Origin of the sequence: Mastigocoleus testarum BC008, from assembly GCF_001456025.1 — a bacterium.
Classification (GTDB): Bacteria; Cyanobacteriota; Cyanobacteriia; order Cyanobacteriales; family Nostocaceae; genus Mastigocoleus; species Mastigocoleus testarum.
The window spans coordinates 1-230,686 of sequence record NZ_LMTZ01000118.1 but is presented as its reverse complement, the minus strand read 5'-3'; the positions used below and the strand labels follow the sequence as shown (position 1 = coordinate 230,686).

The 230,686-nt window shown below is 37.3% G+C and carries 175 protein-coding genes, 2 tRNA genes and 2 pseudogenes (1 of these 179 cut by a window edge); 96 read left to right on the top strand and 83 right to left on the bottom strand.

The window, feature by feature from the left end:
* A protein-coding gene (locus BC008_RS30550) for a bifunctional serine/threonine-protein kinase/ABC transporter substrate-binding protein (RefSeq protein ID WP_082650670.1) crosses the window boundary here: on the bottom strand, positions 1-286 show its start. It extends 2,117 nt beyond the left edge of the window; only the first 286 of its 2,403 coding nucleotides appear in the window; its start codon is at positions 284-286; its stop codon lies beyond the left edge, outside the window.
* Positions 287-793: 507 nt separating this feature from the next.
* On the opposite strand from BC008_RS30550, the gene BC008_RS30545 reads away from it, so the two are divergent.
* Positions 794-1,048: a MoaD/ThiS family protein gene (locus tag BC008_RS30545; RefSeq protein ID WP_027844081.1), complete on the top strand. Its 255-nt coding sequence runs from the start codon at positions 794-796 to the stop codon at positions 1,046-1,048.
* A gap of 612 nt (positions 1,049-1,660) precedes the next feature.
* Here BC008_RS30545 and BC008_RS30540 read toward each other — a convergent pair.
* Together BC008_RS30540 and BC008_RS30535 are read right to left on the bottom strand one after the other, a co-directional pair.
* Positions 1,661-6,460 carry an nSTAND1 domain-containing NTPase gene (locus BC008_RS30540; RefSeq protein ID WP_058184159.1) on the bottom strand — a complete coding sequence of 1,600 codons (4,800 nt, stop codon included), beginning with the start codon at positions 6,458-6,460 and terminating at the stop codon, positions 1,661-1,663.
* A 391-nt stretch (positions 6,461-6,851) separates the two neighbouring features.
* The gene (locus tag BC008_RS30535; protein WP_058184158.1) at positions 6,852-8,480 is read right to left on the bottom strand and encodes a DUF6798 domain-containing protein; all 1,629 of its coding nucleotides are present in this window, start codon (positions 8,478-8,480) and stop codon (positions 6,852-6,854) included.
* 120 nt (positions 8,481-8,600) lie between these two features.
* Between BC008_RS30535 and BC008_RS51680 the strand changes: the two are divergent.
* A pseudogene (locus BC008_RS51680) lies at positions 8,601-8,785 on the top strand (ISKra4 family transposase); the annotation flags it as partial.
* A gap of 92 nt (positions 8,786-8,877) precedes the next feature.
* Here the strand turns inward: BC008_RS51680 and chrA are convergent.
* The 6 genes from chrA to BC008_RS52230 form a co-directional block, all read right to left on the bottom strand.
* Positions 8,878-10,071: a chromate efflux transporter gene (gene chrA, locus BC008_RS30530; protein ID WP_027845331.1), complete on the bottom strand. Its 1,194-nt coding sequence runs from the start codon at positions 10,069-10,071 to the stop codon at positions 8,878-8,880.
* A 135-nt stretch (positions 10,072-10,206) separates the two neighbouring features.
* Complete coding sequence (modB, locus tag BC008_RS30525) at positions 10,207-12,177, bottom strand: molybdate ABC transporter permease subunit (protein ID WP_027845330.1); 1,971 nt, start codon at positions 12,175-12,177, stop codon at positions 10,207-10,209.
* A 129-nt stretch (positions 12,178-12,306) separates the two neighbouring features.
* Complete coding sequence (gene modA / locus BC008_RS30520; RefSeq protein ID WP_027845329.1) at positions 12,307-13,146, bottom strand: molybdate ABC transporter substrate-binding protein; 840 nt, start codon at positions 13,144-13,146, stop codon at positions 12,307-12,309.
* Between the two features lie 291 nt (positions 13,147-13,437).
* Entirely contained in the window at positions 13,438-15,426 is a 1,989-nt protein-coding gene (locus tag BC008_RS30515) for a hypothetical protein (RefSeq protein ID WP_058184157.1), read from the bottom strand.
* Positions 15,427-15,776: 350 nt separating this feature from the next.
* Positions 15,777-16,352, bottom strand: a complete 576-nt coding sequence (locus BC008_RS30510) for a phosphatase PAP2 family protein (protein ID WP_058184156.1) — start codon at positions 16,350-16,352, stop codon at positions 15,777-15,779.
* Positions 16,353-16,372: 20 nt separating this feature from the next.
* The gene (locus BC008_RS52230; protein WP_268768256.1) at positions 16,373-16,504 is read right to left on the bottom strand and encodes a hypothetical protein; all 132 of its coding nucleotides are present in this window, start codon (positions 16,502-16,504) and stop codon (positions 16,373-16,375) included.
* A gap of 238 nt (positions 16,505-16,742) precedes the next feature.
* Here BC008_RS52230 and BC008_RS52520 point away from each other — a divergent pair, with 238 nt between their 5' ends.
* From BC008_RS52520 to BC008_RS30470, 8 genes are all read left to right on the top strand, one after another.
* Positions 16,743-17,000 carry a peptidoglycan-binding domain-containing protein gene (locus BC008_RS52520; protein ID WP_153009689.1) on the top strand — a complete coding sequence of 86 codons (258 nt, stop codon included), beginning with the start codon at positions 16,743-16,745 and terminating at the stop codon, positions 16,998-17,000.
* Positions 16,987-17,244 carry a peptidoglycan-binding domain-containing protein gene (locus tag BC008_RS52515; RefSeq protein ID WP_161938183.1) on the top strand — a complete coding sequence of 86 codons (258 nt, stop codon included), beginning with the start codon at positions 16,987-16,989 and terminating at the stop codon, positions 17,242-17,244. The genes BC008_RS52520 and BC008_RS52515 overlap by 14 nt, the downstream gene beginning before the upstream one ends.
* A 514-nt stretch (positions 17,245-17,758) precedes the next feature.
* The gene (locus BC008_RS30500) at positions 17,759-18,229 is read left to right on the top strand and encodes a peptidoglycan-binding domain-containing protein (protein WP_027846347.1); all 471 of its coding nucleotides are present in this window, start codon (positions 17,759-17,761) and stop codon (positions 18,227-18,229) included.
* Positions 18,230-18,420: 191 nt separating this feature from the next.
* Positions 18,421-18,930, top strand: a complete 510-nt coding sequence (locus BC008_RS30495; RefSeq protein ID WP_036268359.1) for a peptidoglycan-binding domain-containing protein — start codon at positions 18,421-18,423, stop codon at positions 18,928-18,930.
* A gap of 405 nt (positions 18,931-19,335) precedes the next feature.
* Positions 19,336-19,803: a peptidoglycan-binding domain-containing protein gene (locus tag BC008_RS30490; protein WP_027846349.1), complete on the top strand. Its 468-nt coding sequence runs from the start codon at positions 19,336-19,338 to the stop codon at positions 19,801-19,803.
* A 317-nt stretch (positions 19,804-20,120) separates the two neighbouring features.
* Positions 20,121-21,089: an N-acetyl-gamma-glutamyl-phosphate reductase gene (gene argC / locus BC008_RS30480; RefSeq protein ID WP_027846350.1), complete on the top strand. Its 969-nt coding sequence runs from the start codon at positions 20,121-20,123 to the stop codon at positions 21,087-21,089.
* A gap of 141 nt (positions 21,090-21,230) precedes the next feature.
* Entirely contained in the window at positions 21,231-21,770 is a 540-nt protein-coding gene (locus BC008_RS30475) for a phycobiliprotein lyase (protein WP_027846351.1), read from the top strand.
* Complete coding sequence (locus tag BC008_RS30470) at positions 21,767-22,372, top strand: chromophore lyase CpcT/CpeT (protein ID WP_027846352.1); 606 nt, start codon at positions 21,767-21,769, stop codon at positions 22,370-22,372. Before BC008_RS30475 ends, BC008_RS30470 begins: the two co-directional genes overlap by 4 nt.
* A gap of 151 nt (positions 22,373-22,523) precedes the next feature.
* Here BC008_RS30470 and BC008_RS30465 read toward each other — a convergent pair whose 3' ends face one another.
* Positions 22,524-23,114: a phycobiliprotein lyase gene (locus BC008_RS30465; RefSeq protein ID WP_027844960.1), complete on the bottom strand. Its 591-nt coding sequence runs from the start codon at positions 23,112-23,114 to the stop codon at positions 22,524-22,526.
* A 359-nt stretch (positions 23,115-23,473) separates the two neighbouring features.
* On the opposite strand from BC008_RS30465, the gene BC008_RS30460 reads away from it, so the two are divergent.
* The 7 genes from BC008_RS30460 to BC008_RS30430 all read left to right on the top strand — a co-directional run bounded on the left by BC008_RS30460 (position 23,474) and on the right by BC008_RS30430 (position 29,120).
* Positions 23,474-24,268 carry a pentapeptide repeat-containing protein gene (locus BC008_RS30460; protein WP_027844961.1) on the top strand — a complete coding sequence of 265 codons (795 nt, stop codon included), beginning with the start codon at positions 23,474-23,476 and terminating at the stop codon, positions 24,266-24,268.
* A 163-nt stretch (positions 24,269-24,431) separates the two neighbouring features.
* Positions 24,432-24,986: a C-phycoerythrin subunit beta gene (gene cpeB / locus BC008_RS30455; RefSeq protein WP_027844962.1), complete on the top strand. Its 555-nt coding sequence runs from the start codon at positions 24,432-24,434 to the stop codon at positions 24,984-24,986.
* A 96-nt stretch (positions 24,987-25,082) separates the two neighbouring features.
* Complete coding sequence (locus BC008_RS30450; RefSeq protein WP_027844963.1) at positions 25,083-25,577, top strand: globin family protein; 495 nt, start codon at positions 25,083-25,085, stop codon at positions 25,575-25,577.
* A gap of 225 nt (positions 25,578-25,802) precedes the next feature.
* Positions 25,803-27,077, top strand: coding sequence for a HEAT repeat domain-containing protein (locus tag BC008_RS30445; protein ID WP_027844964.1), 1,275 nt, complete (start codon positions 25,803-25,805; stop codon positions 27,075-27,077).
* A gap of 134 nt (positions 27,078-27,211) precedes the next feature.
* Positions 27,212-27,829, top strand: a complete 618-nt coding sequence (locus tag BC008_RS30440) for a HEAT repeat domain-containing protein (protein WP_027844965.1) — start codon at positions 27,212-27,214, stop codon at positions 27,827-27,829.
* Between the two features lie 91 nt (positions 27,830-27,920).
* Positions 27,921-28,142, top strand: a complete 222-nt coding sequence (locus tag BC008_RS30435; protein WP_027844966.1) for a hypothetical protein — start codon at positions 27,921-27,923, stop codon at positions 28,140-28,142.
* Between the two features lie 84 nt (positions 28,143-28,226).
* A complete protein-coding gene (locus BC008_RS30430; protein ID WP_027844967.1) occupies positions 28,227-29,120 on the top strand; it encodes a HEAT repeat domain-containing protein in 894 nt (297 codons plus the stop codon).
* A gap of 712 nt (positions 29,121-29,832) precedes the next feature.
* Here BC008_RS30430 and BC008_RS30425 read toward each other — a convergent pair.
* Positions 29,833-30,003 (bottom strand): NblA/ycf18 family protein, encoded by a 171-nt coding sequence (locus tag BC008_RS30425; RefSeq protein ID WP_027844968.1) that lies wholly within the window; start codon positions 30,001-30,003, stop codon positions 29,833-29,835.
* 436 nt (positions 30,004-30,439) lie between these two features.
* On the opposite strand from BC008_RS30425, the gene BC008_RS30420 reads away from it, so the two are divergent.
* Complete coding sequence (locus BC008_RS30420; RefSeq protein ID WP_036266826.1) at positions 30,440-31,072, top strand: phycobiliprotein lyase; 633 nt, start codon at positions 30,440-30,442, stop codon at positions 31,070-31,072.
* Positions 31,073-31,191: 119 nt separating this feature from the next.
* Positions 31,192-32,046, top strand: coding sequence for a GNAT family N-acetyltransferase (locus BC008_RS30415; RefSeq protein ID WP_027844970.1), 855 nt, complete (start codon positions 31,192-31,194; stop codon positions 32,044-32,046).
* Between the two features lie 94 nt (positions 32,047-32,140).
* Here BC008_RS30415 and BC008_RS30410 read toward each other — a convergent pair whose 3' ends face one another.
* The gene (locus BC008_RS30410; RefSeq protein ID WP_027844971.1) at positions 32,141-32,722 is read right to left on the bottom strand and encodes a globin family protein; all 582 of its coding nucleotides are present in this window, start codon (positions 32,720-32,722) and stop codon (positions 32,141-32,143) included.
* A 172-nt stretch (positions 32,723-32,894) separates the two neighbouring features.
* Between BC008_RS30410 and BC008_RS30405 the strand changes: the two genes are divergently transcribed.
* Both BC008_RS30405 and BC008_RS47735 read left to right on the top strand, forming a co-directional pair.
* Positions 32,895-33,557, top strand: a complete 663-nt coding sequence (locus BC008_RS30405) for a HEAT repeat domain-containing protein (protein WP_027844972.1) — start codon at positions 32,895-32,897, stop codon at positions 33,555-33,557.
* A 118-nt stretch (positions 33,558-33,675) separates the two neighbouring features.
* Positions 33,676-35,145 (top strand): alpha/beta hydrolase family protein, encoded by a 1,470-nt coding sequence (locus BC008_RS47735; RefSeq protein ID WP_082650669.1) that lies wholly within the window; start codon positions 33,676-33,678, stop codon positions 35,143-35,145.
* A gap of 437 nt (positions 35,146-35,582) precedes the next feature.
* On the opposite strand, the gene BC008_RS30395 is transcribed toward BC008_RS47735, so the two are convergent.
* The 3 genes from BC008_RS30395 to BC008_RS30385 form a co-directional block, all read right to left on the bottom strand.
* On the bottom strand, positions 35,583-38,741 hold the full coding sequence (locus BC008_RS30395) for a pPIWI_RE module domain-containing protein (RefSeq protein ID WP_027844734.1): 3,159 nt from the start codon (positions 38,739-38,741) through the stop codon (positions 35,583-35,585).
* A 65-nt stretch (positions 38,742-38,806) separates the two neighbouring features.
* Positions 38,807-42,256 carry a pPIWI_RE_Z domain-containing protein gene (locus tag BC008_RS30390; protein ID WP_027844735.1) on the bottom strand — a complete coding sequence of 1,150 codons (3,450 nt, stop codon included), beginning with the start codon at positions 42,254-42,256 and terminating at the stop codon, positions 38,807-38,809.
* A complete protein-coding gene (locus tag BC008_RS30385) occupies positions 42,246-43,769 on the bottom strand; it encodes a restriction endonuclease-related protein (protein ID WP_027844736.1) in 1,524 nt (507 codons plus the stop codon). The genes BC008_RS30390 and BC008_RS30385 overlap by 11 nt, the downstream gene beginning before the upstream one ends.
* A gap of 358 nt (positions 43,770-44,127) precedes the next feature.
* Between BC008_RS30385 and BC008_RS30380 the strand changes: the two genes are divergently transcribed.
* From BC008_RS30380 to typA, 5 genes are all read left to right on the top strand, one after another.
* Complete coding sequence (locus BC008_RS30380) at positions 44,128-45,015, top strand: helix-turn-helix domain-containing protein (RefSeq protein WP_027844737.1); 888 nt, start codon at positions 44,128-44,130, stop codon at positions 45,013-45,015.
* Between the two features lie 111 nt (positions 45,016-45,126).
* On the top strand, positions 45,127-45,996 hold the full coding sequence (locus BC008_RS30375; protein WP_027844738.1) for an alpha/beta fold hydrolase: 870 nt from the start codon (positions 45,127-45,129) through the stop codon (positions 45,994-45,996).
* A gap of 326 nt (positions 45,997-46,322) precedes the next feature.
* Positions 46,323-47,015: an OB-fold-containig protein gene (locus tag BC008_RS30370; RefSeq protein ID WP_027844739.1), complete on the top strand. Its 693-nt coding sequence runs from the start codon at positions 46,323-46,325 to the stop codon at positions 47,013-47,015.
* Positions 47,016-47,027: 12 nt separating this feature from the next.
* Positions 47,028-49,046 carry a flotillin family protein gene (locus BC008_RS30365; RefSeq protein WP_027844740.1) on the top strand — a complete coding sequence of 673 codons (2,019 nt, stop codon included), beginning with the start codon at positions 47,028-47,030 and terminating at the stop codon, positions 49,044-49,046.
* A gap of 662 nt (positions 49,047-49,708) precedes the next feature.
* A complete protein-coding gene (gene typA / locus BC008_RS30360; RefSeq protein WP_027844191.1) occupies positions 49,709-51,499 on the top strand; it encodes a translational GTPase TypA in 1,791 nt (596 codons plus the stop codon).
* A gap of 365 nt (positions 51,500-51,864) precedes the next feature.
* Here typA and BC008_RS30355 read toward each other — a convergent pair whose 3' ends face one another.
* Both BC008_RS30355 and BC008_RS30350 read right to left on the bottom strand, forming a co-directional pair.
* Positions 51,865-53,931, bottom strand: coding sequence for an NACHT domain-containing protein (locus BC008_RS30355; protein WP_058184154.1), 2,067 nt, complete (start codon positions 53,929-53,931; stop codon positions 51,865-51,867).
* A gap of 9 nt (positions 53,932-53,940) precedes the next feature.
* A complete protein-coding gene (locus BC008_RS30350; protein WP_027844192.1) occupies positions 53,941-56,091 on the bottom strand; it encodes a pentapeptide repeat-containing protein in 2,151 nt (716 codons plus the stop codon).
* 335 nt (positions 56,092-56,426) lie between these two features.
* On the opposite strand from BC008_RS30350, the gene BC008_RS30345 reads away from it, so the two are divergent.
* Both BC008_RS30345 and BC008_RS30340 read left to right on the top strand, forming a co-directional pair.
* Positions 56,427-57,593: a DUF58 domain-containing protein gene (locus BC008_RS30345; protein ID WP_027844193.1), complete on the top strand. Its 1,167-nt coding sequence runs from the start codon at positions 56,427-56,429 to the stop codon at positions 57,591-57,593.
* 37 nt (positions 57,594-57,630) lie between these two features.
* Entirely contained in the window at positions 57,631-58,221 is a 591-nt protein-coding gene (locus BC008_RS30340; RefSeq protein WP_027844194.1) for a macro domain-containing protein, read from the top strand.
* A 184-nt stretch (positions 58,222-58,405) separates the two neighbouring features.
* Here BC008_RS30340 and BC008_RS30335 read toward each other — a convergent pair whose 3' ends face one another.
* Together BC008_RS30335 and BC008_RS30330 are read right to left on the bottom strand one after the other, a co-directional pair.
* Positions 58,406-58,609, bottom strand: a complete 204-nt coding sequence (locus tag BC008_RS30335) for a hypothetical protein (protein WP_058184153.1) — start codon at positions 58,607-58,609, stop codon at positions 58,406-58,408.
* 660 nt (positions 58,610-59,269) lie between these two features.
* Positions 59,270-60,289: an endonuclease/exonuclease/phosphatase family protein gene (locus BC008_RS30330; protein ID WP_027844195.1), complete on the bottom strand. Its 1,020-nt coding sequence runs from the start codon at positions 60,287-60,289 to the stop codon at positions 59,270-59,272.
* Positions 60,290-60,566: 277 nt separating this feature from the next.
* On the opposite strand from BC008_RS30330, the gene BC008_RS30325 reads away from it, so the two are divergent.
* Positions 60,567-61,148 carry a hypothetical protein gene (locus tag BC008_RS30325; protein ID WP_027844196.1) on the top strand — a complete coding sequence of 194 codons (582 nt, stop codon included), beginning with the start codon at positions 60,567-60,569 and terminating at the stop codon, positions 61,146-61,148.
* 108 nt (positions 61,149-61,256) lie between these two features.
* Here BC008_RS30325 and BC008_RS30320 read toward each other — a convergent pair whose 3' ends face one another.
* From BC008_RS30320 to BC008_RS30310, 3 genes are all read right to left on the bottom strand, one after another.
* Positions 61,257-61,886: a MotA/TolQ/ExbB proton channel family protein gene (locus BC008_RS30320; protein ID WP_407657087.1), complete on the bottom strand. Its 630-nt coding sequence runs from the start codon at positions 61,884-61,886 to the stop codon at positions 61,257-61,259.
* A 120-nt stretch (positions 61,887-62,006) separates the two neighbouring features.
* Positions 62,007-62,744, bottom strand: coding sequence for an FkbM family methyltransferase (locus tag BC008_RS30315; RefSeq protein WP_027844198.1), 738 nt, complete (start codon positions 62,742-62,744; stop codon positions 62,007-62,009).
* A gap of 378 nt (positions 62,745-63,122) precedes the next feature.
* Positions 63,123-64,205 carry a class I fructose-bisphosphate aldolase gene (locus BC008_RS30310; RefSeq protein ID WP_027844199.1) on the bottom strand — a complete coding sequence of 361 codons (1,083 nt, stop codon included), beginning with the start codon at positions 64,203-64,205 and terminating at the stop codon, positions 63,123-63,125.
* Between the two features lie 532 nt (positions 64,206-64,737).
* Between BC008_RS30310 and BC008_RS30305 the strand changes: the two genes are divergently transcribed.
* The 6 genes from BC008_RS30305 to BC008_RS30280 all read left to right on the top strand — a co-directional run bounded on the left by BC008_RS30305 (position 64,738) and on the right by BC008_RS30280 (position 73,286).
* The gene (locus tag BC008_RS30305) at positions 64,738-65,193 is read left to right on the top strand and encodes a VOC family protein (protein ID WP_063800835.1); all 456 of its coding nucleotides are present in this window, start codon (positions 64,738-64,740) and stop codon (positions 65,191-65,193) included.
* A gap of 230 nt (positions 65,194-65,423) precedes the next feature.
* Positions 65,424-66,347 carry a ribosome biogenesis GTPase YlqF gene (ylqF, locus tag BC008_RS30300; protein ID WP_027844200.1) on the top strand — a complete coding sequence of 308 codons (924 nt, stop codon included), beginning with the start codon at positions 65,424-65,426 and terminating at the stop codon, positions 66,345-66,347.
* A gap of 693 nt (positions 66,348-67,040) precedes the next feature.
* Positions 67,041-68,732 (top strand): potassium-transporting ATPase subunit KdpA, encoded by a 1,692-nt coding sequence (gene kdpA / locus BC008_RS30295; protein ID WP_027846022.1) that lies wholly within the window; start codon positions 67,041-67,043, stop codon positions 68,730-68,732.
* A gap of 375 nt (positions 68,733-69,107) precedes the next feature.
* Entirely contained in the window at positions 69,108-71,210 is a 2,103-nt protein-coding gene (gene kdpB / locus BC008_RS30290; protein ID WP_027846021.1) for a potassium-transporting ATPase subunit KdpB, read from the top strand.
* Between the two features lie 202 nt (positions 71,211-71,412).
* Positions 71,413-72,015 carry a K(+)-transporting ATPase subunit C gene (gene kdpC, locus BC008_RS30285; RefSeq protein WP_027846020.1) on the top strand — a complete coding sequence of 201 codons (603 nt, stop codon included), beginning with the start codon at positions 71,413-71,415 and terminating at the stop codon, positions 72,013-72,015.
* An 80-nt stretch (positions 72,016-72,095) separates the two neighbouring features.
* Complete coding sequence (locus BC008_RS30280; RefSeq protein ID WP_027846019.1) at positions 72,096-73,286, top strand: anhydro-N-acetylmuramic acid kinase; 1,191 nt, start codon at positions 72,096-72,098, stop codon at positions 73,284-73,286.
* Positions 73,287-73,297: 11 nt separating this feature from the next.
* On the opposite strand, the pseudogene BC008_RS46885 reads toward BC008_RS30280, so the two are convergent.
* Positions 73,298-73,711, bottom strand: a pseudogene (locus BC008_RS46885) (RNA-guided endonuclease InsQ/TnpB family protein); the annotation flags it as partial.
* Positions 73,712-73,848: 137 nt separating this feature from the next.
* Between BC008_RS46885 and BC008_RS30275 the strand changes: the two are divergent.
* The gene (locus tag BC008_RS30275; protein WP_058184152.1) at positions 73,849-74,301 is read left to right on the top strand and encodes a hypothetical protein; all 453 of its coding nucleotides are present in this window, start codon (positions 73,849-73,851) and stop codon (positions 74,299-74,301) included.
* Positions 74,302-74,407: 106 nt separating this feature from the next.
* Here BC008_RS30275 and BC008_RS30270 read toward each other — a convergent pair whose 3' ends face one another.
* Positions 74,408-74,671 (bottom strand): hypothetical protein, encoded by a 264-nt coding sequence (locus BC008_RS30270; RefSeq protein ID WP_058184151.1) that lies wholly within the window; start codon positions 74,669-74,671, stop codon positions 74,408-74,410.
* A 281-nt stretch (positions 74,672-74,952) separates the two neighbouring features.
* Here BC008_RS30270 and BC008_RS30265 point away from each other — a divergent pair, with 281 nt between their 5' ends.
* A complete protein-coding gene (locus BC008_RS30265; RefSeq protein ID WP_027844798.1) occupies positions 74,953-76,542 on the top strand; it encodes a serine/threonine-protein kinase in 1,590 nt (529 codons plus the stop codon).
* Positions 76,543-77,461: 919 nt separating this feature from the next.
* Here the strand turns inward: BC008_RS30265 and BC008_RS30260 are convergent.
* The 7 genes from BC008_RS30260 to BC008_RS30230 all read right to left on the bottom strand — a co-directional run bounded on the left by BC008_RS30260 (position 77,462) and on the right by BC008_RS30230 (position 84,785).
* Positions 77,462-77,659 carry an NblA/ycf18 family protein gene (locus BC008_RS30260; RefSeq protein WP_027844799.1) on the bottom strand — a complete coding sequence of 66 codons (198 nt, stop codon included), beginning with the start codon at positions 77,657-77,659 and terminating at the stop codon, positions 77,462-77,464.
* 1,007 nt (positions 77,660-78,666) lie between these two features.
* Complete coding sequence (locus tag BC008_RS30255; RefSeq protein WP_027844800.1) at positions 78,667-79,431, bottom strand: Stp1/IreP family PP2C-type Ser/Thr phosphatase; 765 nt, start codon at positions 79,429-79,431, stop codon at positions 78,667-78,669.
* A 20-nt stretch (positions 79,432-79,451) separates the two neighbouring features.
* Positions 79,452-81,137, bottom strand: coding sequence for an ABC1 kinase family protein (locus tag BC008_RS30250; RefSeq protein WP_027844801.1), 1,686 nt, complete (start codon positions 81,135-81,137; stop codon positions 79,452-79,454).
* Positions 81,138-81,322: 185 nt separating this feature from the next.
* Entirely contained in the window at positions 81,323-81,652 is a 330-nt protein-coding gene (locus tag BC008_RS30245; protein ID WP_027844802.1) for a DUF6825 family protein, read from the bottom strand.
* Positions 81,653-82,267: 615 nt separating this feature from the next.
* Positions 82,268-82,975, bottom strand: coding sequence for a hypothetical protein (locus BC008_RS30240; protein ID WP_058184150.1), 708 nt, complete (start codon positions 82,973-82,975; stop codon positions 82,268-82,270).
* Between the two features lie 47 nt (positions 82,976-83,022).
* Entirely contained in the window at positions 83,023-83,520 is a 498-nt protein-coding gene (locus tag BC008_RS30235; RefSeq protein WP_058184149.1) for a hypothetical protein, read from the bottom strand.
* Positions 83,521-83,555: 35 nt separating this feature from the next.
* Positions 83,556-84,785: a hypothetical protein gene (locus BC008_RS30230; RefSeq protein ID WP_058184148.1), complete on the bottom strand. Its 1,230-nt coding sequence runs from the start codon at positions 84,783-84,785 to the stop codon at positions 83,556-83,558.
* Positions 84,786-85,711: 926 nt separating this feature from the next.
* On the opposite strand from BC008_RS30230, the gene BC008_RS30225 reads away from it, so the two are divergent.
* The gene (locus BC008_RS30225) at positions 85,712-88,261 is read left to right on the top strand and encodes a family 16 glycoside hydrolase (RefSeq protein ID WP_027844803.1); all 2,550 of its coding nucleotides are present in this window, start codon (positions 85,712-85,714) and stop codon (positions 88,259-88,261) included.
* Between the two features lie 284 nt (positions 88,262-88,545).
* Here BC008_RS30225 and BC008_RS30220 read toward each other — a convergent pair whose 3' ends face one another.
* Positions 88,546-91,260: a CBS domain-containing protein gene (locus BC008_RS30220; RefSeq protein ID WP_027843832.1), complete on the bottom strand. Its 2,715-nt coding sequence runs from the start codon at positions 91,258-91,260 to the stop codon at positions 88,546-88,548.
* Between the two features lie 341 nt (positions 91,261-91,601).
* Here BC008_RS30220 and psbZ point away from each other — a divergent pair, with 341 nt between their 5' ends.
* From psbZ to BC008_RS30205, 3 genes are all read left to right on the top strand, one after another.
* Positions 91,602-91,790, top strand: coding sequence for a photosystem II reaction center protein PsbZ (gene psbZ, locus BC008_RS30215; protein WP_027843831.1), 189 nt, complete (start codon positions 91,602-91,604; stop codon positions 91,788-91,790).
* Positions 91,791-92,012: 222 nt separating this feature from the next.
* Positions 92,013-92,594, top strand: coding sequence for a 6,7-dimethyl-8-ribityllumazine synthase (gene ribH, locus BC008_RS30210; protein ID WP_027843830.1), 582 nt, complete (start codon positions 92,013-92,015; stop codon positions 92,592-92,594).
* A gap of 212 nt (positions 92,595-92,806) precedes the next feature.
* Positions 92,807-92,878, top strand: a tRNA-Gly gene (locus BC008_RS30205).
* Positions 92,879-93,284: 406 nt separating this feature from the next.
* On the opposite strand, the gene BC008_RS30200 is transcribed toward BC008_RS30205, so the two are convergent.
* On the bottom strand, positions 93,285-95,771 hold the full coding sequence (locus BC008_RS30200; RefSeq protein ID WP_027843829.1) for an ATP-binding protein: 2,487 nt from the start codon (positions 95,769-95,771) through the stop codon (positions 93,285-93,287).
* A gap of 413 nt (positions 95,772-96,184) precedes the next feature.
* Here BC008_RS30200 and BC008_RS30195 point away from each other — a divergent pair, with 413 nt between their 5' ends.
* Positions 96,185-97,495, top strand: a complete 1,311-nt coding sequence (locus BC008_RS30195) for a serpin family protein (protein WP_058184147.1) — start codon at positions 96,185-96,187, stop codon at positions 97,493-97,495.
* A 218-nt stretch (positions 97,496-97,713) separates the two neighbouring features.
* Here the strand turns inward: BC008_RS30195 and BC008_RS30190 are convergent, their stop codons facing one another.
* A complete protein-coding gene (locus BC008_RS30190; protein ID WP_027843827.1) occupies positions 97,714-98,841 on the bottom strand; it encodes an AI-2E family transporter in 1,128 nt (375 codons plus the stop codon).
* Positions 98,842-98,988: 147 nt separating this feature from the next.
* On the opposite strand from BC008_RS30190, the gene BC008_RS30185 reads away from it, so the two are divergent.
* Both BC008_RS30185 and BC008_RS30180 read left to right on the top strand, forming a co-directional pair.
* Positions 98,989-99,387, top strand: coding sequence for a hypothetical protein (locus BC008_RS30185; RefSeq protein WP_058184146.1), 399 nt, complete (start codon positions 98,989-98,991; stop codon positions 99,385-99,387).
* Positions 99,388-99,709: 322 nt separating this feature from the next.
* Entirely contained in the window at positions 99,710-101,119 is a 1,410-nt protein-coding gene (locus tag BC008_RS30180) for an LCP family protein (RefSeq protein ID WP_027843826.1), read from the top strand.
* A 381-nt stretch (positions 101,120-101,500) separates the two neighbouring features.
* Here BC008_RS30180 and BC008_RS30170 read toward each other — a convergent pair whose 3' ends face one another.
* On the bottom strand, positions 101,501-102,388 hold the full coding sequence (locus BC008_RS30170) for an alpha/beta fold hydrolase (RefSeq protein ID WP_027843825.1): 888 nt from the start codon (positions 102,386-102,388) through the stop codon (positions 101,501-101,503).
* A 1,178-nt stretch (positions 102,389-103,566) separates the two neighbouring features.
* Here BC008_RS30170 and BC008_RS30165 point away from each other — a divergent pair.
* From BC008_RS30165 to BC008_RS30145, 5 genes are all read left to right on the top strand, one after another.
* Positions 103,567-104,121, top strand: coding sequence for a thioredoxin family protein (locus BC008_RS30165; protein ID WP_027843824.1), 555 nt, complete (start codon positions 103,567-103,569; stop codon positions 104,119-104,121).
* Between the two features lie 75 nt (positions 104,122-104,196).
* Entirely contained in the window at positions 104,197-104,925 is a 729-nt protein-coding gene (gene pyrH, locus BC008_RS30160) for a UMP kinase (protein WP_027843823.1), read from the top strand.
* Entirely contained in the window at positions 104,912-105,460 is a 549-nt protein-coding gene (frr, locus tag BC008_RS30155; RefSeq protein ID WP_027843822.1) for a ribosome recycling factor, read from the top strand. Before pyrH ends, frr begins: the two co-directional genes overlap by 14 nt.
* 609 nt (positions 105,461-106,069) lie before the next feature.
* The gene (locus BC008_RS30150; RefSeq protein WP_027843821.1) at positions 106,070-107,188 is read left to right on the top strand and encodes a geranylgeranyl reductase family protein; all 1,119 of its coding nucleotides are present in this window, start codon (positions 106,070-106,072) and stop codon (positions 107,186-107,188) included.
* A 178-nt stretch (positions 107,189-107,366) separates the two neighbouring features.
* Positions 107,367-108,659 carry a bifunctional cobalt-precorrin-7 (C(5))-methyltransferase/cobalt-precorrin-6B (C(15))-methyltransferase gene (locus BC008_RS30145; protein WP_027843820.1) on the top strand — a complete coding sequence of 431 codons (1,293 nt, stop codon included), beginning with the start codon at positions 107,367-107,369 and terminating at the stop codon, positions 108,657-108,659.
* Positions 108,660-108,836: 177 nt separating this feature from the next.
* Here the strand turns inward: BC008_RS30145 and BC008_RS30140 are convergent, their stop codons facing one another.
* Together BC008_RS30140 and BC008_RS30135 are read right to left on the bottom strand one after the other, a co-directional pair.
* Positions 108,837-109,718: a CPBP family intramembrane glutamic endopeptidase gene (locus BC008_RS30140; RefSeq protein WP_027846660.1), complete on the bottom strand. Its 882-nt coding sequence runs from the start codon at positions 109,716-109,718 to the stop codon at positions 108,837-108,839.
* A gap of 318 nt (positions 109,719-110,036) precedes the next feature.
* The gene (locus BC008_RS30135; RefSeq protein WP_027846661.1) at positions 110,037-110,495 is read right to left on the bottom strand and encodes an AbrB family transcriptional regulator; all 459 of its coding nucleotides are present in this window, start codon (positions 110,493-110,495) and stop codon (positions 110,037-110,039) included.
* A gap of 1,450 nt (positions 110,496-111,945) precedes the next feature.
* Here BC008_RS30135 and BC008_RS30130 point away from each other — a divergent pair.
* On the top strand, positions 111,946-112,950 hold the full coding sequence (locus BC008_RS30130; RefSeq protein ID WP_027846662.1) for a succinate dehydrogenase/fumarate reductase iron-sulfur subunit: 1,005 nt from the start codon (positions 111,946-111,948) through the stop codon (positions 112,948-112,950).
* 174 nt (positions 112,951-113,124) lie between these two features.
* Here BC008_RS30130 and BC008_RS30125 read toward each other — a convergent pair whose 3' ends face one another.
* The 4 genes from BC008_RS30125 to psbX form a co-directional block, all read right to left on the bottom strand.
* The gene (locus BC008_RS30125) at positions 113,125-113,667 is read right to left on the bottom strand and encodes a TolB family protein (RefSeq protein ID WP_036269614.1); all 543 of its coding nucleotides are present in this window, start codon (positions 113,665-113,667) and stop codon (positions 113,125-113,127) included.
* Positions 113,668-114,039: 372 nt separating this feature from the next.
* The gene (locus BC008_RS30120; RefSeq protein WP_058184145.1) at positions 114,040-114,603 is read right to left on the bottom strand and encodes a TolB family protein; all 564 of its coding nucleotides are present in this window, start codon (positions 114,601-114,603) and stop codon (positions 114,040-114,042) included.
* Positions 114,604-114,670: 67 nt separating this feature from the next.
* A complete protein-coding gene (locus tag BC008_RS30115) occupies positions 114,671-115,630 on the bottom strand; it encodes a Ycf66 family protein (RefSeq protein ID WP_058184144.1) in 960 nt (319 codons plus the stop codon).
* Positions 115,631-115,913: 283 nt separating this feature from the next.
* Entirely contained in the window at positions 115,914-116,033 is a 120-nt protein-coding gene (gene psbX, locus BC008_RS30110; protein WP_058184143.1) for a photosystem II reaction center X protein, read from the bottom strand.
* 241 nt (positions 116,034-116,274) lie between these two features.
* Here psbX and BC008_RS30100 point away from each other — a divergent pair, with 241 nt between their 5' ends.
* Positions 116,275-116,568, top strand: a complete 294-nt coding sequence (locus BC008_RS30100; protein ID WP_027842334.1) for a YggT family protein — start codon at positions 116,275-116,277, stop codon at positions 116,566-116,568.
* 382 nt (positions 116,569-116,950) lie between these two features.
* On the opposite strand, the gene accC is transcribed toward BC008_RS30100, so the two are convergent.
* Positions 116,951-118,291 carry an acetyl-CoA carboxylase biotin carboxylase subunit gene (gene accC / locus BC008_RS30095; RefSeq protein WP_027842335.1) on the bottom strand — a complete coding sequence of 447 codons (1,341 nt, stop codon included), beginning with the start codon at positions 118,289-118,291 and terminating at the stop codon, positions 116,951-116,953.
* Positions 118,292-118,340: 49 nt separating this feature from the next.
* Between accC and BC008_RS52225 the strand changes: the two genes are divergently transcribed.
* The 6 genes from BC008_RS52225 (at position 118,341) to BC008_RS30070 (ending at position 123,576) form a co-directional block, all read left to right on the top strand.
* The gene (locus BC008_RS52225) at positions 118,341-118,469 is read left to right on the top strand and encodes a hypothetical protein (RefSeq protein ID WP_268768255.1); all 129 of its coding nucleotides are present in this window, start codon (positions 118,341-118,343) and stop codon (positions 118,467-118,469) included.
* Positions 118,470-118,662: 193 nt separating this feature from the next.
* A tRNA-Leu gene (locus BC008_RS30090) sits at positions 118,663-118,743 on the top strand.
* Positions 118,744-119,072: 329 nt separating this feature from the next.
* On the top strand, positions 119,073-119,690 hold the full coding sequence (locus tag BC008_RS30085) for a chorismate lyase (protein ID WP_058184141.1): 618 nt from the start codon (positions 119,073-119,075) through the stop codon (positions 119,688-119,690).
* Between the two features lie 404 nt (positions 119,691-120,094).
* The gene (locus tag BC008_RS30080) at positions 120,095-121,861 is read left to right on the top strand and encodes a DUF3352 domain-containing protein (RefSeq protein WP_027842337.1); all 1,767 of its coding nucleotides are present in this window, start codon (positions 120,095-120,097) and stop codon (positions 121,859-121,861) included.
* A 269-nt stretch (positions 121,862-122,130) separates the two neighbouring features.
* On the top strand, positions 122,131-123,174 hold the full coding sequence (ccsB, locus tag BC008_RS30075; RefSeq protein WP_027842338.1) for a c-type cytochrome biogenesis protein CcsB: 1,044 nt from the start codon (positions 122,131-122,133) through the stop codon (positions 123,172-123,174).
* A gap of 87 nt (positions 123,175-123,261) precedes the next feature.
* On the top strand, positions 123,262-123,576 hold the full coding sequence (locus BC008_RS30070) for a KGK domain-containing protein (protein WP_027842339.1): 315 nt from the start codon (positions 123,262-123,264) through the stop codon (positions 123,574-123,576).
* Positions 123,577-123,882: 306 nt separating this feature from the next.
* On the opposite strand, the gene BC008_RS30065 is transcribed toward BC008_RS30070, so the two are convergent.
* The 3 genes from BC008_RS30065 to mnmG form a co-directional block, all read right to left on the bottom strand.
* Complete coding sequence (locus BC008_RS30065; protein ID WP_036265037.1) at positions 123,883-124,206, bottom strand: hypothetical protein; 324 nt, start codon at positions 124,204-124,206, stop codon at positions 123,883-123,885.
* A gap of 497 nt (positions 124,207-124,703) precedes the next feature.
* Positions 124,704-126,053 (bottom strand): hypothetical protein, encoded by a 1,350-nt coding sequence (locus tag BC008_RS30060; protein ID WP_036265039.1) that lies wholly within the window; start codon positions 126,051-126,053, stop codon positions 124,704-124,706.
* Positions 126,054-126,320: 267 nt separating this feature from the next.
* Positions 126,321-128,243 (bottom strand): tRNA uridine-5-carboxymethylaminomethyl(34) synthesis enzyme MnmG, encoded by a 1,923-nt coding sequence (gene mnmG / locus BC008_RS30055; protein WP_027842342.1) that lies wholly within the window; start codon positions 128,241-128,243, stop codon positions 126,321-126,323.
* 531 nt (positions 128,244-128,774) lie between these two features.
* Between mnmG and BC008_RS30050 the strand changes: the two genes are divergently transcribed.
* The 3 genes from BC008_RS30050 to BC008_RS30040 all read left to right on the top strand — a co-directional run bounded on the left by BC008_RS30050 (position 128,775) and on the right by BC008_RS30040 (position 131,887).
* Positions 128,775-129,650, top strand: coding sequence for a D-alanyl-D-alanine carboxypeptidase family protein (locus BC008_RS30050; protein WP_027842343.1), 876 nt, complete (start codon positions 128,775-128,777; stop codon positions 129,648-129,650).
* A gap of 858 nt (positions 129,651-130,508) precedes the next feature.
* On the top strand, positions 130,509-131,084 hold the full coding sequence (locus tag BC008_RS30045; protein WP_027842344.1) for a TIGR04376 family protein: 576 nt from the start codon (positions 130,509-130,511) through the stop codon (positions 131,082-131,084).
* Between the two features lie 227 nt (positions 131,085-131,311).
* Positions 131,312-131,887, top strand: coding sequence for an ABC transporter permease (locus tag BC008_RS30040; RefSeq protein WP_027842345.1), 576 nt, complete (start codon positions 131,312-131,314; stop codon positions 131,885-131,887).
* 69 nt (positions 131,888-131,956) lie between these two features.
* On the opposite strand, the gene BC008_RS30035 is transcribed toward BC008_RS30040, so the two are convergent.
* On the bottom strand, positions 131,957-132,232 hold the full coding sequence (locus BC008_RS30035; RefSeq protein ID WP_027842346.1) for a hypothetical protein: 276 nt from the start codon (positions 132,230-132,232) through the stop codon (positions 131,957-131,959).
* A gap of 516 nt (positions 132,233-132,748) precedes the next feature.
* Here BC008_RS30035 and BC008_RS30030 point away from each other — a divergent pair.
* The 4 genes from BC008_RS30030 (at position 132,749) to BC008_RS30015 (ending at position 139,337) form a co-directional block, all read left to right on the top strand.
* Positions 132,749-134,992: an ATP-binding response regulator gene (locus BC008_RS30030; protein WP_058184140.1), complete on the top strand. Its 2,244-nt coding sequence runs from the start codon at positions 132,749-132,751 to the stop codon at positions 134,990-134,992.
* 71 nt (positions 134,993-135,063) lie between these two features.
* Positions 135,064-136,461, top strand: a complete 1,398-nt coding sequence (locus BC008_RS30025) for a hybrid sensor histidine kinase/response regulator (protein ID WP_036265040.1) — start codon at positions 135,064-135,066, stop codon at positions 136,459-136,461.
* Between the two features lie 1,130 nt (positions 136,462-137,591).
* On the top strand, positions 137,592-138,116 hold the full coding sequence (locus tag BC008_RS30020; protein WP_027842349.1) for a DUF4347 domain-containing protein: 525 nt from the start codon (positions 137,592-137,594) through the stop codon (positions 138,114-138,116).
* 672 nt (positions 138,117-138,788) lie between these two features.
* Positions 138,789-139,337 carry a hypothetical protein gene (locus tag BC008_RS30015; RefSeq protein ID WP_027842350.1) on the top strand — a complete coding sequence of 183 codons (549 nt, stop codon included), beginning with the start codon at positions 138,789-138,791 and terminating at the stop codon, positions 139,335-139,337.
* Between the two features lie 174 nt (positions 139,338-139,511).
* On the opposite strand, the gene BC008_RS30010 is transcribed toward BC008_RS30015, so the two are convergent.
* Both BC008_RS30010 and BC008_RS30005 read right to left on the bottom strand, forming a co-directional pair.
* The gene (locus BC008_RS30010) at positions 139,512-140,021 is read right to left on the bottom strand and encodes a glycine-rich domain-containing protein (RefSeq protein ID WP_058184139.1); all 510 of its coding nucleotides are present in this window, start codon (positions 140,019-140,021) and stop codon (positions 139,512-139,514) included.
* Between the two features lie 419 nt (positions 140,022-140,440).
* Entirely contained in the window at positions 140,441-142,021 is a 1,581-nt protein-coding gene (locus tag BC008_RS30005; protein WP_027842352.1) for a S8 family serine peptidase, read from the bottom strand.
* A gap of 329 nt (positions 142,022-142,350) precedes the next feature.
* On the opposite strand from BC008_RS30005, the gene rpe reads away from it, so the two are divergent.
* The gene (rpe, locus tag BC008_RS30000) at positions 142,351-143,055 is read left to right on the top strand and encodes a ribulose-phosphate 3-epimerase (RefSeq protein ID WP_027842353.1); all 705 of its coding nucleotides are present in this window, start codon (positions 142,351-142,353) and stop codon (positions 143,053-143,055) included.
* 114 nt (positions 143,056-143,169) lie between these two features.
* On the opposite strand, the gene hpsJ-A is transcribed toward rpe, so the two are convergent.
* From hpsJ-A to crtA, 3 genes are all read right to left on the bottom strand, one after another.
* Positions 143,170-143,877, bottom strand: a complete 708-nt coding sequence (hpsJ-A, locus tag BC008_RS29995) for an HpsJ-like protein, cyanoexosortase A-associated (RefSeq protein ID WP_027842354.1) — start codon at positions 143,875-143,877, stop codon at positions 143,170-143,172.
* A gap of 80 nt (positions 143,878-143,957) precedes the next feature.
* Positions 143,958-144,602, bottom strand: a complete 645-nt coding sequence (locus tag BC008_RS29990; RefSeq protein ID WP_027842355.1) for a cyanoexosortase A system-associated protein — start codon at positions 144,600-144,602, stop codon at positions 143,958-143,960.
* On the bottom strand, positions 144,602-145,480 hold the full coding sequence (gene crtA, locus BC008_RS29985) for a cyanoexosortase A (RefSeq protein WP_058184138.1): 879 nt from the start codon (positions 145,478-145,480) through the stop codon (positions 144,602-144,604). Before crtA ends, BC008_RS29990 begins: the two co-directional genes overlap by 1 nt.
* Positions 145,481-146,048: 568 nt before the next feature.
* Between crtA and BC008_RS29980 the strand changes: the two genes are divergently transcribed.
* Positions 146,049-147,527, top strand: a complete 1,479-nt coding sequence (locus tag BC008_RS29980) for a leucyl aminopeptidase (protein ID WP_027842357.1) — start codon at positions 146,049-146,051, stop codon at positions 147,525-147,527.
* Between the two features lie 319 nt (positions 147,528-147,846).
* Here BC008_RS29980 and BC008_RS49810 read toward each other — a convergent pair whose 3' ends face one another.
* Both BC008_RS49810 and BC008_RS29975 read right to left on the bottom strand, forming a co-directional pair.
* Positions 147,847-147,984, bottom strand: coding sequence for a hypothetical protein (locus tag BC008_RS49810; RefSeq protein ID WP_161938182.1), 138 nt, complete (start codon positions 147,982-147,984; stop codon positions 147,847-147,849).
* Positions 147,985-148,045: 61 nt separating this feature from the next.
* Entirely contained in the window at positions 148,046-148,834 is a 789-nt protein-coding gene (locus BC008_RS29975) for an alpha/beta fold hydrolase (RefSeq protein ID WP_027845191.1), read from the bottom strand.
* Positions 148,835-150,042: 1,208 nt separating this feature from the next.
* Between BC008_RS29975 and metG the strand changes: the two genes are divergently transcribed.
* The 3 genes from metG (at position 150,043) to lptC (ending at position 153,715) form a co-directional block, all read left to right on the top strand.
* Positions 150,043-151,644 (top strand): methionine--tRNA ligase, encoded by a 1,602-nt coding sequence (metG, locus tag BC008_RS29970; RefSeq protein ID WP_027845192.1) that lies wholly within the window; start codon positions 150,043-150,045, stop codon positions 151,642-151,644.
* 212 nt (positions 151,645-151,856) lie between these two features.
* Entirely contained in the window at positions 151,857-152,489 is a 633-nt protein-coding gene (locus tag BC008_RS29965; protein ID WP_027845193.1) for a LabA-like NYN domain-containing protein, read from the top strand.
* Positions 152,490-152,560: 71 nt separating this feature from the next.
* Complete coding sequence (gene lptC / locus BC008_RS29960; protein ID WP_321170096.1) at positions 152,561-153,715, top strand: LPS export ABC transporter periplasmic protein LptC; 1,155 nt, start codon at positions 152,561-152,563, stop codon at positions 153,713-153,715.
* A gap of 141 nt (positions 153,716-153,856) precedes the next feature.
* Here lptC and BC008_RS29955 read toward each other — a convergent pair whose 3' ends face one another.
* Positions 153,857-155,206, bottom strand: a complete 1,350-nt coding sequence (locus BC008_RS29955; protein WP_027844493.1) for a D-alanyl-D-alanine carboxypeptidase — start codon at positions 155,204-155,206, stop codon at positions 153,857-153,859.
* Between the two features lie 1,129 nt (positions 155,207-156,335).
* Between BC008_RS29955 and plsX the strand changes: the two genes are divergently transcribed.
* The 3 genes from plsX to fabD all read left to right on the top strand — a co-directional run bounded on the left by plsX (position 156,336) and on the right by fabD (position 159,693).
* Positions 156,336-157,355, top strand: a complete 1,020-nt coding sequence (plsX, locus tag BC008_RS29950; protein WP_027844494.1) for a phosphate acyltransferase PlsX — start codon at positions 156,336-156,338, stop codon at positions 157,353-157,355.
* A gap of 274 nt (positions 157,356-157,629) precedes the next feature.
* A complete protein-coding gene (locus BC008_RS29945; RefSeq protein WP_027844495.1) occupies positions 157,630-158,622 on the top strand; it encodes a beta-ketoacyl-ACP synthase III in 993 nt (330 codons plus the stop codon).
* Positions 158,623-158,808: 186 nt separating this feature from the next.
* Positions 158,809-159,693: an ACP S-malonyltransferase gene (gene fabD, locus BC008_RS29940; protein ID WP_027844496.1), complete on the top strand. Its 885-nt coding sequence runs from the start codon at positions 158,809-158,811 to the stop codon at positions 159,691-159,693.
* A 437-nt stretch (positions 159,694-160,130) separates the two neighbouring features.
* Here the strand turns inward: fabD and BC008_RS29935 are convergent, their stop codons facing one another.
* On the bottom strand, positions 160,131-161,570 hold the full coding sequence (locus tag BC008_RS29935; protein ID WP_027844497.1) for a glycoside hydrolase 100 family protein: 1,440 nt from the start codon (positions 161,568-161,570) through the stop codon (positions 160,131-160,133).
* 1,297 nt (positions 161,571-162,867) lie between these two features.
* Between BC008_RS29935 and BC008_RS29930 the strand changes: the two genes are divergently transcribed.
* Positions 162,868-164,067 (top strand): Coenzyme F420 hydrogenase/dehydrogenase, beta subunit C-terminal domain, encoded by a 1,200-nt coding sequence (locus BC008_RS29930; protein WP_027844498.1) that lies wholly within the window; start codon positions 162,868-162,870, stop codon positions 164,065-164,067.
* 166 nt (positions 164,068-164,233) lie between these two features.
* Here BC008_RS29930 and BC008_RS29925 read toward each other — a convergent pair whose 3' ends face one another.
* Positions 164,234-165,463: a methionine gamma-lyase family protein gene (locus BC008_RS29925; RefSeq protein WP_027844499.1), complete on the bottom strand. Its 1,230-nt coding sequence runs from the start codon at positions 165,461-165,463 to the stop codon at positions 164,234-164,236.
* 100 nt (positions 165,464-165,563) lie between these two features.
* On the opposite strand from BC008_RS29925, the gene BC008_RS29920 reads away from it, so the two are divergent.
* From BC008_RS29920 to BC008_RS29910, 3 genes are all read left to right on the top strand, one after another.
* A complete protein-coding gene (locus tag BC008_RS29920; RefSeq protein ID WP_027844500.1) occupies positions 165,564-166,382 on the top strand; it encodes an acyl-CoA desaturase in 819 nt (272 codons plus the stop codon).
* Between the two features lie 367 nt (positions 166,383-166,749).
* A complete protein-coding gene (locus BC008_RS29915) occupies positions 166,750-167,799 on the top strand; it encodes a fatty acid desaturase (protein ID WP_027844501.1) in 1,050 nt (349 codons plus the stop codon).
* A 422-nt stretch (positions 167,800-168,221) separates the two neighbouring features.
* Complete coding sequence (locus tag BC008_RS29910; protein ID WP_027844502.1) at positions 168,222-169,304, top strand: fatty acid desaturase; 1,083 nt, start codon at positions 168,222-168,224, stop codon at positions 169,302-169,304.
* Between the two features lie 160 nt (positions 169,305-169,464).
* Here BC008_RS29910 and BC008_RS29905 read toward each other — a convergent pair whose 3' ends face one another.
* Both BC008_RS29905 and BC008_RS29900 read right to left on the bottom strand, forming a co-directional pair.
* The gene (locus BC008_RS29905) at positions 169,465-170,730 is read right to left on the bottom strand and encodes a glutamate-5-semialdehyde dehydrogenase (protein WP_027843156.1); all 1,266 of its coding nucleotides are present in this window, start codon (positions 170,728-170,730) and stop codon (positions 169,465-169,467) included.
* 4 nt (positions 170,731-170,734) lie between these two features.
* On the bottom strand, positions 170,735-171,142 hold the full coding sequence (locus BC008_RS29900; protein ID WP_058184137.1) for a hypothetical protein: 408 nt from the start codon (positions 171,140-171,142) through the stop codon (positions 170,735-170,737).
* Between the two features lie 695 nt (positions 171,143-171,837).
* On the opposite strand from BC008_RS29900, the gene BC008_RS29895 reads away from it, so the two are divergent.
* Together BC008_RS29895 and BC008_RS29890 are read left to right on the top strand one after the other, a co-directional pair.
* Positions 171,838-172,476, top strand: coding sequence for a lysophospholipid acyltransferase family protein (locus BC008_RS29895; RefSeq protein ID WP_027843155.1), 639 nt, complete (start codon positions 171,838-171,840; stop codon positions 172,474-172,476).
* A 395-nt stretch (positions 172,477-172,871) separates the two neighbouring features.
* On the top strand, positions 172,872-173,180 hold the full coding sequence (locus BC008_RS29890; RefSeq protein WP_027843154.1) for a DUF2288 domain-containing protein: 309 nt from the start codon (positions 172,872-172,874) through the stop codon (positions 173,178-173,180).
* Positions 173,181-173,910: 730 nt separating this feature from the next.
* Here the strand turns inward: BC008_RS29890 and BC008_RS29885 are convergent.
* Positions 173,911-175,575, bottom strand: coding sequence for a DUF6930 domain-containing protein (locus tag BC008_RS29885; RefSeq protein ID WP_027843153.1), 1,665 nt, complete (start codon positions 175,573-175,575; stop codon positions 173,911-173,913).
* Positions 175,576-175,962: 387 nt separating this feature from the next.
* On the opposite strand from BC008_RS29885, the gene BC008_RS29880 reads away from it, so the two are divergent.
* The 4 genes from BC008_RS29880 to BC008_RS29870 all read left to right on the top strand — a co-directional run bounded on the left by BC008_RS29880 (position 175,963) and on the right by BC008_RS29870 (position 177,534).
* Entirely contained in the window at positions 175,963-176,319 is a 357-nt protein-coding gene (locus BC008_RS29880) for an iron-sulfur cluster assembly accessory protein (protein WP_027843152.1), read from the top strand.
* Positions 176,320-176,670: 351 nt separating this feature from the next.
* Positions 176,671-177,090 (top strand): tetratricopeptide repeat protein, encoded by a 420-nt coding sequence (locus BC008_RS29875; protein WP_027843151.1) that lies wholly within the window; start codon positions 176,671-176,673, stop codon positions 177,088-177,090.
* A 10-nt stretch (positions 177,091-177,100) separates the two neighbouring features.
* Positions 177,101-177,259 (top strand): hypothetical protein, encoded by a 159-nt coding sequence (locus BC008_RS49805; protein ID WP_161938181.1) that lies wholly within the window; start codon positions 177,101-177,103, stop codon positions 177,257-177,259.
* Positions 177,260-177,282: 23 nt separating this feature from the next.
* The gene (locus tag BC008_RS29870) at positions 177,283-177,534 is read left to right on the top strand and encodes a hypothetical protein (protein WP_027843150.1); all 252 of its coding nucleotides are present in this window, start codon (positions 177,283-177,285) and stop codon (positions 177,532-177,534) included.
* Between the two features lie 198 nt (positions 177,535-177,732).
* On the opposite strand, the gene thyD is transcribed toward BC008_RS29870, so the two are convergent.
* A complete protein-coding gene (gene thyD, locus BC008_RS29865; RefSeq protein WP_027843149.1) occupies positions 177,733-178,653 on the bottom strand; it encodes a thylakoid membrane protein ThyD in 921 nt (306 codons plus the stop codon).
* Positions 178,654-178,870: 217 nt separating this feature from the next.
* Here thyD and BC008_RS29860 point away from each other — a divergent pair, with 217 nt between their 5' ends.
* Complete coding sequence (locus tag BC008_RS29860) at positions 178,871-179,218, top strand: hypothetical protein (RefSeq protein ID WP_027843148.1); 348 nt, start codon at positions 178,871-178,873, stop codon at positions 179,216-179,218.
* 110 nt (positions 179,219-179,328) lie between these two features.
* On the opposite strand, the gene BC008_RS29855 is transcribed toward BC008_RS29860, so the two are convergent.
* The 9 genes from BC008_RS29855 to sufB form a co-directional block, all read right to left on the bottom strand.
* Entirely contained in the window at positions 179,329-179,763 is a 435-nt protein-coding gene (locus BC008_RS29855; RefSeq protein WP_027843147.1) for an FHA domain-containing protein, read from the bottom strand.
* 352 nt (positions 179,764-180,115) lie between these two features.
* Complete coding sequence (locus tag BC008_RS29850; protein WP_058184136.1) at positions 180,116-182,611, bottom strand: heavy metal translocating P-type ATPase; 2,496 nt, start codon at positions 182,609-182,611, stop codon at positions 180,116-180,118.
* A 1,375-nt stretch (positions 182,612-183,986) separates the two neighbouring features.
* Positions 183,987-184,262: a TM2 domain-containing protein gene (locus BC008_RS29845; RefSeq protein ID WP_027843145.1), complete on the bottom strand. Its 276-nt coding sequence runs from the start codon at positions 184,260-184,262 to the stop codon at positions 183,987-183,989.
* Between the two features lie 1,374 nt (positions 184,263-185,636).
* The gene (locus BC008_RS29840; RefSeq protein ID WP_027843144.1) at positions 185,637-187,178 is read right to left on the bottom strand and encodes a CPBP family intramembrane glutamic endopeptidase; all 1,542 of its coding nucleotides are present in this window, start codon (positions 187,176-187,178) and stop codon (positions 185,637-185,639) included.
* 366 nt (positions 187,179-187,544) lie between these two features.
* Positions 187,545-187,886 (bottom strand): hypothetical protein, encoded by a 342-nt coding sequence (locus BC008_RS29835; protein ID WP_027843143.1) that lies wholly within the window; start codon positions 187,884-187,886, stop codon positions 187,545-187,547.
* A 510-nt stretch (positions 187,887-188,396) separates the two neighbouring features.
* A complete protein-coding gene (locus BC008_RS29830) occupies positions 188,397-189,659 on the bottom strand; it encodes a cysteine desulfurase (protein WP_027843142.1) in 1,263 nt (420 codons plus the stop codon).
* 168 nt (positions 189,660-189,827) lie between these two features.
* Complete coding sequence (gene sufD, locus BC008_RS29825; protein ID WP_027843141.1) at positions 189,828-191,204, bottom strand: Fe-S cluster assembly protein SufD; 1,377 nt, start codon at positions 191,202-191,204, stop codon at positions 189,828-189,830.
* On the bottom strand, positions 191,204-191,992 hold the full coding sequence (sufC, locus tag BC008_RS29820) for a Fe-S cluster assembly ATPase SufC (RefSeq protein WP_027843140.1): 789 nt from the start codon (positions 191,990-191,992) through the stop codon (positions 191,204-191,206). The genes sufD and sufC overlap by 1 nt, the downstream gene beginning before the upstream one ends.
* A 200-nt stretch (positions 191,993-192,192) precedes the next feature.
* Positions 192,193-193,632 (bottom strand): Fe-S cluster assembly protein SufB, encoded by a 1,440-nt coding sequence (sufB, locus tag BC008_RS29815; protein WP_027843139.1) that lies wholly within the window; start codon positions 193,630-193,632, stop codon positions 192,193-192,195.
* Between the two features lie 240 nt (positions 193,633-193,872).
* Here sufB and sufR point away from each other — a divergent pair, with 240 nt between their 5' ends.
* Positions 193,873-194,682, top strand: a complete 810-nt coding sequence (sufR, locus tag BC008_RS51675) for an iron-sulfur cluster biosynthesis transcriptional regulator SufR (RefSeq protein ID WP_027843138.1) — start codon at positions 193,873-193,875, stop codon at positions 194,680-194,682.
* Positions 194,683-194,926: 244 nt separating this feature from the next.
* On the top strand, positions 194,927-195,187 hold the full coding sequence (locus tag BC008_RS29805) for a hypothetical protein (protein WP_027843137.1): 261 nt from the start codon (positions 194,927-194,929) through the stop codon (positions 195,185-195,187).
* A gap of 304 nt (positions 195,188-195,491) precedes the next feature.
* Here the strand turns inward: BC008_RS29805 and BC008_RS49800 are convergent, their stop codons facing one another.
* Complete coding sequence (locus BC008_RS49800) at positions 195,492-195,665, bottom strand: hypothetical protein (protein WP_161938180.1); 174 nt, start codon at positions 195,663-195,665, stop codon at positions 195,492-195,494.
* A 725-nt stretch (positions 195,666-196,390) separates the two neighbouring features.
* Positions 196,391-196,720 carry a YbjQ family protein gene (locus tag BC008_RS29800; protein WP_027846708.1) on the bottom strand — a complete coding sequence of 110 codons (330 nt, stop codon included), beginning with the start codon at positions 196,718-196,720 and terminating at the stop codon, positions 196,391-196,393.
* Between the two features lie 380 nt (positions 196,721-197,100).
* Here BC008_RS29800 and BC008_RS29795 point away from each other — a divergent pair, with 380 nt between their 5' ends.
* A complete protein-coding gene (locus tag BC008_RS29795; RefSeq protein WP_201026192.1) occupies positions 197,101-197,787 on the top strand; it encodes a tetratricopeptide repeat protein in 687 nt (228 codons plus the stop codon).
* Between the two features lie 123 nt (positions 197,788-197,910).
* On the opposite strand, the gene BC008_RS29790 is transcribed toward BC008_RS29795, so the two are convergent.
* Together BC008_RS29790 and BC008_RS29785 are read right to left on the bottom strand one after the other, a co-directional pair.
* A complete protein-coding gene (locus tag BC008_RS29790) occupies positions 197,911-198,804 on the bottom strand; it encodes an ABC transporter ATP-binding protein (protein ID WP_027846706.1) in 894 nt (297 codons plus the stop codon).
* Between the two features lie 1,025 nt (positions 198,805-199,829).
* Positions 199,830-201,293, bottom strand: a complete 1,464-nt coding sequence (locus BC008_RS29785) for a PAS domain-containing sensor histidine kinase (protein ID WP_058184135.1) — start codon at positions 201,291-201,293, stop codon at positions 199,830-199,832.
* A 924-nt stretch (positions 201,294-202,217) separates the two neighbouring features.
* Between BC008_RS29785 and trpB the strand changes: the two genes are divergently transcribed.
* Both trpB and BC008_RS29775 read left to right on the top strand, forming a co-directional pair.
* A complete protein-coding gene (trpB, locus tag BC008_RS29780; RefSeq protein WP_027845051.1) occupies positions 202,218-203,450 on the top strand; it encodes a tryptophan synthase subunit beta in 1,233 nt (410 codons plus the stop codon).
* 389 nt (positions 203,451-203,839) lie between these two features.
* A complete protein-coding gene (locus tag BC008_RS29775) occupies positions 203,840-204,040 on the top strand; it encodes a hypothetical protein (protein ID WP_027845050.1) in 201 nt (66 codons plus the stop codon).
* Between the two features lie 333 nt (positions 204,041-204,373).
* Here the strand turns inward: BC008_RS29775 and BC008_RS29770 are convergent, their stop codons facing one another.
* Complete coding sequence (locus BC008_RS29770) at positions 204,374-205,585, bottom strand: AI-2E family transporter (RefSeq protein WP_082650671.1); 1,212 nt, start codon at positions 205,583-205,585, stop codon at positions 204,374-204,376.
* Positions 205,586-206,882: 1,297 nt separating this feature from the next.
* On the opposite strand from BC008_RS29770, the gene ftsH reads away from it, so the two are divergent.
* On the top strand, positions 206,883-208,817 hold the full coding sequence (ftsH, locus tag BC008_RS29765) for an ATP-dependent zinc metalloprotease FtsH (protein WP_027845049.1): 1,935 nt from the start codon (positions 206,883-206,885) through the stop codon (positions 208,815-208,817).
* Positions 208,818-209,056: 239 nt separating this feature from the next.
* Here the strand turns inward: ftsH and BC008_RS52220 are convergent, their stop codons facing one another.
* On the bottom strand, positions 209,057-209,719 hold the full coding sequence (locus BC008_RS52220; RefSeq protein WP_153009687.1) for a pentapeptide repeat-containing protein: 663 nt from the start codon (positions 209,717-209,719) through the stop codon (positions 209,057-209,059).
* 597 nt (positions 209,720-210,316) lie between these two features.
* Between BC008_RS52220 and BC008_RS29755 the strand changes: the two genes are divergently transcribed.
* On the top strand, positions 210,317-211,657 hold the full coding sequence (locus tag BC008_RS29755) for an FAD-dependent oxidoreductase (RefSeq protein ID WP_027845048.1): 1,341 nt from the start codon (positions 210,317-210,319) through the stop codon (positions 211,655-211,657).
* A gap of 66 nt (positions 211,658-211,723) precedes the next feature.
* Here the strand turns inward: BC008_RS29755 and BC008_RS29750 are convergent, their stop codons facing one another.
* Both BC008_RS29750 and BC008_RS29745 read right to left on the bottom strand, forming a co-directional pair.
* Positions 211,724-213,508 carry a WD40 repeat domain-containing protein gene (locus BC008_RS29750; protein WP_027844023.1) on the bottom strand — a complete coding sequence of 595 codons (1,785 nt, stop codon included), beginning with the start codon at positions 213,506-213,508 and terminating at the stop codon, positions 211,724-211,726.
* A 192-nt stretch (positions 213,509-213,700) separates the two neighbouring features.
* Positions 213,701-214,342, bottom strand: a complete 642-nt coding sequence (locus BC008_RS29745; protein WP_058184133.1) for a DUF6434 domain-containing protein — start codon at positions 214,340-214,342, stop codon at positions 213,701-213,703.
* A gap of 106 nt (positions 214,343-214,448) precedes the next feature.
* Here BC008_RS29745 and BC008_RS29740 point away from each other — a divergent pair, with 106 nt between their 5' ends.
* The gene (locus BC008_RS29740; RefSeq protein WP_153009686.1) at positions 214,449-215,510 is read left to right on the top strand and encodes a hypothetical protein; all 1,062 of its coding nucleotides are present in this window, start codon (positions 214,449-214,451) and stop codon (positions 215,508-215,510) included.
* Positions 215,511-215,517: 7 nt separating this feature from the next.
* Here the strand turns inward: BC008_RS29740 and BC008_RS29735 are convergent, their stop codons facing one another.
* Entirely contained in the window at positions 215,518-216,579 is a 1,062-nt protein-coding gene (locus BC008_RS29735; RefSeq protein ID WP_027844025.1) for a hypothetical protein, read from the bottom strand.
* A 134-nt stretch (positions 216,580-216,713) separates the two neighbouring features.
* On the opposite strand from BC008_RS29735, the gene BC008_RS49795 reads away from it, so the two are divergent.
* The 3 genes from BC008_RS49795 (at position 216,714) to BC008_RS29725 (ending at position 217,407) form a co-directional block, all read left to right on the top strand.
* Positions 216,714-216,884 carry a hypothetical protein gene (locus BC008_RS49795; RefSeq protein ID WP_161938179.1) on the top strand — a complete coding sequence of 57 codons (171 nt, stop codon included), beginning with the start codon at positions 216,714-216,716 and terminating at the stop codon, positions 216,882-216,884.
* Positions 216,885-216,974: 90 nt separating this feature from the next.
* Positions 216,975-217,178 carry a hypothetical protein gene (locus BC008_RS29730; RefSeq protein ID WP_153009685.1) on the top strand — a complete coding sequence of 68 codons (204 nt, stop codon included), beginning with the start codon at positions 216,975-216,977 and terminating at the stop codon, positions 217,176-217,178.
* A 10-nt stretch (positions 217,179-217,188) separates the two neighbouring features.
* Positions 217,189-217,407 (top strand): ester cyclase, encoded by a 219-nt coding sequence (locus BC008_RS29725; RefSeq protein WP_058184131.1) that lies wholly within the window; start codon positions 217,189-217,191, stop codon positions 217,405-217,407.
* Here BC008_RS29725 and BC008_RS29720 read toward each other — a convergent pair.
* From BC008_RS29720 to BC008_RS29710, 3 genes are all read right to left on the bottom strand, one after another.
* Positions 217,404-220,121 (bottom strand): cation-transporting P-type ATPase, encoded by a 2,718-nt coding sequence (locus BC008_RS29720; RefSeq protein ID WP_027844026.1) that lies wholly within the window; start codon positions 220,119-220,121, stop codon positions 217,404-217,406. The two genes, BC008_RS29725 and BC008_RS29720, sit on opposite strands and share 4 nt — an antisense overlap.
* Before the next feature lie 354 nt (positions 220,122-220,475).
* On the bottom strand, positions 220,476-221,282 hold the full coding sequence (locus BC008_RS29715; RefSeq protein WP_027844027.1) for an SDR family NAD(P)-dependent oxidoreductase: 807 nt from the start codon (positions 221,280-221,282) through the stop codon (positions 220,476-220,478).
* Positions 221,283-222,035: 753 nt separating this feature from the next.
* Entirely contained in the window at positions 222,036-225,380 is a 3,345-nt protein-coding gene (locus tag BC008_RS29710) for a PAS domain S-box protein (protein ID WP_058184130.1), read from the bottom strand.
* 756 nt (positions 225,381-226,136) lie between these two features.
* On the opposite strand from BC008_RS29710, the gene BC008_RS29705 reads away from it, so the two are divergent.
* The gene (locus BC008_RS29705) at positions 226,137-226,361 is read left to right on the top strand and encodes a hypothetical protein (protein ID WP_058184129.1); all 225 of its coding nucleotides are present in this window, start codon (positions 226,137-226,139) and stop codon (positions 226,359-226,361) included.
* A 574-nt stretch (positions 226,362-226,935) separates the two neighbouring features.
* On the opposite strand, the gene BC008_RS29700 is transcribed toward BC008_RS29705, so the two are convergent.
* On the bottom strand, positions 226,936-228,207 hold the full coding sequence (locus BC008_RS29700) for a glycosyltransferase (RefSeq protein WP_027844028.1): 1,272 nt from the start codon (positions 228,205-228,207) through the stop codon (positions 226,936-226,938).
* Between the two features lie 234 nt (positions 228,208-228,441).
* On the opposite strand from BC008_RS29700, the gene BC008_RS29695 reads away from it, so the two are divergent.
* Positions 228,442-229,017, top strand: a complete 576-nt coding sequence (locus BC008_RS29695) for a Uma2 family endonuclease (protein ID WP_027844029.1) — start codon at positions 228,442-228,444, stop codon at positions 229,015-229,017.
* A 61-nt stretch (positions 229,018-229,078) separates the two neighbouring features.
* Here the strand turns inward: BC008_RS29695 and BC008_RS29690 are convergent, their stop codons facing one another.
* Positions 229,079-230,563: a phospholipase D-like domain-containing protein gene (locus BC008_RS29690; protein WP_235595958.1), complete on the bottom strand. Its 1,485-nt coding sequence runs from the start codon at positions 230,561-230,563 to the stop codon at positions 229,079-229,081.
* Positions 230,564-230,686 lie beyond the last annotated feature (123 nt).

Genomic DNA, 230,686 nt, shown 5'->3' with positions numbered 1-230,686 from the left:
CTGGATGATTTAGAAATTGCAATACATTCGCTTCTCTTTTAAATAGGTCAACAACCTTCTGTCTTACTTTTTCAGTAAATGGAGATAAGTTTAAAACCTTCAATACATAATGAGAATTTTCATATTCGACCTCAAAGGTTCGACTAAATCCTCCTTTTCCTAAACGTTTAGTTATACGATAGCGCTGATTCAAAAGCAGACTAGACCCGCAATTACGACAAAATTTTCTGTCAGCGTTCATCGGGTCATTAGGATGGGAACAATTAGGATTTAGGCAACAACTCATAAGACATATATTAGCCTAACACTATCATAAGATTTTTGACTGTTAGTAGAATCACTAATTAAGTACATACACTTAATACATTATTGATATTTACACTTTTAAGTACGTGGGCTACAAATAATACAGTTCGCACAATAGATTTTCCTAGAAAATAATTTTTTGTGCTAAATTAAGATTTTATTGATTTTTCTTAATATTTGAGATAGTATTTACTCACAATTAAAGAAAAATCAAAAATTCTAAAAATATAGTGTGTGTGCACACTGTTCTCAATAATGTTTTTACTCTTTATTGATTAAAATTATATGTAATATTCCAAGCAAATACAAAATAGTAGGACTTGCAATTGTTGCAAAGCAAGGATTTCAATTTATTGAGCAGATATATACCAATTAGACTGTTCATATCAATGCGACACTCTATTTGATATTAGATTTGGTAATTTGCATCATTTTTTTAAATTGTAAAGATAAGTAAACAATCTTGAAATAATTTATTTTGTTCCCAATGTCTGCAATCCAAGTTACCGTTAAGTTATTTGCTGCTTACCAAGAAGCATACGGAGTACCAGAAATGGTGCTAGAGATTCCCAAAGATACGCCAGTGGGGGATGTGCGCGATCGCTTAATATCCGGACATCCCGAACTGAGTAAATGGCGTGAAGTAACGAGGTTTGGTGTTAATTTTAATTTTGTTGAGCCTGATACATTACTGCAGGATGGAGATGAGGTTGTCTTAATTCCTCCTGTCAGTGGCGGATAATTCTTGCATTGAAATTTATTTTTATATTCAGTGTGTCTTGTTGGATAATTTAATATTCTACTGACACGATGTAATATTTACAACATTAAACAGTTGTTTGTTAGCTGTTGAAAAAGTTTTTTGTGTTTATAATTGTTTTCCCTATTATTTTCTTAAACACTAATATTACTTGAGAATCACTGATTGATATCAAGTCCGCTTAATTAGTTACTATATAACCCTATTGAAAAGACCGCGATTATTACCTAATAACCCTTTTACTGTACACAATACCTAGAGCTTTTATGGCGACGGCAGATCCAAAGGTAACGTAGTTATAGCCTCTAGCTGCGCTACCTTGCGGTTAAGCCTTACGGCAGAGTCTATGACTACGTCACCTTACGGATCCCTCTTGCTGCGCTAACGTCGTCAGACGCGTACATTCGTCTTTATACGCGTCCAAACCGTTACACCGTTACGCCGCCTACGCGCTTCTACGCGCCCCCCTGTTCGCTGTAAACGCGTCCAAGATGCACCTGCGGTGAACACTAACATTACTTATTACTTATTACTTATTACTTATTACTTATTACTTATTACTTATTACTTCGCTCCCACAGATGTGATAACTTTTTAGCCAGACGTAATATTAATCCCATTGCACATATGCTTATCTTCTTTATTGTCCGGGGGGTTTATTCTAAAGTCTTCACGGATGAAGTTGCATCCTTCCCGGAGTAAATAATCAAAATCCCACTTCCATAGTTTCACAGATCTGTCACCACTTGCAGAAGCAAGCATTTTACCTACAGGGCTGAATTTAACATCATAAACCCAGCTATTGTGTCCCGTAATGCTTTTGATTTCTTTACCACTGCTGATATCCCATATCTTGACTGTACCGTCAGGGCTGGCAGAGGCGAGCATTTTATTGTCAGGGCTAAAGCTGACACCCCTAACCCATCTTTGATGTCCCCTGAGGGTTACAATTTCTTTACCGGTGTTGACATTCCAAAGTTTTACTGTTTTGTCACCACTTGCTGAAGCGAGCATCTGACCATTGGGACTAAAGCTGACCCCCCTAATTGAATTTTGATGTCCGACCAGGGTTTTTATTAGTTTAGCTGTACTGGTATCCCATAGTTTGATTGTGTTATCCCAACTTCCAGAAGCAAGGATTTTACTATCTGGACTAAAGCTGACTTTTCTAACCGATGCTGTATGTCCAGTAAGAGTTTTTATTAATTTACCTGTATTGGGGTTCCACAATTTTACTGTGTTGTCATCGCTTGCAGAAGCAAGGAGTTTGCCATTCTTACTAAAGCTGACACCATCAACGCTGTCTTGATGTCCCCTAAGGGTTCTAATTAGTTTACCCGTATTCGTTTGCCATAACTTTACGGTGCGATCGCTACCGGAGGAAGCTAAGGTTTCACCGTCGGGGCTAAAACTAACATCAATCACCCAATCTTTATGACCAGTAAGGGTATTAATTGTTTGCTTGGTGCTGCTATCCCAAAGTTTAATTCTTAAATCGCTACTAGCAGAGGCGAGAATCTTACCATCTGGACTAAAACTGATTCCCTTAACATCTTCTGTATGTCCAGACAAAGTTTGAATTTCTTTGCCGTTAATAATATCCCATAGTCTTACGGTTTTATCATCACTTGCTGAAGCAAGGATTTTGCTATCTGGGCTAAAAGTAATTCTATTAACAAATTCTATATGCCCTGTAAAAGTATTTATTTTTCTACCGGTTTTAACGTCCCACAACATAACACTTTTGTCAGCACTTGCCGAAGCTAAAATTTGACCATCTGGACTAAACTTAACCCCCCTAACCCCGTCTTTATGACCAATGAAGGTTTGTATTGGTTTACCAGTGTTAATATTCCAAAGTTTGATGCTTCGATCCCAACTTGCAGAAGCTAATATCTTACCATTTGGGCTAAAGCTCACACCGTAAACTTCATCTTTATGTCCAGCAAGGGTTTTGATTTGTTTACCGGTACTGATATCCCATAATTTTATCAGACCATCAACACTAGCAGACACAAGAACTTTGCCGTCTGGACTAAAACTGACATCATGAACTAAGTCTTGGTGTCCAGCAAGGGTACGGATTTTTTTACCGGTATTGATATCCCAAAGTTTTATGGTTTTGTCCCAACTTGCAGAAGCGAGCATATTTCCATCTGGACTAAAACTAACATCATGAAGTTCATTTGCGTGTCCCTGTAATGTTTTTATTTGTTTACCGGTATTGATATCCCAAAGTTTTGCTGTTTTGTCCCAACTCGCTGAAGCAAGGATTTTCCCATCTGGACTGAAGCTAACCCCCCGAACTGAGTTTGTATGTCCTGTAAGAATTTTGAGTTGTTTTCCAGTACTTGCATCCCACAATATGATGGTGTTGTCAGTACTTGCAGAAGCTATAATTTTGCCATTAGGGCTGTAACTAACATCGTTAACTGCTGCTGCATGTCCTCCCAAGGTATTGGGTGCTGCAACATTAGGAACAATATGCAATAGTGTCAACTCTACTTGTCTGCGAGTATTGCTATCTACCCAAGGTAAACTTTGCATTTTTACTGCAGCTTTAACACTAGTTTGAGTTGCTTTTTGTTTATTTAATCTTAAAAGACCATCAGCAGCTTGGGTTAAGGAATTGATTTCACCAATAGCAGCACTCCACCAACCCAAACCAGCTAAGCCTGCTAAAATCAAGGCTACTAGAGAAAAACTGCTCAGTCCAGTAATTGTGATTTTTCGTCTGCGATCGCGTTCCTGTTTTTCGCGATCGCGTAATGCTATACTTGCCTGAATAAAATCTTTTGCTCCTTGGCTTAGATCGTTGGAGCGTGAAGCTAACTTTTCTTCTGCTTCTAATAGGGATAAACCTCGTAATAATCCGCCATCATCTCTATTTGCTTTTTCCCATTGACGCATCGTTTCCCGTAAAGATTCTTGCCAAGTTCGGAAGTTACGGTCTTTATCAATCCATTGTTGTAGTTGACTCCATTCTCGAATTAAAGCTTCATGAATAATTTCTACTGTTTCAACGCGATCGCTTTCATTCCAAGCTGTTACTACTAAACGTTCATCGGCTAAATGTTTGACTAAATTCCAATTATACGGATTGATTTCTTCCCGAGTTGCAACACGTTTCGTATCTTCTGTACCTTCCCCAGGACGCACTAACTGAGTAAATATTCGTTCCGCTTTTGCTTTGTCTGCTTCGGACAACAGATCCAAAACTGAATCTGCATATTTAGCTAAAGCTTTTTCTAAACCGCCAATTTCTCCATAAGCTTGGTGGGTAAGATACCATTTATTTGGTTTTTGCCATAGTTGCGTCAGGGTAAATTCTAATAGGGGTAAACGTCCCGGTTGTTTACCCAGGTCATCAATTAGTTTTGCAGTTAGACCTTCTTCTAATTCCACCTTCATTTTTTCCGCAGGTTTTTCGATTGCTGCGGTTAATTCCTCCCGGTTCATTGAAGTGAGTAAGATCGGTCGATATTTTTGCAAAGCTTCTCCCATAGGTTGATAATCCAGAACTTTTCCCATAAAGTCAGCCCGAAGTGTAAAAACTAGGGTAAAGTTGGGGGCAAATTTTACAGCATAAAGCAATGCATCTAAGAAAGGTTGACGTTGTTCTTCCGTTGCTAAAGTATAAAGTTCTTCAAATTGATCGGCAATTAATATAATATTTGGTTGAGAAAAGTTCTGTTGAGATATTTGTTTGCCAGATTTATTTGGCTCGGAATTATGGATTACCTGAGAATCTTTGCTGGAGACGTAGCATGCTACGTCTCTACATTTCCATAAGGGGTTATTCTTACACGTATTTGAAATAATATTTTCAATAAATTGACACAAAGCTTGTTCGTTAGCTTTTAAGTCTACTTCTAGTTCTAATTCCTTTAATCTGTGGTTACTTTCTTCTATTTCTTTTCCCTCTTGCGAACTAATCACATCTTGAAGATGGGAACTCAAAGCGGTTGCTAAAGCATCAAAAGGATTTTTCCCCGGACGGAAAGATACTACTTGTACGTTACCAGCTTCTCGCAATCTGGGAACTAAACCAGCAAATACCAAAGAAGACTTTCCACTTCCAGAAGCACCCACCACAGGAACTAATGCTTCAGTGTTTGCAGAGTCAACTAAATCTGCAATAAACCTATCTCTACCAAAAAATATCTCTGCATCTTTTTCTTTAAATGCGGATAATCCCTTATAAGGAGAGTTAGGAAGTTTACCTGTTAGTCCCCCTAAATCTTCCCAATTGGGAGCAACTTCTAAAGTATTTTGACAAATAATTGGTAACCAGTTAACTCCTGGTATTTGCTGTTGAGAATCTTCCTTATTGGTAAGTTCTTGAAGTTTAACCCTTGCATCTCGCACAGAAGCAAACAAAGATTTTCCTTGAGAGAAAGAACCTAAAAAATACTTGAGAAAATCTTGAGCAATTTTATCTGGTACGGCTTCTCGCCAAACAATAATATAAGGTAAACCTAAATTTGCGAACTGTTCAGCTAAACCCAAACCATCGCAAGAATTAAAAATTGCTAATCTTAAACCCTTTGCAATAGCTTCACGGAAAGTATTTCTAATTTCCTCTGGATTTAAACAGTCCTCAGGATTAATTTTCAAGGAACCGACATGATTCTCACGATCTGTCTGACTGTGACCACTGTAAAACAAGACGTCACAGGGTTCATCCCATAATTTGATAAAATCTCGACGTTCTGGTTGAGAAAGAACAGTTAATTCTGCTCCCCGTTGTTTCAACTTTTCTATTAATTCTCGATCTGTTTCGATATCTATATTTTGATTGTCACCAAAAATACTAGTAATTTTAACTCTTCGAAATACTTGATTATCAATCGGTTTAACTTTCTCAATTTGTTTAAATTTCAATTGAGATTCATGTAAATATAATGCGACTTCTAAACTAGAATTTCCAGGGAAATAATCCCATTCCCGCCAAGGTAACCGATGTAAAATATCCTTAGTCGATTGAGACTTAATCTGTTCGGTATTAATAACAAATATAACTTCGGAATTAGAATCTGATGTAACTGAATCTGATATGACTACAGGTTCAATTTGTGACTTAATATTCCCAAGCCAAGTATTCAATTGAGTCTGTAAACTTCTAGCAGATTGTTTACAGTCTTGATAGCACTCAGACCAAGAAAAATTAGTAGTTTGTTTGCGTTTAAACCCCATTCTCAAGGGGTTAACCAAACTGAGATATTGATTTTGCCATTTTTGATATAGGACTGGAATTTCTGGTGCTGGGGGAAGTTGGATTTCTAGTTCTGTAGATACCCCTTCAGTATTTACTAGATTTAATATGTTTTTATTTTCACTAAATCCTGACTGAAAGTCGCCATCACCAAACTTTAAGCTTACCAGAATCTGCATTGTATTTATTGGCTCAAGGGCTTAGCTCGGGATTATTGTTAGGTCACACCTGCAAAGACGCGAAATTTCACACCTCTACAAAGATAGTAATCATGATTACGATATAAATAAATACGAACTGATAATAGCTTATTCCAGATATTTAAATAAATTTTGATACACTATGTGATCGATTAGATTCACAAGAAAATGTCGGGACACGGGCAATTTTAATTACTGCGAAAATTAAGCAAACAAAATAATCAAAACTTTGTAAAAATTATAACTTCTAGTACTCCACCATATTAATTATGAGGGATTGTAGAGACGTTGCGTGCAACGTATCTACAGGGGTTTTGACGACAAACCAATCCGTCATAATTAATGAAAAAGACTACTACAGACCCGCTTTTTAATCCGACGAGTAAATGATGTATTCCTGATCCTGATAAGCAATAGGTAAGTCTAACTGATGATCGCTAGCTGTCATGAAATATTTTGCTTTGTATTTGAGCATCAGAGACTCTACTTGTCTCGTCGTCAAGTTTGCATATCCATCATTAAGCTGTTCCCTAACGGCAAAGCCTACTTTTTCCCATTTATTTGGATTACCTGATAAATCATTTAGACGTTCATACCAAACCTGAATTGTGGCATCATCCGAGGGCACATGCTTAAACTTTGCAATCGTTGCACGCTCTGACAACCATGTAAATTCATTAAATTTTGCTGGCGGTGAGATAATTACAGAATTCTTAGGTGTATTATCTTTAATCCAAGCAAACATTGCTTTGCCATTTGACCTAATTCCATCAGGATGATTCCATGGAAATCCCTGCAATGCAAAAGCCTGACCGATGAAAATAAATCCCCCATGAACATAAGTCATTGCAACAATAACAGCACAGAATGAAAGAAAAATTTTCCTGACTCTTATGTGTGGGAACGAGCATTCTAAAGCACGACAAAATAGCAAACAAGTTATCATAGGCAACATGGCATCGCCAAATCGAAATGGGTAATATTGAAGAAATTTTCCATCTCGATCAATCGGAAAAATTACAAGTCCTAAAACAAAAGGAATAAGCATCACAAGTGCAAATCTTGATAGCTGCGAACAAGCAGACTTTTGTTGGCTCGACAAGTCACTGGAATTGAACGGAAATTTATTTTTATGAATTAAAAAGCATATTAATGTAGCAAGTGAAATATAAAAAACCAACCATAACCACATCTTTATTGACCAGGCTAGTGGATAAAGATGATGAGGATTACGTAGGAAAACATATATATAGGATGCCGTAAAACGAGAGTCAATTGAATCTACTGATGAAGAAGTGAAATGCTGGAAAATCGGGATAATGGAAAAGCAACCAAAGACAATATATACAATAAATATAGCCCCAATTTTTCTAAGACTAGGGCATTCAATCTGTCGTGACAATATTTGGAGTACTAAAAATAAAGCTATCGAGATCGTAGCATAACCACCAACTAGTACATGGAATGATGTAGCTAACCCAAGTATTATTGCCATTGGGATATAGTATTTCTTTATTACTAGCCACAATGCAATGGAAATAAAGGCATAAGAAAATCCTTTAGGACCAAGTTCTCCTATAATCCACTCACCAGCAATCATTCCTTGTTTATTTAAGAATAAAATAGTAGCAAGTAATAGCGAATAAAAGTTAAGACCTATTTCAGCACTTAAAAGAGTTACCCCCAAAGCAAAGAGAAGGTAGTATGTCATTCTACCAATAATTGAGGTTGCTAAAAATCCTGTTGCCATGGAAAGCTTGCCAAAAATAGATTGAAATATAATTTGATATTTTTGGGGCTGATTAATATAAAAGTCCTCAGGAATCCAGCCCGGATCGACATATTGCCTCGCCAATAGTAACTTTCCAATTTCATTGTTTGTCATATTACCTTTTAGCAGTTCACTGATAACAATTAATGTAAAAACTGCTAAGCTCGTAATTATAAGAATATTCCGTTGTTTATTTTTGATGAGCCTAGATGAGTTCAGAGAAGCCAATATATACCTCACTATTTACAACGAATATAAAAGTTAACTGGCATTGTGCCATAAAAAATAGCTATAAAGTAGGGTCCGGTGCTATTTTACACAATGTAACCCATTAATATATTCGAGAAGAAGCGACGATTGAAGAGCATTCTGGGAGAATTTGCCAATAAAACAAAAAAAATAAGTGGGGTAATTAATTGGAAGTACCTTCTAGCAGTCAACTGAGCCGATATCTGGAAGTTTGCTGTTTACAGGTTAGTGCCAATCTCAGTTATGAAGATGCAGCATTGGATATTAAGTATTTTACAAAAATAGCAAGTTTCTCACAGCACTAAATAACGGGCTCTTACTATGATTTGAGCATGAAGATGCTAGAAGAGTAGGAATTTTAATTGACAAAAAATAATTAAAATTTAAACAGAATCCAAGCAACGATCGCTCCTCCTAAAATCAGATAAATAACATTTACCTTCCATCGAAAACTTATCATAAAGGTAATTAGTAAAATTACCCAACTTTGCCAGTAAATCAATACTGATTGTGATAACTTAACTATTACTGCTGCCATCAAAGCAATTGAACTAGTATTAACAGCATCTAAAAACGCAGAAGTCCAACGAAAGCTTCGAAGTTGGGAAACCACCGAAATTAGAGCAGCACTGAAAAGGAATGATGGCAAAAAAATAGATACTGTTGCAACTATTGCGCCAGGTATCCCCAAAAGTAAATAACCGATAAAAGTTGCACTTGAAAGTAAAGGACCAGGAGTTATTTGGGCGATCGCGATCGCATCTAATAATTGTTGCTGAGTCAACCAACCAAAATCATCAACCAATTCCCCTTGCAAAAATGCGATTAGGACATAACCGCTACCGTATAATAAACTAGCAACCTTAAGAAAAAATATACTCAGTTTTCCTAAGGAAAGACTTGGAGAATAATTAGCATCAATAAAAAATAATATAGCGATAGTTATTAGTAAAAAAAATACAGCTTTGGGAATTTGAAATTTGGTATTTGCTGATTGTTCTACCCCTGATTCTTCCGGTGATAACTCTTGATGAAATCCTATTAAGAGCATACCGATTGCTCCACCGACAAGGAGCAAAATTATCTCACTCACCCCGAAGAAATTTGCAGTACAGACAAATATCCCAATGATTAACAAACGCCAGTTATTGATCGCCGTTTTGCCCAATTTCGTCACAGCTAATAACATTACAGCCAAAACGACTGGTTTAACTCCATCCAAAAAAGAGGCTATTTCGGGAAGAGCGCCAAACTGAGTATAAGCCCAAGCAAAAGCAGTCTTAATCAGGGCTGCAGGAAAAATTAGACAAATACCTGAAATGACAAATCCCAACCATCCACCATATAAGTAACCAACATGAATTGTAACTTCGACTGAACTTGGACCTGGGACGAGGTTACTAGCGCCAATAATATCGAGAAACTTCTGTTTTGTCAGCCATTTTTTCCGCGTTACTACCTCATATTCCATCATCGCTAGCACCACAAGGAAACCACCAACTCCAGTGCTTCCTAGCTTTAAACACAGGATTGCTAATTGGCTTAAATTTTTTAGCCTATCTGTATTCATCCAAAAACACAGCGCGATAAACAAACATAATACTCGATGAGGGCGCAAGGCATTGCACCCCTGCAGATAACATTACTGCGAATAAAAACACATCGTATAAAATACAACTTTTTTACTGATTATTGTGAAAAGCATTCAAGAAGTTAATAACAAAAGGCGGAGCGGATCTAAATAAATCCGCCACGGACAAGGAATGTCTTTAATTGCAGCCCATTTTTCTTTATACACTTCTGCTTGTAGGTGGTAATCTTTAGAATTTCTAGGAGGAGAATTAAGTTTTAAATAGACTGTCGTCCTGTGGGGTGTTTCACTAATCTGAACTAGCCAAGCTTGAAAACTATTGTCTTGGTTTTCTCGGTCTGTAAAAATTAGATGGTGGGCGCGAATTCCTACATGTGTCACTTCACTAGGAATCGGTTCAATCGCTTGCAAAGTACAACCCCAATCCAAAGCCTTTACTTGTGTAGGTGAAACAGCACGAGCACGGGAAAAATTCTTACATTGAGTTAATTGAGCAACTTGTAAGGTCTGTGGATGCTCGAAAATATCTGTTTTGGAACCATCAGCAATGATTCGGCCTTCGGAAAATACTAAAATATTTTGACAGACTCGGTAAGCTTCTTCCAAGTTATGGGTAACAAATAAGGTCATCCCTCGGTAAGTTGTAAGGGTTTCGCTCAACTGCTTTTCAATTCGACTGCGCAGGTATGTATCAAGGGCTGAAAAGGGTTCATCTAAAAGTAGAGCTTCTGGTTCAATAGCTAAAGCCCTAGCTAAAGCAACTCGCTGCTGCTGTCCCCCAGAAAGTTGATAAGGATAGCGGTTCTCTAAACCTTGAAGTTCAACTAAAGCAATTTTTTCTGCTATGCGTTGGTTTAGTTCGGCTTTATTAAAAGAACAACCATTATAGTGTCCATACTTTAAACCAAAGGCGATGTTATCCCTCACGGTCATATTGGGAAACAGGGCGTAATTTTGAAACAAAAAGCCGATGCGACGGTGACGGGTTGATATATTGATTCCCCGTTTTGAGTCAAATAGCACTCTTCCATTTAAAACAATTCTTCCATTTTTTGGGGTTTCCAAGCCAGCAAGACAACGCAAAGTCATGCTTTTCCCCGAACCGGAACCTCCTAAAATTCCCAGAGGACTGTCATCGGTAGTAAATGTCACTGATAATGTAAAGCCGGGACGTTGGTTGAGAATATCTATTTCTAAGGAGGTTGGGGAGGGAGATTGTTTTGGAACTTGTATTTGAGAAAAAGAACTACGCGAACTAAAACATTGCTGAGTAATTTGAGATAATTTTCTAGTTATAAATCTAAAGTTTATAAATCTAAAATTTATAAGTCTAAGGTTTATGAATCTAAGGTTTATGAATCTGAGGTTTAAAAATCTGAAGTTCAATAACCTTAAATTAAAATTTCCAAATCTTTTTTTCCTAACTACTCGTTTTTCTTCAGACAAGTAGTTCATTGTATTAACTACAAAAAGGGAAACCCCCACCAAAACTAATACCCAGATTAATGCTCGATCCATTTCCCCCCCTTCTGCAGCAAAAAATATCGCTAGGGGAATTGTCTGTGTTTGTTGGGGAATATTTCCTGCGAGCATTAATGTTGCTCCGAATTCTCCCAAAGCGCGAGCAAAAGCTAAAATAGTTCCACCTAAAATACCTTCCCAAGCTAATGGGAAAATAATTCGCCAGAAGATAGTCCCTTCCGGAACTCCCAGGGTGCGAGCTGCATAAATCAAGTTTTGATCTATTTGTTTAAAAGCTCCCAATGCTGTTTTGTACATCAAAGGAAAAGCAACAACCGTTGCAGCAATTACTGTTCCCGTCCAAGAAAAAATGACATTTACTCCCACCGCATATAATAATTGCCCAAACCAACTATTTCTCCCAAAAATCACCAGTAAAAAAAAGCCAACGACTGTCGGCGGTAGAACCATAGGTAAAGTCAAAACACCATCAATTAATCCTTTAGCTTTACCTTGATAATTAAGCATTTTACGAGCAACTGTAATTCCCAAAAAAAATGCTATTGGCGTTGCAGTTAAAACAGTTTTTAAGGATATCCATAGAGGCGAAAAGTCAAATTCCATACCAGTTGCCGTCTTGATTACTGATTTTTTGGAAATTTATAAGTTTTAGATTTATAAGTTTCAGATTTATAAGTTTTAGATTTATAAGTTTCAGATTGATAGGTTTTAGATTGATTATTTTGGGATTTACTAATTATTCTGGGAGTTATTAATTGGAGAGTTATTTATAACTGGAGTAAATCCGTTTTTTGCAAATACTTCGCTTGCTGGTTTACTCGATAAAAATTCCACAAATTCCTTCGCTGCAGTGGAATTATTGCTATCTTTTATGACTGCGACTGGATAAACAACCGGAGAATGAGATTTTACTGGTGCGATCGCAGCAACTTTGACTCTATTTGAGCTTTTTGCATCTGTAGCGTAAACAATTCCCGCATCAACATTACCGGTTTCTACATAAGTCAAGACTTGACGAACAGTTTTCGCAAAAACAGTTTTTGATTTTACGTCCTCGAAAATCCCTGCATTAGTGAGAACTTCCTTTGCATACTTACCCGCAGGTACGCTATTCGGTTCGCCAATCGAAATTTTGTTAACTTCAGTAGCAGTTAAGTCTTTAAAATCAGATATGGTGCTATTATCTTTCGACACGATCAAAACAACTTTATTTTGCAGCAAATCCTTACGACTTCCCTGACTCAAAAGTCCTTGTTTTTGCAAAATATCCATTTTGTTGACCGAAGCGGAAATAAAAACATCAGCAGGTGCTCCCTGTTCTATTTGCCGTTGTAAATTACCAGAACTAGCAAAATTGTAGGTAATGGAAACCTGTGGATTTTGCTGCTCATACATTTTCTTTATTGATGGAAGTGCATCTGTCAAACTAGCAGCAGCCGATACAGTTAAGCTTGCGGTTTGTTGTGTATTTGCTCTTGAAGTCGAGTTTTGGTTAGTTTGATTGCAAGCAATTAACAATGAGGAAAGAATCAGTACTAATATTTTCGGCTTGACTTCCAACAGTCTAATCATCAAAATATATTTGTACCCTAAATATTAACATGTATTAGTAATTCGCAAAGCTTTCTCGATTCATTTTGTCAGAATAGGATGACGTTAGCCGTTGAATTCTTGACCATACAAATAAAGCTATTTGAATGCTAACAACATAGTTAAATAATAGGACGTAACGTAAGCGGATCCGTAGGTAGCAGTTCCAGAACCGTAGGTAGGGTAGCTATAGGTAGGGTAGCTATAGTTATTGCGTGGCGTTAGTGATAGGTAGTGACGTAATTACGTTTATTTTGCGTGAGTCCTGAATAATTAAAACTGAATTGGTAATAACATTCCAATTCCCAACCTAGTTTCATTATCTGCTCTAACCCTGAGAGTCTCAAAAGGACTCGAACCAACTCTATTGCTGAGATATGCTTCTAGCTGCAAACCAGAGAAAGCTTTACCGAGTAGTGACTTTGGTTCCCAACGTACACCCAAACTCCATGGAATAATTGACTTACGAGTGTTATCAATAAATGCGTTACCTTCTCCCCCGAGATTAAATCCAACTTCAGCGATCGCATCTAACTCTGGAGACAAAGGAATCGAAGTTCCAACATTAAATCCAGCAATTTCTAACCCAGTACGTTGAACATACCCCAAGGTAGGAGTAAACCAAGCTGAACCTCCTTGAGGAAATTTATAATGCAATGGTGCAGACAAAGTAACAACGAATACCTCCCCAAGTTCTACACTTTCGTTACTAACACTAAATCCAGTCTTTTCTAAACCTAAGGACTCAAATCTATTGCGATCGTTGTTAATCAGGTTTACCAGCACACTATTAGAACGGGCGAAGCTTCCAGCAAGACTCAAGGTAAATGGTTTGTCATCAGCTTGATTTAAAAAGCGGATTTTGCCACTAACTCCAAGGACAGATTCATCTACTATCCCGGAAATATCATCTAAGAAAATACCTATTTCTAAATCATCTTCTATTCCATAGCGAATTGCAGACGATGTTCTCCCTTCATTTAATTGGAGCAAGGTTAATAACTGTTTCCTAGGAACAGTACCACCATCAAAAGCACTGAATCCAGCATGGGTACTTTGGGGTATACCTTGTCTGACACCGAAATGACTAGGATAGCGACGATTTGCGACTGTAACTCCAGGTATATAGGTAAGTCCTAATCCTAATGCGTCAAACTCTCTATCTGTGACTATAGAAAGAGGTCCAGTATTAGCCAAAGTATTAGAAATGAATAAGTCTGCAGCTAATCTGGGATTGATTATATATTTCAAACCTGCATTGTAGGCAATATCTCGAGTTGGTAATCCCGTATCCCTATTGATAGTGTTATTACCTGTAAATGGTATAAATGCATCACCCCATAAAGATAATCTTGGACTTAATTGATAACTAATGGCTCCTGCTAAACCAAAATTTGCACCAAAAGAACCAGAGTTTGGTTGTGGTAATCGATTAAGATAGAGAGCATTATCTTCTGGTAAAAAAGCAACTTTAGGAGATACTGTAAACTGCCAACGCTTATCGGGTTTAATAGTGTAGGGTAGCTCCAGAGAAAAAACCGTTTGTGCATTTAGTCCTGCTGCCACAATACCATTAGCATCAGCAAAATTATATGGACGTCTGTCATTTCCTCTAGAGGCTGCGATCGCGCCACTCAAAGCCTGCGTACCATCTTTACTTTGCCAAATTCTCTGTTTTGCTTGTAGAGTCCATTCCTGAAAAAAGTTTGTACTTCCTTGGTCATTAATTCGTTGAGCGCTGTATGACCCTTGATATTGCGGTCCAGCGTTATCAACTGTCTGAAAATCCAAAGTCAGTTCTAAATCATCGGTCACACCCCAGCTAATCCCAAGAGTTGGTTGATCTGTAAGACCATCACTTCTAGCAGTCCCCGAACTGAAGAAATGACGATGACGTACAGAAATAGAAATTTCTCCTTTTCGTAGATGCTCTGCTGTTGTTAATATTGGGCGACTATTAGATATGCTTAAGTTGTTTTGAGTAACTTCTTCTCTATTATTTTGACTATTGTTCAGAATATCTTTTGCGATGGTGTCAATCCCAACTGATATATTTACATTATTAGGATTTACATTATTAGGATTTTCGACAGTAATTTGCTTTTGGTTCTGAGATTTTTTTTTAGCTTCCCTAAGTCTATCAATTAAATTTTTTTGTCTTATTTCATCTTGATTTATATTCACACCATCTTGGCTAGCCGAGGCAATATCTGATGTAGATAAGGCTAATAAAACGCAAGCAGATATCTTTAAAAGTCTCATATATCTTTAATATAATTCGAATGATTTATGATTATCTAAAACAAATAATATTGATAAAAGTATTTAATAATATATAGATATTGAAAGATAAAAATTTATTGCACAACTTTTAATATCAAAATACAATCACGAAATAATAAGATATAAATATTATGGAATCAGATAATCATATTTACCCGCAGATAACTTATATATTTACACGTATATTTTGCACAGATTTTGAAAGAAATTAAGTATTATAAATACATTTAAAAATAAAAAAATCTATAAAATTCGCACTTGATCGTTATTGGGGATAGAATTTCATCTCGAAAGATCTATATTCGTACAAAACTCAGCAAACATTTTCTTCAGAAAGAACCCATTACCTGAAGTCCAACAATTGGTTGCTCGTCTTCATTACTATGAATAAAAGGGAATAGAATAAGTCCGCGTTTTTGGCTCAACTCCAGTTTTGCTGTCAAATATCCCAATGCAGCACCAGCTAATACCTCTGAAATTCTGTGACGATTGAGATTCAAGCGCGAGTAGCTAATTAGAGTAGCCCCAGAGTACCACAGAAATGCTGAGTCTGGATTATAGTGACTTTGTACAGTAGCTACAGCAAAAGCCGCTGTTGCATGACAACTAGGAAAACTATCATTACTATCTGAGTCTGGTCTTTGAACTCGTGTTACCTTTTTAAGAGCGATACATGCAATAGTGCTACTACCAAGAGAATCTAATGTTCTTAGAGCGCGTTGTTTTCCTTCTTTAGGATCTAAAAGTAGAGGTAAAGTTACACCACTACCAAGGTAAATTAATGTACCCGGTCCAGAAACAAATTTAGAAACTTCACGATCAAAAGTTTCTGCTTTCACTTTGGGTGCAAGGGTCGTAACAACTAAAGCTATTAAAATCGGACATAATGCTTTAAAAGGTAACATAGTAATCCAAAATACTAATTCTAAAACAGTACAGATATTGGCAGAATATAGTTATAAACTTCCATACTTATACCAATTCGATAAATCATTGCAACAGATTCTCCGGTAGAGACGTTGCATGCAACGTCTCTACGGAAATCTATCTGTCTCATTATTTTTCCAAATTGGTATTACTTAGTAAAGATAAGCACACAACACTTGCTTTGCATTACTATTTTTTATTCAGTAAATTCTTACTCTTTAACTCAACCCACACCCTTATTGTTATATTTTCTACCTATCTACAGATTCCTAAAAAACTTTTGTATAAATTGCGGAATCACGGAATATGAATCTGAATACCTTCATAGCAACCAAATTCAACCAAAATCACAACTAGGACAGACAAAAATGACCTTTTCTACTACCACATCCTCTACAACTCTCAACAAACCTGTTTTACGTGAAGGTTCTACAGGAGAAAACGTTAAAGAGCTACAAGAATTATTATTACCTCACGGTGTATTTTCATGTATAAATTACGACTATGCTTGCGTATACCCTGGGGAAGAAGTTATTGACGGTATATTTGGCTGCCATACAACCAATGCAGTGAAACTATTCCAGTCTAAAGTATTTTTGTCAGAAGATGGAATTGTCGGCGATTGACGCTAAAGCGTCGGCGCGAAGCGATCAGACTTGGCGCACACTCTATTTAGGTGCACCAGTTGATATGCCCGTTCTTCACAAAGGTAGCAAAGGTATACTGGTTGAAAAAATACAGTACAGACTATCTGATGCCGGATATTATCACTCTATTATTGATGGCGATTTTGGAACTGCAACCGAAGCAGCAGTTAAGGATTTACAAACATATATAGGTCTAACTATTGATGGTATTGTTGGCGATTGACGCTAAAGCGTCGGCGCGAAGCGATCGCACATGGTTTGAACTGAGCAAAATATTCATCACCTCATGTTAAATTCCTACTCTCTATTAACTTCTACTTTTTATTAAGTAGAATGAGTTTTACTTATCATTAAAATCTTGTTCTTAAACAAACTTACTTTGCTTTAGTTTGCTAGAAAAAGATAGAATTTCCCACAAATTTCAATGCGTTACATAAATTACGCCACTCGTTACATTTATAGAGAATACTTTAATTTCTCTACACTGGTTACAAGTAATAATTAAGCTGAACTTATATTTGAGTAAAAGCCTTATATCACAAGGACTTACAAAATACTTACTTATATACTACACAGTGATTTTACAGAGAATAAAGTTTAGTTTACAAACCAATAACTATATCTGAAATATTCATTAAAAGTTATCACAACTACATTGCTCTCATAGGAGAATAATCAGTGTATAAATTTATTTATACATCCTCAAACACAATTAGCATTGAGACAAAGAAACAAAAATGACTAACACATCATCTACTGCTCTCAACAAACCTGTTTTACGTGAAGGTTCTAAAGGAGAAGCTGTCAAAGAACTACAAGAATTATTGTTACGTAGCAATATAAATGTTGTAGTTGACGGTATATTTGGTCCCCAAACAACAACCGCAGTTAAATTATTCCAGTGCAAAATGTTTCTCCTACAAGATGGGATTGTTGGTGACAAGACTTGGCGTACACTTTATCAACGTGCACCAGTCGATATGCCAGTTATCCGTAAAGGCGACACAGGCGAACTAGTCAGAAAAATCCAGCAAAGACTATCAGATGGTGGATACTATCGTTCGAATATTGATAGTGATTTTGGTCCTGTGACCGAATCTGCAGTGAAGGATCTGCAAATCAAAGCAGGTCTATCTATAGATGGAATAGTTGGAAATCGCACTTGGCATGAACTTAGTAAAATAGAACCCAGTCCTTCTTCATGTTAATTTTTTCGTTAACTAGAATGGGTTCTAGTACAGTTAGGCGTAATTAGAGTAACCATTAAAAATCTCTGAAAATCCTAACATATAAGCTTTTTGACTTTTTACTTCCGCGAAGCGGTACTGGTTATTAGCCAGATTTAAATAGAAATAACGAAAAAGCCTCTTCAAACAAATTAAAATTAGGACAAATAGAAATGACTAACATATCATCTACGGCTCTCAACAAACCAGTTTTACGTGAAGGTTCTACAGGGGAAGCCGTAAGAGAATTACAAAGATTATTATTACCTCACGGTGTGTTTTACTATGTCGATAGTAATCATGCTTGCGTATTTCCTGGAGAAGAAGTAATCGACGGTATATTTGGTCCTGCAACAACAAATGCAGTCAAAATATTCCAATCCAAAATGTTTCTCCCACAAGATGGAATCGTTGACGATAGAACTTGGCGGGCAGCCTATTTTAGTGGACCAGTTGATATGCCTCTTCTTCGTCGAGGCGATCGGGGCGAACTAGTCGAGCTAATTCAGCAAAGACTATCCAACGGTGGATATTATCGTTCTGCTATTGATGGTGATTTCGGTCCTGCTACTGAGTCTGCAGTTAAAGACTTACAAATAAGTGCAGGTTTAGACATAGATGGTGTCGTTGGCAATGATACTTGGTCTGAACTCAGCAAATTATATGCAGATTTATGCCTGTAAGCATTCATTCAACAAATAAATTCTGTTACTAATTGAATAACCTCTGCTTTGGGGTAAAAAGTAGAGGTTATTACCTTAGCAGCAATAAACATGATGTAATAGATAATTATCTGTATGTATAGCGCACGCATGCATTTATTTATCGATACTGGGGTAACAATTAATATGAATTTCACCTCACATTTGATAAAAGTTCTATAGGATAAATTAGAACAAATAAAGATTTTGGAATTTGGTATTTTAAGTAAGAATACATAATAAAAAGTTCAGATTACGAATAAATAACGATTTATTAAAATAATATTATGAGTTATCAATATTACATTTATTTGATAAGAGAATAATCTAGTAAGAATTTATTTATACAAAGTAAATTCAACAAAATCATCATTAGGAAAAATAAATATGGCTTTAACATCATGTTCTGATATCAACAAACCAGAATTACGTGAAGGTTCCAGAGGAGAATCTGTAAGAGAACTACAAGAATTATTACGTAAAAACGGTCAAGAGATTTCAGTTGACGGTATATTTGGTGCAGGGACCAAATATGTAGTTGGGGTATTCCAGTGCATAATGTTTCTCCCGCGAAATGGAGAAGTTGACAATAATACTTGGTGCGCACTTTTTCGAAAGGCTCCAGCCGATATGGAAGTTCTTCGCAAAGGTGACAAAAGTGAACTCGTAAGGAAAGTTCAGCAAAGGCTATATGATGATGACAGATATCGTTCTACTATTGATGGTGACTTTGGTCCTGTAACCGAAACTGCAGTGAAGGGCTTACAAAAAGATAAAGGTTTAGTAGTGGATGGTATCATCGGCGAGAAGACTTGGAATGAACTGAGCAACTTACAATACCCCTCATGTCTTTAAGTTCTATCTTTTATTAGAGCCTGCTCTACTTGCGATTTAAATTCTGTTATTAAATACATGTTACTGATTGACGCTCCCCACCCTATAGAGGGATGGGGATTCTTGATATTTATTACTTGCAAAGCCTCAAACGCCACTAAATGGTTAGATTTAACTACGCACAATGCTGTTTTTACAGCAATGTTTGACCTACCTTACATCCCCTATAGAGGGATGGGGTATTCGGTAGTTTTGATAAATTCAAACCCAGTAAGTTTTAATAATGTTAGGGCGTTTACACTTTTAAAATATTTTTGGGGTAATTGAGGTAACTAGTTATGGCTAAACCTAAAGTTTTCATTGATGGTGCAGAAGGAACTACCGGCTTGCAAATTCATTCCAGGTTAAACCAGCGTGATGATATCGAGATTATTAGCATACCCCAAGAAAAACGCAAAGATGCTCAAGCAAGGTCAAATTATATTAACTTAGCAGATGTTGCTATTCTCTGTTTACCCGATGATGCGGCTCGCGAAGCAGTAAGTTTTGTAAGTAATCCCGATGTGAAGATATTGGATGCGAGTACTGCTCATCGAGTCGCAAGTGGTTGGGTATATGGTTTTCCCGAACTTGAGAAAAACCACAGAGAAAAAATTCGTTCCTCCAAAAGGGTTAGTAACCCCGGATGTTATCCAACAGGTTTTTTAGCTTGCGTGCGTCCACTAGTTACAGCAAGTATTATCCCCAAAAATTTCCCGGTCACCATCAATGCTGTTAGCGGTTATTCGGGAGGAGGAAGAAAACTGATCGAAGAATATGAAAAATTTCACAATGCTTCCCCCTTATCAGCAACCGGTTATGCTTATGGAATATATGGCGTGAAATTCGGTCACAAGCACGTTAAGGAAATGCATGTATATTCCGGTTTAGATATTCCTCCCCTGTTTGTACCTGCGGTGGGAGACTTTGAGCAAGGAATGTTAGTACAAATTCCCTTACAATTACGCGCTTTAGAAAAATCTATTACTGGTGAAGCAATCCACACCACCCTCAAAGAATATTATCAAGATGAAGAAAATATTGTGGTTGCTCCTTTAAATGATGAAAGTTATTTGCGTAATGGTAAATTTTTGGACGCTCAAGGAGCAGTTAACACTAACTTAGTACAAATTTTTGTCTTTGCGAATGATAATACTCAAGAAGCTTTATTAGTCGCTCGTTTGGATAATTTAGGTAAAGGAGCTTCAGGAGCTGCGGTACAAAATTTGAATATAATGCTTGGTTTTCCAGATAATTTGGGTTGCTGATGGGGATTGGGTAATTGGTAATGGGTAATTGGTAATGGGGGTAAAGTACGGTTTTCAAACTCTGTAGGTTAAACCATACCAGCTAAAGGTAGTACAGTAGTGATATTTGTCTGCCTTCATTACTAGATATAGAATTTCAGAATGGATATTACAAAATTTGTACAACTTTCTCTCGGTAGATGGCGATCGCAGCGTAGTGCTCATCATTTAGCTTTTGCTCACTTCGAACAAGTGATTTCCACAATTGATATTGTTCCTTTAGCATCTGACGATGCAGACGTTATTGCTTTGTGCAAGTCTTACGAAATCGCTCCTGAATTAGCAACCGATCCTTTTCGCATGACTTGGGAAGGAGAATCTGACTGGGAAGAAGAAGAAATTTCCCAGGGGACAACTATTCTTGTTCCCATTCCCGATCCTAATGAACCCCAAAAAGGTAAATTATTGCGGGATAGAGGATATGCGGAAACAATTCCTTCCGTAGGTAATTATCAAATCAATGAAGAAGGAGTTTTTAGTTTATTAACCCCTTACGACCGAGCAATGGCTGAGGAGAAAATTTGGTTTTGTGGGGATAATGTTCGCTTTCGAGTTTCTTTAATTAAAACTAGTGCGGGTTCCGGAGTTGTTACCGCTTCTTTTTCTTCAGAAATCCGTTCCTTAAACGAGAAAAAATCATGAGTGATTCCTTAATGATGAAATTAGCCAGTTGGATGGCTGGAGATTTTAGTAATTACAAACAATCTTTTGCCGATACGAAAAATTTTGCTCATATTCGGATTTTTTTCCGTCCTTTACCGTTTGAATTTTTTGAAGGAATTGGGTTTTATTCCGAACAAACATATGACTACGATCTATGGACTCCTTACCGTCAAGGAATTCATCGGGTAGTGGGTCGGGGAGAAGAAATTTATATTGAAAACTATAGTTTACAAGATGCTTATCTTTACGCCGGTGCAGGACATAATTTAGATATTTTAAAAACCATATCTCCCGATAAAATAGAGCGCCGTCATAATTGCTCGATGGTTTTTAGATGGGAAGGGAATTTATTTCGAGGGGGTGTAGAAGGAAATAAATGTTTAATTGAAAAGTACGGAAAATCAACTTATTTAATTAGTGAAGTTGAAGTGACGGAAACAACTTGGATGAGTTTAGATCGAGGTATGGATATTAATACCCACGAACAGGTTTGGGGGTCAGAACATGGACCCCTAAAATTTGAAAAGCGTCAAAGTTTTGCTGATGAATTACCAACAGTAAACACATCTATATCTAGTTGATGGACCTTACATCGAGGCTACAACTTTACTAGATGAAAATAACTTAAAGCTAAGACACCCTACTTAACTCTTAGCAATTACCAATTACCCATTACCAATTACCCATTACCAATTACCCATTACCAATTACCAATTACCCATTCATTACCAATTATGCAGTTAAAGCCCTCTGTCGGTTCTTTTCTACCATTTCATCGAGTTGAGAAGGTAAAATACAACGACGTTCAGAAGAATAAGTCATGAAATTGACTCCATTCATCAACTTAACCGTGCTTACCCGCACGCGAAAATCATCCGTCACGAACCAACAACGTTCTTGACCCTGATTTTTTTCATATTCTGTATCAATGGTCAATACTCCATCTTCCGCAAAACTATAAATTCCTACTACTGGAATACCTTCAACGTAACCTTGATTGCGGAAAAATTTACCACAACGGGGATTATCAGGGTTAGGAACATCTACAAGTATTGCCGCATAATTAGGATTGGGTTCCCCATCTTTAAGATTTCCTTGCCATGAAAACTTTGCACCTCCAGCAACTGAAGCTGGGTCAATCCCTTCTTTTGAGGCGATTTCTAAAACACTGGGTTCCTGTCGATCTAAAACTTGAACAATCAGATTTGATTCCCCGGATTCATCCGCAACTGCAGCAAAGTTATGCACTGCTCTTTGAGAGAACCAAGTCCCCTCACTTTTACGAAAAAAATCCATCATTGTCATTGGTGGTGTCACTGACATTCTTAATTTCTCCCTCAAAACCCAATTATTTCTTTTATGGCAAGCAATACCCACCATATAGCATGATAATGTTTCTTAGATTTTTAAGGAATACAGGGAACAGGGAACGGGGAACAGTAAACAGACAATACTCTAAAAGTAGTTTTCTCGCAAATGAGGTATTTATCTCATCTTGTCCGCAAGTCATATTTTGACTTATGTCCTAAGGACACGCTACAGCTGCGCTACCTACGGTTAAGCCTTGCGGCAGAGCCTATGACTACGTCACCTTACGGATCCGGCGACGGCAAAGCCTCTGGCTGTGCTTACGTCGTCAGACGTGTGCAATCCACTAATGACTTTTAACTTTTGAATTATTTATGATCTCTAACGAAATATTACAAGCACTCCAAGAAAAAAAAAGTTTTGCCAAAACTAACCTGCAGGGAATTAACTTCAGTGAAATGGATTTGTCAGGAATTGATTTTAGTAGCACCAACCTGATCGGTGCAAATTTAAGTCAGACGAATCTGAGCGGTGCAAACCTTAAAAATGCTGATTTGCGCGGGGCTAACCTCAGTGGTGCTAACCTAACAGGAGCGAATTTAGCAGAAAGTTACTTATTCAGATCTAATTTGGAAGGGTGCTGTCTAACTGAAGCCCAATTGGAAGGTGCAAAACTGCAACTCGCCCGCTACGACTCCCAAACTCAATGGGTAGAGGGATTTGACTACAGAAATTCTGGCGCAATTGGACCAAAAGCAAACTTGAATGGAGTATTTCTTAATACTGCTAACCTGAAAAATGCAGATTTGAGAGGCGCTAATCTCCGGGGAGCTTACCTCAGCGGTACAGATCTGCGGGGAGCTAACTTAGAAGATGCTGCTCTAAGTGGAGCTAACTTACAAGGAGCTTTATTCACCGGAGCTTATTTACGTAAAGCTCGTTTCATTGGAACTGAATTACAGGGAGTAGATTTCCGCGCTGCTGATTTGACAGATGCGAATTTCGAGCAAGTGCAAAATATTTCCGGCGCTGATTTTACAAAAGCTCAAGGTATTAGTGAAGAAACGCGAGCCATGCTCTGCAGTCGTCCGGGCGAAGAATTAGGACAATGGAATGCCTTCACTCGCTGTAATACAGGCGATAGCCTAGGTTGTCAAGCCAGATCGTAAATTTAACAGAGTCTAGATAAAAGTTACAGATTATTACTTTCTATCTCAGAAATGAGATTCAAGTAACCCTTAACGATTATCTTAAAACTTGGTTGGTCACTCAGAGAGTAACGAACCACATAAGAAAGTTATTTTCGTATAAGTAAAATTTCAGGAGAGTTCAATGCTCGACGCATTTTCTAGAGCCGTAGTTACGTCAGATGCTAGCACCTCACCTGTTGGTGATATCGATGCTCTAAAAGCTTTCATCGCTTCCGGTAACAGACGCCTTGATGCTGTAAACGCAATTGCTAGCAACGCTAGCTGTATGGTTTCTGATGCTGTCGCTGGAATGATCTGCGAAAACCAAGGTTTGATTCAAGCAGGTGGTAATTGCTACCCTAACCGCCGTATGGCTGCTTGTTTACGTGATGCAGAAATCATCCTCCGCTACGTTACCTATGCTCTATTAGCTGGTGATGCTTCTGTTCTAGACGATCGTTGCTTGAACGGTTTGAAAGAAACCTACTCTGCTTTGGGAGTACCTACCACTTCTACAGTTCGTGCTGTCCAAATCATGAAGGCTCAAGCTGCTGCTCACATCAAAGATACTCCTAGCGAAGAATTTGCTGGTTCAAAACTGCGTAAAATGGGAGCTCCTGTGACAGAGGATCGCTGCGCTAGCTTAGTTGCTGAAGCATCTGGCTACTTCGATCGCGTTATTGCTGCTCTAAGCTAATTACTAACAAAATTCTAAGACTCTTAGTAACGAAGCTTTTAGGCAATAGTACAGAAATAAACACTCGATCAAAGTTAACCTGGAGATAGTAAAAACATGAAATCCGTTCTTAGCACAGTTATTACTGCGGCAGATGCTGCAGGTCGTTTTCCCAGCAGTTCTGATCTAGAATCCGTTCAAGGTAGCATCCAACGTGCAACTGCTCGTCTAGAAGCTGCTGAAAAGCTCGGAAGCAACCTTGACAACGTTGCTAAAGAAGCTTATGACGCTTGTATCAAGAAGTATCCTTACTTGAACAACTCTGGTGAAGCTAATTCCACCGATACCTTCAAAGCTAAGTGTCAACGTGACATCAAACACTACCTACGTTTAATCCAATACTGCTTAGTTGTTGGTGGTACTGGTCCCGTTGATGAGTGGGGAATTGCTGGTCAGCGTGAAGTATATCGTTCCTTGAGCCTGCCTACCGCTCCTTACGTAGAAGCATTATCATTCGCTCGTAACCGTGGTTGCGCTCCTCGTGATATGTCTAGCCAAGCATTAACAGAGTACAATGCTCTTCTAGACTATGTAATTAACTCCTTATCTTAGTAGATAGGGTAGCTTCAAAGTTCTTGATATTGCTGATTAAGACTTAAAACCTTCAGATCTGGGGATTCTTAGTAAAGTGCTTTGCCGGTTTTGGTTGGGTATTTCTCTAGGAGTCCCCAGTTGGTCTTTATATCGAAAAATTAAAGTTTGAAGGTTAAAGTTTGAAGATTCAAGTTTGAAGATTAAAATATTTGAAGATAAATGGATTGATATAAGATTGAGTGCATGGATAAACGCTTTTTCAATCTCTTTAACCTGACAGAACAAGAAGCCATCGCTCTTTTAGATGCTCCTAAAGACGAAGCAGATGCAGGAAACTCTCGTTACACTGCAGCCGCTCACTTAGTCAACTTTCCTACAGATGATAGTATTAATGCATTAATACGAGCGGTTGAAAATACTGATTCCTCCCTGGACAACCGCATAGTACGACGCAAAGCAGTGGAAACCTTAGGAAGGTTACAAGCAAAACAAGCTTTGCCGATAATTCGTAAATGTTTGAAGGACGAAGATTGCTATACAGTAGAAAATGCTGTTTGGGCGATCGGGGAATTTGGCACTCAAGAAGAAGATATTTTAGAAGAAGTTGCTCAAGTTTTAGAAAGACCGGGGCAACTTTATCGCACAATCATACATATTCTCACTAAGTTAAATTATCAAAAAGCTCTTTCTCGCCTGCATCCCTTCACAGAACATGAAGATCCACCAATTGCTAGTGCTGCAATTGCAGCCATCTGCCGCCTGAGTGGAGACGACACAGAGATGGGAAAGGTGGTAGAATTTTTACAACATTCTAGTGTAAATGCACGAAGGGGTTGTATTCAAGATTTAATAGATTGCGATTACGATCCAGCAATTCCACAAATTGCTCGCTGTCCTGTTTCTCTGGTGTTTCGATTGCGGGCGATTCGTTTAATCGGATACTCAGGGATAAAAAAAGGAAATCTAACTTTTGGGCAAATTCAACCTTATTTAGAGCAAGTGTTACGGGATCACCCCAATGACCTTGATTTTGTCCATGAATATGACCAAACCCCAAGTCTAGCTTTTGCGATCCAAGAACTTTATCAAACAGACTTTGGTCGTTGCTATCTTGCAATTAAAACTCTGTTAGAAACATATCAGGACGAAACTCCTCAGGCTTTATTTGATACTTACGAGGAAGAAGCACATAACGACTATGGAGCGCATTACCATGTGATGAAATTATTTGGTTGGCTGAAACATGCTCCTGCTTACGATCTATTAATGTCCGCACTAAAAAATCCTTTGCCCCAATTTCAAAAATCTCGCGCTGCTGCTGCGATCGCTTTGGGAGAAATCGGCGATAAACGAGCAATTCCCGAACTTAAAGCCAGTTTAGAAACAAATATTTGGGATTTGAAATATGCAACTTTAATAGCTTTAGAAAAACTAGGAGATTATAGTTCTCATTCTATAATTGCCAACGATAGCGATCCGTTAATTGCTGCTAAAGCTTCACAGACAGCTTTGCTGTAAGTAATGAGTAACAAGTAATAAGTAATGAGTAATAAGTAATGTTAGCGCACAGTAATGAGTAACAAGTAATAAGTGATAAATAAGAAACAGTAATTTAATAACCAACAACCCAAAGTCTATATAATTTACTTTTTATGCCCAGCGAACAACTATTTGAACAACTAAAGCATCCCAATCCCAACCTCAGAGAAAGGGCGATGGTTGACATTGCTGAAACTTATGACGAGCAAACCATAACTCGCCTCATGGGAATTTTAGGAGCAGAAGATGTCACTTATCGCAGAGCAGCAGTAAAAGCACTAGGGTTCATTGGTGCAGATTCTATACCTCCCCTAGTAGATTCATTGCTCAATAATGATAACGTTACAATAAAAGCTAGTTGCGCGAAGGCTCTCGCCCAAGTTGCTTCTATTCATCCCGACGTTCCTTTCCCAGAAAATGGAATGCAGGGATTAAAGATGGCGATGGAAGATCCTAATCCGGTAGTTCACATTGCTTCTGTTATGGCTTTAGGGGTAGTTGGTCCCCCATCTCTAGATATTTTATTTGAAACTCTCAAAAGTACAGAAAACTTAGGGCTGGCTGTGGCAATTGTGAATGCTCTGGGTTCAATTCCAGATAAGCGCTCTACAGAAGTTCTTACTGAATTAATTAACGACGAGTCAACTGACACCTATGTAAGGGAATCGGCTACCAGTGCTTTATCTCGTTTGGACATGGTAATAAATTTTCAAAGAGGTAAAGCACCATAAAGTTTAACTGTCAGAAAGCTAAATTAGCTCAGCAGGACTTCAAGAAAATAGCAGAAAATGAGAAAACTAATACAGTTGGAGAAATAAAAAGATGGCTGAAGCAGGACAAATAAATGCCGAAGAGCTAGCAGAAGTAATTAAAGAACTAGAAACATATCGGGAACGTTTAGTTAATGAAACCTTAGCAGCAGCGCAAAAAGCAAAAATGTCAAAGTCCCATACAATGACTCAACTAGAACCTCAATTGGCAGAAATAGATGCCAAACTTCAAGAATGGCGAGAACTACACACTAGTCTCACCAGCAGTAAATAGGAATATCTTTCCAGAGAAAATACTTCCTTTTCAAGAGTTCCTACTCAGTGCTTTAGTGCATTTAACAAGAATTAATTTATCTCGATGCTCAACTTTGAAACCCCACTCACAGTTGTTGAAACCGACACTTTACTCCAGACCGTCAGGGAACAACTAAGCCTCAATACCTTTGATAAAAGCGATCGGCAAGTCATACAACAAATGATTGAATGTTTAGGGGATTCCCGAGGTATGACCAGACTGGGCTTCGCTGATTCATTAGGACAAGTGGGTAAACCTGCTGTTCCCCAGTTATTAGAGGCTTTAGCTCATCATCCCAATGTAGTAGTACGTCGTGCGGCTGCAAAAACCCTGACTTTAATTGCTGACCCCGAAGCAGTTCCCCACTTAATTAATGCCTTGTTGACCGATGAAGACACGGTGGTCAAAGGTTCATCTGTGGGAGCCTTAGCGAGAACAGGAGAAGCTGCGGTACCAGCCTTACTGAAAATTTTAGCTTCCCCAGAACATCCTGAAAGCACCAAAGGTCATGCAGCTTGGGCTTTAGCATTTATTGGGGTAGAAGCAAAAGAATTTTTATATAAGGAAATCTCCTCAGAATCCCCAGTTGTTCGGGCTGCGGTAGTGGGTGCGATCGCTAAAGTAGCCCAAGACAGTCCCGAAGAACAAGCATTTGAAACTTTAGTTAATGCTCTTAATGACAGCGACGAAACTGTACGTTGTGAAGCTGCTGCAGTTTTAGGTAATTTAGCTTATCAACCAGCCATTCCCAAATTAGTTGAGTTATTGGGTTACTCTAGCGGAGAAAGTCGTAAATCAGCTGCTTTAGCATTGATGAAGATAGGAACTAGCGAAACAGCTCCTCCTAAAGATAGCGTTTTAGAACCTTTGCAAAACGCATTAACTCAGGAATCGGAAACTACAGTACAGCGAGCGATGGAGTTAGCGATTTCTCAAGTAAAAAGGTCTAGTAGTTAAACAAATAGGTTAATTGATATATCAATTTTCGGCTACAGACAAATTCTCAAGTAAGGCGTGTTATGGCAAAATAAAGATTGAATTGTTCGAATAATTCAAAATTTGCTGTAACGCACCGCCATCAATATTAATGTACAAACTCAGTTTTAAATAAGTCTTAAATAATATAATAAATCATAAAATCAAGCAAAACTTGGCACTTAATCTTGTTTGAATCTTAAAATGTTTAGCGGCAAAGCGAACACAATATATAGCACTACATAATAGGATATTTATAACTACGGACACACTATGCTAACGTCGTAGACGTGCTAAAAGCTATAATTCGTAAGCTTTTGTTATGCAGCGTGACTGCAGATCGGATTTAACTTTTGACTTGCACATAGCGCCATATTTTCTATTTCTTAGCCGATAAGCTTCGAAAAATAAGGTTTAAGAAAGCTGGAAAACCCTTGTAAAGACGATAAATGTATATAAATACAAACTATCGCAGAAAAAAATAAAATTGTTAGTTGGATGACTCATAAACTGTCATCCCCCAATTTCCAGCGTTCTTTACATTTGCAATGATGCAACAAAAAATTGTAACAAAACAAATTATGCGAACGCGTTCCCACACGGTCATTTAATTCGGTCAAGATGTTGGCAAGAATTTAAGTATCTGCCAGTCTAGCTCCACTGAAACTATTAGCTCCAATGAAAATATGTCTATTTAAGCAGCATCTTTTAGAAGATGTTTTACCAAATTATCCTTAACCATCATTTGTCGCAAAACCTCTAATAGATAGGTTTGTGCCTCCTCTTGTGTCAAACTTTGAACCTGTTCTTTTAGTGTTTGTAAGCGGAATTTTTGCTCTAATGTTAGTTCGATAGGGAAGTCCATTTAAGCCTCCTTGAAATTTATTTAATTAACTACACAGGCAAAACACTACTTTCCATACGTAGTATTTTTGTACCTTTGTCTTATATTAGCAAAGACTGCTAATTAGTGACATTTGTCAAGCTATAGAGAATAGTGTTAAAGAAAGTTTACAGTATCCTCAAGTGAGAGTCCAGTCTCTTTTGAACAAGGTTTTGAGAATGATGTTGAGCTTGGAAAAGTTTGAGAGGGTATTTGCCAGATTTTTACCATGTTTACAATAAATTTGTAGAATATTTTATTTAGGTAATTGAATTACTAGAAACTTGTTGCTCCGGTTTGGTTGAACCTCAAGCATTAATGGCTGTAATCTGGAAGACGATGTCATAACAAAAATATTCGGCAAGTTAACTTGCAGGATTAATAATTTAATAATTATGATTTGGGAGTATTGGGTTTGATGGATGCGGTAGAATTTTTTCAGCTTAGTGCTGGTAGGTGGTCTTCAAAGCGAACAACACACCACTTAGCCTTTAAACGAGCAGAGAAAGGAGAATCAGACATTGTTGTAGAAACTTTGGCTGCTGACGATCCAGAAATTATTGCTTTGTGTGAAATGCACTCTATTGACCCTACTTTGTCTGTAGGTGGTTCTCGAGTACGCTGGTTAGGAACCATGGCTTGGGATCGAGAAGGTGATGAAAATCACGAAGGTAAAACAGTATTTGCAATTGTTCCAGATCCAGATAATCCAAGAAAAGGTAGACTACTGCGGGAGCGAGGTTATGCAGAGATAGTTCCTGTAGTTGGTCGCTTTGAAATGGATGATGAAGATGGTTTGGTATTAATAACTGAATACGAAACAATGAGTTCAGTTGAAAGATTTTGGTTTGCTAGTCCCGATCTGAGAATGCGAACTAGTGCAGTGCAAAGATTTGGTGGTTTAAGTACTGCAACTTTTTGCACAGAATCTAGGGTTGATTCCGATACTAACACATCAGACACTAAGCAATCAGAGGTTAAAACTGAAACTTCTCCAGCAACAGAGGATGATATTAATGTAAAAGAGTTTTATTCTGTTTTGGGTTGGTAATCAATTACTTTCTCGTTAGTTTATCGAAATATATTTTTGATAATGACGTAGCAATGCTACGTCTCCACTACATAATATATTTTTTCGCGAAGCCTACGTAAGTCCTATATAATCTTGCTATGCAAGACCCCATCACTACACGATCAGCGCTCAAAATTATCGAGTCCCCTCCTCCCAGACTTCTGCAAGCAGCAACACAATGGTTAGCAGATAATTCTCATGAAAACCTAGAACTGGAACGGGGGCTAGATTTTATTTTTCATAACAATATTGCTTTTGAGCAAATAGGAGGAAAGCTCGCAATTGCAATGTTGAATTCAGAAATTTCTGGTGTTTTGATGGTAGAGCCAAATCAAACTAATGCATCTCTAGAAGCTAGCGATCGCATTACTGCACAAATGCTTTTTAAAATTCTTCAGTCAAAAGGAGTTCCCAGAAGAGTTTTTACTTCTAACCACGTAAAAAACTGGATACATCCATTCTTGTTAGAAAACTATCGACTACGTAGAGAGTATGACCAGATAGTAATGATTTGTAACCAAGTTCCAGGTGGTGGAAAAGGGAGATGGGCTAAACCAGAAGATAAGGAATGGTTGCAAGCTTATGAAGCTGCATATATTGCAGAACGGGGTAGTGGTAGTTTAAATCGTAATTGGGATCTTTTAATTGCTGCAAAACAAATTGCAGTTTTAGAGAACAACGGAGAAATTGTTTCTGTAGTCAAAAGGGGAAGGGATACAGCCAAGTATGCAGGTATATTTGCACCTTTAACTTTTGCAAAATATCGCCGACAGGGCTTTGGCTATAAATTGTTAGCGTTTTTTATCAGTGAATTATTGCAAGAACGCCCTGCAGTGCATTTATGGTTAGACGATGATAATACCGTAGCACTTGCACTTTACAATTCTCTTGGCTTTCAGCAAATTGGGCAATGCTACACCGGTTATTTTTCGGAAAAGGGAATTGATTGGTAATTGGTAATTGGTAATGGGTAATGGGTAATGGGTAATTGGTAATGGGTAATGGGTAATGAGTAATGAGTTACTGATAACTGGTAACTGTTAACTGTTAACTATCCCGAAAGCTAGCCATTTTAGTAATCAGATGGTCGAAATAAGGACTCAAAGCTTCTGCTGAATCTGCATCGCATCGTTTTAGACTGGCAGTCTTAATACCTTCTAAACCGACAACCATTGCATCCAAAGGTACTTGTAATTCTTCATATAGTAACTTCATATAGTGAAGCCCAGTAGGACTGGTATATTCTGAGTGTTCCCCAGCAATTCCGTAGGAAATACAGCGCAAAAAATGCCAAAAATCTCGCCAGCAAGCAGCTGCTCGTTGTTGAGGATATAAACCTCCTCCCGGTTGGGTAATATCGGGGTAGGTAGTTAAAACTTGCTCCCTGGCTTCATCAACAATTTCAGTGACGCAACCGCGCAAAACTTTAACTAAAGGGATAAATTTTGAATTGTTCGGTGCAAGGGTTTCTATCTGCTGTAAATCTTCATCTGTCAGATATCGACCTGCATCATCTGCTGCTTGAAAAATCTCAATTGCTGTTTTTGGATGGGTTTTTTCCCACTCAGCAAAGCTGACAATTCTCGCCTTAATAATTAATTCTTTTACTTTTCCTGTTAATTGGGTCATTTTTTACCTATCCAATCCATATTTCTATAAATTTTTAGCAAATTTAGACGCTAACCGTTGATTACCCAATCCCCAATCCCCAAATAAATCTTGCCTTAGGATCTTGTTATTTATTTAATTTTGTAAAATAAAGTAAAAAATATGAGTTAAAAAAATCTGCCCGGGTATATACATGGAACTCCAGGAAATTAAAGCAAATCTCAACAACTCCGATTTTTCTTATCGTCTCAAGGCTATTGATGCTCTTAACAGTTATCAATCGGAAATTGCTGTACCCTTACTCAAAACTAAACTCTACGATTCAGAATTTTTGGTGCGATCGCGCGTTGCTATGAGTTTAGCAAAACAACAAACTTCAGAATCTTTTGCGGCTTTAATGGAAATGATGAAACTGGATGATACTCCAAATGTACGGGCTGAAGCTGCAAATTCCCTATCTTTATTTGGGAAAGTATCAATCCCCCACCTGGTAGCAACTTTTTATCAAGACGATCATTGGATAGTTCGTCGCAGTATCATAGCTGTACTAGTGGAAATGGAATGTCCGGAAGACTTATTTGATGTTTCCCTGGTAGCTCTTAAGGATGAAGACTTAACAGTACAAGAGTCGGGAGTAGATGTATTGGGTGTACTAGCAAATACTAGTAAAAGTGCTGAAGCTTTAACAAAGTTACTAGAATTAGCAAACCATGAATTACAAAATATACGTCTCCGAGCTGCTTATGCATTAAAAAGATTTGACAATCCTCAAGCAAAAGCAGCCTTAGAAAAACTCAGAAAAGACCCCGATCATCGGGTTGTCGGTGCAGCGTTAGAAAATCTTTTAGAGAAATAACTTAGGAAATTACAACTATCTAGAATTCTAATATATAGAATTTATTCGCTCTCTTGAATGTGGAAGTAATTTGAAGAAAAATCATATTAGATAACCTATACTTTGGGCTTTATGATTTATGGAAAATACTTCGTACTCAGAGAATGATAATTTCTTCCTAAATACTCAAGATAGTGATTTAGTTAGTAAATTTACCTTGGGTAATGCTGATTTACAGGATTTTTCACTTGGTAAAGGCAAATTTGACACCTTAAGTGACAACAAATATAACAGTAAATTTTCGTTCAATTCATTACTTCCAGATAGTATCAAATCAATTTCATGTAAGTATTACAACCATGTATATGGGGAAAATATCGACGATGAATTGATTGCAGATCTCGAACTCAAAAATCATAAAAACAAAATTCAGTTGGTTGATGAAGACGGGGTTGATGTATATTTCAACGATTTACTATCTGGAATAAATCATTTTTTTAATGATCGCCTGAATTTGGAACTAAATGAAATTTTCCCAAAATTTTCACTAGACAATCTAAGTTCAGAAGACCTGAACTTAAAAGACCTGAAATTGGAAGATCTAAATTTAGATCTTCTAAATTTAGAAGATCTGAATAAATTTGTCTTTCCCCATAAACCTGATAAACCTTGGTTTATCCCTGAATGCACTACTAAATTCAGTCCCGATCCCTTATATAAGACAATCGGTAATTACAGCACAACTATCGCAGTAAATGGCGATCCAGCTGATATTTACTACCCTGTTGTACCTCATATTGCCAAAAAAAACGTAGAATTCCCGGTAGCATTAATGTTACAGGGTGCATTAGTAGATAAATCTGATTACTCAGATTATGCGGCTCAAGTTGCAAGTTACGGATTTGTTGTTGTTGTCCCCAATGACGAAAGAAGTGTAGTAAATCCAGCAACAGGCGAAGAATTCACCGGACTCTTCGCCCAACAGCAGCAGGTCAACGATGTTCTCAATCAAATGGTCATAGAAGATAATAATCCCTCTTCTCCTGTAGCAGATATTGTTGATACAGATAAATTAGGATTACTAGGTCATTCCTTTGGTGGTTCTGTCGGATTAGGCGCAATTCAAGACGATATTTGTTTACCAGGAGTTTGTTCGGAAGACTATGTTCAGCCACCAGAATTAATGGCTGGTATATTTTATGGCACTAGCTTTAGAGATCCAATAACAAATGAATTTCTTCCAGTGAATAATGAGGACATTCCAACTGGATTGATTTTTGGTAACCGTGATAGTGTAATACAACCTTCTTCAACTGAAGAAACCTACGATGAAATAATTAATCCGCCCAAAGCCTTAATTACAGTTGACGGAGCAAACCATTACGGTATCACCAATGAGGACAATCTTATTCGCGAACCGAATAGACCTACATTAGAGCAGGAAATTGCTGTAGAAACAATTGCCCGTTGGAGTGGTTTATTTTTGCGCGCCCATTTACTAGGAGACAGTGGTGCTTTTGACTACGTTTACAATACAGGAGATGCACTCGATCCAAATGTTGACGTAATCAGTCAAACCCAACCATTTCCTGAAACAAGTCAGATTTAACTATTTAGAGATTCCATATAAAATCTTGACACTGTTGCTTAACAAAAATCTTTGTAGTGCAAGCGCTCCAGTTCCAATAAATTTAAACAGGACTATTAATAACCAAAAAATGTGCGATCGCTACGAATCACCGATATAGCTTGGGAAAATTTGGGTGCGATCGCACAAAAAAATAATTTGAGTCGCAGTGAATTGATTGAACGTTTTGCACGCGGGGAGAAATTCAACTGATTTTGAGGGTCTGATATGATGTCCGCTTAATTACTTATGAAAAAATATGTTTGTAGTAGCGCTTTAGCGCCAATATTTGTCTATCGCGCTAAAGCGCTACTACTAACCTTATTACAAGTGTTTTACCGGACATGGTATGATTTATTGTATATACATGGGTCGAGAAACTCATAATCCATCAAACCCAAATATTGCAAGTTAACAATTTAATTTTCGTCCTCTTCTTCTTCTAATTTGAAAGCACTAATATAATCCCTTACTACTCGCTCAAAAAATAATGGTGCTGGTAATTTTGTCCATTCATTGAAATGACCGTATCCATAGCGTAGGGATTCGACAAAGCCAGCGATATTATCTGGTTTGTCTTGTTCCTGACGTAATGTAACTACAATTTCTAAAGGGTTTGGTGTAGCCCATTGACCGATGTAGGGTTTTTGTTTATCGATAAATTTAATTTCTAGCCCTGCTTCATTTTTAACTTTTACGTAAGTTTTTTTGGCGTCCTCATCTACTTCTTCATCTTTTAAAACTTCATCTAGCTCTATTTCACGATAGCAGCTAACACCTCTTTGTTTTTGAGTTGTTGTTTTTTTACCGATGGAAAGATAAGGAATGCAACCAGTTTTATTTTCTACATCAAGCTTATATAAACCAGTTGGGCTAGATGGAACTGGTATTTCTCTTCGCTTATTTTCGTTTCTTTTTAATTCTTCTTTGTTTCTATTATCTTCACGAAATGTTTTAGCTAAACATTTAACTTTATTTGCAATAATTCCTGGTGCTAAATCTTGCCTGATACGAACAATCCGCGCTCCTCTCCAGTTATCTTGCATATAATTTTTACAATTCATATCTATATTTGAAAGATTAATTTTGCTATCTTTCAACCAATCCCAAAGTTGTACGCAATTTGAAGAGTCAATCATGACAACAAGATTTTTACTGCTATTTCCCGGATAAGAAATTACTGAATTAGAAATAATATCATCTACAAAGTTTTGAAAGCGTTGTTTTCGCTCTTCACTATTTTTACCAATATATACAGGAGAAATCTTTGCTATATTGAAAAGTGCTTCAGTAAATGTTTCCCAAGATGTGGTCAAAAAGTTTTTAGTTTTAGGGTCTTCGTAGCAATAACACATCTGACTGAGCCCATTTTCAACATTAGTCTTAATTGCTATTGGTAGAAAAGTTTTACCAATTCCACCACGCATACGACCAGCATTTTTACGAACAACTGTGATAACGATAATTTCTTGTGGTCTATCTTTGATATCAAGATCGCTAAACCATTTATCGACTTTTTCTTTAACGCAATCTATACGACCAGAATGTGCCCATATTAATTCTTTGATTGATGCTTGGGCGCGAATAATAAATTCAGATATTTTGATATCTCCTGATTTTACCCAAATTTGTGGTGGAAGAATAAACTGTACGCAGCTATGACCTATTGATGCTAATGCTTGACGAGTAGCAGGCTTATTTACTAAATCGTCATGGGCTTTTTTACTGCTCTCATTTGGATGAGGGTAAAAATTTCTTGCCATTACTAAACAGAATTTTGGACGCTTGATTTCAGCAACTTGTTTCGCTGTAGATTTCCAAGCTTCTAATCGTTCTTCAAACCTTTCTTGTTTTTTTAAATTACTTCCAGGTAAGGCTTCTTCTGGTCCATGAGTATTTTCTGGAAGTCGCAGTAATTGTATCTCTAATGTATCTCCCCACAGCATATTGATTACTGCTTCTAAAAATCTGGTAGTTTTTCGAGTTTCATTCTCATGAAAAATGATTAACAGTGGTTTTTTCTTAGGATATAGCCGCTGTATTGCTTGCTGGTTTGCTTGAATTAAATCCTTTAATTCTTCTATTTGGTCTCGTTGGTTTTTACTCTGACTATTAAATCGTAAATTTTTTTTAATTCCTTGTTCGCTTAATTCAAATTCAAAATGCGTTTTTAACAGATTATTAATTTCTTCTTCTCCCATCTGGTCACAATATTTTGCTGTGAAATCAGAAACATCTTCATTCTCCAAGGATTCCAAAATAGCACTAAAAGAAGTTGGAGTATTAATTGTTCGAGAAGCGGTGATATCTTTAGGATGACTTTTTCCTTTACCGAATTTAACTTCAGAATAACCATCAAAAGGTTTTATACCTTTAGAGTCTAAAATTTTAGCGATTGCTTGAAATGCTTCGAGTTTATCTTTTTCAGGAACACCTACATCAATATCATATTTTTTCTCTTGCAGACCATTACGATAAGTTAAAAGAACTTGATAATCATCTGTTGAAGCTTTGCCTTGAATAATTTGTTCTGCATTAGAGATATTTAATGGTAAATTTAATTCGCGCTGTAGAACGGAAAAAGCATCATCAGGCTGCCATTCCCATTTACCAGTATTGCGATTCTTACGACGATTGAGTTTAAAATTGAAAACACGATATGCTTCCGGCATCACGCTCTGCGTATAGTCGTGATGTTTAGAGAAAATATAACCATTGATAGAATTGTGGTCAAAGGCTTTTTCTTTGATGCTACTTAGCCAACGTCTTTTATGAATATCTATTTTTATCAATGGTTGAGATACTGAAGGAAAAGTAATAAGTTCGATTTCAACAACCAAACTAAATGAACCTTTATCATCTAGCGAAATTATATCTGTGATTAATTCAACACTACTTCCTACTTTGCTGGAAATAATTCGCTTAATTCCTCCCAATCCTTGAAAAATTTCATGTCCCGCAATTAATCTAGCTAAATGGTCGGCTAATGCAGGAAATGAATATCTATATGGTCTTGCTGTACCACTCTCTTCGTATTGTGACCAAGGATATATTTGAGATTTGAATAACTTAATAGATAAAAGTTTATTTTGTTCTTGTAGTTCTCTGAGTCTTTCTATTATATCTTCTGAAATACCTTCCTTTTGAGCAAAATAAGCAAGATAAATTTCTAACCAATCGTGCAGTATTGGTTTTAAAACTTTGGTAGTTTGCTGTAGTTCGCCTGAATCAATATAAGCAAAATTCTGTTGTTTTCGCTGATTTATTGCATATCTACTGAGACCCATACTAGGTTCTATAGTGCGTACATTAGATAACTTAAATTCTAAAAAACTTCTTAGAGAAGAATAAGGTAAATTTTTAATATTTTTAATCTCACTATTCATTAGAGAAAACTCAGCCAATGCTTCTTTAGTCCAGCAAATTGTAGAACCTTTAATTTCAACAGGTGCTAAACTCTGAGGAATAGTGAAAACTAAAGGAATCGTTCCTAAAGGTTTACGTTGTATTTGAGCGTAGAGAATTTGATTCACTTGATTTTCGTTTATTTCTGTTGTGTATGGAGTTTTTGTTGTCATGATGAAATTCGTAAAATAATGTTCTCAATCAATAATTTTTGTAGAGGTTATTCTTTTAATAGTCTTCACATATCGTATAAAGAGTCATAGTCTTCAAAATCGTCGTCTTCGTAAACTGAGCCTCCCAATTTACATGAATTTTTGGAGTAAATTACATTCTTAATTTGCTTTAGAGGTTCAAGAAAAGCACCATAAAGTTCTTTGTAGATTTCTCGAATTACAGCATCGGGGTGATTCATACATTCTTCTAGAATCACCCGCATTTGAACTAGCATACTATCACGAGGAGAGTCGGTTTTATCTTTCGCTGACTGGGGAGCCCAAGCTGCATCAACAAAGTAAACTGCAACAGGACAACTATTTCGCATTCCCCGTCCAATAGTTTGTAAAATTGCTACCATCTGATTGGCGGTAAAAGGTGTAAATAATTCTTCACCTAGTCGACTAGCCATTAGTGGTTCTTGTAATAATCTTCTTACATCGCGGTAGATGCTCGATCTCGCACTCTTCCAGGTTTGGTAAATCTCTGTTAACCCTTCTTCCTGAGAAAATATACGACTATCGAATTCTTGGGTCGCATGACCCGCTAAACTGGATAAAAGTCCAGTGTCATCGGTGGTAGGATGAGGGCGAGTTAGGAAATAAATTGAACCAATCGCAGCATCTCTCTTCCGCGGACCTTTAGTGAAAACAATATTAACTCCACGACCAATAGCGAGCATGGGAAAGATAATCAGGTCGCAGTTTTTATCATCTCCTAAAGCTTCGCATTGAGAGGTGGTGACATAATCGGAAGGTTTTTCACCTTCTTTGAGGTAGCTCACAATAGCTTTAGTCCGTCTACCAATTTCTGGATGATAGCGGTCAAGAAATTCTTTGATTTCTCTTACTTGTCTATAACTGTTAACTACAAAAGCAGCTTTGCGCTCGATACCATTTTTGACATCGAAATTTCTAATAGATTTCCTAACTTCACAATTGTCACCATTTTTGACTAATTCTTTGACCATTGCTTTGAGATTGTGGTCTCTTAGGTCTCCAGCACCGCTATAGCGCAATGGTTTATTAGTTTTGTCCTCCTTAAAGTATTGAAAGTAGTATTTCGATTCTGAATCATCTCGCTTTTCCCTCGGTTTAGGTTTTAATAGATAGTTTGGATAAACATCAATGTGATAAGCGGGACTAGGTTCTAAATAAGAAGTCGCAGAAGTCATTAAAACTGCTGGTGCATCTTCTCGAGAATCAGCTTCTAGCAAACGGTCAAATCGGTGCATCAGCATCCGAGGCGCGCCGACAAAAGTAATGTAAGATAGGGTGACGTTACTAGAATTACTGTGATTAGTACGAGCGTTGGAAAAGCTGTATTTGACTCCAGATAGGGACCCGATAATATTCTCCGGAGTAAAGCGACGTAATTGGTCTGAAAGAGGAGGATTTAATATAGGTTCTTTAATTAGTCCCAGTGCAACCATAGTTCTAGTTTCAGGGACAGTTCGTTGATAACCCAAAATAACGAAGGTAATAGCTACTAATAGGGGGATTACGTCACTGGTCAGATAGGGTGCGTCTCGATCTGGAAAACAAATACCGATAAATAATTCGGTTATCTCTTCAACAATATCGTCTCGCTTTTTGACTAAATTTTCTCCAAGGTAACGCCGTAAAAGTTTTATCAGAACCTCCCACTGCTGTGTAAGTTTGTCACTATTTTCACTAGTAATACCAAGGGTACGAGAACACAAATCCTCTTTAAATTGTTTTTTGATTGTTTCTGTACCAGTGCGATCGTAAAATGCGTTGTAAGCAGCAGTTGACCAAAAATCAGTTAGAGCATGAGTTTTAGTAAAACCTTGTCTTACCTGTGCGTCACTAAGGAGATCTCTTTGGGAAGCACGATCTTTCTCAAAACCATCTAGCAGTTCAGTGATGATTCGCGAAACAGTTAATAATTGACCTTCGTATCGAAGGCTAAGTCTACGACGACGATCTTGAAGATTGCGCATATTCAGTAACAAACTAACCAAAGAAGTATTATGATTACCAAATTCAGCCATGTTGCGACTGTAAAGTTCGACGGTGCGGTCGGCTAGTAAATATGTTTTATTTCTAGCTAAAGGGTTATGAACTTGTTCTAAAATAGTCCGATGAAGAGAATCATCTGCACCAGAAAGGTTTAATTTAGCTACTCCATAAGTATCTAAATTTGATTGAACCATGTCTGCTTCATCAAAGATAACTAGATCGAAAGTTCGAGCTATCAATTCAAAGTAACGAATTTCCTCATCGATCGCTTGATAGGGTACGTTAGTATCCATTGAGATAATATGTCCGACCCAAATATCAGCATCGATTAAGTCTCGTGGAGCTTTATTTCTTCCGCACATCGTCCATAAAGGACAAAGATATTCTCTCATTTCTCCCTGAGACGAACTTTGTAAAATCTTGCTACAGGGTGCATTACCATAACCCCACAAGGAAGTTTCTGTGGTGGAAAAAGCAGGAAGTAAGCAATTAAAAGCAAAAGAATCTGCACCTTCAAGAGTATAAGCAAAACCACCCTGTTCCCCGGAAGCTGCAATAGTTTCAGCAATGCGATCGGCGTGTTTGCGTCGCGTAGTCGGACTTTGACCGGCTAGCATTCCTACTTTAATACCATGAAACTCTAAATCTGTCATATATTGTCTAGAAACTTCAATGGAAGGAAAAACCAGCATTACTTTATAGCCGTTTCTTCCAAACCAAACTGCACTCAACATCAAGAGTGTGGTTTTACCAGCACCAGGTAAACCAATTAAATGTTTGATTCCCGATAATTCAATGGTTGCGTTTTCTACTCGTAATCCTTTATCTGCTTGGGGTAATAATATTTCGAAGTTTCTCAAGCGTTTAGCCCAATTACCAGTTCGTCTTTCAGGATATTCTCTATCCCTTCGATCCATGTCTTCGGCGATTTGGTGTAGTTCCTCAAGGGGAATTGAAATATTACCTCGTGGTTGTCGATTGATGTCGTGAGTTCTGCGACTAGCTAACGGTACAGTAATAGGAGAAATCGGTAAACGGGTTGATGTCACTCGGTCTCCTAGTGCGATCGCCATTTGTTTTTGAGAATTAGCTACTGTTCTACCATGAAACTTGTAATCCATTGGTGCAGCTAGGATTTCTCGTGCTTTAGTAATTTTAGAGTCTTCTAAAAAGTCAATTCTCCTAAACTGCAATGTTTGGTCATCAATCTCATAGGTTCCCTGAGTATTTTTCTGATAGTGATGGTCGTTGTAAAGTGCTACTGCATATTTCACAGAACTTTCAGTTACATAATCTAAAGACATCTGACGCAAATTAAAAATTGCTTGTCGTGCGCGTTCCAAGGTCGGTGAATTAAAAACACTCGCCATTCCGGACATAATTACAGGAGCGCATTTTAGAGACTTAGCTCCAATAAATTCTTCCATGAGAAAGCACAACCAACAAATGCGATCGTTTCCCGTCCAAAAATCAGCTTTAGGTTTAGCTCGCATACTTCCCCTCCTGTATGTTTTTGATGACCGAAGATACTGACATTATTTGTAAGTTAGCGATATTGCTTTTTTTATCTAGTAATGAATTAACAGTAGAGATATAGTCTGGATAATCTTCGATAAGCTCATCGGTAATGGCTACTATTCTTTGGTGATAAGAAATAAGTCCGCCAATGCTGCGATTGAGTTTTAATGCTAGTAATACAGGACTGCGATAAGATTTAGCATCAATACCAATAGCGCGATCGCTAATTGCAATATCACATTGGTCTGATTCTGGATATAACTGAGTGTCCAAACCATATTTTTTCGCCTCATCAAAAATAGCTAATTCATCAATTGCAGGAGCAGTCCAATAAACTAATATTTGTGGTTTAGCTACTAATAATTGCCCATTTTCTGGGCTAAGTCGCTCCTTTACTTGTGGTGGATATCTACCACTACACTGACGAATCGGACAATAATAACCATCGCGATATCTCTCTCGATTTGGATGAGGTCGCATTAAAGTCCCGCAATGAGCGCACTGCAAAGCATGACCATCAATTAACCATACTTCCGGAACCCGATCGAAAAACTCTTCTACTGTTTTTTGTAGAGGTGTGAGATTTTTGTCCTCCAAATAATTGAAAAGTTCTCTTTGTCTAATCAGCGATCGCCTTCCTATTAGTTCCCGCAATGCAGTGTAAGCACGATCCTTCTTATTTCGTCCCAGACCTTCGGTTGCGCTTTTTAGTTTTGAATACAAACGATGTTCAATGACATTATCCTCTCCAAAACCACCAGACATATTAGCAGTCTCTGCACAATCTGCTGTTGGTACCCGTAGATTAAAATCGATTAAATTGACATTACCAAGGCGAAATTCTGAATCGCGAAAAATGCTTAAATCCCACTTATTATTACCATCATTATCATCAAGGGGATAACGAGAACGTTCCAATACATCATGAACGCAAGCAGCGCGATCGCACTTCCCTTCTTCTAAATACAAACGACCCAGCTTACACATCGCCGAATGTAATTCAGGTGGTAATTTATCATCTTGTCTGACTATTTCTCCACCCTTCACCATACATTCGTATTGGCGTAATATTCCTTGAGCGAGCAGAATAACAGCATCTTCAGCCAAATTATGATTATTTTTGCTTTTTTGTTTTAAAAACGAAGATGATTCTTGGTTATCGTTAGACTCAATGATATTTCCGCCATCTTTTCCAGCTATTATTTGCTGTTCGAGTTCTGTGTCGTTCCAAGAAGATAATACTTGTGCGATCGCTACTAATGTCCAGCCTTTCTGTAATAACAACAAAGTTGCTAATCCTTCTAATATCTGACGAAAACCGAATTTTTGCCCCTTTGGTTGTGATAAAAGTTTTCGCGATCGCCACGAGCGAATAACTCTGACAGTGGGTGTTTCAACAGATAGGCTTAACTGTTCGATCTTGCGTTGCAATTCTTCTGAAAGACTTTCTGCTGTACCTTGCCAATCTCGAATATCATCGAAATCCATTTATTTACATCAATCAATGTAAACACTATATAATGACAAATAATAAATTACAATTCAAATAACGCGTTCGTCCACGAACAACAAGATATATGGTGAAAATTAACTTGTAATTCAACTATATTCGGGTAATTCTAGTAGTCGATTACACTAACTTTGAGAAGTTTGTTTGTCTGTGAAACCCTGGCTGGAACTACTTGGTTTTTATTATCAGCGTTAATACAATAAGCATGGTAAAGTTCAGTGCATACCTGTTGCAATCGAGTACTAGCTCAACAATCAAAAATAAATTTAGTTTAAGTCCAAGCCAAGCATAGTAATTGCTTTATAGAGTGCTCGGACTAATCTACGAGTAAAAAAAATGACGCAGCAAAGTTTAGACCTGACCAAAGCTGAAGCTCTAACTCAAATTTTACCTGCACCACCTAAGTTAACGAGTCAGGGTGCAAATTGGAGTAATTTAATGCTTGCTCACTATCACCAGCATCCAGGTTGTGAATCTCCCGAATCTAGCTTCCAACAACATGCGTTGGAAATTATGGATATTAATTCTTGCTCGCTTCACGAACGACGTATGGGTAAAACCCATCTTTCCTATGGACTTCAAGGTGGTGAAACTTGTTTTTGTCCAGCTTACACTAAGCATTGGACCACTTGGGAAATACCAACAAGTTTTACGGTAATAGTATTTGAGCCAACTTTTTTTAAGGGAATATCTCAGGAAATCTGGGAGAAAGATTGCGTTGATTTTGTACCCAAATGGCAAATATTCGACCCAACAATTCAAGTAATTGTTACTGCACTCAAGTCAGATTTATCAGCAGGATGTCCCGCAGGAAGCTTATATGGCGAGTCATTCGGTACATCGCTTGCAGTTCATATTCTCAGCAACTTTTCGATTATTCAAAAAAAGATTCCAAATTGGAAAGGTTTATCTAGAAGAAGTCAGAAAGAAGTATTGGAATTTATTGAAACTTACTTGGAAACAGATATTCGGCTAGAAGATTTAGCTCAAATTGCTGGTATTAGTACTTTTCATTTTTGCCGTTTATTTAAGGAAGCGATGCATATTACACCCCATCAATATGTAATTCGTCGTCGAATTGAACGCGCAAAGCAGTTTCTCAAGCAATCCAATCTCAGAATAGTTGATATTGCTCTTGCATGTGGTTTTGCAAATCAAAGTCATTTCAGTCACCATTTTCGGAGGATTGTTGGAATTTCGCCCAAAACATTTCGGAATCTTTAGTAAACAGAATATTTAGCAAGAATACGTTCAAAATAGCAAGAATAGGAACGAAACCTTCAAAAGTGTCCAGCTATTCTCAAGATGCTTCAATAATTGGAAGGAATTGAGAAAATGTTTGATATTAATACTTTAAGTGCGACTTATGTTGAACTAAATGGCGCTCAATACCACGTGCGAGATTCTCGAGTGGGGGAAGAATGCGTTCTTTTAATTCACGGATGGCCAGATAATAGTTTAATGTGGGAAAAACAAATTCCTGCTTTAGCAGAGGCTGGATATCGAGTCATTTGTCCAGATTTGCTTGGTTATGGTTTGAGCGAAGCACCTGAAAAGATAGAACGTTATAAACTAGCTAATCTACTAAATGATTTTGTCACTCTTGTAGAAAAACTTGGATTAGAAAAAATTCATTGTATTGCACATGATTATGGTGCTGTCTTGGGATGGGAGCTTGCTTCCCACTCTAAAAATTTAAACTTGAATTTGAAAAGCTACACAGCTATGTCTGTAGGTCATTTAGGAGAATTTTTAAAAGTATCTACTGAAAACCTACAAATGCAATGGATTTACTTCTTAAATACCCAAGATATTGCACCTCAACTTTACCGAGCAAATAATGGTTATTTCTTTCGGGAAGTTCTTCGCAGTCATCCAAATCGGGATTTAATTGTGGAAAATGGACTTAAATCAGGTGTGTTTGAGAATATGCAAAGATTAGAGCAAGCTAATCAGGTTCCTGAGTATTTATTAGCCGTACTTACAGGACAAATTCCAGACTTGCTGACCATTAAAGTTCCCACACTGGGAATATGGAGTAATAAAGATGACTTCATGTGGGAATCACAAATGAAAAATTCCGGCCAATATATATCTGCACAATGGCAGTATAAATGTATTGAAGGTGCAGGGCACTGGTTTATGCTTGAGCAGCCAGAACGTACAAACCAGTTAATATTGAATTGGCTTGGGAAGCATATATAACAAAATTTACACAGCAGTGCGATCAGGTAATCACAACCTAAAAAAATGATCTCAAACCATCATAAATTGGTAACAAGTGGGTAAGTTCGATCCATACCAAAATATTTGCTCATATACCGGATAGGGGAACTATGCTGAGATTTATTTTGGTATATTTCATTTTCTAATTAATCTTAAAATTCTACATCTATATATCCTCGTTATTGACTGTAAATAACTGTTATTTTTTCGATCTCCTTCAAATAAAAATAGCTACACTGAAGTTAGGTAAACCAAAGTTATAAGTAGGAAATTTACCAGCCAAATATTATTTACCACTAAGCATCATGCTGTTTAATTCAGCTAACATGCCCTACTGGCTATTTTTGGGCATGGGAGTTTTGCTATTTCTATTTGTGATTTTTTCCGGTGGTGGAGACGAAGACATCGATGTTGATGTTGATGCTGATATTGACACTGACCTAGACTTAGGCGGAGAAGGTAATTTTAATTTAGGATTTTTGCTGGGATGGGCTGGTGTTGGTAAAGCCCCCTTGATTTTATTACTAGCAACTGATTTGAGTTTATGGGGCTTATCTGGCTGGATGTTAAATGTTTGGCTAGAGAGCATCCTCAATCAAATTCCCAGTGGTATTTGGAACGGAATAGTCTTGTTGTTGTCGCTATTCATCGCTTTATTGATCGGGGGACTGATTGCACGACCAATGGGGAGAATTTTTGCAGAATTTGGCGAAGATACAAGTAGCGATCGCTTGATTGGTCGTAATGGTACTGTCTGTTCTGCGACTATACCTACCGAAGACAACGATAGAATCGGTCAAATAGATGTAATTGATAAAAGTGGCAATTTAGTGACTATTAATGCCACTATCCCAAAATGGGCAAAAGTTATTCCCCACCATGGCGAACGAGTAATTGTCATAAATCGAAAGCAAGACATTTATTCTGTCATCGCTAAAGACACTCCAGATGTAGATCGTTGGTTGAATCTAACTAAGAAAAAAATAAGAATGAAATAAATATTAAAGAAAATGCTGTTTTGGTTAACTTTCATTGAATTATTACCCCTACCACCTACAAATACCTTGGTGGGAGAACAGTACAATATTAGTGATGATACATCTACATCACTTACTTTAATTGCTGAGAAACCAGTAGAAACATCACCCTATATTGCTCAAATTTCTACCCAACCAATCCTCAATCAAATCGATGAAGCCTTTGTTTTCCCTGGGTTAATCGCGGGTATCATCGTACTCATATTACTGAGTATTTGGTCTTATACGCGGATTTATGTGATTACTCCGAATAACGAGGCTTTTGTGAGAACTGGCGGTATTTTTGTGAAAAAGAAAACCGTAGTTCTCAATGGTGGTTGCATTGTGGTACCAGGTTTTCACGAACTCACACGGGTACCGTTACGAGAAATTTCCATTAATGTCGAGCGTACCGGTAAACTAGCAGTTCGTACTCAAGACTATTTACGGGCAAATATGCGGGTAACTTTTTATGTCTGCATAAATGCCAGTGAAGAAGATGTGCTAATTGCTGCCGCACGACTTTCCAGACAAGGTAAAATCTCAGCCGAAGACATCACAGAAGCCCTAGAAACCCGTGCTGATGATGCCATTAGGGCTGCTGCGAAGAAGAAAACTTTAGCAGAAATAGATTCCGACAAGTTAGGATTTGCTGAAGAAGTTTTGAACTTGACTCAGCAAGACTTAAAGAAAGTAGGTTTAACTCTTAACAACATTGCAATTTCCGAAATCGAAGAAAGCGACACCTACGACACCAATAATTTCTTTGATGCTCAAGGAGTGCGTCTGCGTACAGAAACTATTCAACGCTCAATTCAACAAAAGCGCGAAGTGGAATTGACTACCCAAGTAGCTATTGAGCAAAAAGAACTAGATGCTCAAAAGCGATCTCTACAAATTGCTCAAGAAAAAGAAACAGCGGAATTAGAGCAAAAGTTGCAAGTTGAAGCCCTGACAGCACAAAGACAACGGGAAATTCAAGAAGCTAAAGATAAAGAAGCTGCAGCCACCCTTCGCAGCAAAATTTTGCAGGATAAATCGGTAGAAGAAGAGGAAATTCGTAAGAAGTTATCCGTACAACAAAGCCAAATTGAAGCTGATATTGCCCTAGAAGACCGTAACAAAAAACTAAAGGTTACACAAATCCATCAAAAACAAGAAGCAGAGCTAGCAGAAGTTACCCGCCAACAAACCGTAGAATCTAACAAGTTACAAGCACAAGTGCAAATTGCGGAGTCAGAAAAAGTTGCAAGACTCGCACAAGAAGAAGTCGCGATATCAATTGCGAACAAAAAACGAGAAACTTTTGTCGCACAAGCTGAACAAGCCAAAGCAGAAGAATCAGTTAAGACCGCCGGTGAAATCGAAAAAGCCGAACGCAGTAAGAGTCTATCTATAATAGCTGCCGAAGAACAAGCCCAAGAAAAAAATATCGGCGATCGCAACGTCATTGAAATTGATGCTTTTCGTCGTCGCAGACAAGCTGAAATTGCTCAACAAGCTGCAGAACTTGAAGCCGAATCAATTCGTATTCTTGCAGATGCCGAACGCATTCGAGCTTTAGCTGAAGCTGAAGGTATACAAGCAAAAATTACTGCTGAAAACACCATTAGTAATGCCAGTTTAAGTGCTCAAGTTATCACTACCATCTGGCCGGAACTTTCAGATAAACTACCAGAAATCGTCCACTCATTGGCACCACAACCAGGAGTTTTAGGAAATATCAGAATTTATTCTTTTCCAGGAGCGAATAATAATGGCAAAGGCGTAGACGATATTAATAAGTTACTTCTCTCAACCAGTGGTATTTCCATGATAAATAACCTACTGGAAGAAGGTAAATTAGGAGAATTAATATCTCAAGTTGGGCAGTTAATACATCATCAAGATGGAGCCAAACCAGAAACACACTTACAGAAAGTTGCAGATAACATACCTGTATCCAGTTATAGCCACAATGACTCTCATGTTGATTCAGAAGCTTTCGAAAGTCATTACACTACAAAAGAATAAGCAGTTAAATTGATGTAAGTTGGGTTAGGCTGTCTCTAAGGGACTTTCAGTAAAAAAACATACGACTTGTCAGGGCGCACGTCGGTGCGCCCCTACAGTCAACAAATAATGGTATAAATTATTTTTTGGAAGTCCCTAACACAACAAAAACATGGTTCTGGATACTGAACAATCCATACCACTAGTAACTAATATTACATGTTTTGAACATTATACCAATTTGGAAAAATAATGAGACAGATATATTTTGTAGAGACCTTGCATGCAAGGTCTCTATCGAAGGATCTGTTGCAATAATTTATTGAATCGGTATGAGAACTTCATCGAGTAGTAATAAGAGAAATAATTTCAGTAGTTCCCATTAAAATCGCATAACAGTGAAAGTCAATGTAGCTACTTTAGGATGATTAATTAAATAATTTTTACCAAAAAAATTGTAAGTGATACATATATTAGCCTTCAATCTTCTATTTGTAGTGATTTAACCTACTTTTCGCCACTTTAAACCCCAAAGTTTTGCTTTCAAAAATTTACGTGGATCGTTAACATTGAGATAGAATTATTAAGGCTTGTTTACAGAATTAGCAAAATTTTCCGAATTCTGTTATTAAGAGCTGGATCACAATATTAAGTTATATTACCCGCATTTCTGGAATGTTCCTATGACGCTCTCAATTCGTAACGTCGCCATTATTGCCCACGTTGACCACGGCAAAACAACCCTCGTTGATTCTCTACTGAAACAGTCCGGCATTTTCCGTCAAGGGGAAGACGTTCCTGATTGCGTCATGGACTCCAACGACCTCGAAAGAGAACGGGGTATTACTATTCTTTCTAAAAATACAGCTGTTCGCTATCAAGAAACATTAATCAATATTGTTGATACTCCCGGACACGCCGATTTCGGTGGCGAAGTCGAACGGGTACTCGGTATGGTAGATGGCTGTATCCTTATTGTTGATGCTAACGAAGGTCCAATGCCACAAACACGTTTTGTGTTAAAGAAAGCATTGGAAAAAGGATTGCGCCCAATTGTTGTAGTTAACAAAATTGACCGTCCCCAAGCAGACCCCCATGGTGCAGTCGATAAGGTATTAGATTTATTCTTAGAATTAGGTGCTGATGACGATCAGTGTGATTTCCCCTACCTATTCGCTTCTGGTCTTTCCGGTTACGCCAAAAATGACTTGGATGATGAACCCAAGGATATGCAACCCTTATTTGAAGCTGTGTTGCGCCACGTTCCACCCCCAGTCGGCGATGCAGAAAAACCATTACAATTACAGGTTACAACCCTAGATTACTCAGAATATCTGGGTAGAATCGTAATTGGTAGAATTCATAACGGTGTTATTAAGGCCGGACAACAAGCCGCTTTAGTTAAAGAAGATGGCAAAATTGTCAAAGCCAAAATTAGTAAACTAATGGGCTTTGAAGGTCTCAAGCGCGTTGAGATGGAAGAAGCATCCGCAGGAAATCTGGTTGCTGTTGCTGGTTTTGCAGATGCAAACATTGGTGAAACTATCACTTGTCCTAACGAACCCCAAGCTTTACCACTAATTAAAGTCGACGAACCGACATTACAAATGACCTTTTCGGTTAATGACTCGCCCTTTGCTGGTAAAGAAGGTAGCTTTGTTACCTCTCGCCAAATTCGCGATCGCCTAATGCGGGAATTGGAAACTAATGTTGCTTTGCGCGTTGAAGAAAGCGACTCCCCCGATAAATTTAAAGTTTCCGGTCGTGGCGAGCTTCACTTGGGTATTTTAATTGAAACCATGCGCCGGGAAGGTTATGAGTTCCAAGTGTCCCAGCCACAGGTAATTTACCGTGAAGTTAATGGACAACCTTGCGAACCTTACGAGCTTTTAGTTCTTGATGTTCCTGAAGAAGCTGTAGGTGGTTGTATTGAACGACTCGGACAGCGTAAAGGCGAAATGCAAGACATGCAAATGGGTGGTAACGGACGCTCCCAACTAGAATTCGTAATTCCCGCCCGTGGCTTAATTGGTTTCCGGGGTGAATTCATGCGTATCACTCGCGGTGACGGTATCATGAACCATAGTTTTCTGGATTATCGTCCGATTATTGGTGAAATTACTACCCGTCGTAATGGCGTTTTAATTGCTTTTGAAGAAGGTGTTGCAACTTTCTACGCTCTGAAAAATGCTGAGGATCGCGGTTCCTTCTTTATTACCCCAGGTACTAAAGTTTACAAAGGAATGATAGTTGGGGAAAATAACCGTCCTCAAGACCTAGACTTGAATGTCTGCAAAACCAAGCAGTTAACAAACCACCGTTCTGCAACTGGAGATGAATTGGTCCAATTGCAAACACCCGTAGAAATGAGCTTGGAAAGAGCATTGGAATACATTGGGCCAGACGAATTAGTGGAAATAACTCCCGAGTCAATTCGTTTGCGTAAGATGTCCAAGAAGTTGGCGAGACGGTAAAAATACTTAACTCGTAAACATACCTAGGAAAAATTAAGGGTAGAGGTTCGGAATCCCAAACCTTTACCCTTTATCATATTTTCTATTCGCCAAACCGATAATTACTAACTATTTATCAGTGGTAGATGCCATTACAGCCAATTTTTAAAAAACAACGCTTGTAAAACCTGTTTATCTCTCTTTATCTTTGTAGTCTGGCAAACCATTGAAAATGCCCTGGTTAAGCCCGTGGTACGATCTTAACTTCTTTACACAAAAATTACTATTAATTTATGTAAATTCAATATTTTATATTTGGGGATTGGCGACTGGCGATTGGGGATTAGTAAAGTAACTTTAGAAATTATGCGATATCAGAAATGGAATCAGCTTTGAAGGTTTCTGCTCTCAAGCTGCATTTGGGCAAAGTGTTCCATTAACATTCGATGAATAAAGATATAGCCGCCACCTACTTTTTGCAGGAAGATGCGTTCTGTGGCGTAGTCGAGGAAGCGGCCATAATTCCAAGGGATGTTATTATTGATGTAAAGGATAAAGCGGAGGATAAAGTGTTGAATGCAAGTCGCACCTCCAAGAACTAGCCCAGCACCAAATCCATAGTTGCTAAAACTAAACCATCTCATTGCTATCTCCTCAGGTCTTGCTATTAGTGCCACTGCGAATCCAGTAAGTGTCCAGAGACTGACAGATATCATCAATGCATTCTGAAGTGATTTCCAAATACCTTGATTGGGATTTGTTGTTTTTTCAATTACAAAGTATTCTATATTTCTTCCTATTTGAGGAAGTACTCTCTGCAATAACAACATAATCCCAAAAAATAGCGAACCCTTCAAAAAAAATGTCAGCATATGTACTAAATCTGGCAATCGCCCTTGATGCATTAAATTATATAGCACATCAAAAAACACCATAAATAGCCCAAAACTTACTCCAAATTTTAAAGGGGGAATTAAGATTATTTTCCAGTTAACTTGAATAATTCCAACTGTCGTGATTTCTTTTAAAAATAATCCAGCGAATATTCCAATAATTAAGTATATTCCTCCCCATATTAATCCATGTATCAGTCCAGCCATCCAAGTAAATGCCAATAGATTTATCAACCCAAATAAAATTCCAAATATGGTTCCAAGACTTAGCCTGTAAAAATTTTTTGCTCTACTTTTTAACCAAGTTGGCTGCATTTGCTCAATTAAAAATACTGTTTGCGACCTCTGAACCATCTTCTGTGCCAGCCAAATCAGCCAGCGCTTTGTTTGGGTTTGTGAGTATTTGTCTTGAACCTTCGAGCGATTAGGGCGCTTAAGCATCAGTTTTATATAATTATCAAATAGCTGCTTGCGCCGTTCTTCTAGCACCTCAGTTTTAGGCAAATCCTCAACCGCTACTCCCTGATAAACCAGAGTCATAATATTGAGCATCAAGGGTGATTGTACCAACTCTTGTAATACCCTATCCCATTGAATTAATGCTTTCAACCCCGTCAAATTAGTCCTGACACTATCCAAGTAATGATAGATTTGTTCTGGGGTCAGCGACTTCAAATAAACTGCACGTTGAAATTCCAGACGGTTAGAAAGAGATTCATAGTCTTCAATCCGACAGCACACCACCAGTTCAACACCATAATTCTGCTTGAATTGGTTCAACGCCTTGATACAGTCGTCTCGATGTTCCGCCTTTACTTCATCCAAACCATCAAGCAATGGTAGTAGTTGCTGCTGCTTTACCCAGGCTTTTCCAATTTTTTTAGGTACATCATACTTACTATTCAGTTCTTCCACTAACCAATTGGCTATCGTCTGTTGCTTATCGGCTATCTTCTGTTGCTTATCCCAAGAGGAGAGGTTAAAAACTACAGGAATTAACAGATTAATGTCTTGTTCAGCACGGGTAATTAAATCGCGACTGAGTTCGAGTAACGTTGTGGTTTTTCCTGACCCTGGTTTCCCTAAAATTAGTAGCGTTCGTCCTGCACCAATTTCGTCAAAGATATCAATAACCTTAGTACCTTCCGGAAGGGGTTGAGGTGAAGAGTCCTCAGTTTCTAGAATAACCTCCCAAGAACTAGCGATCGCATCTGGTCTATCGTCTAAACCAAACTCAATCAGCACCTGGTTACGAAGGGATTTTTCCAAAACTCCCTTGACCCAGAATTTCTTGACTTTAGTGAGTAATGCTTGACGATTTTGGTATTCTTGTCGGGTGAGTTGTGGTCTTGGGGAAGCTTCCTGCTGACTTTGGTAAATATGGGTGTGGCTAATCTGGTTGTTATCCCCTTCAATTACTTGATTGCCATCACCCTGAACAACTCGATTTTGATTACCTTGAACTACATTATCCCATCTGGAAGTATCAGCCTGTTGCTTTTGAGATGAATCATCAGAAGGCTGTTGTGAATCAGAATTATCAGGTGGTAACTGATTCATAAATCAGATTTACAACTTTAACAAGTAAGAACTAGCAGCAGCACCTAACCAACCAGCTATTTTGGTAATTATAGGTTTAGCTTTATTCCAGAGTTTCTGACCAGCATCTACCGTTTTGCTAGTTTTTTCAAGTGTTTGTGCCACACTTTCTAAATTAGCTAGTGCTATGTTCTTTTTCGGTTCCTCTTTATCAGTTGCTTTCTTCGCTGCACTAATGTCTTCAATCGCTGTTTCTTTTGTGTCTTGATCAACTTTAGCAGCTTTAACTAAATTTTCCAACTGTGTGAATAATGCTACGATATCAGCTTTTGTGAGTGATGCTTCAACTTCAGCACTTACTTGGTTTTGTTGTGTTACTTGATTTCCATCACCAAGAACAGCCTGATTATTATCCCCTTGAACAGCACGGTTATTATCACCTTGAACATTGTTGATATTGCCACCAACAGAACCACCAACTGAAAATCCACCAGGGTTATTAGTCATATTACTTACCTCTTCTATTTGAGTGTTTGAATAAAAACTAGGGCTTTTTAAAGCCGTGTTTACAAAATTTTCTAAACTACGAATTCTGCGATCTTTCTCTGCCATTAAAGCTTGGACTTCTTGTTGTGTCAAAGCTTTAACTTGATTATAAATTTCAAAATATTCTGCACTTAATTGGGATTTATCAGCTAGGGGTGTGGTTTTAGCACGGAGTAAAACTTTATCTTCACTTTCACCTCGTATTTCTATTCCGGCAATTCGCAACTCAGCATCTGGATTTTTTTCAGCTAACTGTTTGAATGAAATAGCGATCGCACGCGGGTCAACGCCTTGGTTGTGGTAAAGGTCAAGGGTATCAAAAATTGGTTGGATAAAATCACCAAATTCCCCATCTGCAAATGTTTCTGCGTTGTTATCTGGTTTGCGTAAGGGGTTAGGATTTTCTTTTGTAGGAAGGCGCATATACACGTATTCGCACCTTACACCACGAAAGTTGGTTTCATTGGTAATGCCCCAATCTTCTATGTATGCCCCAGTAAGAGTAGCGCCTGTAAAGTCGGTTGCATCTAATTGAGTTTGGACTAATTTCGCTCTGGATAAATCCCCATCTTGTAAACAAGCTTCGCTCAAGTCTGTGCTAATAAAACTTGCGTCTGTTAAAAAAGCTTTCTTTAAATTAATTCCCCGTAAATTCAAACGGTCAAAAATTTTATCCTGCCCTTGTCCAGTTAAAATTAATTGGCGTACTTGGGGATATTGTAAATAAGAAGTGCCAGGACGAACGCGATCTAGTAATTTAGTTTTATGGAAATAGGTGCGAGTTAGTTTAGCTTTACGAAAATCTGTACTTTTGAGTCGGGCAGAAGTAAAATTAGCATCTGTTAGATCGGCATTACGAAAACTTGTTCCACCAATAGCAGTAAAATTAATTGCAATTGGATAAATTAATGAAAATTTTGGATCTCCTACTAGTATTCGCCAACCTATATATATACCTTGAACAGAACCAATTAAAACCATAATTGCAACTGCTAATTCTGCCGCTAATTCGAAGTTGCTGACACTTCCAAATTTTTCAAGGAAAAACATACCAACGACAGTTCCAGCTAAAGATGCAATCACACTCGTAATACCAGCCATTATTGCCACTTTAATTCCAGCTAGTATAGTTACTCCAGTTATAGAAGCAGCAATAGAGGTACTTCCAGTTATCGTTCCTATTGCAATGAAAATAAAAGCTAATGTTGTACCATCATTAAATAAAGTTGAAAAAGTTGAAAATATTACTAATAAAGTAGAAATTCCTAGAGAAAAAGCAATGGATACCAAGGACGCTGGAAATCCCTTTGTGGTAGTAACTATAAATGGAAGTATTAAAATTACAACAGTAGAGAGATGAACTAAAGGGTTGGGATTAAGTAAGCTTTGATTAAATATAGTAGTTATTCCAGCAGTAAATGCTGGGAGTATGGCTATAAATGATAAAAAAACTGTCAGAAAAAGCATCCAAGACCTTTCTTGCCCAGCTTCAGCGCCTCTGAAATCAGAACCTCTAAGGATAGCGTTTGTAAAATTAGCCCCTCGAATATCTGCATAGCTAAAATTTGCACCTTCTAAGTTTTTACCTTTAAAGGAGCAACCTTGGAGATTATGACGCGAGAAGTCTTTAGACATCTGAGCAAAATAAACGGCAGTACCGATTTTTTATACAAACTGGCTAGTTGCTGTTCCAGATTTTTAAAGGAAATCCTACCAAAAAAACTCAAAAGTTAGGAAAAAGATGATTTACTAGTGCGATACGCTCCGCGTCAGTGTAAATGCTTATTGCTAACTACTTACTTATCACCAAATAACCAATAAACTATTCCCTTATTATTAATAACTAATCCCCATTAACCATTACTAGAAAATTGAACTGCATAACTTTAGCTCAGTTTTAAATAGGCAAGCTGGGAGTTATTACTCATTACTCATTACTCATCACAAAATTATAGGTTACCCTGGGTGCTATGAATATATTTAAACCTATAATTAATTGGCTAGAAACCCGTGCTTGCGCTCCCGCCTATAGTGGAATGGTATTAGGAGCGATCGCAATTTGTTTTTTTGCCGCAGCAATTAATACTATGGCCGGCTGGCTCTACGTAATTAGCGCAGTAAGTTTTTCCCTGTTAGCGATCGCAGCAGTTTTACCACCACGTTTTTTGTCAGGAATTTCTGTTGCTCGGTTACCGATCCAAGCAGTAACAGCAGGAGACGATCTAACAGTAGAATTGGAGATTACTAACTCTACTAAAAAGCCAATAAGATTAATACAAGTAAAAGATATTTTGCCTTATATATTGGGGGAATCCATCGCCCAAGCAATTGAAATTATTTCACCCCAAGATACTTACCGTTGGCAATATTACTACCCAACTCAGCGAAGAGGTATCTATCGCTGGGAAAATATAGAGTTCGCAACAGGCGCACCTTTTGGATTGTTTTGGTCGCGTCGCCAGCATAAGTGCAGTGCTAGGGCTATTGTTTACCCCACAGTTTTACCTTTAAGTCATTGTCCTTTAGTTGATGAAATCGGTGAAGATTGCAGATTTAACTATCCTCACGGTAGACCCTTCCATACTGCAAGTGAAGGAATAACTCGTTCTTTACGTCCTTACCGTATTGGGGATCCTATGCGTTTAATTCACTGGCGCAGCAGCGCCCGTATGGGGGATCTAAGAGTACGGGAATTGGAATTAGTGACCTCTGGGCAAGAGATTATTATAGCTTTAGATAGTGCGAGTAAATGGGAAACTGAGAATTTTGAACAAGCAGTAATTGCAGCAGCATCTATGTATTTTTATGCCCAGAAAAATACAATACAAGTGCAACTGTGGACGTCTGAAACAAGTTTAGTTAGGGTCGAACGCCTGGTTTTAGAAACCTTAGCAGCAACTAATCCTTTAGAAGATACTTGCAACCAAGAATTACCAAAACTCCCGTTAATTTGGCTAACCCAAAACCCCCTCACTTTATCTTCTTTACCTATGGGGAGTCGTTGGGTACTATGGCAACCAGTAAACTCTGGAGAAAAACAAGTAGTATTAAATCAAGATTATCCCGGTATCGCGATCGAGCAAGAGAAAGAACTAAAAACTCAATTGCAACAAAAATTAGATATTGCTCAAATTTAACGCTGGTATAATAAGTATTCAAGCGGAGGAATAAAGCTTGAAACTGATTTTAGTCGCACCTAATGTATTACTAGCAAAAGCCTTTCAAAAACATTTTAATTACTTTGCTGATGTAGAAATCGTTAATAACTACTTTGAGTGGTTACCTATTTTCGATTGTTTGGTTAGTCCTGCTAATTCTTTCGGAATGATGGATGGTGGTATGGATGCAGCCATTACCAAGTTTTTTGGCATTCAGTTGATGGAAAAAGTACAAGAGCGTATTCTTCAAGAATATTTAGGAGAACAACCTGTAGGAACATCAATGATTGTTGAAACAGGTAATCCTAAGCATCCATTTCTTGCACATACACCAACTATGCGAGTCCCCATGTCTATTGTGGGTACAGATATTCCTTATGTGGCGATGTGGAGCATGCTTTTAGCGGTGCGTCGCCATAACCAATATTCTCAACATGAAATCAACACTGTTGCTTGTCCCGGTCTGGGTACAGGAATTGGTAAAGTTCCTTATGAAGAAGCAAGTAGACAAATGTCGCTAGCCTACGATCATTTTCTATATCCACCCAAACATCTCAACTGTTTTGTTGCAGCTTCAAGACAGCTTTTGATTTGGGAAGGAGGTTAATTAACAGTAGTAGTTCACATTCTGAGATGAAGTAGATAAATAAGCAAAATAAAGGCCGATATACTCACATATTCGAACATTACAAAATGTTTAAGTGGTGATGAAAATATCGGCATTTAGTTATAGTCTGTAAATGGACTTGCAGTCTATGTGAGTCGAGAAGCCTGCCTGCTATACTTCTTGATTACAGAGACTGCCAGTTTCTTTTAAGTAAATTCAGAAAAGTTGCATATCCTTCAGAAAAACCTGGTGGGTCATTAAGTGCGTACTCAGGAAATTCCTTAAACGAGCGCCAAGGTTCAGAAGGACTAAGTCGTAAATGTAAAGCTGGCTCGGTGGCTCCAGGGGGTCTCCATGTCATTTGACCGCCATTAGGTATATCAGACATAAATTACACCTCGATATATTTTGTGTCCTATTGTTCCGGATTGTGACAGACTGGTTGAGAAAATTTGTAAGCACTTATACTGATTGACAGATAATGTCAAAGAATGCTCACACTTAGGTGTGTTAACGAATGCATTTAACCAGTTATTTGAATTCGCTAAATCTATTAACACAACTATTTGAACCAGAGTTCACAGATATAGATTAATTAAGGAAACAATATCTTGAGGGATAATTACGTAACAATTGATATTGAATTGATATTAATTTATTATAATTTCCTCATATTATTGAAACAGGTAATTGGTAATTGGTAACTGGTAATTGGTAATTGGTAACTGATAACTGTTAGCGCCTAGCGGTTAGCGGCGAAAGACGCACCTACGGTGTTTGTTGACGCGGCTTAGCCGAACACGTAGTGCGTCCAAACGCGTAAGCGCGCCCTGCGTGACGTTAGTCAGAGGCTTTGCCGACGCCGGATCCGTAAGGTGACGTAGTCATAGGCTCTAGCGTACCGGATCCGTAGGTAGCGCAGCTAGAGGCTCCCTCCGCCGTCGCCGCAGGCTCTAGGTATTGCGTGCGCGACCTAGCATAAAGTATTGCGCATTAACTGTAGCCCGTAAGGGCGTGGCGCAAGCCATAAACTGATCACTGACACCCGTTAACGAAAACGAAACTTCATCATCAAAGGTAAATGGTCGGATGCTTGTTTCGCTTCAGAAATAATTCCCCATTCCACAACCTCTATAGTTTTGGGAGTGTAAAATATATAATCTAATTTGGCTATGGGCTTATCTGAAGGGAAAGTCATTGCTTTTTTATCAGTTAAATTTTCCTGGGGAACTGCTGATTTAAGGTCTGGATTTTTTAGTAGTAAATTAATAGTAGGTTGGGGATTATTACCGTTAATGAGAGTACTGTTAAAATCGCCAATTAGTAATACTGGATATTTATTAACATATTGAGATAATAATTCTTGAATAAATTCAGTTTGTCTCTGACGAGTAGATGTCTCAAAGGCTTCTAAGTGAACGTTCATTAATATCACAGAACGACCTTGAATATTAATTTTGGTAATTTGTGCCAATCTATCAATATAAAAAGCCTTATAAAAAAAAGGTTTATCAGTTACTCTGTCTAAAACAATGCGTTCGTGAGACTCAATTTGATAGCGGCTAAGAATAGCTTGTCCTGATAAAATACGCTTGAAGTGTGCCGAAAATGGAAAATAGGGAAAAGGAACGTAATTTTTATCCCAGTTAATAGCGATTGCACCTTGAGCAAAATTTAAAGCTTCAGCAATTTTATTTGCTTGATTGATGTTAAAGGAACGTTTGGAATCTATATCTATTTCCTGAAAAGCAACTAAGTCTGGCTTCAAAGGTTTTAAAGCTGCAATCACAGTTTTGAGATTATTTTCAAACAGCTCTTTGCTAGTAGTAATTGCTGTATTATTTGTTAATCCCGATAAGTAACCAATATTGTAAGTAACAACTGTAAAAACATTATTATTGTCATTATTATCAATAAAATCTGAGTTTTTATATTTAACAACTTCTGCATATTTTTCTTGAGGATAGCTGCTAGAACTTGCCCAAAAGTAAAATATGACTATGGATCCTAGGATTACTCCGAAGGAAACACCACTAATACCTAGGAGTTTGAATAAAATTCGTTTCATATAACAATCATATGGCGCTATGCGCAAGTCATTATTTATCAATTTCCTAACTTTATTACATAGTGCGATATCTGGGAGATAAAAATTTAGAAGCAAGAGTTTTCAGTAATTCTACGCTCAAATCAAGCTCGAACTATATAGCCGTAAAAATACTTAAGAAAAAACTGCTTTATAAATAACAGATATCAGCAATTTCCGAATTTAGGTTATAGGTGTCATAGGTTATAACTTTCCTAACAGCGTATAAGTAATATCAACAATCTTAAAAGCAAAAACTATGACAAAAAAAACTTTTCTACCATTAATCGCTACAACTTTGATATTTACTGGATTCGCTGGACTGGAAATGCATTTACCACAAGTAGTTTTGTCAAGAACTGCTAGATCAAAATGGCAAGTATTTACCGGTCCAGATGGTACTTTTCAAGTATTAATGCCAGGAAAACCGGAAAAAATGAATCAAACTCAAAAAACCTTCATGGGAGAAATTAATTTACAAATTTTCTTAGCAAAACCACCCAAACAGCAAGTTGCATATGTAGTTGCTTACAACGATTTCCCGCACAACTACGGCAAAATGGCTAACCCCCAAGAATTACTTGATAATGCTCAGCAAATGGCTTTGAAAACGACTCAAAGTAAATTGGTTAGCCAACGTAATATACGCAGTTATAACAATCACCCCGGAAAGGAAATCGAATATATCAATAGTGCGGGAAGAGTTACCAGAAACCGGATGTTTTTTGCCCACGGGCGCTTATACCAAGCAATGGTAATTACAACCAGAAAACAGGAAAAATACCTGAAAAAAAGCATCAGGGGATATTTAAATTCTTTTCAAGTAGTCTTCAAAAAATAGTTTAGAGTCAAAAAAGAGTTTAGAATCAAAAAAGAGTTTAGAAGAATATTTACCTATTTTTCTGTTAATCAACCTTCAAAGAATCACAAAGCAGAAACATAATCTTTATTATCCACCTTCGTAGCGTCGACGATAGAGAAGTTCTAATTGTCCACCATATTCTTGGATCGACGCTATTTGACGTTGGTAAAGACCTCTAAAGGTATTCGCAAATAACAGAGTAAATATTGCTACAAATAAACCAAACGCAGTAGATACTAAGGCTTCACTAATACCACCAGTAACTCCCGAGGTTTTCGTTCCCCCAACATCACCAAGATTGAGCGATGCAAAAGAAGCTATTAATCCTAATACAGTACCTAAAAGACCTAGTAATGGTGCAAGACTAATTATAGTCTCAAAAATATTTTGAAAGCGTTTAAGTAAAGGAATTTCCGCTTGCGCTTCGCTTTCGAGTGCTAAACGAAATTCTTCTGGGTTGGGTTGTTCTAATTCTAAAGCAGCAAGAAAAATTCGGGAAATAGGTAAATCAGTATTTTTTCTGAGTTTATCAATTGCACCTACAACATTATTTTGACGGTAAAGGCTTAAGAATTCTCGTACCACCAGTCTTTGACGCCGATTAATTCTCACCCAAAAACTAATACGTTCAATAATTAGCATCACCGCTAAAATTGAGAATCCCAACAGGGGTATCATCACAACACCACCAGCTGTAAATAGATTTTGAGCAAACAGAGCTTGAATTCCCATTGTGATTTTCTCACACCACTAGATTTGTCAGCTTACCAGTTTTGCAACAAGGAAATAAAAATTTTTAGTATAATTTGCATCATATCTGTAGGCAAGAATTTAGGATTATTTTTGCCATCTGCTTGTCCTGACAAAGGTATAATTTCCCTTACCTTGGGAATAAACCATTGTGTAGCCATTTACCAATAAATTATTTACGGATGACCTGACCCTAGTTTTGTAGCGATTGTCAATTGGATTAAAGCACTCATCAAATTCGACACAAATGATTCGAATGTCGATGCGATCCTCAATGATTGAGTCAATTACTTTATATTCAGCCCCTTCAATATCTAATTTAAGAAGATCTATCTTCTCATGACCATTTTCTTGCATCATCTGACTCAATCTTTTAACCTTTAGCTCAATATAATTATCTGTTTTTTGAAGATTTAAGAGTGAGTGAGAAACATGAGATGGGTTTTTTGGCGCATAAAACTTCAATTTATCCTCTTTTTCCCATAATCCAACTTCAAAAAAATGGTACTGAGAGTTTTTTAGAGTCATATTTTTTACATATTTAATAGCCCTTGGAGTGGGATCAAATGCAAAGACATGACAATTAAATTTATCAATTAGCCCGAGGTCAAATGATATATCTTCGCCACAGCCAACGCAATAACAAATTGACTGCGCATCAAGCAAATTAATTGGAACAACCCACCCTCCATATTCTGTTCCGATGTGTTGTAAATCATTTCTCCTGTGGATTTTTGTAAGTGATGTTCTGTCCCAAGCAGCTAATTGAAATGCACGAGATAGTATCTTTTCTAAGATTTTCCCAGGTATTTGTTGAAGCTTCATTGACTCCCCTGTCGCAATGATATGCTCGAACTCGTAATGAGGTTTCAGCTAAATGATACTATTTAAGGGCGGAAAGTATTAAAAGTTCTCAGGTTACAAAAAATACTTATAAAGGCAACAAGAAAAGGGGAATAAGAAATAGTGAATTCCTATATTTGAGCTTTTGCGTTCAAGAGAAAGTACAACTAAAATTCATCAGACGTAATGTAGAGACGCACTACAGTACGTCTCCAACACTAAATTTAAACCGAATAACGAAGATAATGAAGTTGGAAGATATAGCGTTCACTACAATTGGCTGGGAAAAACATTCTTCAATTCCCAATTCCTAATTCCCTCTTCCCTACTTCTGCAAAACCACATCTGTTGCTATATCTATTAAGCAATTGTTATTTCTGAAGATAAATAGACATCTTGAATTAGATGGAAAAGTTTAACCCCTTCTTCGAAAGGACGTTGGAAAGTTTTACGTCCGGAAATTAATCCAGTCCCACCAGCACGTTTGTTAATGATTGCAGTGCGAACAGCATCTGCAAAATCATTCTTACCAGATGCACCACCAGAACTAATTAAACCCGCACGTCCGCAATAACAATTCAGAACTTGGTAGCGAGTTAAATCAATGGGATGATCTGTTGTTAGTTCTGAGTAAACTTTGTCATGGGTTTTACCATAGCTTTTACCGATCGCTTTCGCTACTGCAGCATAACCATTATTATTTTGAGGTAATTTTTGTTTAATAATATCAGCCTCAATAGTCACGCCCAAATGATTGGCTTGAGAAGTTAAATCCGCAGCAAGATGATAATCTTTGTCTTGCTTGAAAGCATTATTACGTAGATAACACCACAAAATAGTTACCATACCTAATTCGTGAGCGCGTTTAAAAGCTCGGCTAACTTCTTGAATCTGACGGGTAGAGTTTTCTGAGCCAAAATAAATTGTTGCACCTACTGCTGTTGCACCCAAATTCCAAGCCTGTTCCACATCAGCAAACATTATTTGGTCGAATTGGTTAGGAACACTTAGAAGTTCATTGTGGTTGATTTTGACGATGAAAGGGATTTTATGAGCATATTTACGGGAGACAATACCCAATACACCTAACGTGGTTGCAACAGCATTACAGCCCCCTTCAATTGCAAGCTTAATAATATTTTCGGGGTCAAAATAAATTGGGTTAGGAGCAAATGAGGCGCTACCTGAGTGCTCGATACCTTGGTCAACAGGCAAAATAGAGAGATAGCCAGTATTTGCCAAACGGCCAGTAGAATAAAGTTGTTGCAGACCGCGTAAAACCTGTGGATTGCGATCGCTATTTACCCAAATCCGATCCACGAAGTCGGAGCCTGGTAGATGTAGCAGATCTTTAGAAACTTTCGCCTTGTAGGTCAGTAAATCTTTTGCTTCTTTATCTAGTAGCGATTCAAGAGACCCGGGTGAAGGTAAGGTGCTAGTCATAACATTCTCCTCAAAACTTCTGTTTTGTTAGGTTGAACATGCTTAGCCTAACGTATGCATATCCTTTAGTTAGAAGATAACTATTTTTTCTTTATTTAATGGTATAAATGCTTATTTGAGTCTTGGACGACAAATTCAAAATTATTTCTCATAAACTCTATTTGCGCAATCAACGATAAAAGAATGTAACATTGAGAGAAGTTTTTAAATTTATCTTCTTGTTTATAAAAAATAGTTTTGTCATTGATGTTTACAACGGGCTAAGAATACCAGCTTCATGGTTTAAATTCATACCACGATTCAAAAAGTAAAAATAATTTTCACTGATGTTTATTTTATTGAATAAAAAATGAGATAAAAGCTAGATGTATTTTTTCTGTCACCGAAATTTATTTAACAAGATTTATCCCTAGCCTTCACCAAACATGGGTTTGCAATTTAAAAGATTGCGATCAAAGCTTTATCTTAAATTTAAAAACATAACCCAGTAAATAATGAGAGTATAGATTTCTGATTTCTTGACTCCGAACAAATGACTATTCAACTTAACGAGGCACTTGTTACTATAGCCACAATCAAGCTTGAGAGAATTATTGACTTTTACACTCAAATATTGGGACAACAACCAAAAACTTACATCCCTAAAGTCTATGCCAATTTCCAAATTCCTGGTGTAAATTTGGGTATTTTCAGACCAAAAGATATACACCTATCGGAATTTAATAATGGAGCAAAAGGTAAAATAAGTTTATGTTTAGAAGTCGGTGACCTAGAACATGCTATTTCTCGATTTACAGCATTAGGTTATCCCCCACCAGGAGAAATTATTACAGCTTCCCACGGTAGAGAAATTTACGCTTACGACCCTGATGGTAACCGCATCATTTTACATCAATCAATTGAAAATCCCAGTACCGAAAAGGGTTCAATTCCAGCACCAGCCCAAGGTGCAATTCGGCATGGTCACTCTAAAGAATTGGAATCCTGACCGAGAAATTTCAAGATGTACAACTTTGTCTAAGCTTTATAGAGTATAAGCTTTGTTAAAAAATCTGTATGAGTTCAGTGGTTCTTAGATTTATTTGTTAACAGCTTATATTTATCCATTATTAATTCTTTTACATTCTCAGTATCTTGGCAAAATTGCATTTTTCCGAAATTTATTGAATATTTCTCAATCTTCCATTCCCATCAAACATCCCATTAAATACAAGTAAAATGGCTATTACCCAACACTATAAATTAAATTTGATTCAGTGGTATCCCGGACATATTGCGAAAGCAGAAAAAGCACTGAAAGAACAACTAAAACTAGTAGATGTGGTATTGGAAGTTAGAGATGCTCGCATTCCTCTAGCCACACACCACCCAATGGTGAATGACTGGGTCGGTAACAAAACAAAAGTTTTGGTGATGAATCGGGTAGATATGATTTCTCCCGCTGTAAAACAAATTTGGACAGACTGGTTTAAGCAACAGGGAGAAAGAGCACTATTCACCAATGCTCAACAAGGGAAAGGGGTAACAGCAATATCCAAAGCAGCTCAAGCAGCAGGAACTCAAATTAATCAGAAAAGACGTCAACGGGGAATGTTACCACGTCCGGTACGGGCGGTAGTTATTGGTTTTCCTAATGTCGGTAAATCAGCTTTAATTAATCGATTGGTAAAGCGACGAGTTGTGGAAAGTGCAGCCCGTCCTGGAGTTACCAGACAACTTAGGTGGGTACGAATTTCGAAAGAATTAGAATTACTTGATGCTCCTGGGGTAATTCCCATTAAGTTAGAAGACCAAGAAGCAGCACTAAAGTTAGCTATCTGTGATGATATTGGTGAAGCATCCTACGATAACCAGTTAGTAGCAGCAGGATTTATAGATATAGTAAATTACCTCATGGCTACAGTAATAACTGAAACTACGGAGGATGAGATCGTAGCAAATATCTTACCAGCACAACTATTGATGTCTCGTTATGAAATCGATCCAAGTGGTTTTACTGGAGACGAATTTTTGCACGCTTTAGCTAAAAATCGATATCAAGGAGATGCGGAGCGTGCTGCTAGAAAAATTTTAACTGATTTTCGCAGAGGTTCATTGGGTCAAATTCCCTTGGAGTTACCACTGGATTTAGGTTTAAGTTAAACAGATGAATTCCAAACTCCTAATTCAGGATTCCTGGCTTCTGTTAGCAAAGCGGTGCGCTACCGCGCACAATTCTGACTTCTGACTCCTGACTCCTAACTCCTGACTCCTGACTCCTAACTTCTGACTCCTGACTTCTGACTCCTAACTCCTAACTCCTAACTTCTGACTCCTAACTCCTAACTCCTAACTTCTGACTCCTAACTCCTAACTTCTGACTCCTAACTCCTAACTTCTGACTTCTGACTTCTGACTCCTGACTTCTAACTCCTAACTTCTGACTCCTGACTCCTGACTCCTAACTCCTGACTCCTAACTCCTGACTTCAGCCGCAACAGTCCATAATTCTGTCACCACTGTACCCAATCCCTATTCCCCAATCCCCAATTTTGTAAGACAAACATCTTGTGGAACGGGTTTACTGTATATAAAATATCTCTGAGAATAAAAAACTACCCTTCACCAAATAAGATTTGATATAAATTTGGTTGTTCTGGGTTCGAAATCAACGTACATAGGTGATATGCTTCATTACTAAAAATATCATCAATGTTATTTTTAGCGAATGCTTCATAGTACAACACAAACTAAACATATTCTCTTCATCACTTATTGACAAAAAACGTATCAAAATTATCTTATTTTGATGCCTGATTTTTGAGTCAATAAATATCGTATCTGGACTTGGGAATAATGGGACAAGGTTTTTTTCAGATTGGCTTCACGTTATTAATACTGATTATAATTTCTCCAAGATTAGGAAAGTACATAGCTCGCGTATTCCTTGGAGAAAAAACCCTACTTCATAATATTATCAATCCTTTAGAGAAAAAAATAATTTATAAATTAGTTGGTGTAAAAGAAGAAGAAAATATGAAAGGTTTGCAGTATGCAAGGGCAGCAATTATTACTAATTTGCTCATGGGTACTGCAGTTTATTTTCTCATTGCTTATCAAGGCGATCTACCTTTAAACCCCAACCAATTTGGCGCTCCGAATTGGGACTTAACGTTACACACTACTATTTCTTTTCTGACTAACACCGGTCAACAACATTACGCTGGAGAAAAAACCTTAAGCTATTTTAGTCAAATCGCAGGTGTCGGATTTCTCATGTTTACCTCCTGTGCAACGAGCTTAGCAGTGGGGATCGCTTTTATTCGCGGTATAACAGGTAGACCTCTAGGAAACTTTTATGTTGATATTATCCGGGCAATTACGCGTATTTTTTTACCAATATCTATTGTGGGAGCGATCACCTTATTAATTTCAGGAGTACCACAAACTCTTGCAGGTCCGGTCGAAGTTAGAACTTTAGAAGGTATTAGACAATATATTGCCAGAGGTCCCGTAGCATCTTTTGAAATTATTAAAGTTTTGGGAAACAGCGGAGGTGGTTTTTTTGGTGTTAATTCTGCCCACCCCTTTGAAAATCCTAACGGTGGCTCCAACTTAATTGAAATTATTGCCATGCTAGCAATTCCCGCAGCATTAATTCATACATATGGTATATTTAGCAACAACCGCAAACAATCTTGGTTGTTATTTTGGATGGTGCTTGCAATCTTTATCATTTTGGTAGGAATTACAGCAGTAGGAGAATTACGAGGCAATCCAATTATTAATGCACAATTAAGATTAGAACAACCTAATTTGGAAGGTAAAGAACTGAGATTTGGTTGGGCACAAACTGCACTATGGACAGTTACAACTGCTGCGACAATGTCTGGTGCGGTTAATGGAATGCATGATTCTTTAATGCCAATAAGTATTTTTGTTAACCTTTCAAGTATGTTTGTACAAGTTATTTGGGGCAAACAAGGAACTGGAATTGTTTATTTAGTAATTTTTGAAATTTTAACTGTATTTGTAGCAGGATTGTTAGTTGGGAAAAATACCCAATTTTTGGGCAAAGAAATTGGCAGAAAAGAAGTCTTACTTTGTAGCTTAATTCTTCTCATCCATCCCTTCATAATTTTATTACCCACGGCAATTACTTTAGCTTTCCCTCAAACATTATGGGGTGTAGACAATATTACATTTCATAATATATCCCAAGTAATTTATGAATTTACATCAGCTGCTACTAATAATGGTTCAGGTTTAGAAAGTTTACAAGATAATACTCTATGGTGGAATTTAAGTACCGCTGCGAGCATCCTAATTAGTCGTTATGTGCCTACGATCGCGATTCTTTTGCTAGCTGACATTATGCTGCGTAAACCCATAATTCCAGAGAAATCCAATAAATTAAAACTGAATAATTCTGTATTGACAAGCATTAGTATCACATTAATTTTCATTTTAGGATTTTTAAGTTTTTTCCCATTTCTTGCTTTAGGTCCAATTGCAGAAAATTTTAAAATTGCTGCAGGACTAAAATGAATTTATATCTTGATTTGTAATATTAAAGATGTAATTAGTGATTGTGAGTTGTAATTTGTAACTTGCAATGTGTGATTTTGTATTTTTCCGTTTTTGATTTATGACGTCTCTCAATTGTAAGTTTTTGACTTCTAAGTTTTTTTAACTATAAATTTTCGATTTATAAATTTTTGATTTATAAGTTTCTGAACTGTAAGTTTTTGATTTATTACTTTTAAATCGGATTTATAAGTATTAAATTTATATCTATGTCTTGTAATATTCATCAGTAATTTGTTATGAAAATTTGATAAATCACCAACTACCAATTACCAGTTATTCAGTTGATATTTTTGTTACACCAAATCAAAATAAATAGTTAACCACCATCAGATAATGCAATCGGCAAACCCTCCTACACCCAAACGTTCGCGTTCTCGATCCCGCGATCGCCGCACGCGATCACACAGGGAAATAAAAATTAGCAAACTACTGTATCTACGAGCAATCAAATATGCTTTTTTGAAATTTAATCCTCACCATCTGAGTAAAAACCCCATCTTATTTGTAGTTGCCGTTGGAACAATAATTACTGCAATACTCGCAATTAAGCCTAATATATTTGGCGAATTATCCAACGATAACCCCCGTTTATTTAACATTTCCATTGCACTAGCATTATTTTGCATCCTTTGGTTTAGTAATTTTGCAGAAGCATTAGCAGAAAGTAGGGGAAAGGCTTTAGCAAGTATTTTGCGTTCCAGTAAGACAAAAACTACTGCTAAAAAATTATTTCCAGATGGTTCAATTGTTGAAGTCGATTCTGAAGAACTGCAACGGGGCGATACAATTTATGCGATCGCAGGAGATATTATTCCTGCAGATGGAGAAGTGACAATGGGTGTCGCTAGTGTTGATGAATCCATCGTCACAGGAGAATCTGCACCAGTTCTCAAAGAATCCGGATCTGATGTCGGAAGCTCTGTTACTGGTGGTACGCGGGTTATTTCCGACGAACTGATCGTAAGAGTAACTGCACCTCCCGGTCGTGGTTTTATTGATCGGATTATTGCTAACGTCGAAGGTAAAAAACGCAAAAAAGCAGTTAATGAAATTACAATAACTTTATTACTGGTATTTTTAAGCTTATTGTTTACTCTGGTAGTCATCACCCTAACCACAATTGCTTACTACCTGCAAAACCCCATTGATACCCCAGTATTTATTGCTTTATTAATTGCATTAATTCCCACAACTATCGCTGGACTAATCAGCACTATTGGGATTTCTGGGATGGATAAAGCCGCACGACTTAACGTAATTGCAACTTCTGGAAGAATTATCGAGGCTTGCTCGGATATCGATGTCTTGGTACTTGATAAGACAGGGACAATTACTCTGGGTAATCGCCTCGCTGAATCTTTTATCCCAGTTAATAATCACTCCTTAGAAGAATTAGCCCATATTTCTTTAGCAGCAAGCATTTTCGATGATACTCCTGAAGGTAAATCTATCGTCCGATTAGCAGAAAGATTAGGTGCAAGGGTAGATTTTGAGCGTGGAGCAGCTCAAGCCATACCATTTTCTCCAATTACTCGGATGAGCGGTACCAACCTTCCTAGCGGTCGTCAACTGCGTAAAGGAGCGGTCTCAGCAATCGAAGAATTTGTTTCTAATGAAGGTGGACAAGTAACTCCGGATGTAGGTACAGCCTTTGAGCATGTAGCAAAGCAAGGAGGTACACCTCTAGCAGTTGCAGTAGATGAAGAAATCTTCGGTGTAATTTATTTACGAGATATCATCAAACCCGGAATTCGCGATCGCTTCGCTCGACTGCGCAAAATGGGCGTGCGTACCCTAATGCTTACAGGTGATAACAATATTACCGCTGCAGTAATTGCAAGGGAAGCAGGAATAGAAAACTGCATTGCTGATGCAACTCCAGAAGTTAAAAACACAGTTATTCGTCTCGAACAAGCAGAGGGTAACCGGGTAGCAATGACTGGGAATGGAGCAAATGATGCTTCAGCGCTAGCGCAAGCAAACATAGGTATTGCAATGAATACGGGGACTCAAGCTGCAAGAGAAGCAGCAAGTATCGTAGATTTAGATTCCGATCCCACCAAATTAATAGATATTATTCAAATTAGTCAGCAATTGATAATGACCCGTGGGGCAATAACTATCTTTACAATTGCCAATAAAATTGCCGAATACTTTGCTATTATCCCTTTATTAATTCCTAATGCTAAATTAGAAAGCCTTAATATACTCGGCTTAAGTAACCTGAGAGCGGCAATACTTTCAATTTTAATTTATAAAGCTTTAATTATTCCAATTTTAATTCCTTTTGGATTAATAGGTGTTAGAACGACAAATTTATCACCGAATAAGATGGTACAGCGCAATATTTTAGTTTATGGAATTAGTGGAATAGTCATACCATTGATTCTGATAAAAATAATTGATATGGGAATAACTTCAGCAGGGTTACTTTGAATATTGAATCTTTAAACTAAATACTTAACAAATAAATGCTAAAAATTTTTTTTAATAATTAAGTAGTAATAACTGAACTACCAATCTCCAATCCCCAATCTCCAATCCCCAATCTCCAATTCCCAGTCACCAGAGGCTCCGCCGACGCCGTAGGCTCTATGCCGCTTGCGGCGGCGGCACGCAGTGCAATCCCCAATCCCCAATCCCCATGCTCAAAGATATCTTTAAAGCAATTCGTGTCACCATATTTCTCTGGTTACTTACAGCATTTATCTATCCTTTATTCATACTTGTGGTAGGTCAAGTCTTCTTCCCAGAACAGGCAAATGGTAACATCAAACAAAATATTCACGAGAAAAATTATGGTTCAACTTTAATCGGACAAAAATTTGTTTCAGAAAAATATTTTCAGGGAAGACCAAGTGCAGTCCGCTACAGTATCGGTAGAAGAGGTAGACCAACAGGAGTGTCCGGAGCCAGTAACTTAGCTCCCAGCGATCCAAGTTTACAGCAACGAGTACTAGAAGAAGCCGAATTACTCAGAGAAGAAAATATTCCACCCCTCGCGGAATTAATATACACTTCCGGTTCTGGTTTAGACCCTCACATTTCCGTAGAAGCTGCAGAAGCACAAATAGATCGAGTTGCATCTGCAAGGAATTTACAAGAACAGGAAAAACGCGAAATAGAGAGGTCCATTAAGGAATATACAGATGGAAGATTTTTGGGTATTTTTGGTGAGCCAGGGGTAAATATTCTCCAGCTAAATTATGAATTGGATCTAAAAGATATAAATCGTAATTAGAAATAACTGCAAATTATTTTGAAATGCCAAATCATTCTAAAATATTGTCCTAAAATTATTTATCTCAAATTTTAATCTTTATGACTCGTGTAGTTGGTTTGATAAGCGGTACGTCAGTAGATGGTATTGACGCTGTTCTAGTAGATATTCATGGTCAAGATTTAGAAATCAAAATTGATTTAGTCGCAGGAGCCACATACCCTTACCCAAAAAAACTTAGAGAACGTATTTTAGAAGTTTGTGTTGGTGCTAGCATTTCCATGGCAGAATTAGCAGAATTAGATGATGCGATCGCATGTGCTTTTGCTGAAGCTGCGAATAGAATTCAAGTTGGTCATGAAAAAGCGACTTTAATAGGTTCCCACGGTCAAACTATCTATCATCAACCACCCGAAAGAATAGAACAGGAAAAAATTAGTTCTAAATCTCCCATAGGTTACAGCTTGCAAATAGGTCGTGGTGCTGTAATTGCTAATTTAACTAACACCAAAACTATCAGTAACTTTCGAGTCGCCGATATAGCCGTCGGTGGTCATGGTGCACCCCTAGTTCCCCGTGTAGATCTAGCTTTGTTCGGCGATCCCCAAATTAGTAGTTGTATTCAAAATATTGGCGGTATTGCTAACCTTGCTTATATTCCTGCATTTCAAGGCAATTATTTGGATAAAGTTTGTGGTTGGGATACGGGACCAGGTAATAGTCTTTTAGATTTCGCAGTAGAGCATTTAACAAATGGGGCTAAAACTTACGATGAAAATGGTGCGTGGGGAGCAAGTGGAACTCCCTGTCAAACTTTAGTTGAAAAATGGTTACAACATGAATATTTTCATTTAGCGCCACCTAAGTCTACTGGAAAAGAATTATTTGGTAGAGATTATCTGCAACACTGTTTGCAAGATGCTTCCGAGTACCAACTTAGTCCGGCAGATATTTTAGCAACTTTAACAGAATTTACGGCAGTTTCTATAGTTCATAACTATCGTAATTTTCTACCACAAATGCCCCAAAGAGTACTTTTATGTGGTGGTGGTAGTCGGAATCTTTACTTAAAGCAACGTTTACAGGAATTACTAGCACCAATACCCGTTCTTACCACAGACGAGGTTGGGGTTAGTGCTGACTTTAAAGAAGCGATCGCATTTGCAGTATTAGCTTATTGGCGAGAGTCAGGTGCTCCTGGTAACCTACCTTCTGCTACAGGTGCAAGCCACGAAGTTCTGCTCGGTGAAATCCATCAACCACGTATTCAAGAATTAGCTACTAGTGCGTGAACTACCCCGACCTACTTTGTTGATCCGCGTAGCACCACCGTAGGTGAGGTCGGGGCTTCCAGATTCTCTGAGGAATGCCGCAACTTAGACGGACGCCCAAGCTTTGGTCTTACTTCCTCTCCACTGGCGGCTTCTTCCTCCCCCGTCCCGGAGGAGGACAGCATTCTGATACCTTCCGATCTAATATTCTTGGCTGCATTACCATCTCTATCATGATGAGTACCACAACTAGGACAAATCCAAGTCCTTACATCAAGTGGTAACTCTTTGATTTGATAATGACAATTAGAACAGGTTTTAGAACTAGGGAACCATCGGTTTATCTCCAACAAAACTTTCCCTTCTTTTTCACATTTGTAATCAAGAAAGTTTACGAAAGTTCCCCACCCTGTATCAGATATTGCTTTTGCTAGTTTGTGGTTACGTGCCCTTGACGTTTAGGAATATGGATTAAATAAAGTCCAAAAATAGAGTGCTGTTAGCGCCCAGCGTGAGCGTACCGGATCCGTTTTAAGATTTTGGGAATAATAGCAGAATCTAGGTGCATTGAGGATTATCAAGGGTGGATCATAGTTTTTTACTACAGCCAGGACGCTGGAAAATTCAAGGAAGTTGGTTGGAACGTAACGAAATGCCAATTTCTGTAAAGGGTATGACCCTAGTTGCTTGGAATCGAGACAACTGGTTCACCATGGCGACTAAATTAGTATTTCCAGGTAGCGATCGCGCCGAAATTGCTATGCAATACAAAGGACGAATGGACGATGGCGAACGTCAATATAGTTTTTTACTACACCATAATTTATTAGGACAAATAGAAGGTGAAGGCTGGATCGGCTTGAGTAGCATCGTTCAAAGATACTGGGTATTGGGAGATAAACAACGTCGTAGTGGATTTGAAACTCTACACCGTCTGGATAATGCTAGTTATTCCCTTACCAGTGGTATTATGTCTGGTCATTTTTTAAGCAGTACCATGGAAGCAAGCTTAGAAAACCTCACTGCTTTAAGTTGAGGAATGATTCATAGCAATTGGGGTAGGAAGCGCTTAACTAAATGAACTTGAGAAGTCGTAAGAAATAAGTTTCTCTCACTTCAAAATCTATACAAAGCATCAATTGTCAATTATTCTGACTTCTGACTTCTGACTTCTGACTCCTGACTTCTGACTCCTGACTTCTGACTTCTGACTTCTGACTCCTGACTTCTGACTTCTGACTTCTGACTTCTGACTTCTGACTCCTGACTTCTGACTCCTGACTTCTGACTCCTGACTTCTGACTCCTGACTTCTGACTCCTGACTCCTGACTTCTGACTTCTGACTTCTGACTTCTGACCTCTGACTCCTGACTCCTGACCCCTGACCCCTTACCTCTACAAACATTTTTATATTTTTTCTACTTCCCAAGTTAATCAAATATCTTCAAAATGGGAAAAATAAATATACACATGATTTTAAGATATTTGGAAAGTTATAAATAAAACTCGAGTACTTGTCACGTTTATCGAAAAATTTCCCGAGAAATAAGTTAACTAACTATCCTTAGTCAAAATCTAGAAACCTGTCTTTGAGATGGGTTTGAATGTCATATTTTTTTGGGTCATATTTTTGTGGGTCATATTTTTTTAGGTCATATTTTTTAAAAAATTGGAGTCGAATTTTCTATGTCAGACCCCAACATTGGTCGCTTACTTGCTAAACGTTACCAAATTCAAAAGTTAATCGGTACCGGAGCAATGGGTCGAGTTTATCGGGCTAAGGATATGTTATTGGGAGGCGTACCGGTTGCTGTCAAATTCTTAGCACTTTCAATGCAGAACCAACAAATGCGCATGAAAGAACGCTTTGAGCGCGAAGCTAAAACTTGTGCATTACTGGGACAAAGAAGTATCCATGTTGTCAGGGTGATGGACTACGGGGTGGATGAGAATGATGTTCCATTTTATGTGATGGAGTATCTCAAGGGTAAAAGCCTCAGCCAAGTTATTCGCAACGAAACCCTCAGTTTAAAAAGATTTTTGAATATAGCGCATCAAATCTGTTTGGGTTTGGGATCTGCCCATGATGGTATCACCATTGATGATGTAGTCTGCCCAATTATTCACCGCGACATTAAGCCTAGTAATATTTTTATTCTTCAAGATCCGAGTTTTGGAGAATTAGTCAAAATACTAGATTTTGGAATTGCCAAGTTACTTCAATCCAACACCGAAAATACAAACTATTATTTGGGAACTTTAGCTTATTCTTCACCAGAACAAATGGAGGGAAAAGAACTAGATAACCGTTCTGATATTTATAGTTTGGGGGTGATGATGTTTGAAATGCTCACCGGTAGAACGCCAATTCAAACAAAAACTCATTCTTTTGGAGCATGGTATAAAGCTCATCGCGAACAGAAACCACATTCCTTTACAGAAATCAACTCTACAATCCCATTACCTTCATCATTAGAAACCTTAATAATGGATTGTTTAGGTAAATCTCCATGCGATCGCCCCCAAAATATTACTGAAATTATTGAAACCTTAGGAAAACTGGAAACATTAGAAAAAACCAATCATTCCTTACAAAACTTTGCTTCAGAACAAAAATTTCTTCCAGAGGATGATACACCAGAAAAAACAACCTTAAAGGCAGAACTCACACAACCAACTCATTCAACAGATTCAGATATTCCTCCATCCGTAACTAAAGATGAAATTGCTCGTAGCTGTTTTTGGCCTACAAATAAACCTATTGCTAATATTGTTTTTCCCCAAGCAATTAGAGTAAGTAGCAAACTATTACCTGCGCTGTGGGCAATGTTACCTATCTTAGAAATTCGCAAATTTTTCGTTTGTAGTCGCTACAATCAGTTTATCTTCATAACCGAACCTCATCCGATGCTGCTATGGATTTCTGCCATTTATAACCAAAAGCACGGTGCTAAATGGTTAAATTGCTATCTCGACCTTAAAACTAAATTTGGTCGAGAAACTACTCGTCTTTTGGGGGAGAATGGTTACTATCAAATACTATTGTTTGCTAAAGAAGCTCCTCAACCCGCACATCTTATCCTTAATTCGAGTATTGCTTCGGCTCAAACTCTTCGGTTACAAGAATGGGTAAAGCTCAGTTACTCTCTATCTTCAAAAGGAAATCCACAACTGAGCAAAAGATTACTGCACAATGAATATGAAAAAATGAAACCTCAAATCCTGGAAAAACTGACACGAAGCGATATAAAGTCAGGCTTAGATATACACAGATGAAATAAGCAAAGAAAAGAAAGTTATATAGGGATTAGGTATTTTTGTCCAAAAAATTGATTAACGTGCAAAAGACATTAAGTATTGTAAAAAAATATATTTTCTGCCCCCATATCGGGATATAAATTATCAAGGATAACAAAAATAAAGTAACACAGTAAAAATAAATTTCACCACAAGTAGCTACAACACTAAACTTAAATCTTAGTGGAGTAAGTAGAGGGTTCTTAAGTAATCCTTGTAGAGTTCTATTTTGGACTTCTGCTAAATCTTCCGTTTAGAAAACGGGAGTATGCTTAATCCTGACTGTAAAGTAAAATGAAATAATTTTACGGTTAATATTTACTGTAGAGCTTGTTTTGACTATAAAATTTAATTGAGTAATTTTCTGAGTATACTCGCAATACTAAAGCTATTTGATTTTGAGAAACTTAGCGATAAACCTAGTATTCAAGTAAGGAAAAGTCATAATTGGCAATTTACTCTTAATTCTGGGCTTTTAATTTTTTATTGTATAAATAAATAATTGCCAGTAATTAGTCAATATACTTGTTATCTGTACATTCAGTTAAACTTTATTTTGACCGTTATAACTGTTGGGGATTCACAAACATTTCAAAATTTATAGTTGTTTGAAGTCAAAGCAGCTTGAAGTCAAAACAGTTTTTATTCACAACGATTAGAATTCACAGAAGTTTAAGCTAACAAAAGTTAAGATTAGAAAACTTTATCAGTTTAAAAGTCAAATTGGTTTAACAGTTACAACGGTTCGATAGCGATCGCAATTTGTCAAATTAACGAACTTAAAATTGGTATATGGTAGTCAATGCTTAAAGTTGACGCCCCGACAACCCCAGCTCCTTTCCCTAGCCAGAACAGAGCAAGAGAGGGAGGTCGTCCACTCTGTCAAACAAGTGGAACTTTACATCCAAGAAGAATTAGAATCTAAACCCCATTGGTGCTTAATTAATTCTTTATAAGTAGCCTCCCGTACGACCATTTGTTCGTAAAGTTTGACTAAGAAGTCTTTCGCTTGTTCGTGACTCATGTGTTCTACTTGAGTCGCAAAAGAGTGTATATTGAATTGCTGTTCTAAGGTTAATTCATTTGGTTGGTTCATTGTAAATTTCTCCATCAATTAGTTAAAGTTAATTGGCAGCGATTCACCTCAAACTTTAAGTCGGTAAACAGAAATAGTCTTTTGTCTTACAGTGTTTTCTTACATTGTACTTGGGTCTTGTTAACAAAGATAACAAATGTTTGACAGGATAACCGTACTTAAGTAAGGGGGAATACTAGTAAGCATTAACCGAAATCTAAGGCTTACTAAATACTTTATTCAAGTTCACCAAGATAGTTTTCGTTCAAAGTGAATAATTCTTAGTGAAACGGGTAGAACTTATTCGACCTTTGGAGATAAAAATTTCTAACTAAAGGTGAAAAATTACGACTTTTACTTCTTTAGTTATAGTTTTCATTTTCCAAAGTAATTTACAACCCAAGCTTAATTCTGAGAAAACCTCTAATTCATTAGTCAGTCGTGAATTATATGCTTCATAGTTTATAAGCTGCAAGATTAAAAACAACAAAATTGAGAAAAATAACCTCTGTACTAACCTACAGAGGTTTAATGTATATGTATCAAGTTGTAAATGATAAAAATGCTCAGGGCGAACAAAATGCTAAGTATATCTACTACAAAAGAAATAAAAAAAACACAATAGGCTTGCAAACAAGACGATATACATGTCCACAAAGTCTTAGCAATAATTAGTTTTATCTACAATAAACACGGAAAAACCTTTAAAACAGGAATTTAGATAAATTTTTTATATCGGGGTATGTAAATAAGTATTAAATATTATTTGCGTTAATTAATTTTTAATTTCTAATACTTTTTAGCAGATAAAAGGCACTATATTCACTTTACTAATTTTGATAAAGCAATATTTTCCCCATATTACTTAGGGTGTTAAGGATATTTCAGAACCTTGACTTCTATAAAGCCTGACAGCGCAGCAAAAGGCGTCAGGCTGCTTGATGTACAACGCCTCTTAGAGCGCGATATTTTTATGCTCGTTCAGTTTTAGCGGCTCATAACTCCTTAACTTACAACATACATCAATATCAATGTGATTCGATTGTTTGGGCTTGAACAACTGATTTATCTTCTAAGGAAACAAGAATTACAGTAATGTTGTCGTGACCACCTTGATCTTTTGCCGCTTGAATTAAATTCACTGCAGCCTTATCGAGTGTAGGAGTTTCCGTCAGGAAACTAGCAATTTTTTCATCCATCAGTTCCTCTGTTAAACCATCGCTACATAAAAGCAAGCGATCGCCAGATTGCACTTCTAGTGGTTTGACATCAAATTCCTGAAGATCTTCACGTCCCAGACATTGGGATAAAACATGACGGAACGGATGCATCCGGGCTTCGTCGGGGGTAATATCACCAAATTGAATTGCTCGCGCAACCCAGGTATGATCTTGGGTCATCTGTTCCAAAATCTGCTCTCGGAAGCGATAAAGTCGAGAATCACCAACATGAGCGCGCCAAGGAGTCTCACCATTACGGAAAGTGACAACCACAATAGTAGTTCCCATATCAGCCCGTTCTGGATTTTTCTCCTGATCTTGTAGAATTGCTTGATTTGCTTTTCCTAAAGCTTCTTCCAATAAATATTGAGAAGATTTTTCCGAATCCCAATTAGCAAGGAGAAAAGATTTGATTTCTTCAGCTGCGATCCGACTGGCTTCTTCTCCACCAGCATGACCACCCATACCATCAGCAACGATAAAAAATCGTCCCTTTGGGTCTATATAGTAAAAATCCTGGTTATTAGAACGAATAAGTCCCGGGTCGCTAGCACCGGTAAAGCTAAGTTTCATAAATTTTTAACAAACGAAAATTAATACATACGGTCGTAACGATCGAGTCGCAGAAGTAATCGAATTAGCAGCCATGATACTGCGGTTGCAACTAATCCAGCAAGTAGAGCTAACCATATGTAATCTTTAACTAATAAAATTGAAGCAGATAGAGTAAAACCACTGATTATTACAGCATAGGTCATACCCAATTGGATACTAGTTTGACGTCGTAACAAACGCTCAGTTTCGATAGAACGGACACGAACCCGGACATCTCCACGCTCCAATCGGTCTAAAGTATCCTCAAGTTGGCGGGGTAAACCCAGTGCGGTAGAACTAACTTGTGCTGCTTGGCGACCGATCTCGTCTAATAAAGTATTCGTCTGAGAACCATTCATATTTGTCATAAGCTGCATTGCATAAGGTTTGGCAACTTCCATGAAACTAAATTCAGGATCGAGCCCTTTACCAACTCCTTCCAGGGTTGAGAAAGCTCGCATCACAAAAGTGAAAGTAGCAGGAAATCTAAAAGGTTGACCGTAAGCGATCTCATACAGGTCGTCACTGATAGCGGTTACCGATTGATTTTCAAACGGCTTATCCATAAAGTGATCAAGCATGTACTGAATGGAACGTCTGATTGGTCCCATATCTTCTGCAGGAGCAAGAGCACCCAAATCAATTAAAGATTTGACAACCCGATCGCCATCTTTAGAAGCTACTCCAAACAAAGTCTCCATCAGACCTTCGCGAATGTTGGATTTAATCCGCCCCATCATACCGAAGTCGTAGAATATTAACGCACCATTGGGGCTAACGGCAATATTCCCTGGGTGTGGATCTGCATGGAAGAACCCATTATTGAGCAACTGATGCAAATAAGCTTGTGCTCCCTGACGAGCGAGAATCTTTCTATCTAAGCCAGCAGCTTCCAAAGCTTCATACTGACTAATTTTAATTCCCGGTAAATATTCAAGAGTTAGTACCCGTGGCGAAGCATAGCGCCAATAAACGCGAGGTACTTTAACCCATTCATAAGTACGAAAGTTTCTGCGGAAGGTATCAGCATTACGTCCTTCGCTCAAGTAATCTATTTCTTCCCAGAGAATGCGACAACATTCTTCATAAATACCGATCCAATCTCGTCCGCGCCCCCATTTAGGATGACTTTGAAAATATCGAGCAATACCTTTAAGAATTTGTAAGTCAATTTCAAATAACTTTTTGAGTCCAGGACGCTGTACTTTAACTACTACAGACTCTCCCGAGTGTAGTGTCGCTTTGTGAACCTGTCCTAAGCTCGCAGCAGCAAGAGGTATGGGCTCAAAACTTTCAAACAGTTGGGGAATTTTTTTACCTAATTCTTGCTGGATTATTTTTTCTACCTGCTCGTAAGCAAAGGCTGGTACCTTATCCTGTAGCTTGGACAATTCTTCCACATATTCGCTTGGGAAAATATCAGCACGCGTCGAAAATAACTGGCCAATTTTAATAAAAGTTGGTCCCAGATCCAACAGAGTATTACGAATCCAAATTGCTTGCGCCTTGCGTCTTGCTGCTTTTTTGACTTCGGTGGGTCCTCCAGAATAACTCCACGATCTGTTGTACAGCCACAACCTGAACATCAAAGTCAAGACAAATGACCAAATATCCAAATACCGTCGTCTACTGGAGTAGTTTTCCCTATTCCAACGATATGCCTTACCCGTATAACTTTTATCCATTTGTTTTACGTACCGTTGGTTGCTCACCGATTCACCCGCAACAAAAAACACATTGATTTCCAACTTGTTAAATGGAATTAATGAGCAAAAATCTCTTATTTCCGCTATTTTGTCTTCAGTTATTACCTAGGGACAAAAATATTTTATTTTTATTCTTTTTTTATTTAGTAATTTTGCTACTAGCTTTAGACAGAATTACTACGATATCTTTGAATTTCTGTGCGCAACAGGGCAATTTCTGCTCGTAATTCATCAATTACAGCTTGCAAATCATCTGGTTCAGAACTTGAAGTTTGTCCCATACCTGTTGCTGCTTCACCAGTACCAGCAGCTTCTGCAGCACGATTTGCCTTTTCCATCACTTCTTCTGTAAAGGCGCGCAAATGCTCTTTGGCTTCAGCTTCAAATTTACCTAGTTCGCTTAAAGTATCAGTGAAAGTATTTTCCATCCGTTCGGTCAATACCTCGGCGACAGCTCTACCAACGAAGAAAGCTTCTACAAGGGGGTTAGTCATAAATTTTTGTTACGTTCGTCTGCAAAAAATTATAACTCGCTATCACACTTCGATGCTTCTATTTCATTACTGTTATTTTTGAGAAAATGTTTTTCCTGGTCAAGTAAGGTTTATCGTACGCCAAGACAAGGAATTCAAATTTATCGATCCCATCCCAAAAAATTAAAAAAAAATTAAGAAATATAGAGTTTTATTAGGAAACAGAAGAATCAGGATCGGGGATTAAAAGGTTTTTTTAGAAATATTCGAAATGGATTTTTTTCAAATTATCAAATCTCAATGGAAATAAATAGCGCCCTATTAGTCTGAATAATGGGCGAATTAGATATTTTTTAATATCTTTATTTTCTGCTCTGACAATTGTAAGATTACTCTCAGTTTAAAATATATAGTCTGAGATGGAGTAATACTTAATTTAATAGCTACAGTTTAGCAGAATAAAATTTAGAGAGAATAAGTTTCAAGAGAACAAGTTTCAAGAGAATAAGTTTCGAAACAATAGAATGAAAAACAAAAACAAAATAGCAAAGTTTTATATTTTCAAATGTCAAAGACACTAATTAAATTAACTAAGTACTATCAAGCTTACAAATGCATAAATGCATAAATGCTAATTTAGCATCCACACTTTTCATGACCGCCAATCCGAATAATAAAATCATCAAAATCAGTATCTTGTTGGTCGCTTCTCACTAATGCAGAACCTGTATCATCCCAACGTATTAAACTACCACCATTTGCCAAGGCAAAAATATCACCGTCAAATTTTACTTGTCGCTTGCCATTGCTATTGTTAGCATCTGTAGAATACAAAGTACCTACAACTCTTCCTTGGTATTCAGACCTGAGATAAAAACTGTATCTTTTACCAGCTTCAAATTTAAATTCTGCAGTATCTTTTTGTACTGTATTTCCTGGAGTACCCAAAAAATCATTAGGGTTTTCTGTTTTAAAGTCAGAAGGAGAATTAACGTCTTGTGGATTATCAGAGGGTTTAGCCTCGATGATTAGATCGGTTTCTTCTCCAGTCTCTTCATTTCTAACGCCAAAAGTAGATTTATAAGCGCCATAAGATCGAACAAACCCAAACTCTACAACAGTGTCAACTGCAAACATTACCCCATCATTACCAAACAGTTCTTTAGCAATTTCTTGGCTTTGACTTGGGGTTGGAGTTTCAACTTGGTTTGGTCTTGGAACTTCTAATGGATTTGGAACTTGAGCCTGTACCGGTGATGCTGACAAAGCACTCAAAATAGCTGCGACCAGGATTCCGAACGAAATATGTATATCAGTGCGATTTATTTTAGATATTAGGCGCATAACAACTCCCCACTACACTAAATATTTTTGGTTAACGAAGTAAAAATCTACCAGAGACGATTGTTAACTCTAGATCTTGTTCCTTCTATATCCTGATTTACCCGTTCTAAAAAAGCTCTGGAGTTTTCCAGCAAGGTATTGAGTTCATTTAACTCTGAAGAATCTGGGCTAACAGGTATTTCTGCAGTAGCAGAACAAGAGCGACTAGATGCATTTTCATTGCTTGGAGCAGGACCAAGTGCAAAGCGACGTAAATTACATCTTGGGGGAGTTGAAGGATCGTTACTGAAGCGCCGACGATTATTAAAGCGTTGACGTTGAATATTGCGATTATTTCTTGTGCTGTTAATAAATCTTCGTATATCGTTTACAGATTGTGGACTTATAAAGGAACTAGTACCTGTATTAGCCGTTTGAGGTATTGGAGATTGACTTACATTACCCCCACTATCTTCAGATGCACTAGTAGGTTTGGGATTTGCAACTAACCCATTAAACGCTAATAATGCGCCAAAAATAACGCCAGTTAATCTGTTTATAAACATGAATGTCTCTACCTTTGGAGTTCTGCAATTTCGATCTAAAATTTAAATCCAAAGCCAGCACTTAAAATAAATCTGGCGTCGCGATCAGAACCTGTAATATCGCGTATTGCAGGAGTAATAACGAAAGGAAAATGTTTAAAGGGTGCGATAGAAGCGCCTACTCCCAAGTCTCGACCAGTCCACTCAGTAATCAGGCTAGCTTGAGGATGTACCCGGACTGCGACATTACCAAAAACATTGAAATTATCCTCGTCGTTATCTAATGCTTCCTCTGTTCGGAATTCTCCATTACCGATACCAGCAGTTACAGCAATACGACTGAAAGGTTTATTGATATCATCCCTTATCCGGAATATTTTGGTCGCTACACCATAGAGAGAATGTTCAAAATCATTATCGTCACCAATATTTAAAAAGCCATTCATCCCAACTGCAGCAGCCCAACCTCCCTTAAATTGGCGATGTACCTTAACATTAAAGCCACCAGTACCAAAGTCTCTATTAGTACCGAAACTTGCAAGGGTGTATGAAAGTACAACACCTACTGACTTTCTAGAGTTACCAAAGCCTGCACCAAAACCAATAGCTGCATCATTTTTGTTTCCAAGGCGGGTTCTATCTTGATAACTTGCAGCTACAAAACCTGTATTATTATCGCTACCATACCCTACAGGAACATAAATACTTAGACTAGGAGAAGAATAGTACGATCTAATTTTGACTTTTTCTAGATCGCGTAATTGTCTTTCTATATTTTCAATCTCTTCTAAGGATTCTTCAACAGAGTTATCTGGATCTATATTGGGGTCTGCGACGTTTTGAGCTAAAGTTGTGCTGTTTTGCCGATTTGAAGTTGGTTCTGATCCAGTTTGAGTCTGATTATTTATATCAATAGAAAATACTGGATTTAACTCTACTGATTTTGCAGCTTCTTTCTCTAACTGAGAATTGGCTACAGTGATTGTCGATATAGTTTTTTGGGGAATGTTTATAGTCCTTAAAATTATTTCTGACTGTTGTTTTTTAGACCTATTTGAGATTTTAGCTAGAGCACTGCGAATTTTTCGTATTTTTTGGTTTTCTTGTTGTTCTGTCTCAGTTTTGGGTAGCGCTATTTCTGTTTGCACCGTAGAGTCATCTTGCCGAATTTCATTTGACTCTTTACTGCTTTCGGAAGCAACTGCGGATGTGAATGAGACAGAGGTGACTAACGAAAATGATATTACTAGGGCTTGCGCGAACATCCCTAGAGCCAAACGATTCATAGATTTTGGATTTTGAATTGGAGGTAAGAAGTTGTATTTGAATACATTAATGAATAATATTTAGTATGTTGTGCGGGAAAGGCACAGTATACAATAGTACATATTTAAAATACAAATACTTGAATTAAAAATTACAAGAATATCTACAACATAGTTTATGTAAAATTACATTCGAGGTTGTGTCTGAGTATACTGAGTCACTTTACCTAAGTCAAATATTAAAGTATCGCCATACAATAATTGTGAGAGCAAAGTGCGTATCTTATTGTTTTTAACTTTAGAAATCAAGTTGCATAGGGAATCTAAGCCTAATTTTTTAAACTTTGTCGATTTTCAGCAAAACAGTAAAACAAGAATAGACTTATAATTCTAAGAAATTATTTTCTCTCGACTAAAAGTTGTTTCCTCATCTAGTCATAAAGATTTATTCAAAGTTTATTTTGATACTCATAAAAAATATTGTGAATTATAAATTAAATACTATATACCAATAAACTGCTAGTGCAATTACGTATTTTGCAATGTTGAACTCAATATTTTTGATTTGAATTTCTGCATTAATAAAATTTTTCTAACGCTGAGAAACAAAAATTTTGGAAAGTGAAACTGTATAAGTTGATTTCGCTCGCATCAATAAAAATATATAGCTTGATGCTCTACGGGCAGAGCTTGGTCTACCTTGCGAACAAAAAAGTTAGCAGAAGACAGACATAACGTAATTATTGTCGGAAATGTGAGCGTACGCACTCCATAATTCTTGCGATGGAAACATTGCTTGTGCTGAACTTATGTTTTGTGAATAGGGCAATGGTAATTCTTCATTCACACAATAATTTATCAATGCATAAGTCTTAATCAATTAAACGTAATAAGAATTTGTGCTTCGACTTGATTACGATAACAAGTTTAATATGTGAGGTATTGCAATGGTTTTGAACCGATTACAGGATTCCGGGGAACCAATTCAGACAGTTCCTGACGTTCAAAGAACAACGTTTTCTTTAGATGGTGTATCGCGTTTTGTTTGCAATACTTGGGAAGAGATTCTTGGGGCTCAAGGAGGCGGACAATTTGATGCAATTGTTATTGGCTCGGGGATGTATGGAGCCTACACAGCAGCAAAGCTATTTGAATTTGGCAGGCGGATGGATCAACAAAATCAAGCTCCTCGAGTTTTGGTTTTGGAGTCAGGTCCTTTTTTAATTACCGAGCACGTACAAAACTTAACTCGTATTGGTAATATTGGCTCTTTAGTCTTAGAAAACTTAGTTGAACCAGGACAAACTAACGAAAACACTTTTGTACAACATCATCGCTGTATTGGTGGAAAGTCTTTATTTTGGGGAGGCTGGTCTCCGCGCCTCGTAGAAGAAGATTTAGACAAAGTCGATACAGATGGGGATTTGCTTTGGCCTGATGATGTCAAAGAATATCTGTTTCAAAATAATCAACAGGATGGATATGAATATATTGAACGCGAAATAGGTGCTTACCCAGTTCAAGATTTTATTCGGGGTCCTTTATATGAAAATTTAAAAACTAAGAGTGAAGAAGTTGTCAGTGACAACAAAGTTAATTCTCTCAAAGCTGTATTAGCACCACCCATTGCAGTTCAAGGAGAGACTCCAGGATCTGGGTTATTCAGTCTTGATAAATTTAGCAGCCTTCCTTTACTATTGGACTCGATCCGTGAAGATGCTGAAATTAGTGGTGGAAGTGATGCACAGCGCAAGTTGTTCTTGGTTCCCTATGCAGAAGTTTTAAAACTGGAAACTGTTAATGGGCGCGTAACTCAAGTTGTAGTGGCATTAATCGATCCGGCTAACCCCCAGGATAAGAGTAAAGCTCGCGTAGTACGTTTGGATCTCAAACCAAGCGCAATGGTAGTCATTGCAGGAAACACCATTAATTCCACCAGGTTAGCTTTAAATTCTTTCCCTCGCCCACAGCAATTAGCTCCAACAGGAGAATTAATGGGGCGCAATTTAATGTTTCACGTCCGCGATAATTTTACTTGGCGCATCAGACGGGATGCTCTTAATCTCCCCCAACCAGATCCTACCGTCATCAAAACGGCAGCCCTTCATATTACTGGTTCCACACAGACAAACCAAGGCGTGGGACAATTTCACTTTCAATTTTACGCTGCTCCTAATATGGATGTTCCTGTCTTTCCCGGTGCCAGTAAAGATCCAGAAAGATTTCTTTACCAAATGGTGCCGAACATCGAAGATGTGGAATCAATTCGGGAAGCACAGCGAGGAATTGGTAACGACCGCATTGTAGTCAGAATTCGTACCGTGGGCGAAACCTTTGGCGATCGCACCAGTCCCGTTGGTAGTAATCCCAATGTCAGTTGGATAGGTGTCAATCCCTTTGGAGGAACAGGGGACGATGTATACGGTACAGAACAACTTCGAGTTCCCAAAGCCTATGTAAATTTAGTAGAAAATAGTGACGATGTAGCCGTTCGTAATAACCAATCTCAAGCAGCGTTTGCTTTTATTGAAGCTTTAACAAATCAGCCCTCAGGAAGTGCGGGGATTCAAGATCCAAACGCACCCATTGAATACTGTGGAGGAGGTGCAGACGGTATTGGTACCACTTATCATGAGTCAGGTACTTTGTGGATAGGTACAGATTATACCAAGTCTGTTACGGATGCCAATGGTCGTTTTCACCACGTGAGCAACTGTTATTGCGTGGATCAGTCAATTTTCCCCACCGTAGGTTCAGCCAATCCAGTTCCAACTGGCATAGCCCTATCCCGCAAAATTGCCGGTTCAATTATCGAACGTTATCAGTCTGTTGATTTTGTTGGAGATGAACCAGGATTTCAAACCTTGTATAGTGGAAACTTCCTTAATGACGGCTGGAAAATTACAAGTTTGGGAAGTCAAAACTTCTTTGATGTTTCCAATCAACCTTATCCCGTACTTGGTGCAGGACTTGGTAATAATAATGTTTCCTTGGGTGTAGTCTGGTTTACACGCCAAAAGTTTCAGGATTTTATCCTCAAGTTAGATTGGCGGGCTTTCGATATAGAAGCTAATTCGGGAATTTTCTTACGGATGCCAGATCCGGAGACATTAAATGCTAATGATTTTTATGATTCCAGCATTGAAGTTCAAATTGACGAACAGGGATACGACTTTACCAACGACATCTACGGAAGTCCCCTGCACAAGACAGGATCTGTCTACGAAATTTTCCCCGCTCAGCGTTGGGCTGCAAAAGTTTTTCAATCTCGTAATTCAGGAAAAACAAACTGTTGGAATAGTTATGAAATTAGAGTTCAAGGTAATGAAATCGAGGTCAAATTAAACGATCTATTAGTTAGTTCCGGAACTTTTGCCGAACTTCTAGGTTTTGACGCTCCCAGCGACGGTAATAAAAAGCGTTCCGAAGGTTACATTGGGTTGCAATGTCATACTGAGGTTGTGCAATTCCGTAATATTCGGATTCGGGAATTGTAATCCGGGTTCAACTTGATGTGAGTAATTGGTAATTGGTAATTGGTAATTGGTAATTGGTAATTGGTAATTGGTAATTGGTAATTGGTATACGCTCCCGTTTCTTCGGGACTAATGGTAATTACATTATTAATTTTTTATCGCTGCTGTGTGCTGTTGCGCCCTACTTACGCTAACATTACTTGTTACTTATTACTCATTACTTATTACTCATTACTCATTACTTATTACTCATTACTTATTACTTATTACTCATTACTTATTACTCATTACTTATTACTCATTACTCATAAAGGATAACTTTTAGTTAAAAACTCTTTTGCCTCAATCTTATTGGTAATTTCTCCATCCAAAGTAGCAGACAACAAATCATCTAAAATCTGCTTATATTTTGGTCCTGGTTTGTAACCGAATTTTTTCAAATCGTTCCCATTAAAAATTGGTTGAACATTTGCTAAAACAGTCGCATAATGCCAAATTTGCTGTCTAATTTTACGCGGACTGCGTAGAGCAATTAAAATCAGCATAGGTAAATCGTAATGCCTTAATAGCTTAACAATTTGGCTGGAGCGATCGCACTCTGGTAAAGACTCCAAGACTATTTCTTGGGTTGAAGCTAAATTTTGCAAACGTCTAATACTTTCATCTTGTAACTGAAGATTTTTAGCCACTAAGTAACGATATTCTGGTTTGAGAAAAGCAATTATTGCTTCTATGCGCATTTGCCAATGAACAAACCTTTGCTGCTCGGGGTCAAAGCGTTGCAAACAACGTTCCATTAACCGCAACTGGCGCAAAAGTTCGTCGTCTAACTTCAGTGTAGGATGGATACACTGTAATGCTCCCAAGTCCCCTAATAACTGTAAAGCAACTTTCCAGTAAGAAGCTTGGAGGATATGTTTTAATTCTGCTTTTAAACGAGTTTGTAGAGCTGGTGCTTTATGATTTTCCTTCGTTGTGCGATCGTAAACACCGCTTTCGATCGCATAACGGATATATTCTTCAGTTTGGCACTCAATTGTAAAACCGAGACGAACAGCGAAGCGAACAGCGCGATAAATACGAGTCGGATCTTCAATAAAGCTATTAACGTGTAAAACCCGAATTTGCTTGGCGTGTAAATCTAATAAACCACCAAAGAAATCCATCAATTTCCCTGGGCGAGGTGGTGTAAGTCGCAACGCCAGAGCATTGATCGTGAAATCCCGTCGATATAAATCTTGCCGAATAGAACTAGCTTCTACTTCTGGATTTGCTGCAGGATAAGGGTAAAATTCTGTTCTTGCAGTTGCGATATCTACCCACATAGAACCCAATACTGGATCTTTGCGCCAGAGCAAAGCAGCAGTTTGAAAAGAACCATGAACTTCCAAACGGGTATTAGGATAAATTTCTTGAAGTGCTTTTGCTAGTTCTACCCCAGCACCAACATCAGCAGCACTGTGAAAACCATCCACTACCATGTCAATATCTTGAATTAGCAAAGGTTCATTGGGATTTGCTAACAACAGATCGCGTACTGCTCCCCCAACCAAGTAAAGATGCCATCCCCGTTGCTTTGCTTGCAATGATGCTTTGGTGAGAAATTCCCACAGGGGAGGTGCAAGGCGAGAACGTAGTTCTCCTAAAGTCGGTAAATTAACTCGATCTTCTACGAGTCCGCTATCTCCTTCTCCGTTTCTTCCTTCTGAAGCTTCTCTTTCCTGATGTAATTCCCGCAAAACATCCGTACGAGTGACAATACCAACTAGGCGTTCGTTTTCCAATACCGGTAAGCGCCCAATATCGTAAGTTACCATCAAGGACTCAATTTGTGGCAGCGTAGTATCTGGCGTAATAGTCTTAAGATTTTTTGTCATGTAGCCCTTAACGGGTGCATGGGGGAAACGGTGATGCAGGGCAATATCTAGATCGCGTCGAGAAATAATTCCCACCAAATGTTTTTTCCCGTCAACTACTGATAAACCCGAATGTCCGTAACGCAATAAAGTGCGATGAGCTTCCTCAATAGTAGTTTGTGGGAGAATCGTGCGTACCGGTGAAGACATTAAATCCCTAGCAGTTGGGGGATGGGGAATAATCGCCCTTAACTCTTCCAAAACTTCATTTAGTATTGTTTTAGCATCTGCATTCCGCAAGCTTAATGAAGCAGCTTGAGCGTGACCTCCTCCACCTAATCCCTTGAAAATATCATTGAGGTTACTATTCTTAATTCGCGATCGCCCAATGATGCTCAAACGGTTATTACCATCTTGCTTTATATTATTTACCAGAATTAAAGCATCAATTTCTGTCAATTCCAATAACTCTGATGCCAAAGTAGACAATCCCGGTACAAAATTATCAGTATTCAAAGTTACCCAAGCAATTTTATACCCTCGAATTTCTTGAGTTTGCAAATTATCCAATGCAAGGGTTAACAGTTGTTGTAATTCTGTAGACAAGCCAGGTTCTGCATACTCAGCAACAATAGACAAACTTGCACCTTGCTCCATCAGCCAAGCTAAAGCCAAAGCATCCCGCGATGTCGCCAAGTCGTAAGTTAGTGAACCAGTATCAGCGTGAATACCCAAAGCCATCACCGTTGCTTCTGAAGGCGTCAGGGAAATTTGCTGCTGCTGTAATTGTTCAACAATCAACGTTGTTACCGCACCCACCCGTGAAATATAAGATTTGGTCGCAGGAAGATCTAACTTTTGCTCTAAGTGATGGTCGTAAACAATTACTTCTTTAATATTGGGTAAATCAAACCACTCTGCAACCTTTCCTAAGCGATCGCGTTGTTGAGTATCCACCACAGCCAGAGTACGTATATCATGGGGATTTACCGAACGTCTTTCAATTAGGGGATATTCATCGCGATGCAAAGCCAAAAATTCCCGCACACCTGGATGACTACCTCCAGGTAACACTATCTTGCTACCAGGTAATAAAAGTCTGAGCCCGACTGCTGCTCCCAAAGCATCAAAATCGGCTGTTGTATGACAGAGAATTAAATCCATAACGGGCAATGAACCTCTATTCTGATTAGAGTAGCGCGATCGTAGAACATTTCCCAATCCCCATATGCCTAACGCCACGCTAACGCTAACGCCGTTAGGCGCGGGCTCACCCCAATCCCTAATCCCCAATCCCTAATCCCCATATGCCGCTTGCGGCGGCACGCAGTGCTATCCCCAATCCCTAATCCCCATATGCCGCTTGCGGCGGGCACGCAGTGCTATCCCCAATCCCCAACCTTGAAAAAGCCCACTGGGAGTGCGAGAATCAATAAATAGGTATCATTTGTGCTGCACGATATTTTATCTTTGATAATAAACAAGCATTTTTGGGAAAAGGGAAAATGACTATCCTGTTTCAAATTTCTTTATTAGCTTTAGTAGCTCTCTCATTCGTGATGGTAATTGGGGTTCCTGTTGCTTATGCAACTCCTCAAAATTGGGTTGAATCAAAAAAATTACTCTGGATTGGTTCTGGAGTTTGGGTTCTTTTAGTAGCGTTAGTTGGAATATTAAACTTTTTCGTAATTTAGGCGACTGCTTCTAATTCAAATATACAAATAGCATGGGAATAGAGGGACTGAGAAACCCAAGACAAAATAAATCTTGAGTTAATGAAATGGGGTCCAACTGAGAAAGATCCTAATTCACTGTTTCTTAATTTTTATTTTTTCTTGTTTTCCAATCTCTGTTCCCATCGTTTTCGAGAAACACATGTATATTTGCAAGAAGTATAGTGAATTAATTAACGCACAATGGCAGTTTTTGAGGGAACTTTTACTCAAGCAGAACCATTGCATTTTGCAGTGGTAATTGGTCGCTTCAATGACCTGGTGACCAACAAACTGCTAGCAGGATGTCAAGATTGCTTGAAACGTCATGGTATTGACGTAAACCCCAACGGCTCTCAAGTAGATTATGTTTGGGTTCCAGGTAGTTTTGAAGTCCCACTAGTTGCTCGACAATTAGCAACCTCAGGTCGTTACGACGCAGTTATTTGTTTGGGAGCAGTAATCCGCGGACAAACTCCCCATTTTGATTACGTATCTTCAGAAGTGGCAAAAGGTATTGCAGCAGCAGCGTTTCAAACGGGAGTTCCGGTCATTTTCGGTGTTTTAACCGCCGATACCATGCAACAAGCTTTGGAACGTGCTGGAATTAAGAGCAACCACGGCTGGGATTATGCAATGAACGCTTTGGAAATGGGTAGCTTAATGCGACAGTTGCGTTCTTCTGGAACTCAAGCATATCCTAGCAGTACTCAATCTTTAGCGCCTTCTCTTAGCAATACTGCTGCATTAGGGGAGTTTTCCACAGATACTCCACCCAAGGGCTAAGCTGGCAACTAGATATTTTCTATCTAGTTTATCCATAACAGGAGGCAGGAGAATAACTTAATGGGGATTTACAAGGTAAATATGGGAGTTTGAACTTCTAAGTCCTGACTCCTGACTCCTATACTCCTAACTCCTGACCTCCTAAAATAATATTCTCAATCAACGCTTGACAAATTAAATTGACTTTGCAATAATTATCAAAGGTTGATTATGCGGGTATAGCTCAGTGGTAGAGCGTCACCTTGCCAAGGTGAATGTCGCGCGTTCGAATCGCGTTACCCGCTCTGAATTTCAGTTTAATAAACTTGTATACAAAAGTAAACTTAACTGATTGTGGTAAGTATTACGTAATTAGTTTGTTATAAGAGATAGACGGATCCATTTTTAACTAGTTCATGTATTTTTAATTATTTTGAAAGTAAATGCATTAGATCGATTTTTAGAATGGAAAGGTGAGTTTTGCGATCACATAAGGCAACCCGAAATTCTCAATCCAATCTTTTTCCTCTAATAGAAGTAGAAAAATAATATTGGAACTATAAGAGCTCATAAAATTAATTTACGGCCAATGTAAATTAAAAGTTGACACGATTTAACTTCATGAAAATAATCACAAAAGTGATTTAGAAAAAACTTGAAATCCTTGATGTTACAAGTGCACATTTAATTTAATTCACATGTTTACGTAATTTAGGAAAATAATTGAATTAAAGCTTGTGTTTCTTGTAGCTCCACGAGCATTCCTAACTTGTCAAACGCTCTGACTGCCTGTTTTGCCCAATCGCAGGCGACTTTTAAATTACCTCGTTTTTGCTCTAGGTTTGCTAGAGAGCGTTTTGTATATGCTTGAGTACATTCATCTTGATTGTTCTTAGCGACTTGCAAAGCTTCTGTCAAAAGCAACTGTGCTTTATGTAAGTCGCCTTCTTGAATAGCAATATCTGCTAAAAAATCTTTGGCAAGACAAATTGCTCTTTGCCAGCCAATAGTTTGGGCTTTATCCACAATTTGTTGAAATAACTCCTGACTAAGTTTGTAATTACCTGTTTTATAGTAAATTTCGCCTTTATAGTAGGAAATATTTATCGATAATCGAACTGCAATAGATGATGGAACTTCCTCACTATCCAGTAAACTTTCAGCACGTTCGAGCCATTGTTCTGCTTTTTGTAATTGCTTTTGCTGAATATGCCATACAGCAATATGATTCGCTAAATTGACTTGCCAATCAACTGTTTGATATTGGCGCAATCCCCAAGCTTGGGTGAACAATTTATTTGCCGCAGCGAGGCATGAAGGTTGTGCCATTAAAGTCAACTTCCATCCCCGTTCGGCTATCACTTCAATAAAAGTTGCTGAATCTTCAAACTTTTGGGCGTTAATAGTGAGCCACTCCAACCATCCTAAAGCTGCATCCCAATACTTGAGTCGATTACGACGACGATATCCTTGCGAGTAAGTGTAACATTTTACGTTACGCCACATTTCGCAGACATCATCATAACGTTCTTTCTTAATACACCATTGAATTACTTCGGTGATGTTATCCCATTCAGCAGCTAAATCTTGATAATTTTGCCACTCACGCCAATCTTTACCACCATGTTTGTGAGTAAAGTCCAAATACCAATTAACCCAACGATTGCGAACCAAAGCTGCTAGTTGGGGATTTGTTGCCATTTTCGAGAGTACATATTCACGGGTCAACGGCTGGATAACATATCTCCCTTGTTGATGAATAATCAAAGATAATTGTTGTAAGCGGGCTAAATCGTTTGCTGCAATATGTTCGTTTATAGCAGCCACAACACATACTGCTTGTTTAGTTGGAGGTTTAACAAATACTGCCAACGCCATTAACAGTTGATAGGCTGTTTGTCCTTCAATATGCTGCATTGAACCCTCAAAGTAAAAGCGGCAATAATCTCCCCGATAGCTTCTTAACTGGGAAGTAATTGATTGAATACTATAACCCGCACAGAGCAGACGAATGGCGTAATTAATCGCAGCAGGTATACCACTAGTAATTTTATAAATTTCTAAAGACTTATCTAAACCTAAGGTAACACCGTTTTGATTAGCTTGTTCTTGAATCAATATTAAAGTCTCAGTTTGAGTCAAACCTGTTAGATGGACTGCTGTGAAAGGTGTTTTTTCTCGACTTATGAGTGCGATTTTAACTGTGGATGGCAATTCATAAAGAAAACTGAGAATTTTTTGCTGTTCTTCTAGATTCTCAAAGTTATCAATGATTAGTAAAGTCCGTTTGTTACTTAAATGCTTCCATATTTGTTGATAATTTTCTTCAAAGTTGTCAGTAAATATCCCTTCACAGCCAACAATACGAGCAATTGTTTTTAAGATATCAGCAAAGTTTTTTTCTCCACGCCAACGGGGCACAATTCCACATTCTGTAAAATACTGAGTTTTTCCACTGGTAAAGATAATCGCTTCAAAATCAGGCAAACTTTCTCCAGGATCTTGCCAAACTAGATTTTTTTGTGAGACTTGCAAAATTTTTGAACCTTGCAAAAAACGATATACTACATCCAAAATTAAGGCTGTTTTTCCAATCCCACCTAGTCCTTCAATTGAAATACGAGCATTGGGATTTTTCCACGAAAGTAAATCCAGAAGTTTGTTTAATTCCCATTCCCGTCCAACTAATTCTGCACGGTCGCGATTAGGCAAATTATGTTTTAGTTTGAACTGTGACTGTTCGGACTGAGTTTTAGTTCTATGTATAATTAAATCAGGCTGTGAATCTAACAGAAATTTTTGTTCCCTTGTAGTTTCTCTATCATCACGAACTTCTTCTGTATTGAGCCAACCATCTTCACCGGCTAGCCCTTTCATTTTTAGTTCTTTTTGTTCTTGTTGATAGATTCGCTGCTGAATAACAGCTTTAACATTAGCTTTAGTAACTTTTTCTGATAAAACTTGAGATAAAAGTTGCCAAAGTTTTGGCCCAATGTCATTTTTCAAATATTCAAGGGTATAATTATTTTCCGCCGCAATTTGTGAATATTTTTTTCCCTGCCAAGTCCCAAAAAGTACTAATATCTCAATATTTGATAAATGTTTACCAGTTTTAGAAACGACTAGTTCGTCTACTAGACCTAAAACTTGTTTAAAAGTAATATCGTTCGAGAAAAAATCATTTTTTTTATTACTCATTCACCCTATAATTTTGGTATTTTACGACAACAATAATTTCCATCATATTTGATGCAAAAAGTATTTTATTTTTTTAAGGCACTCGGAATTCTAATTAATTTCCTTTCAAGAGTATAGCTACTTTAAAAATTAGGAAAATAAGATAGTATAACTACTAATTTTACTACTGAAATCAATTTATAACTAATATTAAATAACTTGATCGTTGTCAAAATTCTATATTAGACAACACTTGTTTTATTCTGAATAATTATTTGTGACAATCTCATATACATTTATTTATTGTTTTTCATAATTTGACAATATATTATATGTTGTTGCCAAAACTGTAACCGCTAACTTGCCAAGTCGTGGAAAATGTCATAGTCGAAATCAGGATTGTGACGATAATAGTGGTGATATTGGACAAGTTAATGAATAGTTCTCGCACAAATTTTCTTCAAAGGCGTTACGGCGTGAGTCTTGGTAGACGTTACGTACTAGCAGCAACTAGCGTTGTTTTAATGAGTGTACTAGGTTACTCGCAGATAAATGGTAGCACGAGTGCTGTTGCTGAATCTCCTTTGCCTAATACAGAAGCTCCACCTTTAACCCCAATGACAAAGCCAGAACAAAAAATTGTTGCAGCTAACACCAAGTTTGGCTTTAAATTATTTGCAGAAATTCTTAAAGAACAAAAGGAAGAAAATATTTTTATTTCTCCTTCCAGCATCGCTATGGTTTTAGCAATGACCTACAACGGTGCTAGTGGTTCGACCCAAAAAGTAATGGCTCACGCCTTAGAGCTAAAGGGTCTAAACCTACAACAGATTAATAATGGCTATGCGGAATTGAAAAAATTATTGGTCAATCCAGACGAGAAGGTAAAGCTCGATATTGCTAATTCTCTCTGGTTAAATCAAGGTTTTAAACTTAGCCCCGAGTTTCTTCAAAGAAATCAGAATTTTTATCAAGCTGAAATTACCAATCTAAATTTTAAAGATCCCAACTCAGTAAAAACAGTAAATAGATGGGTAAAAGAAAATACCCAAGGTAAAATAGATAAAATTCTTGAAAGAATAAACAACGATGATGTATTATTCCTTATCAATGCTATTTATTTTAAAGGTAGCTGGAATAAAGAATTTGATCGCACAAAAACCCAAGAATTACCTTTTACATTGGCATCAGGTAAACAAAAACTACACCCCATGATGTCACAAAGCGATGAATACAAATACTACGAAACTGAAAAATTTCAATCTGTAAGTTTACCCTACGGTGAAGACGAACGAATCAGCTTTTATGTATTTTTACCCAAGGAAAATTCTAGTTTGCAAGAATTTTATCAAAGTTTAAACGCTTCGAATTGGGGTAAATGGATGACCCAGTTTAAGAAACGGCAAGGTTCAATTCGTCTACCACGTTTTAAGACAGAGTACGATATTACTCTCAACAAAACATTAAGTGCTTTGGGAATGAGGGAAGCTTTTACAGAGAAAGCAAATTTTTCTGAGATGGGAAATAATCTTGCCATTTCTGAAGTGAAGCATAAAACTTTTGTAGAAGTAAATGAAGAAGGTACAGAAGCTGCAGCTACTACTTCTGTTGGAGTCGTACCACTTTCTGCTCCTATTGAAAAACCATTTCAAATGATTGTTAGTCGCCCCTTCTTTTATGCAATTCGGGATAACAAAACAGGAAGCTTATTATTCGTGGGTTCAATAGTCGAACCTAATGTCTAAATAAATATTGAAAGTAAAAATTGCTATTATCTCCTAATGATAGTTAATTTCAAACTTTGAGTTGTGCCTGAACTGTTTTTGTTAATTTTAGTAAGTAAGGCTGAACAGACACATACACCTGTGAGAACTGTTCTGTGTAAATGTCAATAGTCAATAAAATTTTGCTTCGAAATAGTGCTTCTTTTAGGTAACATAAACGATTGATATCAGGGCTGCGACTATCTTAATGGTACTGATACTTGATTTGGTTGTTCCTCTACAATCTCATCAGCTGAGTCAACGTTATCAGTAGGCATTGGGCGTAAAAAAGTTAAGATAGACTTGATTACCACAGCGATTGGAACAGCCACAACAACACCCAAAAGCCCAGCAATTCTAGCTCCACACAAAACTGAAATTACTACCCAAACTGGATTTAACCCTGTAAAACTACCTAATATCCGGGGTCCAATTAAGTTTTCCAGAATTTGCTGAATAATAACTGCTGCGAGTAAAACCCTCATTCCCATCCAAAAGTCCTGTAACGTGACAAGGGAAGTTGTCACAGCAATACCTACAGTACCTCCAAAGGGAACCAGCGCCATCAAGCCAATTGTTAAACCAAATAATAAACCGAATGGTACTTTCAACCATAAAAAAGTAGATATTAGTGCCGATGCCATACAAACCGATAGTATCAGTTGAGTAATAAAGAAATTTTGAAAACTCAAGCGGATAGTTTCGGAAAAATGCTCGCGAAATTTGGTAGGTAACCAATATATTAAACTAGACCAAAGCTCACCTCCATGTTGTAAAAGATAAAAAGTTAAGACCATTGTCAAAACAAAATCTAGCAGACTTGTGACCGTAATCACTGCCAAGTTCAAAACTTGTCCGGCGATCGCCTGCAGTTCTCCTTTGACACGATCATTAATTTGTACTACTAAAGCATCTAAATTTAGAGGTAATCCTAAAGTATCTGCTTTTTCATTTAGCATCATTAATTGCGAACGCCCAGAATCTATCAAATCTGGTAAGCGAGCAACAAGTTGCTGTGCTTGGGTTAAAGCCAAGGGGAAAAGGGTCACGCCTAATGCTAATAAAATTGATAAGGCAATCAAAAATACTAAGATTGCTACCGGTTCTCGCCTAACACCTTGACGTTCCAACCAGCTAACGGGATAGTTAAGCAGAAACGCTAAAACTGATGCTCCGACTAAAATAACAATTAAGGAATGAAAATAGTTGAAAATAGCTAAAAGTGCCCAGCCATTAAGTACTAATAGTGGCGTTAATAAAGTAGCTGCGGCTATTCGTACTATCGGCGTAAGTGTCTGCCACCATTGGAGGAGCTTACCTGTCTGCATCTGCTGATTGCGGGATACAACGAAATAAATTTCTTTTCTACAATTTCTTTTTTACAACTCTTTTTTACAAGTGAAGAACGTCAGCTAAATTTTTCATTACTCATTTTAGATTAATAATTCCCCTAATTTATAATTACATACTTAGAAATGAACCATACAGAAAGCGCAAACAGAACTTATAACACCAACGATACATCATATCCTTCCCAATATTTACTTTTATATTTAATTCCCGTCATAGGTTTTTTCCCATCTTTATGGACTCTTTATCGCAGACAAGGTAGTAGGGAAAAGCTTAGTATCAGTCGACTATCAGTTACTTTAGCCCTTATATGGGTTGTAGGGTATATTTTCCTAGCAAGTGGAACTGCATCCTTCAACTCAAACTTATTTGCAGTACGCTTGCTTATCCTCAATAGCTTTTTTACTTCTAGTTATTTTTTGGTTAGTATTTGGTTAATGCTCCGAATATCTAAAAACAAATATAAAGGTTTGCCAGGATTTAGCCAGCTTGCCGATCAAATATTAGGTAAGTATTTGTCCTAACCTTCACTTAAGGTCTTAACATTTAAAATTTATTATAGGTGTTTGATTATAGTCATTGATTCAAATACTGACTTAAGTGCAATGAAAGTGATAGTACAAGAGTGTAAATTTAGTCAAATGTGAGTAAGAATTGTCATACTTTAATAAAACATCACAACGTCTCCGGATTCATAGAAAAAATAAGAGAAATACTGCTATAAGTGTTTTGATTGACACGGAAGTGGGAAATTTCCCACTGATAATTAGTAGTTAGTTATTATGGGTTAATTCATTAAATTGGTTTCTAATTTGACCATATCTATCAGTAAGTGTGAGGAAATAAGTGACTATTCACAAAAGCTCAGCGCAGGATAAGCATTCGGCTAGCACTTCCAAAACGGGTACAAGAAATACCCAAAAAGCAAAATCAGGACGTTGGTTGTGGTTTTGGGTAGGAATGAGTGGAGTTGCCATGGTGTCAGCCACTGCAGGGGCACTGCTCGCTGTTTCATTGACAAGCACACCCCTCATGCAAGCCAATCTCAGTCCGGATGAAGCTGCGGTATTTGAAAGTGATCGGATTGCCGGTGGTGGGCTGCGTTTTTCAGAATTAACTCGCCCTGTCAACATTTTGGTCATGGGGATGAGTGTATTACCACCAGATAGCCGTCAAGTCTCTGTTGACACCAAAGAACTAGGATACTTGCCTCAGGTTAATGCATTTGATGGTCTTGCTGATGTAATGCTGCTAATCAGATTCGAGCCACAGCAGAAAAAAATTGTCATGCTTTCCATTCCCAGGGATACTCGCGCTACAGTCGAAGGGTATGGCAAAAGAAAAATTAACTCTGCAAACCTCGTCGGCGGTCCAGCATTAACAGCAACCACAGTAAGTAATCTTTTAGACAACGTAGCAATTGACCGTTATATCCGAATTAATGTTTTGGGTGTTGGTAAATTAATTGACGCTCTAGGGGGTGTAACAGTTTACGTTCCTAAAGATATGAAATATCAAGATGATTCTCAACATCTTTACATCAATTTGAAAAAAGGGGAACAACATCTTGACGGCGACAAAGCACTCCAACTACTACGTTTTCGTCATGATAATAAGGGAGATATTGGTCGCATTCAACGCCAACAAATGGTGATGCGAGCATTGATAGATCAATCTCTTAATCCCGCTACTTTAGCAAGATTACCTCATATCCTTAATGTTGTTCAGTCCCATTTGGACACCAATTTAACTCTGGAAGAACTATTAGCACTTGCTAGTTTTGGCGTCCGAACCAATCGCTCTAATATGGAAATGTTGATGCTACCTGGTCGTTTTAGCCAAAAAAGTGAATTTAATGCTAGTTATTGGATACCAAACAAAGATCGTATTTCTAATCTAATGGTGCGTAATTTTGGGTTGGAATCAGATGCTCCGTTACAGGTAAGGGATCCATCTTCTTTAAGAATAGCGATTCAAGATAGTACTGATAGCAGTCGTGCTGAACTTCGACCTTTAATTCGAGGTTTACAAAAGGCAGGTTATAACAATATTCATATATCTAGCCCATGGAGTATTCCTTTACAAGAAACTCATATTGTTGCCCAAAAAGGTGACGGAGACAGCGCTGAGTTAATTCGAAACACTTTAGGCTTTGGAGAGGTAAGGGTTGAAAGTACTGGTACCCTAAGTTCCGATATTAGTATCCAGTTGGGTCAAGATTGGTTAAAAAATAAAGATTTATTGGATGAAAAGTAATGCTAAAGCAACAATCATTAATTATTTCTTGTTTTGGCGACCTATTTATTATTGTGTAGCCAAAAAAAATGGACTACACGTATTATCTGGGGTAGATGCCGCATATACAAATAATAGTTTGCGAACCAAAAAAAATCAGAAATATTTTGCTGTCCTGCTGTTTTATTTAGACAAGATATAAATTAGTCAACGAAAAATTAAAACTATTTATCAAATCAATTAAAACTTTCAAATGATTTCATTTATCAAAATTTAAATTTAAATCACAATTAAATTCAGTTTAAATTTAAAATTTAATCTAAAATCAAATAGAAAATCTAAAATTAAATTCACAATTAAATTCAACATGGGAGATTGTCGCAATTTACCGTGTATTTTCAGTTATGCGATCCAATCTTGTAAAATCGGATTCACTAACGAAGGAGCTTCATCTTGAGGACAATGTCCTACACCTTCCAAAGGAATAAATTTTTTGACTTGTGGATAATTAGCTAATTCCCTTCCTAAATCTATTGGTTCCCAAGGGTCGTCAGTTCCCCATAAAATAATTACAGGACTCGAAAGTTTTGGTAAAAGGTCTTCTGCTAGAGGTCCACTTGAGTATGCGGTAAACGCAAGGAAAACATCTGCTGCTCCCGGATCGCTAGCAGGTTCCATAATAATGTCAATTAATTCTTCCGTAACCGCATTATCATCAACATAAGCTTGTTGAAGAACTTTCTTCACTGTTCTACGTTTAGCTATTTGATTAAAAAAGAATTTACCAACTGTTCGAAAAGTCAAAATTTTCTGTAATATCGGAGTTCCCAAACGACGACTCAATGGTAAGTTTTCTCGTTTTCGCTCGTGAAGTAATCGTAAGGAGCAATTAAGTAGAGCAACTCCTAACGATATATCAGGCTTGATCGCAGCAGCTTGCATAATCGCAATACAGCCAATAGAATTCCCCACGAGATAGGCTGCTTCACCGACTACTTGCTGGCAAAAATCTTTGATCTGCTGACCCCAAGTATCAAAGGTATAGTTAATTTCCGTAGCTGGGGACGGTTTAGCCGAACCACCAAAACCGATTAAATCTAAAGCGTAAACACGGCATTTTTGTGCTAGTACGGGAATATTTTTTCGCCAGTGACCCCAAGATGCGCCAAAGCCATGTACTAACACAACGGCTGGTCCTGATTCTCCCTGCTGTTGATAACATATGGGGAAACCCTGCCAAATCCAGGTTTTTACAGGATTTAATCCCAACTCAGAAGCAAAAGTGGTCATTGATTTAAATTCAGTGGTAATCCGAAAGCTCAATATTAATTTTATGTTTATCTGTATCAGGTTTGGCTTTGAATTTACTCAAATTGCTTTCTATGGTGAGGAAATATTTATTTATATTCCGGTAGAAGTTTACCTAATTGAGCTAGAGGGGAAGTGAGGGGAGTGAGGGGAGAGTGGGGAGTATGGGAGTGTTGAAAGAAAAAAGATTTTGTTGGTTATTCATTGTCTTATTAGGAAAGAGTAATTCTAGATTTTAGATTGTGAGCCTTAAATCTTGAATTTTTAGATCTTGAACTTTGTTAGTACATAGATTTTGGCTTTTACACATAACACAACAAAAAATTGACACAAGTATTTATTCACTTAAATATAAAGAAAATAACATTTTTTATACACAAAAATACTAAGTATTAATACTTAAGTAAATAAATATTTTTTAAGTACGGGTTATACATGACGATCGCAGGCTAATTCCATGAAGAGAGATAGATAGTATGAATCTTTTTATTTATATTTAAATCAGAATATTTTTTGGAATACAATATATTCTAATTTTATTTTTTTGTATTTTATAATTTAGTTTATCTTTGAACAATGATTAAAATAAGAGTTCCAATAGTTTTCATGGTAATTTAGCATTTTTTCTTAAATACAATATTTATTCCCAAACAAAATATAAGTACTTTTGTATAGTAAAAGTCATTTTTCCTATCAAACTAGATAATATTATTTTGCCATTAGCATCTTGAATAATCTTCAAAATGTTAGCTTCTAATATTTTCATACATATTTATTATAAATACTACAAGATAAATAAGAATAATTAAATAATCAATATTAAACCTAAGTAAAAATAGATTATTTATGTTAAAAATTTACTAAATTATATGATACCTAAATAAAAATATTATTTATAAAAATAAAAAAATAAATAAACAACATCTAACTTTTTTCTTACAAGTTTCCCATAGTCGCAAACTATTGTGAACTAACATCAATGGATACCCTTCGATAGGACATTCAGTAGTTTTACAATTTACGGCTATTTAATTGAAACATAAAATTGAGAGATATCAGAGATTAACTTGGGTGTAACCTGAAATCTAATAAGGAAAGCCTAAATTAAAAAATATTATAAAAAATATTGATTTATTCCTAGTTCCTTCAAATCAGGGAAGATGACTAAATTAGAAAAAATGAACACTCCCGTTGGCAACTACGCACCAGATTTTGAACTCCCAGGTATTGATGAGCGAGTACATCACCTCCATCGTTACTTAAATCAATTCCAGGTGATTTGTGTCATCTCAATGTGTAATCAATGTCCTTATGTAAATCTATATTTAGAAAAACTGAAAAATATTCAAGCAGAATTTTCACAAAGAGGTTTTACTTCTATTGGAATGAATGGTGCTGATGCTCAAAATGAGCCCCAAGAAAGTTTTGAAAATATGAAAGCTTTTGCCCAAGAGCATAAATTGAATTTTCCTTATCTATGGGATTCAACACAAGATGTAACGCGCAGCTTTGGGGCAACTAAAACACCAATGGCATTCCTAATTGATAGAGATGGTGTAGTACGCTATAAGGGACAAATTGATAGTCACCCCCAAAATCAGACAGTTGCACATGTGAATTATCTCAAAGAGGCAATTATATCCTTGTTAAACAACAAAGTAATAATTACTACAGAGACAGAACCTTTCGGTACTCCTTTAGTATGGCGTAACTAGAGACATATATTCACCATGCTGCTATCTTAAATTGGAGGTCATTGCAACAATATTTTTTAGATCAAGCGTAACTTCATGGGAACACATTACCGACGGGTTTTACTGAAGCTGAGCGGTGAAGCCTTAATGGGAAATATGGGCTATGGAATAGATCCAGAAATCGTAAAGCGAATAGGCTCAGAAGTAGCAGAAGTGGTAGCCACTGGTGTTCAAATGGCTATTGTTGTGGGAGGTGGGAATATATTTCGTGGTGTCAAGGCCGCAGCAGGGGGTATGGACAGAGCAACTGCTGACTACATCGGGATGATTGCTACAGTAATGAATTCCCTGACACTACAAGATTCACTCGAACGAATCGGACTACAAACACGAGTCCAAACTGCGATCGCAATGCAGGAAGTCGCCGAGCCTTATATTCGTCGTCGAGCCATCCGTCATCTGGAAAAAGGACGGGTGGTTATTTTTGGTGCTGGTTCTGGGAACCCCTTCTTTACCACCGATACAACAGCAGCCTTAAGGGCAGCAGAAATCGATGCTGAGGTAATATTTAAAGCGACTAAAGTTGATGGGGTATATGATGCTGACCCCCACATATACCCTGAAGCAAAACGTTATCAGTCTCTTAACTATGGACATGTTTTAACTAATGATTTGCGAGTAATGGATAGTACCGCGATAGCCTTATGTAAGGAAAATAATATCCCGATTCTCATATTTGATATTTCGGTAAAGGGTAACATCTACCGAGCAGTCATGGGAGAATCGATTGGCACGCTTGTGGGAGGTTCTTGTGAAGTTAGCTGAAGCTGAGAGTACAATGCAAAAAAGTGTTGATGCGACTCAACGCGCATTTAACACTATTCGCACTGGTCGTGCCAATGCCAGCTTGTTAGATAAGGTGATGGTGGAATACTACGGTACCCCCACTTCTCTAAAATCCTTGGCAAATATTAGTACGCCTGATGCAACAACAATTTTAATTCAACCCTACGATCCTGGTAGTTTGAGCTTAATTGAAAGATCGATCTCCATGTCAGATGTGGGTTTGACACCGAATAACGATGGTTCTACCATCCGGCTGAATATACCCCCTTTGACGAGCGATCGTCGTAAAGAGTTGGTCAAAATAGCTGCCAAATACGCTGAAGAGGGACGTGTCGCTGTTCGGAATATCCGCCGTGATGCCCTTGACACTATTCGTAAGGATGAGAAAAATAGCGAACTCTCTGAAGATGAATCAAGGGATTTGCAAGACAAAGTACAAAAGTTGACAAATAAATATACCGCTAAAATCGATCAATTATTAGCGGACAAAGAAAAAGATATTACAACGGTATAAGTTGTCTGAAGGTAAAAGGTTTATAGGGATACGATCGCTTATCTCTACCTTTTACTTTTCTTTACTATGTCCAATATTGTCGTAGCTAAATATTATTGTCCCTGCCTATGGATGATTTCAGTAAGGCTGAAAATGATAGGGTTATTTCTAATATTATTGATATTTTTATTAAAATTTTATAAAATTCACATTTTACTTGGCAAAAAATTTGTAATCATTTTTAATATTTGCTTGTAACTTAAGTAGAGACAAAACTAAGTAAAGATAAAAGCATAATTCAAATACTATTTAAGATTTAGATAAATAATTAGCTCAAGGTCGATTAAGTCTAAGTTCAATTAAATCAAGGTCAATTAAATCAAGGTCAATTAACTCGAGGTCAAATAAAAAAACTAATCTGAGTAGCACGCGAAAAACATACTGAAATTTTCTGATTGCCAGGAATAAAGGTTAAGTCAAATTAAATACAATACTTTCTACTTTGTAAATCTAGTTTGTTTCAGCAATAAATTTCGGTGCCATTGCTTAAAGTTTCTCTCGAAGTGACCACACTTACATTCAAAATAAACACCGATAAGTAAATTAGTTCAGGAGCTAAGAATTAGTAGTATGTACGACTGTATTATTGTCGGAGCTGGACCTGCTGGTGGAAGTGCTGCATATCATCTTGCCAAACGCGGACGCTCAGTGCTGGTTTTAGAAAAAGAATCTTTACCTAGATATAAGCCCTGTGGTGGTGGCGTTTCACCTGCAATTGCGAAGTGGTTTGATTTTGACTTTAGCCCAGCAATTTCAGTAAAAGCAGATACCTTACGTTGTACGTGGAAAATGGAAGATCCAGTTGAGTCTAAGCTGGAAATTTCTGAGCCAGTCTGGATGGTACGACGAGATGTATTTGACAACTTTTTAATTGAGCAAGCGAAAAAACAAGGAGCCGAGCTTAAAGATAATACTGAAGTAAAAGGAATAGAGTTCAAGGGCGATCATTGGGAAGTAGACACCGGACATGGTCCTTTGAGTGCTCATTACTTAATTGCAGCAGATGGTGCAAAAGGTTCCATGGCGAAGTGGCTTGGTTTTAAAGAACGCAAACGACGCTTGGCTGCGGCTTTAGAAGCGGAAGTAAGTGCTGATATCAAAGATTCTTCTACGCTCCATTTTGAGTTTGGTTTAGTGAAAAATGGCTATATTTGGAATTTTCCTAAAGCAGATGGTTACTCTATTGGGGTAGGAACTTTCATTGGTGGTGGAAAACAAGATTTTAAGAAGATATTGGACCAATATGCTTCATCTTTTAATGTAGATGTTAAAAGTGCGAAGCAGTACGGTCACCCACTGTGTGTGTGGGATGGGAACCAAAAGCTACATACTCAAAATGCTATTTTGGCAGGAGAAGCAGCTTGTGTTGTCGATCCGTTTACTGCTGAGGGTATTCGTCCTTCGATTTTTAGTGGGATGAAAGCTGCAGAAGCTATTGACAAAGCCGTGGGTGGTGAAGCTGATGCTTTAGAAAAATACTCCCAAATCATTAATGATGAATGGGGTTCTGAAATGTCCTGGGCGAAGAAATTAGCCGGTGCATTTTATCGCTTTCCTGGAATTGGTTATAAAGTCGGAGTTAAGCGTCCTTCTGGCGCTCAAATCATGGGTAAAATTCTCTGTGGAGAATTACGATATGGTGAAGTTTCCGGTCGTGCTTTAAGGCGTTTAGTACCTTTTGGTGGATAATTAGAAGCTTGTTTGCACGCAGTTTTAAGCTGAGATTTGTGAATCTAAGTTTATATTCACATGAGATTCCGAAAGCGTGTAGATTTAGTGTGTGTTATGACGTTACGGGCTCAGGCTAATGTCCGTAACGTATCATTCTCCATATTGATCGTAATTTAAGATCCATAACTCCTGACTAATGACAAAAATACATGTAGTAGGTGTTGGTTTAGATGGTTCAGTCGGAGTTAGTGAAAAAGTTAGACAACTGATTAAACAAGCAAAATTACTTGTGGGTAGTTCCCGTCATCTGGACTATTTTTCTCAAAGTCAAACTGATATTCCAACTGAGCGACTACTACTAGGAGATTTAAGTCAAACTATTACAAAAATTAGACAGCACCTAAAGCAGGGTACAAATCCAATTGTAATTTTAGTATCCGGCGATCCTTTATTTTTTGGTTTGGGAAGACTACTTTTAGCAGAACTTCCCCCGGAAGAATTAACTTTTCATCCTCATTTAAGCTCAATTCAGTTAGCATTTAATCGCCTCAAAATTCCTTGGCAAGATGCGAAAATTGTTAGCATTCACGGTCGTTCTGTTGATGAATTGATTTCTGTATTACAGCAAGGTGTAGAAAAAATTGCTGTTTTGACAGATGCAACTAATAATCCTCGTGCGATCGCAAGTTTACTCGAATCTTTAAGTTTACCCAGCCAATATAAAATTTGGGTTTGCGAAAATCTTGGTGGCGATCGCGAACGCATTTTAGAAATCCCAAATTCCCAGAAGTTAGATTTGAGATTTCTGCAGGAAGAGAAATTTTCGCTGCTTAATGTTGTGGTATTACTGCGTCACAATAAGAACAAAGAATTAAATTTAAATAATTTGCCCAAATTAGGAATACCAGATGATTGCTTTGCATGTTTTAGCGATCGCCCTGGTTTGATTACAAAGCGAGAAGTGAGGGTTTTAATTTTAGGAGAACTTGCATTACATCCAAGACAAGTTGTCTGGGATATTGGTGCAGGTACAGGTTCTGTGTCCATTGAAGTTGCTCGTCTGTTTCCAAGTTCCCAGGTTTATGCAATCGAAAAAACTGCTGCTGGTATTAGCTTAATTCACAAAAATTGCGATCGCTTCCAAGTTGAGAATATTACTGCGGTTGCCGGTAAAGCACCAAATATTTTGTTAGACTTACCCAAATGTGATCGAGTTTTTGTCGGTGGTAGTGGGGGTAGTTTAGGTGAAATTCTTAACGTCTGCGCTCAAAATTTAAATCCTGATGGTGTAGTAGTTTTAGCTTTAGCAACTTTGGAGCATCTCAACACCGCTTTGTCTTGGTTTAAATCTCATAATTGGGAGTTCAAGTTGTTACAGGTTCAGTTATCACGCTCCGTACCTGTAAGAGAATTGACTCGCTTTGCACCACTAAACCCCGTGACAATTGTAACTGCAAAGTTTCCGAAGATTCTCACTACAGAACATTGAGAAATTCATTAAATAAGCTTATTTGTAAATATCCTCTTATACTTAGTCTGGGTTAATTACCCCTTTTAGAATGAGAGAGGGAAGTATGGGAGGTGTGGGAAGTTTGGGGGAAATCCCAAAAAATATAAAGCAGTTTTAAAAATCAGATTTGGTATTAGAGAAAAATTAATCTTGGTATTAAAAAAAATTAAATAAATACAAAATTCCTCCACTTAGCAGCAAGCAAGCAATACCCGTTGCACCTGCCAAAGGTTTATTATATTTACCCGTCACATACTCAGAAACATTACCCGTATAATCAATCACTCCTAATGTGTCTATGGTTGCTATCATCCATACCCACCCTGAGTGGAGACCCCAAGCCAGTCCTAAATTTCCACCATCCACAAATCTAGCCAGTACCAATATCATTCCCATTATCCATAGACCGGGTAGTTGCGGTAGTGTTTCTTCTCGTTCCCAAACTAAATGAAGAAGGGCAAAAATTAAACTAGATACTGTCACAGCGACCCATAGTCGATAATCAATTTGTAATTCTGTGAGTAAAAAACCTCGAAACACTAATTCTTCCACACCACCGATAAATAAAGCTACTAGCAAAATTGATAGTAGTGTGATGAGTAGTTGTTGAATTTTTAATTGTCGAATTTTTGAATAATTTAAAGCGCACCAACACCATGATAATTGGCAAGCAAACATTATCAATATACCTACAACTCCTAAAACAAAACCTAGCCCTAAATAAATAAAAGTAGAAAATTTATTTAACAAACCATAATCAGATATAGATGTATTAGTAAAACTGCTAATCAAGCACACAATACAAGGGGCTAAAAGGTAAAGAGGAATTAATAAAGGTAATTTTTGTTCTGGTTTTAGGGGTTGATTTGGTCGCCAATTTATTGCAATTGCTGATAATAACCCAATTGGTAACCAACTAATTATCCAAACAGCAAAAAAAGCCATCACCACAACTAGTACTGGCACATGTTCAATGAGTAGTACTAATTTATTGGCAGACAGCTCTAGTTTTGATAGAAATTCCGGAAGAAAAAACACAGTAAGTATCTTGCAAACAAATAAATCTAGCAAGGTAAAAGATTTACTTTTCAGAACGATAGATCAATTTTGACTTACAGTAATTTTATTATTGTTATTACTGAAACAACTATTGACTATTGTCTAATTTTCAATATCTTCTAAATAAAGTTCCCATACTATTACTTTGTTAGGCAAGATATCTCATTGATTTTTTTATAGGAACAATAAAATATTTTCAATCATCAATTTCTATCTGTAAGGGGAAAGTTCTATATTATCCATGCATAATTTAGATTTTACTTATCCCCTAACCAGAGAAAAAGTTAATTTTATTTATTATTCCTCCTCTTCTTCCTCTTCTTCTTCTTCGTATTCTTCATCTTCTTCATCTATTTCAGCATCTTCATCAAGCTGGGTTTCTTTTTTATCACTATCTATTTGAATTAAGTGAATATGCTTGTATCCTAACTTGATTTCAAATTCATCTCCGGGTTGTAATCCCATTGCTTTGGTATATGTTGCACCAATAACAATTTGACCATTTTGATGAACACTAACTCTATAAGTTGGTTCTCGACCACGACCATCTTTCGGCGATTCAGGACTTAGAGGAATTCCTCTCGCCGATAATAATGCGTCATAAAAATCAGTGAGATTTACACGGACCTGGTTACTTTTAGTAACAGTGTAATAACCACACTGCTTTGCTCTTTCTCGGCGTGGTAAATTAGAAAGTTCTTTGACCTTAGCTAGCAGTGCTTTTCCTGTTAATGGTGCGGTTGCAGTTTCACTCATTACGATGAAAATATCCTTACTCTCTCCAAACTGATAAGTGATGTCATTACGTGTCGGAATTTTCGACTTTAAGACATCTGCTTCATAGCTACTATTTCTCAACTGGACAAGGGATTAAATCCTGCTTGACCAAAATTTTATAACCATTCTCATGACTGTATATACCAAAATTTAATTATTGGCTTCTACAGACATTAATTTTGGTAATTTTACGGTAATTTCAAGCAATACGATCTTTAGAAAAGAAGTGATTTCTTTTCTGGCACAAATCAAGTTGTATAACTTGAAGCCCCTTTCCAAATTGTGTCAGCTCTATTTAAATAAGCCTTTACCTGAAGTAATTCCAGGTATCTCAGATATAATGTTTGTCCCTATAAATTATGAGTTGTAGGGCTGACCTACTCTAACTCCTTACCTTAAAACACCGTGGAATTTTCCTCGGCTTTTGAGGACACACATTATTTTTATTTTGCTAGTCGAGATGAGATTTTTTACATCTCTATTTACAAAGAAACAATAGGGTTGTATTTACTCTAATACAGCGTTTTATGCTGATGACTGTTTCTTCTCAATTTTATTTTTAATACTAGCATGAACTAATAATAGCAAAAATATTGTTTAATTTTTAATTAAAGTGAGGAATGTACTTCAATTTAATTTTCTGGATTTAGCATGATTATTACCAAAGGGGTTTTAAAAAAATTAATCTGATGAAAGAGGCTAAATCTTCACAGATTGAGTAACATTCTAGAATCAAACTTGATAATTGTAGAGATTTAAAAAGCTATAAGACTATTACACCGCTTTATTGCTATCTTAAGATATTCATTCGTGCTACTTTAACAATTCTATATAAACTTCTTGTATTGCTTTAAAATACTTGAGATATTTCCAGGTATTGGATGAATGGTATTGACATCAACATAAAGTTAATAGAGAATTGAGGATTTAATGAAGCAGATATTCTAATTAGGTAAAGATTTAGGGATAAATGTAAGCAAATTGAGATGAATGACAAAAATCAAGATTCCTTGTTTTACTCAACTTTTCCTGGGTCTGTTTAAAAAAACTAAATATAAATTTGCTAAATTATCTTGTTTTACTGAAGCGCTACACTTCAGCCTAAAAAGCTGAGAAAAATTAAGTATTTAAAAAATTGGATAATAATTTATCTCAAGGATAAATTCCGTACCTCTTTTATTGGGGAGTATATTATGTGTAGAGGTTGACATAATTTTGTCAAATAAGGCAAGTGCAAAATCTACAATTAGAATTTTTATGGCTATACCTAAACGATCATCAATGATTCTTTAATTATCTATCTATTAAATTTATTCCCTTATTCTTGAGAATAAACTGGATTATGCTTCCTTTTTTGGCAGCAACTAGCTTGCTTAAAAGGAATTATTTTCTGGGTATGTGTGAATATTCAAAAATAATGGTTCGTAAAATGTTAGTTATTTTTAAGATAATTCGGCAACAACAAAATTCTAGTCCAGTAGTGCAAAATTACCGTTTAGAAGCGGAACCAGGTAATACCATTTTAGATTGTCTCAATCGGATTAAATGGGAACAAGATGGAACTTTAGCATTTCGGAAAAATTGTCGCAATACTATTTGTGGTAGTTGTGCAATGCGGATTAATGGGCGTTCAACTCTAGCCTGTAAGCAAAACTTGAGAGATGAAATTGCTGTGTTTAAAAGGGAAAATTCCGCTTCTGATAAAGCTGATACAATTCCTGAAATAACTGTTGCACCTTTGGGGAATCTTCCTGTCATCAAAGACCTAATAGTTGACATGAATAATTTTTGGGATAACTTAGACAAAGTTAATCCTTATGTAAGTACTGCAGCCCGAAAAGTACCACAAAGAGAATTTTTACAAACACCTCAAGAGCGGTCGCAACTAGATAATACTGGTAACTGTATTATGTGCGGTGCTTGTTATTCAGAATGCAATGCAGTGGAAGTCAACCCCAGTTTTGTTGGTCCTCATGCTCTTGCAAAAGCTCAGCGCATGATTGCAGACTCCCGGGATGCTGATACTGAAAGTCGTTTAGATAAGTATAATGAATCTACTGCTGGGGTATGGGGTTGTACTCGTTGCTATTATTGCAACAGTGTATGTCCAATGGATGTTGCGCCATTAGATCGAATTAGCGAGATCAAACAAGAAATTCTCAAGCGTAAGTCAGCTAGCGACAGTCGTTCTATTCGCCACCGTAAGGTTTTGGTAGATTTAGTTAAAGCAGGTGGTTGGATTGATGAAAGACAATTTGGTCTGCAAGTTGTGGGGAATTATTTAAAAGACCTCAAAGGTTTACTTGGTATTGCACCTCTGGGTTTGCGAATGATTTCTCGTGGTAAATTTCCATTATCTTTTGAGCCTTCTGAAGGTACTCAGGAGGTACGTTCTCTGATTGAAGCGGTACAAAATTCAGAAAGTAAAAATTAGTTTTTGGTAATGGGTAATGGGTAATTGGTAATTGGTAATTGGTAATTGGTAATTTCTTGTAGCTAAAGTCCCACAGAATAATACCTATAGTTGTGCCATCTGCAGATCCGGTATGCTTGCACTAAACCCAGAGCAAATCCCCAATACCCTAATACCCAATACCCAATCTCCTTTTTACGGGATATTTAATCGGTTACCAAAACGACGATCGTAGACTACGATATCCCATTGCCCATTTATACTGCTCTCGAAAGCAATGATGTTACCATCTCCACTAATTGTAGGGTTGCGGATTTCTGCTTGTACTTCCGCTGCTAAATTGCGTGTTTGGTTGGTTTCGCGATCGTACAAAAAAACAGCCGAACGCCCATTTCTAGAAGCTGCAAACACGATATAACGACCATCACTAGAAACAGATGGGTCAGAAGCGATCGCATCAAAGGAATTTAAGCCAGGTAATTCGACTAAGTTGCGACCTAATGTATCGAACATATAAATATCTTGGCTACCCCGGCGATCGCTACTAAAAACAATATATCTCCCAGAAATTTGTGGGTTTAATTCTGAGGCTGTACTGTTGAGAGAACGACCTCCCGGATCGAATGAGTAATTTAATAGTCTGGGATAACCAAAACCAAAACAACCACTCAATAAACTGGAAGTAATTAATGTAGGAATAAGAATTTTAATATTCTGAACATTAAATGTTCTAAGCATTAGATTATTTGAACATTACAAATTGGATATAAGAAAAAGTATTGAAGATATATCCTGCTCACTTATCCTAAACCAAAAGAGTTTGGGTATTAATTTTGTTCGTTATTCATTACTGTGCGCTGTGTACACTTACGTGTCCCGCTCGACCGCGCCGCGAGCGGCGAATGCTAACGCTCTCCGCAATACCTAGAGCTTTTATGGCGGGCAATCCGTTCGGAACGTAGCGCAATGATAAGTAACATTACTCATTACTGTGCGCAATACCTACGGTACGCTTACGCTAGCTACGCGCCCCGCTTGCGCTAACATTACTCATTACTTATTACTCATTACTTATTACTTATTACTTATTACTTATTACTTATTACTCATTTATTCAGTAGGTGCAGTTGCAGGGGTACCATCAGGAATATCTAATTCTATATTTGGTCCCCTGTCTAACACTTCAATATCCCACTGACCACGACTAGAAGTTTCAAAAGCAACATAGCGTCCATCAGGACTAATACTAGGGTTTCTTACCCAACCAGGATAAAAAGAAGTCAAAATTTGTGATTGTTTTGTCGCACGATCATAAAGTGATACGACAGGTCTACCCCGGTCTGCTGTCATGTAAACAATATAACGCGCACTATAACTCAAACTGGGAGCTTCAACTATTATTCGCGCTCGATTTAAATTTGGCGTACGAACAAACTGCTGCTGTTGAATGTCAAACAGCAGCAGTTGATGATTACCATTACGATTAGAAATAAATCCCAAAAAACGACCGTTACCGCTCACAGTAGGTTGCTCTTCGGTATAACGACTGTTGAGGGAAGAAGATCCAATAGGAAGATCTGTATAACTACAAGCACTTAATACAACTACTAAACTGCAACTAAGGCTCCAATTACTTAATCTTTGGAGCCAAATCCTGGATATTACTTTACTCACACTGACTTTTCTTTGTTGCTTCTGTTCATTGCTTCTATATGATGCAACTTCACTTGTAATTACTTATTTAAATATCATCGAAGTTAATAGGACGATCCGATTCTGAGTCCGGGCGATCAATGGGTTTGAAATCTACATAAGGGGTAGAAATCGCTTCATCATCTCCTGGAGTTGGTCGGGAATCTTGGGAATTTGTATTACTTGTTGGTCTTCTCCTCTTTCTTCTTCTAGGAGTTACTTCTTCTGAGGAAAACTCCGAACGAGGTGCTTCATCTTTGATTTTACGTTTTGGCGGTCTAGCTTCCCTGGGGGAACTATCCTTATCCCAGTCATCATCAAATCGTTCTACTTGTTTAGGTTTTTCCCAATCATCTTCTTGATACCTTGAAGTAGGTCGACTATCGTATCCTCCAGAATTTCGACGACGGGATCTGTCATCTCGCCCTTCTCGCGTACTTCTACTACTACGACGTGATGGACGACGAGGAGGAGCTTCATCATCATAGTAATCGGGACGAGTTAGACGACTATCCCTGGTTCCAGGTATACGACCGCGTACTGGGCGTTCATCATCATAGTCATCTTCATAATATGGTAGTGGTTCCAACTCGGCTTCCACTCGCGCAGCTCTAGATCTCCTTGGACTACTGGGTTCGTATTGATAGCGATTGCTTATTTCTCGCTCATCATCAACAATTGGGGTGTTACGCTTTGCTTGTTGGGTAGCAATGCCCCGTAAGCGAATACTCTCATAGGCAAAATATAAAGTTGTACCAATCAATAACAACTGACCAAATTGCAAAATTGGGTCTAATCGCCAACCTTGGAATATTAAAATAAAACCACAGAGCAAACCAACAGCAGCAAAAAATATATCTTGATCTCGGGATAATTCCGGTTTTACAGTACGAAGGAAATATAATCCTGCCCCAGCTACAGCTAGAAAAATTCCTAAAATACTGGCTGGGTTAGTTCCGAAATTAACCTGTGCCAGAACATTGGCTGAATTCAGCCCCAAAATTAACATTGTTGTTTTCCTAATATCAAATCTATGTTAACTACTTAAAATTAAAATCTCCACTATAGCCAAAAACACAAAACAAACACATAAAATATTACAAAAAAATATTAAAGCTCCAAAGCATCAGATGTTGCTTTGAAGCATCTGTGTTTATGTTAAAGATTTTTTCTGTATTTCAGCCAAGTATAGCTTGTATGGCACTAACAGATAAATTACATGGAACTACAAATCAGTTCGGGATTGAAAGATTATCGGTCACACAGAGTCAAATAATACTTTCTAAAGTGGCTTAATTACGCTGAATTTTATCTTTCTGACTGATGAAAATTAAAGCTACTGTAATTGGAATAACAACAATTACTGAACCCCAAAGTAAGCTCCAAAGGAAATTTGCTAAAGAAGGTGTCATGGATATAAACCTTTTTTGTTACAGTCTTCTAAATTATGTTAACAAAATCAAGGTTATTTCCCCTATTCAGTCCTAAGTCCGATCATTTTGTTGCTGACTTACTTGATTACCCCAATTCCCAATCAATCTCCAATCCCCAATCTCCATTCCCCATTCCCCAATATCGGTTTACAATCAAAAAGAGCTATATTTACAAAGCTTTATTTTTTGTAACGGCTTTCAAGCGACTTTACTTCAAGCTATGAATGGTATAGATATCACAACTTGGATTCTCGGTACCTTTTTGGGAGTGATGATGCTTCTGTTCATCTTCCGCATAATCATGAGTTGGTCTCCCGAACTAAAATTGAATCGTTTTCCCTTTTATTTAGTCGCTTTACCTACAGAACCTTTTCTAGTGATATTGCGGAAATTGGTACCACCTATAGGTGGAGTAGATATCACCCCAATTATTTGGTTTGGAATTTTTAGTTTTTTACGGGAAATTTTATTGGGTCAGCAAGGTCTACTCACCATGCTCTCTCGAGTACAATAATTCCCAAATATCTTGTAATTCAGGTATAACAGTAGGCACATAAGTTAGGGAATCATATTTCAGTTCACAGGGAATAGAGAACAGAAAACAGGGAAAGGGAAATAGGAAAATTTCCTAACTAAAACATGTAGTTATATATATTGTAATTTACATATGTTTTAACCCTTTAGAATTAGCCAATTTTAAACACTCGAAAATTTTGATGACTTGGAATTAGTCATCTAATCCCGAGTGTTTGATTTTTTGTGATTTTGTGCTTTATTGCAACAGATTTGTAGAACCGGACATTTTTTGTTTTCTGCTCCCTTCAAGAACATTAAGATGTCCTAAATGATATGCTCAATGTCCTAAATTAATTTGAGAAATTTAGCCAGAGCTTGGATCAACTCATTTCTTGCACGAAGTTAGTGTAAACATTACCTTGCAAAAACTGGGGAGTTTCCATAATTTTTTGATGAAAAGCAATTGTGGTTGGTAGTCCCGTAATTGCACATTCTCTTAATGCCCGTTTCATACGATTAATACTAGTATTTCGGTCTGGTCCCCAGACAATCAATTTACCAATTAAAGAATCGTAATAAGGGGGAATTTGGTAATCAGTATAAACGTGGGAATCAACCCTTACTCCTGGTCCACCGGGAGGAAGATAACCACTTATTTTTCCAGGTGCTGGACGGAATTGGCGATCCGGATCTTCTGCATTAATCCGACATTCAATAGCATGACCTTTCAAAACAACTTGGTCTTGGGTTAATTGTAGCTTTTCTCCTTGAGCAATCCGAATTTGTTCTACCACTAAGTCGACCCCGGTAATCATTTCTGTCACGGGATGTTCCACTTGAATTCTCGTGTTCATCTCCATGAAGTAAAAACTACCAGAAGCATCGAGTAAAAACTCAATAGTACCCGCACCACTGTAATTGATAAATTGGGTAGCCCTCACGGCTGCTTGTCCCATTTTTTCCCGCAATTCTGGGTCAAGAGCTACTGACGGCGCTTCTTCTAATAGCTTTTGATTGCGACGTTGAATTGAACAATCCCGTTCGCCCAAATGAATTACATTACCGTAGTTATCGGCTAATACTTGAAATTCTATATGACGCGGGCGCTCGATAAATTTTTCTATGTATACTCCACCATTACCAAAGGCGGCTTCAGCTTCACCTTTAGCAGCTTGAAAAGAAACTACAAATTCATCTTCTGAGCGTACCAGACGCATACCGCGTCCGCCACCACCTGCGGTAGCTTTAATCATTACTGGATAACCAATTTCTTTGGCGATCGCCAAACCTTCGGTGTCCGTTCCTACTAATCCACCGCTACCAGGTACGGTAGGAACTCCAGCTTTTTGCATCGTTTCCTTTGCAGTAGACTTATCACCCATGAGGCGAATAGCTTCTGCGGACGGACCAATAAATGCAATATGATGATCTGCACAAATTTCCGCGAATCTAGCATTTTCTGATAAAAAACCATATCCGGGATGAATCGCACTCGCGTTACGGGTTAACGCTGCAGCAATAATGTTAGGGATATTTAAATAACTTTTACTACTTGCAGGTTCGCCAATACAAACTGTTTCGTCAGCAAGCTGGACGTGGAGAGCATTGCGGTCAACACTGGAGTGGACAGCAACAGTAGCAATTCCCATTTCTTCACAAGCCCGGAGAACGCGAAGCGCAATTTCTCCCCGATTAGCAATTAATATTTTGTCAAACTTCATCTTCTAGCTTCTACATTAGTCCAGATTTACTGAAATTCTCTTCTCTATTATGAGCGGGAGAATACCAAGCAAGCTCCCCGGTATTTACAGGAGTTGGCTTCGGGCTTGGGGTGAGTCTTCACCAGATAAGTATGCAAGTTGTGGTTGCGATGGTCGGCGGTTAGTTTCTCATCTCTGAGACTCGACAGCACCGTGAATTATACGGTGTTCGCACCCCTTGTCAATATCACTTGTGAAACTGCAATTTTTCTGTTATTCAGATATCCCTAAGCGAAAATTCTCCAAACTTTTTGCTTATTTTTTTAATTTACTCAGATATTAGATTACTATATTTGCTTTTATGTGCTATATTCTATATCTAGCAAACAAGAGCGGATGTGGCGGAATTGGTATACGCGCACGTTTGAGGGGCGTGTGGCTTTGCCTTGCGAGTTCGAGTCTCGCCATCCGCATTTTTAACTTTTACTTGAGTGTTTTATTCAGGGAATCAAAATAGCTGTATCAACGGAGTAAAAGATTTTTCCTCCAAAGCTTTCCCAGGATAGCTCCCTGAAAATTAAATTTTAAATTTTAGATAAGTTTTGGGGTAGACCCTAAAATAAATATCCTCAGGTAAATGTGGACAGATTTAGTAGATACGAGTCTCTGCTGATGGCTTTACATTGCAGCATCTCCATAAGTATAAGTCTTGAAAGATATACATTAATCGCCGATCCCCAACCCCTGATCGCTTTTTTTGTGCTTTCATATAAGTAAGTAAATTTTTGTTAAGAAAAGAGCTTTGACTGTAACCTACAAATATTCAAATAACTTAACATTACCTACGAGTTGGCATCGTCTCAGTCCGATTTGGGAAGGGGGAGAGGAGGTAATACAGCAGGGTTTACCTCACACTCAGTTAGCTCCTGCTTGGCAATTATTACTTTTAGGTGATGGTTCTCCAACCAGACATTTAAAGTTATTGACGGGAGAACCAACGGAAGTAGATGTCATTGATATGTCGCCCATCGGCATGAATTTGGATGCTGCTCCTGAATTAATCCAAAGAATACCTGGTCCTAGATTGCGACGTCAGGTGTGGTTGCGTACGGCTTCTGGTCAGCGATTAGCTTATGCAACATCTTGGTGGGAAGCATCTCATGTGGATGAGTATTTACAAAACAGGTCTTTGCCAATTTGGGCAAGTTTAGCGCGCTTGCGTACTGAATTATATCGAGACGTACAGGGAATTTATTATGGAGATTCAGCCCCATTAGAAATTGGATTTGACTGTAGTGGACCGTTTTGGGGTCGTCACTATTTGTTTTGGCATCACGGACAACCATTGACGTTAATTTATGAAGTTTTTTCACCTTACCTGAGTAAATACTTGGGTGAAACGCAGGTAAATTCACTCTAGGAACAAAATATAGTTTTTGAGTAATTAGAACAAAAATTAGAACTTAAAACTTGAAACTTAGGAACTAGAACCAAAATTAGAATTTTGCTATAACGTCCCTTTTAAGGTGCAAATTTTGTGTGGTGGCAAAAAGATATAAGCTGTGGAAAGATACATAAGCAGAATAGTTACATGAATCTCTGTTCCTTATTTACAGTTGACTTTTGAGTAATCAATGCGATCGCTACACTCACTCGTGTATTAAAAATATTGCGAAAAAAAGTCAGTTGATTGTCAAAAGTATTATCATTTTTGAGGAATAAAAATAATGTAATTAGTGACCCTAGAGTTTACGGAAAGGTTTTGGTTAACTTTACCGATAGGGAAAGTAATTATTATTTCGCGATGATGAGGTGTTGGTTTCGATGGCACTGCCTGTAATCCCTGTTGCAAAGAATAAAAAAAAGAAACCATCCTTACCCTTGACCTTAGGGACTGCGGGGTTATTGATTGGTGGAGGAATTGCTGGATATTGGTTTTTGACTCAAGGAAAACCATTGGGTAGAGATTTACCAGTAGGTGTAAGTATTATTCCTCGAGATGCGGTAATGACTGTATCTTTAAGTACTGATGAAAGACAGTGGAATAAACTACGCGAGTTTGGTACTAAGCAAACCCAAAAAGAACTGGATAAAAATTTAGTACAGTTACGTGATCGCTTCTTAAGTAGTAATGGATATGATTATCAAAAAGATATTAATCCTTGGATTGGTAATGAATTAACAATTGCTGTCTTGGCTCCTAAAGGCAGTAAAAAAGCACCTAAGCCAGTAGCAGAAACCTCCAAAACCACAGTAAATGGACAATCATTACTCTTAGTTCTCCCCATTAAAAACCAACTGAAAGCCCAGGAAATTTTGGCACAACCCAAAACTCCAGGGAAAGGAAAATGGAATCAGAGGACATATCAAGGAATTGAAATTAAAGAAAAAACTGGGAATGATGGCGAAAAATTTGCAGCAGCAGCAATTGATCAACGTTTCCTGGTAATTGCAGATCATCCAAAAGCAATGGAAAGAGCTATTGATGCTTATACAGAAAATAATTCTTTAGAAAAAACCGCAGGTTTTACCCAAAACTTCCCCAAAATATCTACTTATAATCCTTTTGCGCGATTTTATATTAATGTTCCATTGTCTGCCAAAATTGCAGCAAGTTCTCCCAAACGTCAATTACCAGCACAAGTTTTAACTCAATTAAAAAATAATCAAGGTTTAGCAGGAAGCATTACTTTAGAATCGGAAGGAATTAACTTCAAAGGAGTTTCTTGGCTCAATCCAAACGGTCGTCGTGAGTTAAAAGGAAAGAATAATGCAGGGAAAATGGAAAAGCGTTTACCTGCAGATACTATCTTGATGGTTTCAGGGGGAAATTTACAGCGTTCTTGGTTCAATTATGTTTCAACCTCTAAAGCAAATCCGTTTTCGCCCGTAAAACCTGAAGAATTAAAAAAAGGTTTTAAATCATTAACAAAACTAGATTTAGAACGAGATGTACTCAGTTGGATGAAAGGTGAATTCTCACTATCAGTAATTCCAACTCAGACCAAAGAAGATACTTTGAATCAAGATTTTCGAGCAGCTTTTGTATTTATGGTTCAAGCAAGCGATCGCTCCAAAGCTGAAGCAGCTTTTAAAAAGCTTGATGCAACAGTTAATAGTGAATTGCAGTTTAAAGTCAAAGCAGGAAAAGTAAGGAATCAACCAGTTGTAAACTGGCTTGGACCCGCAGGTACAGCAGTTGCTACCCACGGTTGGTTAAATGGAGATACTGCTTTTTTGTCTTTGGGTGCACCCCTAACCGAAAAATTTATTCCTAAACCATCTAGTTCTCTTACTAGTAAACCTTCATGGAGAAAAGCTGTTCCTTCCCAACTAAATCCTCATAATGGAAAATTTTATTTAGATCTAGAACAAGCAGCAAAGAACTTCCCCGTAGGGAGTTTATTACCCAATCAAAGTGTTTGGTTAGAAGCTATTCGTTCTCTTGGGGTAACAACTGCACTCAGCGATAGCCATAGTACGCGCTACGATATTTTTATATCAATTAAAAAAGGTGATAAACCAGCACCTTTACCTGCTCCGACTACAAATCCAGAAACTTCTGAAAGTTTAAAAGATTCTAAAAAATAAATTGAAATTTAGGAGTCAGGAGTCAGGAGTTAGAAGTTAGAAGTCAGAAGTCAGGAGTCGTAGAGACGTAGCAGAGGCTACGCCGACGCCAAAGGCTCTGCTACGTCTCTACAGGAGTCAGGAGTTACCAATTACAAACTACCAATTACCAATTCAATTACCAATTACCAAATATAATTCCAATCAAATTAGTTAGAACACCACAAGAACAGATAGGATCGTTTCAGTCATATAAATATTTTAGGAATCCACCGGAGAAAGAACACTCAATGAACTTAGTTGTATTACAAAATTGGCTTGATAATGCTTCTTTTGCTGTTCTGTTTGTGACAATGCTGATTTATTGGAGTGGTGCAGCATTCCCCAAAGTGCCATATTTAGCTGCATTAGGAACTTCAGGAATGGCGATCGCAAACTTGTGTATTGCGACTTTACTAGGAGCAAGGTGGCTGGAAGCAGGCTATTTCCCACTCAGTAATTTATATGAATCTTTGTTTTTTTTGACTTGGGGTATTACAACTATTCATTTAATTGCTGAAAATATAAGTCGCAGTCGCTTGGTAGGGGTGGTTACTGCACCAGTAACAATGGCTATTACTGCTTTTGCTGCTTTAACCTTACCTTCAGGAATGCAAGTCGCAGAACCCTTAGTACCAGCATTGAAATCAAATTGGTTGATGATGCACGTCAGCATTATGATGCTGAGTTATTCAGCTTTAATGGTTGGTTCTTTGTTGGCGATCGCTTTTTTGGTTCTAACTAGGGGTCAAAATATTCAACTCCAAGGTAGTTCTTTTGGTTCTGGGGGTTATCGCCAAAATAACTATCGTTTGCATAAAGCAGGAGAATTAGTTTCCCAAATAGAAACAGATGTAGCAGAAAATAATGGTGTGATTCGTTCGGGTGGTGAAGCGAATGGAAGAACAGCTGTTTTGGAAGCACCAGTAGTCGCAACTCCAATCCAAGAAACCGAAACACTTTCACCTCAACGTCTAAGTCTTGCTGAAACCATTGATAATACCAGCTATCGCATTATTGGATTAGGCTTCCCACTATTGACGATTGGTATCATTGCTGGAGCCGTATGGGCTAATGAAGCTTGGGGTTCTTACTGGAGTTGGGATCCGAAAGAAACATGGGCTTTAATTACTTGGTTGGTATTTGCGGCTTATCTCCATGCTCGCATTACTCGGGGTTGGCAAGGAAGACGTCCGGCGATTCTTGCTGCAACTGGTTTTGTAGTTGTTTGGATTTGCTACCTCGGTGTCAATCTTCTAGGTAAGGGCTTACATTCCTACGGTTGGTTTTTCTAATATTTTTTGACAATTATATCTATTAGCAGTTAAAACAGTGAATTGTTTCACATTTACTGCTAATAGATATAAATGCGAGAAATATCAATGGATAATAAATTTGAGCCGCTGTCACAAGAAGATGTTGTATCTATTGAACCAAGAATAAATATCTTGGTGTCGCATCAAACTTTTAAAGTTGATGAATGTATAAGGAATTTACAACGCAAAATAAGCTTAACTGATGAACAGAGAGATAAATGGTTTCTGGGGGAAGGAGAGGTTGCTGAAGTTCTTCGACCAGGTAGTTCGGGATGGCAAAAAGGTCGAATTAGGATTAGTTTAGAATTTTGCCCAGAAGAACCAAAATCACTATCGCCACTTGATGGGATAGAACAACAGATGGATGAATTTAATCCCTAATCCTTTATAATTCCAATTGAATAGATTTAGACTTAATTTACAAACAAACTTCCCAACATTACTTTTGACTACAAACAAATACTCGCGACATCAATTTTTAGTTCAATATTGTGATCGCTATAACTACTGAAATATTCTTATTTTCCATTTTCTGTTATTTATTTTGTGAGTAACTCCTTCTAAGCAAATAATTTAAGAACTCTTCTAATTTATATATTCAATAATATACTTTTATTTATACATAGAAAATTAAACATACGTGTTTATACTTAAAAAATCTTATCTTCCTTAATTTCAGGTGTAAAACTAAGTTCTTAGATAGTCGTAAACTTGCCAATTATCGATTTCTTTATCCTCAAGGGCTAGTTTTGCAAGATTAATTTCATCTTGAGTTGCATAAATAGTTAACAAGCCGTCTCCCTTCAACAGACTTTCAATGTAAAACTGAATGCAGCTTTGTGGAATACTTAAATCATCTAAAATTACTGCCAAACCATCTTTTTCCCTGGGTTCTAATAGGTATACCTGATTCATTGGAAAACCTATGTCTTTTAGCTTCTTAGCTAAAATCCTGATTTTTTGTAGACTTTCAAGTACGGCGATCGTACATTTTTTTTGATATGTAAACATGATGTCAATTATTGAATAAAAGTTACTTATTATACTCTCAGGAAGTGACTTATACAACAAATCGATTATTTAAAACCCTTTTCACATCAAGATACAGTGTTGGAATAATTGATTACGGGAAAAATAAACGGTTTTAAGTCACATGCTCCAAATTGTTTTCATAATTGAATTCAATATCTAAACTGAATTTTCCTGAAATAAAAAATATTTATTTATTAGAGTCCGAAAAAACTCCATCCGGGAGAGAATGAAGTTTTTGCAAACACCCATTAGAGCTTTTATACTTTATTCAATTTTCAGTATTTAATTTTCAGTGATATTTGTTTTGGAAATATTGTTTGGGAAAGATTAATTGTAGATGTGTAGATGCTTTTGCTTATAACCTGATAATATTTTGCAATTCCCATTTTACGATTCCCAGAGTTAAAAGCTATTCAAGTAGTGAGCCCAAAAAGTTTATCCTTAAACTCTTATGAGGTACCTTAAATTTTAAATCTTTAAATCTTTTGTCCGGTTTGAATCGAACGTACTTCTCCATTACGACGGACAACAATTTCATTGTTACTAACATCGACTAAAGTCCAACCGCTAGAACCAATACTTTCTCCCTTATGGATCCGACGAGTAATACCTTCGATTTTAAACAAAGCGGCTGATTTTTCTCCCAATTCCATTACTCCCAATAACTCATGGGAAGGTTTAGCGGCTGCAAATGCAACTTCTTGATGCTGAACTGATGCAGTATTTACTGATGGATTATTTTCTATAGGTGCTTTTGCATCCGTTAATTTTGGCGGTATTACCGGTTTAGGTTGAGGTGCTACTCCAACAGCAACTGGTCTATTCCCCATTCCTACAGGTTTCAACTCAGTTTTCATTAACGTTAGCGTTGCTGCTGGAACAGTATTTTTAGCAGCTTTCCCTGCATTAGATTTTGATGTTTTTGAGTAGCTCTTGTGAGCTACTTCTCTAACCGGTGGTAAATTTCCTGGAGAAGCACTAGCAACAGATGGGGGTTTATAACGCATTGGAGCTGGCGCTTGATATACAGGAATATAAATACGTTCTACAACTTTTGTAGATCGGCTGGGCATTGGCTGTAAATTATTAGCAGCACGAACTGGCGGTAAGCTACCAGTTGCAGCATTTGCACTCGCTATTGGGATTGAACTTTGAATTGCAGAGTTTTGAATGGTAGAGCCTTGAAAATTTCCAGTTACGCTAGCCATCATCCCGTTACTGGAAGATGTATCTTGAGGTTCTCCTTGTTCAATTGCTGCTAACGCTCCCAGCATATAATTAACAAGTTCGATTTGCGGATCTATTTTTTCTGTTAATGATTTTTCTGTTAGTGACTGTTCGATCTGAGCCAAGTGTAATTCTTCCGCAAATATCCGAGCAAAAATACGATCAACTAATCCAGAATAAATCAACCAAGTAAGTCCAGCAGTTGCTAAAGCAAGACTGACTGATACTGAGATTAACTTTTTCCACCTAGGACCAGATTTTGGCGATAGATTATTTTTCTCGTTACTAGTTTTCGCCTTATTGACTGTCGAATCACTAGGAGGGGATTTAACAACAGTCTTTGTTGCTGCTTGTTGGTGATGTAAATTTATTGGTTTGATTTGTCCCGGTATTTCGGGATTTACAATTGGGCGTGACTTAACTGGTGATTTTTGCTTGAATTGCGATCCTAACCTCTTACCTTCTAGGATATCTTCAACATCAGCGAAGATTTCATCCATTAAGCCATCGGCATAAACATCTATTGTCCAAGGTTCGTTACCAATCAATTCCTCGGATGCATCTGAAAGAATTGTATGAGTACTAGCTGATTTTAACATGGCTATTTTATATAGTAGCTTTTAAGAGTCAATATTCTCCTTTTCTATATAGAAATACGGAGCTGGCGTTAAACCTATTCTCTTAAGTTTAGGATCTAGATTAGACAGGCTTTACCGTTATAAATCCTCTAATCAAAGTATTTAGAGTGAAAAATAACGATTACAGATGACAATCAGTGGTAGCAATTTAGGTCACATGTGTCATTTATCATACCCACCTTCTAGATGTATTCCCTACTACTATAATCGAGCTTCATGAAAAGTTTTTTAAGATAATGCTGAAAACTCTTTCTGGGTGTTTGTTTTACGCAATTCTAAATAAATTAACAAAGCGTTGATATCAGCTGGATTAACACCACCAATGCGAGATGCTTGACCGATTGTCAGTGGTTGCACCTGATTCAGCTTTTCCCTTGCTTCTTTGGAAAGAGTTTCGATTGTTCCATAATCTAAATCAGTAGGTAATTGTCGATTCGCCTGACGAGAAATTTGTTCGATTTGATTTTTCTGTCTGGCTAGATAACCGGAATATTTAATATCAATTTCTGCTCCTTCTTTTTCTGCTTGCTCGAGCTTGGGATCCCCCAAACCATGATGTTCGAGATTGGCGTAATGAAATCCCGGACGTCTTAATAGATCTGCAAGAGTTATAGAACCTTTAATTGCTTGTTTGGTAGCTTCGACGATCGCTTTACCCACATCGTCGTGTTGTTTGATGCGAGTTGAATTTAAGCGTTCTTTTTCCGCTGCAATATTTGTTTGTTTTTGGCTGAATAATTGCCAACGTCTATCATCAATTAAGCCAATTTCTCGTCCCAAAGGTGTAAGGCGAGTATCAGCATTATCAGAACGTAGGAGCAAACGATATTCCGAACGACTGGTGAGCATTCGATAAGGTTCGCGCAGATCCTTCGTACACAGATCGTCTATTAAAGTACCGATATAACTTTGTTCTCGGGGAAAAACAATCATTTCTTGGGAGTTTACCCAACGAACAGCATTAATCCCAGCAACTAAACCTTGGGCTGCAGCTTCTTCATAACCAGTAGTACCGTTAATTTGTCCGGCGCAAAATAAGCCAGCAATTTTTTTCGTCATCAGGGTTGGGTAACACTGAGTTGCAGGCAAATAATCGTATTCTACGGCGTAAGCAGGACGAAGCATGACGCAGTTTTCTAAGCCGGGAAGACTGCGCAACATTTGGAGTTGAAGATTTTCTGGCAAACCAGTAGAAAATCCCTGAATATACAATTCGGGAATTTGTCTTCCTTCTGGTTCAATAAAAATTTGGTGACTATCTTTATCCGCGAAACGAACAATCTTATCTTCAATACTGGGACAGTAACGGGGACCTTTAGCTTCAACCCAACCACCGTAAACTGGGGAAAGATGGAGATTTTCCCGAATTAAGCGATGGGTTTCGGCTGTAGTACGAGTCATATAGCAAGGTAACTGTTCTTTTTCTTGCCAAACTTCGGGATCGAAACTAAACCAGCGAACATCTTCATCACCGGGTTGCAAAGACATTTTGCTGTAATCTACAGAACGTTTATCTACTCTCGCTGGAGTTCCCGTTTTTAGACGTCCTGTTTCAAAGCCCAAACGGTTGAGAGTTTCAGTTAAACCAATTGCAGCGAATTCTCCCGCACGTCCGGCTGTCATTGATTTATTCCCGACCCAGATTTTTCCTCCTAGGAAAGTACCGGTGGTCAGGATGACGGCTTTACACTCAAACGCCACGCCAAAGTAAGTTTGGACGCCAATTACTTGGTCATTGCTATCCAAAACTAAGTCTGTGACCATGCTTTCGCGGAGCATCAAATTTTCTTGATTCTCCACAATTTCTTTCATTACTGCAGCGTATTCCCGCTTATCAGTCTGAGCCCTTAAAGCCCAAACTGCGGGTCCCCTCGAAGAATTTAGAATCCGCTTTTGCAGATATGTTCTATCTGCCATTTTGCCAATTTCCCCACCCAAAGCATCTACCTCGTGGGTTAACTGAGATTTTGCTGGACCTCCCACCGCAGGGTTACAAGGTTGCCAAGCAATTTTATCCAAGTTGAGTGTCAACAGCAGGGTTCGACATCCTAAGCGTGCTGTAGCCAAAGCTGCTTCACAACCGGAGTGACCTGCACCGACAACAATGACATCAAAAGCGTCTTGGAATTCAACACAATTGTGCATGGTCATAATTCAATAATTTGGCAGGCTGAAGATTTATTTCTAAATCTTAACTTATACGGTAATTAGTAATAGGACATTTGTAATAGATAAATTTTGCCACTCTTACCTATAAGCATTTTGGAATCAAGAATATTAGAGAAAAATTTTACTGTCATTAAGGAATTTAAGGCATGGGTTTTTCTCATTCATCCTTATGGAATACCTGGTTTTAAAGTTTCATTTTTTACACTAAAATCAAGTAAGAAGCAGTTTGATATTTGTGACTTACACAACAATCGCTGCTGAGATGTAATTACAAAAAATAATTTGTAATGATTTGATTATTATTTTTATTCTCAGCATTAACCAAGATTTATGACTAAAAATTTAATATGAAATATTCGATATTTAAGCAGTTATTTAATCTTGAAAATTTAAGGTTCAGATTTGCAAAGTAAAGCTTTCTAGTTCAACCTTTCTAATTAAAGCTTTCTAATACAAACTTTACAATTCAATATTTAGTACTCAGGGTTTGACAATCAGGTTTAAAAAGCAAACATGAAAATACCAGTGTGGCAGACTACCATGTTACCAGTAATTACTCTCGTAGTTATTTGTTATTTTGCTTTGCATAATACAAGCTCGATCAAAGCAAATGATAATATTCAGATATTAGAAAATTGTTCAAATACAAATTTATCTACCCATAAATTACCTGGAAAATTACCCTGTAAGAATACTTCACAAAAAACAATAAAATCAATTACAACTACTTCTAGTTCCCTTTTAAGTTTTATTTACCAAAAGCGTTTTTTAACGATTGTTTCAGAAAACTTACAAACACTTCCCCAACCTGAAAGTTTAGAATATATTTTACTCAGATCCTATGGGGCGGCATATATCAATCGTCAACCAGGAATCAAACTTCCAGAAAAAATAATATTTGCGAACGAGAAAGAAACCAAAGAGTTTCAAGCAACATTAAATATGGGAAAAGTTAACGGTACGCACAATTGTTATTTACAAAAACCAGCAGCAGATGCACTAAATAGAGCCCGCACTCAAATCAAAATTCCCCTGATGTCCAGGTATGGTCAAATTAATTGCACTCGTAGTTTTAGTACAACCCTGCGATTATGGAGGAAGTACGCAAACGATCGCACACTTGAAAAAATACGACAAGGAAAAGAAACCAAAATTCTTGGTATTGTAGCACCACCAGGAAGCTCGCAACATCTGTGGGGACTAGCAGTAGATCTGAGGGTAACAAACCAAGCACAGCAAAAAATCCTCAATCAAAATGGTTGGTATCGTACAGTTAAAAACGATACTCCTCACTGGACTTATATTGGTCATTCACCAGAAGAATTAGCACTTTTAGGATTTAAAAATAAAGTTATTAGAGGCGTGAATTATTGGTTAACACCATTGTAATTACCTCGAACAATTACCTCAAACAGTATAAGTTTATCAATCAAGAAGTAACGAGTAATAAGTAGAACTAAATAGCATACTTATTACTCTTTTCTCCTAACTTAAAGACAAGTCTAAATATTTTTATCAATGAGAATTTATGATTATTTCACTAGCTCTGATTAACATCTGAAATTACCTTAATTTCTTTTACCTCTATCTCTAACAATTCTGGAGTCGGATCCACAGTATCTTATTTCTTTTTATCTTCTTCATCTAATTTTATGTTTGTGACCCCAGAAACTGTTATAGTTTTATCTAGTTCGTATTTAAGAAATTTTATTCTGGAATGTCTAAGATAATCTTATCATTACCATTATCTGTAAAGACATATTCAGCTTCTCCTTTTTGTTTGCTCAATTTTCTATAACGAAGCTTTAATTGCATATCATATTTTGGTGAAGCTAATACTTTGGAAACACTAGTAAGCTCTGTTTCTATCAGTGCAGATAGACTGAAGAAAAAGCTGCTAAAAGTTGATAGTTAAATTGCACTAATCATCACAAAAAAATCACATGCTTGAATTGAAAATTGAATATTACTCAAGGTTATTATAATTTGAATCGTAATTTTATATAATTTAAAAAATCAGTTAAATAATCAGATACACAGCATTATCATTAATTAATTAGATATATTTATATCTATCAGTTGTTTTGGAGCAAATATTTTATTCGAATTATAATTACAACTTGTATTATGTGCTATAAGTTACAATTTTTATTTTAGATATAAATAGAATAAATTAGCCCTGAGGAGTTGTTAAATTAACTAATTACTGACTAGACTTAGAATAAATCTATGTCTGGAGTGGTAGTAGTGGGTTTATTTGATGATTTAAGTCAATTTTTAGAAAACCGTTTAGAAGAATTCTTGCGTAATAACCCCCATTTGGAATTAGAAGCGCTGCTAGAACAGCTACGTAAGCAAGAAGAAGACACTTTAAAATTAATTGCAGACTTGCAATTACAAGAAAAGCGATCGCAAGATGATATTCTCGCAACCGCTCAAGAAATTCAAAAATGGCATACTCGAATTGCAAAAGCTAAAGCAGCAGGTAGAGTAGACTTGCTAGGTGCAGCACAACAAAGAGAAGCAGCATTGTTACGTCAAGGAAATCAGCTTTGGGGACACATGCAAGGTATTAAAGAACGTATAACCCAAGCAAAAGATCTACTGCGTAAAGTACAACAACGACGACAGGAAGTACAAACAAAAGCATCCCAAGCACAAGCTCAACGCTCTGCAACTCAATCACAGCAGCGTTTTGAAACTACTGGTTGGTGGAATTCAAGCAACAATAATTTTTCTGGATATGACGAACTCGAAGATAAATTCCGTAATTGGGAAATAGAAGATGAGTTAGAACAGATGAAGCGTAAGAAAGGAAAATAAGAGTTTTTATTGATCATTTCTCCATTAATCCCAATACCCAATACCCAATCCCCAATCTCTTATTCCCACCACAGAAAAGATTATTCATATAATTTTTATCTACTTTTACAGTGATTATGTTCGCAACCGATACATTATCTCAAACGGTTTTGCGTTTATTATTAAGTGCGTATTACCAAGTTTGAGTGTCCCTTCAATCGGTAAGCAAGTCCTTAAGAGCTTCGGACATGGGAACAAATATATTTTTAGATATTTTAAATAGCCTGCAACTTTTGTTTGTGGGATATACACCTGCTGCTGCATTTGGTATTGCGATCGGGATTTTGGTTGGTATTAACCGTCTGATTTATCAAATATGTAAGCGACTATTCCAAATTCCCCATAGTGTAACTCCCATCGCTTTTCTACCTTTAGCTCTAATTCTCCTCAGACAACCAGAACCCGCATCAATTGTTGTGGTATTCGTTGGTTCTTTGTGGACAATTATCGTTCAAACAGCAGCAGGCGTACAAGCTTTTCGCAATCGCGGTAATAATTTACAACTGGCGATCGAATATATATTTTATGCCTTAAGACAGGGTGTTTGGGTTGCTTGGTTTGCAGTAATCGCAACAGAAATGCTAACTGGTGGTAGTGGTGTAGGCTTTTTGTTATGGGATGCTTACAATAATGGCAATATTAACTATATTATTGAAGCGATCGCCTATATTGGTACCATCGGCTTTTTGCTAGACCAAATCTTGGAGCTAACAGCATTTCTCGTCTCAAAGCTTCTACCAAAACCCAAAGAAGTTGATGAATAAGAATAGATTAAACTTCTAGTGATTTCTTATAGTCAAGGCTTCATTTATTGCTGCAATTTATTTTTTAATTTACTGAGAACCTTCCAACTGGGAAGAAACAGCTTCATTTACGTTAGACTTTTCTCGCTCTAATGCTTCAAGCTGCAACTGTTCTGACGATCCTTCAAGTGCTGTATCGCTTGAATTACTCAAATACGGAGCAACTAATCTGTTGTAATTGGAAGCAACTGCTAAAAATGCTCCACCTAAAATATAAATCGGTAGTGGTAAAGATAATTCTTTCACCCAGTCAAAGAATTCTGCTAAAGCAAACAAGACAAAAAAGCAAGCAAGCCAAACCCTCATAAATCTAACTCCTCAGGTTCAAATCTCTTTACTTATAGCGTAAATAGGTTGCATATTAATTGATGCTTGCTATATCGACAATTACAAAATACTAATTTCATTGTGCCAGAAAGACTTTGAGTAAATCTAAATCACCCGTTATTCCTATTCCGGTAGAAGGTTCTTAATTGATTGATAAAGGGAAGGGTGGGAAGAGCAGGAGAGATTCTTGTAGGTAATCTTCTGTGGATAGAGATGGGAAAATCATTATTCAAAGAATAATTACAAATACTTATCAATTAATCAATATTTTCACAACCTTCTAAGGTTGATATGAATTCTGCTTACTAATTTGGGAAAAATGTAATTAGTAGAATCACCCATTCTTGTATGCATTTATTTTAAAGCAGAATGAGTTATCCCAACCCCAAGCATCCAACCTATACAAGTAATTCCTCCGAGGAGAAAGCTGTTTTTATCAAATTCGTCTCCTCATGGTCAAATGCTTTTGTGAGGATAACCCAAGTAAGCAACAATATGAGTTTGAGTCAAAAAATTAAATCTGTTTATATATTTATCATTGGTATTGCTGTCTTGGGAAGTACTACTAGTTTCGCAATTGGTGACTATTATTATTATCGTGCCAAACAACAAAAAATAAAAATTACTCAAGAACATCGTTTACTAAATAAATTAAGGCACACAGCTTTTGAAATCCAAAGTATTACAGGATTTTCTTCTTCTAGCCAAAAAACAGAGAATCTCCATAAAGCAAAAGTTGTCGCTATTAAGAGTCACACGAAAGTCACATCATTTTTAGAAAAATTCAATAATTCCCCAAGTTATTTTTCTATCCCAGAAGTTAAAGAATTACTAACTCAATATAGGGATACGATCAAAAAGTTATCTCAAAATTTAGATACTACATTAAATCAGATTGAGCCTTTAAAATCTAAACCTAATACACTTCCCCAAGTACAAAAAGAATTAGCTGATTTTTCAGCAAGCAAAACAAATAAAAAATTATTATATTTAGCGGATGAATTAGGATTAATAATTAACATAGCCGAGAAAAAAGAAGAGAAAGCAGCAGTTGAGTTAATAAAGGCTGAATTTTCAAGATTTATAATAATTTTGATCGGAATTTGCTTAACCATAATCACTACTTATCTATTAACATATTCCGCAGCAAAAATAATTATTTATCCCTTAAATAAAATCAAACTTTTTGTTAGAGAAATTGCAGAAAATTCGAATTTTACAGTGGAATTGTCTACTACAAGTCAGGATGAGTTCGGGGATATTACTTATTACCTCAATCAAATAGTTATTAAAATGAAAAATTTGGTTATAACTAATCAAGAAGCTGAAAAAGCATGCGATGTAGCCAATCAAGTAAAAAGAAGATTTATGGCAAATATCAGTCACGAACTTCTTACACCTCTAAATGGTATCCTAGGATACACTCAAGTTCTTCATAACTCTTCAAATATTACACAGAAAGAAGAAAGAGGGATTAAAGTAATTCATAAATGTGCCGAGCATTTACTAACATTAATTAATGATATTATAGAATTTTCTAAAATAGATTTAAATGCGATTGACCTGAAAATTTCAGATTTTAAATTACGATATTTCCTAGAAGAAATTATAGATATATATAGAATTCAGGCTCAACAAAAAGATATCCTATTTATATATGAGATACCAGATAATTTACCATCAGTAATAGCTACAGATAGGCAGAAATTACGGAGAGTAATTATTAATTTACTTGGTAATGCTCTGAAATTTACCGATCAAGGAAGTATCACATTTAAAGTCATAATTAGTCATCTTACAGATTCTGAAATAAAAATTAAATTTGTGGTTCGAGATACTGGAGTCGGAATTAATGAAGCTGATTTAGAAAAAATTTTTTTACCCTTTGAAAAAGTAGTAGATTCTAAAAATTATAAAGATGGTACCGGATTAGGATTATCAATCAGCCAAAAAATGATTGAGCTTATGGAAAGTTATATAGAAGTAGATAGTGAATTAGGTAAAGGTAGCAGTTTTATATTTGAAATTAAATGTCCTGTTGTTGAAAGTTATAAAGAAAAAAATATACATATTAAAAATAGAAAAATTATTGGCTATTCTGGAGAACAAAAAAAAATTCTTATTGTTGATGACCTTTGGGAACATCGTCTTTTAATTGTAAATATTTTAGAACCACTTGGATTCGATCTGATCGAAGCTAAAAATGGTAAAGAAGGATTAGAAAAAGCCAAGGAGTATCAGCCCGACCTAATCATTTCTGATATATACATGCCCATTTTAGATGGTTGGGAAATGCTTTGCTATGTGGATAGCCATCAAAACTTGAAAGATATACCATTTATCTTAACTTCTACAAGTATTTCAGATCAAAGTAAAGAGAAAATCAATTCCTTAGAAGTAAAGTATTTTCTGATTAAACCAATACAGGATGAAGAACTATATAGATTAATTGAAAGAGAGTTAGATATTAATTGGAAATATGCCGACTCAGATAACTTTTTAGAAATACATCCAAATCAAAAACAACAAGAATCAATCATTTTTCCCTCATCATCAGAACTAGTTATGCTTTTAGATTATGCAAAAAAAGGACAAATCAAAGGAATCATTGAGGAGTTAGAAAAAATAGCAGATATTAATAGTGAATATCAAGACTTTGTAAATCATCTTAACTCACTATTGAAAGACTTTAACATCAAAAATATCCGTAGTTTTCTGAAAGAAAATATTCAGGAATAGTATTTTAAGCGCTTCGAATAATTTTGGATATTATTTTAAATTTAGTATGATATTTGGAGAACATAGAATATATGGAATTTGAAACTGAAAATATCAATAATCCATCTCAAATTAAAAATGAGAATCACAATCATTTAAAGACTATATTAGTAATTGATGACAGTCCAACAAACTTAGAAGTTTTATACGAAACATTGAGTTATGCAGGCTATGAAGTACTTGTAGAAATGGATGGTTTGAGTGGGATAGAACAAGTAAATCAAAATCCACCCGACCTAATACTTTTAGATGTAATGATGCCTAAAATAGATGGTTTTGAAACTTGTCGTCAACTTCAAGCAAATCCAGCAACTAAAGATATTCCAATTATTTTTATTACAGCTCTAACTGAAGCAGAAGAAAAACTCAAGGGTTTAACACTAGGTGCTGTAGACTATATCACTAAACCTTTTCAACAAGAAGAAGTATTAGCCCGAGTAAAGTTACACTTAAAACTACGATATTTAAACCTAGAATTAACCCTACAAAAACAACAATTAGAAGATAGAGTTAAAGAAAGAACAGCAGAACTTTCCCAAACATTAGAAGAACTCAAACAAACTCAATTAAAACTTATTCAAAGCGAAAAAACTTCCGCTTTAGGTCAAATTGTGGCTGGAGTATCTCATGAAGTTAATAATCCAGTTGGTTTAATTTCTACTAATTTATATTATGCCAACCAGTATATTCAAGATTTAATCGATCTAGTAAAAATCTATCAACATAAATTTCCTGATTTTAGTATAGAGATTTCAGAAAAAATCGATAGTATGGATTTGCCACATATTTTACAAGATTTACCAAAACTACTTTCATCAATGAAACTAGGGACTGATAATATCCGTGGGATAATACAATCCTTACAAAATTTTTCTCGTGCGGATGGGGTAGAAAAAAAATATATTGATATTCATGAAGGGATTGAGACTACCTTGATGATTTTACAGTATAGAATCAAGGCACAAACAAAACGTCCTCCGATTAAAGTAATTAAACAGTACGGTAACTTACCAAAAGTTGGATGTTATCCAGGACAGTTAAATCAAGTGTTTATGTATTTACTAAATTATTTAATTGATAGTTTGGAAAAATCATACATCTATAACCATAATTTATCAGAACATAAAATAGTTCCTGGTAGCGATACATTAGCACAGCTATTAAATCTACAACTAAAAATAATTACCGATTTAGACAAAGAAAATATCATTATCAGAATTGAAAATAATGCTTTCACCTTGCACGATTCACCAATTGATGAAATCAAACAAAACTTTACTAATGCCTTTAAAGAAGAACGAAATCATCTGGGATTTTCTATTAGTAGAGAATTAATAGTAGAAAATCATTGTGGTAGTTTGGAATACATTATTTGCGATAGTGTGGGTATTAATTTTGTAATTAAAATACCACTAATACATGTTTATTGAAAACATTTATTGAAACAACTATCAAAAGCTATATATAAAAGTAATAAAATTCATCATATCTAAGTCAAATAGCCATAAATACGATTAATAGCCTTCTATCAATTTTACCACTTTTTATATAATTATAATATTCGATTATTATTTTTAACTCTAAATAAATTTATATTCAAATCATAATTATAGTGATAATTTTTGATTTATTACAAACACCAAATTGCAAATTGTTAAACTACCTATTCCTTAACTTTTCCTAGCTGACAATCTTTATTTTTAGCTTAAAAATAGCAACGAGTAATATTCCTACTCATACCAAAGTGGTTTTACGGAGGATCGGGCTTGTGCATCTACATCTCAATTTAAATGGCAAATAGAAATGGCTTCTCGCGATATCAGGGTTGTATCTACTGCCCTATAAACTTAAGTCGGGTAAGATATTCTATTAGAATAAACTCGATTATCTAGCTTATTTCTCTAAATCTGTAACACCACCAATAAAATTGATAATTTGCAGTAATAAACCTCTTACAATGGTTGCCCTGTTATATCTTATGACCTAATCTAATTCAAAAAATAAAATATCCCATCAAATAGGGATTAGCGACTCAGGGATGGAAAATAGGAATTTAGGATTTAGTCTTTAAAGACTGAAATAATAAATATCTTGATTACTATCCTTGATTCCTAATTTCTTATCTCTTATCAGTTCTATAATAATTGGACAAAAGATCCATTATTATCCATTTTTGTCCAAGTATTATCTTCCTGTTTCTACCCCTTATTGCTCATTTTTAATTTATCACCAACACCATGATTATTTTGTTATTTCAGATTTTGAATCTTTTTTGATATCTGTCCCCTAAGTAGTTCATAGGTATTAAAATATTACTCTCAGATGTGTAAAATATTCAACTTCAATAGAAAAATAGTTTATTATCTAGAGCAATAACAGCAGAATATGAAATTAATTTTGGGACTAAACTCATTTAACTTAACTTTCCACTACCTTTTTCCGGCTGACAAGCAATATTTTTAGCTCAACAATATCAGCGTGACAAGCGTTTTGTTGTTGTAGCTTGAAGGTCTCAGAGCAATGCGTCTACGGACAGAACGCTCAGTAGGAGTCTTAATTGATGCATTTAGATCATAGTTTCCGTTTTCAGCCTGTTCATACTCTAGTTGCGATTGACCCTAATATAGAAGATTGTCAAAGTATAGTTCCAAAAATTCTTGGCAAAGCTGAGGTAGTTTTAATTCAAGCAAATGAATATGAAGTGCAACAAATCACATTAACTTTGCAGGAATATGATCGCCTTACAAGTCTTCATATTATTTCTCACGGTTCCCCAGGGTGTTTATATTTGGGAAAAAGTCATTTAGGCTTATTTTCTCTTAACCGTTATGCTCCACAGCTAATTACTTGGTCCGTTCCCAATATTATTCTTTATGGTCGTGATGTTGCAGTCGGAGATTCTGGTACTGAGTTCATCCACAGATTACATCAGATTACAGGTGCCAATATTGCAGCTTTCACGCGAAGAGTAAACCCAGCTTCCTATAGTACTTGGCAGTTAGATTATCAGTTGGGAAATATTAACCCGGAGTTGGCAGTATTACCAGCGATACAAAAAAACTATACTGGTGTACTTGGGGTTTAATGAAAATTTTTATAGTGCTTTCATATCAGTGATAAACAGAGCTAGAGCTTCACAGATAAATACTAGTACTATTTGAGACTCGAAAGTGTTAATAGATGAGCCTTTAATCCCAAAAAATTTCCGAAATACTCCGATTGATTTCCTAAATAGCAGCGGAGTATTGTGTTTCAATACAAATGATAGTTGTAAAATTATTCCGATAGAAACGAGATTAATCCCTCACTCTTCATTCATACATTCATTTCGTTCTACGGTGTTCGAGTGGATTTTTATGGCAATATGACTGCACCATATCAACTATAGAACAGAATCAAAAATATCACTTTATTCTTCGGTGATAGAGAAGTTTCGTACGATACCATAAACTATGTCCGAAAACCTTACAGAGTTATAAGGCAAACGGATAATTGTTTATCTGTTTATAGCTTGAGGTAAATTCAATCAAATCTCTAACAGTAACTAATACGTTTTAAACCAAGAACTGTGAAATTCCTCTTGCTATTTACACAAAGACTAACCTGCGATCAAGTTCGCGCGATCGCTAGTGAGACCTAACACAAGTACTATACAGTTTTAAGTTTGAGCTTCCTGAACTAAAAACTACCGATCAAGTAAATCGCGTAAGTCCTGAAGAGTAATCTTTAAAGGTTTAGCAAAACAACATGAGGGATAATGTATAACAACAATAACTTCTTCAAAAGTTCAACAGAAGAAGATTTATCTGAAGTCCCAATACAACCGAAAGTATTGACCCTAAGCGGACTTCCTCTTCATGAGAAAATAAGCATTAATTCCATCGCTCCGCTTGACTGTCATCAATATGAAGAAAAAGACTACTTCAGTTTAAGTATTGATGGTAATCCTGTTGAAATCCAATCTTTGTCTCGGAAAATTCCTCATACTGCAAGCACCTTAACTCTGGAGTGGTGTGCTAAAAGTTCTAACGAAAGCAATAAATTATTTGTCTCTCCATTCGTAGTAGCAATTGTGACAATTATTGGGATTAGAAATTCTTCTAAGATTGCTAATATTATTCCTGACCCAACTGTCTATGCCTATAGTAATTTTGATTTTACTATTAATGCCATCACCATATCTGATATTGATGGAGAAAGCTTAATTTTGAGAGCAAAACTAGAACAAGGAGAAGCCTTTCCTACTCATAGAAGTTTAATCCCACCCGAAGCAATTTCGATCACATCTCCATCAGTACAAGTTTAAATTCACTTAACCCTATACTCAACACAAGAAGCTCAAATAAATTTTTGTTGGCACATAGTATAGTTTTATTGATAATAGATAACACTATACTAAATACCAGCAATTTGATTATGACGAACTACCAATATAATAGCTTACAAAAATATTGTAAGATTTTACATTTGATAATAGTACTTATACAAGCTCCATCAAATTAATTTCAATCCGTGGTCGAACGAAATTATAAATATACCCAATTGGCTGACAATCCGCAGCTTCACTTACACCTTCCTCTGTGAGGGAATTAGGTCCGAAATGTTCTTCAAACAGTACTTGAGTTTGCTTAAATATAAATTCTAAATTTTTTCTATCTGCAGCATCACGATTACCAAAATAAGGAAAATGATGAATGAAGTAGCCAAATAAAATCTGACAATCCTGGGCATATTTAATTGTATCAATTATGTGAAAATGCCAAACTAGATCAATTTCTCTGGATGGAACAAATTGACGATTAGGATATAGGTAAATTAAAGTTAGAAACATCAGATAGCGAGAAATTGCTTGGCTTGTTTTTTCCCGACTCCATCCTAACCCATTACTATCATTCATTAGTTTATAAGCAATGGGACCCAAGTCCAGTTGCCTTAATTTTTCAGTAAATACTTTTATTTGAGAAGACACAGTTTGCTTGGCAATTAACATAGCTTTTAATCTCAATTAGCCTTACATACAGGACAGATTTATTACCTAATTATGTGGAAGTATTTGATATTTTTTTATTCGTCATTAATCCTTTAATATCCGGGTTTTTCATAATACAAATAGCTGATTTTTTCCCATGAGATGCAAATTAAATATCAATAAATTAGAAATCCATTGTCAGGTAACTCTGAAGCTTATTTTTGACTGTATTGAAATCTCCTTTATTCGGACTATTAGTATTAATCGAAATCACACCATTACTGTGTCAGAAAACACATCAATAGTGTGATAAATTAAGAAATGATTTATTTGTCAAAAAGTTAACTTTAGAAATTAAATGCTATAGGTTCGATAGCGTAAAGAATTAAGAAGCTAAACTATTTTTCATAAGTTGACAAATAGCCTCCATATCCCTACTATCACTTTGCATTTACAGCCCACCAAGCTAAAGCAAAAGGTTGGATCGGCTCATTATTCTGCCGATTGTATTTGACGCGAATTTTATATTTTCCGGTAGCAGGAACCTGACAAAATATATGTTCTATATTATCAACTTTGCTATTCGAAGAACAGGGGTTACTTTTATTACTTGAATTATCGTCAGTAACAAGATATAAATCTAGATCGTTTAAACCGCGGTCGCGAAATGTCTCTCCTTTATCATATTTCTGATTGATATTCTGATCGTTGAGTTCTACTAATCGATTCCAGACTAACGTAATAGAAACAAAACTATTTTTACGTAGGGGCTGGGAAATTTTATATTCAACATCATTATTCTTCACTACACTACGATAATCCCAACCTAAAATAGGTACTGATTTTGATGGATTCCATTGACCGGCACTAAACTGTTGAAATGCGCGAAAGGCATTCAAATGTCCGACTCCCATTTGGGAATTCAAAGGTATATTTTTATTTTTATAAGCATCGGACTCCAGCCAATTTCGATTTTGTTTATCAATCAAAGTTCTTGTCATTCTTAAATGAGAACCATCACCCCTATCTTTGATTTTTTCTGCAGAGTTAAGCAACACAGCTTTCATTACTTCATGACGACGGGAAGCAAGACTCCAATTATTCCGTCTAGCTCTAAATTGTTGATCGCCAAATTCCTGGAGCAATGCAATAACACCAGTTACATGGGGCGTAGCGAAACTAGTTCCAGTTACTTTTTTGACTTTACCGTCAGGATTGAGCATTTTAATATTAGTCCCTGGTGCAACTATACTTACAGTGCGACGCGTACCAATATTAAACTCTTTACCTTCTAATCTTGGATTCATTCCCCGAGCAGGGGTGAGGTTAGAAACATGAACCTTATCAAACATCTCTCTCTGGCGAGAAGAAAAAGCCACGTTAACCGCGTTATAATTATCTGTAGGAATAGGAATTCCTCCTTTTCCTTGATTTCCAGCCACAACATACAGTACATTGTGAAACCGACTCGACCAATCAACACATAGCGTTAGTAAAGCATTACCATCTAAAACAGCTTCTGGTCTGGGGTCGCGATGTAGTGGTTCCCCAAAACTAAAATTAATTGCCCGGACATCTCCACCATTTTGTAAAGCGATGTGCTGTGCTGATAGGCACTCATTGGGCTGTCCCATATTTTTCGTTGAACCTATAGCAGAAGAATATAGGCGAGCCTTCGGTGCAACTCCTGGATAACTCTTATCTTTACTAACCATGATTCCAGCAACATTGTGAGCATGGGGATCGACACCACGATTTGATTTTGCTGGTTGGTTACGTTGGAAAACACCCGCGAGGGAAACTGCTCTATTCTTTGAAACAGCTTTATCCCAGCCAAACATTCCTGGGCGTCCAATCTCTACTTGACCAATGGAAATTTTATGACCACTCAAATTGTAAGGAGCTTTACGTAACTTTAGTACATCAATTCCACTTCGATTGAGAGAAGTCAAAGCAATTACTGGTAGGCTCCATAAAGAAGCTGCTAACCCCCAAAATATCCAGGTTTGTCTTTTTAGCATTTGTGTAGCAGACAGTTAAGCTAATGGTAAAGAAAAATCAACAAAATTAACTGGTATCAATGATTGCTGATTAAGTATCAAGTATCTAAGATATTCATGTTCCCAGTCCCCAGAGGCTAGACGCTAGAGGCTGTTACTAACGTCACCTTGCGGATCCGCCGACGCCGCAGCCTCTATGCCGCAAGGCGGCACGCAGTTGCTATACCTAGTCGCCAGTACCCAGTCCCCAATTTTCCGATAAATAACTAAATAACTTTTCATTAATGAATTAATTAATCAATGTTTTGTTACAATGCATACAGAAGAGGACGCTTGAATACCCGCTAACCATGACCAATAACTCATCTCAAAAGCCCATTGTAGTTGCTCCATCGATTTTATCAGCGGATTTTAGTCGTCTTGGAGAAGAGATTCGTGCTGTAGATGCAGCAGGAGCAGATTGGATCCACGTCGACGTAATGGACGGTCGTTTTGTACCCAATATTACAATCGGTCCTCTGGTAGTGGAGGCCATTCGTCCAGTCACTCAGAAACCATTAGATGTCCACTTAATGATCGTGGAACCGGAAAAGTATGTTGGGGACTTTGCCAAAGCAGGAGCAGATCATATTTATGTTCATTGCGAGCATAATGCTTCCCCTCACCTACACCGTACTTTGGGACAAATTAAAGAATTAGGTAAAAAAGCAGGAGTCGTACTCAATCCTGGAACTCCACTGAACTTAATTGAATATAGCTTGGATCTATGCGATATGGTTTTAATCATGAGCGTCAATCCTGGCTTTGGCGGTCAAAGCTTTATCCCCGGCGTAGTACCAAAAATCCGTCAGTTACGAACCATGTGCGACGAACGCGGACTAGATCCTTGGATTGAAGTAGATGGCGGTTTAAAAGCTAATAATACTTGGCAAGTTTTAGAAGCAGGAGCAAATGCAATTGTAGCTGGTTCTGCTGTATTCAAAGCAGACGATTATGCTCAAGCAATCGAAGGTATTCGTAATAGTAAACGTCCAGAATTAGCAAAAGCTTCATAGTTTTTGTTGATTCACCATCAGCAGCGACAAACATTTAACTAACTAATAAAATTAGATGATTTTGTTCGTAAAAATTATCCCTCTCACAATTCGAGAGGGTTTTTCCTTTTTGCTTTAATTCATTCTTGCCCAATCAGTCCCTTTCCAAATATTGATGCAAAGAATTCCTGCAACTACCGCACCGAGATTCCATTTCACTGCTTTCTTGAGTAAATTTAAACCTCTACTTGATTCTGTAGCTTTTGCTTGACTTTTAATTTTTTGTTTGGCTTGGGATACTTCGCCTAAAAGTCTTTGTTTTAACTTTTCTGGTTCTAGCTCCAAAGAGCGACCTTGACGCTTGAGTAAATTATCAATTTGTTCTGGTGTAGCCAAATCAATTTGTTTCTTTACTTGTTCGGCGCGATTAATCTGTTGTTTTGATAAGACATTAATTTGGGTAGAGCTTTGTCTCTGGAGTCTAGCTGCATTAATAACTCCTAAAGGAATGGACAGTATGTAAATCACTCCCATTACTAAAGCCAACCAAGATAAAACTTTTAATACGGGAAATTCCCAGCGTTTGCGGAAATTCATCTCGCCATAAAACACAAATGCTAAACCAATTAAGGGTACTGGAACTCTTTCAACTAATGCACCTATGGTTTGAAACTCCCATGCAGGATTCATAAAATTTGGTGGCACAAACATTTCTACAACATCAAACAGTGCCAAGACTAACAAGCCATATCCTAAACACCGCAAAATCATTGTTGAACCTTCTTGACTAAAAGCAAAGTCCTGTACCGAAGAAACAAATTTATCGCTATGGGATTTAGTCATTTTTTACACACCAAAAACAGAAATTTTAATCGCTAATTTTATTACTAATTTCAGTAAAACTTAATTCAACCCTAACCCTGTTACAGGTGAGAGTTCCACTGTTGATACCAAGAAACCCAGGCTGTTTCTAACACTTGATAAGCAAATTCTGGCTTATGTTTGCCAAGAGGAACTGATAAATATGCCCACATACAATGCTTGTCTGTGCTCGTTCTGCGACCCAATAACCAAGAGATTAAACTTTGTGGTTCCAGAATCGAAAAATAATGATTTTTTTCAAACTGTTCCTCAGTAAAGCTAGTGACACCCCCGGAAGTAATACAAGCACTGAGGAAGGCTTTTTGTTTTTCTACTCCAATACCGTAATAACCAATACCTTTTCGCGATCGCACTTCCACAGGAGAAGTAATTCCCAAATATTTTTTGATAAATTTTTCCCCTTCTATAAGTGTTAGATAACGCATTTCAATATCTAAAGATAAATTATTCTGCACATAGCGATAATGCTTTTGTGCAATTATTTCGGGTTTTTTTAGGTTGGTTTCTGATAATTTACCACTCTGAACCTGTTCCCACTGAGGCAAAGATATTTTATTTGGAAAAGCGTGGGAAGTAGTAGGTAGCCAAGATTGAACTGGTTTGACGATTGTAATTACCAGGACAATGATAATGCCAATAAAGTTAATAGTTAACAGTAAAATTCGAAGTTTGCGCCAGTTGAGCATTACTTTGACAGAGGGGTTACATCACCATTTTTTGATTTACCTTGTCCCAGGATAAACCAACAAAATAACCCAAACACAGAAACAGCAATGGTCGAAAATAGCAGGGAACCATCGCCATGATGCCAATATTCAAAGGCTTCTTGGTTATCCCCTTTAAGGATTACAACCATTAAAGCAACTCGTGCTGCGTTAACAACAAATCCTATAATGGCGGCAACAATAGGTAAGAAGATTTTTGGTAACCTATTGAGGGGAAATATGATTATAAACAAAATCCCCAAACCCAACATATGAAGAATTTGTTCTGAACCCGAACAACCACTAGCAACTTCTATACTTTGATTCGCAGAAGGTAAATGAATATAAACTCCAGAACGAAGCACATCAAAACCTGTATACCAGAGCAGAAAAGCTGATAGTTTTGCAGTTATTGGAGAAAGGAAAGTATTAATCAAATTCAAAGGTAATAGTTTCGGTAACCCAAGAATAAATAAGGCAAATAATTCACCAGCATACTGTCTCAAACCTTTAAAACCAGAAGCCAATAAAGCACAAGCAAAAGCATAAACAAATGGCAATAGGTATAAAAAGCCACCAAAACTAGTCATGGAAGCGGTTTTTAATAAAAGTAACGTAATTAGAGAAAAACCGAAGAAACCTGAAAAGATATCGCTTTCCAGATTCAGGTTATTACGTTTTTCCCAAACCAAAAAACAGATCGCCGTCCAAAATAAAACACTCGTCCCTAGAAGACTGGAATTATCCGATTTCCAAACCAAGTTTAGATGAATGGCAATTAAACCAATTCCTGTTGCAAGCAACAAGTATTGGAGAAGCTTAAATTTGGCGACTACCATATTGTGCAACTTGATTCTCATAAAAATAATGCAGAGATCCTAAACTCTGCTTCCATTCTCAAACAAAATGGTAAGACCTTACAGACCCTAAGTATAATTCCGGTAAAAAATTACAAATCCGGACATTCATAGGTGATTAAAATCACTTTAGTTACATACATATTTAATCTAATTGATGGAGAGCGGCACCAAAAATTTTTAACACTTCAATTGAGAAAGAAATTGATTACCTACCATCATATGAGATTTGATGTTTAAAAGGATTTAGGTCTTGAAAACATGAGTCTAAGGTCATCATCCCTCATTTTGGGAGACTTATTGTATGTTTAGAATTTATGTAATAGCTGGGTCGAGTAATATAAATGTCTACTATCAAGTTAATAATTATAGTTCTGGATTGCCGAAGCTAAAAAAATCCACATAAAGTAAAAAAGAATTAAAGTAGAAAAGAATAAGAGTAAACCTAATTCCAAGTGAATTATAGGGATTTTACAACTCCTTGCAGAGAACAAGATACACCATCTCAAAACATCGAGGCGTTTTTGAGTAATACTGTTAATCGGAAGTTTTATAGATAAATTAGAAAAATATGGAAGTTAGAGCAAGCAATACAAATTTTTTAGAGTGGAAAGGAGATGCTTTAGCCATCGGATTATTTGAAGATGCCACCGAACTGACTGGACAATTAACTAGTTTAGATGAAAAATTAGGCGGTATTTTAAAAGAAATAATTACAGAAGAAGAATTTAAGGCTAAAGCAGGTAGTTCTATTTTTACTAGAGTTCCCGGAGTCAGCCCAATTAAAAAATTATTAGTAATTGGTTTGGGAACAATAGAAAGCTTAACCCTAGAAGTACTGAGAAAAGCAGCAGCCACAGCCGCACGAAATGCAAAAAAACAAAAGTGCAAAACTTTAGGAATTAGTTTCCCCTATGGTGAACACAATCCTGAAGATGTCACCCAAGCCCTAGCAGAAGGAGTACAATTGGCACTTTATCAGGATAATCGCTTTAAGTCAGAACCAGAAACGAAAGAAACACAGGTTGAAGAAGTAGATTTACTTGGTTTGGCAGATAATGAAGCTGCTATTGTTAGAGCGAATCAAATTTGTTCCGGAGTATTTTTGGCAAGACAACTCGTAGCAGCACCTGCCAATGATTTAACACCAGTTACAATGGCAGAAATTGCCCAAGAAATTGCCTCAACTCATAATTTAGAGTTAGAAATCTTGGAACAAAAAGACTGCGAAAAGTTAGGAATGGGTGCTTTTTTGGGAGTAGCAAAAGCTTCCGACCTACCACCCAAGTTTATCCATCTGACTTACAAGCCCCAAGCAACTCCAAGGCGAAAGTTAGCAATTATCGGTAAAGGTTTAACTTTTGACTCCGGTGGATTAAATATTAAAGGTGCAGGTAGCGGCATTGAAACCATGAAAATTGACATGGGTGGTGCTGCAGCTACATTGGGAGCGGCTAAAGCCATTGGTCAACTCCAACCCGATGTAGAGGTTCACTTTATTTCGGCTGCAACTGAAAATATGATCAGCGGTCATGCGATGCACCCCGGTGATATTCTCAAAGCTTCCAATGGTAAAACCATTGAGGTAAATAATACTGATGCAGAAGGTCGTTTAACCCTGGCTGATGCTTTAGTATTTGCTGATAAGTTGGGTTTAGATGCAATTGTTGACTTGGCAACATTAACTGGTGCTTGCGTTGTAGCTTTGGGTAATGACATTGCCGGTTTATTTACTCCCAGTGATGAGTTAGCCTCGGAACTAGAAAAAGCAGCCGAAGGCGCAGGGGAAAAAATTTGGCGCATGCCGATGGAAGACAAGTATTTTGAAGGTCTCAAGTCTGGTATAGCTGACATGAAAAATACTGGACCTCGTGCTGGAGGTTCCATTACTGCAGCCTTATTCCTCAAACAGTTTGTCAAAGATACCGTTGATTGGGCACATCTTGATATTGCTGGGACTGTTTGGGCAGACAAAGAAAATGGTTACAATAGTCCAGGAGCAACTGGTTTTGGGGTAAGAACCCTGGTTCATTGGGTTTTGAGTAAATAAAAGAATAGAAAATTAACGGCGTTGGTGAGTGCGTAATGCTTTTGGTGCAAATATCTACGAAAAATTAATGTTTCAATAACTTAATTTCTTGATTAGCATTCTCTATTCAGCAACGCCAAATTAACTACTTCGCTTATACTTCTGTCCTCATTTTGTATAAGCGGAGGAATAAACCTTGCTGATGTTCTAAACCGTTAGTATTAGCTTCTTAAGAATAAAAATTTAATAATCTGTAATAATTAAATTTGGAATGGTGCGTTACGCGATGCTAATAGTAGCCTACTTTTGTACCTGATTTAATCCACGCTCCTTAGTATAATCATAGGTGAATCATTGCCTCTGACTTTTGACTCCTGACTTCTGACTCCTGACTTCTGACTTCTGACTCCTGACTTCTGATTTCTAACTCCTGACTTCTGACTCCTGACTTCTGACTCCTGCTATGCTTACGCCCCACTTACGTTAACGCCGTAGCGCGGTTGTTCTGACTTCTGACTCTCAAATCCTCCTAAATACCTTTACAAATTCTCGTCATAAGCTTTCATAATTTCGTAGAGATCAGTATCTTTTTCCAACAAACAAGCATGTCCGCTATCCGGTAAGATAAAAACTTGGCTGTTGGGAAAAACATCTGCGAGAAACTCAACCTCAGTAACTGATGGTAGTAAGCGATCGCTAGCACTCCCAATCAACAAAATCTGCTGCTGTATTTGACTCAACTTTTCCATGTCAACAGAAAAATTTCTCAGTAAAGATACACGCCAGTTAACAGTTTGAGAAGGTACAGAGCGAATAATCTTGAGAATATCTTGACGATCTGCAGCTGCAATTCTTGTCAAACTTACTAAAAAGGGCAAAAATCCAACAGCACCAAAGGTATATACAGCAGACGGAACCAAGTCTAAGATTTGGGATGACCAATTCAACCAAGGTAAACGATGAAAACTCGAAGCCGGATTAACTAAAATAATTCGGTTAAATAAGTGAGGGGCTTCCGCTAATATTTTCATTGCTAAACAACCCCCAAAGGATTCACCACATAAATACACAGATATTCGAGGTTGAAGTTGCAGTTCAGCTTTCACTAAATCTACTAAGTCACTAGTTAATTTCCCCCAATCACTTTGGTCAGTAGGCGGAATTGCCAGACAACGAATATCAAAACTATTTTCTAAACCAGCGATTTGCGTGCGCAATAGTTTTCCAGTACCATCCATCCCTGGCAAGTAAATAAACAGGGGATATTCTTTTTTTATTGGTTTTGGAGTGATAAAGTAGGGTTTAAATCCTTTTTCTGGTACAGCCATTATTAAATGTTTAACACCTATTAAATGATTGCTCTTAAAACACTGCTTAGTCATGTAGTAAACATTTTTGAAATAAATTTAGTTAGACAAAAAACTATAAAAAAATATATTTTTATGATGTCTTTATCCCAATAATTTATTCTTATATTATTCCTGATAACTAATGATTGATAAAAGGATAAACTTTGCTTACTTTATTTGATTCTCTTCGATATTGAATGGGTAATGCAGCATGGAATTCCAATCAATATAATAATACATAAAAAAATTTCAAAAATACCTCCTACTTACCCAAACAAATACCCTATTGACTCAAGAATCTCTCGTATTTCAAGAAACTAAATAAGTATTATTTTTGGCTAAAAATGTCACTGTAACTGCTAAGTTTGCAAAATATCCAGACGTGAAACAATACTAAACGGACAATTCTTACTAAAATTTTTCTACTCTGTTAGGCTGGGTAAACACCATCACGAGTCAGATTCCCTCCGAAACTACCCTACTTCTTTCTTCCCTTTGACAGTATTTCTAAACTTTCGCGAGATTTAAAAGAAGATCGATAATTGACTCGCAGCCAGAGAGAGCCAAGTTTTGCAGTAATTATTTCTCACGATAGTGAGTATTTACTCTATATCCCAATGAAAAACACGACGAGTCCCCCTAGGAGCGACATAAAACTTGGTTCCTGCAGATCTGCCTAGTAGTTATCGATACTGAAAATCTGGACTCTTAAAGAATGAGATGCTTAAAGGTAGGGATAATTTTGTTGGAAAACACACCTACCAATAATCGATAAATATCTAGAAGACTATTTAAACTCATGTATTTGCAATTATTTAGATATTAATCAAATTTATCAATCTATCTTTTATTTAAGTTTTACATTTCTTTAATTTATGAAGGACTCTCTTAAGGTAGAAGTATCTTATCTGCTGCGGAGGGAAAATTTACTGATATAAGAATAATTTGTATCCCCAATAACAATCGCTCCTGCTGTTGGCTTTCAGAGTTATATCATTACCGATTATTTCTCCTTTTTTTGCATAGATTAACTGATTTTATACTTATTACAAAAAGAATAGACTTGATAAATTTGCTAGTATTAAGGAGTTGGTTGAAAATGCAATAGCATTATTATATAATGGCGTGGTTTTATCTGCGTAACTATAGATAGAAAAGGGTTTTAATAAGTTGTTTTTTTATTTCGCATGAATCTAGTGGAAAAAACAGAAAAAATATTTGCTCTCACAACACCTTTATATTATGTAAATGGTTTACCCCACATCGGCAGTGCCTACACAACAATGGCAGCAGATGCGATCGCAAGATTTCAGAGATTATTGGGTAACCAAGTTTTATTAGTGACGGGAACGGACGAACATGGGCAAAAAATTCAACGTACCGCCCAAACAAAAAACTTAGAGCCACAGATTTTTTGCGATCGAGTTTCCGCTGAGTTTTCCTCTTTATGGGAATTACTAAATATTCAATATGACCGCTTTATTCGTACTACTGACTCGCGGCATGAGGTAATAGTTAAAGATTTTTTTAAACGTGTTTGGGATAATGGGGATATTTATTTAGGTGAGCAAAAGGGTTGGTATTGCGTATCCTGTGAAGAATTTAAAGAAGAAAGAGATTTATTAGAGGAAAAACGTTGTCCCATTCATACTAATAAAGAAGTTGAATGGCGAGACGAACAGAACTACTTTTTTAAGTTATCTAAATATCAAGAAAAACTCGAACACTTATACCAGCATCACCCTGATTTTATCCAGCCAGAAAGTCGTCGTAATGAAGTTATAAGTTTTGTTAAGCAAGGGTTACAAGATTTTTCAATTTCTCGCGTGAATATGGATTGGGGATTTGGAGTACCAGTCGATCCCAAACATACCCTTTATGTCTGGTTTGATGCTTTGCTGGGATATGCCACAGCATTGTTAGACGCAAAGGAGGAAGCAGGATTAGAAAAAGCTTTGCAAAAATGGTGGCCAATAAGCTTGCACTTAATCGGTAAAGATATTCTGCGCTTTCATGCTGTGTATTGGCCGGCAATGCTAATGTCTGCCGGTTTAACCTTGCCACAAAAAGTATTTGCCCATGGTTATTTGACTAAAGATGGTCAAAAAATGGGAAAAAGTCTTGGTAACACGGTCGACCCCATAGCATTGGTCGAACGTTACGGTAGTGATGCCATTCGTTATTACTTTCTTAAGGAAATTGAATTTGGTAAGGATGGCGATTTTAATGAAGTTAGATTCATTAACGTATTAAATGCAGATTTGGCCAATGATTTAGGAAATCTACTCAACCGCACCTCCAACATGGTGAAAAAGTATTGTGGAGGTAATTTACCAGCAGTTACTGCAGAAGATATCCCTGTGGAAAATCTTTTAAAAGCCATTGGCTTAGATTTGGGTTCTCAAGTCAAAGTTGCTTACCAAGATCTGGCATTTGATCGAGGTTGTGAAGCTGTGTTGGCTCTAGTAAGAGCTTGCAATAAATTTATTGATGAGCAGGCACCTTGGTCATTATATAAACAAGGACAACAGGATGCTGTAGAAAAAATCTTGTACGCGGTTTTGGAGTCAGTAAGACTGTCAGCATACCTTTTGTCTCCAATTATCCCAGACACTAGTAATAAAATTTACCAGCAATTAGGTTTTGAGGTAAACTTTAACGACCAAACCCAAACAGCAATTGCTGCACCTTTTGCTGTTCACGCACAGTGGGGTGTATTAAGCAGCGAGCAAAAGTTGGATAAACCCCAGCCGGTCTTTAAAAGAATAGAACTACCTAAAAACGATTAATTTTTAATTTATTACTCATCTCTAAATTATCGGGTCTATTTTACCGAGTCCAATCTATCCAGTTCAATTTATCGATTCTAATTTATCGAGTTTAATTTGTCGGGGCTGAGTTAATTAGCCCTGAAAGATTATCATAAAGCGCTCTTACTTAAGTCTGAAATCTAGATAAAAAGTATCTAATACTACATAAATAAAAATGAGGTATGAAAATGATGTTGAATAACCTGGAACACGACTCAATATTCACGCCGGAACAGGTGTTAGAAAATCGCGGTCGGGTTGCAATTTTTATTGATGGTTCCAATTTATTTTATGCAGCTCTCCAATTAGGAATCGAGATTGATTACACTAAATTATTGTGCAGGTTAACTGGTGGCTCTAGATTACTACGCGCTTTTTTTTATACTGGAGTTGACCGAACTAATGAGAAACAACAAGGTTTTTTATTGTGGATGCGTCGGAATGGTTATCGGGTTATAGCCAAAGATTTAGTCCAATTACCAGATGGCTCGAAAAAAGCTAATTTAGACGTAGAAATTGCAGTTGATATGATGGCACTAGTAGATTCTTACGATACCGCAGTATTAGTCAGTGGTGATGGAGATTTGGCATATGCCGTTAACTCTGTAAGTTACAGAGGTGTCCGGGTAGAAGTAGCAAGTCTAAGGTCTATGACTAGTGATAGCTTGATTAATGTTAGCGACCGCTATATTGACCTGGAAGCAATTAAAGAAGATATTCAAAAAACACCCCGTCAAACTTATCCTTATCGTCAATTATCAGAAATGGGTTTTTTAGATGAAGCTCCAACTGTAAGTGACGAACACTTGGAAATCCCAGAATGAAGTGTTATCAACAAAATAGAAAAAAAACTATCTGGGGAATAAACAAATTTATTTCATTTTCCCCTACCAAGTTGTTTAAGATCGAAGATTTATTCAAATTATCTTTGAGTTTTTTGCTTTTAATAGGATTAGTTGCTTGTAGCGGTCAAACCAAACCAGAAAATGAGACTGAGACAACTGAGTCATCAACCCCAGGGGAAGAAGAAAGTAAATTAACTTTCTTTGATGTCACCTTGGAACAAGCTGATGATACAGGTAAACCAATTTGGAAGGTCGAGGCAAAGCAAGCAAGATATGCCAGAGAAAAACAAATTGCTGAGGTAGAAAAACCATATGGTGAATTATACCAAGATGGCAAGGTTGTTTACCAAGTTAAAGCCCAAAAAGCTAACATTAAGCAGGATGGAAAACAGTTATTTCTTGAAGGAAATATTGTTGCTACAGATCCCAAAACCGGAGCAATATTAAAAGGTAACGAACTTGAGTGGCGTCCTCAAGAAGATTTATTGATTGTTCGCAAACAGCTCAATGGTATCCACAAACAAGTACGAGTAGTAGCCAAAGAAGCCAGAGTTAAAACCCGCGAGCAACGTATGGAATTATTTGGTGGGGTAGTAGCTAACTCAAATGAGCCAAAATTGCAATTGCGAACCGAAGAATTAACTTGGAAAATTAACGAAGAAAAATTACTCGGTAAACGTCCGATTCAAATTGATCGCTACAAAAATAATCGTATTACTGACCGTGGTAGGGGAAATTCTGCTGAAGTCAACTTAAAAACTAAAGTGGTTTCAGTCACTAAAAATGGTCAGCTAGAATTACTCGAACCACCTATCCAAGTCGCAAGTGACTACATGAACTGGAACTTAAACTCAGAAATCGTTGATACCAAAGCTCCAGTTACAGTAGTTCATAAAAAAGAAAATATGACAGTAACTGCTGATCGAGGTAAGTTGGAATTGCCGAAAAATATAGTTTATTTAACAGGTAATGTTAATGGTGTGGGACAGCGCAATCAGTCAATTAAGTCCCAAAACATGACTTGGTATCTCGATAAAGAATTAGTTGAAGCGCAGGGAAATGTGATCTATAGCCAAGCCGATCCACCCTTAACGTTTTCCGGTGATAAAGCGTCTGGAAACTTAGAACAGCAAAACATTTTGGTTAGTGGTGGTGCTAAACGCAGTCGGGTAATAACAGAGGTTATTCCCCAACCAAAGCCATAATTATTTGGGGATTGGCGACTGACTGGGGATACACCGCCTTTGCTAACGCACCGCTAGAGCCTACGGCGTCGGCAAAGCCTCTGACTAACGTCACGCTTCGCTTTCGCTAATGCTAACGCGATTACTCATTACCCATTCCCATTACCCATTACCCATTCCCGAATTTCCAACCAACTTATCAATAATTTCATTGCGACTAGTTGCACCTAAATCGGGTAAGGAATCTGCACCACCATGGGGAGTAACAGCAGAAGGAACCGGTTGTGCTTTTTCCAATTGTTTGACCAGAGCTTGTAATAATAGATCCTGTCTTTGTCGAAACGATGAAATATAAGGACCCCGGTTAATAATTGCAAACCAAACCAAACCGCGATCGCGAGTTGGCATTACCCCTGCTAAAGCACTAACATCTCGAAGAGTACCAGTTTTCATCGCCGTAGCTTCAGGAAGCTTACGGGAGTGCATAGTTCCCCTTCGATCAAAACCTGCTGTGGGAAATAAATCCGCAATTGTCAGGTTTTTTGTCATGGCAATTCGATGTAGAGCCATTAACATGGCAGAAGCTGCACGAGGAGAAACACGATTTTCTACCCCCAGCCCAGAACCATTGATTAACTGAATTTCTTCCGGTGGAACTCTTGCGAGTTTTGCTGCTACTGATTGTACAACTTCTGCCCCCCCAACATAATCCGCTAGCATTTGTGCCATATGGTTGTTACTGAAAACATTCATTTCTTTAACAATTCGCTTCAAGGGTAAAGAACGATGGCGAATTAGCAAAGTTTGTGAGGGACTCGGCTCTTCTATTAATTTGACCTTTCCGACAATTACCACCTCGGGCTTGGGGGTCCCAGAAGGCATAATCGAATATTGAATCGCTGTGCGACGAGACCAACTTGCATGATGAAGTGAACGCTTGAGTACTTGACCTGCTAACTGCGGGTTACGCTGAAAATTCATCGCAAAACTACCTTTAATTAGCAAATTTCCTTCAACCCGTTTAATACCCATGCGGTTAAGGGTATTTCCCAAAGTAATTGCTTCCTCTGAAACAAATAAAGGGTCACCACCACCAGTAATTACCAGATCACCCTTGAGAATCCCATTTTCCACCGGTCCTGTAGCTCCAACCAAGGTTTCAAACTGATAGTCCAATCCCAATTTGCTTACAGCAGCCAAAGATGTTGCTATTTTTGTCAATGACGCAGCAGGTAATGGCGTTGTACCTTGATGATTTGCCATTAACATCGGTCCTGACTGCATCCAAATCCCTTGGGAGTTTGTCATGTCATTGGTAATCAGCTTGCGATCAATTAATTCCTTAAGATATTTCTGTACCGTATCGACCCCAGCTGGATTTGGATCGGGGGCAAGAACTAAGCCAGGACTACTTTGCCAAGCCAAAACATCCAACGCATCTATTGGCTTGACATCTACTCCAGCCATTTCCAGCCAAAGTGAAAACAGACCTGAACCCAGTAATTCCAGCATTTTTCATTCCTCTTTTTGGAGAAAGCAAGTTTTTCCTGTGCTAATATACAGTCTTTTTTGATCCCACTCAGGATGTAGTAATAATAAAAGGTGTTTACATACTAAGGAAGAGGTACGGATAACAATTTTATGCTACCGATTCTGAGCTTGGAGATTATTTTAATAAATACAACATGAATATGGATAGGATATAAAATTAACATTGTATACATGTATTACTACTAACTGAAATTGAACTGAAGTCGAGGACTCAATAATCTAGCCAGCAATATAGTTATCTAGATATTTATCCTGTTGAAATACTTTGTTCAATTTCATGCATTAAAGGTATATTTTATACTTATTATGCCCATAGTCTCAGTTCGCAATATTACTGTTTATACATTCAATACTGCTATTTCTACATTTGCAGTGTCTTAGCAATAAAAGTTTTATATTATACTCTTAGATTTATTTTATAAAGTTGTAAATTACAATTGATAATTACGTGATTTAGAAAAAATAAAGTTAGCGAAAATCATTAGGCAAGTAAATTTTCAGCATATATTTATTCGTGACAGTCAAGTATCTATATAACTATCACAAATTATTTTGATATAGTTAAACTCTAATTATTTATCTGTTCCCTTAAAAAAATCTGCTATAAAGTTTATTTTCATATACAAAAAAATCTAAATTATACTCAACATAATTCTCTGAATAAGTTTAAGTACAAAAATTGATATTACAGCTTAAGACTACAACTGTAGGAATCAATGTTTGACTTGAAAATTCAGATTAATTTCATGAGTACACAATCGATTTTAAGTCTTAGAAAAGCTTTTAATTAAAGTTTGACAAAGTCACTTACTTATGCATAAGCAATGATGGGAATTTTTGATCTGCCTTAAAACAAAAAGTATATAAAGTTCATAGAATCGATATGTTTCATGAGAAAAAACTATGAAACTTATGCAAATATTTTGTTATTTAGGAAAATTTATATCGAAAACTAGAAGATGTAATTTGCCGATTATTTTTTTCTGGCAAAACTTGGTAGGGTAAATGAGACAATTGGGGTAATAATAAAGCCAATCTTTTTGAGATAGGCATCTGATAAAATTTGTAAGGTTTCTAGAAGCTAGTAGCAATGGTATCGACTGGCGAACGTATCGCAATTGATGCAATGGGAGGGGACCACGCACCCGATGAGATCGTTGCTGGCGCACTGCGAGCTCAAGAGGAATTGGGTGTAAAAGTTTTACTTGTGGGTGAACCCGAAAAAATTAAAGCAGCCCTGCCTTCAAACACTAATTTGGGGCAAGTGGAAATCGTAAGTGCTACAGATACGATCGAGATGGATGAGGAGCCTTTGTCTGCCGTTAGGCGCAAGCGTTCCGCTTCAATCAATGTCGTAATGGACTTAGTAAAAAAAGGAAAGGCAGATGCTGCCATCAGTGCCGGTCACTCCGGCGCTGCAATGGCAGCGGCTTTACTCCGCTTAGGACGACTTCCCGGAATTGACAGACCGGCAATTGGTGCTGTTTTTCCCACTATGATTGCCAGCAAACCTGTACTGATACTAGATGTAGGTGCAAACGTAGACTGTCGCCCTAAGTTTTTAGAGCAGTTTGCTGTTATGGGTTCGGTTTACAGCCAATATGTGTTGGGAACTGCCGAACCAAAGGTAGGTTTATTAAACATTGGTGAGGAAGATTGTAAGGGAAATGACCTGGCAATTCGCACCCATCAAATGCTGACCTCCAACTCGCAAATCTCTTTTCTTGGCAATGCTGAAGGTCGTGATGTTTTATCAGGACGTTTTGACGTGATTGTCTGCGACGGTTTTGTTGGTAATGTTTTACTAAAATTTGCTGAAGCTGTTGGAGAAATAATACTGCAAATTCTGCGGGAAGAATTACCATCCGGCTTGCACGGTCAAATTGGCACAGCACTTTTAAAACCAAATCTAAAGCGGATCAAGCAACGGATGGATCATGCGGAGCATGGTGGCGCTTTACTTTTGGGAGTGAATGGAATTTGCGTTATCAGTCACGGTAGTTCTGAAGCACCTTCTATTTTTAATGCTATTCGTATGGCAAAAGAAGCTGTGGATAATCAAGTATTGGAACGCATTCATCCGCAGGTTAGTAGTTTGGCTTCCGAGTAGTATCACTTGAGCCCTATTTACCCACCCAGACCAAAGTCATTAGCTGTCATAGTCTGCTAGTGACACCCCCATACTGGGGTAGAGTATTCTTTGTGCTTATGGTTCTTTTTCTCTATGGTTTTCTGTCCTTTATAGATTGTGTGTGTCTGCAGTATTAATGGTCAGCCGAAGTGACAAAGCATTTTGGATATGCGTAGTCAATGAATGTTACTTTTGTCTATGTATTTATTGCTAATAACTGGTTGCGAACGGCTTATAAATTCGGAGAAAATGAGTGCAGAATTTAGGAATAGCAATTACAGGAAGTGGCTCGGCAGTCCCAAAAAATTCCCTCGATAACCAGGGACTAATGCAATTCGTGGAAACTACAGATGAATGGATAGCCACAAGAACTGGTATTCGTCAACGCCGACTGGCAAACCCAGGGGAGTCTTTAAAGGATATTGCTACAAGTGCTAGCCAAAAAGCACTGGCTATGGCTGGAATCGAACCACAAGATGTCGATTTAATTTTATTAGCAACTTCTACATCTGATGATTTATTTGGTAGTGCTTGTCAAGTTCAAGCAGCTTTGGGGGCTGATCAAGCGGTAGCATTTGATTTGACAGCTGCTTGCTCGGGCTTTGTATTCGGACTGGTTACTGCTGCTCAATACATAAGAACTGGTGTCTACCAAAATGTATTGTTGATTGGGGCAGATATTCTCTCTCGATGGATAGATTGGGAAGACCGACGCACTTGTGTCTTATTTGGTGATGGTGCAGGGGCGGTAGTATTGCAAGCGAATCAAAGCGATCGTTTACTGGGGTTTGAACTTAAAAGTGATGGCACTCAAAATGGTTGTCTTAATGTTCCCTATACAGCATCTCCACGAAAACTAACTGAGGAGGTTGTTGTAGCGAAAGGGAATTACCAACCATTAGCAATGAATGGTAAAGAAGTCTACCGTTTTGCCGTACAAAAAGTTCCAGAAATTATTGACAAAGCTTTATTTCATTGCCAACTAACTGTAGGACAAATCGATTGGTTAGTCCTACATCAAGCCAATCAACGTATTCTCAATGCAGTCGCGGAACGTCTCAAAATTCCACCTGAAAAGGTAATCAGCAATGTTGCCTCATATGGCAATACTTCTGCTGCTTCCATTCCCTTAGCTTTAGATGAGGCTGTAAGACAAAATAAAATTCAAACCAACGATATTATTGCAGCATCAGGTTTTGGTGCTGGTCTTACATGGGGAGCAGCTATTTTCCAATGGGGAAGGTAATCATTGTGTCGTCATTCATTTGTCATTTGTCTTAGTCATCGATTGTGAATCGTTGATTATAAGACAAAGAACAAATGGTGTATGTACCTCCTGGAGGGGGAATCAAGGTTAGCGTTCGCCGTCGGCTTATAGGAGGAATGACAAATGACAGATAGAAAATGAAAAATGACAAATGACAAAGTGCAAATGAAAAAAACTGCATGGGTTTTTCCCGGACAAGGCTCCCAATCTGTAGGGATGGGAATGGATTTATTGGATATACCGTCTGCTAAAGAAAAATTCGCTCAAGCCAAAGAAATTTTAGGCTGGTCAGTCACACAAATGTGTGAAAGTGATTCAGAAAATTTATCGCGTACTCTCTACACCCAACCTTGTCTTTATGTTGTGGAAAGTATTCTTGCTGATATTCTCCGCGAGAAAGGAGACAAACCAGATTTAGTTGCTGGTCACAGCTTGGGAGAATATGTAGCCCTTTATGTGGCTGGCGTATTTGAGTGGTCAGCAGGACTTCGCTTGGTGAAAAGACGTGCTGAACTGATGGATAATGCTGCTGGTGGTAAAATGGCAGCATTAATGAAATTTGACCGCGAGCAACTGGAAAAAGTTGTGGCTCAAACCGAAGATGTGGTGCTAGCAAATGATAACAGTGCAGCCCAGGTAGTAATTTCTGGGACTCCGGAAGCCGTAGAAGCGGTAATGTCTCAAGTTAAAACAAGGCGAGCAGTTCTTTTAAACGTTTCGGGAGCTTTTCATTCTCCCTTAATGTCTGCGGCGGCTGCTGAATTTCAAGATATTTTGGAATCAGTGAACTTTCAGCAGGCTACGATTCCAGTGTTATCCAACGTAGAACCAGTTCCGACAACGGATGCTGAGGTTCTGAAAAAGCGCTTAGTACAACAAATGACTGGTTCGGTGCGTTGGCGGGAAATTTCACTTGCACTACCAGAAAATAAAATCGAGCGAGTAGTGGAAATTGGACCAGGTAATGTACTTACTGGCTTAATTAAACGAACTTGTTCTGGCTTAACTCTAGAAAATATAAATTCTACAAAAGAATTAGCCGCAGTCTAAAACAGTTGTGACAGCATTTAGGAATTATAAGATAGGAGCCAGAATTTGAGTACTCTTAATACTAGCTTTTAGCTGTACTTCACTTATTTCCAATCTACTATAAATGCTCAAAACCTACTTTTAAAACAGGAACGAAAATCGTAAATATCTCTACATACTTTAGTTTAATAAGTTTGGTTACCAGAATTTATCTGGTAACCAGAGTTTTTACATAAACTTCTTTTTTTTACTAACGGGACTTAGACATTTTTTTGTTCAATAAACAGCCTCAAAGCTTTATAAATCAATGGTTTTACGTCGAATTGGTTCTTTTCTTGATATAAGCGATTCTTAGTGTTTTGAACTGAACCCCTTATCCTGAATTGCTTTGAAGCTTTTTCCTGTTTGTTTTTTGTCTAAGTTCCGCTAATCAAGTTATGGCAAATCAAGAAATAATATTAACTGTCAAAACCATCAATTTCAAATTCACAAGCTCTCGAAGCCTGTTCTGCACTAAATGGCTCAAAACTAACTAATGGTAAATATGAAGGATTTTTAATCAGTTCTTTTGCTAATAAAAATCCAGTTATACTCCAAGTTTGATATAGTCTTGCCTTTCTACCAATTAATCGTCCTTTTTTACCATCATAATATTCAGGCCATTCATCTTCTTGTAAACGAGATTGTGCTATTTCAATTGCTCGTTCGGCAAGAGATATTCTATTAGTTTTAACTGCTGCTGCAGCTAACATCCACAAAAGAACGGGCCAATTTCCACCATTATGATAAGACCAAGGGATATTTTTTGGATCGCATCCAGTGATTAATCTATATTCTTCATTTTCCAAAGCAGGAAAACAAATTTTCATTGGCATATCACCCACCAAATCATCCCATCTTTCCTCAATTAAAGTCATAATTGCCTGGGACTGTTCTTCAGTAGTAAGTTCAGACATAATTGCCATCAAGTTACCTAAACAGAAGAAACGAACATCAAGTTGTGATGGTCCGACATTTCCTGCTAAATAACCACCTTTTTTCGGCAGCCATTTATCCAATTCATAGTATGGAAGAGAATCTACATAAATATTGAATTGATTAACGGCTGTTTCTCCATATTCTTCACCCTCAAAACGATAAATAGCATTTAAGCGGTTAATATCTATCCAGTAATGTTTGCGAATATGCGCGCCTAAAAGTGGTAAACGACTATCGATCGCAGCGACAATATCTTCATTACCTCCACAAATTAGAAGTTCGCGAGCTCCTCGTAATGCAGAATAAAATAAAGCTTGAATTTCCAGAGGATGACCATAAATACCCATCCGACGGTCAATCATACAAGCTCCGTCTGGAACTAAAAGTGTCGGATACATATCAAATCTGTTTGCCAGGCAAAGATCCATAATCAGCTTGATGCCATTTTGAAACTCTGGCTTATAGGCTAAAGAATAATCTTTGGTTGCAACTACGTAAGCACGTAACAAAATTATCCACCACAAGCAGGAATCTACTGGCGTTACTCTGGCGATCGCGTGCTCTCCAAAATCGGCTTTTAAATATTCTTCTCCATTACTATGGGTCATTACCTTAAAGCTAGCCGGGATTAATCCTTGAGCTGGTTTGTAAGCATCTAATTGCTTTTCTTTTGGTTGTAGTTTTAAAGTTTCCTCTAAAAAATTACGAACTATATTGGTTCTACCTTCTATTAAAAAAATTATTGCTGCAGAAACAAAATCTCTAATAAAACATTGGTCATAATTTAAAGCTTCCTGTGACAAATCATAGGCAGCAACTGTACCAACAGGGCGTCCTTGATAATATATAATTGTTTTTTCCAGAGCTTCCCATGCATCTTTTTCAAATTTTCTAAGTCCGATTACATCATCTAATCGCATTACCAAAAAACTCCAATTTTGTTGTGTTTATCATTAATTCTCAAGTGAGATAGCACTGGATTATTCCCAAAAATAGAAATCACTATATTGCCAAGCAGTAAATATAATTACTTAAAATAATTACTCAGAATAATTACTCAAATAGATACAAGAAAATAAAATAAGCTCGTAACTTGAAATAACTTCAAATTTAAACAACTAAGTTTTGAAAGTTAATTTAAAAGAATTAAAATATCAGCTTTTTAGCATGATACTGATTTAATCTTTAGTATGAAAGGTAATAAATAACCAAACAAATATACTCGCCAAAAATAGTTTAAATCGCGTTTAAGTCTTAATTTTTGGAGATATTAAATTTCTGATTATTTATCTCAAATTGTCAACTTTCAAAAGCAATTATATTTCTATATCTAGACTTAGATTTCGGTGAGACTCTAACACTAGATAGGCATATTTTCTTGATTTAAAGTATTGCTTGAGAATTTTATAATTTGCTAATTTGTGAATGGCTAAATAGATTTTTCACCCATATAACAAATTATAACTTTTTTTCATATTTCGCAACAACTTATTTGATTTTTTTATTTCTGTAATCTGAAATAGTCAAAAAAATTACCTGAACTCAAGTAATTGAAAATTAAAAATATTTACTGAATACCACATTTGAATAGCGATTTTTGTAAAAATATCCCATTCGTGAAAACTCTGTACTTGGGATTACGGTTAATCTGTTTGTATTAGTTATTTGAATAATACCCAGAATTAATTTATGAAATTTTTTCTTAGACTTAAGTAATTGTAATAAATACAAATCGAATTCTACTATTACTCAATATAAGTTGGTATAAAATAATATGAATTTACTGTGAATTTCTTTAAAAGAATGCACTATCTTTGACTTTAGTCAGTAAAAGGGGCATGCAATTTCTCAATGCAATAGCTAATACTGCGAATTGCGCACAAAGGTTTAATTTCGCAAAGTATTTGATTTCAAACTAAAAGTAAGTCATAAATGATAATTAGTTGGTTATAAAGTTTTTGCCAAAATTTACCAACAGTTTTACCCAGAATATAAATATTAAATGATAAATATAAATCTTTACTCTCTTTTGAAGCGGAAATCACCCACGCCCAAATTTTTATCCTTCTTTTGAAGTAAGTATTTGGAATTTCTTCATTAACAATCCTGCTCGATGTAAGAAGTAATATTTAATTTGAGTTAATAAATAAATTTAAGTACTAATAAAATGGCATATTGTGAGAGAAGCTATTTGATTTTTTAAACATAAAAATTTTAATGACGTCAGTTGATTTCCCTAAACACCAAAAAGCTAAAGCCCTTAAACCCGGTAGTCGTCGTCCGGCGAAGGAACTCTGTAGCGAGTGCGGATTATGCGACACATATTACATTCACTATGTCAAAGAAGCTTGTGCTTTTTTGAATCAACAGTTTGACAAACTAGAAGAACAAAGTCACTCCCGTAAGCGAAACTTGGATAACCCTAATGAACTTTATTTTGGGGTTCACCAAGAAATGATGGCGGCGCAAAAAAAACAACCCATTCCTGGCGCTCAATGGACGGGAATTGTTAGTACGATTGCCATTGAAATGCTCAACCGCGGCATTGTTGAAGGTGTGGTGTGCGTTCAAAATACTAAAGAAGACCGCTTTGGACCAATGCCAGTTATTGCTCGGACTCCAGAAGAGGTAATGGCTGCACGGGTGAATAAACCTACCTTGTCGCCTAATCTCTCAATATTAGAGCAAGTAGAACAATCCGGAATGAAGCGACTGCTAGCAATTGGGGTTGGTTGTCAAATCCAAGCTTTACGGACTGTAGAAAAACAATTGGGCTTGGAAAAACTTTACGTTTTGGGTACCCCTTGTGTTGATAACGTTACTCGAGCTGGACTACAGAAGTTTTTAGAGACAACTAGTAAATCACCTGAAACCGTAGTTCATTACGAATTCATGCAGGATTTTCGAGTCCACTTTAAACATGAGGATGGTTCTATTGAAAAAGTACCTTTCTTTGGTTTGAAGACTAATCAACTCAAGGATGTTTTTGCACCTTCTTGTATGAGTTGCTTTGACTATGTTAATTCCTTAGCCGATTTAGTTGTAGGTTACATGGGTGCTCCTTTCGGTTGGCAATGGATTGTAGTCAGAAATGATACTGGTAAGGAAATGTTGGAGCTAGTAAAAGACCAACTTAATACTCAACCAGTAATGTCAAAAGGAGATCGGAAAGCTGCTGTACAACAAAGCATACCTGCTTACGATCAAGGTGTAACTTTACCGATGTGGGCAGCAAAAATGATGGGTGTAGTCATCGAAAAGATTGGACCTAAGGGTTTGGAATATGCTCGCTTTTCCATTGACTCCCATTTCACTCGTAATTTTCTTTATGTAAAACGCAATTATCCGCAAAAATTAGCAGCCCATGTTCCAGAGTTTGCTAAGCGCATAGTCGGACAGTATAAATTACCAGATTAATATGGGAAAGTTGTTTCCAGGTTTAGCCTGGAAACAAAAATCTTAAAATATTGGTTTATTAATACTTGTATGCCTTTACACAAAAAATAGCCAAAGCTAATTTTTCTATTCTCTATTCCCTGGGAAGCAATATATATTTTAGATTGATACTTGCAGTCTTGATTATTTAAGCAGCTTCAACAGCTTCCATTGCAGCAGATAGTGCAATCGCAACATGAGTCCAGTGGGTACCGCCTTGACAATAAACTACGTAGGGCTCGCGCAAAGGACCATCAGCCGAAAATTCTGAGGTACTACCTTCAATAAATGTACCTCCAGCCATTACTACTTTGCTTTCATAACCCGGCATTTCATCGGGAATCGGGTCTAGATAGGAACCGATGGGAGAATGACTTTGAATCGCCTTACAAAAAGCAATTAATTTTTCCGGAGAACCAAGTTTAATCGCTTGAATTACATCCCGGCGAGGAGCAAGAGGTGCGGGATTAACTGGATAACCTAACTTGTCAAATACGTAACCAGTGAGGTGAGTGCCCTTCATTGCCTCTCCCACCATTTGCGGCGCGAGGAATAATCCTTGAAATAACAAACGATTCTGGTCAAAAGTAGCACCACCAGCACTGCCGATTCCCGGAGCGGTTAGACGACAAGCAGCAGATTCTACCAATTCAGCACGACCTGCAATGTAGCCACCAGCATTGACAATGGTTCCACCAGGATTTTTAATTAGAGAACCTGCCATTAAGTCAGCACCTACATGGGAAGGTTCTTGAGTTTCGATAAATTCCCCATAACAGTTATCAACAAAACAAATTGTATCGGGATTTTGTTGTTTAACTAAGTAAATGATTTTTTCAATATCAGTAATTGATAAACTCGGACGCCACGAATAACCACAAGACCTTTGAATTAGGACTAGACGGGTGTTTTGCTTAACGGTAGAAGATAATTTTTCCCAATCTATGGTGCCATCTGGAGTAAGATCCAATTGACGGTAGCTTACACCAAAATCAATCAGGGAGCCTCGATCGCGACCCCTAAGTCCGATTACTTCTTCCAAAGTATCATAAGGTGCTCCTGCAACCGCCAACATTTCATCTCCCGGACGGAGAGTTCCAAACAAAGCACAAGCTATTGCATGGGTACCTGAAACAAATTGTACCCGTACCACAGCTGCTTCAGTTCCCATAACTTCCGCAAATACTTTGTCTAAAATTTCTCGCCCTAAATCATCATGCCCGTATCCTGTTACACCAGTAAAATGATGCGCACCTACCTTATGATGACGAAAGGCATTTAGTACTCGTTTGAGATTTTGCTTGACCTTAGCGTCAATTCCAGAAAAGATCTTTAAGAGTGCCTGTTCTGCTTCGTGCAGCTGTTCGACGCTGTTCATCAGTACCTCGTTATAAAAAAATACCGGATTCGGATTTAGGTCGTAAAGCGACAAACGGACCGCACAGCCTAGGCTCAATAATTTCCATTTAGGTTACCGCATGACAATTGCTACATCAACTCAACCGAAAATTAACTGGGTTAACACCCTATTTTTTGTAGGTTTGCACGTCGGAGCTGCATTTGCCTTCCTTCCCAACAACTTTAGTTGGAAAGCAGTCGGTGTTGCGTTATTTCTCTATTGGCTATCTGGTGGCTTGGGTATTACCTTAGGCTTTCACCGCCTTGTAACTCACCGTAGCTTTCAGACCCCCAAATGGCTAGAGTATTTTCTAGTATTCTGTGGTACTCTTGCTTGCCAAGGTGGTCCAATTGAGTGGGTGGGAACCCATCGCATTCACCATTTACACTCCGACAAAGAATTGGATCCACATGATTCCAACAAGGGTTTCCTGTGGAGTCACATAGGTTGGTTGATCTATCAATCACCTTCTAAATCCGAAGTTCCTCGTTTTACCAAAGATATTATTGATGACCCAGTCTATCAGTTTTTGGAAAAATATTTTATTCCCGTTCAAATTCTTTTAGGTTTAACACTTTTGCTTATAGGTGGCTGGTCATTTGTATTCTGGGGAGTTTTTGCCCGAATAGTTTGGGTTTATCACTGTACTTGGCTAGTTAACAGTGCTACCCATAAATTTGGCTATCAGTCCTACGAGTCTAATGATAAGTCCACTAACTGCTGGTGGGTAGCTTTACTTGTGTTTGGTGAAGGCTGGCACAATAATCACCATGCTTTCCAATATTCTGCTCGCCATGGCTTGAAATGGTGGGAAATAGATATGACCTGGATGACAATTCAGTTATTACAATTTTTGGGTTTAGCTAAAGATGTCAAGCTAGCAAAAACGGAGTCTTAAAAGTAATAGTTAAAAGTAATAATACTTACTGTCTTATTGCTGTAAAAGATTTTCCAAACCCCGAAAAAAAGTGCTGCAATGCATTATTCACAAAAAAATTAGCGAATTTGGATTAATATCCGATAATTACTTCGCTTTGCAAAAGTACTCACAACCCCCAATTCTGGGCTGTTTACTCAGTCCAGAAATGGGGGTTTCGGGTCTCAAATAAGAGAAATCTTAAAACAATATAAAAAATTAGCCATGAATTTTGAGTGCGCTGGGGTAGCTTCGATTGGTATAATCCAAACGAATCAGGTTACAAAACTTTGCGACAAGCTACTATCATTGTGGTTTGGCGGTCGAGTCTGTTTGCGTTCAAATATACATGACTACATCAACAATAAATAGCCAGAAGCCAAGTGATGACCTTGGCGATTCCAAACTAAAGCTACAAGATATCATCAAAACTCTGCCTAAGGAATGTTTTGAGCTGAATCATCGTAAAGCTTGGACGGGAGCAGTAATTAATGTTTTGATGGTTGGCTTGGGTTATGCCAGCATTGCTTTTTCTCCTTGGTACCTTTTACCTTTAGCCTGGGTTTTTGCTGGGACTGCTTTGACTGGTTTTTTTGTGATCGGTCATGACTGCGGTCATCGTTCTTTTGCAAAAAGCCGTTGGGTGAACGATTTAGTGGGACATTTGGCATTTATGCCTTTGATTTATCCCTTTCACAGTTGGCGAATCAAGCACAATCATCACCATCTTCACACCAACAAATTGGACGAAGATAATGCTTGGCATCCCATTAGACCTGAATTTTATGAAACTTGGCCAAAATTGGACAAGTCAGTTTTTGAAGTATTAATGCGCAAGCGCTTGTGGTGGTTATCCTCCATTTTGCATTGGGCAAATCTACATTTTGACTGGCGTCAATACCGCAAACAAGACCAATCAGACGTGAAGTTATCTGTGGCTGTGGTGGTCACATTTGCTGCGATCGCATTTCCCACACTCATCATCACAACTGGTGTTTGGGGATTTATTAAATTCTGGTTCGTACCGTGGTTGGTATATCATTTCTGGATGAGTACTTTTACTCTCGTTCACCACACAGATCCAGAGATTCCATTTTTGCCAGGTTCTGAATGGAATGCTGCGATCGCCCAATTATCTGGTTCGGTACATTGCGATTATCCTCGTTGGGTAGAATTCCTCTGCCACGACATCAATGTCCATGTTCCCCATCACGTTTCGACTGCGATTCCTTCCTATAATTTGCGCCTCGCTCATCGCAGCTTGCAAGAAAATTGGGGTTCTTATTTGCGTGAAGAAAGGTTTTCTTTGTCTTTAATGAGGAGAATTACTGACCAATGTCATTTCTACTCTTTAGGAGAAGGTTATTTCTCTTTTAAAGACTACTACGCACGCAAATAAATAAAGTTTTTGCTTACAACTCAAATCCTTTTAGTCATTAAAGATCTCATTTGAAGGTCTAACTTAAAGCTGACTAATAACTGAACCATTCTTAGATTTTTCATAAAGGAATGGGAGTAAGCTACGGTTTACTACGATTGATTGAGGATTGTAGTGAGTTGCAAGCAAGCAAAATATAAGTACCTTTGCAAAATTAATTAAACATTTGAAAATTCCATATCCTTTTTTCAGCAAATGGGATAGGGATAATTAAGATGCCAAAATAATTTCACTTCAAAGGACTTAGACAAATTTTCATTGCACCAAACATGTAAAACCGTTTATGGAACTCTGCTATGGAGTCTAGTTCCTAGGAACGATGACAGCATAGCTCTATAACTCTGCATAGTCTCTTATCCACACACTACTTCTGATAACATCACGTGTCTTCTTACTCCATCAATTTAAACCCCCCTCCGACTAACGAACCTTCTCAGGATGGATCTAAATTACCTTTTACACTTGGCGATGTGAAAGCAGCAATTCCACCTGAATGCTTTCAGCCCAATTTAGGTAAATCACTATTTTTCTTTGGGCGCGATATTTTAACCATCGGCTTACTATATGCGTTAGCTTACTACATTGATTCTTGGTGGTTTTTCCCAGTTTTCTGGGTAATGCAAGGCACGATGTTTTGGGCTTTATTTGTTGTTGGTCATGACTGCGGACACCAATCTTTTTCCAAGAGTAAATGGCTCAATGATTTTATTGGACATTTATGTCACACACCTATATTGGTTCCTTATCACGGTTGGCGAATTAGTCATAGAACCCATCATTTAAATACCGGACATATTGAAAATGATGAAAGTTGGTATCCAACAACACAATCCTACTATGACGAGATGGGAATCATTGAAAAAGTTGGTAGGTACTATGTTTTCTTGTTAGCTTATCCAATTTATTTGTTTAAGCGTTCTCCTGGTAAACAAGGTTCTCACTTTTTACCAAGCAGTCCCTTATTCAAAGACAAGGAAAAATGGGATGTTCTCACCAGTACAATTCTTTGGATTTCGATGATTGCTCTGCTTGGTGTTCTAACCTATCAATGGGGTTGGATGTGGTTATTAAAATACTATGCAGGACCTTACATTGTATTTGTAATGTGGCTAGATTTAGTCACCTTTTTGCACCATACGGAAGAAGATGTTCCCTGGTATCGGGGTGAAGATTGGACTTTTCTTAAAGGTGCGCTTTCCAGTGTCGATCGCAATTATGGATTTATTAGTCATATCCATCACGACATCGGTACCCACGTTGCTCACCATATCTTTTTGAATATGCCCCATTACAATTTGAAGAAAGCAACTGCGGCTATCAAACCGATATTGGGTGAGTATTATCATTCATCAGAAAAAACAATTTGGCGTTCGGCTTGGGATTCATGTCTTAGCTGTCATTTTGTCCCAGACGCTGGAGGAAAGGTTTACTATACTTCTCCCCATCAATCTCAATCTTCTAACTAAGGATTGACAAATTAAAAGTTAAAAGTCAAAAGTCATTAGCGCAGGGTGTCCGTAGGACATAAGTCAAAAGTAAAGAAATAGATGAGTAGAATTATCATTATTTCTGGCTTCTGACTTCTGACTTCTGACTTCTGACTTCTGACTTCTGGTGACTTATTACTCAAAATCTTCCATTCGCCTGAACTATATGTTTAACAGTGGTCAGAGTTTCTAAACTCATTAGTCCCCGACGCAGACCTTTTTGATTGGACATTCCCAAAAATATTGCATCACCTCGTAAGGGATTACGACAAAAACGCGGCGAAGCATTTATATACGTAGAAGCGCTGTTGACTCCCAAAGCAAATTGACGACTTTCTTGGTAAGAATCAGTCGCAATACAATCTGCATGACCACTACTATATTGGTTTATCCAGCTAATAGCAGCCTCTAAATTATCCACAAGCTTAAAGGCGACTGTTTTTTTTAGGTAAGGACATCCCCACTCATTATCTTTGGCTAATTGGATTTGGGGAAAAGCTTCCTGCATTTCGGCATCTCCCTTAATCTGAAAACCTTTTTCTTGCAGACTTTTCCAAAGAGAAATTAAGGAACTAGGTAGGGCTTGTCGATTAATTAATACTTTTTCAATTGCATTTACCGGATCTGGCTCGCTGCAATGGCTATCAATAATCATGTGGCGAATCATATCCATAGTGCCATTGGGCGACCAATAGAGGTAACAATTGCCCATCGCGGACTTGAGGACCGGTACTGTAGATAGTCGCACTACTTGCTGAACTAAACTAGAGCGTCCGTAGGGAATAACTAAATTTATATACTGCTCCTGGGCGAGTAAATCTCGAATCGATCTGCCATGTTCGGCATCAATTATTTCGATACTCCCCACCGGTAAACCTTCTTCGATGACAGCATTAATTAAGGCATTAGCAATTGCAACATTGGAATGACTAGCTTCTGTAGAACCTTTGAGAATGATGCTATTACCACTTTTTACACATAGCCCAGCAGCGATCGCTGCCAGATCGGGAAACGCTTCGTGAATAAAAGTAATTACCCCCAATGGCATTAATTGAGAGTAGGTTTGGGAATCTTCTAGCTGATAATCTGCGATGCGAACGCGTCGAAGAGGATCTGATAACTCACCTAATTTTCTTAAAATTTGGACTGCGCTTTCCAATCGCGCTGGTGTAAGTTTCAACCAATCCAAAATTAACTCTGGAACAGCCATTTCTCTACTGGCTTCCAAATCCAGAGTATTGGCTTCAAGGATATCATCAAATGACTGATTTAGCGCTTCTGCCATTGCCATGAGTGCGCGACTGCGATCTGCACCTTTTGTCATCCCTAACTTCAAAGAAGCTTTGTATGCGCGCTCTGCGCTATTCATTGTTTTGAGACCTTCATCAAACGCATCCACCATCATCAAATTAACGTCTGTAGGTTAGCCAGACCATAACTGCTGGTACAATTGCCAATATTATTGCCACTATTGCTGAAGCAATGATACTAGTACCAGTAGATTGTAATAACGCAAATGGTAACCAGAAAAGTACCAAGACCACTATAATACCTAGGGCCATTGGCAGATAACTTTCTCCCAATTTAGGATGAACAACATGCCAAACTGAACCTGTCCAGCGCCAAGCTCGCTTGTAAGGATAGGTTGTGGAAAGTTGCTCAAGTACATATCCATTATCTTCAACCACAAATATTTGCTGACAGCGATCGCAACCAAATGCTTCTGTCAACGTAATCGGAGTTAGGCGTCCCTTGCGGGTACAAGGACATGGGTATTCGCCGTTGAACTCTATTTTTTCAATATTTTCAGATTGCACAAGCAGTTCAGTAACTTGGACTCGGTTGTCAAAGCTGGAGAAGCTCCATTCCCTTTTTTCTCGGGTTTGGTAAATTAATTGCAGAAAACCTGCTGATGGTATCAGTCAGTTAACGGTATTTTTACTATACAGGTAACAGTCTAGACAGTAACTTTAACTCCTTCATTAAGGAATTGGGTGATGTCTACGACTGCGTAGAGTGTAAGCATAACAAGGTAACAACCTTGATGTAATACTTCTGACTGGTTTAGCTAAAATTAATTTTAGGTCATTCCCTAAGATTAGTTTCTATTTTTAAACTAACTCAATCTCAGCTAATACATTTCACCATCTAATTATTTTTACTTCTAATACAAATTTATAATCTGAGTTTATCCTCTGTCCTCAATATAATGGTTAGTCTTTTGCTTTTACTTGACTTTTTATTTATTTACTTTTCATTTATTTACAAATAATTTTTCGTGTAATACATAACATATTGGTTTATGGTATCTCATTTTACATTCAATTACTTGCTTGAGAATGGATCCCATAGAAATATCCAGCTTCTTTTAACAAAGACTTCCTAGGTCCCTAACTATAGCGTAGCTTAGTTGGTGTAGTTCATAATCCGGCTAAATATTAACCAAATATATTGGCTGGCAATGGCGTATCCTAAGTTCAGTTTCATATAAATTTAATTTAAGTGTAATTCTGTGGGCAGAAATCGAGAACCATTTGTCAGCCTCCTCCTGTACCATGCTTTTAAGTGGTCAGTAGTAAGTCCAATGCTCCATGTATATTTTCAAGGAAAAATTTATGGAGCTGAAAATGTTCCTAAAACTGGACCTTTAGTAGTAGTAAGCAATCACGCTAGTAATTTCGACCCACCGATTGTGTCCAATTGCGTGCAGCGTCCGGTAGCATATATGGCAAAGGAGCAATTATTTAAGGTTCCTGTATTAGGTCAAGCAATCCAACTTTACGGTGCTTACCCTGTCAGTCGAGGAACTGCGGATAGAACTGCAATTCGTGCAGCTTTAAACTGTCTAGAGCAGGGGTGGGCGGTTGGAGTATTTCTTCAAGGTACCCGCACAAGGGATGGACTAATTACCGATCCAAAGCGTGGTGCAGCATTAATAGCAGCCAAAGCGAAAGCTCCGTTACTACCAGTTTGTCTGTGGGGGACTCACGCAATTGAGGAAAAAGGCAAAAAATTACCCAATTCAGTTCCAGTAACAATACGAATAGGTAAGGCGATCGATTATCCTGAAGCTAATGACAAAGAGGCTTTGATAGAGGTAACTCAAAAGTGTGCTGAGGCAATAAATTCCCTACATAAGGCTGGCAGATAAATTATAATTATTGCTTGAGTTGTATGTGGCTAAAGATATATCAGTTAGGAAATTAATTTTCCCTTTACAGTAGAAAATAGCAAAACTTCCTAAAAATGGTAAAATTCGCTATAAAACTCAAGCGATATTCCAATGGTCTATCCCAGAAAAAAGAATAAAACTTCACCAAATTCAAGTTCGCGAAATTTACAATTTATCGTACAAACTATCGGTTGTAAGTTATCTAAAGATATAAAGTTGACTGAAACTTAGATTGAATCAAATATATTCTGAAACTTACAAATTGATAATTAATAATATTTTTCCAAGTTAATTTAATTAATTAGATATCAAAAAAATAATATTATGTAACATTTTTTAGTATATTTACTAATGAAGAGTCGCATGAAAAGTGAATGAGTAATGAAGAATTGCGTAAGCAATTGACCGAAAATCTTGATGAGGCAGAATGGGAGTGGTTAATTCCTCACGTCAAAAGAGATGCGGTAATTGTGGTAGCAAAAGAATTAGATTTGCTTGATGTAGGGGAAGCGATCGCTAGCGACAAAGTCTCAGAAGTGCAAGTATGGATAGAAGAGGCTTTTATCACTAAACCTTCCAATGAACAAATGGGTGAGTGGAATAATCAACGCGAAAAGCGCTTTAATGCTCTAATAGTGGAGCCATACGTACTGATACAAGAAAAAATGGCAGAAGCTAGTTAGGTTTTTCGTTTCGTCCCAGGAAATTTTAATTTAAGTACATTTAAATATTGTTGTTAAATTTTGATTGAATCGGATTAGAATCTTCGAAAGGTTGAGAATCTTCAGTAACAGTATTTCACTTCTGATTTCTGGCTCCCGTGTACCGGTTTTATGTTGATGACTTTAGTCTACTCTGTCCTGTTAGCAAAGCGGTACACTACCGCGCATAATTCTGCTATGAATCGGTAGCGAACGCACAGTTTTTCTAATTCACAACTTAAAGCAGCTATTAAAAGAATTATTTTCCCAAATTTAAAAGATTGGAATAGAAATTTGCGTAATTCACAACCCGACCAAGGGTTAATTAACTGTTACTGCATCATCTAAAAAAACATTAAAAATTTGCAATCTTAAAATTTGCAATCTTCAGGTTAATGACTGGAAAACTTCTAGATAGTCAGGGGTAGATTAGAATTTCAGTTTTAACCCCAATAGATATTTATCGCTACTAAATTTGTAGCAAAATGATTACAATTTAAAGCCTTTGAGCTAAATGACTCTTGAAGCTTGAGCAACACTAACACAGTACCAACAATGGGAATTTTAGTTCCAGTGAACAACGTATAATTACACAGTTTTGCAAATAATCCGTATATGGAACTTGTAGTTTAAATTCCTTTGCAGAATCTAAAGGTGAGTTAATCTTATAATAATTCTGCTCTTGATTTAGTACATATTCTGACCAATATTTTTAAGAAGATTGCTCTGGTTGCATTTCCTCAACAAGTCTGAGAGTTCCCAGACCCAAATCTTCGGGAGCAAGAGTTTGAACTTCAAACAATGCCATCATATCTTTCAATTGAGGGTTACCACGGGAAGCACCAGTCAGTCCTCTAGCGATAATTAAACCACAGAACCCTTTAGTCTTTTGACATCGCTGATTCCATTTTTTCCGTGCTTCGGAATGGACGGGATCGCTATCTAAAAACTCACCAAACAAAAATAATTCACTATTTTGAGTTTGTAATAAACCCAAATCATAATCAGTCCCATCAACAAGATCAGCACCAGGATTGAAACATATAGCTTTGAGTCCCCCAGCTTCTTGGATGTTCTCAATTACCGCTTTAGCTTTGGGACGAGATGTTTGAATCAAAATTACCGGTAATCCATCACCTACAGGTTTAACTTTACCTGGCTGATAATGTTTTACACCATTACGCAAATATTCCAACATATCCCAGGTTATAACTCCCAAACTAAGAAAAGAATCTTCTGGAATCAAATCATCTCGTAATGATGTCAATTGACCTGGTAAATCTGATAAATTTAAATCATCTTCAGAATCATCAGTGGCATTAATTGCCATATCTTCCAATTCATCAGCAAGTTCCGGCATCGTGGAAACTGTAACTGATACTGATTTTTGTTTTTGAACTGCTTCCGGTAAAGAAATACGGTAGCGGTGATTCAGAGTGGGAAAATCATATTCATTTAATTGACTGCGGTGATCGCGGAAAAAGCGAAACAAAGCTTCTAATGCGACAAAAACAGCGATTGCTTCTTCTTCATATAAAACCGAGCGTAACCCTTCCAAGGGATGGATATTACCAAAAGTTGGTTCGATTTCCGAACTCGGTAACTCTGCTAAATCGTAATAGAAATCGTCTTCTGGGTCATCACTAGCGTCGGTTTTCTCAAAAGTGACAAACAAACAATCTTGCTTGAGAAAAGCATCTTCTAAAAGTCCTTGTGACTCCCCATCCCTTAAAACTACATCCCGAAATCTTTTCAGTGATTCTTGACTGCGATAAAGTAATATACCGTACTCAATACCCAGCATTCCCATGACAGAAGCATAAAGAGTACCAATATCCCACTTGTTAATTTCTATTGCTAATATTTGCTGCTCTTCTAAAAATTCCCAAGGAACAGAATTCCAGATTGCAAAAGCTTTATCATTTAAGAGCTTGGCATATTTTGGTGGTAATTCTGGAACTTGACTTTCAACAATTTCAGCAAATCCACGGAATAGTTCGTCAATGAACGGTAAATTGGGAACATAATCAATTGCAATGTCTAAATCTTGTAATACCCCCCGTAAATAAAACTGAATTTCTCTGTCTTTGACGACAATTTTTTGGGGACGACCAGGTTTACCAGGAGAATTAGGACTTTCCATTGCGCGCATCAGAGTTCGGACAATTGCTTCTGGTCCGCTATCTGGAGATACTATGTCCATTCCCCGCACAATACCTTGCGATCCATCTACCCACAGAATGCATTCACCCTTTTCTTCTGAATTGTCATATTCCTCAAGCGAAGATGACAATGGTCGGCGATCTCCCTCCCATACGGAAGGTATTTGGGTTAAATTCTTCAATCGACGACTGGTAGAGCGATTAAAGGTTGTCATAAACTAAACAATTAAAAAGATTTACAACTAAAAGTTTTGGTAAAAGCAAACCTTGGTGATGTTACTCCAAGGGCGAAGAATTTAAGAATAACTATGGCTGACGCCACGCTGTTGCTATCAGGTGGTTATGCTAGTACTTCCATAAAAAATTGAAAATACCAGATCTGAAAGAACACGGAGTCTCTCAATTCTAGGATAAAAACACCAATATAGATTTCGGGTGAGTTATTTACAATTTGCCAATCTTGAATAGCAATCTCGCTAGAATAGATACAAAAACTAAAGACAAAAACTTCGCCAAGCCCAGTTAGCACTAGGCTAAAACTAGAGCTTTGCCCTAAGCTCTAAGAGGGGTAACAGCAAAACCTTGTATCACGGAAAAAGCAGATGACACAAACACAAGCATCTCAACAACGGGGTATTCAACTAACCCCTACCGCATTAGAACAAGTCAAATTTTTGCGCAGCAAGCAAGATAAAGATTTATGCTTGCGAGTCGGAGTTCGTCAAGGTGGATGTTCCGGAATGTCCTACATGATGGATTTTGAAGACAACAGCAAAATCACCCCTCAAGATGAGGTATTTGAATATGATGGCTTCAACATCGTGTGCGATCGCAAAAGCTTGTTATATTTATACGGCTTAGTTCTAGACTACAGCAATGCCATGATTGGTGGTGGCTTTCAATTCACCAACCCAAATGCCAATCAAACCTGTGGTTGTGGCAAATCATTTGGCGTTTAGTAGTTATTTAGTCGTTTAGTCGTTAGTCATTAGTCATTTCAATATTATTAACATTTAAATATTGAATGTATGACTATTGACTATACATCAAGAATTCCAAGCCCAGTTAATTAGTAGAGTAATTGTTTGTGTTACGGTATCGATCTAAAATCATTCCACGTTACACGACTGCTTTGGAGGAATAACCACTTACATATTCCCGTTTAAACAGGAAGTATAAGCTACAAGTGTCACAATTTGTCCAGACTTTACACAGCAGCTTCAAATCTGTGAATGAAAAATCCTCATGGATGACGCCTGAGGAGTGTCAATATAGACTATGAACTACTGACTGTTGACTAATTAATTTCTATGACTGAAACTGTTGAATCTTTGTTCGATACCGGCTTGGAACGTTATAAAGCTGGTGAAGAAGTTTCCTCATTAATTCCTGTATTTAAAGAAGTTTGCGATCGCGCCCCAAAAAGTGCTCCAGCTTGGACTTGTTTGGCTTGGTTGTATCTGTTAGCAGATAAGTCTTCCTCAGCATCTAAAGCCGCACAAAAAGCTGTTAAACTCAATCCACAAGACCCCCAAGCAAGGGTAAATTTAGCTGTTGCAATGCTAGAAAATGATCAAAAAGGGGTAAGACAGCACATTGATGTTGCACATCAGTTGATTTCCCTTAACAGCGAATGGTACGAAGAAATTCAAAATAGTATTGAAGATGGTTTAACCAGAAAACCTGACTGGCAAAGTTTATCAAAAGTTAAAAACTGGTTGTTTGGTTAGGGATTGGGGATTGGCGACTGGCGATTGGGGATTGGGGATAGCACTGCGTGCCGCCGCAAGCGGCATATGGCGACTGGGAACTGGAGATTGGGAAAGAGTTACCCATTGCAATTACCAATTACAAATTACCAATTACCCATTACCAATTACCCATTACCAATCCCCATAAAAAATATTTAAACAAACGTCATTATGAAAGATAAATTATTAAACTGGTTCAACTGGATACTAGTAGCAGATGTATTCTTTGTATTTGCAGCTTTCGCATGGCTCGCGATCGCAGTAATTGGTAATTCAATGGGGGTACCCCTAGGTTTAGATTTGTGGCACAAATTGTGGCAACCTGTGTTCAATCCTGCGATTGGGATTTTAATGGCTGGTGCAATTCTCAGTGGTATTATCAGTTGGATTTCTAAAAAATTTTCTCAAGCTGGTAATGGGTAGGGATTGGGGATAGCACTGCGTGCCGCCTTGCGGCATATAGGGACTGGCGACTGGCGACTGGTGACTGGCGACTGGCGTTAGCCATAAGCACTGCGTGCCGCCGCAAGCGGCATATGGCGATTCGGTCAAGGTTTTCAATTACCAATTACCCATTACCAATTACCCATTACCAATTACCCATTACCAATCCCCAACCCCTCACTTCAAAATATCTCTTAAAGCAGGCTGCAATTTAGGATACTTGTATTCAAAACCACTTTCCAAGGTACGTTTGGGTAAAACCTCTTGTCCTTGCAAAACTACTGTTGCAGCTTCTCCTAATAGTGCTTCAAGGGCAAATCCTGGAACAGGTAGCCAAGAAGGTCGATTCATAACCTCACCCATAGTGTCGCAAAACTGTGACATTCGAACGGGCTCAGGAGAAGTTGCATTATATACTCCTTCCATTTGGGAATTATTTAGGGCTTGTAAAATCAAACCCACTAGATCATCTACATGAATCCAGGAAAACCATTGTTGACCATCACCTAAAGGACCTCCAGCAAAAAGTTTAAATGGAGTAATCATTTTACCTAAAGCACCACCCATTCCCAGGACAATACCAAAACGTAAAATTACCAGTCGCACTCCTAAATCCTTAACTTTTTGGGCTTCCGACTCCCATTCAGTTGTAACTTGGGCGAGAAAATCATTACCAGCAGAACTCGTTTCATCAAAGGTCGCTGTTTGACTGGTACCGTAATAACCAATTGCGGAAGCATTCACCAATACACTAGGTTTAGAATCTGCATTTCCTATTGCTTCGACTATCTTTTGGGTTCCGAGTTTGCGGCTATTGAGAATAATATTCTTGCGTTCTGGCGTCCATCGCCCTTCAGCAATCGGTTCTCCTGCAAGATTGACAACTGCATCACAACCGTTTATTGCATTTTGCCAATCCCCAGACATGGTAGACGTATAACCAACAATTTCTAAATTCTTAAATGCTGTTGTAGGAAAAACTTTTTGGGCGCGTTGTACACTTCGTGAAAGTACTACTAATTCATGACCTTGGCTAATGAGTCGTTCAACCAAGCGACTACCAACAAATCCCGTTGCTCCAGTAATTGCTATTTTCATTTTTAAGCGCTAAGTAGACTCCACCAAACTCCTATTCTACAGATCTGAGCGTTCAAACTTATAAATATTACTAATCCCCAATCCCTAATAACCTAATCTCCAATCCCCAATCACACGATTTTCAGTATCTAAAATCAAGAAATGAATCGAAGTTAACTTGGCTTTTATATAGTTCGATATTATAGGATGGACAGAGTATTACAAAGCACGGGGCTATATGGCTCGATATACCTGTTCTTTTCTTCTTTCTATTAATTTTGAACAACTTTTGCCTTTAATTGTAGAACTTCTACAAGACTGTAGTCTTAATGTGATGTACTATACATCTGACTACGTGATGGCAAGGGAAATTCCTGGTACTGTCCCTTTTTCAAAGTTAGTGACAGTAGAAGCACTAATTGATAAAAGTACAGCTACCGAGACCGAAACTCGCATGAGCATTGTGATGAAAAACGAGGAATTACCACTCCAAGTTGAAAATCACTGTCGGCAACTATTTGAGTATATTAAGGAGGCAATAGAACATAGCCGTCACTGGCATTTAATTGAAAGTCTTGCAGGATAGCGCGAGTTATCCAGTACTAGCTTGAGCACGAGGTAGCTCTAGCTTTTTGCTAGAGCCAATAATTAAATCACTTGATAGTAAAAAATATACCGGAGGTGACAAGTAGGTCTTTAATCTTCTATATCCTCAGTCATCCCAGGATTAATAAGAGTAATATCATACTCACTCAAATCTGTTGGTACCTGTGTTGTTGTCTCGCGCTGCAGTAAGTAATAAATAGCACGTACTTGAGGACCGAAGACTATTTCGTCTTCGTTTCTCAGGTCATGTGCTGGAGTTTTGCGTCCATTAACTACTATTCCGTTGGAACTGGGCTTCCCTTTCGCATCACCATCAACAATTCGATAATAATGAGTGTTGCTGTTGTTTCCCCTGGGTAATCTGACTAAAGTCGCATGGCGACGGGAGACAAATTGCGAAGCTAAGCGAATATCGCATTCAACGTCTCTACCGATAGAATAAATCGGGCGTTCCAAAATAAATTCTTTACGTCCACGAGCGTCTTCAATAATCAGTAGATGATTCTGATGATTTTCTGCTGTCATTGACACATCGTTACTTCAATAGTTTGAACTTTGAGAATTTTAAAATTTGCTTGATATGGTTTTGTGGTATTCTCGAAACCAGATTTGAGGTATAGGACAACCAAATAATCTACTAATGTTTTCGCTAATACGATTACTAGAACCATTTTGTTCTATAAAATTGTTTTTTTACAAAACATTGTTTACAAAACTATAGTCGTAAGGCTAAGTGAGCATTGCTACAGTTGCCTAACGACTTAGTTTAACCTGATATTGGGAAAATAATTATTTGAGTTAATTATTTGAGGTCAGCAATATTAGTCAATAAGAAATATTTTAACGTCGACGGATAAAACGCTTTAAGTAAAATGCCTTAAGTGAAACGCCTTAACAATAGCGAATTTGTCACAACGCTAACGGAGCTAAAAGCCATTAATGCTGCTGCACCTGCGGGAGTTAAAACAAAATTAAAGCTAGGTAATAATATCCCCGCAGCTAAGGGAATTCCTAAAGTATTGTATGCAAAAGCCCAGAATAGATTTTGACGAATCTTATTAAAAGTCGCACGACTAAATCGAATTGATTCTACTACGTCATTAAGGGAATCTCTCATCAAAACTATATCGGCTGTTTCCATAGCCACATCTGTTCCAGAATGCAGAGCAATTCCTACATCTGCTTGAGATAATGCAGGAGCATCGTTGATACCATCTCCTACCATTCCCACATGTTTTTGATTGTTTTGTAGCGATTCAATAACTTCAGCTTTTTCTCCTGGCATTACGCCTGCAATAATATCGCTATCGTCTAAACTTAGTTGCCTTCCTAAAGCGATCGCAACTTCTGGAGTATCACCACTCAATAACATGACGCGCAGATTCATTTGTTGTAGTTGTTCTACTACTGAAACTGCATCTTCCCTTACAACATCTGATATGGCGAAAATCCCAACAATTGCATAATTTACTGCAACGTAGACTACTGTCTTACCATTTTTTGTAAAATTCTCAACTGCTTGAGATAAGGTTTGATCCACAACTATTCCGTGTAGCTCCAACCAGGCTTTATTACCTAACAACACTGATTTTTCTTCTACTACACCTGAGACACCCAATCCAGGTTCTGTACGAAAATCCGTTGCTACTGGGATTGTTAAATTTTGTTGCTGTGCTGCATTAATAATTGCTGTAGCGAAAGGATGAACTGTACCACTTTCCACTGCTGCTGCTAATTTTAATAAGGATTGAGAGTCTAGAACTGGAGATAAATTTTTAACTCTTTCCTTTGGGAAAGTAACAGTTATTGTTTGTGAGGAAGATTCCTGAGTTTGTAATTCATAAGTCTGTGCTTCAGGTTTACGGGTTGCCGAATTATCCGTTAGTAATTCCTCTATCAGCAAACAGTCGGTAACTGTAGGCTTACCAATAGTTAGCGTACCAGTTTTATCAAAGATTACTGTATCTAATTGGTGGACTCTTTCTAAAACATCGCCACCTTTAATTAAAAGTCCCTTTTCTGCTGCGATCGCAGTTCCTACTAAAATCGCTGTTGGCGTTGCAAGTCCTAAAGCACAGGGACAAGCGACTACCATAACTGCAATCGCTAATTTCAAACTTAATAGCAGTGAAGCTTGTCCTGCTGATGTTGTCCCACCCCAAATTGTGAGATTATCCCAAATATTAACTCCAATAAAATACCAAAAAACAAATGTTAATATTGCAGCACCCAAGACTCCGTAGGTAAAGTAACCTGCAACTGTATCTGCTAATTTTTGTACTGGTGCTTTACGGGTTTGTGCATTTTCCACTAAAGCCACAATATGAGCCAAAGTTGTATCGTCACCCGTCCGCTCCGCTTGAATAACGATCGCCCCAGATTGATTAATCGTTCCTGCAGCAACTTTATCTCCGGGTTGCTTGAGTACTGGTACGGCTTCCCCACTCAACATTGACTCGTCAACGGTGGTTTTTCCTTCCATAACTTCGCCGTCGACGGGTATCTTCTCCGAAGGTAATACCTGCAACCATTCACCAACCTTCACTTGTGCAGCAGGAATTTCAATAAAGTTTGTAGTAATATTATTTTTTTCAGTTTTAGTTTTATGGGGATTGGCAATTAACCGAGCAACAATGGGTTGAAGCGATAATAATTTCCTAAAAGCTGCTGCAGCACGACCTCTTGCTCTTTTTTCCAGGGTTCGTCCCAGCAAAATAAAACCCAACATCATGACTGGTTCGTCAAAGAAACATTCCCAAGCCATGTTAGGAAATAGCAGCGCAATTACACTTGCAATGTAAGCTGTAAGAGTACCCAACGCCACTAAAGTATTCATGTTGGGCGTATTTCGCCATAAACTACGCCAACCGTCTACGATAATTTCTTTACCGGGGATTAGTAAAGCCAAAGTCGCTAAGCCACAGTGAAACCAAATATTACTTACAACTGGTAACATCACGCCGCTCAGGTGACCAAAATGCCCAATTCCTGAAAGTATCAGTAATACAGCAGCTATTACTAGCTGTATCATTGAACTGCGCATTTCCCGGTGATGTTTGGTTTCTAAATCCCGGACAGATGAATTACTACCTACATCATTAGCATCTGATTGGCGGATCTGTGATGGGAATCCTGCATCCGTAATCTTTTGAGCTAAAGCATTTGGATCTACTACACCCGCTTGAGACTCAACAACAGCTATTTCCGTTGCTAGATTCACAACTACATCTGTTACTCCAGGATATTGGGCGAGTTGGCGCTCTACCGCTTTCACACAGCCCGCGCACTTCATACCCCCAACATCCAAAGTAATTTTATCTGCAATTGGTTTATCTGTAACAGTCGTGGTGTAACTAATGGTTTGAGTTTGCATACATATTATGGAACCGCCTATAAGATTTCATAGCCCAATTCAAGACGCTTCTATTTTGAGCTTAGGCTAAGTTTAGCGATTTCTACTTCTTTTACAGATCGTAATACTTATTAAATTATATAAATAATTCCAACATAATAAATAGTTAACCACGATCATAATTACAATAACTTGTATAAATAAGAGCCATTACTTGGATAGGGATCAAAGCTAATTCACTTTTCCAGAATTCATTAATTCCTAAACTCGATATACTACAAAAAAAGCCACAACCTAAGATGACAAAGGTTAATAAATTAAGGTGTCTAGATTTAATTTTTAGCATCGCCACATATTTGAAATTTAGTTTGTTTTATGAATGAGATAGTTTCAATAATTCAGCTAAAATTTTGCTCGCATGAAATTCAACTAACACATATTGAATAAATTCCTTATTCAATAACTGTTTATAATTAATAACTCCCTATTATTTAAACACCTGATTGTTTGATTTATTTTCTCAATAGGAGATGAAATTATAAATTCATCGTCTATATATGAAATATAAGCAATGATTTTTATCCCGGAGTAAATAAATTTTATATTATTAAGGATGTTAATTAAAGTATGCTGGCCAACATTATAGAATAGCTAAAATGTTTGATATGCTTTGAAAACAATCATATAAAGTTCAAAGCTAAGCTTATAATTTTAGTAATAATTAACTACTGAATTAAGACCTCGCAAAATAATCTATAGCGAAAATCATCTTGCTTTCATAGGGATAAACAAGACAAATCAAAAGCTAAAAAAAATTTGTAGTATAGCTTTACAGGTAAATCTATTCACTAGATAGAATTAGTGAAATGACCCAAATCACTCAAAGTTAAAAATTTATTTTTAAGAACTGAAGTCAAGGATTTAGCTATTTACTGACGTATTCTATATCTACCATCTAGCAAAAATTTTTATTAACTTTAAAATTTTAATGTGTAAATTTATGAACTGGGAATTTTTAAACTTACAAACTTAAAGTTTTATTAAACAATTCCTCCTCTAAAATGAATATATAGTAATTCAGATTTAAATGCAATATGGGACTCGTATTTATAGTTGATATATTTATGTTTTCTAGATTTATAACTCTGAAAACTATAACTTCTATCTATACTATTTGAATAGTTATAAAACTAACTCTACAACCAACGATATTTATTATAGATAACCCCAATTTTTTTTTAATTGGGGTTCTAGCTTTTTACCTGATTCACGCTCTCCTACTCATTCTTTACAATTGGCAGAATTTATTCAGTTTATATGTAGAGTACTTAATTAAGGCTTAGAGTTGTAAATCTTACTAATATGGAGCCGGTTTAGTTTTATTAATAAATATTATTTAAAACCAACCTTGTTTCTGAACGAAGTAAGTGTCAACGAATTCATTGTGACTTTTATTTAAGTAAATCATGCCTTCAACTAGACCAACAAACTGCATAATTACAAATGGAACGCCATAAGCAAAAAATAGACCTGCGATGGAAATCCCCAGCATCACTGCTCCTTCAAGGCTATATCCGAGCACAAATTTATGTACTCCTAGGGCACCAAGAATAATACCGCAGTAGCCGGCAAGTAACTGTCTTGTCGCGTGAGAAGGATTTAAGTTTGCCATAATCTATGTATATCTCCTGTATATTTACGTATAAAAAATAATACTTTTTTCGTCTACTGAAAGTATACTTATCTACTTTTGAGGTAATAAGATCTACTTTATGAGTAGTATAAACACTGTTTTAACACCAAAAATTCCTATGGTGTCTGATGTGGAAACTGGCGACACTATTGTGTTGTAAGATTTTGAGCTTTCCGCCTCCTTTAATGCTCGTTCAAAATCGTAATGTTAAGCACTACTTAAACAAAACGGCAAGGAGAAGGATGTGCGAGAGTCGAGAGAAAGATAATCATCTACCCAGGAAAATTTAGGTAAATAACTAAAAAATTATATTTCTGGGATTCAGTTTACTTGAAGTATTATCTAAGATCAGTTATTGGTAACGTTCTTAGTTTGAAATCTAGCCAAGATTTGAAGAACAATATTACTGAAAGACAGGGAGTGATTCACACCTGCATTATTTACAGCAATTACAAATGCAGACTTAATTTTAGTTATGATACTTTTTTGGAGACAAGTCTTATGACTTTACTTCCCCAAAACTAGACCCCCAGAGTGCGATTGTTCATTTTTTAATAACTAGCAGGATTACAAGTCTGCGCGAACATATGATAGTTTTCCATGAAGAAAAGCTACCGCTATCGCCACTCAAAAATGCTATTTTATTATCTCTACAGGTCTAATATAGCTCTATCCGGACTTTTAAGCCGAATTAAGTCACTATCATATCTTAAAAAGATTTGCTTTTATCCTTAGAAATATAACGATTAAATGGGTGTTTAATAGTAATTCCTACTTAATCATGATAAAAATTACCCACACTAAATATGGACTATTATTATTGACATTGATAATCAACGCCAAAATTATAGTTAAAAAGCTCTGCAAAAAGCTAAAGACGTTGATACTTATACATACCGCAAAATATACCTGATCGCAAAAATGCAGAGTTAGTATTAATTAAGTTGCGAATAGTTACTATAACAACGTTTGCCGCGAAGAGCCATACTCCCATGAGAATGTATCTGAGATTAATATTATAAGAATAGGTGATATCTATTGTAAATAGATTACTATTTAAGAAAAATTAATTTTTTTGATAGGGGAAAATTATAACCGACTGTCCAGTCGAATGAAACCTAATAAATAATGGGTCAAAAGTAATAGGTAATTGGTAGTTCGTAATACTTTTAACATGTAAATGACTGCTTATTTATTGAAGCTTGTATCTGTAAGAACGTATTTTTCTACTGAAATGTTTAAGTCACGAAAAAAGCTATTACTTGTTAACGATTAACGATTAACTATTACCTATTACTTATCAAAAAACTCCAGCTAAGTTTTCAAATATCTTCTTAATATCTTGTTGGAAACTTAAGAAGAACTACTACCCACAATAAATAGACTTAAGAGAGTTCCACTATTCCAAAGACTATGTAGCAACATTGGAGCAAGTAAATTGCGCGATCGCGTGTAAACAATCCCCAATATAATTCCTAAGGATGTTAGTGGTATAAGTTCGGATAAACTAAAGTGAGCAGCAGCAAATAAGACACTGCTAATAATAATCGATCCCCATACAGGTAAGTACTTGGTAAGAGAAGGTAGTAAAAAACCACGAAACAATATTTCTTCAAATAGTGGTGCAGCAATAGCCGCAGTAAAGAAAAATATTGCTAGAGCTACAGAATCTTGACTTTTAAGTACTAATTGCAGTAAAGGATTGCTACCTCCTTGTCCCTCCCATAATTTTTGATTGATTACAGAAACTAATAAGACAATTGGTAAAGCTGCACAGTAACCTCCAAAACCCCATAGAAACCACTTATCCCGAAAATGAAAACGAAACCAATCTTCAGCTAGAGGGAAAAAGTTTTTAATAGAGAAATATAATACACCAAGGGCTCCGAATGCGACGAATAAGTAACTGGTTAGAACGTAAAAAGCCTGTATGCGTACGCTAACAGCAGCACCACGTGGAATTGGGAGTACGGATAGTAATTCGGGAACTATTATTTGTCCAACGAAGAAAAAACCAACTACAAAAACTTGCAAAATGATTTCCCCATCCCAAGGGGTTGACCAAGCAAGATTTCCATTTTGCGCGAGTACGGAGTCTTTTCCTTTAATTAGAATCTGAGCGATTGAGAAAATTAATATTCCCAAGCCAATGAGAACACCTAAAGCAGGGAGAGTTGCGATAATAGCCAACTTTATTAAAGCATTTTGTGCCATTTGTTGAGTTGAACTATTGATTTGATTTACTAAATCTTGGCGTTGTTGAAACTGGTAAAGTTGAGTTAGAGCAACAGAACGAAACCAACCTTCTAGATTTTTTTGAATAAATTCTTCAGCATTAGGTTGTAAATTCGATCTATCTTGCCATAAGGCTATTAGCACCTTAGCTGTTTCGCCATATTGGGGAGAAATGACCGTATTTTGCGGTACATCATTCCAATCTTTTAGCGCACTTTCAGCCTTACCCTGCTGTTCTTTTAAAATACCTAAACGCAGATCTAATTCTGCAATTAACTTTTGTTGTTCGCGAGCTATTTTTTTGAGTTCCAGTACTTCTCCATTAAGGATGTCACTAGTTTGAGGAGATTTGACTGAACTTTGTGTAAGTTGGTTTTGAACTCTTTCTAAATTCTTTTTGGCTGAATCTCGAACTTGCTCGTACTGTTTTATTGCATTTTCTACAGGTTGTGATCCTACGATCGCAGCTTGCAATTGTTTGAAATTACCATCAGTGTTTTCTTCTGGTTTCCAAGCTGCAGCTTGTAATGATATGTCTGTCTGATAAAGTTCGATTAGACTTTGGGACTGGGGTCTTTGTAAGCTCTGGAATAAATTTGAGCCAGATAATACGATTGCAATTACAGTCAGTAATGTTAAAAATATCCTTTTCGGTGTCATCTATACTCTTTATCCGTTAATTAACCCTTAAATAATTTGCGTGTATGTGGGGCTTATACCTTTTGCAGATTATCGCAAGAAAATGTCTTTCGGTGATAAATTTTCTGACCTAATGATAAGAGATATGATAGGGTTTAACTGGTTACAGGAATTTTATCTTCTTAGATAAAAATAAGAATATAAAGTAAAACCGTATTATAAAGATAAATAATATAGAGATGTAGTGATACTACATCTCTACTGGCAATATAGTTACTGCAACAAAAGAGCTACACTTTATACCCATTTATTTTGGCAAATTACTTAAATTGAATGAAAGCAATGAACCAAAGCACTAAGCAAAGGCAATGAACTCATTTTCAATGCTTAGCGATCGCTTGGAATATTAGTCCTCATCATCCATAAGTCCCCAGCGATAGAATCTTTGATGGTGTTATATAATTCGGGATTCTTTGCTTGTAATTCCTCTAAAGTAATATCTTGAGCCAAAACTTCGCCATTTTTATTATGAATAGTGTAAGTTTTGTTGCGATTTATAGTGATCTGTCTGTCCCTCGTTTCAATAGAACCCAAAACAGAAGGTTGAGAAATATTAACTTGATTATTTTGTTGGACAATTACTTCTGCTTTTCCCAGTACTTTCCCATTAGTAATAATGGGAATTAAAGCTAAAGATACAGCTAATCCGAATAAAATTGAACGTTTCATAGCTCACCTCTTCAGGTTGGGCAGTATATCTATTTAAATAACACAGGTTTATCACTAAAAGTTCCAGAATAATTATATATTTGATTTATTAATATTTTTCTTTATGGTAGAGAAACAAATACATACCATTGAATTTACATTGTTTATAAAAGGGAACGGGAAATAGGGAAGAAGGAACAGATTCAAAAAATCAATATGTGAGGGTATTTTTTGAAATTGTATTTCTTGAAATTGTATTTTTTGAAATTGTATTTTTTGAAATTAGTATCACATTTTGGAAATACACCTTAGGTGCAAGCAAAAGTAAAAAGTAACAGGTAATAAAAGAATAGTTACCACAATGACACTGTTATGTCACGCTAAAGCCTACGGCGTCGGGAAAGCCTCTGACTAACGTCACGCTTCGCTTTCGCTAATGCTAACGCCGTAAGACGCAGGCTTTTACCACATCGCCGTAAGGCGCGGGCTTTTACCCATTACCAATGACCAATTACCCATTACCTCCAGAAACTAACCCAAAAAACCACTAAAAAATTCTATGGTTTCCTTTAACGCTTTAACAAAAACATCAATTTCCTCACGAGTGTTGTAAAAAGATAAGCTTGCTCGTGCGGTTGCAGGAATATCTAAATGACGATGCAATGGTTGAGTACAGTGATGTCCCGAACGTATTGCTACACCATATTCATCTAAGAATGTAGATAGGTCATTTGCATGAATTTGACCTGCGGTAAATGCTGCGAGTGCAGCTCTTCCTTCACCATTCGCATCAGGTTTAGGTCCGTAGATTCTAATTTGGGGAATTTTTCCTAGTTCTTGGAATAAGTATGCCGTTAATTCTGCTTCATAAGCATGAATTTTATCCATACCGATAGTGGTAAGGTAATCCACTGCTGCACCCAAAGCGATCGCTTCCCCAATTGCTGGCGTTCCTGCTTCAAATTTATGTGGTAATTCCCCATAGGTAGAATGGTCTAAATATACATCTGCAATCATTTCACCACCACCCAAAAATGGGGGCATTTCTTGCAGGATTTCTTGTTTCCCATATAAGAAACCAATCCCTGATGGCGCACACATTTTATGTCCCGATGCAACTAACCAGTCGCAGTCCATATCCTGCACGTCAACAGGCATGTGGGGCACGCTTTGGCAGGCATCAATTAATACTTTTGCTCCCTGTTGATGCGCTAAATGACAAATTTCCTTTACCGGGTTGATACAACCCAAAGTATTGGAAACATGAACCACAGAGACTAACTTGGTTTTATCGGAAAGGAGTTGTTTAAACTGGTCTAAATCAAAGGTTTCTTCTGATGTCAGTTCGACATGCTTTAATACTGCACCCGTTTTTTGGGCGACAAAATGCCAAGGAACTATATTACTGTGGTGTTCCATCACCGAGAAGATAATTTCATCACCCGGTTGCAAGTTATTCATCGCCCAACTGTAAGCAACCAAATTGATCGCCTCAGTCGCATTGCGGGTATAAACTATTTCTTGTCGTGATGATGCATTAACAAATTTAGCAACTCTGTCTCTTGCTCCTTCGTAAGCATCGGTAGCTTTGCCACTGAGGCAATGAGCGCCACGATGAACGTTAGAATTATACTCCTGGTAATAGTCTTGAAGTGAATTAATTACCTGAAGGGGTTTTTGAGAAGTTGCAGCATTATCCAGATAAACCAAAGGCTTACCGTTGACTTTTTCCTTCAGGATGGGAAAGTCTGCACGTACTATATCAACTACAGTTTTTTCTTTTGCTAAAGTCATGTTTATGGTTCTAGGTATTGGGTATTGGGTATTGGGTATTAGGTATTGGGTTTGGGATTTAAGTTTTAAATTATCCCCTGGGAAAGTGCTATAAGATTTAATTTTTTGAGAACTAAGTTTTTGAGAACCAAGTAAGTTTTTAAGCACCAAGTTTTAAGTATTAACTTCTTAAGCACCTATTTGATTGACACTTTGGAGCAGACTCTCTTGTAATGAAGCTACAGGTATTTGTTTGATAATTTCGGTAGCGAAAGCATCGATTAATAAATGACGTGCGGCGTTTTCATCTATACCTCGACTTTGTAAGTAAAAAATTTCATCGTCTTCTAATTGACTAACTGTAGCACCATGGGCGCACTTAACATTATCAGCAGTGATTTCCAATTGGGGTTTAGTATCAATTCTGGCTTTAGGAGATAACAATAAATTACGATTTAACTGGGATGCATCGGTTAATTGTGCGGCTTTAGGAACAATTATCTTACCATTAAATACTGCATGAGCCCTATCGCCAATAATCGTTTTGTGCAATTGTTGACTTTTCGCATGGGGGTAATTCAACGCGATCGCGCTGTGGGTATCTGCTAACTGTTGTTCAGAAATTACTGTCAAACCATTGAGTGTGGTTTCAGTTTGTTCGCCAGTTTGCAAGATTTCTAAATTGTGGCGCGATAACTTTCCACCCAAACTAATCGCATTACAGGAATATCGACTGTAACGGGCTTGGGTAATAGCAGTTTTACCAATATGGAAAGCCCCTGCAGCTTCACGTACAACCCGATTATGATGTACGCTGGCGTTATCTTCTAGCCAAATTTCCGATACCGCATTGCTAAAGTAAACTGATTCTGCAGCTTTATTTTTAATAACTTCGGGGTTTCCATACTCTTCTACCAAAGTTAGTTCGGAACCACTTTGAGCAACTACTAAACAACGAGGTTGGGAGATTACTTGCTCGCTACTAGCAGTTAGATACACCAAATGAATCGGTTTTTCTACGACAACATTTTTGGGTACCCATACTATTGCAACATCATTAAACCCAACAGTATTGAGTGCTGTAAATACTTCCAGAGCACCTTCAGATTTTGCTAAATATTTCTGGATTTTCTCCCCGTATTCTGCGGGTAAATCAGCTAAATTACTGACTATAACCCCATCTGGCAAATCTGCGATCGCTGATAATTCGGGTGTATAAATCCCGTTAACAAATACTAAATGATTAGAACCTTCTGGTTGCGTGTCCTGTAAATGTTCGCCGTGGTTGGTTTGTACGGGATGAAATTTTACCTGTTTCAATCCAGACAAATCGGTAAATCGCCATTCTTCCTCGCGGGTTGTAGGAATAGTTGAATGACGCACCCAATTAACTGCGCGATCGCGTACTTCTTGCAACCAAGGAAATTTGGTTTGTAGAGATGTACCATCCTTGGTTTGTAAATTTTTCAATAATTCGCTCAGATAAGTATCTCGATCTAACAAACTAGATACTAAATTATCTGCATTAGAGTTAGGAACTGGACTAGGAGAAACTTGAATTGCCATTATACACCCACCTCAACTTCTGCTTCTTCCAAAATCCAGTCGTAACCGCGAGATTCTAATTCCAACGCCAATTCCTTACCGCCAGATTTAATAATTTGTCCTTTCGCCATCACATGAACATAATCTGGGACAATGTAATTCAGTAAGCGCTGATAGTGAGTAATCATCAAAGTTGCATTTTTGGCGCTAGTTAATTGATTTACCCCATTTGCAACGATTTTGAGCGCATCAATATCTAAACCAGAATCTGTTTCATCCAAAATCGCCAAGGTTGGTTCTAGTAGAGCCATTTGCAGAATTTCATTCCGCTTTTTCTCACCACCAGAAAAACCTTCATTTAAACTACGACTCAAGAAAGCCGAGTCCATTTTCACAACTTCCAGCTTTTCTTCAATCAGATCGTCAAAATCGAAGGCGTCAATTTCTTCTAAACCCTGGGCTTTGCGCTTGGAATTATAAGCGACCCTGAGGAAGTCCAAATTACTTACACCGGGAATTTCCAAGGGATACTGAAACGCCAAAAATATACCACTTCTTGCCCGTTCTTCGGGTTCCACTTCCAGCAGATTTTGTCCCTGAAAAATTACTTCTCCACCAGTTACCTCATATGCGGGGTGTCCAGCCAAAATCTTGGATAAAGTACTTTTCCCAGAACCATTTGGACCCATAATTGCATGGATCTCACCCAAACGGATTTCTAAATTTACACCTTTTAAAATTGATGCGCCATCAACTTCTGCTGTCAAATCTTTGACTGACAGCACCACTTCGCTATTTTCACTAATCATGCTCTCACTCTCTTTAAATTATTATTTTTTCTACTTTAATTTTTTTCTTTCTTGATGTGCGTGTGATTTATAGCAGCGAATAGCAAGTTAATCAAGTCCAGAATAAATTTCCCTTCGTCATATACCAAGTAGTCTTGAATTCTAGCTCCTGGCTCCTGAATCCTGACTTCTGGCTCCTGCTATATTTCTCGCACACCAAATTAACCAACACTTCCTTCTAATTTCAGACTTAATAGCTTATCAGCTTCCACCGCAAATTCCATCGGCAATTGGTTAAATACATCTTTACAGAAACCGCTAATCATCATTGTTACGGCGTCTTCTGCAGAAATACCCCGTTGGGCGAAGTAAAATAACTGGTCTTCACCAATCTTAGAAGTGGAAGCTTCGTGTTCTATTTTGCCGCTATTATTTTGAACTTGGATATAAGGATAAGTATTAGCATGGGCATTATCCCCAATCAACATTGAGTCGCACTGGGAATAGTTACGTGCACCTTCAGCTTTGGGATTCACTTTCACCAAGCCCCGATAGCTATTACTAGATCTACCAGCAGAAATACCTTTAGAAATAATTGTGCTGCGGGTATTCTTACCAACGTGAACCATCTTGGTTCCGGTATCTGCTTGCTGCATGTTATTGGTCAGCGCAACTGAGTAAAACTCACCGACAGAGTTATCACCTACCAAAACGCAACTGGGATATTTCCAAGTGATTGCAGAACCAGTTTCTACTTGGGTCCAGGAAATTTTTGAATTCACTCCCTGACACAAACCCCGTTTGGTAACGAAGTTGTAAATACCACCTTTACCATTTTCATCTCCGGCATACCAGTTTTGTACCGTAGAATATTTAATCTCGGCATTATCTAAAGCTACGAGTTCTACAACCGCTGCATGTAACTGGTTGCTATCGTACATGGGCGCGGTACAACCTTCCAAATAAGAAACGTAACTACCTTCTTCAGCAACAATTAAGGTACGTTCAAACTGTCCCGTATCCCCACTATTAATCCGGAAATAGGTGGATAATTCCATTGGGCATTTAACCCCTTTAGGAATATAAACGAACGAACCATCACTAAATACCGCAGCGTTAAGCGCCGCAAAATAGTTGTCAGCAATGGGAACTACGCTACCCAAATACTTCTTCACTAATTCCGGATATTCCTGTAAAGCTTCCGAAATCGAACAAAAGACAACTCCATCTTCTGCTAATTTTTCCTTAAAAGTTGTTGCGACTGAAACACTATCAAAAATTGCATCCACTGCAACATTCGCCAATCGCTTCTGCTCTGACAAAGGAATACCTAGTTTCTCAAAAGTTTCCAAAACTGCAGGATCTACTTCATCCAAACTGTTGAGCTTTTCTTTCTTTTGTTTGGGCGCAGAATAATAAATAATATCCTGATAATCAATTTCTGGATATTTTAAACCACTCCACTTCGGCTCCGTCATTTTTTGCCACTGACGATAAGCTTTGAGGCGATATTCCAGCATAAAATCCGGCTCATTTTTCTTCGCCGAAATCAGTCGAACTACATCTTCACTGAGCCCACGAGGAATAGTATCAGCTTCAACATCAGTGACGAAGCCGTATTTGTAAGGCTGGTTAACTAAGGTTTTAACGGTAGCGCTCATCGTAGTTTTTGTTGTGTTCGGTTAACAAATGTCTCTCTTTAAGGATGGAAGACGAGCTATGGGTAGCTAATTTTCCGAAGCAATGACCGGATGGTTACACTGCTGTTACAATAATCATAGATATTAAAACAACAAGTTTGTTGTTTAAGGTATCTTCATTCTAAGATAGATTAACAACAAAGTTGTTGTTTAAGTCATTTTTTTTTCAAATAGTCTTTTTTTTGATTCTCTAGGACGAAGATGGCGAGCACCCAACACCAACAGTCCTCAACCAAACAAGAAATTTTAGAGTATCTCTTAAAGCACGTCCAAGCGACAGCTTTAGAGTTAGCTACCGCTTTGAAAATTAGTCCCCAAGCGGTTCGTCGTCACTTGAAAGATTTGGACGCAGAAAAACTGATCTTGTATTCATCGTCCGTCCAAGCAGGGATGGGACGTCCACAGCATGTTTATCAACTTAGCTCTGAGGGTAAGAATTACTTAAATTGGGTCGCAAGTCCCCAGAATTCTGGTGATGGCTATGGCCAATTTGCTGTTTCTTTGCTTGACACAATTGCTCAAACAGTGGGGAAGGACCAAGTCAGCACAATTTTAAAAAAGCAATGGGAACGTAAAGCTGAAGAATATCGCAAATCTTTAGGGAATGCTCCCCTTTCTAAGCGGGTAGCAACCTTAGTAGAGTTGAGAAAAGCCGAAGGTTACATGGCAGAATATCATCCGATTGAAACAAACGGTGTAACATTAGGTGACAATGGGAAAAATAATAATTCTGGGAATATAAAGTCTGACAGTAAAAAATCCGAAAGTACCAAACCTGAAAGTACAAAACCTGGAAAGAAAAAATCTCAAACTAAATTAAGCGATCGCTTTATGATCGTCGAACACAATTGTGCTATTTCCAATGTAGCGGAGTCTTTCCCCAGCGTCTGCGGACATGAATTAGAAATGTTTGCTGCAGCTTTACCAGATTGTACGGTAGAAAGAACCCATTGGATGATAAACGGTGGCGAGCATCGTTGTGGTTATTTAGTACAAGCAAAACAAAAATAATCTTGTAAAAAGACAAGGGCTAACAAAAGATAAGAATTAACGATTTAAAGATTTACTTTTTCAAATTAAGTTTTTTACATTAATTCCAAAAGCCTTAAAAACTCCCAAAGCTTTAAAACTTCAAAAACTTCAAAAATATCCATAGTTATCCATCCGTACTTAGTTTGACTGTTTTGCCAATCTAAGAAATACTGTTATTTACCATATTGTTAAGCCTCCCAGGAATGAGTTTGCAAGGAAATTTATGAATGTACCACCGCAACAACCATCAACGCAGTTTTTAAGTTTGGAAGAGTCAGCTAAAGTTGACGCAGCTTTGCTTACTTCACCAGAAAAATTTTTAACTCGACTGACAATATCATCTTTGAAAGTCTTAACTCATATCGCAGAAGAATACGGTGTAGAAATCAAAGATTTAACCACACCACAGATAATTGCTTGGTTCGAGAAAGATAGCAAAATTCGTCAAGAACAAGGAAGTGAAGCTGCTTATTTGAAGTGGTAACTACTTCTAGTTCTAACTATTCACAGGTTTGACAATATATTATTTGATTATTTTGATTGGGCGATCGGGGGGGTTTGATTGCTCATGAAAAAATAGTACATCAACAATTACAAAATACTATTTAAACCATAATTTTTATCTATAGATATAAGTCTATCTGCACTTTAACAATATATTTTACTTATCCGGACATTCTTTTCAAGCAATAACTCCGGATCAGTATTTTTGTTACACGCATCAAAAAAATACTCTAATAGTAATGATTTGGTCATAGCTTTCAGCATTCGCCAACATCCTAACCTTATTATCTAGTGCCATAACAGATAATAAGGAAACATAATCTAGGAATAAGCAGATAATTCCTCATTCTTGGCTCCTGACTCCTGACTTCTGACTCCTGACTCCTAATTCCTGACTCCTGACTCCTGACTTCTGACTCCTGACTCCTGACTCCTGATTTCCGACCCTTTACTTTCACTTCATCAAAATAGCAATTACTCTTTAATTTTTCTTCGTGGAACCTTCATGCGATCGCAAACGTCATCTATTAATGATCTAATCAGTTTCAAGTAACACTCCTCCCGCAGTGCATGTACCATTGCTCAAAACGACAAATATAGAGAGATAATCTGCATTGGATGATGATATTTAGCCGTTCTTAACTTTAAACTTTTACATTTAGAACATTAAATTCCAATAAATCCCAAGTTTTTTATGGGTAACTTTAATTAAATAAAATACTGCTCAAACAAAATCAGGTATTTATTGCTACCTATATTTTTATAGCATCACAACTGAAGGATTCATAATATTGCTATAGAGATAAATGATTAAATAGAGTCGACTTCAAAGATTATTGATATCAAAATAAGAATATTCACTTTAAATATAATGGCTAATAAATTTAAGCGATTAAATAATAACCAATTAAGTTGATATTTGTTTATTTATTGCCTCAGGAAAGATAAATATGAATATATAGCAATTAAATAAAAAAATAATCCGGTCGAGTTAGAGTACAGATTGAAGTTTTTTAATATAGGAATATATTAGATACAAAAGCCTTTGATTATGATAATATCTATTATCTCTGATGAATCAAATTTGAGGTGTGTATTGTGGACATATTTTTATGATGTCCACAACCATAAGAAAGTGAGATACCCCCGTTTATAAATTTATCCAGAAACAATTGTTAACTGTTTATTGAGAAATTTTCACTGCAGTTCCTGTGGCAGTAATTAACATCAAAACCCCCGACTGATCTACATTTATGGTTCCCGTATCTATTTCAATACCTATAACTGCATCTGCTCCTAAACGTCTTCCCCTTTCTTTTAATTCGTCTAATGCTTTTTGTTGACCTTCTTGAAATAGCTTTTCATAACTACCTGTACGTCCCCCAATAACATCGCGAATACCTGCGAAGAAATCACGAAGAAAATTACTTCCATAGACGACTTCTGCTGTTACTATTCCTAAATATGACTGGACAATTTTTCCTTGAATGACATCAGTTGTACTTAAAATCATTGGTTTACCTTCTAAGTAAATAAGAGACTAATTTATGGATTTGCATTTAGAAATTATTTGGCTATTTACTTCTTTGAAAAATAAAAAGTTTTCCCAGTTAAATCGTATAGTATTTTATCTTTTTAGGTTTAGATCTTAGATATGCTATAAATGTAGTCTGAGGAGCGTTAGCATTTAGGTTATTTGAATTCTGAGAATTAATTTTTTTACTTGGAAGTCTTTTTTATTTACCAAGTGAGTATCAGTGAGGATATTGATGCTTCATAAATCTTTTGTAAAAGTAATCGCATAGAGTTTTCAAAAACGAATAATTTTGTTTTAATGTACATGCCACTACGGAATTCGTGAAAAAAGTTGCAATAAGAATCAGGTAAATTACTGTGTATAATCGAAAATCATTTTGGCTAAGTATTCTCGTTATAGGAAGTATTGGGATAACAATTCCCTCAGTTGCTCGCGCAGAAGTCTTAGTGGCTCAAGCACGGAGTACTTCCCAAGTTAGACAATTACTTAATGAAGGACGTCGTTTGGTAAATGCGCGTGATTACAATGGTGCAATATCTGTTTATCAACAAGCTGCAACATTAGAACCGAAGAACGGTAGTATCTTCTCTGGTATAGGCTACTTATATGCACAACAAGGGAATTTTTCTGCAGCTTTAGCAGCGTATCGTCGTGCTGTTGCTCTTAGTCCCAATAATAGCGATTATCATTATGCCCTGGCTTATGTCAGCGGTAATATGGGTGATAACAATAAAGCTAAAACAGCCTACCGTAAGGCAATCCAATTAAACCGCAATAATGTTAATGCTTACCTGGGGTTAGCTGCGGTTCTATTGAACCTCAGAGAGTTTAAAAATGCTAGGTGGGCTTTCGAGCAAGCAATGAAAATTGACCCCAGAAATGCTAAAGCTCATGAATTAAAAGGAGCGATGTTAATGAAACAAGGTCGTTCTAGAGAGGCAATAATGGAATTAAAAAAATCTCTCAGTCTTTACGAAACCCAGAAAAAATGGGAGGGTGTCAGTCGAGTAGATTCTATGCTCAGAGAACTAGGTGGAGCATAAAAATCTATCTAGCAGATAACGGTCCAAGTGACATTAATTCAAATGATATCGATCTAAATTACATTGTTTTAAGTAACATTAATCTTGATGATATTAATCCCAGTGACATTAATCTAAATAACATTAATCTAATTGGCGTCCGGTTAATTCGACGAAAATATCTTCTAAATTTGAAGGACGTACCATCATTCCAGTCTTATCTTCTTGTTGGTTCAAATAGTTACTCGCTTCTCGCAAGGTGGGGAAAAATAAATATTCCCAATGCTCCCCAACTTGCTTCACCAGTAGACCCTCACCACTTTCAGAACGCAATTCTTGCAAAGTCCCCAAAGTAATCAACTTACCACTGTCCATTATTCCTATTCGCCCAGGTTTCCGATTGTCCCCGGCTGTGCGGACGCCAAAGGCTCCACATAAATATTCTACTTCATCCATATAATGAGTAGTCAGTAGTATTGTCATTCCTTGTTGATTCAGACCTTGAATGATTTCCCATAAACGCCGTCTAGTTTGAGGGTCTAAACCTACAGTAGGTTCATCCAAAAATAATATTTGTGGTTGATGTAATAAAGCTCTCGCAATTTGTAAACGTCGCTTCATTCCACCAGAAAGAGTTTTAACCAAATCATTTCTTCTACTTCCAAGTTCTACATATTCTAACCATTGATTAATTAAGCGTTGTCGTTTTGGGTTGGGAATATGATGCAAACGTCCTTGAAATTCCATATTTTCCCATACGCTTAAATCTCCATCGACGCTAAGGGATTGTAATACAACTCCAATACTCTGCTTGACTAACATCGAGTCACGCAACACATCATAACCAGAAATTTCAATTTGTCCTTGGGATGGTTTTGTAAGTGTGGTGAGCATCCTAATGGTAGTAGATTTTCCCGCACCATTGGGACCAAGTAATCCAAAAATTTCTCCTTTTTCGATAGTAAATGATAAATCTTTAACTACAGAGCGATTATTGTAAGTTTTATAGACGTTTTCTAGACTTATCGCAGCATTCATTAGATAGTTTCTTGATATGTATATTTCTTTGAGATTTTTTTGTAAAATATTTTTTCTTACGAAATAATTACTGTTATTTTTTCATATAAGTTTGAGTTTCAAATTCGCCAAGTTCTCATGCTTCCAAACATCACCAAGTTCTCATACTTCCGAATAATGGAAATTGAGCGGAACTATGGGAGCCAAGAACTGTATTGCTTATCATCAGTGACTTAATTAATAGATGATTTGATGATCGGCACTTTGATTAATAGAAATTTGCCATCAATTCGAACTACTCCCAAGTTTATAAAAGCATCATTGCCTTTTCATGATTAGTTTTGAAAGCATTATCACATTACTACATGATTAATAAATTATTTTTACTATATTTAATATAGCGCAGAGCCGACATGTTATAACATCAAGGGCACGGACCAAAAAATCGTAAAATTGCAAAAAATAAGACTTACACAAAATTTATATAGTACTTACACCAAATCCGATTTTTAAAACCCCCTTTATATTTTTTGGGATTTCCCCCCACACTTCCCACACCTCCCACACTTCCCTCTCTCATTCTAAAAAGAGGTAATTAACCCAGACTTAGTATTACACCACTGACAGCTGACTTAAATGTAATCTTGAAATATTGGGAGTGGATTGGAGTAATGCAGTGCTCAATCACCATAAACTAGTCAAGAAGTAAATTAATAAGGCTAAATATGCGTTTATGTTTGAATTTCAGCTATATAACTACACAAAATATACAATGCAAAAAAAATATCAAATATTCCGGAATCTACTTAGTTTTGGCAGTAGTAATAAATATCCAATTAACTCCTAGCCTTCTATATTGAAGTTCTATATGTAACAGATGGGGACTATCCCACTTCCTTTTTATCTCCGCCTTAAGCCCAGTTGCAATTGTGACTGGGTTTTGGTGATTAAGGGTAAATACCGTCAGTGATTAAGGGTTTTAAATGCCCTATTTTTCCTTATTAGTAAATAAATAGATAAATAAAATAATTACTGTACTTACTGACTTATAGTTGTTGTCCAATCGGAATAGTGATAATAAACTCAGTACCTTCTCCCCGAGTGGATACACACTGCAATTGTCCGTGATGATTTTCTACAACAATTTGATAGCTAACCGATAAACCCATACCAGTACCCTTCCCAACTAATTTTGTACTGAAGAAAGGGTCGAATATACACTTTTTGACCTCTTCTGTCATTCCAATTCCGTTATCAATTATACGGATACATACTTTTGCTGAGTTAATAATTTCTGTGCAAATAACAATTGTAGGAATTGAGGATATTTCTACACTTGTTTGCACTGACACATCTGTATCGTCTATATTTGAGCTTAAAAGCAATTTTGGAGCAAACTTTCCTTTTTTATGATTTTTTTCTTCTAATGCATCAATCGCATTAACTAGTACATTCATAAATACTTGATTCAGTTGGGAAGGATAACACTCGATTTTTGGGAGTTCGGTATATTTCTTCAGAATACGAACTTGAAAACTACTGGATGTTTGCTGTAACCGATGCTGCAATAAATATAAAGTGTTATCAATTTCTGTATGAATATCTACTAGTTGTCTGTTAGCCTCATCTAAATGGGAAAATTTTCGTAACGACTCAACAATTCTACGAATTCGGATTGCACCTGTATTCATTGAATTGACCAATTCAAAGAAATCTTCAGCAATAAAATCTAAATCGATTTCTTCAATTTTTTTACTAATTTCTCCATTCGCTTGGGGGTAATGCTGCTGGTAAAGGGAAATCAGCTGTAGCAAATCTTCAGCATAATTTTTTGCTGGTTCAATATTACCGTAGATAAAATTGGTAGGATTGTTGATTTCGTGAGCTATACCTGCAACTAAACTCCCCAGAGAAGCCATTTTTTCAGAAAGTAAAAGTTGTGCTTGGGCGATTTTTAATTCAGAAAGAGTTTTTTCTAATTCCCGCGCTTTTTGTCTTTCCTGTGCTTCCGATTTTTTTAAAGCTTCTTCTACTCGTTTGCGTTCCCTTAGTGCAGCTTGTCTTTCACTAATATCTCTTGCTACCCACAATACTTGACAATCGGAAATTGGGGAAATGCTAGCTGCAAACCAATATTCCTCATTATCCCAAGACAAGCTGTAATCAAAGTTAACGATTTGTTGTGTGTTGAGCGACTGTACAACCTTTTCTAACCATATTCTAGTATTTTCTCCTTGAAAAAATTGCTCTACTGTTTGAGTGACTAATTCTGTTTGATATTCATGCAAACAAAGATTATTAGTTGGTATTATTTCGACATTTCGTAGTAGCTCATCGTCAATACTAATCACAAGTACAATATCACTCATCGCCTCAAATATGGCACGCATTTGAGCTTCCGAAGTGCGCAACTTTTGTTCCAGCAACTTACGAGTTTCAATCTCTTTTTGTAGTCGATGGTTTAATTTTATTAGCCTTAATTCATCTTCTTGGGAATCATGGAGATTCATATATTATTATTTGTTTTAGTTTTTACTTTTTAATTTAGTATTGTGAATTTAGTGTTATTCGGTGCAAATAATTTTGTGTAAAGTATTTGAGTAAAACCCGGTTAGTAAATTTATGTCTTTTTACAAAATCATAAAATTTTATACATCAACTTCCCTTGATTGAATAATATCTTGGATTCAATAGTAACTGCTATCTATTCTCTACCCCCACTTATCGCAATTGCATCTACAGAAATTTTGGCGATCGCCAACCATTTTATTAGAAACAGGATACGCTACAAGCTTGAGTCATAACTAACTGGCTGTCTTTAGTTTTGCTACATTTTCTTAGGCTAGTTTTTCCCAGACCCCAGAAAATAAAATAGTTTCCTTTTGTTTCTGAGACTGCAATCCTCCAATATATAATTTATACACGTACGAAATAAAGTTAAAAGAATATTGACAACAGTCTTGACAATTAAGTTATTACCAAATTGGATAAGGCATAAATTAACTGAATACTCCTTTTATAAGTCCAACAACTTAAGTGAATACAACTATAATTTTATTCTCTTTTATTACTACTACTGTCCGGATACTTCTCTGTATTTATACTTTCACTCGTTTTGCAGCCAACAGATGTGTCTAAATAGAGTCACATATCTCACTGATGATCGCTAAACAGTAATTTTACTGAGAAGTAAGTTAATTTTATTTATATTTTAATTGATTTTAAAATGCAAAATGGTGGAAAACGCAAAACACAAAACAAAATAAATAACTTAAAAATAATAATACTCAAATATTACTGAAAATAAATGATTTAAGATTGCTATAACAGTCAAATATTACCAATTAGCCTTAGGGTTTGCAGTCACTCATGGGGGGAACTCCCAAGACCGCGCTGTCTCAACAATAAACAATTAACTAAAGGATATAAAACTAGTGGTCAGTACTCCGGATATTAATACCTCTACGCAACAACTTCCCGAACACGACGGAAGATTTGGAAAATTTGGTGGTAAGTACGTTCCTGAAACTTTGATGCCTGCACTCAGCGAGCTAGAGGCAGCCTATCAAAAATATCGCCAAGATCCAAGTTTTCAAGCAGAACTACAAGATTTATTGCGGGATTATGTCGGAAGACCCAGTCCTTTATATTTTGCCGAACGCTTGACCCAACATTATGCTAAATCTGATGGTACAGGTGCACAAATATACTTAAAGCGTGAAGATTTAAATCATACTGGTGCTCATAAAATTAATAACGCTTTGGCGCAGGTGCTATTAGCAAAACGCATTGGGAAAAAACGGATTATTGCTGAAACCGGAGCCGGTCAACATGGAGTAGCTACCGCTACGGTTTGCGCTCGTTTTGGTTTGGAATGCGTAATTCATATGGGTATTAATGACATGGAACGTCAAGCCCTAAATGTATTTCGCATGCGTTTAATGGGAGCTAAAGTTAATCCGGTATCAGCAGGAAGTGGAACCTTGAAAGATGCATGTTCTGAAGCGCTAAGGGACTGGGTAACTAATGTAGAAACTACCCATTACATTCTTGGTTCTGTCGCGGGTGCTCATCCCTATCCCATGATGGTGAGGGATTTCCATGCAATTATCGGTCAAGAAACTCGCGTCCAAGCTGCTGAAAAATGGAATGGTTTACCTGATATTTTAATTGCTTGTGTGGGTGGCGGTTCTAATGCGATCGGCTTATTTCATGAGTTTATTGATGAACCATCGGTGCGGTTAATTGGTGTAGAAGCAGCAGGTGAAGGTGTAGCAACATCTAAACATGCAGCAACTCTAACTCAAGGACGGATTGGTGTATTCCAAGGAGCAATGAGTTACATGCTCCAAGATGATGATGGACAAGTATTAGAAGCCCATTCCATTAGTGCAGGTTTGGATTACCCTGGTGTGGGACCAGAACACAGTTACTTAAAAGATATTGGTCGTGCTGAGTACTATAGCGTTACTGATAAGGAAGCATTAGCTGCATTTCAAATGGTATCCGAATTAGAAGGAATTATTCCTGCATTGGAAACCGCTCATGCTTTTGCTTATTTAGAAAAACTTTGTCCTCAGTTAGAAGGTAGTCCCCGTATTGTGATCAATTGTTCTGGTAGGGGTGACAAAGATGTGCAAACTGTGGCTAAGGTTCTAAAGATTTAAGTCTGAGAAAGTGTTTATAAATAAAAAAATTGTTGTAGGGTGTGTTAGACCCATTACTATACCTGACTTTTAATAATAAATTTAACAGGTCTAACGCGCCAACTTAACATGGTGCGTTACGGTAAATTCTGAATTATTCCAACCATTAAATCCTTATTTTGCCGTAACACGCCCTACTTTAGAATTCATTTGCACTTTTGGAAACAAAAATGCAACTATCGCTATTAAAAGCTGAGGATAAGCATTAAAATACCCTTTAATAAAGATGAAGGATAAAATGTTTACCCTAAAATAACATCTTGGAACTCTACGACCACAAGCTAATAACCTGTTGTCGCAGTACTTTGATGCGCTAAAGGTCACATCGCGCTAACAACGGAGGGTGAGAGATGGAAAATAAACAAGATCTGCATACCGACTTACGCTCAGTTTTCGATCAGTTAACAAAGTTCAGGGAAAGTCATCCAAATGCCTGGAAAGTTGTTAATAAGCGTCTACTTGAGAATGGCAGTACCACGCTTACCGATGCGGATGCTGCGCTTTTTTATGCTTTGGAAATAATTGAAGAGATAGATTTACAACAGGTGTAGTATTTAAAAGTCAAAAGTCATTAGCGGATTGCACGCAGCTTGCGCCGTTAGCGCAGCAATGCCGATATCGTAGCTAGAGGCTAACGCTGACGCCGCAGGCTAAGCATGTTTCCGTAGGAGATAAGTCAAAAGTCAAAAGTGGGGTTAAAGAACTGCTACGTTAGGATGATTCCGCTAATTTCAGTATTTAGCATGAGTAGTCACACACCAATTTCTGACAGAACATTTGAATTTGCTGTTAGGGTCACCAAACTTTGTTCGTATTTAAATAGCTTTTGAATTATGTCCTGCGGACACGCTATGCTAATGACTTTTGAATTCCGCGTAGCGGTACTAAGATTTATGTTCTTTACTCGATTCTGAATCATCTCCTTCTGGAAAATCATTATTTCTTACATCTTTATCTGAAGACATATTATTTTTTTCATGAGTTTTTTCATGGGTTTTTTCATGAGCCTTTTCAATAATCTCATCCACCTGGGATTTATCCGCGACTATAACAATCTCGGTTTCTGGATGTGATTTATGTGCCCACTTATCCAAAACATCTACAACCAAAACCTGTGTCATCCAAATTTTGGCAACAACTGTTAAGGGAAGTGCTAATAATAAACCTAAAAAACCAAAAAAGTATGCAAAAAACAATTGAGAAATTAAAGTAATCGCTGGTAATAAAGAAACCTGATGCGCCATTACCACTGGCGTCAAAAAATTACTTTCAACCTGCTGAATCACAAAATATAAAATTAAAACAGCAAATGATTTCCAGGGTGCATCTAATAATGCGATCGCCATCGCTGGAATAACGCTCATAGTCGGACCCAAGTTGGGAATTAAATTTAAAAATCCCGCTAAAATCCCCAAAGCCAAAGCTGCAGGAACTTGCAAAGCCCACAAACCAATGACGCTCATCAATCCGACTACACACATAGCAATAAATGCGCCGGATACCCACCCCTGTAAAGAATCCTCACATTCATTCAAAATCGCATCGACTTTGCGGCGATAAAAGGAAGGAAACAAACGAATAAAGGCTTTACGGTAAGATAAGGGACTAGCTAATAACATCCCCGTTAGCACTAATACTAAAAGAACTTTAAGCAAAGCTTCCAAAGAACCGGAAACAAAAGCGAAAGAACTTCCTAAAACACGTTCGATAAAAGGTTGTGCTTGTTCTAGTAATCGATTGATATCGGGTATGTAATCGCTGTATTGGCGGGGAATTTGAGTTTCTAGCTCATCCAACCAAGCATTAAAACGTGCAATACCTTGGGGAACCTTACTAGTCAACTCTTGGAATTGATCTGCAAATGGCGGTACGATCAGCCAGAAAAAACCAACAATAGTAGCAAAAAAGATAATTACTGATAAAAATACAGAGAATCCCCGTTTGAGTCCCAAACTTTGCAAATATTTTGCCAGTCGATTTAAAGTCGTAGCTATTACAACTGCAGCAAACATTAGCAAAAGTACTTCTCGAATTTGCCACAATATATATAAAGATAAAAGTATGGCAATTAAGCCAATCCATTGACCTAAATTCACGCCAGTCTCCCAGGTTTTGATGTGAGCGTCCCACAGGGGGAATTCAAAAGTCAAAAGTCAAAAGTCATTAGCTGATCCGCAGGTAGCGCAGCTAGAGGCTCCGCCGTCGCCGCAGGCTCTGGCGTGTCCGTAGGACATAAGTCATGCATATGTCCTACGGACACGCTTTGCGAACAAAATAGATCACGCCTGTACAGTGTTAACGCCTAGCAATTAGCGTAGTCATAGCGTACTCTAGATACTGTGGGTCTAAGCACAGCAAAAGTATTAAACTCCTCGCAGTAGATGAAATCAGAATATTTTACTCACTAAGCTAAAATGCTTACTGGAAAAGCGGTTTCTAATTTTTCCTTGGGAGTAAGATAGATATTCGAGCGAGTTTAGCTAATTTCAGCAATTTAAACTCAGCAATTTGAGCATAGATCGAAAAAGAATATATTTCAAAGTATGATTTATTACTCACAAACAATACTGTTTTACTCTATATTCAATGGTAATTAAACATATTCCAGAGAATGTACATAACATATAAGTTTGGTTTATGTAGTACTAGTTATTAGTAATTTTTTCATGTAACTGCATTCGCCAGAGCAAGGTAAACGCTAATACTATTGTGGGTAATAAAACAATAATTAAGACTGTAGTTGTTGTTGCTGGAATGGAGAAATTCGGCAAGATATCTTTAATCAACAGCGAAATAACTAGCGATAGCAAAAAAACTTTTATAATCAATTTCATCTTATTCTTGATTGAAAGTACGGCAATTTTCCTAATTAGGGTGTGGTAGATACTACTGTTGTTAGTCGCATTAAATTTCTACAATATTCTCAGGCGAAAGGATTAAATAACAACCTAACTGTTCCCACACCACCATGATTTACTTACAAATTTCTACCCTAATATTCCTGGGATTATTCTCGATCCTAAACTTGATCGCTTTTAAAACAGAAGGTGGAATGATGGAAACTATTGTTAACAAGCTAGTATTTTCTTCTTGCAGTAGCATTAATTTTACTTTTACTGATAGTTTTCGGTAACACGATCTATATTCCTCTTTATAAGTTCAAGTTTTCAATTGCTATAGTAGCTAACTTTACTAATTTATTAGTGAAAAAATTTTGAGGTTAATTGCAGTTAAACACTTTTGACTAACTATACCCGAGAAGGCTTATAGCTGCGCTACCTATAGCTAGAGCCGAGCCTCTAGCTGCGCTACCTATGGAGCCGCTACCTACGGAACAAATGCGCCAATGACTTTTGATTTTTGACTTCATTTAACCGGGAGAGTCTATAGAAAATGCCTGTTGATAAAAACAAAAAACAAATGAAACCGCCGAAAATGCGTCAGTTTGGCGGTAGTTTTTTGATTCTTTTGACCATCTTGTTACTGCTGAACTTTATTGTTCCCAGTTTCTTCGCTCAAAGAATTCCCCAAGTTCCCTACAGTGACTTTATATCTCAAGTACAAGAGGGGGAAGTTGCTAAAGCAGTTGTCGGAAATGAAAGAATCGAATATTCTCTCAAGTCAGATATTCCCGAAAGTGACGAAACCCAACAAGTATTTGTAACTACTCCCGTTGCAATAGATTTAGACTTACCCAAAATCCTCCGGGAAGGTAACGTTGAATTCGCTGCACCACCACCAAGTCAAAATGGTTGGATTGGTACTTTATTGAGTTGGGTTGTACCACCATTAATTTTCTTCGGAATTTGGGCATTTTTGTTCAACCGTCAAGGTGGTGGTCCTGCTGCATTAACTGTTGGAAAAAGCAAAGCCCGGATTTATTCTGAAGGTAGTACCGGCGTTAAATTTCCTGATGTAGCTGGAGTTGATGAAGCAAAAGCCGAACTGGAAGAGATTGTTGATTTCCTCAAAAATGCTCAGAAGTATACTCGTCTAGGAGCAAAAATTCCCAAAGGTGTCTTATTGGTTGGACCTCCGGGAACTGGTAAAACACTTTTAGCAAAAGCGATCGCGGGTGAAGCTGCTGTTCCTTTCTTCAGTATTTCTGGTTCTGAATTTATCGAACTCTTTGTAGGTGTAGGTGCTGCGCGGGTACGCGACCTGTTTGAACAAGCTAAACAGCAATCTCCCTGTATTGTTTTTATTGATGAATTAGACGCTCTTGGTAAATCTCGTGGTGGTCCCGGAGGTTTTGCTGGTGGTAATGACGAACGGGAACAAACCTTAAACCAGTTATTGACAGAAATGGATGGTTTCGATGCTAACACCGGTGTAATTATCATCGCTGCTACCAACCGTCCGGAAGTATTAGATCAAGCATTACGCCGTCCCGGTCGTTTTGACCGCCAAATAGTTGTGGACCGTCCCGATAAATCCGGTCGCGAAGCAATTTTGAAGGTTCATGCTCGGGAAGTAAAACTAGCTGATGATGTGGATTTGGCTACCGTTGCTGTGCGTACCCCTGGTTTTGCAGGTGCAGATTTAGCCAACTTAGTGAATGAAGCCGCATTACTTGCAGCCCGTCAAAATCGAGATGCTGTAATCACAGCAGATTTCAATGAAGCGATCGAACGGGTTGTAGCCGGTTTAGAAAAGCGATCACGAGTACTTAATGAAACTGAGAAGAAGACTGTAGCTTATCACGAAGTAGGTCATGCTATTATCGGTGCTTTAATGCCCGGAGCAGGAAGAGTTGAGAAAATATCTGTGGTTCCCCGCGGTGTTGGAGCATTGGGTTATACCATTCAAATGCCAGAAGAAGATCGCTTCTTGATGTTGGAAGACGAAATTCGCGGTCGGATTGCAACATTATTAGGTGGACGTTCGGCTGAAGAAATTGTATTTGGTAAAGTTTCTACTGGTGCTTCTGACGATATCCAAAAAGTAACTGAGTTAGCAGAACGTTACGTTACTCTGTATGGAATGAGTAATCACCTCGGTCCCATAGCTTTTGAAAAACTTCAACAGCAATTTATTGAAGGTTATGGTAATCCCCGGCGTTCTATTAGCCCCAAAGTTGCAGAAGAAATTGATCGCGAGGTGAAGCAAATAGTAGATAATGCTCATCACATTGCTTTGAGTATTTTGCAAATTAACCGCGACTTATTAGAAGAAACTGCTCAAGAATTACTTGAAAAAGAAATACTTGAAGGTTCTTACCTACGGGAAAAACTCGAACGAGTTCAATCACCAAATGAATTAGAAGAGTGGTTAGCGAGTGGTCATTTATCTGATGAGATCTCCCGACTACCAGGTGTTTTAGTTTAAATCTCGCTGAATTATTGCTGAATCATTAAAGACTTATAGAACAATAATGTAGAGACGTAGCACTGCTACGTCTCTAAAATTTTGGTTGGTAAATATTTGGTTGGTAAATATGTGGTTCAGAAACACAAAACCCTTAATGTACAAACGGTAAATCAAAATAGATTATTTTTGAATGATTTTTTTGAATTCTGCTTTCTCAACTCTTACTCGAATCTTGGATTCTTGTTGTTCTATTTATACTAACTGATTTGTCGAATCTTCTGTTCAGAATCTTCAAAGACAATACCCTGCATTTCCAATTGCAATTGAGTATCCTCGGATAACTCTTTATTGTGACCAAAAATTGCATTTTTGATATTTGCATCTTTAAAATCAGTTCTTTTTAGCTTTGCACCAAGTAAACAAGTATTTTCAAGATTTGTATAATTCAGAAAAGCATCATTAAGATTAGTATTTCTTAAATTAGTACCGCAGAGATTAGCACCACGCAAGTCTGTGAGACGAAGGCTTGCACCACTCAAATCTGCATAACTGAGGTTCGCGCCACGCAGATCCGCACCACTCAGGATTGTATCTCGCAAATCTGCACCACTTAAATCTGCGCCACTCAACTTTGTGCTATTCAGGTTAGCACGATTTAGATTCACACCCAGCAACTCGGCATTAATCAAATTAGCATCACTTAAATTAGCATTACTTAAATTAGCATGGCTGAGATGAGCACCCTTCAAATTAGCTCTACTTAAATCAGTACGACTTAAATTATTACTATTAAGATCCGCTCCACTTAACTTACTTCCAGGAAAATCTCTATCTCCTACTGCATAACGCTGTAAAAGTTCGTCACTACTAGACGTCTTCAATACAGTAGGTAGTTTTTCGTTACTATCCACTGAATTCATTGGTAAAATACTTTTTGCTAAACTCACTTATAAGCAAGTTTAGCTACTAATAATTTCGATCTGAAATACATATGGACACTTATTTTGATTGTCCAGGAAATAATTTCCAACTTTCAACTGTTCGCACATTATGAAACGTAAAGATTAGGAAAGTAGTGGATATTACGTAAGCTATATAAATTCGGGTTTTGAACTCATTCCCGCAGATAGATAACTCTAGTTCACTTAATTATCTTACAGAACGAAATTAGAATATTTTTTATAAGCATTTTCATTATCTAGTAGACAGTTGTATTAGTGTCACAATTATTTCGTTTCAAATAATTATCCTAGACAGATTACTAGCTTTTTTATACACAAGCAAGTAAGTAGTAGATTGTGAGTTTTAATTCTAATGTATTTTTATGTTTCCCTTAAAATTATTGCTTAACATCCATTTAAGCTATGAACTGTCCCGAAATAATTGTGCATCTAGCAGCAAGCACCCAATTAGTCGTATTTTTTAATACAAGTAACTAGATTCTAAAAATATCTTAATTTTTAATACTTTTCATGGAATGACAGATGTATTTTAAGTAGTATTTGACTGAAGTAAAAATGGTTAAGAATATTGTCATCATTGGTGCAGGACCAGCAGGACTTTTACTAGCTCACTATCTATCGAATCGCTCAAATAATTATCAAATTTATATTTATGAAAAAAGAAGCGATTCTAGAGCAAATAATTATTCTAAAAGAGCCTTTGTTGTTGGTTTAACTCGACGGGGTCAACAAGCTTTAAAAGCAATTGATGGATTATGGTCAAGTGTTAAACAACAAGGAATACAGATACGCAAATCAGCAATTTATTCTCAAAAAAAGCAAGGATGGCAATCTTTTTTACGAAATAAAGAACCGGATAATTTTAGTCTTCTCATCAATCGTAATGACCTTTGTATTGCTCTACTCAATGAATTAGAAAAACGAAATAATAATCAAATAAAAATTATCTTTGATAGTCCTTGCATTGATATAAATTTAAAGGAGCATACAGTTAATTTACGAGTTAACGACAATAGTCTAATTACTCAATCCTACGACCTTCTAGTTGGAAGTGACGGAGTAAATTCTGTTGTTAGAGAAGCATTTATGAAGAGACCTGGGTTTGATTTCCAGCAAAAGTATTTTGATACTGCATGGAAAACAATTCATATTCCCAGACCAAAAAATATAGCGGTAGATACCAGTTACCTTTTTAGAAAAATATATCGTGAGGATCGATCAAGATTTAAACAATATAGTCTTTCCGGTGCTGCTATTCCAGAGATTAATGATCGCTTGTGCGTTTTAATGTTTTGGACTCAAGAACCAACACAATTAATAGGGAATCCACCAAAAGTTCAAACATACAGCGATCTTCAAAAGATGATTAATGAAGAATGGCTACCAGGAATCGAAATTAGCGACGAACAAGCACAGGAATTTTGTAACCAACGTCCTTCTACTGTAGTTGAAACTAAATGTAATCGTTATCATGACCTTCCTGGACAAGCAGTTTTAATTGGTGATGCTGCTCATGGAATGTCATCTTACCTCGGTCAAGGATGTCAAGCTGCTTTCAATGATGTTATTGCATTAGATAAACTCTTACAAGAAGAAGCTGATAATTTAAATGTCGTACTACCAAAATATTCACAACAGCAAGTAAAAGAAGGACACGCGATTACTGACTTAAATACCCAACTTTTACCTAAAGCGAAATGGCTCATATTTTTATTTAACACTGCTATGGGAATCACAAGCAAAATGAATAAGCGATTTCCAAAGCTATTCAGTCCACCATTGTTTTTTTTACTGTCACAAACCACCGTACCTTATTCAGAAGTTGCCCAGCGATTTAATTTCTGGATGCGTCTAATTAAATGGTCTAATGACAGGGTCATGACTAAAGTTAAATAAAATAGATCGCAAATTAAATTCCCATAAGCACATTACCCATTACCCATTACCAATTACCAATCCCCCTCAATTCCGTTGCCAAATTTTAATCGTCTGATCCAAACTTCCACTAATTAATTTGTCACCAGAAGGAGTAAACAATAATGCTGACACAGCGCTACTATGACCGCTAAAAGTTGCTAATAATTGACCGGTTTCTAAATGCCAAATTTTAATAGTGTTATCTGCGCTTCCACTAGCAATTATTTTTCCATCTGCACTTAAAGCAATAGCGTCCACCCCATCTTGATGTCCTTTAAGAGTATGTAATAATTCCGCAGTTTCTAAATTCCAAATTTTAATTGTTCGATCCCGACTACCACTAATGAGATATTTACCATCAGCACTTATGGTGAGGGAAGTAACAATATGAGAATGAGCAGTAAAAGAATATAAAAGTGGGATATCTAAATTTTCTTTCCCCTCACAATTGATCCGCCAAACTTTAATTTTACGGTAGCTACCAGTTACTAAAACTTTTCCATTTCCTTCAGGAGATATTGTACTAGCAGGACTTATAGCTAAAGCGTGTGCAGCATTATCATCTAAAGAAAGAGTCGCAACAACTAATCTATCTACCAAATCCCAAAATAAGATTTTTCGATCGTCACCACCGGTAACTAACATTTTTGTATCCGGGGTAAAAGCTACACAACGTACTATTCCATTATGTTTATGTAAAATATCGATGAGATCCCGTGCACCCACATGCCAAATTTTAATGGTTGAGTCTGCACCCCCACTCACCAACAGTTGTCCGTCGTGATTAAAAGCAAGGGTTTTAACTTCATCAACTAATCCAGAAACAGTCCAAGGATATTCAGATAATGTGGAGATTAATTCTCCCTTAGTAAAATCCCATAATTTTACTTCTCCGCGACTTCCACTAGCCAAAATGGGTAAATTTCCATTATTTTTACGTTGTGGAATATAAACTAAACAATTAATCCCTCTGGTATGACCTCTTAAAGTTTGCCAGCACTCCCAATCGCCAATAATATTTTTGCAATCATGACCTGACGGTAAAGCTTGAATATTTTCTAGAGTTACCACATCATTCGTTTGTGCTGGTGGTATATCTTTTGGTTTTTTGAGCGATTCTAAATACCAGTGTAAACCACCAACATATAGTAAATTACTTGGAGCTATTAAAAGCTTGGGATCCCCTAATTCAATGAGATTTGTCGGTAAAAATCCGGCGATTACAACTTTTTTGTTGTAGGAAACTTTACTTACTAAGGGATTAAATAGACAGAGGAAAATCAGTAACTGACTATTTTTGACATCTTCTTGAGTAACAGACCAACGAATTTTGTCTTTTTTGATGCCATTAAAACTAGTTCCATCTGTAACGTAAACTTGAACACCATAAGAAGAATTTCCATTTAAAAAGTAAGGAAATTTACTTTCTGTTAGCAAGTTACCTTCATCGTCCAACACCATATTTTTTAAAGTATCTTGGGACACCTTTTTAATTAATTTTCCTAGGCGTTGGCTTATCACTTGCTCAACAATTTGTTCTCGCACAAGATAATCTTGGGCTTGTTGCTGGAAATATTCTTCAAAAGGTATCGCCCAATCTGGAGACTCTGGATAATCGGGCGGTATGGGTGGTGGATTTCTGGCAATAATTTCTGCTTGTTGGCGAGCAACCTCACACAATTCTGCTAGAGATTCGCTTCCTAACTCCATTACTTCAGCATGACAACCTTTTACTTGGGAGTCCAGCAAATAAAGATTATTAATTTTGGGTTTTTTAATCCGTCGAAGAAAATCAACTTGTTGCGCTTTGAGTAAACTAATCCAATCCATGTGCGTTCAGTAATGGCACAGTTGTATACCTAGGTTAAGATATACCTATAAGTTTTCTCAAGTCTTAATTGAATATCTCATCGCTCACAACAGCTAATAAATCACCATTTTCATCAGGAATCATAATTTATTAAAAGCTTTGGAGTATTAAAAGCTTTGGAACTATTAAAAGGTTTGGGAGCAGGAACTAACTTATTCTTCGAGCAAGAGATCGGAGGTTTCATAAACCACCTTACCCTGATTTGGTAAAGCTTTTTTGAGTTTCCAACAACGCATCATATCGGCGTGGGTTTTATCGGGATTGTCAGCAAAGAAATTCCGCGTATACTGTGCAAGCATGTTTTGCGGGGCAATTTTCCGTTTGAAGTTAGGATCTTTCTTACGAGCTTCAAGTTCCCACCAGGCTTCTACTGCATCAGCGAGGGTTTTACCAACGTTAGCTTTAACCCAATCCATAAAATCACTGTGACAAACAAATTTGCTGCCAATTTGTTCGGTCATGAAGCCACGAAAGTTCTTTCCAAAAGTTAAATTATCGGTAATTACAGTTTCTAGAGTGAGTGGAGCTTTCGCCCAATTAAATTGTGAGGCTTTAGTTTTACCAGGGGTAGATTTGGATTTTGATTTTGATTTTGATTTTGATTTGGATTTAATAACTTGACCCGTTTCTAAGTACTCAGCAATCCGGTCTGCGACCTCAAACTTATTACCCCTTGAACTGATACTTTTACTTTTGCAGTAGTTCACTAGTTCTTCTTTAAGCCAATACCAGCGACGAAACTCTTTTGCTGAAATTATGTCGCCGAGGTTAGGGCGTGTTTCTTTCGCGGACATCTCTAAACTTTTTACTCTTTGAACAAAATTATCGGAACTTAGCCTTCGCAATTGAAATCAATGTAATTAACTCCAAATAACTGGCTCATATTTTTGGGAAGCAAGAGTGATGCGTCAAGTGGGTTTATTCTTATCAAGATTTTTGCTCGGTCTATGGATTGTATTCATAAGTGCATTTTTATCGCTACTACTGTCTAATGCACCAAGCGTACCCGATTATACTCCATTTGCTGGGGTATCTATAAATGTTGGAGAGAACTCTAAAATTCATTTACCTAATCGGATATTTGAATGTACACAAGCAGATCGAGAATTTAAGTGTCAAACAAAAATTCAGGATCGTTTACTAGATATAAGCTTTATTCAAGGAAACATAAATAAATACGATCTGACTAATTGTCGTGCTTCCTATGATGGACAAATAATTGGTTGTCAGGAGAGAGGATCGAATCATGCTCCACTACTTTCCAAAATCTACGAAATTACAAATTTAGGACTGAGTTCTCAGCAGTTGCAAGCATTAAAGCAAAAATACTGGGGGATGAATTTCCTCGTAGAATTAGGTGAAAATCGCTTACTGAGTCTCGGTAACATCCTATTTGTTGTAGGGGGAGGTATCGTAGGGTTTTTCTCCTGGTTTCATCCAAGTCCAGTAAATAAAATCTTTGCAAGCTTTGTTTGTGGATTTGGTGTGTATCACTTAGTTTGGCATTTCTTTGCTAGGATACCCTATGAGATTGTTATACCCTATGGATTTGCAGCCGATACTTGGGGTTGGTTTATAGATGGAACTGCGATCGCAGCAGGTTTAGCAATAATGTTTAACACTACCCTGCTGCTTTGGGGAATATTTAATCGTTTAACTCAAATACCGATGGGTATTGCTAGCGGTGTGGGAATTTTCAATATTTGCTGGTTATCTATTAATGGAATTTTGACTTACGCTTTAGATCGAATTGGAGTTGTCTCAACACAAAGTTTGGGACTGACATTATTTGCTATAGCAATTATGGCGACTATTTTTGCAATTGCTACCGCAATTTTACTTTGGTCCCGTACAGATGAATCGATAAAAAGCTTCCTTGTTATTAGTAATGGCTTTGGTGTAACAGGGCTGGGTACATATGGTTTAGTACTCCTTCTTTTATATTTGGGGTATGTGGATTAAATTAGCCTCAAGCAAAAATTCTAAAGTTATTTTTAACCTCTAACTCAATAGCATTTCTTGCGATCGTTTCTTCCCAACACCCGTATTCAGATGGTGGATTATACTTATTAATTACGACATTATAATGACCTTCAATTCCTGTCATTACTGACATTACACTAGTCGCTGCAGCTTTTACTCCATCATCTGTAACCCTAGAACCCAAATAAAAATCGTTACCCGGCCATGATACATGATCCCAAGCTACGACACTAAATAATTCACAAGTACTAAAATCATCTCCTGCTTCTTCATAGTCTTTTGGATGACACAGTTGAGATTTACCTTCATTTCCTTGAGTTAAAGGTCTGACAAGAAGATTTATACCTGCAATCTCAAGTCTTTCGTTGCTACATTCTCGATATGGGTCGTAATATACCGCTTTAATATTTGACAGTTTAGTACCATGCTTTTCTAAAAACTTTGTCAATGCAACTTTAAGGTGAGTACCTAACTGTCCTCTAAATTTTCCTGCAAACTGACCGCAACCAAGACCTGGAATCGTAATCAAGCCCATTTTACTTTGAGTTTTCATTACATCATTGGCATACATAAATGCAGGAAGCAATCTTCTCTCGTAAAGCTGATAATAAGATTCTGGATTGATTTCTTGATTTTTTGTTACTTCTTTCCAATCAGCAGGAGTATTACTTCTACCATTTCGTAATAATGCACCGGGGACGAATAAAAGAGTTGCTTGAAAAGGATTTTGATGTACTTTTGGATCGGTGTGTCTGCCATTGTCATATACTGTCACCGGCGTAGCAATACTGATATCCCCTAATATAGAAAGTTCTTCTTGATTCCAGTCCGAACCATCACCACTAACAGCACTTTCGGCAAATATTTGTGGTTTTTTAGTTCTAAGTATTAGCTCAATAAATTCTTCAGGGACAACTTGGGAAATATTTCTGTCAGTTAACTGCTTAGCAAGATAAGAACCTGGAGTTTTTCCAGCCTTCAATTCTTCCAAATAGTTTCTTGCTTTCTCATATGTTCTTTCATGAAGCGAAATTTTATAGCTTTTCATCTAGAACCTCAATCAGGTGCTTTAATATACATGAATGAGGTTAGTTTACAAACAGCTTTCAAGCAAGCAATATCTCATTTTTATGTTTAAAGGGAACGCTGTTAGCAAAAAGCCGCAATGCGATCGCATTTGTATTGGATCAAATTGCTCCCCAAGAAATAGCTAAACCAGAAGCTTTAGCCTCGGTTTTACTAGCTAGCTTTGATGGATTAGCTTTACAACAATTAGCCGATCCTAGTTTTGATTTAGAGGAACCATATGTGGTGCTTAAACAAATGTTTCAGTCGCAATTAGACAAAAATTAAACTCCTTATTTTTTTAAGTCTTTTTGGTTGGTTGTTCAATTAATTTGGTTGGTCATTCAATTAATGACTAAAAATGGAGAATTCAATCAAATGAGTATTCATATTACGCGAGCAGAAGAACTTCCTTACAAATTTGCAGAAGCCCTGAATACAGGTCAGATTGATAAATTTGATAACTTTATTGTAGCTGACTACATCAACCACAACCCTTATGTTCCAGACGGTTTAGAAGCAGTAAAAAATTTCTTTAAAGGTTTGGATAATATCTTTCCCAGATACCAAAGTAAATGTTGAAGATGTTTTTGTGGATGGTCAAACTGCGATCGCTCGATTCACTTATCACGCTCATCAACAAGAAGAATTTATGGGGATTCCAGCCACCGGTAATTTAATTAGTATGCGCAGTATCGATATTTGGCGCGTTAAGGACGGGAAATTTATTGAACACTGGGATGAATTGAATTTATTGGAAGTTATGCAGCAACTTGGAGCGATCCCAGCTGCTACTCTTGCTCAAGATTAGTCGATGTAGTTTGCAAATATTGCAGTGGGTATCATTGGCAACATTGGTAGCAAACAAATAACCCATTGATTCCAAGTCAGAGGTGCTGTCTCAAATAGTATGTTCATCACATTCCACTGACTGAACACAATTTGTAGAGCAACAGCACCAACAATACCCACAATTAGGATGGGTGCATTTGTAATCAATGCCGATCTACCCCGGATATAGTTGAACAAACTAATCCCTAATTGGCTGATACTGAGAAGATAGACGATTCGAGCAGCTACAAGGGACTGAATTGCCATTGTGCGAGCAACTGCAACATCACCAGTAGCAAACTTCGCCCACTCAAAGATACCAAAAATCAGAATCCAATTAAATAGGGAAACTGTCAAAATTCGACGTAATAATTTCTTTGTAATTAAGGGCTCTTTGGGATTGCGTGGAGACTTCTGCATCAAACCGTTCGACTTCGGCTCAAAGGCCAGGGGAACAGTCATGGTGAGGGAATTAATCATGTTTAACCACAGTACTTGTAGGGACAAAATTGGTAAATCCCTCGCTAGCAATGCACTGATCAAAATAGTCATGGATTCACCACCATTGACAGGTAAGAGAAAAGCGATCGCTTTACGTAAGTTTTGGTAAACTGTACGTCCTTCTTCCACTGCAGCTTCAATAGAGGCAAAGTTATCATCTGTTAGAAGCATATCAGCAGCTTCTCGAGCCACTTCGGTTCCACCTTTCCCCATTGCAATCCCAATATCAGCTTGCTTTAAGGCTGGTGCATCATTTACCCCATCTCCCGTCATGGCGACGATTTCCCCTTTTGACTGGAGAGCTTCGACTAATCTTAGTTTTTGAGCCGGTGCAACCCTAGCAAATACATCTCCATCTTCAATAGTTCGAGCAAGTTGACGATCATCCATTTTCGCTAGTTGCTGTCCCTCAAACCCCAGAACTTGCTCTGTCTTCTGAATACCCATACGTTGAGCGATCGCCCGAGCTGTTGAGATGTGGTCTCCGGTAATCATCTTGATTTGAATTCCGGCTGTCTGACAAGCATGCACCGCTGCGATCGCTTCTGGACGGGGTGGGTCAATCATACCTTGCAACCCGAGAAAAACTAACCCAGTTTCGATATTGTCATGATCTATCGAATGTTGATGGGGAGCAACAATTTTTTTGGCAAAAGCTAGTACTCGCAGAGCCTCTGCTGTCATTGCTTCAACGGCTTGCTCGATTTGTGCTTGCTCGAGGGGAACGATCTGACCCTGTCGATCTATCATCTGAGAGCATCGTCTTAACAATGCTTCAACAGAACCCTTGACGTAGATAGTTCGAAAATCAGCGTCATGCAATGTCGCCATATACTGATACTCGGATTCAAAAGGAATTGAATCTAATCGAGGTTTTGAAGCTGTTAGTGCAGACTGGGTTAGATCGGCTTTAGCTGCAGCTGTAATTAATGCACCTTCCGTGGGATCGCCCACAACCGACCAATGTTCTCCTGTATGCTTTAATTGTGAATCATTACAAAGTACTCCAGCTATCAGGGATTCTTTCAAGGCTTGCGACAAAAAACCATCTTCAAAAACACTTTCTAGGTCATTATTATCAGGTTGAACAATCTCACCTTTAGGACTGTAACCACTACCACTGACCTGATAATTTTGTCCCCCAGCGTAAATAGCCTGTACCGTCATTTGATTTTCTGTTAGCGTTCCGGTTTTGTCAGAACAAATAACAGTGGTACTCCCCAAAGCTTCAACGGCTGGAAGTTTGCGAATAATGGTATGACGGCGCGCCATGCGGTTAACACCAATCGCCAAAGTGATAGTTACAACTGCTGGTAAACCTTCAGGAATTGCACTAACAGCTAAAGCGACAGCAGCTTCAAACATGTAGATCCAGGATTCTCCCTGTCCCAGACCGATGGCAAATGTCAGGGTTGCCAGAGTCAGAATAGCGTAGAGTAAGATACGGCTAAATTTAGCAAACTTACGAGTCAGTGGAGTACTCAGATTAACCCTCTGCTCCATCGACTTAGAAATCTGTCCGACTTCCGTAGCATCTGCTGTAGCTATAACAATCCCTGTTCCCTGTCCAAAAGTGACAAAACTTCCGGCGTAGGTCATATTAACTCGTTCTGCAAGGGGAGTATCCTTTGGTAAGGGTTGAATAGATTTATCTACTGGTACTGATTCTCCCGTAAGAGCTGACTCATCAACCTGTAAACTACGAGTATTCAGTAATCTCAAGTCTGCTGGAACTTTATCCCCCGATGTCAAAAGTACGATATCTCCCGGTACTAAATCCCGTGATGGTATCTGCAGAGTTTGACCCTCTCGTAAAACCGTACTTTCTGTGGTCACTGCTTTTGCAAGGGAAGCGATCGCTCCTTCAGCCTTGGCTTCTTGAACATAGCCAATAACTGCATTGATAACCGTCACTCCCCAGATAACAGCTGCATTAGTCCAAGATCCTAAAAATGCTTTCACAGCCCCTGCAATCAACAGGATGTAGAGAAGCGGTTGATGAAACTGTAATAAAAATCTTAGCCAAGCAGGTTTTCCAGGTTTGATAGGTAATTCATTCCATCCATATGTTTCGTAACGACTAGCAACTTCCTCTGCTGTTAAACCACCTTTTAAGTTGCTATTAAATTCTTTAATTGCCTCACGACCAGAAAGTTCGTGACAAGAGCGAGATTGCAATTGAACTGATATCATAACTTCCCGTGCAGATGCTTTTCTGATACCCTATCAGTTGATGCTAGCAAAGACAGAATATCTTGTTCATCGAATCTGCACATCGGTATCATTGGAATGTACGGATAGCAAGCAAATACCCTACTATGTGAAAAACAAAACTAGGTTGTAATACAGCAGTCGTATTTGATGGGGGATTGCTATAGTTTTTCTACGATTATAGTGAACAATACACTCCTCACAAAAAAATATTTGACACTGATTGTAGTGCCAAAGTATTACAAATGTAAATAATTCAATCTAACTAACTTAACAGTAACAATGTGACCTTTTTCCCGGTCAAGCCATGAGGTCAAGTTTTATTTTTTTGGAGCATCAAGCAAGACTACCAAGGCGATTGCTAATCCAGTCGAACAACAGAGGAAAATTTTGTTTGAAAAAATGGATGTTCTTTCCCACGCGATCAGGAAATACGTGGAGTCGTTCGTGAGCAATAGCTTCAATGGTATGAGCCATCACTTCTTCTGGTTCGACAATCAATCGGTCGGGAATTTTTGTAGAACTTTCTGCTAAAGTACCGTATTTTGCCGAGTTCAACATTGGAGTACGGCTGTAAAAAGGATAAACAGCTGTAACTTTTACGTTGTGAGGTTTCATTTCATGAAATAATCCTTCACTAAAACCCCGCAAGCCAAATTTACTCGAAGAATAGTGAGCAATTCCCGGACGAGGAATCCAACCAGCCATAGAAGAGATGTTAACAATATGTCCTTGTTGTCGAGCAATCATATCGGCGACAAATAAAGAACTTAAACGTATTGGAGCGATTAAATTGACTTGCATCAATTGCTCCCATTTCTCTACAGGAACTTCATCTACACGACCAAATAGACCCATCCCTGCATTATTAATCAAAACATCTAAGGGAATATTTAAAGCTTTAACTTTTTGATAGAGAGTCTCACAGTCTGTGCGATTAGCTAAGTTAGCCCCAAAGGATTGAATAACTTCTCCTGTGGTTATTTCAGCCTGTATTTTGTTTACTTGCTCTTTAAGTATCTCTAGGTTAATGTCTGTAAGAATAAGACGACTTCCCTTACCTAGTAACTGTTTAGTTAATTCGCGACCAAACCCCCCTGCCGCTCCTGTAACTAAAATAACAGCGTCATTTAATTTGGTCATATTTAGATATCTTTATTACTCTATTTTGGTTAGTTTGAGTAAGCAGTCAAACAAAACTAATTGGATATTTTTTACCAAGTTGTCGGAAATTTACCCTAGGAATTACTTTATATAGATGTGGCAAAAGTCTCCTAGCATTTGTTCGAACCTATTTTAAATCTTCGTTCCAATCTTTCAGTAGGAAACTTGTTAATATCTGGGATTGAAATAAGCATCATCTAGAAGGTTATTCCTTGAGAACCTTAAAGAATGTATCTTGATGCATCATTGAAATGCCCCACTGTACGCCGTACACACCAATCGGCGTATCTATGGAGCAACCCTGGAATGGCTGAAAGTATTTTTATTTGTTTTAATTCCCATTCACAATAGTTCAATAATATCAATAATTAAAAATTTACTTCATCATTCCATAGGTTATGTTCTAATCCTCCCCTCGTTCACTTCTAACAAAACCGACTGACTGATGTATAGCGGTCGTATTGGAATCTAAATTACTCCTATTGGCATAAACATCTTTTTTAATAAAAGACTAAGAAGGTTTTTATAAGTAAAAAATAAAATTATTCTAATATCTGTTAGATTTATTACCAAATTTCACATACTAAATGATATCTGTGGGCTACAACAAATTTTGAATTGTTCAAACAATTAAATCCTGATTTTGCCGTAACCCACACTACTTTAGAAGTTGTTTATAAACATACTCTAAGACTACGAATCGGAGATTTTAAATTTAAATTTTAAGCTATATCAAAATATTTGCAATAGTTCCTCAACTACTACATCAATGAATGTATTTGCATCAATTGGCTTAGATATATGTCTTTGAAAACCAGCTCCAATTGCTTTCTCCTGAGATTCTTCACCTGCGTATGCAGTTACAGCCACTGATGGAATTAACTTACCTTTTTCTGAAGAGCGAATTTTTCCGATAAATTCGTAACCATTCATATCGGACATTTCGATATCGCTGATTAATAAATCTGGCGTGGATTTAGTAATATTTTCGAGCGCTTGCGACGCCGATGTTGCAGTTGTAACTGTTGCACCTTCTTGTTGTAATAAAAAAGCGATTAAGTCACAAGAATCTGGTTCGTCATCAACTACTAAGACATTTATACCGTTTAAGCCTGATCGTGGTTGACTGACTTGCTGTAAATTTGTAGTTTCATTTTTTGCTGCCATATATGGTATGCGTACTGTAAAAGTTGCACCTTGCTCTTCCCCAAGGCTCTGTGCGGTTACACTTCCTTCGTGGAGTTTAACAATTTGATGCACAATCGCCAGTCCCAAACCCAAGCCACCAAACTTACGGGTTGTGCTGCTGTCTTCCTGACGGAAATGCTCGAAGATATAAGGCAGAAACTCTTTTTTAATTCCTTTTCCAGTATCTTTTACCTGAATTTGGGCATAGTTTCCAGTTTGAGTTAATTCGACCCAAATCTGTCCGTTGACAGGAGTAAATTTGACTGCATTGGATAAAAGATTCCATATTACTTGCTGCAATCGCCCTCCATCGCCGTTAACCATTACTGCTGATGATGGTTTTATTATGTGAATGTGAATTGATTTGGCTTGTGCGGCTAAACGAACTGTTTCTAAAGCACCTTGAATCACATCTCCTAGATTTACAGATACTTTATCTAAGTTGAGCTTGCGCTGCAAAATTCGGGATATATCGAGTAAATCGTCAATTAATTGCGCCTGTAGCTTGGCGTTACGTTCAATTATTTCCAAAGCTTTTTGGGTTTTCTTATGATCAATTTTACCTTTTTGTAATATTTTTGCCCAACCGAGAATTGGATTTAGGGGAGTACGCATTTCGTGGGAAAGTATTGCAAGAAATTCGTCCTTGAGGCGGTTTGCTTGTTCTGCTTCTTCGCGAGCGGCTCGTTCCAGTTCGAGAATACGTACGCGCTCTTGTTGCATAGCCATCCGTTCTCGAATATCGTGGCTGATGGTGGCGATGGCGCGGGGTTCATCGGTATGTGGATCTTTGATGAGAAAAAGGGTGTAATCAACGGGAATTGCTTCCCCAGTTTGAAAGTGGCGAAAACGAAACTCGCCCTTCCAGTAACCTTCGCGCATCACAGTTGGATATATAACTTCCTGGACATAAGCTTTATCTTCTGGTAGAAAATAATCAATAATTTCGGTTTTGGTAACGGCTTCAAGATTTTCTAGCCCGATTAAACGGCAACCTGCAGGGTTGACAAATACTGCTTGGGATTCCAGTGTCGCCAATCCAATAAAATCTATACTATTGTCGATTAGAGCAGCAAGTTGCTGAAGTTTTGCTTCGGATTGCTTACGCTTGTTAATATCGGTGACACTACCAATTAACCTAATCGGATTACCATTGCTATCTCGGTAAACGCTACCACGAGCCCAAATCCAAGTAATTTTTCCGTCTGCACGAATAATTCTGCATTCAAAGTCCCAATCCACATAACTCGACAGGGTTTGTTTGAAAGATTTATCTACAGATTCGCGATCGTCGGGATGGACGTGCTCGAGGAAAATTTCATAACTCCATTCCGGTAAAAGCGATTCGTATCCAAAAATTTGGTCGTGTTTGAGCGAGCGATTAGCGGTATAGGGTTGGGTTGTTAAATCTAAATCCCATTCACCAATCTGAGAACATTCAAGCATAAACTGTAATCGAGCTTCTTGTTCTCTTAAGGCTTCAGTTACTTGCTTGCGTTCGGTAATATCAGCACATATAACTGCAATTCCTTCAGGTGTAGGATGAATTTGATTTTCAAACCAGCGATTCCAAGCCGGATAATAAAAATCGAACTGGGTCGACTTTCTTTCCAGCATAACTTGATATAGCTTTTGTTCTAATTCGGTATCCACTAAATCGGGAAATACCTCCCAAAGGCTTTTACCCAAAACATCTTCACGCCTCATACCAATGATTTCAAGTTGACGATCGTTAATATATAGATAACGCCAGTCATAATCAAAAATCACAAAGCCATCACGAATACTTGATAAAATACCAAGCATTCTAGTTTCTGCTGCTTCGACTTCCATTCGCGCAGTTTCGCGGATTTGCTCTAACCGGCGTTCGGTTTCCCAAGCATTAGAACTACTAATAGCAGTCGCGATTTGTCCGCCAACTAAATCAAAGAAGCCCTTATAATCATCGTTAAATGGTCGTTTTGAACTAATACCTACAATTAAAAATCCCTTTATATCAGCTTGTCCCGATGGGATCAACGGTAGAACAAAAGCAGATTCGGGGCTATTCGCCCAAGCATCACCGGGTAAGTTTCCAAATTTTGATTTTAATTCCCCTATAAATTGACCTTCATTGGTCGCCATAACCGCAGGGAGTTGCCATAAATTACAAATTTTCGAGTCTGAATTTATCTCAATTTCTAATGGACTGGCTGATGTTTCTGCATTTATTCCACAAGTACCTGCTAATTTTGCTGTAGCTTGCTTATCATCGAGGAGATATAGGAGGGCAAAGGGTATATCATGAGGATTATTTGCTAAAGTTCGAAGTGAAATTTGACAAGCTTCTTCAACTGTCTTGATCCCAATGTTTTCAGTTGCAAGTTCTCGAAGCGTTTGCAGTTGTCTTTCTCCAATAACTCGCTCGGTTGTCTCACTACAAACAACCAAAATGCCATTTATCTCACCATTGTCGTCTCTGACTGGACTGTAACTGTAGGTCCAGTAAACTTCTTCTAAATAACCGTTACGAATAATGGGTACTAAATGGTCTTCATTCCAAGTAGATTTGCCCCACTTCATCACTGCATCAATTTGGGGTTCAATAATATGCCAAATCTCGTCCCAAAATTCTCTTCCCCGGTGTCCCAAAGCTTGGGGGTGCTTATTTGCTCCCAAACTTGGACGATAAGCATCATTGTAAAACTGAATTAACTCCTCTCCCCAAAATAAAAACATGGGGTGACCAGAGGTAAGCAATATACTCAAAATTGTCTTCAGGCTTTGCGACCAGTTTTCTACCGCACCAAGGCTTGTTTGCGACCAATCAAAGGAACGCATCAATACCGCCATTTCACTATCACCGATAAAAATCTCTTCTTCAACCCTCAAATTTTGCTCAATTTTCACAATTCAAACTCCGTTTGCGGGGGATAAATTAACAAGGTATATCTCGCTTTTTATTCCTCTTCTGTCACTGTACTCATAGAAAAAGCGTTTCAATACAAGAGTTTCAGTAAAAAAATAATAGTATTTAGAATGCTATGAATAAAGGCAAAAATTCTGTCATATTTATAGCTTGAAGTATCAGCATTGACTTTTATTTCTAAACAATCACGTAAGAGGGTTATTTACCGTATAAGTTATTTTTGACATAAGAATTTTATAAAGATATATAGTAATTTTTCTTACTTAATTTAAAATTTAGCTAAAGATGCTTAACGCAACATAGTATCACTCAAAAAAAAACGTTGCATTTTACACTTTTTGTTTTTAAGTCGTAACTGCGTTGATGATTGAAAATACTCAAATGTCACTATCTGTAAACTGTTTATGAGAGTAATATCAGTAACTTTGACAGTGCATAAGTAATATGTAGAGTTTTAATACTTGAAAGATCGTACAGTGAAATTGCGCAACAAAACTTCTCTGGGAATATGGCTCTATCAAAAGGTAGATTTGTGACTTATATCTTATGAAAGAGTTGTTGTGCATTTAACCGAAGTTACTTTAGTTTTTAAGGATGCTTATAAGCACAAGTGTCTGATTTTCACAACATCTAACTCTAGGTTTTATTCAAAGTTTAAGTTAGAGATATGTCTTTCTTCACATAACCAAATAGAAAGATAAAGTATGTGATTAATTGTTGTACTTATTTAGAGAAATATGAATACTTTATCAGCATACGAAAAATTTCATAACCGGGCAGAATTAGCAGTACAAAAGATTGTAGAAAGAATTATTCGATCTGGGAAAATAAGTCGTAAAGATCATAAAGCTTTAACTTATACGGTATTAATTGACGGGAAAGTTAGTGATTCAGATAGACGTCACATTAATCGTATATTCGATTACATTCAAACAGGTCGTTTACAGCTAGTAGATTGGTAAAATATAGCTTTGGCCTAGAGACTTGCAAAGGTGTTGATGCGTTTATCAATGAGATGATGAGCAGAAGTAAAAAATGACATTAGTCATCTAAGCATAATCCTAAGTATCCCTGCATAGATAAACCCTTCAGTAGTCTAAATGGAAACTTAAGATACAATTCAAGCGCTGATAATCCATCAACGAAGCAAAGATTTGTTACAGGATCTAAACTCAAATAAATTACTGACAAGCAGATGCTAAAAGCAAGCAATAAACTAAAAATCAGGACTTACACACGGATAAAGTAAATACATTTATTGCGACGATAGGTTAGCAAAGTCTTTCCACAAAGAAATAGCAATTCCAAACTATTCTATTTAGGACTGGTGACGAGCGCGTAATATCATGTCCGGTAAAATACTTGTGATAAGGTTCGTAGTAGCACTTTAGCGCCAGTATTTTTCTATAAGACTATAAGCACTACTACAAACATATTTTTTCATAAGTAATTAAGCGGACATGATATAAGTCCTACCAAAAAGCAATTGCTAAGGCGTATACCGTAGGCTTATCAATCAAGTGATCTTAAATAAAATTATATAAAGCTTTCTATAATAGCGATAGCATTTGCGATACCGTCTTCTTTACGAATCTTTTCACCTAAAGTTTCCGTATTTTGTCGAATAATTTGATTTGTTATTACTTCTCGAATTGCTTTAGCTAATTTAGTAGCAGTTAATTTGTTTTGTGGAATAGGTTTACTTCCGACACCCAGAGTATAAACCCTTTCCCCCCAATAAGGTTGATCGACAAGAAAAGGACATACTATTGTCGGACAACCTGCACGTAATCCGGCTGCTGTTGTTCCAGCACCACCATGATGAACGACAGCAGACATCTGAGGGAAGAGCCAGGAATGGGGAATTTTATCGATCTTGAAAATGGTTTTCGGTAGAATTCTAGCGTCTACACCACCCCAGCCAGTAGCAATTATGCCACGTACTCCTGCTTTCTCCAGGGCATTAATGACAATATTTGCCATTTTTTTTGGATTACGTCCTGCCATACTACCAAATCCAACATAAACCGGCTGTTCGCCTGCTTCCAGAAAATCAACCAATTCGGCTGGAGGTCGCCAATCATCCTTTCGATCTAAAAACCAATATCCGGTGATATAAGCTGTATTTGACCAATCTTTGGGACGTGGTGAAATCAGTCCGCTATAACCATGCAAAACTGGAATTGGTTTTCCATTTACCGTTTCGATTGGACTTGTCGATTTAGGAAATTTGCTAATTCCGAGTACATCCTGACGAAATTCATTTACTATGTCGTCGTAATTATGGTAGCCCCAGTGCAAAACCTTATAGGAAAGTTTGTTGTACCAGCCTCCAAGCTTCAAATTTGGGAACCCAATAGCCACAGAATCAGAAGTTGGAACGATCGCAGGTGCGAGAACAGCCATTATTGCTGGAATACCAAGTTTTTCCGCAATGTGGGAACCTGCTAGTACCTTGGGATGGAAAATGATAATATCGGGTTTTGCTGCTTGGGCTGAATTCCAAGCATCCCTAAGCATTTGTTTATTGATGACTTTGGCTACTTTAAGCAATTTCAACATCGCTCCGATTAAACCAAAAAAAGTTCCTCCGCTTTCCATCATTTCTCGACCAGCTTCTGAGTCAACCAGTTTGATGAAATCATTATTCATATATCCATAATTCAAACCATGGTCGGTGATGAATGATTCAAAGCTAGAGCAGGTGCAGACAGTTACTAAATGTCCCGCTTCTCTTAATCCTTGACCCAACGCTACATAAGGTTGGACATCGCCACGGGAACCAGCTGTGAGAATAAAAATATTCATAATTTTTCCTTACTGTTCGACATTACTGAAGTAAGCTTGTCATCACAGTTCACAACTACGCTAACGCAATTTACTACCCTGATGTTGAATACTTAGGTGCTCAAAATTTTACTAAAAACTAAAAAATATCAGTAATAGTCAAAAAGTAAGAATACTAATACTTTCAGTTCCCCGTTTGTTAATCATCAGCAAGCTTCTTCTAAAATTAAAATAAACTTGCACTTCCCCATCATCATGACAATAACTACCGCTAAACGCTTTACCATAACTGAATACAATCATTTAACAGAACTCGGATTTTTCGGTGAGGATGACCGAGTTGAGTTAATTCGCGGAGAATTGATCTACATGATTGCTAAAGGTACAGCCCATTCAACATTTAATAGAAGATTAATTAGAGAATTATCAAATTTACTAAGTAAACGTGCAACTTTGCAAAGTCAAGACCCTGTAGTTATATCAACAGATAGCGAACCCGAACCAGATATAACTATTCTTAAAAATCGAGATGATGATTATCTTAGCTCTCATCCTTGCCCTGAAGACATATTACTTTTGATTGAAATTGCTGACTCTTCTTTAAAGTATGACCAAGAAGTGAAGTTACTGCTTTATGCTGAAGCAGGTATTCTCGATTATTGGATATTTAATTTAAATGATAATTGCTTGGAACATTACAGAGAACCATTACAAAATTCTCAAGGTAAATTTGGTTATCGTAAAAAGATAATTTTCTTACCCAATGAAACTGTTAATTTACCTTGTTTTCCAGATCTAATTTTGGATTTATCTAAGGTTTTTCCTGGTTGATATACATTACATTATTGATGAAATTAATTAATTTTTAACCTACAGGTTACATCGGTACTAATTACTTAAAACGCTTGCTGTAGCTATCAAATAACTCATTAATCTTCTGTGAGTCATATACAATAGTCCCCCGTTCATCCCGAAAAGTGCGTTCGCGATCGCCTCTGAAGGAAAGCCAGTTAAAACTTGTAGTGACGGCAAACTTTTGATCGGAAATGAGAATTTTTGCGTGAGTATCTCCCCAACGGTTAAGCTTAAAATTTGCTTTATATTGATTTCCTAATTCTTGTATTTTTTTCTCAGCTTGAATATCAGAAGAATATTTATTATCATATTCTCCCAAACCATAACCTATGTAAACTTTTACACTTTTTTTGAGTAGATTTTCAAAATCTATCAAAAATTTTTCATTAACTGAACTTGCTCTAATCCAAGGGGAGATAATCATTAAACGTTCCTGTGTATTGCTAAGAGCATCTTCCAAAAGTGGACGGTGCTCGTACATCTCTAACCAACGCATAGGAACTGTACTCAAAAGAGAATCTAATTGTTCTTTAAGTTGTTCAATTTCTTCCTGTGCGGATTGAAATTGTTGCTCAAGTTTAATTTTTTCTTCTTTATCCTTAGTCAGTTCAAGACTATTTTGAGTTATCTGTATTTGTGCTTCAATCTTTGCTTGAGCGCAGTATACCTCCTCTTTGATGGTTTCAATTGTTTCTAATGGAGCTGAGGCGACAAAGTCATATCCCAATATTTCTTCGGCGAGTTTTTTAGGAGAGCTTAGCTTCAGAGTCTCAACAATACGAAGTTTATTAATACCATTGGAGCGAGCAAAAGCAGTTTCATGTTCGTTAGAGGGAACACCATCAATTAGAAATGCTACTTGAACATCATCACTATCTTTTGCTTTATAAATTAATGCTTGTGCAGGCTGGAAAAGCCTTTCTCTACGTTCAATCGCTTTTAATGCTAGTAAGTCTCTCTGTTCTTTTGATTTCCTTTTGCTCGCACTTTCTATTTGGCGGTTCAATGCATACACTTGTTTAAGTTTAATATCAGCTAATTCTGGTGGCTTTTTCGGAAATGCTTCAATTTCTATCATTCTTTGAGTACGCAATTCTTGTGGCTTCAAAAACGATGAATCAGAGCGTCCATACCGACATGGATAACGCAATAAACCATCAAAATGAATATCAAATGTTCGTTCCTCTGGAATAATAATTTTAGCTTCACTAAGAGTATTCTTACCTTTTTTAGTCAGTTTCCACACTTGCATTCGAGAAGCATTAGGTGCAACAAGATCAATATTTTCATTCATTCTTAAATTGACCATTGCATCGTTTAATATTACCTTTTCTAGACCAAGATAATCAACAATATCTTCTTCAGAGGAAAGACCTGCATCAATTACTTTTAAAACGTATTCTTCTATTGGAGGAATTGGTTTACACCTTTGTGTTAGAGCTTGAATTGTTATTTTATAAACAGGTAATCCTACGCGTTTGCAGCTTACTAAATCAAAACCAGGTCTATTGTAGCGAAGCATTTGATCTGCTGTTATAGGATTTAAGTGATATATGTACATAGGGCTTGCTGAAAAAGTAAGATACAGATTGATTCGTTATTCGAGGAAAAACAAAAAATAAGTTTTGAACATATTAAGGCAACT

Excerpts from the sequence above, each read along its gene's own strand:
- BC008_RS30545 (WP_027844081.1), top strand. The coding sequence starts at position 794 with ATGTCTGCAATCCAAGTTACCGTTAAGTTATTTGCTGCTTACCAAGAA.
- BC008_RS30540 (WP_058184159.1), bottom strand. The coding sequence starts at position 6,460 with ATGCAGATTCTGGTAAGCTTAAAGTTTGGTGATGGCGACTTTCAGTCA.
- chrA (WP_027845331.1), bottom strand. The coding sequence starts at position 10,071 with ATGAATACAGATAGGCTAAAAAATTTAAGCCAATTAGCAATCCTGTGT.
- modB (WP_027845330.1), bottom strand. The coding sequence starts at position 12,177 with ATGGAATTTGACTTTTCGCCTCTATGGATATCCTTAAAAACTGTTTTA.
- modA (WP_027845329.1), bottom strand. The coding sequence starts at position 13,146 with ATGATTAGACTGTTGGAAGTCAAGCCGAAAATATTAGTACTGATTCTT.
- BC008_RS30515 (WP_058184157.1), bottom strand. The coding sequence starts at position 15,426 with ATGAGACTTTTAAAGATATCTGCTTGCGTTTTATTAGCCTTATCTACA.
- BC008_RS30510 (WP_058184156.1), bottom strand. The coding sequence starts at position 16,352 with ATGTTACCTTTTAAAGCATTATGTCCGATTTTAATAGCTTTAGTTGTT.
- BC008_RS52230 (WP_268768256.1), bottom strand. The coding sequence starts at position 16,504 with ATGAGACAGATAGATTTCCGTAGAGACGTTGCATGCAACGTCTCTACC.
- BC008_RS52520 (WP_153009689.1), top strand. The coding sequence starts at position 16,743 with ATGACCTTTTCTACTACCACATCCTCTACAACTCTCAACAAACCTGTT.
- BC008_RS30500 (WP_027846347.1), top strand. The coding sequence starts at position 17,759 with ATGACTAACACATCATCTACTGCTCTCAACAAACCTGTTTTACGTGAA.
- BC008_RS30495 (WP_036268359.1), top strand. The coding sequence starts at position 18,421 with ATGACTAACATATCATCTACGGCTCTCAACAAACCAGTTTTACGTGAA.
- BC008_RS30490 (WP_027846349.1), top strand. The coding sequence starts at position 19,336 with ATGGCTTTAACATCATGTTCTGATATCAACAAACCAGAATTACGTGAA.
- argC (WP_027846350.1), top strand. The coding sequence starts at position 20,121 with ATGGCTAAACCTAAAGTTTTCATTGATGGTGCAGAAGGAACTACCGGC.
- BC008_RS30475 (WP_027846351.1), top strand. The coding sequence starts at position 21,231 with ATGGATATTACAAAATTTGTACAACTTTCTCTCGGTAGATGGCGATCG.
- BC008_RS30470 (WP_027846352.1), top strand. The coding sequence starts at position 21,767 with ATGAGTGATTCCTTAATGATGAAATTAGCCAGTTGGATGGCTGGAGAT.
- BC008_RS30465 (WP_027844960.1), bottom strand. The coding sequence starts at position 23,114 with ATGTCAGTGACACCACCAATGACAATGATGGATTTTTTTCGTAAAAGT.
- BC008_RS30460 (WP_027844961.1), top strand. The coding sequence starts at position 23,474 with ATGATCTCTAACGAAATATTACAAGCACTCCAAGAAAAAAAAAGTTTT.
- cpeB (WP_027844962.1), top strand. The coding sequence starts at position 24,432 with ATGCTCGACGCATTTTCTAGAGCCGTAGTTACGTCAGATGCTAGCACC.
- BC008_RS30450 (WP_027844963.1), top strand. The coding sequence starts at position 25,083 with ATGAAATCCGTTCTTAGCACAGTTATTACTGCGGCAGATGCTGCAGGT.
- BC008_RS30445 (WP_027844964.1), top strand. The coding sequence starts at position 25,803 with ATGGATAAACGCTTTTTCAATCTCTTTAACCTGACAGAACAAGAAGCC.
- BC008_RS30440 (WP_027844965.1), top strand. The coding sequence starts at position 27,212 with ATGCCCAGCGAACAACTATTTGAACAACTAAAGCATCCCAATCCCAAC.
- BC008_RS30435 (WP_027844966.1), top strand. The coding sequence starts at position 27,921 with ATGGCTGAAGCAGGACAAATAAATGCCGAAGAGCTAGCAGAAGTAATT.
- BC008_RS30430 (WP_027844967.1), top strand. The coding sequence starts at position 28,227 with ATGCTCAACTTTGAAACCCCACTCACAGTTGTTGAAACCGACACTTTA.
- BC008_RS30425 (WP_027844968.1), bottom strand. The coding sequence starts at position 30,003 with ATGGACTTCCCTATCGAACTAACATTAGAGCAAAAATTCCGCTTACAA.
- BC008_RS30420 (WP_036266826.1), top strand. The coding sequence starts at position 30,440 with ATGGATGCGGTAGAATTTTTTCAGCTTAGTGCTGGTAGGTGGTCTTCA.
- BC008_RS30415 (WP_027844970.1), top strand. The coding sequence starts at position 31,192 with ATGCAAGACCCCATCACTACACGATCAGCGCTCAAAATTATCGAGTCC.
- BC008_RS30410 (WP_027844971.1), bottom strand. The coding sequence starts at position 32,722 with ATGACCCAATTAACAGGAAAAGTAAAAGAATTAATTATTAAGGCGAGA.
- BC008_RS30405 (WP_027844972.1), top strand. The coding sequence starts at position 32,895 with ATGGAACTCCAGGAAATTAAAGCAAATCTCAACAACTCCGATTTTTCT.
- BC008_RS47735 (WP_082650669.1), top strand. The coding sequence starts at position 33,676 with ATGGAAAATACTTCGTACTCAGAGAATGATAATTTCTTCCTAAATACT.
- BC008_RS30395 (WP_027844734.1), bottom strand. The coding sequence starts at position 38,741 with ATGACAACAAAAACTCCATACACAACAGAAATAAACGAAAATCAAGTG.
- BC008_RS30390 (WP_027844735.1), bottom strand. The coding sequence starts at position 42,256 with ATGCGAGCTAAACCTAAAGCTGATTTTTGGACGGGAAACGATCGCATT.
- BC008_RS30385 (WP_027844736.1), bottom strand. The coding sequence starts at position 43,769 with ATGGATTTCGATGATATTCGAGATTGGCAAGGTACAGCAGAAAGTCTT.
- BC008_RS30380 (WP_027844737.1), top strand. The coding sequence starts at position 44,128 with ATGACGCAGCAAAGTTTAGACCTGACCAAAGCTGAAGCTCTAACTCAA.
- BC008_RS30375 (WP_027844738.1), top strand. The coding sequence starts at position 45,127 with ATGTTTGATATTAATACTTTAAGTGCGACTTATGTTGAACTAAATGGC.
- BC008_RS30370 (WP_027844739.1), top strand. The coding sequence starts at position 46,323 with ATGCTGTTTAATTCAGCTAACATGCCCTACTGGCTATTTTTGGGCATG.
- BC008_RS30365 (WP_027844740.1), top strand. The coding sequence starts at position 47,028 with ATGCTGTTTTGGTTAACTTTCATTGAATTATTACCCCTACCACCTACA.
- typA (WP_027844191.1), top strand. The coding sequence starts at position 49,709 with ATGACGCTCTCAATTCGTAACGTCGCCATTATTGCCCACGTTGACCAC.
- BC008_RS30355 (WP_058184154.1), bottom strand. The coding sequence starts at position 53,931 with ATGAATCAGTTACCACCTGATAATTCTGATTCACAACAGCCTTCTGAT.
- BC008_RS30350 (WP_027844192.1), bottom strand. The coding sequence starts at position 56,091 with ATGTCTAAAGACTTCTCGCGTCATAATCTCCAAGGTTGCTCCTTTAAA.
- BC008_RS30345 (WP_027844193.1), top strand. The coding sequence starts at position 56,427 with ATGAATATATTTAAACCTATAATTAATTGGCTAGAAACCCGTGCTTGC.
- BC008_RS30335 (WP_058184153.1), bottom strand. The coding sequence starts at position 58,609 with ATGTCTGATATACCTAATGGCGGTCAAATGACATGGAGACCCCCTGGA.
- BC008_RS30330 (WP_027844195.1), bottom strand. The coding sequence starts at position 60,289 with ATGAAACGAATTTTATTCAAACTCCTAGGTATTAGTGGTGTTTCCTTC.
- BC008_RS30325 (WP_027844196.1), top strand. The coding sequence starts at position 60,567 with ATGACAAAAAAAACTTTTCTACCATTAATCGCTACAACTTTGATATTT.
- BC008_RS30315 (WP_027844198.1), bottom strand. The coding sequence starts at position 62,744 with ATGAAGCTTCAACAAATACCTGGGAAAATCTTAGAAAAGATACTATCT.
- BC008_RS30310 (WP_027844199.1), bottom strand. The coding sequence starts at position 64,205 with ATGACTAGCACCTTACCTTCACCCGGGTCTCTTGAATCGCTACTAGAT.
- BC008_RS30305 (WP_063800835.1), top strand. The coding sequence starts at position 64,738 with ATGACTATTCAACTTAACGAGGCACTTGTTACTATAGCCACAATCAAG.
- ylqF (WP_027844200.1), top strand. The coding sequence starts at position 65,424 with ATGGCTATTACCCAACACTATAAATTAAATTTGATTCAGTGGTATCCC.
- kdpA (WP_027846022.1), top strand. The coding sequence starts at position 67,041 with ATGGGACAAGGTTTTTTTCAGATTGGCTTCACGTTATTAATACTGATT.
- kdpB (WP_027846021.1), top strand. The coding sequence starts at position 69,108 with ATGCAATCGGCAAACCCTCCTACACCCAAACGTTCGCGTTCTCGATCC.
- BC008_RS30280 (WP_027846019.1), top strand. The coding sequence starts at position 72,096 with ATGACTCGTGTAGTTGGTTTGATAAGCGGTACGTCAGTAGATGGTATT.
- BC008_RS30270 (WP_058184151.1), bottom strand. The coding sequence starts at position 74,671 with ATGTTTGTAGAGGTAAGGGGTCAGGGGTCAGGAGTCAGGAGTCAGAGG.
- BC008_RS30265 (WP_027844798.1), top strand. The coding sequence starts at position 74,953 with ATGTCAGACCCCAACATTGGTCGCTTACTTGCTAAACGTTACCAAATT.
- BC008_RS30260 (WP_027844799.1), bottom strand. The coding sequence starts at position 77,659 with ATGAACCAACCAAATGAATTAACCTTAGAACAGCAATTCAATATACAC.
- BC008_RS30255 (WP_027844800.1), bottom strand. The coding sequence starts at position 79,431 with ATGAAACTTAGCTTTACCGGTGCTAGCGACCCGGGACTTATTCGTTCT.
- BC008_RS30250 (WP_027844801.1), bottom strand. The coding sequence starts at position 81,137 with ATGGATAAAAGTTATACGGGTAAGGCATATCGTTGGAATAGGGAAAAC.
- BC008_RS30245 (WP_027844802.1), bottom strand. The coding sequence starts at position 81,652 with ATGACTAACCCCCTTGTAGAAGCTTTCTTCGTTGGTAGAGCTGTCGCC.
- BC008_RS30240 (WP_058184150.1), bottom strand. The coding sequence starts at position 82,975 with ATGCGCCTAATATCTAAAATAAATCGCACTGATATACATATTTCGTTC.
- BC008_RS30235 (WP_058184149.1), bottom strand. The coding sequence starts at position 83,520 with ATGTTTATAAACAGATTAACTGGCGTTATTTTTGGCGCATTATTAGCG.
- BC008_RS30230 (WP_058184148.1), bottom strand. The coding sequence starts at position 84,785 with ATGAATCGTTTGGCTCTAGGGATGTTCGCGCAAGCCCTAGTAATATCA.
- BC008_RS30225 (WP_027844803.1), top strand. The coding sequence starts at position 85,712 with ATGGTTTTGAACCGATTACAGGATTCCGGGGAACCAATTCAGACAGTT.
- BC008_RS30220 (WP_027843832.1), bottom strand. The coding sequence starts at position 91,260 with ATGGATTTAATTCTCTGTCATACAACAGCCGATTTTGATGCTTTGGGA.
- psbZ (WP_027843831.1), top strand. The coding sequence starts at position 91,602 with ATGACTATCCTGTTTCAAATTTCTTTATTAGCTTTAGTAGCTCTCTCA.
- ribH (WP_027843830.1), top strand. The coding sequence starts at position 92,013 with ATGGCAGTTTTTGAGGGAACTTTTACTCAAGCAGAACCATTGCATTTT.
- BC008_RS30200 (WP_027843829.1), bottom strand. The coding sequence starts at position 95,771 with ATGAGTAATAAAAAAAATGATTTTTTCTCGAACGATATTACTTTTAAA.
- BC008_RS30195 (WP_058184147.1), top strand. The coding sequence starts at position 96,185 with ATGAATAGTTCTCGCACAAATTTTCTTCAAAGGCGTTACGGCGTGAGT.
- BC008_RS30190 (WP_027843827.1), bottom strand. The coding sequence starts at position 98,841 with ATGCAGACAGGTAAGCTCCTCCAATGGTGGCAGACACTTACGCCGATA.
- BC008_RS30185 (WP_058184146.1), top strand. The coding sequence starts at position 98,989 with ATGAACCATACAGAAAGCGCAAACAGAACTTATAACACCAACGATACA.
- BC008_RS30170 (WP_027843825.1), bottom strand. The coding sequence starts at position 102,388 with ATGACCACTTTTGCTTCTGAGTTGGGATTAAATCCTGTAAAAACCTGG.
- BC008_RS30165 (WP_027843824.1), top strand. The coding sequence starts at position 103,567 with ATGACTAAATTAGAAAAAATGAACACTCCCGTTGGCAACTACGCACCA.
- pyrH (WP_027843823.1), top strand. The coding sequence starts at position 104,197 with ATGGGAACACATTACCGACGGGTTTTACTGAAGCTGAGCGGTGAAGCC.
- BC008_RS30150 (WP_027843821.1), top strand. The coding sequence starts at position 106,070 with ATGTACGACTGTATTATTGTCGGAGCTGGACCTGCTGGTGGAAGTGCT.
- BC008_RS30145 (WP_027843820.1), top strand. The coding sequence starts at position 107,367 with ATGACAAAAATACATGTAGTAGGTGTTGGTTTAGATGGTTCAGTCGGA.
- BC008_RS30135 (WP_027846661.1), bottom strand. The coding sequence starts at position 110,495 with ATGAGTGAAACTGCAACCGCACCATTAACAGGAAAAGCACTGCTAGCT.
- BC008_RS30130 (WP_027846662.1), top strand. The coding sequence starts at position 111,946 with ATGTTAGTTATTTTTAAGATAATTCGGCAACAACAAAATTCTAGTCCA.
- BC008_RS30125 (WP_036269614.1), bottom strand. The coding sequence starts at position 113,667 with ATGCTTAGAACATTTAATGTTCAGAATATTAAAATTCTTATTCCTACA.
- BC008_RS30115 (WP_058184144.1), bottom strand. The coding sequence starts at position 115,630 with ATGTTAATTTTGGGGCTGAATTCAGCCAATGTTCTGGCACAGGTTAAT.
- psbX (WP_058184143.1), bottom strand. The coding sequence starts at position 116,033 with ATGACACCTTCTTTAGCAAATTTCCTTTGGAGCTTACTTTGGGGTTCA.
- BC008_RS30100 (WP_027842334.1), top strand. The coding sequence starts at position 116,275 with ATGAATGGTATAGATATCACAACTTGGATTCTCGGTACCTTTTTGGGA.
- accC (WP_027842335.1), bottom strand. The coding sequence starts at position 118,291 with ATGAAGTTTGACAAAATATTAATTGCTAATCGGGGAGAAATTGCGCTT.
- BC008_RS52225 (WP_268768255.1), top strand. The coding sequence starts at position 118,341 with ATGAGCGGGAGAATACCAAGCAAGCTCCCCGGTATTTACAGGAGTTGG.
- BC008_RS30080 (WP_027842337.1), top strand. The coding sequence starts at position 120,095 with ATGGCACTGCCTGTAATCCCTGTTGCAAAGAATAAAAAAAAGAAACCA.
- ccsB (WP_027842338.1), top strand. The coding sequence starts at position 122,131 with ATGAACTTAGTTGTATTACAAAATTGGCTTGATAATGCTTCTTTTGCT.
- BC008_RS30070 (WP_027842339.1), top strand. The coding sequence starts at position 123,262 with ATGGATAATAAATTTGAGCCGCTGTCACAAGAAGATGTTGTATCTATT.
- BC008_RS30065 (WP_036265037.1), bottom strand. The coding sequence starts at position 124,206 with ATGTTTACATATCAAAAAAAATGTACGATCGCCGTACTTGAAAGTCTA.
- BC008_RS30060 (WP_036265039.1), bottom strand. The coding sequence starts at position 126,053 with ATGTTAAAATCAGCTAGTACTCATACAATTCTTTCAGATGCATCCGAG.
- mnmG (WP_027842342.1), bottom strand. The coding sequence starts at position 128,243 with ATGACCATGCACAATTGTGTTGAATTCCAAGACGCTTTTGATGTCATT.
- BC008_RS30050 (WP_027842343.1), top strand. The coding sequence starts at position 128,775 with ATGAAAATACCAGTGTGGCAGACTACCATGTTACCAGTAATTACTCTC.
- BC008_RS30040 (WP_027842345.1), top strand. The coding sequence starts at position 131,312 with ATGGGAACAAATATATTTTTAGATATTTTAAATAGCCTGCAACTTTTG.
- BC008_RS30035 (WP_027842346.1), bottom strand. The coding sequence starts at position 132,232 with ATGAGGGTTTGGCTTGCTTGCTTTTTTGTCTTGTTTGCTTTAGCAGAA.
- BC008_RS30030 (WP_058184140.1), top strand. The coding sequence starts at position 132,749 with ATGAGTTTGAGTCAAAAAATTAAATCTGTTTATATATTTATCATTGGT.
- BC008_RS30025 (WP_036265040.1), top strand. The coding sequence starts at position 135,064 with ATGGAATTTGAAACTGAAAATATCAATAATCCATCTCAAATTAAAAAT.
- BC008_RS30020 (WP_027842349.1), top strand. The coding sequence starts at position 137,592 with ATGCATTTAGATCATAGTTTCCGTTTTCAGCCTGTTCATACTCTAGTT.
- BC008_RS30015 (WP_027842350.1), top strand. The coding sequence starts at position 138,789 with ATGTATAACAACAATAACTTCTTCAAAAGTTCAACAGAAGAAGATTTA.
- BC008_RS30010 (WP_058184139.1), bottom strand. The coding sequence starts at position 140,021 with ATGTTAATTGCCAAGCAAACTGTGTCTTCTCAAATAAAAGTATTTACT.
- BC008_RS30005 (WP_027842352.1), bottom strand. The coding sequence starts at position 142,021 with ATGCTAAAAAGACAAACCTGGATATTTTGGGGGTTAGCAGCTTCTTTA.
- rpe (WP_027842353.1), top strand. The coding sequence starts at position 142,351 with ATGACCAATAACTCATCTCAAAAGCCCATTGTAGTTGCTCCATCGATT.
- hpsJ-A (WP_027842354.1), bottom strand. The coding sequence starts at position 143,877 with ATGACTAAATCCCATAGCGATAAATTTGTTTCTTCGGTACAGGACTTT.
- BC008_RS29990 (WP_027842355.1), bottom strand. The coding sequence starts at position 144,602 with ATGCTCAACTGGCGCAAACTTCGAATTTTACTGTTAACTATTAACTTT.
- crtA (WP_058184138.1), bottom strand. The coding sequence starts at position 145,480 with ATGAGAATCAAGTTGCACAATATGGTAGTCGCCAAATTTAAGCTTCTC.
- BC008_RS29980 (WP_027842357.1), top strand. The coding sequence starts at position 146,049 with ATGGAAGTTAGAGCAAGCAATACAAATTTTTTAGAGTGGAAAGGAGAT.
- BC008_RS29975 (WP_027845191.1), bottom strand. The coding sequence starts at position 148,834 with ATGGCTGTACCAGAAAAAGGATTTAAACCCTACTTTATCACTCCAAAA.
- metG (WP_027845192.1), top strand. The coding sequence starts at position 150,043 with ATGAATCTAGTGGAAAAAACAGAAAAAATATTTGCTCTCACAACACCT.
- BC008_RS29965 (WP_027845193.1), top strand. The coding sequence starts at position 151,857 with ATGTTGAATAACCTGGAACACGACTCAATATTCACGCCGGAACAGGTG.
- BC008_RS29955 (WP_027844493.1), bottom strand. The coding sequence starts at position 155,206 with ATGCTGGAATTACTGGGTTCAGGTCTGTTTTCACTTTGGCTGGAAATG.
- plsX (WP_027844494.1), top strand. The coding sequence starts at position 156,336 with ATGGTATCGACTGGCGAACGTATCGCAATTGATGCAATGGGAGGGGAC.
- fabD (WP_027844496.1), top strand. The coding sequence starts at position 158,809 with ATGAAAAAAACTGCATGGGTTTTTCCCGGACAAGGCTCCCAATCTGTA.
- BC008_RS29935 (WP_027844497.1), bottom strand. The coding sequence starts at position 161,570 with ATGCGATTAGATGATGTAATCGGACTTAGAAAATTTGAAAAAGATGCA.
- BC008_RS29930 (WP_027844498.1), top strand. The coding sequence starts at position 162,868 with ATGACGTCAGTTGATTTCCCTAAACACCAAAAAGCTAAAGCCCTTAAA.
- BC008_RS29925 (WP_027844499.1), bottom strand. The coding sequence starts at position 165,463 with ATGAACAGCGTCGAACAGCTGCACGAAGCAGAACAGGCACTCTTAAAG.
- BC008_RS29920 (WP_027844500.1), top strand. The coding sequence starts at position 165,564 with ATGACAATTGCTACATCAACTCAACCGAAAATTAACTGGGTTAACACC.
- BC008_RS29915 (WP_027844501.1), top strand. The coding sequence starts at position 166,750 with ATGACTACATCAACAATAAATAGCCAGAAGCCAAGTGATGACCTTGGC.
- BC008_RS29905 (WP_027843156.1), bottom strand. The coding sequence starts at position 170,730 with ATGATGGTGGATGCGTTTGATGAAGGTCTCAAAACAATGAATAGCGCA.
- BC008_RS29890 (WP_027843154.1), top strand. The coding sequence starts at position 172,872 with ATGAGTAATGAAGAATTGCGTAAGCAATTGACCGAAAATCTTGATGAG.
- BC008_RS29885 (WP_027843153.1), bottom strand. The coding sequence starts at position 175,575 with ATGACAACCTTTAATCGCTCTACCAGTCGTCGATTGAAGAATTTAACC.
- BC008_RS29880 (WP_027843152.1), top strand. The coding sequence starts at position 175,963 with ATGACACAAACACAAGCATCTCAACAACGGGGTATTCAACTAACCCCT.
- BC008_RS29875 (WP_027843151.1), top strand. The coding sequence starts at position 176,671 with ATGACTGAAACTGTTGAATCTTTGTTCGATACCGGCTTGGAACGTTAT.
- BC008_RS29870 (WP_027843150.1), top strand. The coding sequence starts at position 177,283 with ATGAAAGATAAATTATTAAACTGGTTCAACTGGATACTAGTAGCAGAT.
- thyD (WP_027843149.1), bottom strand. The coding sequence starts at position 178,653 with ATGAAAATAGCAATTACTGGAGCAACGGGATTTGTTGGTAGTCGCTTG.
- BC008_RS29860 (WP_027843148.1), top strand. The coding sequence starts at position 178,871 with ATGGCTCGATATACCTGTTCTTTTCTTCTTTCTATTAATTTTGAACAA.
- BC008_RS29855 (WP_027843147.1), bottom strand. The coding sequence starts at position 179,763 with ATGACAGCAGAAAATCATCAGAATCATCTACTGATTATTGAAGACGCT.
- BC008_RS29850 (WP_058184136.1), bottom strand. The coding sequence starts at position 182,611 with ATGCAAACTCAAACCATTAGTTACACCACGACTGTTACAGATAAACCA.
- BC008_RS29845 (WP_027843145.1), bottom strand. The coding sequence starts at position 184,262 with ATGGCAAACTTAAATCCTTCTCACGCGACAAGACAGTTACTTGCCGGC.
- BC008_RS29840 (WP_027843144.1), bottom strand. The coding sequence starts at position 187,178 with ATGACACCGAAAAGGATATTTTTAACATTACTGACTGTAATTGCAATC.
- BC008_RS29835 (WP_027843143.1), bottom strand. The coding sequence starts at position 187,886 with ATGAAACGTTCAATTTTATTCGGATTAGCTGTATCTTTAGCTTTAATT.
- BC008_RS29830 (WP_027843142.1), bottom strand. The coding sequence starts at position 189,659 with ATGACTTTAGCAAAAGAAAAAACTGTAGTTGATATAGTACGTGCAGAC.
- sufD (WP_027843141.1), bottom strand. The coding sequence starts at position 191,204 with ATGGCAATTCAAGTTTCTCCTAGTCCAGTTCCTAACTCTAATGCAGAT.
- sufC (WP_027843140.1), bottom strand. The coding sequence starts at position 191,992 with ATGATTAGTGAAAATAGCGAAGTGGTGCTGTCAGTCAAAGATTTGACA.
- sufB (WP_027843139.1), bottom strand. The coding sequence starts at position 193,632 with ATGAGCGCTACCGTTAAAACCTTAGTTAACCAGCCTTACAAATACGGC.
- sufR (WP_027843138.1), top strand. The coding sequence starts at position 193,873 with ATGGCGAGCACCCAACACCAACAGTCCTCAACCAAACAAGAAATTTTA.
- BC008_RS29805 (WP_027843137.1), top strand. The coding sequence starts at position 194,927 with ATGAATGTACCACCGCAACAACCATCAACGCAGTTTTTAAGTTTGGAA.
- BC008_RS29800 (WP_027846708.1), bottom strand. The coding sequence starts at position 196,720 with ATGATTTTAAGTACAACTGATGTCATTCAAGGAAAAATTGTCCAGTCA.
- BC008_RS29790 (WP_027846706.1), bottom strand. The coding sequence starts at position 198,804 with ATGAATGCTGCGATAAGTCTAGAAAACGTCTATAAAACTTACAATAAT.
- BC008_RS29785 (WP_058184135.1), bottom strand. The coding sequence starts at position 201,293 with ATGAATCTCCATGATTCCCAAGAAGATGAATTAAGGCTAATAAAATTA.
- BC008_RS29775 (WP_027845050.1), top strand. The coding sequence starts at position 203,840 with ATGGAAAATAAACAAGATCTGCATACCGACTTACGCTCAGTTTTCGAT.
- ftsH (WP_027845049.1), top strand. The coding sequence starts at position 206,883 with ATGCCTGTTGATAAAAACAAAAAACAAATGAAACCGCCGAAAATGCGT.
- BC008_RS52220 (WP_153009687.1), bottom strand. The coding sequence starts at position 209,719 with ATGAATTCAGTGGATAGTAACGAAAAACTACCTACTGTATTGAAGACG.
- BC008_RS29755 (WP_027845048.1), top strand. The coding sequence starts at position 210,317 with ATGGTTAAGAATATTGTCATCATTGGTGCAGGACCAGCAGGACTTTTA.
- BC008_RS29750 (WP_027844023.1), bottom strand. The coding sequence starts at position 213,508 with ATGGATTGGATTAGTTTACTCAAAGCGCAACAAGTTGATTTTCTTCGA.
- BC008_RS29745 (WP_058184133.1), bottom strand. The coding sequence starts at position 214,342 with ATGTCCGCGAAAGAAACACGCCCTAACCTCGGCGACATAATTTCAGCA.
- BC008_RS29735 (WP_027844025.1), bottom strand. The coding sequence starts at position 216,579 with ATGAAAAGCTATAAAATTTCGCTTCATGAAAGAACATATGAGAAAGCA.
- BC008_RS29730 (WP_153009685.1), top strand. The coding sequence starts at position 216,975 with ATGAGTATTCATATTACGCGAGCAGAAGAACTTCCTTACAAATTTGCA.
- BC008_RS29720 (WP_027844026.1), bottom strand. The coding sequence starts at position 220,121 with ATGATATCAGTTCAATTGCAATCTCGCTCTTGTCACGAACTTTCTGGT.
- BC008_RS29715 (WP_027844027.1), bottom strand. The coding sequence starts at position 221,282 with ATGACCAAATTAAATGACGCTGTTATTTTAGTTACAGGAGCGGCAGGG.
- BC008_RS29705 (WP_058184129.1), top strand. The coding sequence starts at position 226,137 with ATGAATACTTTATCAGCATACGAAAAATTTCATAACCGGGCAGAATTA.
- BC008_RS29700 (WP_027844028.1), bottom strand. The coding sequence starts at position 228,207 with ATGAATATTTTTATTCTCACAGCTGGTTCCCGTGGCGATGTCCAACCT.
- BC008_RS29695 (WP_027844029.1), top strand. The coding sequence starts at position 228,442 with ATGACAATAACTACCGCTAAACGCTTTACCATAACTGAATACAATCAT.
- BC008_RS29690 (WP_235595958.1), bottom strand. The coding sequence starts at position 230,563 with ATGCTTCGCTACAATAGACCTGGTTTTGATTTAGTAAGCTGCAAACGC.